A 229,919-nucleotide genomic window follows, 5' to 3' on the forward strand; every position below is an offset into this window, starting at 1 on the left:
CTCGGCACGGTTGGTTCCATCAGCCCGTATATCGGTCTGTTTGGTACCGTGTGGGGGATTATGCACGCCTTTATCGCGCTGGGCGCGGTGAAGCAGGCGACGTTGCAGATGGTTGCACCGGGTATCGCAGAAGCACTGATCGCGACCGCTATCGGTCTGTTTGCGGCTATTCCGGCAGTTATGGCGTACAACCGTCTGAACCAGCGCGTGAACAAACTGGAACTGAACTACGACAACTTTATGGAAGAGTTCACTGCGATTCTGCACCGTCAGGCGTTTACCAGCACCGAGAGCAACAAGGGGTAAACCATGGCCAGATCCCGTGGACGAGGTCGTCGCGAGCTTAAGTCCGAAATTAATATCGTTCCACTGCTGGATGTACTGCTGGTACTGCTGCTGATTTTTATGGCGACAGCGCCCATCATTACTCAGAGTGTGGAAGTTGATCTGCCGGATGCGACAGAATCACAAGCGGTAAGCACCAATGACGACCCTCCGGTCATCATTGAAGTTTCCGGCGTAGGGCAGTACAGCGTGGTGGTCGAGAAAGATCGTATGGATCAACTCCCGCCAGAGCAGGTGATTGCTGAAGCGCAACGTCGTCTGGAGTCAAATCCGAAGACGGTCTTCTTGATCGGTGGCGCGAAAGATGTGCCATATGATGAAATTATTAAAGCGCTGAACTTGCTACATAGCGCGGGCGTTAAGTCGGTTGGCTTAATGACTCAGCCTATTTGATCATCTGCGTAGTTTTTGGGAACCGATAGTGTCAAAGGCAACCGAACAGAACGACAAACTTAAGCGAGCGATAATCGTCTCCGCAGTGCTGCACGTCATTCTTTTTGCAGCGCTGATCTGGAGTTCGTTCGACGAGCACATTGATGCATCTGCGGGCGGCGGTGGAGGCTCTTCCATCGACGCCGTCATGGTGGACCCTGGTGCGATCGTTCAGAACTATAATCGCCAGCAACAGCAGCAGGCGAGTGCAAAACGCGCTGAAGAGCAGCGTGAGAAACAGGCGCAACAGCAAGCCGAAGAACTGCGTGAAAAGCAGGCCGCAGAGCAGGAACGTCTGAAGCAGCTTGAGAAAGAGCGTTTGCAGGCGCAGGAAGCGGCGAAAGAGCAGGCGGAGCAGCAGAAGCAGGCTGAAGCCGCAGCGAAAAAAGCCCAGGAACAGCAAAAGCAAGCAGAAGAGGCGGCAGCAAAAGCCGCTGCTGATGCCAAAGCCCAGGCTGACGCGCAGGCGAAAAAAGCAGCCGCTGACGCTCAGAAGAAAGCAGAAGCGGAGGCCGCGAAAAAAGCCGCTGCTGATGCTCAGAAGAAAGCGGAAGCCGAGGCCGCGAAGAAAGCTGCTGCTGATGCTCAGAAGAAAGCGGAAGCCGAAGCCGCGAAGAAAGCGGCGGCAGCAGAAAAAGCCGCTGCTGCTGAGAAAGCGGCCGCAGACAAAAAAGCTGCCGCTGAGAAGGCCGCTGCCGATAAGAAAGCTGCAGCTGAAAAAGCCGCAGCGAAAAAGGCAGCAGCAGAAAAAGCTGCTGCCGCCGCGGGTGTTGACGATCTGCTGGGCGACTTGAGTTCTGGTAAGAATGCGCCGAAAACGGGCGGTGGGGCGAAAGGAAACAACGCAGCGCCGACCGGAAGTGGTAACACTAAGAGTAACGGTGCTTCTGGCGCTGAAATCAACGGCTATGCCGCGCAGATTAAATCCGCTATTGAAAGCCGGTTTTATGATGCGTCTTCCTACACCGGTAAAACGTGTACGCTGCGTATAAAACTGGCACCGGACGGCATGTTGCTTGATATTCAGTCTGAAGGTGGCGACCCGGCCTTATGTACTGCGGCACTGGCTGCAGCGCGTCAGGCGAAGATGCCTAAACCACCGTCACAGGCAGTCTACGAAGTCTTTAAAAATGCACCACTGGACTTCAAACCTTAAGTTACATTTTCCCCGTGCAAACGGGGGAAAATAGACCAGGTTTAGTCACAGGGTTCTGGTAGTTTTGTCTATTTGAGTTTGTTAACATTCTGCTAAATTATCGTGGGTAAGGTTACCCGGATAAGGGAGATATGATGAAGCAGGCATTACGTGTAGCATTTAGTTTTTTAATGCTGTGGGCAGCTGTGCTGCACGCAGAAGTACGTATCGAGATCACCCAGGGGGTGGACTCGGCGCGCCCAATCGGTGTTGTTCCGTTCCAGTGGGCAGGCCCTGGCGCTGCGCCTGAAGATATCGGCGGCATCGTTGCGGCTGACCTGCGTAACAGCGGCAAATTCAACCCATTAGATCGTTCTCGTCTGCCACAGCAGCCGGGCACTGCGCAGGAAGTTCAACCTGCAGCATGGTCCGCGCTGGGCATTGATGCCGTTGTCGTTGGTCAGGTAACGCCTGCTCCAGACGGTGGTTACAACGTGGCTTACCAGCTAGTGGATACCGGCGGTGCGCCAGGCACTGTTCTGGCTCAGAACTCTTACAAAGTGAACAAGCAGTGGCTGCGTTATGCTGGCCACACCGCAAGTGACGAAGTGTTTGAAAAGCTGACCGGAATTAAAGGGGCATTCCGTACCCGTATTGCTTACGTTGTTCAGACCAATGGCGGTCAGTTCCCGTATGAGCTGCGCGTCTCTGACTACGATGGCTACAACCAGTTCACCGTTCACCGTTCACCGCAGCCGCTGATGTCTCCGGCGTGGTCGCCTGACGGCTCCAAACTGGCATACGTAACGTTTGAAAGCGGCCGTTCTGCGCTGGTTATCCAGACGCTGTCTAACGGTGCTGTGCGTCAGGTTGCGTCGTTCCCACGTCACAATGGTGCGCCAGCGTTCTCTCCGGACGGCACGAAACTGGCCTTTGCGCTGTCTAAAACCGGTAGTCTGAATCTGTATGTGATGGACATTGGTTCGGGTCAGATCCGCCAGATCACTGACGGTCGTAGTAACAACACCGAACCAACCTGGTTCCCGGACAGCCAGAATCTGGCCTTTACGTCTGACCAGGCGGGTCGCCCACAGGTTTACAAAGTAAATATCAACGGCGGAACACCGCAGCGTATCACCTGGGAAGGTTCACAGAACCAGGACGCCGATGTCAGTGCCGATGGTAAAACGATGGTAATGGTCAGTTCTGCTGGTGGTCAGCAGCACATTGCCAAACAGGATCTGGTAACGGGTGGCGTGCAAGTTCTCTCGTCAACGTTCCTGGATGAAACGCCAAGTCTGGCACCTAACGGCACTATGGTAATCTACAGCTCTTCTCAGGGGATGGGATCTGTGCTGAATCTGGTTTCTACAGATGGGCGTTTCAAAGCGCGTATTCCGGCAACTGATGGACAGGTAAAATCACCTGCCTGGTCGCCGTATCTGTAAATAATAATTAATTGATTACTAAAGGAATCTTAGAAATGCAACTGAACAAAGTGCTGAAGGGGCTGATGATCGCTCTGCCTGTAATGGCAATCGCAGCGTGTTCTTCTAACAAGAACGCAAGCAATGACCAGAGCGGCGAAGGCATGATGGGTGCTGGCACCGGTATGGACGCTAACGGCAATGGCAACATGTCTTCTGAAGAGCAAGCGCGTCTTCAGATGCAGCAGCTGCAGCAGAACAACATCGTTTACTTCGATCTGGATAAATACGATATTCGTTCTGACTTCGCTGCAATGCTGGATGCGCACGCTAACTTCCTGCGTAGCAACCCGTCTTACAAAGTCACCGTAGAAGGTCACGCGGACGAACGTGGTACGCCTGAGTACAACATCTCCCTGGGTGAACGTCGTGCTAACGCTGTTAAAATGTACCTGCAGGGTAAAGGCGTTTCTGCTGACCAGATCTCCATCGTTTCTTACGGTAAAGAAAAACCTGCAGTGCTGGGTCATGACGAAGCGGCTTACTCCAAAAACCGTCGTGCCGTACTGGTTTACTAAGAGAATTGCATGAGCAGTAACTTCAGACATCATCTCATGAGTCTGTCGTTACTGGTTGGAATAGCGGCCCCCTGGGCCGCTTTTGCTCAGGCACCAATCAGTAGTGTCGGCTCAGGCTCGGTAGAAGACCGGGTCACCCAACTCGAGCGTATTTCTAACGCTCACAGTCAGCTTTTAACCCAACTCCAGCAGCAACTTTCCGATAACCAGAATGATATTGATTCTCTCCGTGGTCAGATCCAGGAAAGTCAGTATCAACTCAATCAGGTTGTGGAACGTCAGAAACAAATCTTGCTGCAGATAGATAGCCTGAGCAGTGGCGGTGCAGCAGCACAACCCGCAGCGGGCGATCAAAGCGGTGCGGCGACAGCTCCAGCAGCTGATGCTTCTGCCTCGGCTGGTGCGCCTGTACAGAGCGGTGACGCGAATACGGATTACAACGCGGCCATTGCTCTGGTGCAGGATAAATCGCGTCAGGACGATGCTATCGCTGCGTTCCAGAACTTCATTAAAAAATACCCTGATTCCACCTACCAGCCAAACGCGAATTACTGGTTGGGTCAGTTGAATTACAACAAGGGTAAAAAGGATGATGCGGCGTTTTATTTTGCCTCAGTGGTGAAAAATTACCCGAAATCGCCAAAAGCGCCGGATGCGATGTTCAAAGTCGGCGTGATCATGCAGGACAAAGGTGACACGGCGAAAGCCAAAGCGGTTTATCAGCAAGTGATCACAAAATTCCCTGGTACTGACGGTGCCAAACAGGCACAAAAACGTCTGAATTCGATGGGTTGATTATCACACGACCAGAAATCGCGTTATTTCTGGTCGTGCCGCATGATTCGTAAGCAGTTAAGTGATCTTCATCGAAATTTTTGTTGCGCAGAATTCTTAAATCAGTAATATATGCCGCCGTTGCCACGGGATATCAAACAACGTGAAAACAGCGTAAAAGTGGGTCGTTAGCTCAGTTGGTAGAGCAGTTGACTTTTAATCAATTGGTCGCAGGTTCGAATCCTGCACGACCCACCACTTAACGCACACCAGCAGTACAGAGTGGGTGATTAGCTCAGTTGGTAGAGCATCTCCTTTACACGGAGGGGGTCGGCGGTTCGAGCCCGTCATCACCCACCACTCGGGTCGTTAGCTCAGTTGGTAGAGCAGTTGACTTTTAATCAATTGGTCGCAGGTTCGAATCCTGCACGACCCACCAATTTTATTGGTTCCGAGTGATAATTCAGGCGACGCCCAAACGGGTCGTTAGCTCAGTTGGTAGAGCAGTTGACTTTTAATCAATTGGTCGCAGGTTCGAATCCTGCACGACCCACCAGCCTGAATAAATTGAATTAAATCCCGCAAGGGGTCGTTAGCTCAGTTGGTAGAGCAGTTGACTTTTAATCAATTGGTCGCAGGTTCGAATCCTGCACGACCCACCAATGTAAAAAAGCGCCCTAAAGGCGCTTTTTTGCTATCTGCAGATCCTGAGCCTAAAACACCCTGCCTGATGGCGCTGGGCTTATCAGGCCTACGGAGTAAAGTAGGTTAGGTAAGGCGAAGCCGCCATCCGACAAATGCTGGCGGTATCAATTCCCGATGACATTCCGCAGTAAATTCGCTATCTTGTTTAGTATACAAAACACAATTGCCGCACCTTTTGCTATCTCAAGCAAAACAAAGGCAATATTGTTAAGCCAGTAAAACGAGAAGCCATAATGAGCGTGATGTTTGATCCTGAAGCCGCAATCTATCCCTTCCCGCCAAAGCCTGTCCCACTGAGCCAGGATGAAAAGCAGTTCTACCGTGAAAAGATCAAGCGTCTTCTCAAAGCGCGCGATGCGGTGATGGTGGCGCATTACTACACTGACCCGGAAATTCAGCAGCTGGCGGAAGAGACCGGAGGCTGTATTTCCGACTCTCTGGAGATGGCGCGCTTTGGTGCAAAACATCCGGCCTCGACGCTGCTGGTCGCGGGCGTGCGTTTTATGGGCGAGACGGCAAAAATTCTCAGCCCTGAAAAAACCATTCTGATGCCGACATTACATGCCGAATGTTCGCTCGATCTTGGCTGCCCGATCGATGAGTTCACCGCCTTTTGCGATGCTCATCCTGACCGTACCGTTGTGGTCTACGCCAATACTTCTGCCGCCGTAAAAGCGCGGGCTGACTGGGTGGTGACCTCCAGCATCGCCGTTGAACTGATTGAGCACCTCGACAGCCTGGGTGAGAAAATCATCTGGGCACCGGATCGCCATCTCGGTAATTACGTTCAGAAGCAAACCGGTGCGGATGTGCTCTGCTGGCAGGGGGCCTGTATCGTTCACGACGAGTTTAAAACACAGGCGTTGACGCGCATGAAAGGGCTATACCCGGATGCCGCTATTCTGGTGCACCCGGAGTCGCCGCAGTCGATCGTTGATATGGCGGATGCGGTTGGTTCAACCAGCCAGCTTATCAATGCGGCCAGGACCTTGCCACACAAGCAGCTTATCGTGGCGACCGATCGCGGTATTTTCTATAAGATGCAACAGGCCGTGCCGGAAAAAGAACTCCTTGAAGCGCCTACTGCGGGAGAAGGGGCGACCTGCCGAAGCTGTGCTCACTGTCCGTGGATGGCGATGAATGGCCTGAAAGCGATTGCTGAAGGGCTGGAAACCGGTGGTGCAGCCCATGAAATACATGTTGATGCTGCGCTTCGTGAAGGTGCGTTAATTCCGCTTAACCGCATGCTGGATTTTGCGGCTACACTACGTACTTAATTCAATACGCACTGGGGCAAAGATGGATTTTTTTAGCACGCAGAACATCCTGGTTCATATACCGATTGGTACGGGCGGCTATGACCTGTCATGGATTGAGGCCGTTGGTACACTGGCCGGTTTACTCTGTATCTGGCTGGCCAGCCTTGAGAAGATCAGCAATTACGCGTTTGGGCTGATAAACGTTACGCTCTTTGCGATCATCTTTTTCCAGATCCAGCTCTATGCCAGCCTGCTTTTGCAGCTGTTTTTCTTTGCGGCAAATATTTATGGCTGGTATGCCTGGTCACGACAGAACAGCCAGCAGGAAGCTGCCCTCCAGATCCGCTGGCTACCCTTGCCGAAAGCCATCGCCTGGTTTGTTGCCTGCGTTGTCGCGATTGGGTTGATGACCGTCTTTATCAATCCGGTATTCGCTTTCCTGACTCGTGTAGCGGTGGCGGTTATGTCTGGCGTCGGTTTAAACGTCACGATGCCCGAACTTCAGCCCGACGCCTTCCCGTTCTGGGATTCTTGCATGATGGTGCTGTCGATAGCGGCGATGATCCTGATGACCCGCAAATACGTCGAAAACTGGCTACTGTGGGTCATTATTAACGTTATCAGCGTGGTGATATTTGCTCTGCAGGGCGTCTATGCGATGTCGCTGGAGTATATGCTGCTGACCTTCATTGCGCTCAACGGTAGCCGCATGTGGATTAACAGCGCGCGTGAGCGCGGCTCTCGCGCGCTTTCCAGCTAATGGTGGTGATGGTGTGAATGGCCGGACTGCGCCTCGTTAAGGTGGCAGTCCGGCCCGTTACAGGGCTGATACTCCATCTGAATGGTAGCGTGTGCAACCTCATAGTGATGTTCAAGAAAGTGCTGGATACGTTCCAGCAGCGCGTCGTGGTCATGCGGCGGGATCACCTGAACATGCAGCGTCATAATCGGTTTTTCGCCTACCAGCCAGACGTGAACATGGTGAACGTTGCGTACTTCGGGAATTGAACGGCAAAGATTGCGCTTCAGTTCCCCGATATTCAGCGAGGACGGTGCGCCTTCCAGTAATTCATTAACGCTCTCCTTCAATAGCCGCCAGGCACTGCGCAGAACCAGGCACGACACCAGAACAGAAAGAATCGGGTCGATGGGGGTCCAGCCGGTATAAAGGATCACCAGAGCGGCCACAATTGCCCCGACAGACCCCAGTAAATCCCCCAGAACATGAAGCGCCGCTGCACGCACATTCAGGTTTTTTTCACCGCTGCCGCGATGCAAAATCCAGAATGCCAGGATGTTAGCAAGCAGGCCCGCAATGGCAATAACCATCATCGTCGCCCCGGCAACGGGTTGCGGATGTCTGAAGCGCTGGAACGCCTCCCAGACAATAAGAATGGTAATCACCACCAGTGCGATGGCGTTGACGAAAGCGGCGAGGGTGGTCAGCCTGAGCCAGCCAAAAGTGTGTCGGGCATTCGGCGGCCGACGTGCAAACTGCACGGCCAGCAGGGCGAAAAGCAGGGCGGCGGCATCTGTAAGCATATGTCCGGCATCAGCCAGCAGAGCCAGCGAACCTGAAATTAACCCGCCGATAACCTCGATAACCATAAACGTGGCAGTGACACCAAACGCCAGCGTCAGCCGTTTTGCGTTGTCATCGCCGGTGGCGTGTGAGTGAGCATGCGTGTGCGCCATTTCATCTTTCCTGATTTGTTATTATCGTAAGTGTAGCGTTTTTAATATCTTACACAAAAAAGAAAGGAGAGCATCGGCTCTCCTTTTGGGTGTCAGATTACAGGGCTATTACTGAGTTGTACCGTCAGTTTTGGTGTCGGCGTCGCTACCCACTTTATCATTGGTATCAGGACATTTACCGTCTTTACACATTGAATTTTTGTGAACTTCATCGGTGGTCATCCCGTCATGATTCATGGTTCCCGAATTCGTTCCGTCCGGGTGCAACATCGTACCGCCGGTATTGGTATTACCCGTGTTGATATTGCTGTTATCAACATTATTAGGCGCAATATTCTGTTTCGCATCCGGCGCGACCTGACCCGCTGCGGCAGCGGCATTCGCGTCACCGTTGCTGTCAGAAGAGCCCGTCTCCGCCGCAAGGACGCTGCCGCTTGCCAGAGAAAGGGTTGCCGTAAGTAATAGGGTTGCCAGTTTCGTCATTTTCATCGTGTTGCTCCTGTTCTTATCGTTACGCTGGATAACATTTTCCAACAGTGCATCTCATTCAGTGGCGAAAGATTCCAGTATTCCTGCTTATGTCAGGATGGAATCGTGTTTAAGATATAAAATTCAGTTGTTACATTTAAAAAGTTTAGGGCAGATCTCATTTTTCGCTATTTTGTGGCGTTTATTAGGTGAATTCCAGGAATTATCTGCGTGAAGTGTAAAAGCCCGTTTACACTTCCGGGCCGACAAGTTAGATTGAAAGGATTGCTTTCATTACAAAAGATATGGCAGAGCTGGAAAGAAAATGAATTATCAGAACGACGATTTACGTATCAAAGAGATCAATGAGTTATTACCGCCTGTAGCGCTCCTTGAGAAATTCCCCGCCACTGAAAACGCCGCCAACACGGTGTCTCATGCACGTAAAGCGATCCACAAAATCCTGAAAGGGAATGACGATCGTCTGTTAGTGGTCATTGGCCCATGCTCTATCCACGATCCGGCAGCGGCAAAAGAGTACGCGGCCCGTCTGCTCACCCTACGTGAAGAGCTGAAAGACGAGCTGGAAATCGTGATGCGCGTGTATTTTGAAAAACCGCGTACCACCGTGGGCTGGAAAGGGCTGATTAACGATCCGCACATGGATAACAGTTTCCAGATCAACGATGGCCTGCGCATTGCGCGTAAGCTGCTGCTTGAGATCAACGACAGCGGTCTGCCCGCTGCCGGTGAGTTCCTGGACATGATCACCCCGCAATATCTGGCTGATCTGATGAGCTGGGGGGCAATCGGCGCGCGTACTACTGAATCACAGGTACACCGTGAGCTGGCGTCTGGTCTCTCTTGCCCGGTTGGGTTTAAAAATGGCACGGACGGCACCATTAAGGTCGCGATTGACGCTATCAACGCGGCAGGAGCACCGCACTGCTTCCTGTCTGTGACGAAATGGGGCCACTCAGCCATCGTCAACACCAGTGGTAACGGTGACTGCCATATCATTCTGCGCGGTGGTAAAGAGCCAAACTACAGCGCAAAACATGTCGCGGACGTGAAAGCGGGCCTGGAAAAAGCGGGTCTGCCACCGCAGGTGATGATCGACTTCAGCCACGCCAACTCCAGCAAGCAGTTCAAAAAGCAGATGGAAGTCGGGGCGGATGTTTGCAAGCAAATTGCCAGCGGTGAAAACGCGGTGATTGGCGTGATGATCGAGAGCCATCTGGTTGAAGGCAATCAGAATCTGGAAGGCAGTGAGCCGCTGGTGTATGGCAAGAGCGTCACGGATGCCTGCATCGGCTGGGACGATACCGACACTATCCTGCGTCAGCTCGCCGATGCGGTAAAAGCCCGTCGCGGGTAATACGATTCCGCAAATAAAAAAGCGCGGATTGCTCCGCGCTTTTTTTATGTCCGGCGAAAATTACTTCGCTTTACCCTGGTTCGCTACTGCCGCCGCTTTTGCCGCGATTTCATCAGCGTTGCCCAGATAGTAATGTTTGATTGGTTTGAAGTTTTCGTCGAACTCATACACCAGCGGTACGCCAGTTGGAATGTTCAGTTCGAGGATTTCGTCTTCACCCATGTTGTCCAGGTATTTCACCAGCGCACGCAGGGAGTTACCGTGCGCGGCAATGATGACGCGCTCACCGCTTTTCAGACGTGGCAGAATGGTTTCGTTCCAGTAAGGCACAACGCGGTCGATAGTCAGCGCCAGGCTTTCGGTCGTTGGTAGCTCAGCGTCAGTCAGTTTCGCGTAGCGCGGGTCATGGCCCGGATAGCGCTCGTCATCTTTGGTCAGCTCTGGTGGTGTCACAGCAAAACCACGACGCCACTGTTTAACCTGCTCGTCACCGTATTTTTCCGCGGTTTCCGCTTTGTTCAGACCCTGCAGCGCACCGTAGTGACGCTCGTTCAGTTTCCAGGATTTCTCAACCGGCAGCCAGGCCTGATCCAGTTCATCCAGAACGTTCCACAGAGTATGGATGGCACGTTTCAGCACAGAGGTGTAAGCAAAATCAAAGGAGAAGCCTTCTTCCTTCAGCAGCTTGCCTGCTGCTTTTGCTTCGCTTACGCCTTTCTCGGACAGATCAACGTCGTACCAACCGGTGAAACGGTTTTCGTTGTTCCACTGGCTTTCGCCGTGGCGTACCAGGACCAGCTTAGTTACAGCCATATCATACTCCTTATAAACTTTATTGAATGATAACAATTCTCATTATATTGCCGTGGCCGTGCCAGCAGCAACGCTTAACCCTAACCATAGCGAAAATAGTCCCGGAGTGTAAGATGCTTGTGAATTCAGGGTTATGATTTTGTCTGCGATCGGCGCTATTTTCAGCAATACGGGCAGAAAAAAGCCCTCGTTATGAGGGCCTGGTTTTTTTGCCGGATGACGCTGCGCTTATCCGGCCTACAGGTAGGCCTGTGCAAGCGTAGTGCCGCCGGGCGTTAAGCGCACGGAGTGAAATGATACTCGGTGATGCTGACGTACTCTTCACCTGGTCGCAGCACGCAGTCCGGCTGCGGCCATTCCGGATGGTTTGGACTGTCCGGGAGGAACTCACTCTCCAGCGCCAGACCCTGCCAGTCGCTGTATTCCTCATGTTCACGTGCCGTCGTACCGCCGAGAAAGTTGCCTGAGTAGAATTGCAGGGCAGGAGCGGTGGTATAGACCGTCATCTGCAGTTTCTCATCGGCTGACCAGACCTGCGCGGCAGGCTGGCGAATATCCCCTTTTGCCTGCAGCAGGAAGGCGTGGTCGTAGCCGTTCACTTTGCGCTGATCGTCATCGCTGAGAAAATCCTGGGCGATGGTTTTCGCATGGCGGAAATCAAAGCTGGTGCCGCTCACGGACTTCAGCCCCTGATACGGAATCCCCATTTCGTCGACGGGCAGGTACGCATCGGCCAGTATCTGGAGCTTGTGGTTGCGGACATCGCACTGATTGCCATCAAGATTGAAATAGGCATGGTTAGTCAGGTTCACCGGACATGGCTTATCGACCGTGGCGCGGTACTCAATGGCGATACGGTTATCATCGGTCAGCGTAAAACGGGCTGTGGCGTTGAGGTTTCCGGGAAATCCCTGATCGCCATCAAGCGAATCCAGTGAGAACAGCACTTCGCCGTCGTTTTGCTGAACAATCTTCCAGCGGCGTTTATCAAACCCTTGCGGACCGCCATGAAGCTGATTTTCAGCCTGACTGGGCTGCAGCGGGTAGCGCACGCCGTCCAGGTCGAAACTGCTTTTGGCGATGCGGTTCGCGTAGCGACCCACGGATGCGCCGAGATAGGCGGTTTGATTAACATACTGCTCTGGTGATGCACAGCCAAGCAGCGTTTCACGCACGCTGCCGTCAGACACAGGCACGCGCGCAGAAAGCAGCGTGGCACCCCAGTCCATCAGCGTAACCACCATCCCTGCGGGGTTGCGCAGGGTTAACAGGCGATACGGCAGACCATCCGGTGCGAGGGTCGGTGTTTCGTTTAGCACTGTCCGGCTCCTTGTGATGCTTTGCAGACATAGAAGGTTTCTTTAATGCCCGTTTTGGCTTCGTACTGTTTCGCGACGGCGTCCTGCACGGCAGGGACTAACTCTTCTGGTACGAGTGCCACAATGCAGCCGCCAAAACCGCCGCCAGTCATGCGCACGCCGCCTTTATCACCGATGGTTGCTTTGACAATCTCCACCAGAGTGTCGATTTGCGGCACGGTGATTTCAAAATCGTCGCGCATGGAAGCGTGGGATTCAGCCATCAGCTCACCCATACGTTTCAGATCACCCTTCGCCAGAGCGGAGGCCGCTTCAACGGTACGGGCGTTTTCGGTCAACACATGGCGAACGCGTTTCGCCACAATCGGGTCCAGTTCATGCGCCACTTTGTTGAATTCATCAAGTGAAACGTCGCGCAGGGCAGGCTGCTGGAAGAAGCGCGCCCCGGTTTCACACTGCTCGCGACGGGTGTTGTACTCACTGCCCACCAGGGTGCGTTTAAAGTTACTGTTGATGATAATAACCGCAGCACCTTCTGGCAGCGGAACGGCTTTGGTTCCCAATGAACGGCAATCAATCAGCAGCGCATGCTCTTTTTTACCGAGCGCGGAGATCAACTGGTCCATGATGCCGCAGTTGCAGCCCACGAACTGGTTTTCCGCTTCCTGACCGTTCAGCGCGATTTGCGCACCGTCCAGCGGCAGATGATAAAGCTGCTGGAAAACAGTACCCACTGCCACTTCCAGTGATGCCGACGAGCTTAAGCCTGCACCCTGTGGCACATTGCCGCTAATCACTAAATCGGCACCGCCAAAGTTCTTGTTACGCTTTTGCAGATGTTTCACCACGCCGCGCACATAGTTGGACCACTGCTGGCTGTCGTGGGTCACTATCGGAGCATCGAGTGAAAACTCATCTACCTCGTTGCCATAATCGGCAGCGATCACCCGGACGTTGCGATCGTCGCGCTTTGCGCAGCTAATAACCGTCTGATAATCAATGGCACAGGGCAGAACGAAACCGTCGTTATAGTCGGTATGTTCGCCTATCAGGTTAACGCGACCAGGTGCCTGAATAACGTGGGTGGCAGGGTAGCCGAATTTTTCAGCAAACAGGGATTGTGTTTTATCTTTCAGACTCATTTTTTAGACTCCTGATTCGCGATAATGGACGTCGCTAACGGCACGCAGACGTTCTGCTGCCTGTTCCGCCGTCAGGTCACGCTGGGTTTCCGCCAGCATTTCATAGCCCACCATGAATTTACGTACCGTCGCGGAGCGCAGCAGCGGCGGATAGAAATGGGCGTGTAGCTGCCAGTGTTGATTCTCTTCACCGTTGAATGGCGCGCCGTGCCAGCCCATGGAGTACGGGAATGAGCACTGGAACAGGTTGTCATAACGGCTGGTCAGCTTTTTCAGTGCCAGAGCAAGGTCGTCGCGCTGTGCGTCGCTGAGTTCGGTGATGCGCTGAACATGTGCTTTCGGCAGCAGTAGCGTTTCAAACGGCCAGGCTGCCCAGTATGGCACCACGGCCAGCCAGTGTTCGGTCTCAACTACGGTACGGCTGCCGTCAGCCAGCTCACGCTGCGTGTAGTCCAGCAGCATCGGTGAACCGTTTTGCGCGAAATACGCTTTTTGCAGACGATCCTCACGCTCGGCTTCGTTTGGCAGGAAACTGTTCGCCCAGACCTGGCCATGCGGATGCGGGTTAGAGCAGCCCATCGCCGCGCCTTTGTTTTCGAATACCTGCACCCACGGGTAGCTCTGGCCCAGTTCGGCGGTCTGTGCCTGCCAGGTACTCACCACCTCTTTCAACGCGTCGATGCTCAGCTCCGGCAGCGTTTTGCTGTGATCCGGCGAGAAGCAGATCACGCGGCTGGTGCCCCGCGCGCTTTCACAGCGCATCAGTGGGTCGTGGCTTTCCGGTGCGTCCGGCGTGTCGGTCATCAGGGCAGCGAAATCGTTTGTGAAAACGTAAGTGCCTTTGTAGTCAGGGTTTTTATCACCAGTCACGCGCGTGTTGCCCGGACACAGGAAGCAATCCGGGTCGTGCTGTGGCAGCGTCTGCTGCGCAGGCGTTTCCTGCGCCCCCTGCCAGGGGCGCTTGGCGCGGTGCGGAGAAACCAAAATCCATTGCCCGCTTAACGGGTTAAAACGACGATGCGGATGATCAACGGGGTTAAATTGCGTCATGACGGGTCCTTAGTCCGGATAACCCTGCGGATGGCGTGACTGCCAGTGCCAGGTATCCTGTGCCATTTCATCAAGCGTGCGGGTCACACGCCAGTTAAGCTCTTTATCGGCTTTGGTCGCATCGGCCCAGTAAGCGGGGAGGTCGCCATTGCGACGCGGCGCGAAGTGATAATTCACCGGCTTACCGCAGGCTTTGCTGAAGGCATTTACCACATCCAGCACGCTGCTGCCGATCCCGGCACCGAGGTTATAAATATGTACGCCTGGTTTGTTAGCCAGCTGCTGCATCGCCGCAACGTGGCCGTCGGCCAAATCCATTACATGGATGTAGTCGCGCACGCCGGTGCCATCTGCGGTGGGGTAGTCATTGCCAAAAATAGCCAGCGATTCGCGACGCCCCACGGCAACCTGAGCGATATACGGCATCAGGTTGTTTGGAATACCTTGCGGATCTTCACCCATATCGCCTGACGGATGCGCGCCAACCGGGTTGAAGTAGCGCAGCAGCGCGATGCTCCACTCCGGCTGCGCTTTTTGCAGATCGGTCAGGATCTGTTCCACCATCAGCTTGCTTTTGCCGTATGGGCTTTGCGGCGTGCCGGTCGGGAAACTTTCAACGTAAGGGATTTTTGGCTGATCGCCGTAGACGGTGGCAGACGAACTGAAAATAAAGTTCTTCACGTTCGCGGCGCGCATCGATGAAATTAAACGCAGCGTGCCGTTGACGTTGTTATCGTAATACTCGAGGGGTTTTGCCACGGATTCGCCAACCGCTTTCAGACCCGCAAAATGGATCACGGTCTCGATCGCATGGTCGTGAAGGATTTCGGTCATCAACGCTTCATTGCGGATGTCGCCTTCCACGAAAGTGGGTTGTTTACCGCCAAGACGTTCAATCACAGGCAGCACGCTGCGCTTACTATTGCACAGGTTGTCGAGGATGATGACATCATGGCCGTTTTGCAGCAGTTGCACACAGGTATGACTGCCTATGTAACCGCTACCACCTGTTACCAGAACTCGCATATTTCGCTCCATTGGGCTTATGGTATGAATTAACCATAGCATAACAGAGACGCGAAAAGTGTGACACGGGATAAAATAGTGGAATCGTTTACACGGCTGTTCAACGCCGTTTTTTGGATGCCTGAGAGCATTCTAGATCAAAGAGATAGGGATGTAATGCTGCAGGTTATCTGAAAAGAGGAGGGCAGCGCCCTCCACGGGTTAATCGATTTTACTCAGCAGATAGTGATAGTGCTCCCCGTCGGGAACAAACTCCAGCCGGTGCGTGATGCAGGAGGGCGCATCTTCCGCATGGTGGGAAACAAACAGCAACTGCGTTTCACCTTCACCAATCAGCACATCCACGAAGCGGCGGATCAACTGACGGTTAAGCGGATCAAGTCCCTGCAACGGTTCATCCAGGATCAACAGCGTAGGATGCTTGACCAGCGCGCGAACGATCAATGCCAGCCGCTGTTGCCCCCACGACAGGCTATGGAACGGTGCATCGGCCACCTGATTGTCCATCCCCAGAATATCCAGCCATTGCTGCGCCAGCTTGTGCTGTTTATCCGATACCGCCTGATAGATGCCGATGGAATCGAAGAAGCCGGACAGGATCACGTTACGCACCGTAGTGCTGACGCGGTAATCCAGATGCAGGCTGCTGCTGACGTAACCGATATGCTTTTTGATGTCCCAGATGGTTTCGCCGCTGCCGCGACGGCGGCCAAACAGGGTCAGATCGTTACTGTAGCCCTGGGGATGGTCGCCGGTGATCAGGCTTAGCAGTGTGGATTTTCCTGCACCGTTGGGGCCGGTGATTTGCCAGTGTTCGCCTGGGTTTACCGTCCAGCTCAGTTGATTCAGTATCGGACGATCGTTATAGGAGACAACGCCGTTACGCAGCACTATGCGGGGCAGGGCAGGATCTAAACCGTGGCGGGCGGATGGCGCATCGGGTTCCGGCAGGGTAATCCCGTCCAGTTTTTCACTGTGCGCCAGTTGCGCAATCAGCGCTTGTTGAAGCAACGCCGCTTTCGCACCGGTTTCGGTCAGGCTACAGTCCGCCAGCACCCCCGCGTTTTGCACGAAATTCGGGATTTCATCGAAGCGGTTGAGGACCAGGACAACGGTATAACCCTGCTGGTTAAGTGTACCCAGCAGTGCCGACAACTGGGCGCGGGATTGCACATCCAGCCCGTCGAACGGCTCATCCAGGATCAGCAGTTCCGGCTCGCTCATCAGCGCCTGACAAAGCAGCGTTTTACGCGTCTCACCGGTAGAGAGGTACTTGAAGCGTCGATCCAGGAGGGCGGTGATACCGAACTGTTCCGCCAGGTGCTGACAGCGCACGCTGTCCTTGATCTCATCCTGAATGATTTCTGCGGTGGTGCGGCCGGTATCTTCTTCGCCAGGGCTGAGTAAATCGGTGTTGTTGCGCTGCCACTCGTCGCTGACCAGCTTTTGCAGTTGTTCAAACGAAAGGCGTGTCAGGCGGGTGAAGGTGCAGCGGCGCTCGCCTTTAAGCTGAGTGAGCTCTCCGGCCAGTGCGCGGGCCAGCGCCGATTTTCCGCTGCCGTTTGTGCCAACAAACGCCCAGCTCTCTCCCGCGCGTAATGTTAAATCAGGCAGCGACAGTGTTCGGGTGTCGCTAAGACGAAACGTGCCTTGCGAAATATGCAATGATGACATGATTTATCCCATTTTTTGCAGCAATTGATGTCAGGGATACTCACTGTCGGCACGATTGTCAATGCGCTTAGCACAATGTGGCGATAATCACCCGGTCAGCGTTGAAATATGCGGTCACTGCAGCACCTTCTTCTAATTCTGTCGCCTCGTTCACCGGAACCGTCGCGCAGAGCAGTTGCCCGTCCGGCAGCGTCATCAGCACTTCGCACTGTTCTGTCCCGCGCTCAATATGGCTGATTGCACCGGCCAGTTGATTATCGGCTTCTCTGGCCTGGTCCGGGTTACGGGTGATGCTGACCCACGGTGCTTTCAGTAACACCAGTACCTCTTTACCTTCGTTCAGCCCGAGTCGCTGCCCGCTTTGTGCAGTAATAGCAGCTTTGAGGCGCGTGGTGCCGTCGGCAAGAAGGATGTCGATATGCTGCTGCACCTGCGAGTTATCGCGGGCGGTTACCGTGCCGAACCACTGGTTGCGGGCGCTGGTCTGTAATGAGAAGCGCGAAATTGCTCCCAGAAGGCTGTCCAGCGGAACGTTATCGTCATCGCTCAGGACATCAAACGCTTTCTGCTGGATCTGCGCCAGCAGATCGTAAAGCTGGATCAGGCGCTGACCGTAGCGCGTCAGCACTGCACCCCCACCGCCTTTCCCGCCTGTTGCGCGCTCAACCAGCGTCTGTTCGCTCAGGGTGTTCATTTCGTTAATCGCATCCCATGCGCTCTTGTAGCTGATGCCCGCGTTTTTTGCCCCCTGGCTAATAGAGCCCGTTTGTTCTATTTGTTTAAGCAGGGCGATACGTCGCGGATCGGCGAAAAGTTTCTGCTGAAGTCGTAAGGTGAGGAGAATTTCGGCCTGCATAACAGTGTCCTGGCAAAAAGCGTATTGTGACCCAAATGCGCTGGTGCGCAAAGGGCACCGCACAAAAGGGGATGTTTTTCTTACTTTTCAGGGTAGAATAAGCCATTCACACTATCTGGAGAAAACCATGTTAGAGTTGTTGAAAAGTCTGGTATTCGCTGTGATCATGGTGCCAGTCGTGATGGCTATCATCCTCGGCGCTATCTACGGCCTGGGTGAAGTGTTCAACGTCTTTTCGAACATTGGTCACAGAGACCAGCCTAAAAAGCAGCAATGATTCCCTACAAAACGCCCGGCCAGTCCGGGCGTTTTGCTCTCAAGTTTATGCCTTTCTCGCCGATATTATTGACAGTATCGGGCCGCTTTACTCATTAATCGGTACGATTTAACGCTGGGATATTGCTGGAGTTATCGTTATATTTGTAGGTATATAACGACACTCAAAGGAGCTACACATGGCACGTACCTGGATACGCCTTTTCGCAGGGGCAACGCTGACACTTTCACTTGCCGGACACGCGCTGGCTGACGACGGTAAAATCACGGTCTTTGCGGCGGCATCGCTAACTAACGCGATGCAGGATATCGCAGCGGTTTACAAGAAAGAGAAGAACGTTGATGTGGTCTCTTCTTTTGCTTCCTCTTCGACGCTGGCACGCCAGATTGAAGCGGGCGCACCTGCCGATCTGTTCATTTCCGCTGACCAGAAATGGATGGATTATGCAGTTGAGAAGAAATCAATTGATACGACAACCCGCGAAACGCTGCTGGGAAACAGCCTGGTTGTTGTGGCACCAAAAGCCAGCGCGCAGGGTGATATCACTATCAACAAAGAGACAAAATGGACCAGCCTGCTGAACGGTGGCCGCCTGGCGGTTGGCGATCCGGAGCACGTCCCTGCGGGTATTTACGCCAAAGAAGCGCTGCAAAAACTCGGCGCGTGGGAGACGTTATCTCCGAAACTGGCTCCGGCGGAAGATGTTCGCGGCGCACTGGCACTGGTTGAGCGTAACGAAGCCCCGCTGGGGATTGTGTACGGCTCCGATGCTGTGGCCAGCAAAGGCGTGAAAGTGGTTGGTACGTTCCCGGAAGACTCCCACAAAAAAGTGGAATATCCTGTTGCGATTGTTGATGGACATAAAAATGCGACCGTGACGGCCTTCTATGATTACCTTAAAGGGCCGGAAGCGTCTGCAATCTTTAAACGTTACGGATTTACGACTCACTAATGATATTGACCGATCCCGAATGGCAGGCCGTGCTGCTGAGCCTTAAAGTCTCTTCCCTCGCGGTTGCGCTAAGTTTACCCTTTGGGATCTTCTTTGCCTGGTTACTGGTTCGCTGTAAGTTTCCAGGCAAAGCCTTGCTCGACAGTGTTCTTCATCTCCCTCTCGTTTTACCGCCGGTTGTGGTCGGTTATCTGTTGCTCGTTTCCATGGGACGACGCGGTTTTATCGGTGAATGGCTCTACGACTGGTTCGGGCTGACGTTTGCCTTTAGCTGGCGTGGCGCGGTACTGGCCGCGGCGGTGATGTCGTTTCCGCTAATGGTGCGGGCGATCCGCCTGGCGCTGGAAGGTGTCGATATCAGGTTCGAACAGGCAGCCCGCACGCTGGGGGCAGGGCGCTGGCGGGTGTTTTTTACGATTACGCTTCCGCTCACACTGCCGGGCATTATTGTCGGTACGGTGCTGGCCTTCGCCCGTTCACTCGGGGAATTCGGAGCCACCATCACCTTTGTGTCGAATATCCCCGGCGAGACACGCACGATCCCCTCTGCGATGTATACCCTGATCCAGACTCCGGGCGGTGAAGGCGCGGCAGCACGGTTATGTATTATCTCAATTGTACTGGCGCTGGTCTCGCTGCTGGTGTCTGAGTGGCTGGCACGGCTTAGCCGCGAACGGATGGGGAAATAATCATGCTGGAACTCAATTTCACCCAGACGCTGGGCAACCACTGCCTGACGCTAAACGAAACGCTGCCGGCGAGCGGCATTACTGCCATTTTTGGCGTATCCGGCGCGGGGAAAACATCACTCATCAATGCGATTAGCGGCCTGACGCGTCCCCAGTCCGGGCGCATTGTGTTGAATAACCGCGTCTTAAATGACGTAGAGCACAAGATTTACCTGTCACCGGATAAACGCCGTATCGGGTATGTATTTCAGGATGCGCGATTATTCCCGCACTACAGCGTGCGCGGCAATCTGCGTTATGGCATGGCGAAAAGTATGGCCGGGCAGTTTAATAAGCTGGTGGCGCTGCTGGGCATTGAATCTTTGCTCGACAGGCTGCCATCCTCGCTTTCCGGCGGTGAAAAACAGCGTGTGGCGATTGGCCGTGCGCTGTTGACCGCGCCGGAATTGTTGCTGCTCGATGAACCGCTGGCCTCGCTGGATATTCCGCGTAAGCGAGAGCTGCTGCCGTATCTTCAACGTCTGGCGCGCGAAATCAATATCCCGATGCTGTATGTCAGCCACTCGCTGGATGAAATTTTGCATCTGGCCGACAAGGTACTGGTGCTGGAGAACGGCAACGTTAAGGCGTTCGGTAATCTGGAAGAGGTATGGGGCAGCAGTGTGATGCATCCGTGGCTACCCAAAGAGCAGCAGAGCAGCATACTGAAGGTGAATGTGCTGGAGCACCACCCGCACTACGCCATGACCGCACTGGCGCTGGGCGATCAGCATTTGTGGGTAAATAAGATTGATAAACCGCTGCAATCTGCGCTGCGCATTCGCATTCAGGCATCAGATGTCTCTCTGGTGTTGCAGCCACCGCTGCAAACCAGCATCCGAAATATTCTCCGCGCCAAAGTTGCGCAATGCTTTGATGACAATGGCCAGGTCGAAGTGCAACTGGAGGTCGGCAGCAAGACGCTCTGGGCGCGCATCAGCCCGTGGGCCAGAGATGAGTTAGGGATCAAACCTGGCCTGTGGCTTTACGCGCAAATCAAGAGCGTCTCCATTACCACCTGATTACAGCAGGTGCGTATAAATATACTGTGCGATGCTGTCGGTAGTGTTATCGCCAATCACCACGTTAGCGCGCGCTTTCACTGCGTCATCGGCGTTGCCCATCGCCACGCCTGTACCGGCGGCTTCCAGCATGCTGATGTCGTTATAGTTATCGCCAAAGGCAATCACGTCCTGCATCGACCAGCCCTGTGATTCCACAAACTGCGTCAGGCGTTTGCCTTTGCTGTTGCCTTTGCGGGCAATATCGACCTGATCGTGCCAGGACCACTCACACTCCAGGCCCAGCGTCTGCTCCACATGTTTCGCGAAGATATTCAGTTTGGTGGTGTCTTCATCCGTCAGGGCAAATTTCCAGATAGCCTCGACGTCTTCAGCCGCCTGGCGCAGAGAAGAGACCTGAGTAAAGACCGGACGCTGCGCTTCCGGCAGTGACAACGCCCAGTTGCTGGTGCGGATCACATGGCCCGTTGGGCGCTCATACACCATTGCGTTATCCACATACATCAGGCCGTGAATGGCGTGTTCATCGAGCAGATCAATCAATTGCAGCGCCTGAGGAACCGGCAGCGGATCGGACTCTAAAACCTTTTTTGCCTGATAATCATACAAATAGGTGCCATTACAACAAATTGCAGGTGTATCCAGCGCCAGTGCCTGATAAAAAGGATGAATGGCAACGTGATGTCGACCCGTTACGATAAGGAGTTGATATCCCACTTCCTTTGCGCGCTTAAGCGCTTCGAGAGAAGAGGGGAGCAGGGTTTTCTGAGGCGTAAGCAGTGTTCCGTCTAAATCCAGTGCAATCACACGCGAGGTCATTTGTTCTTCCGGGTTAATGTTGAATTTAAGGTCTGATGGGATGGTACACCGAGAGAAGATCGCTGCAAAATTCCAGACTACAATTCAGCATTCGCCGTTAAAAATAATCACTATCACGCGCAGTGAGGAAAGGAGTATTCATGAAACAAACCGTTTATACCGCCAGTCCTGAAAGTCAGCAGATCCACGTCTGGCGTTTGAATGCAGAAGGTTCACTCACGCTGGTTCAGGTTGTTGATGTTCCGGGGCAAGTTCAGCCAATGGTCGTCAGCCCGGATAAACGTTTTCTCTATGTTGGCGTGCGCCCGGAGTTCCGCGTGCTGGCATACCGCATCTCCCCGGATGATGGCGCGCTGGCATATGCCGCAGAAGCGCCACTGCCGGGCAGCCCAACCCATATTTCTACCGATCATAAAGGCAACTTTGTCTTCAGCGGCTCTTATAATGCCGGTTGCGTGAGCGTGACACGTCTTGATGACGGCATTCCGGTAGAAACCGTTGACGTGGTGGAAGGGCTGGAAGGCTGCCACTCTGCCAATATTTCCCCGGACAATCGCACGCTGTGGGTGCCTGCGCTGAAGCAGGATCGCATCTGTCTGTTTACCCTGAGCGATGATGGACACCTGGTGGCGCAGAATCCTGCTGAAGTGACCACCGTTGAGGGGGCTGGCCCGCGCCATATGGTTTTCCATCCGAACCAGCAGTATGCCTACGTGGTGAATGAGCTGAACAGCTCAGTGGATGTGTGGGAATTGCGCGATCCGAACGGCCAGATTGAGTGCGTGCAGACGCTGGATATGATGCCATCTGATTTCTCAGATACCCGCTGGGCAGCGGATATTCACATCACGCCGGATGGCCGTCACCTGTATGCCTGCGACCGCACCTCCAGCCTGATTACGGTGTTCAGCGTCTCCGAAGACGGTAGCGTGCTGGCGATTGAAGGATTCCAGCCAACGGAGACTCAGCCACGTGGCTTTAATATCGATCACAGCGGTAAGTTCCTGATTGCGGCGGGGCAAAAATCTCACCATATCGCGCTGTACGAAATCAAGGGCGAGCAGGGCTTGCTGGAAGAGAAAGGACGCTATGCTGTCGGTCAGGGACCAATGTGGGTGGTGGTTAACGCGCACTAAGCGGCTTAAAACAAAAAACCTCGCGAATGCGAGGTTTTTTATGCCCGGTGGCATTGCGTTTACCGGGCCTACGGTTTGTGTAGGCCGGATAAGGCGAAGCCGCCACCCGGCAAAAGGGCATCTTACTGCTTCGGCTCAGCAACCACTTTGCTACCCAGACCGCGGTTGTTGTATTCCCACATGCGGTTAAAGTTAGCGTCGTTCAGGTTGCGCTGCACGTTACCTTTGTCATCCACCGCGCCGGTATTGCCGGAGAAAGGACGTTTGGAGATTGCAGCATCTGCCCACGGCTTCGCCAGGTTGAAGCCTTCGTTGATCACGCTGTCGCGGATCACAACCTGTCCGTTAGTGGCAGAGTCCACATCCAGAGAGCGACCCAGTTGCGCTACACCCTCACCGGAAGCGTTAAAACGGCTGTTGACCGCGAGGAAGCCATAGAAGAGGTTAGACTGGGTTGCCGGCGCAAACACATAACCTTCCTGCTGGGTACGCGAATTCACCACGCGGAAATCGGTGTTATCAAATACCACCGCGCCACGACCAGACACGAGGTCCACGTCGCCTTCAACATAGCTGTTGGTCACCAGAGTACGCGTCAGACGGTTGTTCTGCAGGGTATTCTGCACGCCGCTGTTGGTCACAAAGAAGGTGTTCTGGCGACCCAGAATGTTCACGTTGTTAATCTGCACTTTGTCGCCATCGCTACGCAGCGCCACAGCCTGGTGGTTGCCTGCGTCAACGCTGTCGCCCAGGGTATTCTGGATGGTCAGGTTCTGCAGTTGCAGGCCGTTGTTTTGTGACCAGAAGACAGCAGAGCAGAGTAGGCCCACGGTCGCGGTGCGCTTGCTCTGGCAGTTATCAAACATATACCACGCCGGTTTACCAGGCATGTATTTACCCGCCGGGTTCACCAGACGACGCCAGGTGGTGCTGTCGATTTCAGAATCAATCGCCAGGCCAATTTTCACGTCGATCGCTTTTTCGCCCAGACCGTACAGAGTAATACTGCCCGGCGCGGCAGGCACGTAAACGGTCCCTTCATATTCACCTGGCAGAATTGCGATGTACTGACGAGATGCGCTGTGTTTGGTGATCGCCGCATCAACCGCCGCCTGAATGGAGGTATGCGTCACGCCCTGTGTCCCTGCCGGTCCAACCACGAAGTCAGGTTGCTTAGGCAGGTTAACAGAAGACGGCGTCCACGGTGCAGCGTTCGGGTCCATCGCCGTAAAGTAGCGCGCCTGGGTGAAGTTTTTTGCTTCATCAGCGGACAAAATCGGGCGGGATGCTGTACCCGGAGCAACCTGCTCAGACGGCCGCTGATCCGGTGGTGTTGAGCTGCAAGCGGATAAAGTCACGCCAAAGGCGAGTGCCAACGCCAGACGGGAAATCCTGGAAATGTTCAAGATAGAGCTCCTGGGTATGCAAGTCTTATTGGGATAGACGAAATAGCCTGCTTTTTTATACTAAGTTGAGCGAAACGGGAAGATAAAAAGGGTAAAAGTTGCATTTTCCCGCCGGGGAGGCGGGAAAGTCATCACAAATAAATAACATTTTCCACAAAGGCGGTTGACAGCAACGGGCAGATGAAAATAAATGTCTATACAACCCATGACAAGTGGAAGGCTCATGCAGCAGCTTCATCCGGACGATCTGATATGGCGCAACGCGCGACTGGCAACGATGGACCCCGCCCATACCGCCCCTTACGGAATGGCAGAGTCGTCTGCCATTGTCGTTCGCGGACAAACCATCCTGGCCGTTCTTCCTGAGTCTGACGTTCCTGCCGGGCACAGCAAGGTTGTTGACCTTCAGGGACGGCTGGTGACGCCAGGACTTATCGACTGCCACACCCATCTGATTTTTGGTGGCAACCGCGCAGCAGAATGGGAGCAGCGGCTGAACGGCGTCTCTTATCAAGCTATCAGTGCGCAGGGCGGAGGGATTAACGCCACCGTAACGGCCACCCGCAGCAGTTCGCCGGACACCTTGCAGGAGCTGGCACAGCGTCGTCTGCAGCGTCTGATGAACGAGGGTGTGACAACCATTGAAATTAAATCCGGATACGGACTGAACGCCGATGCCGAAGAGAAAATGCTGCAGGTGGCGCGCCAGCTTGCCCGGAACAATCCGGTGGAAATCAGCCCAACGCTGCTTTCCGCCCATGCCGTACCGGCAGAGTATCGTCACGATCCGGATGCGTACCTTACGCTGGTGTGCGAGCAGATCATGCCTGCCCTCTGGCAAAAAGGGCTGTTCGACGCCGTAGATGTCTTTTGTGAAAACGTTGGTTTCACGCCATCGCAAACCGAGCGTGTTTTTCAGGCTGCCACGGCGCTAGGTATTCCTGTGAAAGGACATGTGGAGCAACTGTCGAATCTGGGCGGTGCGGCGCTGGTCAGCCGCTTCAAAGGGCTTTCCGCCGATCATATTGAATATCTCGATGAGGCTGGCGTACAGGCGATGGCGCAAAGCGGCACGGTCGCGGTGCTGCTACCCGGCGCGTTCTACTTTCTTCAGGAGCGCCAGCGGCCACCGGTTGAACAGCTCAGAAAGCAGGGGATACCCATCGCCGTTGCCACCGACTACAACCCCGGCACCAGCCCGTTTGCCAGCCTCCATCTGGCGATGAACATGGCCTGCGTGCAGTTTGGCCTGACGCCGGAAGAAGCCTGGGCTGGCGTGACGCGGCATGCCGCACAGGCGTTAGGGCGCGGAGCGACGCACGGGCAATTAAAGGCCGGATACGTGGCTGATTTTATCGTCTGGGATGCGCACCATCCGGTTGAGATGGTCTACGAGCCGGGACGTAACCCACTTTATCAACGCATTTTCCGGGGAGAAGCCGTATGAATTTATGGCGGGCGACTGCCGATCTGGTCTGGCAGGGGCGTGACGACAGCGTGGAAGGCAGCAATACAAAACGTATCTTCCAGACGATACAGCGCCGTGAGTCGTTTTCACCCGCGTCGTCAGGCATTGCGCTGATTGGTTTTGAGTCTGATGAAGGCGTAAAGCGCAACCACGGCAGGCCCGGTGCCATGCATGCGCCGGATGTGTTGCGTAAGGCGCTGGCGAATATGGCGAGCCACCAGGGGCACGAGCAGCTTGCGGATATGGGATCAATTTACGTTGAGGGCGATAATCTCGACGCTGCACAGCGGGCGTTAAGCGATGCGGTAACGTCGTGCCAGCAGTCCGGTATGCGTACACTGGTGTTCGGTGGTGGACACGAAACGGCCTGGGCACATGGCCGTGGTGTGCTGGATGCGTTCCCGGACGACCGCGTTGCAATAATCAACCTTGATGCGCATCTTGACCTGCGCAACGCTGAACGCGCGACCTCCGGTACGCCGTTTCGCCAGCTCGCACAATACTGCGCTGCCCGGTCGCGTGAATTTCAGTACGCCTGCTTTGGGGTAAGCCGCGCGGCGAATACGCAGGCACTGTGGGACGACGCTGAACGGTTGAAGGTTACGCTGGTGGACGATCTGCATTTCAGGCGCGATGCGTTATCTTCCCTTGAGGATGTCTTAGCCCAGGCCGATCGCGTCTACCTCACCCTCGATCTGGATGTACTGCCCGCCGCGGAGATGCCCGCCGTTTCAGCACCTGCAGCGTTAGGTATTCCGGCACTGGATTTAATGCCGGTTATCGAACGCATCTGTCGCAGCGGAAAACTGCAGGCGGCCGATCTGGTAGAATTTAATCCGCACTACGACCGGGACGGACAAGGGGCACGGCTTGCCGCCCGCCTGGCCTGGCAAATTGCTCACTGGTGGGCATCACACATTTAAGGAGTCACGATGTTTTCACGCTCACCGCAGGAACAACCCGGCCCGCCTGCACCTTTTTATGAAAAGGTGAAACAGGCGATCAGCGAAAAAATCGCAACCGGCGTCTGGCGTCCTCATGACCGCATTCCGTCGGAAGCCGATCTGGTGGCGCAGTTTGGCTTTAGCCGGATGACTATCAACCGGGCGCTGCGCGAACTCACCGATGAAGGGCTACTGGTACGTCTGCAGGGGGTGGGGACGTTTGTGGCGGAGCCAAAAGGACAGTCGGCACTGTTTGAGATCCGCAGCATTGCCGATGAAATTGCCGCCCGAAACCATCAGCACCACTGCGAAGTGCTGGTGCTCGAAGAGACGCAGGCCAGCGCTGAACAGGCCGTAGAGCTGAACGTCAAAGAGGGAACCCGCATCTTTCATTCCGTGATGGTGCATTTTGAGAACGACATTCCGGTGCAGATTGAAGATCGCTGCGTCAACGCGATTAGCGTGCCGGAGTATCTGGAGCAGGATTACACCCAGACCACGCCGCATGCGTATCTCTCGCTCGTCGCGCCGCTGACGGAAGGGGAGCATATTGTGGAAGCGGTGCTTGCCACGCCGCTGGAGTGCGAACTGTTGCGCATTAAGGAGCACGACCCGTGCCTGCTGATCCGCCGTCGCACCTGGTCTGCGTCACAGATTGTCTCTCACGCGAAACTCCTTTTCCCTGGTAACCGCTACCGGCTACAAGGCCACTTTATGTCATAAGTTTTTAAAAGCGTGATAGCTAACGCAATATAACAAAATTGTATCTTTTTTGTTAAATTCAGCCTTGTGTGTGCTTGTCTATACAAGTATATCTTAATACACCATCTGTCCCGTATGAGGAGCACACAATGTCGTCAGGTAAATACCGCCAGCAGGATGTCCGCGCCCCGCGCGGCACCACGCTTACCGCAAAAAGCTGGCTCACTGAAGCACCGCTGCGCATGTTGATGAACAACCTTGATCCTGAGGTGGCGGAAAATCCCCATGAACTGGTGGTCTATGGCGGCATCGGCCGCGCCGCGCGCAACTGGGAATGCTATGACGCCATTGTAGAAGCGCTTACCCGTCTGGAAAACGACGAAACCCTGCTGGTGCAATCCGGCAAACCGGTCGGCGTGTTTAAAACCCACAACAACGCACCGCGCGTGCTGATTGCTAACTCTAACCTGGTGCCGCACTGGGCAACCTGGGAACACTTCAACGAGCTGGACGCCAAAGGGCTGGCGATGTACGGCCAGATGACGGCGGGGAGCTGGATCTACATTGGCAGCCAGGGGATTGTGCAGGGCACCTACGAAACCTTCGTGGAAGCCGGTCGCCAGCACTATAACGGCTCGCTGAAAGGCCGCTGGGTGCTGACTGCGGGCTTAGGCGGGATGGGCGGCGCACAGCCGCTGGCTGCAACCCTCGCCGGAGCCTGTTCACTGAATATTGAGTGCCAGCAGAGCCGCATCGATTTCCGTCTGCGAACTCGCTACGTGGACGAACAGGCGGATAATCTGGATGACGCACTGGCACGCATTCAAAAATACACGTCTGACGGTAAAGCGGTGTCGATTGCCCTGTGCGGCAACGCGGCGGACATTCTTCCTGAGCTTGTTGCCCGCGGCGTGCGCCCGGACCTCGTCACCGACCAGACCAGCGCCCACGATCCGCTCCACGGCTATCTGCCAAAAGGCTGGACGTGGGAAGAATACCAGCAAAAAGCGGAAACCGACCCGGAAGGCACGGTACTTGCCGCTAAACGTTCGATGGCGGAGCACGTCTCCGCGATGCTGGCTTTTAGCCAGATGGGCATTCCGACCTTTGACTACGGCAACAATATTCGCCAGATGGCAAAAGAGATGGGCGTGACCCACGCCTTCGACTTCCCCGGATTCGTGCCTGCCTATATTCGCCCGCTGTTTTGCCGCGGCATTGGCCCGTTCCGCTGGGTGGCGCTCTCTGGCGATCCGGAAGATATCTACAAAACCGACGCGAAAGTCAAAGAGATCGTCGCCGACGATGAACACCTGCACCACTGGCTGGATATGGCCCGCGAGCGCATTAACTTCCAGGGCTTACCGGCGCGTATCTGCTGGGTAGGGCTGGAGTGGCGGCAAAAACTGGGCCTGGCCTTTAACGAAATGGTGCGCAGCGGCGAAGTTTCCGCGCCGATTGTTATCGGTCGCGACCACCTGGACTCCGGCTCCGTCGCCAGCCCGAACCGTGAAACCGAAGCCATGCGTGACGGCTCTGACGCCGTGTCCGACTGGCCGTTGCTCAATGCACTGTTGAATACCGCCAGCGGCGCGACCTGGGTATCGCTACACCACGGCGGTGGGGTGGGGATGGGTTTCTCCCAGCATTCGGGGATGGTTATTGTTTGCGATGGAACGGACGACGCGGCCGCGCGTATCGCGCGCGTGCTGCACAACGACCCGGCAACTGGCGTGATGCGTCACGCGGATGCGGGTTACGAGATTGCGATTGACTGTGCCAAAGAGCAGGGGCTAAACCTGCCGATGATCCCTGCCACACAAGGAAAGCATAAATGAACGCGTTAACACTCACTCCCGGATCGCTGACGCTAAAACAGTTGCGTAACGTCTGGCGTCACCCGGTCACGCTTTCGCTTGATGAAAGCGCTCACGCGGCGATTAACGACAGCGTCGCCTGCGTTGAGGGCATTGTTGCCGAAGGGCGCACCGCCTATGGCATCAACACCGGTTTTGGCCTGCTGGCGCAGACGCGTATTGCCACGCACGATCTGGAAAACCTGCAGCGTTCGCTGGTGCTGTCCCACGCCGCAGGCGTCGGTCAGCCGCTGGATGATGACATTGTCCGCCTGATGATGGTGCTGAAAATCAACAGCCTGGCGCGGGGTTTCTCCGGCATTCGTCTGAGCGTGATCCAGGCACTAATGGCGCTGGTGAATGCGGAGGTCTATCCGTGGATACCTGCGAAAGGCTCCGTCGGCGCGTCAGGCGACTTAGCGCCGCTGGCGCATATGACACTGCTGTTGTTGGGTGAAGGGAAAGCGCGCTGGCAGGGGGAGTGGCTGCCTGCAAAAGAGGCACTCGCAAAAGCGGGGTTAGCGCCGATTACGCTCGCGGCGAAAGAGGGGCTGGCGCTGCTCAACGGCACGCAGGCCTCTACCGCCTTTGCGCTGCGTGGCCTGTTTGAAGCGGAAGATTTATTTGCGTCGGCGGTCGTTTGTGGCGCATTAACCACCGAGGCTGTACTTGGCTCGCGTCGTCCGTTTGATGGCCGTATCCACGAGGTGCGCGGCCAGCGCGGGCAGATTGACGCGGCGGCGATGTACCGCCATCTGCTGACCGATACCAGTGAAATTGCCGATTCTCACCATAACTGCGATAAAGTGCAGGACCCGTATTCGCTGCGCTGTCAGCCACAGGTGATGGGGGCCTGCCTGACGCAACTACGCCAGGCGGCAGAGGTACTGCTGGTGGAAGCCAATGCGGTGTCGGATAACCCACTGGTATTTGCGCAGGAGAATGAGGTGGTTTCCGGTGGCAACTTCCACGCCGAGCCGGTGGCGATGGCGGCGGATAATATCGCGCTGGCGATTGCTGAAACAGGGGCGTTGTCGGAGCGCCGCATTGCGCTGATGATGGATAAACATATGTCCCAGTTGCCGCCGTTCCTGGTGCGTAACGGCGGGGTGAACTCCGGCTTTATGATTGCGCAGGTGACGGCAGCCGCGCTGGCAAGCGAGAATAAAGCGCTGTCGCATCCGCACAGCGTGGACAGCCTGCCCACCTCCGCGAACCAGGAAGATCACGTCTCGATGGCTCCGGCTGCCGGGCGTCGTTTGTGGGAGATGGCCGCTAACACCCGCGGCGTGCTGGCGGTAGAGTGGCTGGCGGCCTGTCAGGGGATTGATCTGCGCGAAGGGCTAAAATCCAGCCCGCTGCTGGAGCAGGCGCGTCAGGAACTGCGTGAGCACGTTACGCACTACGATGACGACCGCTTCTTTGCGCCGGATATTGATAAGGCGATGCAGCTTCTGGAAGAGGGAAGGCTTGTAGGGTTGTTGCCTTCAGTGTTGTGATTTTTTGCCCGGTGGCGCTGCGCTTACCGGGCCTACGAGTGCGAAATGTAGGCCGGGTAAGGCGTAGCCGCCACCCGGCTTTGTTTATGAATACATCGCCGTAATCGATGCGCTGCCCAGTGAATGGAAATGAACGTTAAAGCCCACCATCGCACCGCTCGCCCCTTCGTCCACCTCAATCTTATCCACATCCAGCGCATGCACCGTGAAGATATAGCGGTGAGTCTCTCCTTTTGGCGGTGCCGCGCCGCCGTATCCTGCTTTGCCGAAATCGGTTCGGGTCTGAATAGCGCCTTCAGGTAACGCAACCAGATCGGAGCCTGAACCCTGTGGCAGGACGCGCGTGTCCGCCGGAAGGTTCGCGACAATCCAGTGCCACCAGCCGGAGCCGGTGGGAGCGTCCGGGTCGTAACAGGTTACGACGAAACTTTTGGTTCCGGCCGGAACGTCGTCCCACGCCAGATGCGGAGAAATATTATCCCCCTGATAGCCCATGCCGTTGAAAACGTGGCGTTCCGGGAGTTTTTCGCCGTCGCGCAGATCTTTACTGATGATTTTCATACGGTTTACCCTCGTTATTCACTTGTTCAGGAAGTGTAACGCATGGGGTTAAATCGTGAAATGCGCGGGAATGTTAACGGCTGTTACGAGCGCCTCGGTTAATTTACGCAGTTGCTCCGGCGTAATGATATACGGCGGCATCAGGTAGATGAGCTTGCCGAAGGGCCGAACCCACACGCCCCGTTCCACGAAGAACCGCTGTAGTGTCGCCATATTCACCGGATGAGTGGTTTCAATCACGCCGATAGCACCCAGGACGCGCACATCTGCGACGTATTCAGAATCAGCGGCCACGCTTAGCGCTTGTTTAAGCTGCGCTTCTATTGCCGCCACCTGCATTTGCCACTCGCCGCTCTCCAGAATGGCGAGGCTTTCACTTGCGACGGCGCAGGCCAGCGGGTTGCCCATAAACGTCGGCCCGTGCATAAAGCAGCCCGCGTCGCCGTCGCTGATGGTGTCGGCGACCTGGCGGGTCGTGAGCGTGGCGGAGAGCGTCATGGTGCCACCGGTCAGCGCTTTGCCAAGGCACAGAATATCCGGGGTGATACCCGCATGTTCACACGCAAACAGCTTACCGGTGCGGCCAAAGCCGGTGGCGATTTCGTCGGCGATCAGCAGAATGCCCTCGCGGTCGCACATCTTACGAATGCGTTTCAGCCACTCCGGATGGTACATGCGCATCCCGCCTGCACCCTGCACAATCGGCTCCAGAATGACGGCGGCAATTTCGTGGCGGTGCGCCGCCAGCAGGCGCGCAAAACCGACCATATCCATTTCGTTCCACTCACCGTCGAAGCGGCTTTGCGGCGCGGGAGCAAACAGGTTTTCCGGTAGATAGCCCTTCCACAGGCTGTGCATCGAGTTGTCCGGATCGCACACCGACATCGCCCCGAACGTATCGCCATGATACCCGTTACGGAAGGTGAGGAACCGCTGGCGGGATTCGCCTTTGGCATGCCAGTACTGCAGCGCCATTTTCATCGCCACTTCAACGGCCACGGAGCCGGAATCGGCAAGGAACACGCACTCCAGCGCGTCTGGCGTCATCGCCACCAGACGACGACACACATCAACGGCAGGCTGATGGGTGATCCCGCCAAACATCACGTGTGACATTTGGTCAATCTGCGCTTTCATCGCCGCGTTCAGGCGCGGGTGATTGTACCCGTGAATGGCCGCCCACCAGGAGGACATGCCGTCAACCAACGCGTCACCGCTGGCAAGTTTCAGCTCGCATCCGTGGGCTGAGGCCACCGGGTAGACGGGAAGAGGGTGGGTCATGGAAGTGTATGGGTGCCAGATATGCTGCTTGTCGAAGGCGAGATCGTCCTGGGTCATAAGAGACTTGTAAACCATTTTGAAAAGTTTTAGGTTTACAAGTATAAACCGAACCGACAATTAACAAAACCCTTTGGAGAAGCCCAATGGCTCACCACGCACGCTGGACGATGTCGCAAGTCACTGAATTATTCAATAAACCTTTCCTGGAGCTGATGTTTGAAGCTCAGCAGGTCCACCGTCAGCACTTTGACCCTCGCCAGGTTCAGGTCAGCACGCTGCTGTCGATCAAAACCGGTGCCTGCCCGGAAGACTGCAAATATTGCCCGCAAAGCGCGCGTTATAAAACGGGTCTGGAGTCAGAACGTCTGATGGAGGTGGAGCAGGTGCTCGACTCCGCCCGTAAGGCGAAAAACGCCGGCTCGACTCGCTTCTGCATGGGCGCGGCGTGGAAAAACCCGCACGATCGCGACATGCCATATCTGGAGCAGATGGTGAAGGGCGTGAAGGAGATGGGCCTCGAAGCCTGTATGACGCTCGGTACGCTGAACGAGGAGCAGGCGCAGCGCCTCTCGGCGGCGGGGCTGGACTACTACAACCACAACCTCGACACCTCGCCGGAGTTTTACGGCAACATCATCACCACGCGCACCTATCAGGAGCGTCTGGACACCCTGGATAAAGTCCGTGATGCGGGCATTAAAGTCTGCTCTGGCGGTATCGTGGGCTTAGGCGAAACGGTGAAAGATCGCGCGGGTCTGCTGTTACAGCTGGCGAACCTGCCGACGCCGCCGGAAAGTGTGCCAATCAACATGCTGGTGAAGGTCAAAGGCACGCCGCTGGCGGATAACGACGATGTGGATGCGTTTGATTTTATTCGCACTATCGCGGTGGCGCGCATCATGATGCCGACCTCTTACGTTCGCCTCTCTGCCGGTCGTGAGCAGATGAGCGAGCAGACGCAGGCGATGTGCTTTATGGCCGGGGCCAACTCCATCTTCTACGGCTGCAAACTGCTCACCACGCCAAACCCGGAAGAGGACAAAGACGTGCAGCTGTTCCGTAAGCTGGGGCTGAACCCACACCAGACCGAGGTGCTGACGGGCGACAACGAGCAACAGCGGCAACTGGAGCAGCAGATTTTCAACGCCGATACCGAACAGTTCTACAACGCGGCAGCCGTATGACCTGGCAGGCACGTATTCAGTCTGCACTTGATGAGCGTCGTGCGGCGGACGCTTTCCGCGTCCGTAACGTCGTGGAAAACGGCGCGGGTCGCTTTCTTAGCTGCGAGAACCGGCAATTTTGTAATTTCTCCAGTAACGATTATCTCGGCCTCAGCCAGCACCCGCAGATCGTCCGCGCCTGGCAACAAGGGGCGGAGAAATACGGCGTGGGTAGCGGAGGCTCTGGCCACGTCAGCGGCTATACTCCGGCGCATCAGGCGCTGGAAGAGGAGCTTGCCGACTGGCTCGGCTATCCGCGTGCGCTGCTGTTTATCTCCGGTTTTGCCGCCAATCAGGCGGTGATCGCCGCACTGATGGGCAAAGATGACCGCATTGTTGCCGACCGCTTAAGCCATGCCTCGCTGCTGGAGGCGGCAAATTTAAGCCCGGCACAGCTGCGGCGTTTTGCGCATAACGATGTGGCTCAGCTTCGCTCGCTGCTGGATAAGCCCTGTCACGGACAGCAACTGGTGGTGACGGAAGGGGTGTTCAGCATGGACGGCGACAGTGCGCCGCTTCGCGCAGTGCACGAGGCGGCGAAGCAGCAACACGCCTGGTTGCTGGTTGATGATGCCCACGGTATTGGCGTAATGGGCGACGAAGGGCGCGGTAGCGCGTACCAGCAAAACGTGAAGCCGGAACTGCTGATTGTGACCTTCGGCAAAGGGTTCGGCGTCAGCGGTGCCGCCGTGCTGTGCAGTGATTCCGTTGCTGATTATTTGCTGCAGTTCGCCCGGCATCTGATTTACAGCACCAGCATGCCACCCGCGCAGGCCGTGGCGCTGTCAGCTTCAATGGCGGTGATCCGAAGCGCAGAAGGCCGCGAACGACGGGCGCGCCTGGCGGGATACATTCACCATTTTCGTCAGGGCTTACGCCATCTTCCCTTCCTGAGTACCGATTCGCAGAGTGCGATTCAGCCCGTGATTGTGGGCGAAAACAGCCGGACGCTGGAGTTGGCGCAGGCGCTTCGCAGACAGGGTATGTGGGTGACTGCCATTCGCCCGCCAACCGTCCCGTCGGGGACGGCGCGTCTGCGTTTAACGCTCACGGCGGCGCATGAGTTACAGGATATTGATGCACTGCTGGAGGCACTCTATGTCGCCAGTCAATAAACAGGCCATCGCCGCAGCGTTTGGCCGGGCCGCGCAAAGCTATTCGCAGCACGATGAACTGCAGCGTCAGAGCGCGCAGGGACTGCTTGCCACGCTCGGTGAGAGCGCTTTTCTGCGGGTGCTGGACGCCGGGTGCGGTCCCGGTGCCAACAGCCGCTACTGGCGTGAGGCCGGCAGCGACGTTACGGCTATCGATCTTTCAGAGAAAATGGTGGACGAGGCGCGAAAGCGACAGTCGGCAGACCGCTATCTGGTGGCCGATATCGAGGCGATCCCGCTGCCCGATGCGCAGTTTGATCTGGTCTGGAGCCACCTTGCGGTGCAGTGGTGCAGCAGCCTGCCCCTGGCGTTAAGCGAGCTTTATCGTATGGCAAGGCCAGGCGGAAAAGTAGCGTTTACCACGCTGCTGGAAAGCTCTTTACCGGAGCTAAACCAGGCCTGGAAAGCGGTGGATGCACAGCCGCACGCCAACCGATTCTTATCGCAAGAGCAGGTGACCCAGGCGCTGGAAGGCTGGCGCTATCGCTGTACGGTGCAGACCATCACGCTTCACTTCAGCGATGCCTTCAGCGCCATGCGCTCGCTGAAGGGAATTGGTGCCACCCATCTGCATACCGGGCGCGAAAGCACGCCGCTCACCCGCGGGCAATTGCAGCGTCTGGAGCTGGCCTGGCCGCAGCAGCGGGGCGCGTTCCCGCTCTCTTATCAACTTTTTCATGGGATTATCGATCGTGACTGAACGTTACTTTGTCACCGGAACGGATACAGAAGTAGGCAAAACGGTTGCCAGTTCCGCGCTGCTGCAGGCGGCGCGTCGGCAGGGGAAAATCACCGCCGGGTATAAACCCGTGGCGTCCGGGAGTGAGATAACCCCTGAAGGGCTACGCAACACTGACGCGCTGGCGCTGCAACGCAACAGCAGCCTTGAGCTTGCCTATGCCGCGGTCAACCCGTACACCTTCGCAGAACCAACCTCGCCACACATCATCAGCGCAGATGAGGGGCGTCCGATTGATCTGAATGTGTTATCTGCCGGATTAAGAGCGCTGGAAAATCAGGCTGACTGGGTGCTGGTGGAAGGAGCGGGTGGCTGGTTTACACCGCTTTCGGACCAGCAGACGTTTGCCGACTGGGTACAGGCCGAGCAGCTTCCGGTTATCCTTGTTGTTGGCGTGAAGCTGGGCTGTATTAACCATGCCATGTTAACCGCACAGGCCGTTCAGCAGGCGGGATTGCCCCTGGCTGGCTGGATAGCCAATGACGTGGTTGCGCCTGGGAAACGCCACCAGGAGTATCTGGCGACGCTCAGACGGGTGCTTCCTGCGCCATGCCTTGGGGAGATCCCGTGGCTCGCTGACGGCCCGGAACAGGCTGAAACCGGAAAATATCTCGACCTCAGCGTCTTGCGTCCCGCGACATCCAGTGAGCGATAAGCTCATCGTCCAGCTCGTTAACGTGGCCCTGCGCCACGTTACGCCCGCGATACAGCATGCAGAAGCGGTCCGCGACCCGGCGGATAAACGACAGCTGCGGCTCTGCTAACAGCACCGTCATCCCCAGTTCCCGATTTAACCGCGCCAGCAGCTGAGCCAGCTTCCGGGCGATGCTGTGCCCTGCGCCATGCATCGGCTCATCGATGATCAACACGCGAGGACGAGTGACCAGCGCGTTGGCCAGTGCGAGCTGATACTGATCGTCAGGGGAAAGCGTGTTCGCACGCATTTGGCGCAGGGTATAGAGCTGGGGGAGCAGGTCGTAAACATCGTTTTTCGCACCAGACGCCGCCGTCCCCGTTGCCCGCATTGCGATATGCAGATTCTCTTCGATAGTTAACTGAGAAAATATTCGCCTGTCCTGCGGAACATAGCCAATTCCTGGCGCTGGTCGCTGCTCAGACGCCTGGTTCAGCAAATCGCGCGGCGGGGCACCGGCTTCATGCCAGATGATGGTGCCGCTCTCTACGGGCACATTCCCGGTGATGCAATTTATCAGGGTGGTTTTGCCCATTCCTGGCAGACCGACGACGCCCGTGCACATGCCTTGTGGCAAATCTAAATCCACATTCCATAGCGTATGTTGGCTTCCGTAAAATTGATTGACTGCACGCAGACTCAACATCTTTCTCTCCTTAAAAATGTGTTTGGGTAACGCTCCGGCAGGAATGTGCAAAACGCCTGCCAGAACCTATTAGCAGGTTAAAAAAACGTCTTTTTTAGGATTAAGCCCTGGAACAAGGGGCGCAAAATTGTTGAATTGCACAGCGTCAGTGCCTGTCATGCAGAGTTGTGGTGCAGCGAGGGAAGGGCCGAAATGTGAGCAAGATCTCGTCAACGTCTTATGAACTACTTAGCGGTTTATCGTCAAAAAATAGCGATAAAAATTTTTTGTTGCCGCTTCGTGGGAAAAACCGGGAATTTGCTGAGCGGCGGTCTGTACGGGCTGGAAGCAGTTATCCACTATTCCTGTGGATAACCATGTGCATTAGAGTTAGAAAACATGCGATAAGCGAGAGAATACGCGGGTTACGCCCAAATTGATGCGAAACGCGGCTTTATAAAATATCGTTTATATATTAGCAGGTTAGATAAAATCAATGCGCGTAATGAAACTGTCACCCGTTGCCATAAAACTTTCATTACACAGCTTGACAAATGTTAAAAAAGAAAAATTTTTGGGGATAACCTGGTTCAGTGGTGTTTTATTTCGTCACCGTCTACATTTCGACCGTTATCGCGCTAATCTTCCCTGTGTTACGCTAAATATCCTGACACGCTACTGGTTTTTCATCCAGTGTTTTTTACTGGCAATCCTGGCCACAACGAGTAAAATTACTCACCTGCCGCTTAATCCGTCATCAGGTTGTCGTCCATGAGTAAACCGTTCAAATTGAATTCTGCTTTCCGTCCTTCGGGGGATCAGCCCGAGGCTATCCGTCGGCTGGAAGAGGGGCTGGAAGATGGGCTGGCGCACCAGACGCTATTAGGTGTGACCGGTTCGGGTAAGACTTTTACCATCGCCAACGTGATTGCCGACCTGCAACGCCCCACGATGGTGCTTGCCCCGAACAAAACGCTGGCGGCGCAGCTCTACGGGGAGATGAAAGAGTTCTTCCCGGATAACGCGGTGGAGTATTTCGTCTCCTACTATGACTACTATCAGCCAGAAGCCTATGTCCCAAGCTCAGACACGTTTATCGAGAAAGATGCCTCGGTGAACGAGCATATTGAGCAGATGCGTCTGTCAGCGACGAAAGCGCTGCTGGAGCGACGTGATGTGGTGGTGGTGGCGTCAGTTTCGGCTATTTATGGTCTGGGCGATCCGGATCTCTATCTGAAGATGATGCTGCACCTGACGCAGGGGATGATTATCGATCAGCGTGCGATTTTACGCCGTCTGGCGGAGCTGCAGTACACCCGCAACGACCAGGCGTTCCAGCGTGGTACGTTCCGCGTGCGCGGTGAGGTGATCGACATCTTCCCGGCGGAATCGGACGATATGGCGCTGCGCGTGGAGTTGTTCGACGAAGAGGTGGAAAGGCTGTCGCTGTTTGACCCGCTGACAGGACACGTGGAATCGGTGATCCAGCGTTTTACCATCTACCCGAAAACACACTACGTGACGCCACGCGAGCGCATCGTGCAGGCGATGGAAGAGATCAAAGTGGAGCTGGCCGATCGCCGCAAGGTGCTTCTGGCGAACAACAAGCTGCTCGAAGAGCAGCGCTTAAGCCAGCGTACTCAGTTTGATCTGGAGATGATGAACGAGCTGGGCTACTGCTCTGGCATCGAAAACTACTCGCGTTTCCTCTCGGGGCGTGGACCTGGCGAAGCACCGCCAACCCTGTTTGACTACCTTCCGGCGGATGGCCTGCTGGTGATTGACGAATCCCACGTGACGATCCCGCAGATCGGCGGGATGTACCGCGGCGACCGCGCGCGTAAAGAGACGCTGGTAGAGTACGGTTTCCGCCTGCCATCGGCACTGGATAACCGTCCGATGAAATTTGAAGAGTTTGAGGCGCTCGCGCCGCAAACGATCTACGTTTCGGCCACGCCGGGCAACTACGAGCTGGAGAAATCCGGTGACGACGTGGTGGATCAGGTGGTGCGTCCGACAGGGCTGCTCGACCCGATTATCGAGGTGCGTCCGGTTGCCACTCAGGTCGACGATCTGCTGTCGGAGATCCGTATCCGTGCCGCCATCAATGAGCGCGTGCTGGTCACTACCCTGACCAAGCGTATGGCGGAAGACCTCACTGAATATCTCGAAGAGCACGGCGAGCGCGTGCGCTATCTGCACTCGGACATCGACACCGTGGAGCGTATGGAGATTATTCGCGACCTGCGTCTGGGTGAGTTTGATGTACTGGTGGGGATCAACCTGCTGCGAGAAGGTCTGGATATGCCGGAAGTGTCGCTGGTGGCGATTCTGGACGCCGATAAAGAGGGCTTCCTGCGTTCTGAACGTTCTCTGATCCAAACCATTGGCCGCGCCGCGCGTAACGTTAACGGAAAAGCCATTCTGTACGGCGATAAAATTACCCCGTCGATGGCGAAAGCGATTGGCGAAACGGAACGCCGTCGTGAGAAACAGCAGCGCTACAACGAAGAACACGGTATTACCCCGCAGGGGCTGAACAAGAAAGTGGTGGATATTCTGGCGCTGGGCCAGAACATAGCGAAGACCAAAGCGAAAGGGCGTGGCAAGGCGCGTTCAGTGGTGGAAGAAGATACCGTCGCGCTGACGCCGAAAGCGTTGCAGCAGAAAATCCACGAGCTGGAAGGGCAGATGATGCAGCACGCGCAGAACCTGGAGTTCGAAGAGGCGGCGCAAATCCGCGACCAGCTTCATCAGCTACGCGATCTTTTCATCGCAGCATCGTGAGTCAAGGCGATGTGTTCTCCCCCTCTCCCCGTGGGAGAGGGCCGGGGTGAGGGCAACAGGCCGCACAAAACGTACCTAGCCCAGCGCCTGAATCGCCTTCTCCAGCGCGTCGCGCAGCAGATGGCGGTCATGGCGATATTTGATATCGCTCGCTTCCAGCGGCTCCTGCACCACTACACGATCGCCAATACCTGAAACGTCGACTTTTGGCCCTACCACGACGCCATCGATAATTTTCTTACCGACATACTGCTCCATCAGGTTCAGCTTGCCCGCCAGCGACAGGCTCGCTGCTGCTGGGCTCAGTTCACGTCCTAAGTTGCCAATGTACACCATTGGGGCTGGCGTTCTGCGCAGCGCCTGCGCCAGCTCCTTCACCAGCAGAATAGGCATCAGGCTGGTGTAAAAACTGCCAGGCCCAATCAGGATAAGATCGGCTTCGCCAATTGCTTCGACCGCTTCACGGGTGGCAGGAACGCCTGGATAGGTCATCAGCTCTGTCGGTGGCTGGATGAGCTGGTCAATATTCACTTCGCCGTAAACTTCGTGGCCTTCGGCATCTATCGCCATTAAATCGACCGGTTGTTCTGACATCGGGATCAGGAACGCATCAACTTTAAGCAGATTACGGATTAAATTGATGGCCTCAAGAGGGCGCACGCTCAGGTGATCCAGCGCCTTTAACATCAGATTTCCCAGGTTATGCCCGGAAAGTTCTCCGTTACCGCCAAAACGGTACTCAAACATCGCTGACGCGACGCTCGGTTCGGTAATTAGCTGGTTCAGACAGTTGCGCATATCCCCCCAGGCAATCCCGCCTTCGGCGCGGCGAATTCGCCCGGTGGAGCCGCCATTGTCCGTTGTGGTTACGATCCCTGTTAGCCGTGAGCCGAGGGACGATAACGAAGACATAACTCGTCCCAGGCCGTGGCCCCCGCCAAGCGCGACGACACGATCAAGATCCGCAAAAGTGCGATTGCGCATACACATTCCTTATCATATTCACTCTTTGTAACAGTAACCTAACTACCCCTAAAAGACGATGCCTCACCCCACGCAAACTGACGTATATCAATGCGAAAATACAGTTTTTGCGTATTCTGTAGTGAAAATGCACGATCATGTCGCTATATACATAATTATATAGCGTAAAGCGATAATGGCGAAGTGATGATTTCCGCGCTACTATCGCTTTAACCACGTTTTCGAAATTGAAAACATACACTCTAGCCTTAGCGCCTGTGTCGAAAGATATGGCGCTCTGGCCGTGGCGGATTTGCCACCAGGGTACAGAAAGAAATGACTGTGCCTCCCGTATCTGGAAAGGTGTACATGGCTTCACAACTTACTGATGCTTTCGCGCGTAAGTTTTTCTACTTACGTCTGTCGATTACCGATGTGTGCAACTTCCGTTGCACCTACTGTCTGCCCGATGGCTACAAGCCGGGCAAGGTCACCAATAACGGCTTTCTCTCCGTCGATGAAGTGCGTCGCGTCACGCGCGCCTTTTCTGAACTCGGCACCGAAAAAGTGCGTCTGACCGGTGGTGAACCCTCTTTGCGTCGCGATTTCCCTGACATCATTGCCGCTGTGCGGGAGAATGACCGTATCCGGCAAATTGCCGTCACCACCAATGGATACCGTATGGCCCGTGACGTGGTGAGCTGGCGTGAGGCGGGTCTGACGGCGATCAACGTCAGCGTGGATAGCCTCGACGCGCGCCAGTTCCACGCCATTACCGGCCAGGACAAATTCCGTCAGGTGATGGACGGCATCGACGCCGCGTTTGCAGCTGGTTTCGACAAAGTGAAAGTCAATACGGTTCTGATGCGTGATGTGAATCATCATCAACTGGACACCTTCCTGGCGTGGATCAAACCACGCCGCATTCAACTGCGTTTTATTGAGCTAATGGAAACTGGCGAGGGCAGTGAGCTGTTCCGCCGCCACCATATTTCCGGCATGGTGCTGCGCGACGAGCTGCTGAAACGCGGCTGGCTCCACCAGATCCGCCAGCGCAGCGACGGCCCGGCGCAGGTCTTTTGTCACCCGGATTACGAAGGGGAAATTGGGCTTATCATGCCCTATGAAAAAGACTTCTGTGCCAGCTGTAATCGCCTGCGCGTTTCGTCCGTCGGCAAGCTGCACCTCTGCTTATTTGGCGATGGTGGCGTAGAACTTCGCGATCTGCTGGAGGACGATGCTCAACAGGACGCACTTGAAGCGCGCATTTCTGAAGCGCTGATGCATAAAAAGCAGACCCACTTCCTGCATCAGGGCAACACCGGAATTACTCAAAACCTGTCATACATTGGCGGGTAATCCGTCTTAAGAAGGAACCAGAAGATGAGTCAGGTAAGCGCAGAATTTATCCCGACACGCATTGCTATTCTTACCGTTTCCGAACGCCGTGGCGAAGAGGATGATACCTCCGGCCACTGGCTGCGTGATGCGGCACATGACGCGGGGCATAAAATCGTCGATAAAGCGATTGTGAAAGAGAACCGCTACGCCATTCGCGCTCAGGTCTCTCAGTGGATTGCAGGCGACGAGGTGCAGGTGGTGCTGATCACCGGTGGCACCGGGTTTACCGCAGGCGATCAAGCGCCTGAAGCGCTGGTCCCGCTTTTTGACCGCGAGGTGGAAGGCTTTGGCGAAGTGTTCCGTATGCTCTCGTTTGAAGAGATTGGCACCTCCACGCTGCAGTCGCGCGCTGTGGCGGGGGTTGCGAATAACACGTTGATTTTCGCCATGCCAGGCTCCACGAAAGCCTGCCGTACCGCGTGGGAAAACATAATCGCCCCGCAACTGGATGCCCGTACCCGTCCGTGTAATTTCCATCCTCATCTGAAGAAATAAGTTATGTCGCAACTGACCCACATTAACGCCGCTGGTGAAGCGCACATGGTGGATGTCTCCGCCAAAGCGGAAACGGTGCGCGAGGCGCGCGCCGAAGCGTTCGTCACCATGCTGCCAGAAACCCTGGCGATGATTATCGACGGCAGCCACCACAAAGGTGATGTCTTTGCCACCGCCCGTATTGCCGGTATTCAGGCTGCGAAACGTACCTGGGACTTAATCCCGCTGTGCCACCCGCTGATGCTGAGCAAAGTGGAAGTGAATCTGCAGGCGCAGCCGGAGCACAACCGCGTTCGCATTGAATCGCTGTGTCGCTTAACCGGTAAAACGGGCGTTGAGATGGAAGCACTGACGGCCGCGTCTGTGGCCGCATTGACCATCTACGATATGTGCAAGGCCGTGCAAAAAGACATGGTGATTGGTCCGGTTCGCCTGCTGGCGAAAAGCGGCGGCAAATCCGGCGATTTTAAGGTGGACAGCCATGATTAAGGTGCTCTTTTTTGCCCAGGTGCGCGAACTGGTCAATACCGACAGCCTGACGCTGGACGGCTCGTTTGAAAACGTTGCCGCCCTGCGTGCACATCTGGCTACACAAAGCGACCGCTGGGCGCTGGCGCTGGATGAAGGCAAGCTGCTGGCGGCGGTTAACCAGACGCTGGTTGATTTTGACCATCCGCTGACGGCGGGTGATGAGGTCGCTTTTTTCCCGCCGGTTACAGGGGGCTGAGATGGCTGAAACCCGAATTCTGGTCAGTCACGATCGCTTTAACGTCGGTAAAGAATATGACTGGCTGGCAGAGCGCGATGAGGACGGCGCGGTCGTGACGTTTACCGGTAAAGTGCGCAACCACAACCTCGGTGACAGCGTAAAAGCGCTGACGCTGGAGCACTATCCGGGAATGACGGAGAAATCTCTCGCGGAGATTGTGGAAGAGGCGCGAGGCCGCTGGCCGCTCGGGCGCGTGACCGTTATCCACCGCATCGGTGAAATGTGGCCGGGCGAGGAGATTGTGTTTGTTGGGGTTACCAGCGCACACCGCGGTAGCGCATTTGCGGCAGGGGAGTTCATTATGGATTACCTTAAAACCAAAGCACCGTTCTGGAAGCGTGAAGCGACGCCGGAAGGCGACAGATGGGTTGAGTCGCGTGATAGCGACAAACAAGCTGCCGGTCGTTGGTAGTCGGTTTACGTGGATGTGTTAGTCTTAACGTGTGTGTCAATTTAATCAGGAGTGAATCATGGACCGATTTCCGCGTTCCGATTCAATAGTACAGCAGACCCGTAGCGGGCTGCAGACGTATATGGCTCAGGTGTACGGCTGGATGACAGTCGGCCTGCTGCTTACCGCATTTATCGCGTGGTATGCCGCAAACACGCCTGAACTGATGATGTTTATCTTTTCCAGCAAAATCACCTTTTTCGGGCTGATTATTGCGCAGCTGGCACTGGTGTTTGTTCTCTCAGGGCTGGTGCAAAAACTCAGTGCCGGGATGGCGACCACGCTGTTTATGCTCTATTCGGCGTTAACCGGGCTGACGCTTTCCAGTATTTTCATCGTCTATACCTACTCTTCCATCGCCAGCACGTTTGTGGTGACCGGCGGGATGTTCGGTGCAATGAGCCTTTATGGTTACACGACTAAGCGTGACCTGAGCGGCTTCGGCAGCATGCTGTTTATGGGGCTGATCGGGATTGTGCTGGCGTCGCTGGTCAACCTGTGGCTGAAGAGTGAGGCGCTGATGTGGGCGGTGACCTATATCGGGGTGGTGGTCTTCGTCGGCCTGACGGCTTACGACACCCAGAAGCTGAAAAACATCGGTGAGCAGATCGACGTGCGCGACAGTTCAAACCTGCGCAAATACTCGATTCTGGGTGCCCTGACGCTGTATCTGGACTTCATCAACCTGTTCCTGATGCTGCTGCGTATTTTCGGCAACCGTCGCTAAGGTTGTTTTGCCGGGTGGCGTCTTCGCCTTACCCGGCCTACGGTTCCGGTTTCGTAGGTCGGGTAAGCGCAGCGCCACCCGACAAAAATCATTTTGCCAACGCCTTTTCGTTTTTCGCTCTCAGCTTCTTCGCCCGGCTCTCCAGCACCAGATAACAGACCGTTGCCAGCGCCAGCGGCAGGAAGTAATAAATCATGCGATAGGCGAGCAGGGCGGCGATAATCGTGCCTTGCGAAACATGTTCCCCGGCAAGCAGGGCGATAAAGACCGCTTCCAGTACGCCAATTCCCGCCGGAATATGCACAATCACTCCGGCAATACTGCTCACCAGCAGCACGCCAAGCACGAAGAAATAGTTCACGTCTTCGCCGATGAGCATCCAGATAATTGCCCCCATTGCCATCCAGTTGGCGCTGGAGACGACCATCTGCAGAACCGCAAATTTCCAGGAGGGCAGCACCAGCTTTTGCCCTTTGATGGTCATATGACGGCGTTTCGCAAAGGCGCATGCCCACAGATACAGGGCGATAATCAACAGCAGCACGATGCCCAAAATCCGCAGCGTAGTTTCGTCGATGTACCAGTGTGCAGGTAGCTGCACTACACCAAAGGTGAAGATCACGCCGCCGAGCAGAATATAGCCCAGCCAGTTGGTCGTGATACTTAACGAGAAAATACGCGTGATGGTCCCGCCCGGCAGCCCCAGACGAGAGTAGAGGCGATAGCGCATGCCGATACCACCAACCCAGGTGCTGAGCGTGAGGTTGAAGGCATAACAGATAAACGATACCAGCATCACCTGTCGTTTTGAGAGTTTATGACCACAATACGCCCGGCCCAGCAGATCGTAACAGCCGTAGATCAGGTAGCTCACGATCACCAGCCCAACGGCACCCAGCAGCACCATCCGGTCGTAGTTGCGGATAACTTTCCATACCTCTTCCCAGTCAACTTTCCGGGCGTACACCACCAGCAGCACCGCGACGGCAATAAAGAACAGCCAGGTGAGGATCTTCTTCGCCAGTCGCCAGCGAGGATGCGATTTCGACATCAGGTTTTCCCTCCATCTTCCGCTTCAATGCGGTCCTGGGTTTCCATTTCAGGTTGAACAGGAGGTTCCACCTGCGCAAGTTTCGGCGTATGCGCGGGCAGCCAGCCGACCATTGCCGGGAAATGTCGCAGAAAATGGAACACCACCACGCCGATGCCCAGGTTCCACCAGGTGCGTTTCGGCACCATGGATTCATCAACCCGCACGCAGTCATTGACGATCAGACCCTGAAGGTTATCGCGCAGGGTCTGGTTAAACTGGCGATCGTGGATGATCAGATTGGCTTCCAGATTGAGTGACAGGCTCAGCGGATCGAGATTACTGGAGCCGACAGTCGCCCAGTGATCGTCCATCAGTGCCACTTTGCCGTGCAGCGGTCGGCGGCGATATTCATATATCTGCACGCCGCCTTTCACCAGATAGTTATAAAGCAGGCGTGCGCCAACTTTGACAATCGGCATGTCTGGCTCGCCCTGCACAATCAGCTTCACGCGCACTCCGCGTCGGGCAGCATTACGCATTGCGTGTAAGAGGCGGTAGCCAGGGAAGAAGTACGCGTTGGCGATGATTACCTCGCGCTTCGCGTTTGCCAGCATCTTCAGGTAATGACGTTCAATGTCGTCCCGGTGCTCGTCGTTATCCCGCCAGACAAACAACGCCTGCGCTTCACCGGGCTTGCGGTTCTCTTCCGGGCGATGGCGTCGCCTCCACCAGCGGCGAGCGGCCTCTTTTCCGGGCAGGTTTTCCAGCTCGAACAGCAGGATGTCCTGAACCACCGGCCCTTCAATGCGAATCGCGTAATCCTGCTTCGCTTCCGGGCCGTAGTTGGACATATGTTCGGCGGAGTAGTTAATGCCGCCAACAAACGCCACCGTCTCATCAACGACCACAATTTTGCGGTGCATCCGGCGGAAGAGGTTGGTGCGCATACCAAACAGGCGAGAGCCAGGATCGTAGTAGCGGAACACCACGCCCGCAGAGGTCAGCTCGTTCACGAACGCATCACTGAGATCCGGCGAGCCATAACCATCCAGCAGGACTTCAATTTTAATGCCACGAAGGGCGGCACGCAGGAGCACGCTGTGAAGCTGCTTGCCGACCTCATCTTCGAACCAGATAAACGTTTCGAGGATCACTTTCTGCTGTGCGTTATCAATAGCTTTAAACACGGCCGGATAATAATGATCGCCATTTTCCAGCAGCGTAATGCGGTTACCTTCCTGCCATGAACATTTCATAAATGGATCTCCGCGCTGAGTGGGGCGTGGTCGGAGAGATGTCGCCAGTTGAGTAACGCCAGTGCGGTCGGGCTGCTGGCATGGGCATTTTTCACGTAGATGCGGTCAAGGCGCAGCAGGGGAAAGCGCACCGGGAACGTACGTGCGGGACGTCCATTGGCGCGGGTAAAAATCTCCTCCAGTCCGGCGTTCACTTTCAGCGGATGGTTGGCCCGCTGACGCCAGTCGTTGAAATCACCGGCAACGACCACGGGCTCACCTTCTGGCAGCGCATTGCTCCAGTCGGCCAGCATCTGCAACTGTGCCTGACGGTGTGCTTCACGCAGGCCAAGATGTACACAGCCTACGTGAACGGGAAATTCCAGGTCAGGCGGTGTGATGCGGCAGTAAAGCAGCCCGCGTTTTTCGCTTTCGCCCACGGATACGTCGCGGTTCTCGTAATGCTCTATCGGAAAACGTGACAGCACCGCATTGCCGTGGTGCCCTTCAGGGTAGACCGCATTGCGTCCGTAGGCGTAATCGCTCCACATCGTATCGGCCAGAAATTCATAGTGAGGCGTGTCGGGCCAGTTTTCAAAATGCATGGGATGTACCTCATGCGCGCCCATCACTTCCTGCAGGCAGACAATATCCGCGCTGACGGTGCGTACCGCGTCGCGCAGCTCCGGTAAAATGAAGCGGCGATTAAATGCTGTGAAGCCCTTATGAATGTTTATCGTCAGCACCTTAAGCGAGAAATGCTGCGTTTTATTGGTCATAAACACCTTCCTGGGTGACTATCCCGATGAAAATAAAGTGTAGTAGGCGTCACAAAAAGATGCGGCGTTACGGAATTTTCCGTAAAGTGCGGTAGTCTGAATAAGCAGATAAAAATCCTTCAGGAGAGAAGCCATGAAGTGGCAACAACGTGTTCGTGTCGCAACAGGTCTTAGTTGCTGGCAGATAATGTTGCATTTACTGGTCGTGGCCGTACTGGTGATGGGCTGGATGAGCGGCACGCTGGTGCGTGTTGGCTTAGGGTTATGTGTGCTTTACGGTGTGACTGTGCTGTCGATGCTGTTCTTACAGCGTCATCACGAAGCACGCTGGCGTGAAGTGGGTGATGTGCTCGAAGAGCTCACCACCACGTGGTATTTCGGTGCGGCAATGATTGTCCTGTGGCTGCTGTCGCGCGTGCTGCAAAACAACCTGCTGCTGGCGCTGGCCGGTCTGGCTATTCTTGCAGGGCCTGCGGTGGTCTCGTTACTGACCAAAGAGAAAAAGCTACGCAATGTTGCGTCTAAACATCGCATAGGCCACTGAGCCTGTCGTGGCCGCGATGACCAGTAGCGGCCACAAACTTCCCCAGACAATATCCAGACTCGCATCCTTCAGATAAATTTGCTTGGTGATATCCGTAAAGTGTCGAATCGGGTTTATCCACGTCAGATCCTGCAACCAGACCGGCATGTTCTCGACGGGTGAAACATACCCGGAAAGCAAAATTGCTGGCATCATAAACACAAACACCCCGATAAACGCCTGTTGCTGCGTGGAGCAGAGGGCGGAAATCAGCAGTCCAAACCCTACCAGCGACAGCCCGTAAATCACCATCGTGAAGTAGAACAGCGCCAGCGATCCGGCGAACGGGATCTGGTAAGCAAAAATCCCTACCCCCAGCACGATGGTGGCCTGGAAGGTGGCAACAATCAGCGCCGGAACCGCTTTACCGACGAAAATCTGCCAGGTCGCCAGCGGCGACACCAGGAGCTGATCGAGCGTGCCTTGCTCGCGTTCACGTGCGACGGACAGGGAGGTGACGATCATCACCCCGATGGTGGTGATCATGGCGATCAGCGACGGCACCACAAACCACTTGTAATCCAGATTCGGGTTATACCAGTTGCGCACCACCAGCTCGCTGTTATTGGGTTTAGGTTTTCCCTCCATTAATGTCTGCTGGTAATCCTTCACCACCTGCTGCAGATAGTTAGCGGCGATCTGGGCGCTGTTGGAGTTACGCCCGTCGAGGATGAGCTGCATCGGTGCGGTCTGGAAAGTATCCAGATTGCGGGAGAAGTCCGCTGGAAAACGCACCAGCAATAGCGCTTTTTGCGTGTCGATGGTGGGCTGGATCTCCTGCGGGCTTTTCAGCAGCAGCACGTGGGTGAAGGCTTTCGCGCGGGCAAAACGCTGTGTCAGCTCGACGGAATGTTTGCCGTTGTCTTCGTTATAGATGGCGATGGTCGCATTTGTTACCTCCAGCGTGGCGGCAAACGGGAACAACAGCACCTGGATCAGCACCGGTAACACCAGAATGGCGCGGGTTTGCGGCTCACGCAGCAAGGATTGCAGCTCTTTGCGTATTAATGTCCATAAACGGTGAAACATCGCGTCGTCCTCCTGTCGGGTGGCGCTTTCGTTTACCCGACCTACAAAATCCGATGGTTAATCTAACCTTCTTTTCGTTTTCATCCACGTCAACCCGATAAACATTACCGCCGACGCCATCAAAAACAGGATATTGATAATCAGCACCACCGGAATATTCCCGGCGAGGAACAGGCTCTGCAGGGTACTCACAAAGTAACGGGCAGGAATAATGTACGTTACGGCGCGGATCACTGCGGGCATGCTGTCTATCTGGAAAATAAACCCGGACAGCATAATCGACGGTAAAAAGGCGGCATTGAGCGCTACCTGCGCGGCATTAAACTGGTTGCGGGTGATGGTGGAGATGAGCAGCCCCATTCCCAGCGTGCTCAGCAGAAACAGGCTGGTGATGAGGAACAGCAGTACCAGCGAACCGCGATACGGTACGCCGAGGATAAAGACGGCGACAAGCATACAGAGCAGCATCGCCAGCATGCCGAGGAAGTAGTAGGGGATCAGCTTGCAAAGCAGCAGCTCAACCCGCGTCACTTCGGTCGAGAGCAGCGCCTCCATCGTGCCACGCTCCCATTCGCGGGCGATGACCAGCGAAGTAAGAATTGCGCCTATCACCGTCATGATGATGGTTACCGCACCGGGAATAATAAAATGCTGGCTGATGGCGGCAGGGTTAAACCAGTAGCGCGTCTGCACGTCAATCAGCGGTTCGAACGTTTCACCCCGGTCCTCGGCCCGCTGCATTTGCCACAGTTGCCAAATGCCTTCCACGTAGCCCTGCACAAAGTTCGCGGTGTTCGGTTCGCTGCCGTCAGTAATCACCTGTATCGGGGCATCGGTATTCGCCCGCGCCATGTTGGCCGCGAAATCCACCGGGATCACCACCAGACCACGGATTTTCCCGGCCTGCATTTTCTGGATCAGTTCCTGGCGGTTGTCGCTGATCGTGGCGTCAATATAAGGCGAGCCGGTCATCGCGTGGGTGAAATCCAGCGCCTCTTCGCTCTGCTGTTCCAGCAAAATCCCGACGCGCAGCTTGCTGGAATCCAGGTTAATCCCGTAGCCAAAGATAAACAGCAGCAGCAGGGGGATCACCACCGCAATCAGCCAGCTACTCGGGTCACGGACGATCTGGCGTGTCTCTTTAACGCACAGCGCGCGCACCCTGCGCAACGACATCACGTTATGGCTCATTGGTATGCTCCTTATCCCAGTCGTGGATAAGCGTGATAAACGCCTGCTCCATGGTCGGGTCCGGCCGTTTTTCGTCGGCGGCCTGTTCTTTCAGATCGTCTGGCGTGCCGTGAGCAATCAGCTTGCCGCGGTAAACCAGCCCGATCCGGTCGCAATACTCCGCCTCATCCATAAAGTGGGTTGTCACCATTACGGTAACGCCTTTCTCCACCATGCTGTTGATATGCAGCCAGAATTCACGGCGTGTGAGGGGATCAACGCCTGAGGTGGGTTCATCGAGAAACAGGATATCCGGCTCATGCATCAGCGAGCAGGCCAGCGCCAGGCGTTGCTTAAAACCGAGCGGCAGCTCATCGGTGGCGTGCGAAGCGATATTCGTCAGGCCAAACGCATCGGTCATACGGCTGATTTTCTCGTTTTGCGCGCGACCCCGCAGGCCGTAGACACCGGAGAAGAAACGCAGGTTTTGCTCAACCGTCAGGTTGCCGTACAGCGAGAATTTCTGCGCCATATAGCCCAGGTGCTGTCGCGCCTTGCCGGAGCTGATCTTCAGATCCATATCCAGCACCAGCGCTTTACCGGAGGTAGGCACCAGCAGGCCGCACATCATTTTAAAGGTGGTCGATTTCCCCGCGCCGTTCGGCCCGAGCAGGCCAAAAATCTCGCCGCGTTTCACCGCGAAATTGACGTTATCAGTGGCGGCAAAATCCCCGAATTTCTTGGTCAGGGATTTCGCTTCGATCACCGTTTCGCCCGGCGTGCCCTCAACCGTGTGCAGGATCGCACCCAGCGGTGATTCCGACGTGCCCGCCCCGCCCAGCAGGTCGATAAACGCATCTTCAAAGCGCGGCGCGGTCTCTTCCATCTCAACCTCAGGCATTCCCTGAGCGTGACGGATATCGTCAGCGGTGGCTTCTTTTTTGAGGATCACCCGCACCGAACGGCCCTGAATCATCCCGTCGCTCACCTGCGGCAGTTTCAGCACCCGTTGCAGCAGTCTGCGGTTGGACTCCTGCGGGCTGTGCAGCAGAAAGCTGCGCCCGGCCATGCTTTGCGTCAGTTTTGTTGGTTCACCCTGATAGAGCAGCTCGCCTTCGTTCATCAGCAGCACGTCGCGGCACTGTTCCGCTTCGTCGAGGTAGGAGGTGCTCCAGAGGATCAGCATCCCGTCGCCCGCCAGCTCGTGCACCATCTGCCACAGCTCGCGGCGGGAAATCGGGTCCACGCCCACACCGGGCTCATCCAGCAGCAGAACTTTCGGCTCGCCCACGAGCGTACAGGCCAGCCCCAGCTTCTGCTTCATCCCGCCGGAGAGCTTGCCCGCCAGCCGGTCGGTAAACGGGCCAAGCGACGTAAACGCCAGCAGACGGGCGAAGGTTTTCTGCCGCGTTTCACCGGTGACGCTGCGCAGGTCGGCATACAGATTCAGGTTTTCCATCACCGTCAGGTCTTCATACAGCCCAAACTTCTGCGGCATATAGCCGAGCATGGCGTGGAGCGCACCGTCATCTTTAATCGGATCGAGGCCCAGCACGCTGGCCGAGCCTTCATCCGGCTTAAGCAACCCCGCGAGCATGCGCATTAGCGTGGTTTTGCCTGCACCATCAGGGCCGACCAGCCCGGTCACATAGCCTTTCTGGATGGTGCAGTTCAGCGGCGCTACCGCGGGTTTCTCCATCCCCGCGAAGCGTTTGACCAGATTGTTAATCTGAATAACCGCATCATTCATGTCGTTCCCCGTCGTTGATTTTTACGGTGACCGGCATACCCTGACGCAGCGCGTCGTCCGCATCGGTGACGATAATGCGCAGGCGGTACACCAGGTCGGTACGCAGATCCGGCGTTTCAACGGTTTTCGGCGTGAATTCGGCGGTAGGGGAGACAAAGCCCACTTTGCCGTGATACGGCTTGTCCGGGCGACCGTCGGTATAGAGCAGCAGCTCGCGGCCCGGCTGCATCTGGCCGAGGTTCGGCTCATCAATGTAGGCACGCACCCATACCGGGCGGGTCAGAGAGAGCGTTAATACGGTGCTGCCTGCGCTGAGCATGCTGCCCGGCTCCACGGCGCGGGTCATCAGCGTACCGTCAGACGGCGCGATTAACGTGGTGTCATGCAGATCCAGCTCCGCCTGCGCTAATTGCGCCTGCGCCTGTTCAAGGCTGGCTTTCGCCTGGGCGATGTCCTGCGCGCGGTTACCGGTGCGGTACTGGCTTAACTTATCCTGCGCGGATTTCAGCGTGGCCTGTGCCTGGTCGCGGGATGAACGGGCATTTTCCAGATCGTTGGCGGAAATGGTGCGGCTTTTCCACAGTCCCTGCTGACGGTTATAGAAGTTCTGCGCGTAGTCATAGGCGGCTTTCGCCTGCTTAACGGCAGCGGCGGCCTGGGCGATCTCTTCATCACGGTAGCCTGCCAGCATCAGGTCATACTGCGCCTGAGCCACGGAAACGCCTGCTTTTGCCTGCAACAGGGCGTTCTCGTAGGGCGCTTTATCCAGCATCCCCAGCGTCTGCCCGGTTTTAATCGCATCGCCTTCGTCAACGTTCAGCGAGGCCAGACGCCCGCCAACGCGGAAGCTCATATTCACAGTACGAATATCGACGTTACCGTACAGCGTCAGGCCACGATCCTGCTGGCTCTGATACCACAGCCAGCCGCCGATGCCCGCAGCAAGCAACACGACAACCACCAGAATGATGGCGACAGGTTTTTTCATGACTTCAGGCTCCTTTGCGTTAAGCCTTGCAGGATCAGATCAACATGACAGGTGATGACCTGGCTAATCTGCGCGGCTTTATCCTCATCGAATTGTGTCCAGCCCGTGCGTAACAGGATGGTCTCCCGGCCCAGACGAAAGGCCAGCACTTCGCCCAGCAGGGCATGGGTATGCAAAATCGTCTCGGTATCGTCGGCCTCTCGCCCGGTGTAGGCCGCAATCAGCCGGGTCAGGTGGGTGTGCATCGGCGCAATCACCTGGTCGTGTACCAGCTGGTAAGCGGCAGTGGGGGAAAGTTGTTCGCGGGAGATAAACTTACTCAGGTTCAGCGTATCGTCGTGCGTCAGCAGACGGATCATATTATGGCAGGCGTTAAGGATAAGCTGACGAATAGCGGCACGGTCAGGTGCTGGCTGGCTGAACAGCGCGGTGGCCTCTTCAACATGCGGGCGAAAATTTGTGCCAATGAAGTCGGCAATCCACTGGGCGCAGGCGAGGTATAAATCCTCTTTTGAACCAAAATAGTAGGTAATCGCCGCAATGTTTTGCCCGGCCTGCGCGGCGATATCCCGCGTGGTGGCATGGAGTCCATACTCACCAAACTGTGCCAGCGCAGCGGCGATAAGCTGGCTTTTGGCCTGTTCACCTTTGGTTGTTGTGGGTGTCGTATTCATGGCGGCATTAAAAATTAATCAATCGATTGATTAAGATTATGCCCGGTTCGCCATTTTGTCCAGTTGCCCCTTTGGCGGGAAATATTTCGTCGATGAATCCCTGAGGGATATTTTATGCGCCACGTCACAAAAGCTGCTACACTCCGCTGCTTCATGGCATTGTGGTTTTTGTCCTCCCAATTGTTATATCTCCCTGAAAACTACACCTGTGATGGTCGGGGCGGTTCGGAGTTTTTATGTCTTTTGATTCCCTTGGCCTGAGCCCGGAAATTCTGCGCGCGATCGCAGAACAAGGTTACGTCGAGCCAACCCCAATCCAGCAGCAGGCTATTCCTGCTGTTCTGCAGGGGCGTGACCTGATGGCCAGCGCCCAGACCGGCACCGGTAAAACGGCGGGCTTTACCCTGCCGCTGTTAGAACTGCTGGTAAAAAATCAGCCGCACGCTAAAGGCCGTCGTCCGGTTCGTGCGCTGATCCTCACGCCAACCCGTGAGCTGGCGGCGCAAATTGGTGAGAACGTGCGTGATTACAGCCGCTATCTCAACATTCGTTCGCTGGTGGTTTTCGGTGGCGTCAGCATTAACCCGCAGATGATGAAGCTGCGCGGCGGTGTGGACGTGCTGGTGGCAACGCCGGGTCGCCTGCTGGATCTGGAACACCAGAACGCGCTGAAGCTCGATAGCATCGAAATCCTGGTGCTGGATGAAGCCGACCGTATGCTGGACATGGGCTTCATTCATGATATCCGCCGCGTGCTGGCAAAACTGCCTGCGCGTCGTCAGAACCTGCTGTTCTCTGCGACCTTCTCCGATGAGATCAAGGCGCTGGCGGAAAAGCTGCTGCATAACCCGCTGGAAGTGGAAGTGGCGCGCCGTAACACCGCCTCCGAGCAGGTGACGCAGCACGTGCATTTCGTCGACAAAAAACGTAAGCGGGAGTTACTCTCCCAGATGATCGGTCAGGGCAACTGGCAGCAGGTGCTGGTCTTTACCCGTACCAAGCACGGCGCTAACCACCTGGCGGAGCAGTTGAATAAAGACGGCATTCGCAGTGCCGCCATCCACGGCAACAAGAGCCAGGGGGCACGTACCCGTGCGCTGGCGGACTTTAAATCTGGCGATATCCGCGTGCTGGTAGCAACCGACATCGCGGCGCGTGGGCTGGATATTGAAGAGCTACCGCATGTGGTGAACTACGAGCTGCCGAACGTGCCGGAAGACTACGTTCACCGTATTGGCCGTACCGGTCGTGCGGCGGCAACCGGTGAAGCGCTTTCACTGGTTTGTGTGGATGAACACAAACTGCTGCGTGATATCGAGCGTCTGCTGAAAAAAGAGATCCCGCGTATCGAAACGCCGGGCTATGAGGTGGACCCGTCCATTCAGGCTGAGCCCATTCAAAACGGTCGCCAGCAGCGCGGCGGCGGCGGTCGAGGTCAGCAGCCGCGTCGTTCAGAAGGCGGCGCACCGAAAAAACCGGGAAAACCTCCGCGCCGCAGCAGTGAGGCTAAATCTGGTGGAGAAAACCCGTGGCGCAGCGGTGAGGCAAAACCGGCAGGGGAAGGGCAGCGCCGACGCCGCCCGCGTAAGCCTGCTAAACCGCAGTAATCTGGAAGCCCGGTCGTAAAGCCGGGCTTTTCTTTTTGCGGCAGCGAAGAGAAAGTGCCACAATAGTGGCTGTTTATACAGTATTTCAGGTTTTCCAATGGCTTTAACCGCTGCGCTCAAAGCGCAAATTGGCGCATGGTATAAGGCGCTACAACAGCAGATCCCCGATTTTATCCCCCGAGCACCGCAGCGGCAGATGATTGCTGACGTGGCAAAAACGCTCGCCGGGGATGACGGGCGACATCTGGCGATTGAAGCCCCGACCGGCGTCGGGAAAACCCTGTCGTATCTGATTCCCGGTATTGCTATTGCGCGGGAAGAGGATAAAACGCTGGTGGTCAGCACCGCCAACGTGGCGCTGCAGGATCAGATCTTCAGCAAAGATTTACCGCTGCTGCGCAAAATCATCCCCGACCTGCGGTTTACGGCGGCCTTTGGGCGTGGGCGCTACGTTTGCCCGCGCAATCTGGCCGCGCTTGCCAGCAGTGAGCCTAATCAACAGGATCTGCTGGCATTTCTCGACGATGAACTCACGCCGAACAACAAGGTCGAGCAGGAACAATGCGCGAAGCTGAAAGCCGATCTCGACGGCTACAAATGGGACGGTCTGCGCGATCACACCAGCCAGGCAATTGGTGACGATTTGTGGCGCAGGCTCAGCACCGATAAAGCCAGCTGTCTGAACCGCAACTGCCACTACTACCGTGAATGCCCGTTTTTTGTCGCCCGGCGCGAAATTCAGGAAGCGGAAGTGGTCGTGGCTAACCATGCGCTGGTGATGGCCGCGCTGGAGAGCGAATCGGTACTGCCGGAGCCGAAAAACCTGCTGCTGGTGCTTGATGAAGGCCACCATCTGCCGGACGTGGCGCGCGACGCGCTGGAGATGAGCGCTGAAATCACCGCGCCGTGGTTTCGTCTGCAGCTCGATCTTTTCTGCAAGCTGGTGGCAACCTGCATGGAGCAGTTTCGCCCGAAAACCACGCCGCCGCTGGCGGTGCCTGAGCGGTTGAGCGAGCACTGCGAAGAGGTTTACAGCCTCATTTCATCACTCAACAACATCCTGAATCTCTATCTTCCGGCGACCCAGGAGGCGGAACACCGCTTTGCGATGGGGGAACTGCCGGAAGAGGTGATGGAGATCTGCCAGCAGCTGGCGAAGCACCTCGAAAAGCTGCGCGGGCTGGCGGAGCTGTTTTTAAACGATCTGAGTGAGAAAACCGGCACGCATGACGTGGTCCGCCTGCACCGCATACTGCTCCAGATGAACCGCGCGCTCGGCATGTTTGAGGCGCAGAGCAAACTGTGGCGGCTGGCCTCTTTAGCCCAGGCATCCGGCGCGCCAGTGACCAAATGGGCAACGCGTGAAGTGAAAGAGGGGCAGGTGCATCTGTTTTTCCACTGCGTGGGTATTCGTGTCGCCGATCAGCTGGAAAAACTTATCTGGCGCAGCGTACCCCATGTGGTCATCACTTCTGCGACGTTGCGATCCCTGAACAGTTTCTCACGCTTGCAGGAGATGAGCGGCCTGAAAGAGAAAGCGGGCGACCGCTTTGTAGCACTGGACTCGCCGTTTAACCACTGCGAACAGGGCAAGCTGGTGATCCCGCGCATGAACTATGAGCCGCTTATCGATAACGAAGAGCAGCACATTGCGGAAATGGCAGCCTACTTCCGCGAGCAGGTTGAGAGCAAAAAATACCCCGGCATGCTGGTGCTGTTTGCCAGCGGGCGCGCGATGCAGCGTTTCCTGGAATACGTCACCGACCTGCGTTTACTCCTGCTGGTGCAGGGCGATCAGCCACGCTACCGGCTGGTGGAAACCCATCGTAAACGTATTGATAACGGCGAGCGCAGCGTGCTGGTCGGGTTGCAGTCCTTCGCCGAAGGGCTGGATCTGAAAGGAGACTACCTGACGCAGGTACACATCCACAAAATTGCCTTTCCGCCAATCGACAGCCCGGTAGTGATCACCGAAGGCGAATGGCTGAAAAGCCTGAATCGCTATCCGTTTGAGGTGCAAAGCCTGCCTGCGGCGTCGTTTAACCTGATCCAGCAGGTGGGGCGTCTGATCCGTAGCCACGGCTGCTGGGGCGAGGTGGTGATCTACGATAAACGTCTGCTCACTAAAAACTACGGCCAACGGTTGTTGAACGCGCTGCCGGTCTTCCCGATCGAACAGCCGGAGGTGCCAGAGGTAAAAAAACGCCCGGCAAAACTGACCGCCGGGCGTAAGAAAAGCATCCGTGCTAAGGGGCGCGGTCCTACTGGTATGTAAAGGTCACCTGAATCACGCTGTTGAAGGTTCCGGCGCTGACGGGCATAGAGGTGGCGTAGTAACGTGCAGCCAGAGGAAACGTTGCGGTGTGATCGGCTGAGTTGATCGGGACGTTAAACGCCGCCTGCGGGGCGATGAGTATTTTGTCCTGACGGTCTGCCAGCTCCAGCGCCAGCCCTTTCGCGCTGCCGGTGTTGGCAAATTTTGTCGGGTGTATGCTGTCTGCCTGTCCGTAAAAAAAGGCGGTAGCCAGCGCGAGCGTTGCCGGGCAATGTGTCACCGACAGGGAAAAATCTTTCCACTCGCCAGTGTCCCCCACGTCTTTAAAATTACCCGCCACCGCCTGACCTAAATCTACCGTCAGATTGCGGCTGGCGCTGTCGATGACACAGGTATTGGCGTAGATATTGCCTGTCATCTGTATCTGGATATCCTCTGCGTGCGCCTGGGCTATCAGACCCAGGGCCAGGAGCAATGCTGTCTTTTTCATAATGATCACTTATAGGCAAGGGTGAGGGTCGCAATACTGTTTGCAGGGCCAGGAGTCACCGTGTCGCTGACCTGCTCATAGCGCACCTCGAACGGGATCGCTAACGTTTCATTGGCATTCGCTGGCTGTTTTGTCGGGATATAGGTGTCAAAGGTGGCGATATTGTCGTCAAAGAGCATTCTGACGCCGACCCCCGTCGCCATGCCGGTTTGCTGAGTGAGTTTGATGACGCCCTCATAGCCGGATTCATACCCATTGGCACTGTTTATTTTGATTTCAGGCTGCACCGTGGTGTCGCAATTAACGCTGACGTAGAATTTCTGTGCCGGTGAGGAGAGCACGCCTGCACCGATAAAATCACTGACCGGGAAATCACCCAGATTGATGGTGAGATTTTTCGGTGACACGTTGCACGTCACTTCGTGGAGAGTAACGTTGCCGGAATAGGAGATATGGTTAGGGTTGCCGATCCCTTCATGGCCAAAAACGCCGATGCCGAATTCCGTCTGCCCCTGCACCAGCGTGCCTGCTGACACCGTATTGCTCGTTTTCACCAGTTCCAGCGTGACTTCGAAGCTAAACGATTGTTGCCCGTCGGTAGAGACATAGCCAACGGGTGTCCCCCGCGAATCGCACTGTACGCCGCCTGCGCCGCTGATTCGCTGGCCTTTGTCATTCATCAGAGCGATGCCCACGCCAGGTACGCCGGAGTCATACACGCCTCGCAGTCCGGGGATCTCTGCTCCCGTACCGTAATAACAGGAGACGATTTCCTGCCCGCTATCGACACTTTGGTTGCAATTACCGGCAACGTGTACCGTCTGCTCCGTACCCGGAATGGTTTCGCCCACGGCAAGCGTCGTCGGGATTGAAATAGAGGCCACGTTAATCATTTTTGGCATGTCCGGCGAGGTGCAGGTGGCCTTTGCATGGGGCATAAATAACGCTGCGGTTCCCAGAACCAGTAAGAAAAAGCACTGTTTAATCATTTGCATAATGTTTAGCCTGAACATTGAATCAATGACACTGCGCGGCAGCGTTAATGATGCTGGATTTATCTTTCTCATCCGTTAGCGCGTAGTCAGCGACGCAATGTTCGCTGGAATCCTGCCCCCAGGAGACGGCAAGGTGTCCTTGCTGCGGCAAACCAGAGAGATAGGTCTGCCCATCGTTACCGACGATAAACTCATTGTCCTTATCGTCTGTGGTGACCGTTGCGCCGAAGGGCAGCGGTTTACCGTTATGCGTAAGCGTCATCAGTACACGGTTACCCACGCGGGTATTAAAGCTGGCGCGCACCACGGCACCGCGCGTTGGCGTGACAATTTGCGCAGCGTGAGTGACGTCGGCATCGTCCGGCAGCGTTTCGGTATCCAGCGCAACGGTGTTATGGCGATAAGCGGTGATGAACGGCACCACGGTATAGCCGCGGAAATCGGTTTCGACACCGGTCTGGTTAGCAATATGAGTGCCGTGCGTTCCGGGCGCTTTTACCAGGGCGATAGTTTCACCCAGCGGCTGGCTCAGCGTGATGCCGTTAGCGTGGGCGATCATGCCGCCCTGCAGCCCGACGTTCACCGTCTGCTGATATTTGTCCTGGCTGACGCCGCCGCTCGCTTCACCGTAGGTGCCTTTGTAATCGGCAGTCATACTGGTTGAACTGCCGCTGCCAGTGGTGCTGAGCCCCTCCTGAATATTCCAGTTCAGGTTGTCTTCCGGCAGCGCGGTACCGTTAAGACCGAAATTCTGCGTCGTCCCGTCTTTGGTGTTGTTCAGGTTGTAAGTGGCCCAGGTGTTATGCATCCAGTGATCAAGCGGAACCGAAATGTTTAACGAGAACTGGTTGTCATTGGTAACAGATTCACCATCCTCATCGCTGTCCTGGGTATTTTTATTCATGCTGTAGCTCAGGCTGTAACTCACGCCGTGCCAGCTGTTGTTATAACTGATGCCCATTGAGGTCATGTCCTGGCTCTGGTTCCAGTAGGTCTCTTTTACCAGGCTCAGGGTGAACGAGCCCCAGCCCTCGGGCAGCGTTTGATCGACGGTAGCTTCAGTGCGGGCACGGCGCTGCTGTGGGGCAGACCAGTCGTCCGAGCGGGTATACGACTCCATGGTGTCTTCCAGGGTGTAAAACCCTTTGCTGTTGTAGCGATAACCCGCCAGCGAGAAATTCGTCCCCGTACCGGCAAAATCTTTGCTGTAGCGCACGCGCCAGGACTGCCCCTTGCTGGACTGCTGCTTTTTCAGCAGCGCTTTTGCGCGCGTCACGTCGACGGAGAACGCGCCGAGATCGCCCATGTTTTTCCCGGCACCAAAAGCCTGCGACTGATAATGGCTGCTCTGCTGTACGCCGCCATAGGCGGTAAAACCATAAGGCAGACCGTAGATAGCACTCCCCTGAGCAAAGGGTGTTTTCTCGACATCTTTGTCATAAGAGCGATAGCGTCCTGCAGTCACGCTGTAGCGGAGGTTTTTTTCACGTTGCAGCACGGGAACAGAGGCGTAAGGCACCACGAAATGGCTTTCGCTGCCGTCCGTCTCTTTGACGGTGACCTGCAAATCGCCGCTGCTGCCTGTCGGGTAGAGATCGTTAATTTCAAACGCGCCCGGTGCGACGGTGTTCTGGTAAATGACATAGCCGTTCTGGCGTACCATCACCAGCGCGTTACTGTGTGCGGTGCCGCGAATAATCGGTGCATAGCCTCTTTCGCTATCCGGCAGCATGTCGCTGTCTGATTTGAGCTGCACACCGGTATAGGGCACGCTGTCGAACACATCTGAAGGTGAGGAACTTTGCCCGACTGTAACATCACTTTTCATCGCCACGATGTCACGTTGTGCATAGGTATAAACAGAAGAGAACTTCTGCTGTTCCTCTTTACCCGTGGTGCTGCGATTCCATGTTGAATAGTTGCGAACGCGCCAGGCTCCAACGTTCAATCCGGGGCGCAGGTTGACATACTGGCTGCTGTTGTCCTGTTCACCCTGCTGCCGGGCACGGCTTTGGCTGGCGGTCGCGCTGTAGTTGAGTATGCCTGCGGTGATCCCTTCATCGAACTCTTTCGGGTCGATATAGCCGCGCGGCACCTGGCCCAGCGCAGTTTGCGGAATGCTGAGCAGCAACTGCTGATTTCGGACATGAAACGAAGCAGAGGCCGCAGGTATCGCACTCAGGTCAGCGCACTGTCCCTGAGCCAGCAGTTGCGGGTATTTTTTGGTTTTAATGCCGAGGCTTTTTAAATCATCCGCGCTGAAACATGGCTGAAGAGAACTATTCCCTTTAGCATCTTTTTGTAATTTGAAGGTGACATTACGGGTGTCAATTTTATTATTATTAATAAAGATGGACACCTCATATTTACCCGGTGCCTGGCCTGGCCCTTTTTCATAGAGAGACAGATCCGTTTTTCCCTGCTGGGGATTATCAATATCCAGTAACGCCGGGTTAAAATAATCATCAGCCCAGACCTGCTGTGCAAAGATCGCCATTGCCAGACCACACAACAGGGTCAGCAAAGGGGATAAGCGGCAGGTAAAGGGCTTTTTAGTGCTGTACATGATTATTTAGCGTGTCTGTACATGAATGACTTAATTAACGGTTGAAGACCAGGTATGACTGATGCTGCCGTAATCGGTAATAATTGACCATGACACGTTTGTGCCCCCGGTATTATCAGGCAAGGCAAAATGGGTTTCGCTTTTGGGTACTGCCCAGTTTGCTTTAGCAACTTTATGGCCGTTCAGTGTGACCGTCTGGAAATTCATATAAAAAGGTGTTGGGTTATTAACAACCAGATCGTGACCTTCGCGATGCCATTCAAGTTTGTCCGCGACGTCTTCAGGTTGACCCTTTACCGCTGCAGGGCGATACAACAATTTAATACGCGTATTAATGGCGATTTGCAGAGTGTTCATCCCCTCCACACGTTTTGATGACGGGATCGCTTTAATATTCAGCCAGTACAGAGACTCACGATCTTCCGGCAAATTTCCCCCAGTACGCACGACACGCAGAACGTTATCTTCTTTCGCATCAAGACGGAAAAGCGGCGGAGTAATAAGAAAGGGGGCTTTATTCAGTTTTTTACCGCCAGAGTCGACCCAGGACTGGACCAGATAATCCATTGAATCCGGGTTTGAAAGACCGAGAGACGATTCCTTTTTATCTCCATGGTAAACCAGACGTGTGCCATTAATAATGACACCGGCATGTGCCGTTGCTGCTGCCAGTAAAAGAGAAGCCAGTAAATAACCGTGACGCATAAATCTTTCTCAATAAGAAGAAGAGATATCAGTTCCGGGGAAAGAACTCATATCTCTTGATTGACAATATCAATTGTAGATGACGGTGAAAGTGGATACAGAGTTAGCCGGACCCGCTGTAATAGCCGCTTCGGTTTGAATATAACGTGCACCAAATTCCAGATCATTCACGGTGGTTCCGGATGCTAACGGATACTGCTGAGACGGCGTATACAGGCTGACCGGCTGCTCTGAGGCATCAACCAGCTGAATAGCGACGCCTGTTGCGGCATCTTCCTCTGGCGTGACTGCCAGCGTAGAGTTGTTATTTGTATCCGGCGTACCGCCAAAATTAATAGCAGCGGAGGTGACCGATTCCGGGCAATTTTTTAACTGGATATCAAACTTCGTCAATGTGCTGGTGGAGCCTGCACCGGTGAATACCGTTTTTGAGACTTTACCCAACTGCACATTTAATGGATTACTTAATCCATTAACGACCTGACAAGCAGAATCAATAATTTCGCCCGTGAAGTTAATCTGACCTTCACCGTTTGTTGCTGCAAATGCGGATGCTGAACATCCCACCATTGCAGCGATGAATAAACCTAAAGCAACCTTGTTCATAATAAATCCTGATATGTTTTTCGCTAAAAATGTTGCCTGGACAGTTTCAGCGTTAATCCTCAATGATGTTTCGCTGAGTATTTAACCAAAAAAAGGATGTGTAAGAATCTTCTGCATAAATCACAATTAATTTAAATAATGCTTGTTTTTAATTAATTTCATTTAAATCAGCGATTTGATAACGATGATAAAAAACTACCGTGGAGGTCTTCTTCAGGGCTATATTGTTAACAAGATGATGCCGTAAGGAGAGATGTCGTGGATTATCGCAAAATTATCAAAGAGGTAGGGCGTGGGAAAAATCATGCACGTGACCTGGATCTGGAAACCGCCCGTGCGCTCTACACACATATGTTGAATGGTGATGTGCCTGAGCTTGAAATGGGCGGTATTCTGATCGCACTTCGTATCAAAGGTGAAGGTGAGGCTGAGATGCGGGGCTTTTACGACGCAATGCAAGCGCAGACCCTCCGCCTGACGCCTCCCGTGGCGAAACCGATGCCGATTGTGATCCCAAGCTATAACGGCGCACGCAAACAGGCGAACCTGACGCCGCTGCTGGCTATTTTGCTGAATAAACTGGGTTTTCCGGTCGTTGTGCATGGTGTTAGTGAAGATCCGACCCGAGTTCTGACAGAAACCATTTTTGCGCTACTGGGGATTGAACCGACTCTGCACGCCGGGCAAGCGCAGGCGAAGCTGGATGGCCACCAGCCGGTATACATTCCGATTAGCGCGCTTTGTCCGCCGCTGGAAAAGCAACTGGACATGCGCTGGCGGATGGGCGTGCGCAACAGCGCACACACCCTGGCGAAACTGGCTACCCCGTTTGCTGAGGATGCTGCGCTGCGCCTTTCCAGCGTGTCGCACCCGGAGTACGTGACGCGGGTCGGTAAGTTCTTTGAAGAGATCGGTGGCCGGGCATTGCTGATGCACGGGACGGAAGGTGAGGTGTATGCCAATCCGCAGCGTTGTCCGCAACTGACGCTGATTGATTCCGCAGGCACGCGTGCTGTGCTTGAGCGTGGCGAAGAAAATAGCGATGTGATCCTGCCGCAGGCAAAAGATCCGCAGACCACCGCCCACTGGATTGCGCAGTGCCTTGCCGGAAATGTCCCTGTTCCACACGCTATCAGGCTGCAGATGGCCTGCTGCCTGCTGGCAACGGGTGAGGCAGAGACGGTAGAAGCCGGGCTGGAACGTATTGCGCAGGCGTTTTAGCAAAAAAAAAGCCCGTCCAGTGGCGGACGGGCAAACAAGGGTAACAACAACAGGGTCAATGAGGGTTGGAGCATCTCACCAGAGGGTATGGCGAGGGTGGAGCATAATGTGGTCGATTATTTGTAGATAACCGCAGTGCCGCTCAGTTTGTTATTGGTGTTCGCGGAAGTGATGGTATAACCGCTTGCACCGGCAGCTGCGGCTTTCTCAGCCAGTTTGGCTTCCAGACCGTCCAGCGTGGTCGCGCCTTCAGCACTGACAACACCGATTTTGTTGAGGCTCTGCGCCTGAGCAGAAGAGACAGGTTCTGCAGCGAATGCGCCAAAAGACAGAGCGGACAGGGCAACAGCAGCAACAGCATATTTGATGGTTTTCATGATTAATCTCTCGCAGGTTATTCTGTTAAGGGGACGATGTTCCGTCGATGTGATAAGTATCACGTTTTTTTCTGAGAGATAAAATCGAAGAGAATTGACGTCATTGCTCAAAAAAACTGAACGACAAATAACTTATTGAATATTAATAAATTCAGAGAGGCGATTTACACTTCTTGTCGCTGCGCTTTACAGAGTGAGTATGAAAGGCACATTCTGCTACACGTTTCACTTAAAATCGTGAGCGTAAAGGTAACCGCTTGCGCGGTTAACTTTGGTAAAGGAAAGTCAACGTAACTGGCTGTCTTTCGATCCTCTGCGATTATATCCTGAGTGAGAAGCATTATTTGAATCTTTCTCCTGCTGGCAGGTGATACATAACCGCACGCCGGGAATGGCTTTACGGCGCGCTTCAGGGATTGGCTCACCGCACTCTTCACATTCAAATAAGCTCTCCCCGCGCGGAATTTCACCGCGAGCGCGGGCAACCGCATCTTCAATTGTACTGTTGATCTGTTCGTTAACGGCATCGTCATTTGCCCAGCCGGAAGCCATATCACCCTCCTGAGTGGTATCCAGAACGCATAACATGAATATGGGGTTAAAAATCGTACAGTCAAGACGGGACAAAAAGAAACTGCATCTGTCGGGCAGATGCAGTCAGGGGACAGGTTAAGACATTATTTATAGATGGTGGCTGTACCATACATATGGTTATCTCCACCGGCGGAGTTCACCACAAAACCTTTGGCACCTTCCTGGCGGGCTTTTTCAGCCAGTTTATCCTGCAGATCGTCAAGGTTGCTCGCACGGCTTACTGAAACCGTACCAGCAGGTCGAAGCTGGCTGGTATCTGTGCCGTCGGTCAGAGGCTGAACTGACCAGGCAGAGAATGACGCTGTCGTCAGCGCACCAGCGATTACAGCAAGGGTCAGGTACTTTTTCATAATCACATCCTCAGGGAAACAACAGGTGATTCCTCTTAAGTTTAGAAGCCTGGCGAGTGTGATTTAGCGCAAAAATTTGATTATGATCTGCTTATTTTTTGAACGATATTAATTGACAAATCATTGACAGATCATAGACATACAGGCGGCTGATTTTGGTCGCTTTTTCCCCTTTCGCAGAGAGATATTTACCGTTGGGTCAGCAAAGGGTATCTTACGCCGCTGTTTAAAGGAGAATGCCATGACTTCCCAAAAGCCGGGATTGCACCCGCGTAACCGCCATCGCAGCCGCTATGATATGAAAGCGCTGTGCCTGAGCTGCCCTGAGTTGCAGGACTTTATCGTGCAGACGCCTGCTGGCGAACCTTCGGTTAACTTTGCCGACCCGCAGGCAGTCAAAACCCTGAATAAAGCGCTGCTGGCTCATTTTTATGGTGTGACGCACTGGGACATTCCCGAAGGCTTTCTCTGTCCGCCAGTTCCTGGCCGGGCCGATTACGTTCATCATCTCGCCGACCTGCTGGCAGACGATAATCATGGTGTGATACCAGAACAGGCGTCCGTTCTGGATATCGGTACGGGGGCAAATCTCATCTACCCGCTGATTGGTGCTCACGAATATCACTGGCGTTTTACCGGCAGTGAAACGAGCGCTGAAGCCTTCTCCAGCGCACAGGCGATTATCAGCGCAAATGCAGGTTTAAGCCGCGCGATCCGCCTGCGTCGCCAAAAAGATGCTGCCTCAATCTTCAACGGCATCATTCATAAGAACGAGCAGTACGATGCCACCTTGTGTAATCCGCCGTTCCATGACTCAGCCGCCGCCGCCCGTGCGGGCAGCGAGCGTAAGCGTCGCAACCTCGGGCAGGCTGAAGACGCCGCGCTGAACTTCGGCGGCCAGCAGCAGGAGCTGTGGTGCGAGGGGGGAGAAGTGGCGTTTATCCTGCGGATGATTGCCGAAAGTCAATCATTTGGCCGTCAGGTGAAGTGGTTTACCACGCTGGTATCGCGTGGCGATAACCTGCCGCCGCTGTATCGTGCATTGACCGACGTCGGTGCGGTAAAAGTGGTGAAAAAAGAGATGGCCCAAGGCCAGAAACAGAGTCGTTTTATCGCCTGGACATTTATGGACGATAACAAACGCAGTAAGTAACCGCTCGGCCCGGTCGCGTTACGCCACCGGGCAACCACGCTACAACGTCGGCTCCTGTGGCGGCGGTGGTGCCACAGGCGATGGCAATACCTGATACGTCTGCACCGGCATTCGCACATCCGCCAGATCAAAGTGCTTTTTCACCATGCTGTCGAGGGCAAAACGCACCGTCCACTGCTTCAGCGGCTGAGTGGTGAACGACACGCGCAGGGTAAACGCCGTGTTGGTCAGCCCGACGATGCCGGCAAACGACGGTTCGCCAATCACCAGCCCGCGAATATCCTCCATCTCCATCAGTTCGCTGACCGCATCCCGTAGCGCCTGCTTCGCTTTATCCGCATCCTCGTGACGATCCACATCGTAGTTCGCCACAACGGAGCCAATCCCGCGCACAAAGTTGGCGAAGGTCGTGATCGAAGACCACGGAATAATGTGGTACGCACCGGTATCCTGACGCACGCCAACGGAGCGAATGGACATCCGCTCCACCGTACCGGTCAACGGCCCAATGGTCACCAGATCGCCCGTATTCATGCCGTTCTCAAACTGGATGAAGATGCCGGTGATGATATCTTTCACCAGCGTTTGCGAACCGAAGGAGATCGCCAGCCCCAGAGCACCTGCACCGGCCAGCAGCGGGGCGATATTCACGCCGATTTCCGAGAGCACAATCATGATGGTAATGGTGCTGATGATTACCGCCAGCGCGTTACGGAACAGGGTTAACAGCGTTCTGGCGCGCGCGCTGGGTAGCGGCCTGCCGTGGATATCCGAGACCAGCCGGTTCTCAATAAGGCTGGCAAGAAGCGTCCAGCCGACGGCGGAAAAGAACAAAATCAGCGCGATACGAATCAGAATATCAACGGTTTTTTCCCCTGCGCCGTTGTGCAGCCAGTTCCAGAAATCAAACAGGCCCCAGGCGTTGAGGAGCAGCATAATGGCCACGCAGACGGTCAGAATGCGCGCCACTTTAAGCGATACCGACATCCAGCCATTAACCCGTTTTTGCAGTTCCGGATAGCTACGCTGGACCTGTGGCGACAGGGTAATGGTTTTTGAAATCCAGCGAGACAGCAGGCCCGAAACAAAGGCTGCAATGCCGATAATCGCCAGGCTTTTGAACGTTGCGCCCATCATAAACTTCAGGCTGTTGCCGGGATCAAACAGCGAGAAGAAGCACAGGACAATAAAGTACGCGCTTGCCAGCCAGTGCCACACCAGAGCGAAGGCGCGAATAAACAGGCTGAAGAAAGAGAGCGTTCGATCGGCCAGATGCAGCAGACTCTCGGTGATCGCTTTTTTATTGTGGAAGATCAGGTAGAGCGCCCAGACGGTGATGCAGAGCATGATCAGCACATTCGCCAGCGCGCCAAACTGCACGTTGACCTGGTTGGAGATTATCGGCACGGCCACCAGCAGGCCGTAACCTATCAATCCGCTGAGTACGCTTAAACGAACAGCCCAGTATCTGGCGCTCTCATCCCGTATCGAAAAGGGGCGCAGGTCCGGCACATGCGGGCAAAAAATCAGACGCAGCAACGCCTTGAAAAATTCAATCAGCGCGAAAGCATTCAGGAACAACGCCTGCTGGAAGGCGATAGTTTTGTTGCCCGTATTCAGATGGTCGGCCAGTACCTGACCGATAAAAAGCGTTAGCGTCAGCAGCAGCAAATCAATGATAAAGGCTCCGGCGATCATGGCGGGCAGGTGTAACCAGCTGCTTTTTTGCTGGTTCTTTTTACGCCCCCAGTGGCCCATTTTTCGGTATAACGGCCAGGCGCACAGGCGTACCAGCCAGTAAAAGATGAATACCGCGCCAGCCAGTATTAAAAACTGGGTAGCGGCCGCAGAGAAGGTGTGCGGATTAAAAGGCTTGTGCGGGGAGCCAATCAGGTTGCGGTAGAGCTGGGCAAAACGCGAGGAGAGAGCTTCACCATAGTGACGGCTGACGTCGGTAACATTCTCCAGCACCGTTTTTTGCTCTTTAACCTCCGGCGGCGTAATGGTCGGGACCTGCTCCTGTGGCGGAGTGGCAGCCACTTTACGTAGCTGATCGATTAACTCCTGCCGCGAGGTGTCGTTTTCAAGCACATCAGCCAGGGCGCTGTAGGCCGCTTTTTTCTGTTCAACGTCAGGTTCCGGTGGCGGCGTGCTTTCCTGCGTGGTGGCGGTTCCGGTGGTAACACCTGGGATCGTGACGGCAAGCGATGGCGCACTAAACAAGCTCAGCAACAGCAACAATATCCACGGCACGGCGTCCTCCGGTGAAAATGTTCAACAAAATGATAAGTATAGAGTGCGAGGAGCGGAGAGGGATTTTTGGGAACAATCTGGCATAAAAAAGCCGGGCATGCCCGGCTTGTTGAACGGTGTCGTTTTACGACACGTGCTGCAGAAACTCCTGCAAACGCTGACTTGGCGGGTTCGCAATAAGTGCTTGTGGATTGCCGTCTTCCGCAATACGGCCTTTATCAATGAAGATCAGACGGGACGCCACCTTCTCAGCAAAGCCGATTTCATGGGTCACGATAACCATCGTCATCCCTTCTTCGGCCAGATCCTGCATGACTTTCAGCACCTCGTGACGCAGCTCAGGGTCGAGGGCGGAAGTGGGTTCATCAAACAGCATCATTTTCGGCTTCACCGCCAGCGCACGGGCGATCGCCACACGCTGTTGTTGACCACCGGACAGCTCAGAAGGGTAGTGGTGCGCTCGCTCCGCGAGGCCGACCTTCGCCAGCAGATCTTTTGCCAGCGTTTCGGCGGCAGCTTTACTGGCTCCGCGCACGCGCAGTGGGCCAAACATCACGTTTTCCAGCGCCGTCAGGTGTGGGAAGAGGTAGAACTGCTGGAACACCATGCCCGCTTCCTGGCGGATCAGGCGCTCGTCCACTTTCGGATCATTGACCTTAAGGCCATCAACAATCAGATCGCCGCTGGTGATCTCTTCCAGCTTGTTGATGCAGCGTAACAGCGTCGATTTACCGGAACCGGATGGCCCGATAATCACCACCACTTCACCCTGTTTGATGTTCAGATCAATATTGTGCAGCACCTGGGTTGGCCCAAAGTGCTTGGAAACGTTTTTAAATTCAATCACAGGATTTTCATCCTTCTTTCAAGACGACGCAGAACAAAGCTCAGAACCAGCGTGATAATCAGGTAGACAACGGCGACCGCACTCCAGATTTCCAGCGCACGGAAGTTGCCAGCAATAATTTCCTGACCCTGACGGGTCAGCTCAGCTACGCCGATCACAATGAACAGCGACGTATCTTTAATGCTGATGATCCACTGGTTACCGAGCGGTGGCAGCATGCGGCGCAGTGCCAGCGGCAGAATAACGTGGCGGATGGTTTCGCGACGGGAAAGCCCTAATGCCAGACCCGCTTCACTGAAACCTTTGTGGATCGACAACACCGCGCCACGGGTGATTTCCGCAATGTAGGCACCGGAGTTGATCATGATGGTCACAACGGCCGCGCTGAACGGATCAATGCGCAGATCGGTAAAGGCCATTGGCAGGGCGAAATAGATGAACATGACCTGCACGACAATTGGCGTGCCGCGGATCACTTCGATGAAAACCAGCGCGATGTGGTTAGCAATCCAGCCGCCATAGGTGCGGGCGAAACCGGCAACAAGGCCGATAATCAACCCGCCAACCAGACCGAGGACCGAAATCCACAGGGTCATTTTAGCGCCTTCAAGCAAGAGAGGAATGGCAGGCCAGATGGCGCTCCAGTCAAACTGCATGATGTATTCCTGTATACCGTGGTGAAAAACAAAAAATGTAGGCCCGGCAAGCGTAAGCGCTACCGGGCGTTACAAACCTGAATTCAGGCTGAATTATTTAGGCTCAGAACCGAACCATTTTTTATAGATTTCGTTGTACGTACCGTTCTCTTTCAGGGTTTTCAGCGCGCCGTTGACTTTATTACGCAGGTCGTCGCTGCCTTTCGGGAATGCAATACCGTACTGCTGTGCTTCCAGAGATTCACCAACTGCCTTGAACTTGCCGTTACCTGCCGTTTTGATGAAGTACAGGATGTTTGGCGTATCGTGCAGAACCGCATCAGCGCGGTTGGTGCCCAGTTCCATGTAGGCGTTATCGATATTCGGGAACTGGCGCAGGTCTTTGGTTTTGATGTTGGCTTTCGCGTAATCAACGGAGCCGGTGCCGCTCTTCACTGCCACCACTTTACCGTCGAGATCTTTTACGCTTTTCACGTCGTTGTTATCGGCTTTCACCATCACCAGCAGGCCGCTTTTGTAGTAGCCGTCAGAGAAGTCGATCGCTTTTTTACGTTCGTCAGTAATGGTGATACCGGCCAGCGCCAGGTCAACGTTTTTAGTTTGCAGCGCCGGGATGATGCCGCTGAAGTCCATTGGCTTCAGGGTGTAATCCAGCTTCAGTTCTTTCGCGATGGCGGCCCAGAGATCCACGTCGAAACCAACGTATTTATCACCCTGTTTGAATTCAAACGGAACGAACGCCGTGTCAGTTGCTACAACAAGTTTGTCGGCGGCCTGAGAAGACACCGCAAAAGCCAGGGTAAGTGCAGCCAGTGAAACTTTAAATACAGACTTCATAGCATTTCCTTTTATATCCACGGGGCGATCCCCTGCGAGAACGACTGGCACAATGAAAGAATCGTGCCAACTTTACAAGTCATTGTTTTGAAAAGGGGATGATGTCACGCATTGCACAATAAACGTGGCAATGATGTCGAATTGCACCAATATGGAGCACCGTTTTGGTGCGCTTCGTTTTGGACAACTAACGGGGTGATATTTAGCGCAGATTCTGACGAAAAAACAATCTTACATTAACCGTTGTGTGAGGTGATTATTACATTTCATTCACTTTTGCCCCGTTGCAGGGCCAAAGTCCGCACCATAAATGTGCAAAACCCCCGCCAGAGGCGAGGGTTTGAGAGGAAATTCGTATGGTTTATTCGATGTTAGACTCGATAAACCACAGGAATTGATCCAGGTCGCGAGACGCGGCGGTGAAGATATCCGCAGTGTCTTCGTCTTTGGCTTCACCAATCGCTTTACGGACATCGTTAGCCACGATGGCATAGCGATCGGCCAGCTCTTTCAGGTGATCCTGAACGGTGTGGATATCCAGCGGATAGCTTTTCAGCGGCGTTTTGCTGTTGATAACCTGCGTTGTACCCAGCGCCACGCCACCTAACTGCACGGCGCGTTCTGCCATCGTGTCAAGGTGGGTGACCAGTGCTGTGCGGAAGCCATCCAGCATTTCATGAACGGCAATAAAGTTTGCACCGCGCATATTCCAGTGGGCCTGTTTGGTGATCAACGACAGGTCGATGAACTGGAGCACCTGGCGATTCAGCAACTCAATCGTCGCTTTTTTATCACTGTCCGGTACATCGTTACGGGTATAAAGCAGATTAGACGCTTTCGTTTTCACCAGTTTAGCGGTACTCATAATCTCATATCCTCTTGATGTTTGTGTCCCAGGTAATTACGGAACTAAGTATAGCACCGGATTTTTCGTCTGCGGCTTGGCTCTGCCTATCGGTTTAATAGCGAGAAGAGGCTTGAATTAGTAACATCATGAAAAATATATAATTATTAAAAATTGATGCAGATCAATCTTAATTCATCCTTCTGCAAAGCAGCGGGGAACATATTTCGTCTTTATGACAAAGAGTGTAAGGAATTAAAGAATAGCCGGGATGGAGCATTATTCTGCATGGCGCTGAAGCCATGCAGAATATACGCCATTAATTGATATCTACTTTATTCACTTTAGGTTCAGGGCGCATGGTCAAGGTAGACCCCATTGAGGCTGCAATAATTGAGCAGAGCGCCAGCGTCTGTGTGAATGTCAGGGTTTCGCCGAGGAAAACCATACCGGAAATAGCGGCCAGGGCAGGCTCCATGCTCATCAGCGTACCAAATATACGCGTAGGCAGCCGCGTCAGGGCTATCATCTCCAGCGAGTAGGGAAGTGCCGTTGAGAGCACGGCTACGGCCAGCCCCACCGGTAAGATGGACCACTGCCACAGCGATTCCGTTGCCTGAGCCATGCCGAGCGGGACGAAGATAACCGCCGCGATGAGTGAACCCAGCGCAACCGTTGCGGGCCCGTGTTCTTCCCCTGCGCGCTGGCCAGAAAGAATATAGACGGCCCAGCACGCGCCCGCCCCCAGTGCCAGCGCTGCGCCTGTCAGGTCAATATGCGAAACATGTTGGCCCAGCGGCAGCAGGAACCAGAGCCCCAGAACGGCTAACACCACCCAAATAAAATCGACCGGGCGGCGGGAGGAGAAAAGGGCAACCGCCAGCGGGCCCGTAAATTCAAGCGCAACGGCAATCCCAAGTGGGATGGTCTGAATAGAGAGATAGAACATATAGTTCATCGCTCCCAGAGACAGCCCGTAAAAAAGCAGGGGTAAACGTTGCTCTTTTTTGACGCGCAACCGCCAGGGTTTGAAGATCACCACGAGGATGAGTGTCCCTAATGCGATACGCAGTGCCGTGACGCCAGGCGCTCCGACGATCGGGAAGAGCGATTTCGCCAGTGACGCGCCACTCTGAATAGAGAGCATCGCGATCAATATTACAGCCACCGGCAACCATACCGACGTTTTGCGGGATATCCCTGGCATCCTTTCTCCTGTCAATTTATGTCAGATAAGGTAAAAGCCGCAGTGTAATAGAAATATGCGGCAACGGTTGAGCTACTGTTGAAAAAAAACCAGGCAAAATCCGTAAAATAGTTAAGCGTTGCTGGTTTTATCGCCTGTCAGATTAGGAATAATCTGGATGAATGTAACGGTAATGACGCGCACTATTAGCGTTTTAAAGCGGAAATTCTGCGATATTTGAACGAGATAGCTGACAGTGGAAATGTTCTGTTACATGAAAGGTTCCGTTAGACATCACGAATGACAAAGAGTTTCACAAGAATTTTTGATATATTTAAAACTTACGGATTTACTTGAAGCACATTTGAGGTGGTTATGAAAAAAATTGCATGTCTTTCAGCACTGGCTGCTGTTCTGGCCGTTTCCGCAGGTACTGCTGTAGCTGCTACTTCTACCGTAACCGGTGGTTACGCTCAGAGCGATATGCAGGGCGTGATGAACAAAACCAACGGTTTCAACCTGAAGTATCGTTACGAGCAGGATAACAACCCGCTGGGCGTAATCGGTTCTTTCACCTACACCGAGAAAGATCGTTTTGAAGACGGCGCATATAACAAAGGTCAGTACTACGGTATCACCGCGGGTCCTGCTTACCGCCTGAACGACTGGGCAAGCATCTACGGTGTTGTAGGTGTTGGCTACGGTAAATTCCAGCAGACTGAAAACGAAGGTGCTAACCGCACTGCAAGCAACAGCGACTACGGTTTCTCCTATGGCGCGGGCATGCAGTTCAACCCAATCGAAAACGTTGCTCTGGACTTCTCCTATGAGCAGAGCCGTATCCGCAACGTTGACGTTGGCACCTGGATCGCGGGCGTAGGTTACCGCTTCTAATCACTCCGGTGAGTTAATAAAAAATCCGCCCAATGTGGCGGATTTTTTTGTGGAAGATAAAAGCAAAACGGCAACCCCAGGTTGCCGTTTTTAGTGTTTGTTCCCTCTCCCCGTGGGAAAGGGCCAGGGTGAGGGCATCAGGCCGCACGAGTCGGCAGAGTTTACTTACTCTTAATATCAAAAATATCCGTACCCAAATGGTTATAGTCCACTTTCTGTAACTTGAAGTTGGTAATGTAAACTGGCGGCGCTTTTTTGTTTGAGATAAACGGATAATCATTTTTTATCTGCTGTGCAGTAATCCCCGTCCACTGCGAGAAGAATTTCAGGAAATCATTCGCTGAGCGTCGCGCTTTGATGATGCGATGGGCTTTGTCGTCGCTGGAGAGCACCATAAACGGCACCTGGAAATTCTGCTGGAACTTGTCATCATGCGCCAGGTACTGCACCTCTTTGCCACGCTCTTTAAAGGCCAGACCGTGATCCGAGAAATAGACCATCGAGAACGTGTCGCCGGTGTTGCGCAGCTGCGCATACAGCTTGCTGAGCAGGTCGTCGGTTTGCGTCATGGTGTAGAGATAGCATGAGGTCTCTTTCGACTGCACAAACTCCGCGTATTTTCCCCCGGTACGATCGCACGCCTGCGGGTGTGACCCCATCAAATGCAGGACAATCAGCTGCGGCTGGGTGCGTTGGGTCGCAAAGACCTGCGCCGTCATCTTCAGCAGGGCTTCATCTTTGGTATTTTTATCGGCTTCAAAATCACCGCTTTTCAGGAACTGCACTTCGTCAGCACGTTTCGCGATACTGGCGATGGCCGTATCGTATTCGCCAATTTGTCCCTGGTTGGAGAACCACCATGTCTGGAAGCCCGCGCGGTTAGCCAGAGTGACTACGTTATCCTGAAACTGGGGTTTGCCGTCTACCACGCGGTTTAGCGTCAGGCCGAGGGATTTCTGCGTTGAGCCGCTGGCGGCGATGTAGTCGGTAAACAGCGTACCGTTCACGGAACTGGCAAACGGCGTGTTATCCCAGTGGCCGCCAAAAGCACCCAGTGCATCACGACGCGCGCTTTCGCCGATCACCACCACATAGAGATGATATTTAGGCTTCACTGCCAGCACGCTCCAGGTGTCTTTCATATTTGAAAGCTCCGCCATGCGCGCCTGTTCGTCGAGCACTTCCTCATTATTGACCACGACGTCCTTCACAAAGCGGAACACCGGGTAGCCCGTATCTTTCAGCTTAAACACACCGCCCCAGGCCAGGTTTTGTACCGGCGTAACAAAAAATGTTGCCACGCTAAATACCAGGCACAGGTATTCGATTTTGCCCCAGGCTTTTTTCTCTTCCGGTTTACGGCGAACGGCGATGACGCCAAGCGCAAAGATGAAAAGACCAACCACATAGCTGTACCACGGGAAGATGGTCAGGATCTCTGTCGACTCTTCCATGTTGGTGGAGTGCAGCGCCAGCAGGGTATTAAAGTTTGGCGAGCCATAGGCCTGACCAAACGGGAAATAGAAGGCAGCGACCAGCGAACAGATCCCGACGAATGCTTGCTGTACACGCGGCGTACTGCGCCACAGCAGATGAAGTACGCAGGTGAAGGCAACGGCATAAAGCAGGCTAAAGGGATAGCCAAGCGCAAAGTTAATCAGCAGCGATTGCAGAAAGTAAAATCCCGTCCACGGGCTTAAGGCCCGGCTGCGGGTAACAAGTGTTTCTTTCAGGGTTACGTTCATAGATCACTATCATGAAAACGCCATGTGCTCACCCTGGCGTCGAGGGTCAAATCCTGCCTGACAGTGCGTGGAGAGGGAATGAAGGGTCCGCTTCAGCGAGCCGCAAATAGTGCAGGGCTGCAAGAAGATAGTGCGAGCGCGAAATAAGGTCAACAGTTGCTAAACAGATGTTTTGCGAAGGGGGCTGCAAATCCGTGAAAAAGATCGGGAATTGGGCGGCCAAAAGCCAGTTTACAGGGGGAGTGTGACGGAAAAATGAAGCGGCGTACCGCGACGCCGCTTAGTGCGAGGATTTGTCGTCCTGATCGGCTTTGGTGTTGAACATATCGCACAGCATGTTCAGCAGCATTAAGCGCACCTTGAATGGAGAGTGGGTAAACACGTTCATACACCTCTTGAATTCGTTCATATTGCCTCCTGGTTTGAGATCCCTTCGATCCGTGAAGGGTGACTGCATTACATACAGATATAGCACAGGCTATATTGTATAGCTATGGCTAATTCGTTAATTTTTTGTGCTTGTAGAGCTATGGTTTACAATGTGCGCTCTGTTACAGGGCGCTGGGAAGCGTCACCCCACTGAGGAAGCACAATGAACCGTCGCGCAGGTAAGCCAACAACAAAAAAAACGACGCAACTGGTGAATGTTGAAGAACATGTCGAAGGGTTCCGCCAGGTACGTGAAGCGCATCGCCGGGAGCTGATTGATGACTATGTTGAGTTGATCTCCGATTTGATTCGCGAGGTTGGCGAAGCGCGTCAGGTGGATATGGCGGCGCGTCTGGGCGTTTCGCAGCCGACTGTTGCCAAAATGCTAAAGCGGCTGGCGTCAGTGGGGCTGATCGAAATGATCCCATGGCGCGGCGTATTTCTGACGGCGGAAGGTGAAAAACTGGCGCAGGAGAGCCGTGAGCGTCATCAGATCGTCGAAAACTTTTTACTGGTGCTGGGCGTAAGCCCGGAGATTGCCCGTCGGGATGCGGAAGGGATGGAACATCACGTCAGCGAAGAGACGCTGGCGAAGTTCCGCGAATTTACCCGCAAATACGGTCCCTCTGCTGAATGACAATCCCTGGACTGCGGGCTCTGGCTCGCGATCGTTTTTTTCATCTTTTACTCATCACCGGTGCAGGACTCAGCCTCTTTGTGCCGTTTGCGCCTCACACCTGGCCCGCGGCGATTGACTGGCGCACGATCGTTACCCTGAGCGGCTTAATGATGCTCACCAAAGGCGTCGAGCTTAGCGGTTATTTTGATGTGCTGGGGCGCAAAATGGTGCGCCGCTTTGCCACAGAGCGCAAGCTGGCGCTGTTTATGGTCTTTTCTGCGGCGGTGCTGTCAACGTTCCTCACTAACGACGTGGCGCTGTTCATCGTGGTGCCGCTGACGCTCACGCTGCGTAAGCTCTGCGAAATCCCCGTCACCCGTCTTATCATCTTTGAAGCGCTGGCCGTTAACGGCGGTTCGCTGCTCACGCCCATCGGTAACCCGCAAAATATCCTGCTCTGGGGGCGTTCCGGGCTGTCGTTTGCGGCCTATACCTGGCAGATGGCCCCGCTGGCGCTGGTGGTGATGATCTCGTTGATGACGGTCTGCTGGTTTGCCTTTCCCGATAAAAAACTGCAGTACCATAGCGGGACAACCAGCCCGCAGTGGCAGCCGCGTCTGGTCTGGAGCTGCCTGGGTCTGTATATCGTTTTCCTCACGGCGCTGGAGATGAAACAGGCGCTGGTGGGCGTGGTGCTGGTTGCCTGCGGCTTTTTATTCCTCGCAAGACGTGTGCTGGTGAGCGTGGACTGGACGCTGCTGCTGGTGTTTATGGCGATGTTTATTGACGTGCATTTGCTTATTCAGCTTCCGGCGCTGCAAAACGTTCTGCACGGCGTTAGCGGCCTGTCGCAACCGGGACTCTGGCTGACGGCGATTGGCCTGTCGCAGTTTATCAGCAATGTGCCTTCCACCATTCTGTTGCTCAATTATGTTCCCCCAACGACGCTTCTCGCCTGGGCGGTTAACGTCGGCGGATTTGGCCTGCTGCCCGGCTCGCTGGCGAACCTGATCGCCCTGCGGATGGCTAACGATCGCCGCATCTGGTGGCGCTTCCATTTATGGTCGATTCCGATGTTGCTCTGGACGGTGACGATCGGTTTCGGACTATTCCTTCTCATATAGTGCGCTATTTGTCAGTTTATCCTGGCAAATGTATAGCAACGTCCTAGCTTTAGTGAACGGCATAGTGTGATGCCGCTCACTGACAGGACCGTTGCTGACCTATGGCAGAAGATCAAAACTCCCCTGCTGACGAGCAGGAAAACAACAATAACGAACGTAAGCGTCCGGGCAAAAAACCGTTAATCATCCTCGGCATTGTCGTAGTGGTGATGGTGATTGTGGCGCTGGTCTGGTGGTTCTTAACCCGTAACGAAGAGACCACCGACGACGCCTTTACCGACGGAGATGTGGTGACGATTGCCCCTAAAACCGCGGGCTATGTTACCGAGCTTCGGGTGCGTGATAACCAGCGCGTAAAAAAAGGCGATCTGCTGGTGGTTATCGATCCTCGCGATACCACAGCGCAGCGCGATCAGGCTCAGGCTCAGCTTGGGCTGGCTATCGCTCAACTGCACCAGGCGCAGGCGCAGCTGGCGCTCTCGAAAGTGCAATATCCCGCCCAGCGTGACGAGGCCAAAGCGCAGGTGCTGAAAGCCCAGGCGGATATGGCGAACGCGCAGGCGGAGTATCGCCGTCAGCGCGGCGTCGACCCGCGCGCGACCACCCAGCAAAGCATTGATGCGGCTAACGCTCAACTGCGTAGCGCCCAGGCGGGTCTTGCCAGTGCGCAGGCGCAACTGGAAGTGGCGGAGCAGGTTCAACTGCAGATCCGCCAGCAGGAGACCAACGTTGAAGCCCGCCAGCGGCAGGTTGATCAGGCCAAAGCGCAGCTGGAAACGGCGAACCTGAACCTTTCTTACACCGAAGTCCGCGCCCCGTTTGACGGCTTTGTCACCAAACGTAACGTGCAGCCTGGCACGCTGGTACAGGCGGGCACGGCGCTGTTCTCGCTGGTTTCCCCGAACGTGTGGGTCGTCGCGAACTTTAAAGAGTCGCAGCTGGAGCGCATGAAGCCGGGCGATAAGGTAAGCGTCTCCGTGGATGCCTGGCCGGATATGGAACTTGAAGGGCATGTCGATAGCATCCAGCAGGGCAGCGGCTCGCGCTTCTCCGCCTTCCCGTCGGAAAACGCCACCGGTAACTTTGTCAAAATCGTTCAGCGTGTGCCGGTGAAGATCGTGATTGATAAGGGGCTCGATCCGAACAAGCCGCTGCCGCTGGGGCTGTCGGTTGAACCGAAGGTAACCGTGGAATGACGGACCACAGCCACGATAACTGGAAGCCTGCCAGCAACCCGTGGGCGGTGGCGATTGTGGTCACGCTGGCGGTGTTTATGGAGATCCTGGACACCACCATCGTCAACGTGGCGCTGCCGCACGTGGCGGGGTCGCTCTCTTCCAGCTATGACGAATCCACCTGGGTGTTAACCAGCTACCTGGTGGCGAACGGCATTGTATTGCCTATCTCAGCGTTCCTGAGCCGGGTGTTTGGCCGCAAGCAGTTCTTCTTAATCTGCATCGTGATGTTCACCGTCTGCTCGTTCCTGTGTGGCATTGCCACCGAGCTTTGGCAAATCATCCTGTTCCGCGTGATGCAGGGCTTTTTCGGCGGTGGGTTGCAGCCGACACAGCAGTCGGTGTTGCTCGACTACTTCAAGCCGGAGGACAGAGGCAAAGCCTTTGGTCTTTCGTCTATCGCCATTATCGTTGCGCCGGTGCTGGGCCCGACGCTGGGCGGCTGGATCACCGACAACTACTCCTGGCGCTGGGTGTTCTTCATCAATATTCCCGTCGGGATTGTGACGGTGCTGGCGATCTATCAACTGCTGGAAGATCCGCCGTGGGAGAGCAAAGCGAAAGAGAAGCTCACCATCGACTGGACGGGGATCGGCCTGATCGCCCTTGGCCTTGGCTGTCTGCAGGTAATGCTCGATCGCGGTGAAGATGACGACTGGTTCTACTCGAACTTTATCCGCACCTTTGCGGTGCTGACGCTTATCGGCATTATCGGCGCGATCTACTGGCTAATGTATGCCAAAAAGCCGGTGGTTGATCTCCACTGTATGAAGGATCGCAACTTTGCGATCTCCAGCCTGCTGATGGCGGGGATGGCGATGATCCTCTACGGTAGCTCGGTGGTCATCCCGCAGCTGGCGCAGCAGGATTTAGGTTATACGGCGACCTGGTCCGGGCTGGTGCTGTCGCCCGGTGCGGTGCTGATTGTGCTCACCATCCCGCTGGTGCTGAAGCTGATGCCGGTGGTACAGACGCGCTGGATTATTGCCTTTGGCTTTACCTGTCTGGCAGTGTCGTTCTTCTGGTCACGCGCGCTAACGCCGGATATCGATTTCGAAACCCTGGTGCTGTTCCGCAGCGCGCAGTCGATTGGATTGGGGTTCCTGTTTGTGCCGTTGACTACCATTGCCTTTATCTCGATACCGAGACGGCTGAATGCCGATGCGGCGGCGCTGTTCACCATGTTCCGCAACGTGGCCGGGTCGATTGGCATTTCGCTCTCGACGGCCGCGATCACCGAGCGCTCCCAGGCGCACAGCGCGCATCTGGCGTATCACGCTTCGCCGTTTAACGAGCAGTTCCAGCAGGCGATACGCGAAAGCGCCCAGGCAATTCAGAACTTCACTACGCAAGTAGGCGACCCGACGGGCATCGCCACCGGGCGCATGTACCAGACCATGATCGAGCAGTCGCGCTTCCTGGCCTACATTGACGTCTTCACCCTCCTGAGCGCGGTGGCCTTTTTACTGATTCCGTTTTGTTTGTTGCTCTCGCCGGTTAAGAGCGAGGGGAGTGCAGGAGCACACTGATGATACACAGACGTTTACACCCTCTGATGATAATGCTGCTGCTGGCGGGCTGCGCCGTTGGCCCGGACTATCAGCAGCCTGCGCCACCTGCCGTCACGCACTGGAACGACAAGGCCGACAGCGAGGTGAAATCGCAAACTACCTCCGCCGCGACCAACCCGCGCTGGTGGAAAACCTTCGGCTCTCCGCAGCTCGACAGCCTGGTTGAACGCGCCATCGCCGGAAATTTATCCCTGCAGCAAACGGTGCTGCGCATCGCCGGTGCGCGTGAGCAGATTAACCAGGCGGGCGGGGCGTTTTTCCCGTCGGTGAACGGCAATCTGCAGGCAACGCGCCAGCAGCTTGGGCTGGAAGGGGAGCTGAAATCCCACGGCGTGTATGACCAGCTGGATAATGTCGATCCTGAACTGCGGGGCGCGCTAGGCCCGCTGACGCAGCCGATTAACCTTTATCAGGGCAGCTTCGATGCGCAATGGGAAATCGACCTGTGGGGCAAGGTGCGCCGTCAGGTGGAAGCCGCCGAAGCGCAGCAGAAAGCGGCGATAGAGCAGCGTAACGACGCGCTGGTATCGCTGGAAGCCGAAGTGGCGCGGGCGTGGCTGCAACTTCGCGGTGCCCAGAGCATTATCGCGACCCTGAATACCCAGATTGAAAGCGCGCAGCAGACGCTGGATCTCACCGAAAGCCGCCAGCGCGGCGGGCTGTCGCCACAGATGGATGTGGAAAATGCGCGGGCGCAACTGGGGAATCTTGAAGCGCAGCTGCCGCAGTATCAGGCGCAGGAGCGGCAGGCGATGAACGGGCTGGCGATCCTGCTCGGCAAGCCGCCGGGGGCGCTGGATGGTGAACTTCAGTCTGTGCAGCCGATGCCCGCGCTGCCGGATATCGTGCAAACGGGTATTCCGTCAACCCTGGCGCGCCGTCGCCCGGACGTGCGCGAAGCGGAGGCGAATCTTCATGCCGCGACGGCGCAGATCGGCGTTTCGGTGGCAGAGCTGTTCCCGAGTTTTACCCTTTCCGGGCAGTTTGGTCTGCGTAACAGCGAGAGCAACTGGCTGACCGACTGGAGCAGCCACTTTTACAGCTTCGGTCCGCAGGTCTCCATCCCCATCTTCCAGGGCGGGCGGCTGGTCTCCAGCGTGAAGGTCGCGCGTGCGCAGCAGGGTGCAGCGGTGCTGGACTATCGTCAGACGGTGCTCACCGCGCTCGGAGATGTCGAGAACGCGCTGGTCAGCTATCGTACCGATCAGCAGCGTGAAGCGGGGCTCGCGAAAACCATCGATGCGCTGCAAAACGCGTTTGATCTGGCGAGCGACAGCTACCGGCAGGGGATCGCCAGCTTTATTGACGTGCTGGACGCCCAACGCCAGCTGGCGCAGGCCGGGCAGCAGCGTGCGCAGGCGCAGGTACAAAGTGCGCTTGACCTGGTGGCGCTCTATAAAGCGCTCGGCGGCGGCTGGGAGCCGTATCAGCAGGTGCAATTACCGGATTACAAGGTCTTTGGCGACGCCCCGCGCGGATAAAATTCAGAGGATTGGGCAAGAAACGGACAGGAACGCCACATTCGCGATGGCTGAGCGGGGGGTATAACTATCTGGAACCCAATCGACATGCGAGGAATACCTTATGCGTTATCAAAAACTGGGCAATACCGGTCTGTTCGTTTCTGAACTCAGCCTCGGCACCATGACCTTCGGCGGGGAAGGCGGCATATGGGGAAAAATTGGTCAATTGCAGCAGAGCGACGCCGAGCAACTGGTGGGCCGTGCTCTGGATGCCGGGATCAACTTTATCGACACCGCAAACGTCTACTCGGAAGGGCGCTCGGAAGAGATCACTGGACAGGCGCTGAAGAACCTGAAAATTCCGCGTGAGAACGTGGTCGTGGCGACCAAAGTATTCGGTGAAACGGGCACGGCGGGGGTGAACTCGCGCGGCAGCTCGCGCTATCACATCATCAGCAGCGTGAAGGAGAGCCTGCGCCGTCTGCAGCTAGATCATATCGATCTCTATCAGTTACATGGTTTCGACCCCGCAACGCCGATCGAAGAGACGCTCTACGCGCTGGATAACCTGGTACAGCACGGTCACGTGCGCTACATCGGCGTCTCTAACTGGGCGGCGTGGCAGATTGCCAAAGCGCTGGGCATTTCCGAGCGTTTGGGACTGGCGCGTTTCGCGTCGCTGCAGGCGTATTATACCATCGCCGGGCGCGACCTGGAGCGTGAACTGGTGCCGATGATGCAGAGCGAAGGCGTCGGGTTAATGGTCTGGAGCCCATTGGCGGGCGGCCTGCTGAGCGGGAAATATGGCCGCGACGGACAGAGTGAAGCCGGTGGTCGCCGCCTGGAATTTGACTTCCCGCCAGTGGAAAAAGATCGTGCCTTCGACTGCGTGGACGTGATGCGCACAATTGCTGACAGCAAAGGCGTTTCCGTGGCGCAAATTGCCCTGGCGTGGCTGCTGCATCAGCAAGTGGTGACCAGCGTGATCATTGGCGCGAAACGCGTCGACCAACTGGATGACAACATTGCTGCAACCGGTATTCATTTAAGCGAAGACGAACTTAAGCAGCTTGATGCCGTCAGCGCGCTTCCACGCGAATATCCTGGCTGGATGCTGGAGCGTCAGGGTGAATACCGTCGTAATCAGCTCGCGCAACAATAACCTTCCTTAGCTTTCATTACCCCCGGTGGCGCTTCGCTTACCGGGGCTACGTTCCCTGGTCATTATTTCAATCCATCTCACAAAAAACGATCCTCCCCTTTGATCATCATTTCATCTTCGCCTATATGACTAGTCATGAGTTTTTAAATGACTAGTCATATAGGGAGAGAGCATGAACAATTCGCTGCCAGCCAATTTTTTATGGGGCAACTCGGTGTCCAGCATGCAGACGGAAGGGGCATGGAATGAGGGCGGGAAAGGCATGTCGGTGTACGACATTCGTGAAGCCGGAGAAAACATCTCCGACTGGAAAGTAGCGACCGATTCCTACCACCGTTATCGGGAAGATTTCGACCTGATGCAGGATCTGGGCATGAACTGCTACCGCTTCCAGATCTCATGGAGCCGCGTCTGCCCGCAGGGCGACGGCGAGTTCAACGACGAAGGCATCGCGTTTTATGACCGCTTTATCGACGATCTCATTGCCCGCGGCATCGAGCCGATGATCTGTCTCTATCACTTTGATATGCCGCTGGCGCTGGCGCAGGAGTACAACGGCTTTAACGATCGTCGCGTGATGGAGGCCTTTATCCGCTACGGCAAAAAGATGATCGACTGCTTCGGCGACCGTGTGAAGTACTGGCTGACCTTCAACGAGCAGAACATCTTCCATATGTCGGAAGCGTTCCGTATTTCCGGTTATATGAAAGGGGAGAAAACCCTGCGCGAGCTGTACGAGCTGCAGCACCATGCGATGGTGGCGCATATGGCGCTGACCGAGTATCTGCACCAGACCAAACCGGGCCAACTGATGGGCGGTATGCTGGCGCACCAGCTGATCTACCCGGCCACCTGCAAACCGCGCGATATCTTTTGCGCCCAGCAGTATGACGAATTCCTCAACCAGAACCTGCTGCGCGTCTTTGCCGGCCAGGGTTACAGCCCGGCAGTGATGGCGGTGGTTGAGCAGGAAGGTTTTGGCGATATCTATCGTGCCGGGGATTTAGCGCTACTGGCGCGCACCAAAAATGACTTCATGGCCTTCAGCTACTACGCCAGTAAAACGCTGGACAGTGACGCTATTCCGGAAGGCACGCCAGTCAACTATTACCTGCTGCACGGCGAGAAGAACAACCCGTACCTGAAAGCGACCGAGTGGAACTGGCAGATCGATCCGCTGGGCTTTCGCACCATCATCACCCGCTACGCCAACGACTGGCGCATGCCAGTGTTCCCGATTGAAAACGGTATCGGGGTCATTGAGTCCTGGGACGGCGTGAACCCGATTGAAGACACCTACCGAATCGACTATCACCGGGCGCATATCGACGCCATGAAAGCGGCGATGTTCGAGGATGGCGCAGAGGTCATTGGCTATCTCGGCTGGGGCTTAATCGACATTCTCAGCTCGCAGGGTGACATGCGCAAGCGCTACGGTGTGGTCTATGTCAACCGTGAAAACCATGACCTGAAAGACTTAAAGCGTGTGCCGAAGAAAAGCTACGCCTGGTTGAAACAGGTTATTCATACCAACGGACGCGAGATGTAAGCCGTACGCTGCCGGGCCGTTTTTGTGACTGATTGATGGGAAACATCCGCTATGTCTGATACAAAAATAACACCGCATATGCAGTCCTTTGTCGACAGATTTGTAGAGTTCTCGGCGCGCCTGGCAAACCAGGTGCATCTTCGCTCCTTGCGCGATGCCTTCGCCACGGTGATGCCGATTTTCATCCTCGCCGGATTAGCGGTGCTGGTGAACAACGTGGTGTTTCCGTGGATCTTTGAAGGCGACACGCTCACGCAGTTTAAGGTGTGGGGCGAGGCGATTATCAACGGCACGCTGAACATCGCCGCGCTGTTGCTGGCCCCGATGATTGCCTGGTCTCTGGCGCGTAACAAAGATTTCGACAATCCGGTCTCGGCAGTGGTTATCGCCGTCAGCAGCTTTATTATCATGATGCCGATGCGCCTGCAGTTGACGCCCGTCGGCAGCGATGCGGCGGTCAACGTTACGCAAGTGCTGACATTCGCCAATATCGGCTCCACCGGCATTTTCGCCGGGGTGCTGATTGGGTTACTTTCAACAGAGCTGTTTATCGCCATTTCGCGGCTCAGGGCGCTGCACATCTCACTGGGGGAAAATGTGCCTCCGGCGGTAAGCAAATCCTTTACCGCGCTGATCCCGACCATTCTCACGCTTTCTCTGTTTGCGGTGCTGGCGGCAGTGCTGGCAAATGTGTTGCATACGGATTTAATCCATCTGATCACCACGTTTATTCAACAACCGCTGCGGCTGATTAATACCAGCCTGCCGGGGACGATTTTCATTTACAGCTTTGGTAACTTCCTGTTCACGCTCGGTATTCATCAGTCGGTGGTTAACAGCGTGGTTCTGGAGCCGCTCCTGCTGATTAACACTAACGAAAATATGCTGGCCTTCGCCAACGGTCAGCCGATTCCGCATATCATTAATAATATCTTTGTGCCGACGTTTGGTATGGTGGGCGGCACCGGCAGTACCATCTCGCTGCTGATTGCCATTTTTATCTTCTCGCGGCAACAATCGGCGAAGCAGGTGGCGCGCTTATCGCTGGCACCGGGTCTGTTTAACATTAACGAGCCGGTAATTTTCGGCCTGCCGATTGTCTTTAACCTGCCGCTAATGATCCCGTTTGTGCTGTTGCCTGCCATTGGTATCTATTTTGCCTGGCTCTGCACCACGCTGGGGTTGATGTCGCGCTGTGTGGTGATGATCCCATGGACCACACCGCCCGTTCTTAGCGCCTGGCTGGCGACGGCGGGGGACTGGCGGGCAGTGGTGGTGCAGTTGGCAATCATTACATTTGGTGTATTCTTCTACCTGCCTTTCCTCAAAATAGCCGAGAGAGTGGCATTGAAAAATAGCGGGACAGCAAACTAATCAGAAGGGAAGGACGATGGCGGCGAAGTACATCACCATAGCGCGGGAAATTAAAAAACGCATTATCAGCCAGCAATATGCCGCCAATGAACCGCTGCCGGACCAGTTTGCGCTGGCGGCGGAGTTCAGTACCAGCCGGATGACCATTCAGCAGGCGATGCGCCAGTTGATCGTTGAAGGGCTGGTTTATACCCGTCAGGGGCAGGGAACCTTTATTCGAAAAAACTTCCTGCAATTGTCGCAGTGGGATCTCTCCGGCAGCGACTATTTTGGCGCGACGAAAACCTGGGAACATCTGGGGACGGTAAGCAGTCAGGTGGTCCATTTCGAGCTGCGCTTCCCGAACGAGAAAGAGCAGGCCTCGCTGATGATAAATGCGGATACACCGATCTATGATTTCATTCGTCTGCGCCTGCTAAACGGCGAGCCGATGTCGCTGGATTCCACGGTGATGCCGCTCAACCTGGTGCCTGGTCTGAATAAAAGCCACCTTGAAGGCTCGGTATTTCAGTACGTTCAGGAGACGCTGGGGTTGAAAATTATGGGCTCCTATCGCGTAGTGCGCGCGTTAAAGCCGAATGCGCTGGATATGCAGCACCTGATTTGCGAGCAAAGCGATCCGGTGCTGGAGGTGGAGCAGGTGATCTATCTTGAAGATGGTACGCCGCTGGAGTATGCCCACTGCCACTATCGGTACGACCACGGCGGGATCGTGATCGTGAATAACGGATAAAAAAAAGCGGGCATCGAAGCCCGCTTTTTTAATGTTTCGCGATTAATTCAAACGCACCGGCATACCGGAACGGTTCTGAATCGCCTGATCAACCACGGCCGTTTCGACATCCGGCTGAGAGGTGACGGTCTGTACCGCACTGGTCAGATTAATCGGTACGATTTCGTTGTTGTTAATCTGGTCTTCGCTGGTGGACAGCGGGTTGTGTACTTCGATGTAACGGCTACCGTCCGGTTCGGAGGTCGCTTTAACCGGTTCGTTAATGAACTGGACGCGGGTGCCGACCGGCACGTTTTCGAACAGGAACTTGATGTCGTCGTTACGCAGACGCACACAGCCGTGGCTGACGCGCAGGCCGATACCGAAGTTAGCGTTAGTGCCGTGGATGGCATACAGACGACCAATGTACAGCGCGTACAGACCCATAGGGTTATCCGGGCCTGCAGGCACAACGGCCGGCAGCGGTTCACCCGCCGCGATGTATTCTGCGTGCATTTTGGCCGTTGGGGTCCAGGTTGGGCCTGCTTTCTTACGCTCCACTTTGGTCGTCCAGTTCAGCGGGGTGTCTTTGCCCAACTGGCCGATACCGATTGGCAGCACGATCACGGTGTTGGTGCCTTTCGGGTAGTAGTACAGACGCATTTCCGCGCTGTTGATCACGATACCTTCATGTACGGTATCCGGCAGGATCAACTGCTGAGGAATGTTCAGCACCGTACCGGCTTTTGGCAGATACGGGTCAACGCCTGGGTTGGCTTCCAGCATGTTAGACAGACCGAGCTGGTACTGTGCAGCGAAGTATTCCAGTGGCTGAGAGTTGCCTTCCGGCACAATCACCACCTGGTTTTGACCCACCAGACGGCTACCGTCTGTCGGCAGGGGATACGTCACCGCAGACGCGGTCTTACAAAAACCTACTACGGCTAACGCCGCCGCAAAAAGCGTTGTTAATTTCATGTTCATGTTGTGCGAGGTATCTGAGCCACTCTGGCGATTGGTTGAATAAGTCTGAATCTGTGATGGGAGCGCATTATATGTGCATTCCCGCTAACAGGGAATTCAGATGTGTACGAAATCACATTTTTTTCGAATTTGTTAAAGTTTAGTGGATAGTCGCAACACGGGATCTCAATTCGGAATTGTGGCATAAGGCTGTGTTTATCGCACTTTCACTGCCATCTCCGTGTTAGTTATCAGCAACGTCACACTCTCCTCGATTTTTGACACATAAGCAAAATTGGAGCACTGGCTCGTAGCCAGGCGCATATGCCTGTGAGTTCATTCTCCGCATGAGCGCTGAAGCGTGATGGGAACGGTAGAGAGTTTATCATGGGCACTTACAATCGGTTTAGCAGGAGCCAGATGCGGTTTAAAATATCCTTTAAGTAAAGGGTATATTTGCTAATCTATTGATAATTATATTGTTAGCCTTAAATGATGATCTTGCATCATCGTGCCTTTGCTAAGTAATCCTTAGTGAAATTGTATCTATAAACTAAGAAAATCTTAGTGAAAGAATTGGGCTGAGGTTTTTATGCTTATAAAAAGGCTGAAAGAAGCACGTCTTAGGGCAGGGCTTTCCCAGGAAAAACTGGGGATACTTGCTGGCATTGATGAGGCTTCAGCCAGTGCAAGAATGAACCAATATGAGAGAGGAAAGCACGCGCCTGATTACGAAATGGCTAATAGATTAGCGAAGGTGCTGCAAGTTCCCGTTTCCTACTTTTATACACAGGAAGACGATCTGGCACAGGTGATTTTAAAATGGAGTGAATTAAGTGAATCAGAAAGAAAGACATTTCTACTTTCTGATAAAGACGAGGACTGAATAAGTAAAATTCTAATTTATAATAATCACAGGAATGAATCATGATGAAAGTAGTAAAAATGGTGAAGATCCCGCCTTTAGCTCAAGATGATGATTTGGAGTTTGAGGCGCTATCAGAAAAAGGCCAGGTCGGTCATATAAATAAATCTATAGCTCATTGGTTTAGTGATTATTATGCAGGTTATAGTAATCGTTTTAATAGTTATGAATATATACAAAATTATATTCAAAAGGAGCATTTAAATTGGGATTTTGCTCCTAATACTAATGTGATTGCGACAAAATTTTCTGCCCAGTTGAGATCGTTATCTTTAAAGGATTTCTCATTTTTACTGTGTCATACTGGTTATATACCCGAAATATATAAAGCTGACTCAAGCCAGGAGACACTTTACTCTAAATTAGTTGAAGCAATGGTGAATGAGTGGGCTATTCGAATGGGTTTTATCTATTCATCATTGCCTACTCAGAAATCAAGTAAAGAAGATATTACTATTTCGGATGGGAACAATATTATTGTTGCTGATGCTAAATCTTACCGTTTAGGAAGAAGCCAGGCTGCGCCAAATGTAAAAGATGCACTCAAAAAAGGAGATATCGCAAAGTGGTTGGCGTATTATGATCAATCCAGGTATAACCGTATCGGTGGGCTTGTAGCATTTCCATCACAACATGACTGGAAGAACGGAAGTGATTTTTATCTATATTTGACAGATAAAAGTTCTCCAATCATCATGTTGTTTTATGAGCATATGGCTTTTATGCTATTAGCAGGCATGAATAAAGATGATTTGTTGGGCTTTTATCGTAATCATAAAGACATTTTCCCGAATGAAGTATTTAATAAAGTTGGATCAAGAAAAATATATTTTGATAAGTTAGAACAACATTTGCTTAATTGTGGAAAATTAAAATGGTCTGAGTTCTCAGAAACTGCTGACGTAATAGCAAGCGAAAAAGCTACATCAACACTTTTATCGTTAAATAATTTCCTGACAGAGGAAAAAGCGAGGGCTCTTACATGGGCCGAGTCTCTTTCTGCTGATGAGGCAAAAAGGCAGCTAGCTGATATAAAATATCAGCTAGGCAATCAACATCTTTTAAGGCAAAGAGATAATATTAGTTTTTTCAGGAAGCTAATCAAATAAAGATATAGTCTGTTTTGACTTTGAAAGTCTTTCATTCATGATCGAAAAAGTATTTAAATCTTTTTCGATCATAATAAAATCTCGATTTAAATTCATTGCAGCTATTGCGGTTGAGCCGCTACCTGCAAACGGATCTAAAACAACTTGTCCAGGAACAGTAACTAATGAAATTAACGTCTCTAACAATTTTACTGGTTTCTGAGCATCATGAAGCCCACCTTCTTTAGGTGCCATCCCTATCTCAAGTACATTATTAAAATGTCCAGTCATTTCTTCGAACGCAAATTGATTATATGCACCCAGTTTATGCTCAAGAACGTTGTCAGCAATGGTGTGTTTATAAGGTTTGAAACACCATATGATTGGCTCAAAAACAGGTCTTAAGTTACCAATACGCCAACCATCCCAGTGAAGGGACTCTTCCTGCATCCCTCTACGCTCATAAACGATACTTAATCGCTGCGCTCTATGAGTAGCTTTAGGTTTTATCCAGGATAACATGTCTCTGAAGTTAAAGCCGGCATCCTCTAATGCGACAATGCATCTTGGCGCAAATCTTCTGCCAGCAAAAACAAAGGCTGTACCGCCAGGTTTTAAAACCCTTAACCATTCAGATGCCCATGTTTGACACCATTGGTAGTATTCAACTGGAATTTTTCTATCAGCATCTGACCATCCATTAATTGGTTTTCCTCTGCGTTTAAAAACAGCTCCTGCTTGTTTTTGGGCTGGACTGTTTCCTAAGTATGCTGTATTCGTGTTTTTATGTAATACATCCCAGTCGTCAGCACCTATACCATAAGGAATGTCACTCAGAATAAGGTCTATACTATTAGCTTCTAGTTTTTTTAACTCGTTTATTGAGTCTGCATTTATTAATAACTCTTTGCGCATTTCATTTTAACCTTAAAAAGATGACGAGCGTATATTAACACATGGCAGAGTAACAGTAAAATTCATTAAAACTGCTTGCTGATGTTCACGGTGCCTACGGTAGTTCATAATATTCGTCATTATATTTTGCCAGTTTATAGCCATCCTCTGGTATTTTAATAATATGGAGTTTTCATATTAATTACTTTTATAAATGTCGAACCCGAATTTTATGTTTGTTCTCTTGTAAATGATTAAATTGTATAAATTTTTTATGAGCTAAAAATATCGTTTTGTTTGATATAAACGATATCGTATGTTTCTCTGTTCCGATCCATCTTTCTCCGTAATTCTCTTCAGACAAGGGTAACTGATAACACTTACCCGGTCGTTGACAGTCCCCCTGGTTTAGTCAGCAGCGAAGCGATAGAGGTACTGTTTTGCAGGATCGATTTAACGATCTGTAGAGTCATGTCGATGCTTTTGCGATCCGATCTTGCTCGATTGCTTCGGGCGTATCAGCGAGTAAGGGTCTGTTTCCCTCTTTGTATGCTGAGATTCCGAGGTTTTGAAAGCTCTTCTCTGATAGAATCAAAGTATTCGCATGTGCATACTGTTCAGCTCAGCAAGTTCTGTTTGGCGTCTTACCGGAACGCTTCGTTCTTGCTTCTTTGATGAGAATCTTATGTAAGAGTATGCTTATATTTTTTGTTTCATAACCATCTCAGTAACTTACAAGAGAGTATCAATTTTGCTTCTTTGCAACAACGTCACTATGCAGTTTGGCAGTAAGCCGCTGTTCGAAAACATTTCCGTCAAATTTGGCGGCGGCAACCGTTACGGCCTGATTGGTGCCAACGGTAGCGGCAAATCCACCTTTATGAAGATCCTCGGCGGCGACTTAGAGCCAACGCTTGGCAACGTATCGCTCGACCCTAACGAGCGCATCGGTAAGCTGCGTCAGGATCAGTTCGCCTTCGAAGAGTTCACCGTGCTTGACACCGTGATCATGGGACACGCGGAGCTGTGGGAAGTGAAGCAGGAGCGCGATCGCATCTACGCGCTGGCGGAAATGAGCGAAGAAGACGGCTACAAAGTGGCTGACCTCGAAGTACAGTACGGCGAAATGGACGGCTATTCTGCGGAAGCGCGTGCGGGTGAGCTGCTGCTGGGTGTCGGTATTCCTGTTGAACAACACTACGGCCCGATGAGCGAAGTTGCGCCAGGCTGGAAGCTGCGTGTGCTGCTGGCGCAGGCCCTGTTCTCCAACCCGGACATCCTGCTGCTCGACGAACCGACGAACAACCTGGACATCGACACTATCCGCTGGCTGGAGCAGACGCTGAACGACCGCGACAGCACCATGATTATCATCTCGCACGACCGTCACTTCCTGAACATGGTTTGTACCCACATGGCGGATCTGGACTACGGCGAGCTGCGCGTTTATCCGGGCAACTATGACGAATACATGACGGCGGCAACCCAGGCGCGTGAGCGTCTGCTGGCGGACAACGCCAAGAAGAAAGCGCAGATTGCGGACCTGCAATCCTTCGTCAGCCGCTTCAGCGCCAACGCCTCTAAATCGCGCCAGGCAACGTCACGTGCGCGCCAGATCGACAAAATCAAGCTGGAAGAAGTTAAAGCCTCCAGCCGTCAGAACCCGTTCATCCGCTTCGAGCAGGACAAGAAGCTGTTCCGTAACGCGCTGGAAGTGGAAGCCCTCACCAAAGGCTTCGATGACGGTCCGTTGTTCAAAAACTTCAACCTGCTGCTGGAAGTGGGCGAGAAGATTGCCATCCTCGGTGCCAACGGCGTGGGTAAATCCACCATGCTGAAAACCCTGGTAGGTGAACTGCAGCCGGATAACGGTACGGTGAAATGGTCAGAAAACGCGCAGGTTGGTTACTATGCGCAGGATCATGAATATGAGTTCGAAAACGATCTGACCGTCTTTGACTGGATGAGCCAGTGGAAGCAGGAAGGTGACGACGAGCAGGCGGTGCGCAGTATTCTGGGACGTCTGCTGTTCAGCCAGGACGACATCAAAAAGCCTGCTAAAGTGCTTTCCGGCGGTGAGAAGGGCCGTATGCTGTTCGGTAAGCTGATGATGGAAAAACCAAACATCCTGGTGATGGACGAACCCACCAACCACCTGGATATGGAATCTATCGAATCGCTGAACATGGCGCTGGAGATGTATCAGGGTACGCTGATCTTCGTCTCTCACGATCGTGAGTTCGTTAGCTCGCTGGCGACCCGCGTGATCGAAATTACGCCAGAGCGCGTGGTGGACTTCACCGGTAACTACGAAGATTACCTGCGCAGTAAAGGCATCGAGAGTTAAAAAAATAGCCGGGTGGCGGCTTCGCCTTACCCGGCCTACGTTCTATCCCCTCTCCCTGTGGGAGAGGGTTAGGGTGAGGGCAACAGGCCGCACTACACCACCCACTCGCCCCCTTCAACCCCGTTTACCCGCAGAGTACGTTGTTCCCCCACCGGTAACGACACCTTCAGCGCTTTCCACGCCGGACGACAATCGCCGCGCGCGTTAACCTTCAGGTTGATGGTTGCCCCGTCGCACACCATTTCCCACTCCACCCACAGCGCATTACCGTTCTGGTAGCCCCAGCTTTCGCCATCGTCTTCAAACAGCAGGCCAGAGGTGGTGCCGACGCCTTTCACCGGGAAGAGCTTCAGCTCGCGGGTATCGTCTTTCCCGGCGCTCACGTGGGTGATGCGTTCGCTAAGCGGCAGACCGGCACCGGCGCGCACCAGCAGCGGCAGTTTTTCGAGCGGCGCGTTGAGGACGATCCACTGCCCGCCTGAGTACCATTCGTGGGTGTAAAAATCGTACCAGCCGGTGTCGTTCTCCGGCAGCCAGATGCGGCGCTCGCGCTGACCGGCTTCGACCACGCTGGCGACCAGCAGGTCACGGCCCAGCAGGAAGTCGTCACACTCTTCAAAGGTCTGCGCATCATGCTCGTGGTCGAGGAAAGTTGGGCGCAACATCGGTTCATCGTCGGCGTGCGCCTGCCAGAGCAGGGTGTAGAGGTACGGCAGTAGACGGTAGCGCAGTTCAATGGCGCTACGAATCGCTGGTGTTACGCCCGGATACATCCACGGCTCGTTCACCGTGTGATCATCATTCCATGAGTGAATGGTAAAGCGCGGGTGCATCACGCCGTTCTGTACCCAGCGGACAAACAGCTCGGCGTCCGGCTTATCGCCAGAGAAACCGCCGACATCGTGACCGACGTTGAACAGCCCGGACAGACTCATGCCCAGCCCCATGCGGATGTTATAGCGCAGGGTGTCCCAGTTGGTGCGGTTATCGCCGCTCCAGGTCTGCACGTAGCGCTGCATCCCGGCACAGCCGGAGCGGGAGATCAGGTACGGACGTTTTTCCGGCGCAAAGCGCTGCTGCGCTTCCAGCGAGGCGCGCATCATCAACAGTGGCATCACCGGGCGAATGTGCTTGATGGCGATCTCCTTGCCGAAGCCAAAGCAGCGCGCCTCACCGTCCCACACTTCGTACTCGTTGTTGTCGTTCCAGGTGGAGTCGATCCCCATCTCCAGCAGTTGCGTGGTCACGCCGTTCTGCCACCACTGCACCGTCTGCGGGTTGGTAAAGTCGAGGTGTGATCCTTCGTCATCCCAGAAGCTGGAACGTTCTGGAGCATCGGTTTCTGAATCACGAATGAACAGGCCGCTTTCCGCCACTTCGTTATAGCGCGGGTGATCCTGCAGCAGGCACGGCTTGATGTTTGCTGCAAGCCGCAGCCCCGCGTCGTGGAATGCCGCGCTCATCACCTTCGGCTGCGGCACTTTGTCGTAGTTCCAGTTAAAGACGTAGCGCTTGCCGTTAATGGAGGTATAGCCCGACGAGAGCTGGAACGAGTCGCATGGAATGGCGTGCTCTTCGCACAGGCGGATGAAGTTCATCAGCTGATTCTGGGCGTCCGGCGCATCGGTGTAGTGCATAGTCGAGCCGCTGTAGCCCAGGCTCCATTTCGGCCCGAACAGCGTCTTCCCGGTCAGGCGCACAAAGGCTTTGGTGACGTCCAGCACGCGCTTGCCGGTAAAGATGTAGTAATCGATATCACCCGCTTCCGCCTGCCAGCGGCGATAGGCGGTGTGGTAGTTGTCGATTTCGTTGCCCAGATCCAGCCAGCAACTGCTCAGGTTGTCGTAAAACAGGCCGTAGCTCACGTCGTCGCGACGGGCGATAGTGAACGGAATGTGCTTATACAGCGGATCGGTGCTCACTGCGTTATAGCCCATCGCATCGAGGTTGCGCATCTCGTAGCGTTTACCGTTGCGCTGCAGATCGCCCGCTTTTTCACCCAGGCCGTAAAAACGCTCGTCCTTACGACGGCTCAGATAGTGCGCCACGCCGTCGCCGTGGGCGTTCAGCAGGTACGCGCTGGTCGGGCGGTCATTAGCCAGCGGCTGCCACTCGCCCGCATCATTACGGTAGTGCCACTCCAGCCACAGCGGCTGGTGGACGGTCACGCGCAGCTGTTCGGTTGCCACTGTCAGCACATCGTCCTGCTGCGTCAGCGTCCAGGCGGGGCAGGAGAAGCCGCTCACGTCATCACGATGACGGCCTTCCCACGGTACGTCTTGCTCCGGGGCGATGCTCCAGGTGCGGTCCAGCGCCAGCTCGCCTTTGCGTTTAATCAGCACGCGGAACAGGTTCTCTTCCAGCACATACAGGCACAGGCGGTGCTGGTTATCCACCAGCAGTTCCAGATGGTTTGCCGACTGTGTATCAATGGTCCAGTTTTTCAGGGTTTTCATATGCAATACATCCACTATCAGTTGTGCCTGGCGCGACGTTCAGCAATAAAGGCTACCAGGAAGACAGCGCCAATCAGGTCAAAGAAACCCATGGCAATAAAGAGCGGGTTGAAGCCGATTTTGTCGGCAGTTACACCGATTAACAGAGAGAACAGGAAGCTGGCGATCCACGCCGCCGAGCCGCGCATGCCGTTGACGGTCGCCATCTGGCCCTTATCAAACGATTCCACGACCAGGGCGCTCAACATGCAGGAGATGATCTGGTGCCCGAAACCGCCGATGGAGATCAGCACGATGGTGATATACGGGTCGCGAGTCACTGCTACCACGGCCAGTGAGATCATCAGAAACGCACCGGTCACGGAGCTTGCCACCACGGAATTGACGCGGGTACAGCCGAACCAGCGGGTATACAGACGGGTGAGGTAGCCGCTCGCCACGCTGCCGAGGTCAGCAGCGAGGAAGGGCAGCCAGGCAAACATCGCAATCTGTTTCAGGTCCATGCCGTGCTCTTTGGCAAGGTACAGTGGCACCCAGAAGCTCAGCACCGCCCAGGCCGGTTCCGCCATAAAGGCCGGGATGGCGATACCGTAAAAGCGTTTGTTCTTCGAGACGGTTTTCAGCGCGGTGAGGAAGGGCAGTTTGACCGGGGCAGGTTCGTTGTCCTGCTTGATAAACGCCAGTTCGTCTTTGCTCAGGTTCGGGTGCTGTTCCGGGTTGTGATAGAACGCCCACCACAGGACCACCCACACCAGCGCCAGCACGCCGGTAAACATAAACGCACCCTGCCAGCCAAACGAGGCGTGAGCAAAGTAGATGATAGGCGGGGCCAGCATTGCACCGATGGAGAAGCCTACGCCCGCCCAACCTGCGGCAACAGGACGCTCCGATTTCGGGAACCATTCACCAATGGTTTTGGCGTTTGCCGGGGTGGCGGCAGCTTCCGAGGCACCCATAAAGAAGCGCAGGATCGCCAGGTGCAGCCAGCTTCCGGCCCCCGCGTGGAAGATACACATCAGCGCCCAGATCCCGGCGCAAACCATGAAGCCAATCTTCAGGCCAATGACGTCGATCAGCCATCCGCACAGAGGCTGGAAAATGGTATAGGCAATCTGAAATGCGCCAACGATCCAGGAGTATTGCTCGGTGGTGATCCCGAGGCTCTCTTTCAGCTCCGGCGCAAGAATACCCAGTGAGTTTCGGGTGATGTAGTTAACAGTTACGCCAAGTAAAAACAGCACTAGCACATACCAGCGCAGATTTTTGATGACGCGGCGAGGCTTGCTTGCCGCAACGGTATTATTGATGTCCTGACTCATTTTACTCTCCACAAGACGGACGGTAGGGGATGGATTCAGATGTCACACAGATTTTTAATACATTGATAGTTATCTATTTTAATGGACCAAGTTGATATACAACTAGTATGGAAGTTGTGTGACAAGTTCACCTTAAGGGAGAAAATGAGCGGGCAATAGTGGATTTTGTGCAAAGTTTCTCATAATGAACGGCCGCCATTTGGCATGATGGCTTTCATGTCAGTTATTTCCTGATGATCACGTCATGAAAATTTTTTCATTTCGCAAATGGAGCCAGATCACAAAATGGACAAAAGGCTAAAAATCGCCGAAATCGCCAGCCGCACGCAGTTGTCTATCAGTACCGTTTCTCGCGTACTGGCGGGGAAGGCTAATACCAGCGAAAAAGCGCGCGTTAAAGTGCTGGAGTGCGCGCGGTCGCTGGGCGTGATGGACGGTCTGGCTGCGGGACGCCTGCTGCTCAATGGCCTGATGGTATTTGCGCCGCAGCGGGCGTTTGATGAGCGGTCCGACATCTTTTACTACCGTGTGATCCAGAGCGTGAGCAAAGGGCTGGCGTCGCATGAGGTGCGATTACGCTACTGTGTGCTGGAAGAGAACGACAGCGACGCGCAACTGTTCCTCGCGCGAATGAACGAGTCAGACACTCAGGCCGCAATTTTGCTGGGTATCGACGATCCGCATATCCACGATCTGGCGGTGGATGTGGGTAAACCCTGCATGCTGATTAACTGCCGTGACCGACATATGCGCCTGCCTGCGGTGGCACCGGATCACCGCGCCATTGGTGAACGGGCGGCGGAATACCTGTTCGAAATGGGGCACCGCGAGGTGATGAATGTGCTTTGCCTGCGGCGTTACACGATGGACCTGCGCCTGTCGGGTGTTCGCGATGCATGGCAATCCCACAATCTGAAGTTCAACGACAAACGCGATCTGCTGGTGGTGCCAAGTTTCAGTGCGAAAGAGACAGAGCAAGCGGTCAGCGAATGGCTTAAACAGCGTCAGGGGAAGGATTTGCCTACGGCATTTTTGGTCGGGGGCGATTTTATGGCGGCAGGGGCGATTAGCGCCCTGCAAAAGCATGGCCTGCGTGTGCCGCAGGACGTGTCGGTGATGAGCATTGACGGCTTTAATCTCGCGGCGATCCAGGATGTACCGTTAACGGCGGTGCACGTTCCGCGTGATGAACTGGGCACCGAAGCCGTGCATATGCTCCAGCAGCGACTGATGCGCCCGGATGCACCGGTAGGGACCCTGCTGCTTAATGGTACGCTGAGTATACGGGAATCAGTCCGGCGGATACGTCAGGGGAAACGACGCACCGCCGTGGAGCGGGAAGGGTTATACGACAGTTAAACCATGCCCAGCGCGCGCTTGCCGTGGATGTTCAGGTCGTTCACGGTAAAGCGGTCCTGCCAGCTTTTTTCGTAGTCTTCACGCGGGAAATCTCCCGGTGACGCACCGGTTTCCAGCGCTTCCTTGACCTTTTTCGCGTAGGCGAGGTTTTTCTCGCACATTGGCGCGGCAGGGATGTACATCACGTTGCCCCAGCCCTGCTGATTTTCGACCGGCGCAACGGAGTGGATCACATCGCAGTGCCACCACACCGAATCGCCTGCCTCCAGCGCCGGAATGCTGGTTAACGCTTCAATTAACAGCGGATGCCATTTTTCGGAAATCGGCAGCACGCGCCCCGGTGCCACGCCGCACAGCTCGTCTTCCGGCACGTCGTCCAGCAGCGGGCGCAGCAGAATGTACGCCATCGCTTCCGGGATCGGCACCACGTGCAGCAGACCCTGGCCGGGGATCATGTCCGACAGCGCCGTCCAGCCCTGGAAGGTACGGAACACGGAGCATTTGGTGGTGTTATCCACGGTATACTCTTCCACTTCGGTACGGTGCGCGGCGTTCCACGGATCGTACTTCTCTACGTTGCCGTCAAACACGCGGGCAAATACCTGCTGATAAGCGGGCAGCAGCCAGCGCTCCAGCGCGCCGGAATCGGTATGCGCGCCGAGTCCTTTCGAGGTGGTTCCCGGCGGGCGGCGGCGGATGCGATCCGGGTAAATCACGCTCACGTCCGGGTCGAACCACTGTTTTCCGTTGCTCTCGAATGTCCATAAACGGTTCAGGAACGACTGCACCTGCGCCATCTCTTCGCTCTGGCGCGCCTGCATTTGTGCCTGCGACCAGTAGATGGGGTAAATCTCCGGGCGGGAGGAGGTTAAGGTGCCGAAGAAGTTATCGCCCGGTCCTTTGTACACCTCGTCAAACTGGTTGAGATCGAGGTAGTCGAGCATCGACTGATCCCACGCCAGCGCCTGCTCCCGCGGGAAGTGCCCTTTAATCACTGCGCAGCCACGACGTTTTACCGCTTCGCGCTGTGCGTCTGTGATCGTGCCGTTTTTCACATCCGCAAAGGGAATCACCGGCCAGACTGATTCACCCTTATTTTTCAGGGCGTTGATTTCCGCCACGCGGGTGGCGATGTTATCGCTGAGCTTATTGAATACCGCCTGCACGTCACCAATCTGCGCGCGTAGTTCCTGTTTCAACTGACGGATTGCCGCTTTGTGGTCCGCTGGCAAGGTTTCACTGGTAAAGGTCATAACTGCCTCGCATCTTTCATTCGAAAGTAAAAGTATCTACAAGTGATACTTTAAGTTAAAAATAAGTTAATGCAAGTTTAAAACCTTGAAGTGCGCCACAGGATGAAGAAAGAGTAAAATGCCGGAGCGGTACTCCGGCAGGAAGGGGATTACGCGTCGAACGGGGAGTGCGCGTCGAGCACGGCCTGAATGACGTTCAGCGCGCCCTGATGATTGTTGTCGTCGGTGCTGTAGCGGCTAATCTCTTTAATGCTCTCTGCCGCGTTGCCCATCGCGAAGGAGTATTTCACCAGCTTCAGCATCTCGGCGTCGTTGCCGCTGTCGCCAATGCCGACGCACTCCTGCGGGGAGATTTTCCACCGTTTCAGCAGCCTGCTGATACCGTTAGCTTTGTGCAGGCCGGGGATGATCAAATCGACAAAGCCGAAGCCGCTGGTGACGGGCTTCATGATGCCGTCCAGCGAGACGTGCAGTTTGTCGATAAGATTCGGGATATCGCTGTCCGGCAGGTTCAGGGAGAACTTGAACAGCACGTCGTCAATTTCCCGGTAATCACTGATGCGCTTTAAGCGGTGATAGTGCTTCGACATCAACGCCACGAACTGCTCCGGGGCCTGGTCGCTGACGTAGGCGCTCTCCAGCCCGCAGGCCACGAAATTAAGGCCTTTGTCCTTCAGCAGCTCGCCAATGACGATTTGCGACTCATGACGCGTCAGCTCGCCGTGGAAAATCTGTTCACCGTGATCGAAGACCAGCGCGCCGTTTTCCGCCACGAAGGAGATCTGCTCTTTCAGCTCCGGGAAAAAGGAGATGAGTTGGTAATACTGGTTGCCACTGGCGACAACGAATTCAATGTTGCGGGCTTTAAGCTGTTCAAACTGTGCCTGAAAGCGGTCTCGATCGTACTGCTTGGCATCATCAAGAAAAGTTCCGTCCATATCGGTGACGATAACTTTAACGGTCATACTGTGCTCCTGGGTCACTGCGTTTTGAAACATTCTAATAACAAGGTGACGGGGAGCACAAATTTAATTTCATTCGAAAGTAAAGGCAAAACGGCAACCAGGTTGCCGTTTTTAGTGTTTTCTCCCTCTCCCTGTGGGAGAGGGCCGGGGTGAGGGCATCAGCGTATGCCTTTCTCCCTCACCCTAACCCTCTCCCACAGGGAGAGGGGATACACCGTTAGAGCGTATGCTCAGTACGGGCAATAATATCGTCCTGCGCATCCGGCGACAGGGCGGTAAAGAACGCCGAGTAACCTGCCACGCGCACCACCAGGTCACGATACTGGTCAGGATGTTTTTTCGCTTCCAGCAGCGTTTCGCGCGAGACGATGTTGTACTGAATATGCCAGCCTTTATGCACCTCGAAGAAGGTACGCAGCAGCACCATCAGCTTCTGACGGTCGCTGTCGTTTTCCAGCGTCGACGGGTTCAGCTTCTGGTTTAATAGCACGCCACCGAGGATCGCTTCGGTTGGCAGTTTACCCACGGAACCAATCACCGCCGTCGGGCCGAGGTGGTCCGTACCGGAGGCCGGGCTTGCGCCTTCAGCCAGTGGCGTATGCGCTTTACGTCCATCCGGCGTGGCCATTGTCGCCGCGCCAAACGGTACGTTTGCAGAGATGGATGATGTTCCGGCGTAGTAGTTACCGCCAATCGGGCCACGGCCATAACGCGGGTTATGGTACTGTTTCAGCTCCTCGATATACGTTTCATAAGCGCGGGTCAGCAGCATATCCACGCTGTCATCGTCGTTGCCGTACTTCGGTGCGCCGTTGATGAGTCGCTGACGCAACTGCTCGTGGGTCAGCCCGTCGAAGTCATCCGCCAGCGCGGCGGCCAGCTGCTGCTGACCAATCGTCCCCTGCTCGAAGACCAGCTTTTTCACCGCCGCCAGGCTGTTACCGAGGTTGGCGATACCCACCTGCAGGCCGGAGACCCAGTCGTACTTCGCGCCACCTTGCTTGATGCTTTTCGCGCGTTCGATGCAGTCGTCCACCAGCGCCGAGCAGAGAATATCGTGCACATTCTCTTCCAGCATGGTGTCCACTACGTACTCAATCTCGATAGATTTGCGGGTGTAGTAGCGGATCTGGCTATCCCACGCCGCCATCACCTCTTCGAAATTGTCGAAGTTACCGGCAGAGAGCGCTTTCTCCTGCGGCAGGAACACTTTACCGCTGGTGGCGTCGCGACCGCCTTCCAGCGCGGCGAGCATCACGCGGGCGAAGTTAATGAAGCTCATGCCGGTGCAGCGATAGCCCCACTTGCCGCCGACGGCGGTTTCGATGCAGCCAATCGCCGCATAGTCATAGGCATCATCCCGTTCCACGCCGAGCTTGATAAATTCCGGAATGACGATTTCGTCGTTGTTAAACGCCGGCATCCCGAAGCCGCAGCGGATCACCTGCACGCAGGCGTCGAGGAAGTCGTTGCTCATGCCCGCATGGTAACGCACGCTCAGGTTCGGCTGGGTGGAGCGCAGGCGACCGCAGGATTCCAGAATCGCGTAGGAGAGCGGGTTGACCGCATCCATTGGTTCACCATTGACCAGCTTCTGACCGCCGATGGTAACGTTCTGATACAGCGGGCTGCCCGCAGAGGCTTTGGAGTGTGAGCCGGAGCGGATCTTGTTCACCTCCAGCAGCTTCAGCCAGCAACTGTGCAGCAGCTCGATGGCGTGCTCGCGATCGAGGCTCTGGTTCAGCTCCACGTCGCGGCGGTAGAATGGATAGAGATACTGGTCCATACGCGCGAAGGAGACGGAGTGGCCGTTGGACTCAATCTGCAGAATGAGCTGGATGAAGTAGCACAGCTGCAGCGCCTGCCAGAAGGTTTTTGGCGGTTCGTGGGCAATCACGTCGCAGTTTTCCGCCATCGCCAGCAGCTCGTCGCGGCGGCTTGCGCGGGTCTCCGCAGACGCCATTTCGCGGGCCAGTGCAGCGAAGCGTTCAATGTGCAGGCTGACGGCTTCCAGCACAATATCAATCGCCTTCAGGAACTGGTCACCGTGCAAGTCTTCCAGTACGGTCAGGTTGATGCGTGAGCGACGTTCAGCCACTTTGTCACGCAGGCCGTCGAGGCCTTTCTCCAGTACCAGCGGGAAGTTTACCGCCAGGTGCGCATCGCCGGAGGTCATGTTGCCTTCGGCTTTGATAATGCCGGTTTCCAGCAGACCTTTTTGCTCGTCGGTGAACATCCCGTAGCAGCGGTCCTGTACCGTCTGGCCGCGCCACCATGGGCAAATATCGTGCAGAACGCGTTTGTTCTCTTCGCTTACCGCAAAGCCTGCACCCGGACGGTCCGCCAGATCGTCGATCTCTTTCTCAATCCACGAGACGGTGTATTCCGGGAAGATCGGTGCGGCGCGCACTTCGCTTGCCTGGTTACCGATGATCAGCTCATCGTGTTTGATCCAGATGGTACGCTCAGCCAGGTGATGCGCCAGCGCCAGCGCGCGGCGTACCGGGATCGGTTTGTCCATGTGCTGCTGGTACATTTCGGTGTAGTGCTGCGCGCGTTCAGTACAGACCGGCGGCTTAACAATGTGCACCAGAGCCATTTTGTGCGCTTTAATGCGCTCGCTGAGGGTGTTGAGATTCAGGGTCGTCATAAGTTTATCCTCGTAAGGTCGCGGTTAACCCTTTCTGGCAGGCATATTGCTGCGCGAAGTCCAGTAGCGCAGGGTTATCCAGCGGTTTGTCAGGGGCAGAGTAAGGTTGGCCGAGCAGGGTGTACTTGTTCATGCCCAGCGTGTGATACGGCAGAAAATGAATATCGTGAACGTTGAGTTCATCGGCAGCGAAATTGGTAATGGCGGTAATGGACGCTTCATCGGCGTTAAAGCCCTGAATCAGCGGCACACGGATGGTGATCTGTTTTCCGGCAGCCGCCAGGCGTTTAAGGTTATCCAGCACACGTTTTGCCGAACCGTCCGTCCACTGTTTAAACACCTCGCCATCGACGTGCTTCAAATCGGCCAGGAACAGATCGATGTACGGTAATGAGGGTTCGATATAGTGCCACGGTACGTGAAGACAGGTTTCAACGGCGGTATGAATGCCTTGCTCATGGCTGGCCTTAAACAGATCGTGTGCCAGCGCCGGGTTCATAAAGGGTTCACCGCCGGAAAGCGTAATGCCGCCGCCACTGCGGTCATAAAAAGGTTTATCGCGTAAAACCGTTGCCATAATATCGGCGAGCTGTTGTTCTTCACCACATACGGTGAGCGCCTGCGTCGGGCAGCAGTTTGCCAGGGCGTCGAGCGTCTCTTCGCTCAGTTTTTCGCGGTGGATGACCAGCCCGTTCAGCGCACGCTCGATAATGTCCGGTGCCGCGTGCTGGCACAGATCGCAACCTTCCAGGCAAAGACGTGCGTCGAACAGCACATCCCGCGTGCGGGAGCGGCTCTCCGGGTTCTGACACCAGCGACAGCCCAGCGAGCAGCCTTTCAGGAACACCACGGTACGAATACCGGGGCCATCGTGGGTGGAATAACGCTGAATATTGAAGATCATTTTTTCGCCCTCAGGTTGCATATGAAGATTAAATTACTTTCGAATGAAAGTTATCTTGATGCAGGTCAACTCCTGAGCAGGTTTTGCCGTGATAGGGTAAGTACAGGCTAATTTTGAGGGCGACATCATGGAACTTTATCTCGATACATCCGACGTTGCGGCAGTAAAAAAGCTGGCGCGTATTTTCCCGCTGGCGGGCGTAACCACTAACCCAAGCATCGTGGCGGCAGGTAAAACGCCGCTCGACGTCCTGCTGCCAGAACTGCACGATGCGCTGGGCGGGAAAGGCCGTCTGTTTGCGCAGGTTATGGCAACCACCGCCGAAGGGATGGTGGAGGATGCGCGTAAGCTGCGTGCGATAATTAACGACCTGGTCGTGAAAGTACCGGTGACGGCGGAAGGGCTGGCGGCGATCAAGATGCTGAAAGCGGAAGGCATTCCAACGCTTGGCACCGCGGTGTACGGCGCGGCGCAGGGGATGTTGTCCGCGCTGGCAGGGGCTGAGTATGTCGCGCCTTATGTTAACCGCGTAGATGCACAGGGCGGGGACGGGATACAAACGGTAGTGGAGCTGCAACAGCTGTTGACGCTGCATGCGCCACAGTCAAAAGTGCTGGCCGCGAGCTTTAAAACGCCGCGTCAGGCGCTGGATTGCCTGCTGGCGGGCTGTGAATCTATCACGCTGCCGCTGGACGTGGCGCAGCAGTTTATTACCTCTCCGGCGGTGGATGCGGCAATTGTGAAGTTTGAGCAGGACTGGCAGGGGGCGTTTGGGCGGACGTCTGTCTGATGCTGTAGCCGGGTGGCGCTAACGCTTACCCGGCCTACGTTCGAGCCGTTGTAGATCGGGTAAGGCGAAGCCGCCACCCGACTTTTTTACTGACTACAAACCTCACATCCCGGATTGCGCATCAGCTTCATCTCGCGGAACTGGCAGGTCATCGCGTCATACATCACGATTTTCCCCGCCGCTGGCGTGCCGTAATGCGCCAGTACCTTGATCGCTTCCATCGCCTGTAACGAGCCAATCACGCCGACTAACGGTGCCATGACGCCCGCTTCCACGCAGGTCAGGGCGTTCTCGCCAAACAGACGGCTCAGGCAGCGATAGCACGGCTCGCCCTCGGCGTAAGTAAAGACGCTGATTTGCCCCTCCATGCGGATCGCCGCGCCGGAAACCAGCGGCGTTTTATGAGCAAAACAGCCGGCGTTCAGCTGGTTGCGAATGGTGACGTTATCGGTACAGTCCAGCACCAGATCGTGCTGCGCAATCTGTGCAAACAGCGCCTCGTCATCCAGCAGGGCGTTAATCAGGGTGAACTGAACGTTGGGGTTGATGCGCGTTAACGTCTCGCGCGCAGATCCCACTTTCGGCTGGCCGAGGGTCGCGTCGCTGTGCAGCGTCTGGCGCTGCAGGTTGGACACCGATACGGTATCAAAATCCAGCAGCGTCATCCTGCCCACGCCCGCCGCGGCAAGATATTGCGCGGCAGCGCAGCCCAGACCGCCAAGCCCGACCACCAGCACGCTGGCCGCCTTGAGTGCTTCCTGTCCTTCGAAATCAAAACCGCGCAACACAATCTGGCGGTTATAGCGCAGCATCTCCTGGTCGCTCAGTTCCACCGTCATATCAGCCTCCAAACAGGTGGTTAAAGCGCTCCACCTCAACCCATTCACCGGCTTCTACGTTGCCGCGCTCGCGCTCCAGCACGATAAAACAGTTGCCCTGGCTGAAGGAGCTGAAAATGTGCGAACCCTGGTGGCCCGTGGTGCGCACTTCCAGCTCGCCATCGGCGTTGCGCGCCAGAATACCGCGCTGGAAATCGAGACGGCCCGGCGATTTTTTCAGGCGCGTTGCGGCGCGCACGCGCTGGCGTTCCGGCAGCGGGCTGGCGTTGTTGCCTGAAAGTTTCGCCAGCAGCGGCAGCACCAGCTGGTAGAAGGTGAGTGCTGCCGAGACCGGGTTACCCGGCAGGCCGCAGAACCAGCTTTGCGCCAGCTTGCCAAAGGCGAACGGTTTGCCCGGTTTGATGGCGAGCTTCCAGAAAGCAATTTCGCCCAGCTCCTCAAGCATCGTTTTGGTGTAATCCGCTTCCCCCACGGAGACGCCGCCGGAGCTGATCACCACGTCGGCGAATTTATCCGCTTCAATAAAGGCCGCGCGCAGTTTTTCCGGGTCATCAGGAATAATGCCCAGGTTAATCACTTCGCAGCCCAGTTGTTCGAGCATCAGGTGAACCGCCAGACGATTGGTGTCGTAAATCTGGCCGTCCTGTAGCGGCTGGCCCGGCAGTTGCAGTTCGTCACCGGTGGAAAAGACCGCCACGCGCACCTTGCGGATGACGTCGATTTCAGCGATACCAAGCGACGCCAGCACCGGCAGCTCGGCCACCGTCAGCTTCTGTCCGGCGGCAAACACCGTTGCGCCGAGAGTAATGTCTTCGCCCGCGCGGCGGATGTTCTGGCCCGCGTTGACGCTGGCGGTAAAACGCACGCCGTTGTCAGTCTGTTCGGTCTCTTCCTGCATCACCACGGCATCGCAGCCTGCCGGAACCGGCGCGCCGGTCATGATGCGCACGCAGGTGCCTGCCGGCCATTCGCCGTGAAACGGCTGTCCGGCAAACGCTTTACCCGCCACAGGTAGCGCCTGGCCCGTCTGGATATCCGCCAGGCGCACTGCATAACCGTCCATCGCCGAGTTATCGAACCCTGGCACATTAAGCGGGGAGACGATATCGCGTGCGGCGATGCGACCAAAACAACGCGCTAACGGCAGCGTCTCGTGGTCCTGCAGCGGGGAAATGCGGTCGAGCATCTGCGTGAGTGCCGTCTCAAGCGGCATCAGTCCGGCGGTAAAATCCATGGGGGCTCCTGCGGAGTAACAACGAAAGCGTCCATTATGGCAGAAAAGTGCGGCTAACTGTATGACCCGATAGGCGTACGCTTTACATCACAGTTGCGTCTTTCTATATTCAAAAATCATCTGAAGTTTCATCGACGATAATGATATTTATAGAAAAAGCCGTAAGTCTGGCTGACGGGTGATGCGAAATGGTTAATGCGGTAATCGCAATTCATGGTGGTGCCGGGGCAATCACCCGTGCGCAGCTCAGCCCTGAGCAGGAGAAGCGCTACATTGACGCGCTGTATGCCATTGTGGAAACAGGCCAGCGGATGCTGGAGGCGGGCGAAAGCGCGCTGGACGTGGTCACCGAGGCGGTACGCCTGCTGGAAGAGTGTCCGTTATTTAATGCGGGGATCGGCTCGGTTTTTACCCGCGATGAAACGCACGAGATGGATGCCTGCGTGATGGACGGTATTACCCTTAACGCGGGAGCCGTCGCAGGCGTAAGCCATCTGCGTAATCCTGTGCTGGCGGCGCGTCTGGTGATGGAGCAGAGCCCGCACGTACTGCTGACGGGGGCGGGCGCAGAAGCATTTGCCTGTCAGCATGGCATGGAATCCGTTTCACCCGATACGTTTTCGACGCCGGAGCGTTACCAGCAACTGCTGGAAGCGCGTTCGGCGGGCGTTGCGCAGCTTGATCACGCCGCGCCGCTGGATGAGCGCAGCAAAATGGGCACGGTAGGGGCGGTGGCGCTCGATAAAGCGGGTAACCTTGCTGCTGCGACCTCGACGGGCGGTATGACCAACAAATTGCCGGGGCGCGTTGGAGACAGCCCGCTACCGGGGGCCGGATGTTATGCCAATAACGCCACCGCTGCGGTGTCGTGTACCGGTTCGGGGGAAGTGTTTATCCGCGCGCTGGCCGCGTATGACATTACCGCACTGATGGATTACGGCGGGCTCAGTCTGGCCGAGGCCTGTGAACGCGTGGTGATGGAAAAATTACCCGCGCTGGGCGGCGTCGGCGGGCTAATTGCCGTCGACCGCGAGGGCAACGTGGCCTTGCCGTTCAACAGTGAAGGCATGTACCGCGCGTGGGGTTATGCCGGTGATGAGCCCAGTACGGGGATCTATCGTGAATAAGGGGCAAAATGTGCCGCACAGTGAAGAGCTGGACAGCCGGGAAGTGCTGGCGGTCCATCAACTGAATATTGCGTTTCAGGAAGAGCGGCAGTTCGTTCCCGCAGTACAGAATTTATCGTTTTCGCTCAATCGCGGCGAAACGCTGGCGATTGTCGGTGAGTCTGGATCGGGTAAATCAGTCACTGCGCTGTCGCTGATGCGCCTGCTCGAACAGACCGGTGGACAGGTGACGTGCGGCAAAATACTGCTGCGCCGCCGTAACCGTCAGGTGATTGATATCGGCGAAATGAGCGCCTCGCAGATGCAGAGCGTGCGCGGGGCAGATATCGCGATGATCTTTCAGGAACCGATGACGTCGCTGAACCCGGTCTTTCCGGTGGGTGAGCAGATCGCGGAGTCGATCCGCCTGCACCAGGGGCTGAGCGGCGATGAGGCGCTCAACGAAGCCAGACGAATGCTGGAGCTGGTGCGTATTCCGGAGGCGCAGTCGATTTTAGCGCGCTATCCGCACCAGCTTTCCGGCGGCATGCGTCAGCGCGTGATGATTGCGATGGCGCTTTCGTGCCGTCCGGCAGTGCTGATCGCCGATGAACCAACCACGGCGCTGGACGTGACGATTCAGGCGCAGATCCTGCAGCTGATCAAAGTGCTGCAGCAGGAGATGGAGATGGGGGTGATCTTTATCACCCATGATATGGGCGTGGTGGCGGATATCGCCGATCGCGTACTGGTGATGCACCAGGGGAACGCCGTGGAGACGGGCAGCGTTGAGCAAATTTTCCATGCCCCGGTTCACCCCTACACCAAAGCGCTGCTGGCGGCGGTTCCGCGTCTTGGCGCGATGAACGGCAGTGATTTACCGCGACGTTTTCCGCTGACTGCGCAGGAAGCTGAAACCGAACAGGATACCGTGGTGCCGGGCAAGCCGATTCTGGAAGTGCGCGATCTGGTCACCCGTTTTCCCCTGCGCAGTGGGATTTTGAATCGTGTGAAGCGCGAAGTGCATGCGGTGGAAAACGTCAGTTTTGATTTATGGCCAGGCGAAACGCTGGCGCTGGTGGGGGAGTCAGGCTGTGGAAAATCCACCACCGGACGGGCGTTACTCAGGCTGGTGGAGTCTCAGGAGGGGAGCATCACCTTTAACGGTGAGCGTATTGATACCCTGCCGGAGAGCAAGCTGCAGGCGGTGCGCCGGGATATTCAGTTTATTTTCCAGGACCCGTATGCGTCCCTCGATCCGCGCCACACGGTGGGGTACTCGATCATGGAGCCGCTGCGGGTGCACAACCTGCTCGACGGCGAGGCGGCACAGTGTCGTGTTGCCTGGCTGCTGGAGCGCGTGGGGCTGAAGCCGGAACACGCCTGGCGCTATCCGCACGAGTTTTCTGGCGGACAACGGCAGCGTATTTGCATTGCGCGCGCGCTGGCGCTGAACCCGAAAGTGGTGATAGCGGATGAGTCCGTTTCGGCGCTGGATGTCTCTATCCGGGCGCAGATCATTAATTTATTGCTCGATTTACAGCGAGATATGGGGATCGCATTTCTGTTTATCTCGCACGATATGGCGGTTGTGGAACGCATTAGCCATCGCGTGGCGGTGATGTACATGGGGCAGATTGTAGAAATTGGCCCCCGGCGGGCGGTGTTTGAAAACCCGCAGCACCCGTACACCCGTAAGCTGATGGCCGCCGTACCGGTCGCCGATCCGGCGCATCGTCACGCCCAGCGCGTATTGTTGCAGGATGAAATGCCGAGCAATATTCGTAAGCGGGGCGAAAGCATGGAGCGTGTGACGCTGCGTGAGGTCGGCCCTGGTCATTTTGTCGCACCACCGCGCCAGGACAATGCATTCTCGCGGTTATAACTTACAACAGGCAGGAGAACACAATGGTTAAATTTGTTGCTCGTACATGGCTGTTAGCCGCGAGCGTGACGGCAGCCCTGGCCGCAGCCCCCGCGTTCGCTGCCAAAGATGTGGTTGTGGCGGTTGGGTCTAATTTCACCACGCTGGACCCGTATGACGCGAACGACACGTTGTCGCAGGCGGTAGCAAAATCGTTCTACCAGGGGCTTTTTGGCCTGGATAAAGAGATGAAGCTGAAAAACGTGCTGGCGGAAAGCTATACCGTTTCGGACGACGGGCTGGTCTATACCATCAAACTTCGAACCGGCGTGAAGTTCCAGGACGGCACCGACTTTAACGCGGAAGCGGTGAAGGCGAACCTTGACCGTGCCAGCAACCCGGAAAACAGCCTCAAGCGTTATAATCTCTATAAAAATATCGCCAGCACTGAAGCCGTAGACCCGGCGACCGTGAAGATCACTCTGAAAGAGCCGTTCTCGGCGTTTATTAATATTCTCGCGCACCCGGCCACGGCGATGATCTCCCCGGCCGCGCTGAAAAAATACGGCAAAGAGATCGGCTTCCATCCGGTCGGGACCGGCCCGTATGAGCTGCTCACCTGGAACCAGACTGATTTTGTGAAGGTGAAGAAATTCGCCGGTTACTGGCAGAAGGGCCTGCCGAAGCTGGACACCATCACCTGGCGTCCGGTCGTTGATAACAACACCCGTGCGGCGATGTTGCAAACCGGCGAAGCGCAGTTTGCCTTCCCGATCCCTTATGAGCAGGCGGCGCTGCTGTCGAAAAACAGCAAGCTGGAGCTGGTCGCCAGCCCGTCCATCATGCAGCGCTATATCAGTATGAACGTCACGCAAAAACCGTTTGATAACCCTAAAGTGCGTGAAGCCATCAACTATGCGATCAACCGTCAGGCACTGGTGAAGGTAGCTTTTGCGGGCTACGCAACGCCGGCGACCGGGGTTCTGCCGCCAGCGATTCAATACTCTCAGCGTTATCAGCCGTGGCCTTACGATCCGGCCAAAGCGCGTGAACTGCTGAAAGAGGCGGGTTTCCCGAACGGATTTAGCACCACGCTCTGGTCGTCGCATAATCACAGCACCGCCCAGAAGGTGCTGCAGTTCACCCAGCAGCAGCTGGCGCAGGTAGGGATTAAAGCGCAGGTGACGGCCATGGATGCCGGACAGCGTGCCGCCGAAGTTGAAGGCAAAGGGCAGAAAGAGAGCGGCGTGCGGATGTTCTATACCGGCTGGACGGCATCAACCGGTGAAGCGGACTGGGCGCTGTCGCCGCTGTTTGCGTCCCAGAACTGGCCGCCAACGCTGTTCAACACCGCCTTCTACAGCAACCCGCAGGTGGATAAAGCACTGGCCGATGCGCTGAAAACGACGAAGCCTGAAGAGAAAGCGCGCCTGTATAAAGAGGCGCAGGATATCATCTGGAAAGAGTCGCCGTGGGTGCCGCTGGTGGTGGAGAAGCTGGTGTCGGCGCATAACAAAGCGCTGACCGGGTTCTATATCATGCCGGACACGGGCTTCAGCTTCGATGACGCGGATTTAAAATAAAACTCATGCTGAATTATGTTTGTAAACGCCTGCTGGGGCTTATCCCGACGCTGCTGATTGTGGCGGTGCTGGTGTTTTTATTTGTCCATATGCTGCCCGGCGATCCGGCGCGGCTGGTTGCCGGTTCCGATGCGGACGCGACAGTCATTGAACTGGTGCGCAAACAACTGGGCCTCGACCAGCCTTTGTATAAGCAGTTTTTGCACTATATCTGCAACGTGTTGCAGGGCGATTTTGGGACGTCGATGGTCTCCCGTCGTCCGGTTTCGGAAGAGATTGCCAGCCGCTTTATGCCAACATTCTGGTTAACCATTACCAGCATGGCCTGGGCGGTGTTGTTTGGCCTTGCTGCCGGAATTGTGGCGGCAATCTGGCGCAACCGCTGGCCGGATAAGCTCGGCATGGCGCTGGCCGTGACCGGTATCTCCTTCCCGGCGTTTGCGCTTGGGATGTTGCTGATGCAGATTTTCTCGGTGGAGTTAGGCTGGCTTCCGACCGTCGGGGCCGATACCTGGAAGCACTACATTCTGCCTTCAGTAACTCTGGGCGCGGCCGTGGCGGCGGTGATGGCCCGCTTTACCCGCGCCTCGTTTGTTGACGTGCTGAGCGAAGATTATATCCGCACCGCGCGGGCGAAAGGGGTGAGTGAAAAATGGGTGGTTCTCAAGCACGGTTTTCGCAATGCGATGATCCCGGTGGTAACAATGATGGGGCTGCAGTTCGGCTTCCTGCTGGGCGGCTCTATCGTGGTGGAAAAGGTCTTTAACTGGCCGGGGCTGGGGCGTCTGCTGGTGGACTCGGTCGAAATGCGTGATTACCCGGTCATTCAGGCGGAAGTTCTGCTTTTCTCGCTGGAGTTTATTCTTATCAATTTAGTGGTGGATGTGCTCTACGCCGCCATTAACCCGGCCATCAGGTATAAGTAAGATGCGATTGTTGAACTGGCGTCGCCAGGCCATTGTAAACGCTATGCCGGGGCTTAAGCCGGACCACATCCGCACGCCGTGGGTTGAGTTCTGGCGGCGCTTTCGTCGCCAGCCGGTGGCTATGACGGCGGGGCTTTTTGTTCTGCTGCTGATTGTGGTGGCAGTTATCGCCCCGTGGGTGGCTCCGTTTGATGCTGAAAACTACTTTGATTATGACCGTCTGAACGACGGACCGTCGATGCTGCACTGGTTTGGCGTGGATTCGCTCGGGCGCGATATCTTCAGCCGTGTGCTGGTAGGGGCACGGATCTCGCTGGCGGCCGGGGTCTTTGCGGTATTGATTGGCGCAATCATTGGGACGGTACTCGGTCTTGTCGCCGGGTATTACGAGGGCTGGTGGGACCGCATTATCATGCGCGTGTGTGACGTGCTGTTTGCGTTTCCCGGTATTCTGCTGGCGATTGCCGTCGTCGCCATTATGGGGAGCGGCATGGCGAATGTGATCATCGCCGTGGCGGTCTTTTCCATTCCGGCGTTCGCCCGCCTGGTGCGCGGTAACACGCTGGTGCTCAAGCAGCAGACGTTTATTGAGTCGGCGCGCAGCATGGGAGCCAGCGATGCCACGATCCTGTTCAGCCATATTCTGCCGGGTACGGTATCGTCAATCGTGGTCTATTTTACGATGCGTATCGGGGTGTCGATTATCTCGGCGGCCAGCCTGTCGTTTCTGGGGCTGGGGGCGCAGCCACCGACGCCAGAGTGGGGCGCGATGCTGAACGAGGCAAGAGCGGATATGGTGATTGCGCCGCACGTAGCGATATTCCCGAGCCTGGCGATTTTCTTGACCGTGCTGGCGTTTAATCTGCTGGGAGACGGGCTGCGCGATGCGCTGGACCCGAGGATTAAGGGGTAGTGCGGTAGAATGTGCCGGGTGGCGGCTACGCCTTACCCGGCCTACAACAAAGGAGTAGGAAGATTAAACCCGGCTACCCCACAAATCATACTCGTCCGCGTTTTCAACCTTCACGCGAATAATGTCACCCGGCTTGACGTTGGTTTCACCGTTCAGGTAGACCGCGCCGTCGATTTCAGGGGCATCCGCCATGCTGCGGCCAATCGCGCCTTCTTCGTCCACTTCGTCGATAATGACCAGAATTTCGCGGCCCACTTTCTCCTGTAGACGTTCAGCAGAGATCTGCTGCTGCAACTGCATAAAGCGGTTCCAGCGCGCTTCTTTGATCTCTTCCGGCACCTGATCCGCCAGCTCGTTAGCCGTTGCGCCTTCTACCGGGCTGTATTTGAAACAGCCTACGCGGTCCAGGCGAGCTTCTTTCAGGAAGTCGAGCAGCATCTGGAAATCTTCTTCGGTTTCACCAGGGAAGCCGACGATAAAGGTGGAGCGCAGAGTCAGGTCCGGGCAGATTTCGCGCCACTGTTTGATGCGAGCCAGCTGGCGATCAACGGAGCCAGGGCGTTTCATCAGTTTCAGAATACGCGGGCTGGCGTGTTGCAGCGGAATATCAAGGTACGGCAGGATTTTGCCTTCCGCCATCAGCGGGATCACGTCGTCAACGTGCGGGTAAGGGTAGACGTAGTGCAGACGCGTCCAGATGCCCAGCTTAGACAACTGTTCGCACAGGCCAACCATGCTGGTTTTTACCGGCTCGCCGTTGTGGAAACCGGAGCGGTGTTTCACGTCTACACCATAGGCGGAGGTATCCTGAGAAATCACCAGCAGTTCCTTCACGCCTGCGTCGGCCAGACGTTTGGCTTCCGCCAGCACTTCGCCGATCGGACGGCTCACCAGATCGCCACGCATAGACGGGATAATGCAGAAGGTGCAGCGATGGTTGCAGCCTTCAGAAATTTTTAAGTAAGCGTAGTGGCGCGGCGTCAGCTTAACGCCCTGTTCCGGCACCAGGCTGAGGAACGGGTTGTGCTTTGGTTTTGGCACGTAGTGGTGCACGTGTTCCAGCACCTGCTCGTAGCTGTGCGGGCCGGTGATTTCCAGTACCTTCGGGTGTACTTCGCGGATCTGATCCACTTTAGCGCCCAGGCACCCGGTCACAATTACTTTGCCGTTTTCCGTTAGCGCTTCACCGATGGCTTCCAGAGACTCCTGTACCGCACTGTCGATAAAGCCACAGGTATTGACGATCACCATGTCGGCGTTGTCGTAGCTTGGCACCACGTCATAGCCTTCGGTACGAAGTTCGGTCAGGATGCGTTCAGAATCCACCAGGTTTTTCGGGCAGCCCAGGGAGACGAAGCCGATTTTCGGCTGGTGGGTAACATTGCTCATAGGTTAAAAATTCATCAATTATGGAGTTGTCAGGGCGGGATTTTACAGCGTTCCGCGAGGGATTTATACACCCTTTGCGGGGCGGATGACTTCGCCAGACGTTGTAACATTGTAAAGAATGTTAACGAGTTACGTTTTATTGATCTCAGGCATTAAACTGTACAAAAAATAACCTTATTCTGAATGTGCAACAAGGCTGACAGAGGAGGAAATAGCATGTCCGTTGACAGACTGAAACGCGATCTGCTTAACAAGCTGATCAACGCCCGAATCGACCTTGCCGCGTATCTGCAGTTGAGAAAGGCGAAAGGGTATATGTCAGTCAGCGAAAGCGAACATCTGCGTGATAATCTCTTTGAACTTGGCAACTTTATGCGTGAAAAAGCACCTGTTCTGAAAGCGGAATGCGCTGAAAGCGAGCTGGTTGCTCTGCGCCGCGCCGCTGAGGTGCTCTCCATTGCCGGGGTATGTCTGATGACCGGACGCCATGACTGCCCGAATTTTATTGCTGTCAACGCAGAGAAGCTCGAAAACTGCCTGACGACGCTCTCTCTATGCATCATGTGTCTGAACAAGCAGGAGACGCTTGAACAGCATTAAGCCTGGGGGAGGCGACTCCCCCTTCTGATTAAGATTTTGTAAAAGTGATAACGCGACCGGGCGTTGTGGCTAATCTTTATGCCATATGCCGACAAAGGAGCGCGTTATGCATCGATCCTCGCTGATTTTCATTCCTGCATTATTATTCCCTGTTTCGCTGCTTGCTGCCCCGGATGCGGTGAAGGTTGAGGTATTGCAAACCAGGCTCGATCATCCCTGGTCTTTGGCCTTTTTACCGGACAATAAGGGGCTGCTGGTGACGTTAAAAGACGGGCAGCTTAAACACTGGCAGGCGGGGAAAGGGCTTTCCGATCCGATTGTCGGTGTACCGAAGGTGTGGGCGAGCGGACAGGGGGGATTGCTGGACGTGGTGCTGGCACCGGATTTTGAAAAATCACGCCGCATCTGGCTGAGCTACGCCGAGGCGGGTAATGACGGAAAAGCGGGGACTGCGGTGGGGTATGGTCGGTTGAGTGACGATCTGTCGCACATCGAGGGTTTCAAGGTGGTACTTCGTCAGATGCCGAAACTCTCCACCGGTAACCATTTTGGCGGCCGGCTGGTGTTTGACGGGAAAGGCTATCTCTTTATCGGTTTAGGCGAAAATAACCAGCGTCCAACGGCGCAGGATCTGGATAAGCTGCAGGGTAAAGTGGTGCGCCTGACCGAAGACGGGAAAGTGCCGCCAGATAACCCGTTTGTGAACACCTCTGGCGCGCGGCCGGAAATCTGGTCCCTGGGTATTCGTAACCCGCAGGGTATGGCAATGAACCCGTGGAGCGACACGTTATGGCTCAACGAGCATGGGCCACGCGGCGGGGATGAAATCAACATCCCGGAGAAAGGCAAAAACTACGGCTGGCCGCTGGCGACGCACGGCATTAACTATAGTGGCCTGAAGATCCCGGAAGCCAAAGGCGAGCACGTGGAAGGAACAGAAAAACCGCTGTTTGTCTGGAAGGTGTCACCCGCCGTGAGCGGCATGGCGTTTTACAATAGCGATGTTTTCCCGCAGTGGAAAAACAAGCTGTTTATAGGTGCGCTGAAGGAAAAAGACATTATTGTGCTGAGCGTGGATGGCAACAAGGTGACCGAGGACGGGCGTATTCTGGGTGATAAAGATCAGCGTATCCGCGATGTGCGGGTCGGGCCGGATGGCTATCTGTATGTCCTGACCGATGAGTCGGACGGGCAACTGTTGAAAGTCAGCCCGTCCGGCGCGTAATCAGCTCACCGGGATCATGACCACCTTACGGTACGCCGGGCGCTCGCTGAGCTGTTGTAGCCAGCGCTCAAGGTGCGGGCGCGGCGTCCACGTCAGGCCCATGTTGGTCAGGTTCCAGACGAACGGCGCAACGGCAATATCACCCACGCCGAAGGCGTCGCCAGAGAACCATGTATGCTTCGCCAGCTCGTCGTCCATCATCGCAAAAAGCGCTTCGCAGGCGTCCTGTGCGGCGTGGATGGCAGGGTAATCGCGTTCTGGCTCGGGCGTTCTGATAAGCCCCATCAGGATCACGCGGTGAGTGGGAGAGAGCGTCTGGTTTGCCCAGTCCATCCACTTTTCACCCTGGGCGCGCTGAGCCGGACTCTCTACCCACAGGCGGCTCTGACCGTACTGGGCGGCGAGGTATCGCACGATCGTATTAGATTCCCAGAGCGTCGCCCCGGTCTCTTCATCGCGCAGCAGCGGCACTAAGCCATTCGGGTTCATGGCCAGATACTCAGCCTCGTGATTGACGCCAAACTGTAAACCTGCCATCACCTGCGTAAACGGTAAATCCAGCTCTTCCAGCGTCCAGAGCACTTTTTTAACGTTGGTTGAATTGTTCCTGCCCCACAGCGTAATCATATTAACTCCCACAATAGTCAAACAGAATCAGAGCCTGCGATACGCCATGGTGAGATAAAGCTAACAATTACGCAACAGAGGACAAAAAAATCGCGCTTATCAAAGCGTATCTGAATGTTATTGCATAAACTTTAAAAACTTTACCTGGTTTAGGTTTCTTTGAACGCTGTAGTGCGCTATTACTCATCGCTTCTTGCGACACGGTGATTGTGACGTGATTTTTAGAAAGGACACTCGGGTGGCATTTATGACGCAAAAAACTTCTTCTCTGCGCAGCCTCGCGGCAGGTTCTGCGCTGCTTTTCCTTTTTGCACCAACACTTTATGCGGCGGAACAGGCAGCGCCCGAAGCTCCGCCTGTCGATGCACGCGCCTGGATCTTAATGGATTACGCCAGCGGTAAAGTGCTGGCGGAAGGCAACGCCGATGAAAAGCTCGATCCGGCCAGCCTGACCAAAATCATGACCAGCTACGTGGTGGGCCAGGCATTAAAAGCGGGCAAAATCAAACTTGATGACATGGTCACTGTCGGAAGAGATGCCTGGGCGACCGGCAACCCGGCGCTGCGTGGCTCCTCCGTGATGTTCCTGAAACCAGGCGATCAGGTTTCGGTTTCCGATCTGAACAAAGGGGTCATTATCCAGTCCGGCAACGACGCCTGTATTGCGCTGGCGGATTACGTGGCTGGCAGCCAGGACTCCTTTATCGGCCTGATGAACGGCTATGCGCAAAAGCTGGGGCTGACCAACACGACGTTCAAAACCGTCCACGGTCTGGATGCGCCGGGTCAGTTCAGTACCGCGCGTGATATGGCGCTGCTGGGTAAAGCGCTGATTCATGACGTGCCGGATGAATACGCGATTCACAAAGAGAAAGAGTTTACGTTCAATAAGATCCGCCAGCCGAACCGTAACCGTCTGCTGTGGAGCAGCAACGTCAACGTTGACGGCATGAAAACCGGGACGACAGCGGGCGCGGGCTACAACCTGGTGGCCTCGGCGACCCAGGGCGATATGCGCCTGATTTCGGTGGTGCTGGGCACCAAAACCGACCGCATTCGTTTTAACGAATCAGAAAAACTGTTGACCTGGGGCTTCCGCTTCTTCGAAACCGTAACGCCGATTAAGCCGGATGCGACTTTCGTCAGCCAGCGCGTCTGGTTTGGTGACAAGCGTGAGGTGAATCTGGGGGCGGGTGAAGCCGGTTCGGTGACCATCCCGCGCGGTCAACTGAAAAACCTGAAAGCCAGCTTCACGCTGACTGAGCCACAACTGACTGCACCGCTGAAAAAAGGCCAGGTCGTCGGGACGATTGATTTCCAGCTTAATGGTAAGTCGATTGAACAGCGTCCGCTGGTGGTCATGGAAGCGGTGGAAGAGGGCGGCTTCTTCAGCCGGATGTGGGATTTCGTATTAATGAAATTCCACGGGTGGTTTGGCAGCTGGTTTAGTTAAGTTTTTGCCGGGTTGCGCTGCGCTTACCCGGCCTACGTTTTTCTCCCTCTCCCACAGGGAGAGGGCCGGGGTGAGGGCATCAGACCGCACCCCTCTCAATACATCAACTTAATCTGCTGCGCTTTTGCATACGCCGCCAGCTCGTCATCCGGGCGGCAATCGCTCACGATGGCGTCAAACTGCGCCAGCTCACCCATTCTTGCCGGACGCACCTTACCAAACTTGCTGTGATCGACCACCAGCACATGGTACTGCGCTGCGTTCAACGCCCAGTGTTTCACCGGTAGCTCTTCGAGGTTAAAGCAGGTCGCTCCCTGACGCACATTCACGCCTGCCGCAGAGTAAAAGGCGATATCCGGGCATAAATTGTTAAGCGTGTCCTGCAGGTTCAGTGGCTTAAAAATCGCGTTGCTGGCATGAAACTCACCGCCGCAGAGGATCACCCGGCACTCCGGTTTTTCCTGCAGTGCCAGGAAGGTATTTAATGAGTAGCACACGGCGGTAAACGGGAGGCTGCTGTCGATGGCTTCGATGATCCACGGCGTGGTCGTTCCGCAGTCAAAAAACAGCGTTTGATGCGGCTGTACCAGCGAGGCCGCGAGCCGTGCGGCTTTGCGTTTCTCTTCTACCAGACGCGTTTTCTGATCGCTAATCAGATAATGGCTGGCGCTACGCGGCTCAAGGACGATGTACCCGCCCAGCAGCACGACGGGCGCGCTGTCGCTGTTCAGGTCACGACGAATGGTCATCTCCGAGACGCCGAGCAGGCTGGCGGCTTCTTTGAGATGCAGCTTATCACTGCGCTTCAGCGCCTGGAGCAGCTGAGCAATGCGGTCATCGCGTCGTGTTTCCATAGATCCTCGGGATAGAAAAGTGAACCCCCGCAGGGCGGGGGTTCAAGTGTAACCTGTTGAGCCAGGATTAGTCACGTATCCAGCCTTTACGGATCGGGATAGCAAACAGAATGCGATAAAGCTGAGACAGCCCGCGGTAAAGCTCCGGACCAAACAGGCTCCACAGGATCGCCGCGCTCACGCAGCCCATCAGCCCCACCAGGAACCCGCCCACCATATCCAGCGGCCAGTGCACGCCCAGGTAAACGCGGGACCAGGCGATAGCGGCCGCTATTACCATCAGCACCGCTCCGGACCACAGGCGATGCCAGAACAGGAACGCCAGTGCGAAGGTGAAAATCACCGTACCGTGATCGCTTGGGAAGGAGTCATCCGGTGCATGGTGCAGGAAGTTATACCCCACGTGCCCGACGAAGGGACGATCGTGCGGGAACACGTGCCCCAGAACATAGCTGGTCAGCACGCTGACACCGAGAGCCATCGCCACTTTGATCACCAGCTGGCGCTGCGCGTTCACCTGTTTGCGTGGCCCCCACAGCCAGAGAATAGCGGCCAGCGCGGGAACGATGCTGATCAAATCCTTTGCAATAAAGGTGGCGATATCAATCATCCATTCCGGCGAGGCTGGCGTGGCGTTGATCAGATAAAACAGTCCGTAGTTCAGATTTTCTAACATACCCTCATCACTCTTTAGCAAACCAGGTGGAAACAAGGCCGTAGACCACCACCTGAGAAAACCAGACCCACCACCCAGCCCACAGGTTGTGAGAGAAAAAATGTGCCCCGCGCATCACCTGGCCGTAACCCATTGCCAGCCCTGCTATGGCACCCAGCACGACAAAGCTCCAGGCCAGGCGCGGACGTTCGCGCCAGAACGCAAAAAACAGCCCCATCACCATAAAGCCGCTTGAGGCGTGCCCGCCGGGGAAGCAGCGTCCTGGCCCGCTCGCTGCCGGTACTGCGCTAAACAGCGGGTAAGAGACCGCTTTTCCGCCGTACTCCACCAGGTCCCACGGACAGCTATGGTGGCTAATGCTTTTCAGCGCACCGACCACCAGCGTGCCCAGTCCCATCAGCAACGCGGCAGTCACCAGCCGCGCATTGCGTTTGCATGCCCCGTAAATCAGCGCCACGGCAGCCATCGCAATCGCAACGTACTTCGCCAGCCGGTGGTTCAGCAGATCCAGCAGGGGATTTTGCTGCAGCGGAAAACGCTGTGCGGCGGCGTCGTACCAGAAACCGGTGATCCACCTGTCGAGCGTTTCGTCACGTGACAGCCAGGTAAACAACACCGCGAAGATGATCAGCACGAAAAGCTGATAACCATAAAAGCGGGTCGGCAAACGGTAAAGTTGTTTTGTCTTAGTTGTCGGTAACTTAGACAATTCTGAAGGGCTGAAGATATGTGCCATAATTTCGGTTAATGACGTGAAATAGCGCTATCATAGGGGGGCCAACTTAAGGAAACCTTAAACAACAACGATATGTGCTTTATTTCTGTTTTTTCTCGATAATGTGCTATCTCAGGCAGCGGCAATTCATTACACTCATCGCGATTTTTTCATCATAAAGAGACTGCATGTTAAACCGTTCTTCTTCCGGTAACCGTCTGGGTCGTCAGGCGTTACTGTTTCCTCTGTGTCTGGTGCTCTACGAATTCTCTACCTACATCGGCAACGATATGATCCAGCCCGGTATGCTGGCCGTGGTGGAACAGTACAACGCCGGTATTGAGTGGGTGCCGACCTCCATGACCGCCTATCTGGCTGGCGGCATGTTTTTGCAGTGGTTGTTAGGACCGCTGTCGGATCGTATTGGCCGTCGTCCGGTAATGCTGACCGGCGTGGTGTGGTTTATCGTCACCTGTCTTGCCACGCTGCTGGCGCAAAATATTGAACAATTCACTCTGCTGCGCTTCCTGCAGGGGGTCAGCCTGTGCTTCATTGGTGCCGTGGGGTATGCCGCGATTCAGGAATCGTTCGAAGAGGCGGTGTGCATTAAAATTACCGCGCTGATGGCGAACGTGGCGCTGATAGCGCCGCTTCTGGGGCCGCTGGTGGGGGCTGCGTGGGTACACGTTGCGCCGTGGGAAGGGATGTTTATTCTCTTTGCGGTACTTGCCGCTATCTCTTTCTTTGGATTGCATCGTGCAATGCCGGAAACCGCCACCCGACTGGGGGAAACGCTCTCGCTGAAAGAGCTGGGTCGGGATTATAAAGAGGTCCTGAAAAACGTCCGTTTTGTCGCAGGTGCGCTGGCGACGGGCTTTGTCAGTTTGCCGCTTCTGGCGTGGATCGCCCAGTCGCCGGTGATTATTATCAGCGGTGAACAGCTCAGCAGCTATGAGTATGGCCTGCTGCAGGTGCCAATCTTCGGGGCGTTGATTATCGGTAACCTGGTGCTGGCTCGCCTGACGTCGCGTCGGACCGTGCGTTCCTTGATCATTATGGGTGGCTGGCCGATCGCGGCAGGGCTGATTGTGGCGGCGGTTGCGACTGTCGCGTCATCGCATGCATACCTGTGGATGACGGCGGGGCTGAGTATTTATGCTTTTGGTATTGGTCTGGCGAATGCCGGACTGGTGCGTCTGACGCTCTTTGCCAGCGAAATGAGTAAAGGCACGGTGTCCGCGGCGATGGGTATGCTGCAGATGCTTATTTTCACTGTCGGTATTGAGGTGAGCAAGCACGCCTATGCTTTTGGCGGCAACGGGCTGTTCAGCCTGTTTAACCTTGCCAACGGCGTGCTGTGGGTCGGGTTGATGGTGGTGTTCCTGAAAGACAAACGTGTCGGAAACGCCCTGCAACCTTAATCCTTCTTCCCTCTCCCTTTGGGAGAGGGCACCAGATCACACGATGTTAATGAAACGGCGCTTCTCCGTTCAACACTTTCTCAATCACGTCTAAAACACCTTCGTTATTATTGTGCGGCGCTTCGAACCGGGCCACCGCTTTAATATGCGGTCTGGCATTTGCCATCGCAAAGCTAAAGCCGGACTGACGCAGCATTTCCACGTCGTTACCGCTGTCGCCAAACGCCACCACTTCACTGTTTTCAATCCCCCAGCGTTCCTGCAATATCCGCAGGCCGTTGGCCTTATGCACGCCGGGGATAATCAGGTCGATGCTGCCGTGGCCGGTGGTGACAGGCACCATAATGTCGCCCAGTTTTTCATGCAGCAATGCCTGAATACGCGGTATTTCAGCATCGGAGACGTTAAGCCCGAACTTAAAGAAGATATCGTTCAGATGGTCAAAATTGTTCACCATTTCCAGCCGATGATAGTATTTCGCGGCGATCGCTTTGAATACATCGTCATAAGCCTTCAGGGTATAGGCGCTGCTTTTTCCGCAGGCGATAATCTCAATGCCTGGCACACCGTTTAACACGGCGGCCACGGTATCGAAGTGTGCTTTCGTCAATTCGCCATTAAAGACATCTTCCCCTGCGCTAACCACCCAGCCGCCATTTTCGGCAACAAACGAAATTTCATGTGCAATCTCCGGGAAAAATGAGATCAGCTGGTAATACTGGTTGCCGCTGGCAACCACGAAGCGAATGCCTTGCTCCTTCATGCGCGCGTACTGCGCCAGAAAACGCGCACGGTTGTAAGTCTTTGCATCGTTCAGAAAGGTACCATCCATGTCGACTGCAATCAGTTTAACGCTCATATCCCTTCTCCATTGACGTTTGTTCTGCTTCCGGTTTTGCCACCGCGCGCGCCACCAGCGCCGCAATAATGACTAACCCTAACACCACCAGCATCGCGCTGCGCAACCCGTAGTGCTCACCGAGGAAACCGAGCAGCGGTGGCCCGACGAGGAAGGCGAGGTAGCCTGTGGTTGCCACCACGCTGACGCGCGTCGGCGCATCCGGTCCGGTATCGCTGGCGGCGGAAATGGTGAGCGGGAAACCAAGCGATGCTCCCAGCCCCCAGAGGATCACGGAGACGCCGGCAATCCAGTCCACATCCACAAAGATGATCATTGCGATGCCTAAGCCGCCCAGCAGGGCGCTGGCACGCACCACCGCCACTCGGCTGTAGCGGTCAATAAACCAGCCGCCGGTAAAGCGTCCGACGGTCATCCCCAGCGTAAACCCGGCGTAGATCAGTGAGCCGGAGGTGGGGCTAAACCCGTGTCCATCCACCATCAGCAGCGGCAGCCAGTCATTTGCAGAGCCTTCGGCAAAGGCCATCGCCAGCACCACCACGCCAATCAGCATTAACTGGATGTCGCGGTAGAATGGCAGCCCTTTTTCGGCGGATTTTTGTTCTTCTGCGGAGTTTTTACCTGTGCCGTCAGGGATCGCCCGGATGCCGATCAGAATGGGGGTAATACAGACCAGCGCGGCCAGTAAAATATGCAGGTTAGCAGCGATACCCCATGCCGTCAGTGCCATCCCCGCACCCGCGCCCGCCAGCGTGCCGAAGCTGTAGAAGCCGTGCATCATCGGGAGTACCGTCTTGTTCATTTCACGCTCGACGGCCGCCCCTTCGACGTTAATCGCCACTTCTGCGGCCCCAAAACTTCCGCCAAAGACCGTCAGTCCAAGCGCAAACAGGACAGGAGAAGCAAACCACAGCGCCACGCTCAACACTATCATTCCGGCTACCGCGCAGCACATAGTGGTGCGGATCACCGCCCGCGTGCCAAAGCGTTTCACCAGCCAGGCCGAACAAAGAATACCGCTCATGGAGCCAATCGACAGGCCAAACAGCACGATGCCCATCTCGGCCGTTGAAACGGACAAAATATCGCGGATAGCGGGGGTACGCGTTGCCCATGAAGCCATGAGCAGCCCAGGAATAAAGAAGAACATAAACAGCGCCCACATGCGCAGCTGCAGGGCTTTACGGGGAGAGGTCAACGTCATTGGGATAAGCACCAGAAGTACAACAATAGCGACAACACTAGCAACTTTGTGTACATTTGTACATAAACCGCATGAGGAATTTATGAGCAGACCGCCGAACGACCCTAACCGCCGGGAAAAGATCCTCCAGGCCACGCTGGACACCATTGCTGAGCATGGTATCCATGCCGCTACGCACCGTAAAATCGCCAGCTGTGCGGGCGTGCCGCTGGGATCGATGACCTACTATTTCGACGGCAAAGAGCCGCTGCTGGAAGAGGCATTCACGTGGTTTACCCGACAGATGTCGCAGCAGTATCGTGATTTCTTTGCGGGCGTGGCTGGCCCGGAGATGGCATGCGAGTCCATCACCACGTTAATCCACAGCTCACAAGTCACCACGCCGCACAACATGGCGCTGATGTATCAGCTGTATGCCTTTATGCACCGCAGTGCGGCGCTGAAAACGGTGATGCAGGACTGGATGAAGATGAGCCAGACCACGCTTGAGCAGTGGTTTGATCCGGTTACAGCCAGAGCGCTGGACGCGTTTATCGAAGGGATGACGCTGCACTTTGTGACCGACAGACAGCCGCTGTCGCGGGAGGAGATCCGGGCGATGGTGGGACGGATTGCGGGCGAGGGTGGGTGTTAGCCGTGCTCGCCCCGGCCTCATCTATTTCTGGGCGATTTTCTTCCCACTGGCGTCAATGACCGCTTCACCATCCTCTTTGGTAAACGCCCCTTTTTGCGCCTCAGGCAGAATGTCGAGGACGACTTCAGAAGGGCGGCAGAGGCGAGTGCCCAGCGGCGTCACCACGATCGGACGGTTAATCAGGATCGGGTATTGCAGCATGAAATCGATAAGCTGCTCGTCGGTGAATCTTTCTTCGGCCAGACCAAGTTGATCGTAGGGCTCCACGTTTTTACGCAGCAGATCCCGCACGGAAATCTCCATATCGGCAATCAGTGCGGTCAGCTTATCGCGCGACGGTGGGGTTTCCAGATAGAGGATAACCTCTGGCTCCGTGCCGCTGTTGCGGATCATCTCCAGCGTGTTACGTGAGGTGCCGCAAGATGGGTTGTGATAGATGGTGATGTGGGTCATATCCGTTACTCATTATTGTGTGAAGGAGAGACGTAACGCCAGCGCGGCGAGCGATACAAACAGGACCGGCAACGTCATCAATGTTGACCAGGTTCGACACAATGAGCGGCAGGCCGGCGGTTTTTCAGTACTCTTCTCTGCTCAGGCGCAACAGCGATCGTTCCAGGTGTCACGGTAAATGATATTCCCCTCCGTGTACTTCCAGGAGATTGCTTCATAACGCAATTCGATCGTTTCAAGATGGGTGCTGCTCATCCCGTTAGGGGTCAGGAATGGTGCCACTGTCGTGAACTTAACATTTTCCATCACGATATTGAAATATTCGGCCTCGATACCGGACTCCAAAATGCGGTACATCTTAATGATCCCCTTCTTCATAACTCGCCCTTCGCACACGGCGCGGTAAAGAAACGGGGTAGTCTGATCAAACTCTTTGACTATCGTGACAGGACGATGGACGCGCGTGCCGGTCAGCTTGCCCCAGCTTGAGTCAACCGGAATAGTAACACCGTGGGAGAACGATTTTAGCTCTATGGAACCAAGACGTGTGGGCATCATGCAGCTACCGACAACCGGCGAGCCGTTTTCGTCTTCAAGCCATAGGTGTGCGGGTGTCAGCATATAATTTCCTTATTAGTGAGCGTGAAGCATTGATGGTCTTCAATGCCATATCCAGTAAGCCAGTCCCAGTGTTACCAGGTAAAACAGGAGGATGAATCCTTGATTAACCTCAGGGAAGTAAACGTCAAGGACATAACCAAAAATGAACGTGAGGATGATGGGGACATAGGTCCAGAAGAAAAACTGAGCCTGAGATTTGAGCCAGAGTCTTAGAAAGCTCATCAGTGTCTACCCATTAGCTTCAGGATCGTGTCCGCAGCACCATAAGGGCTTTGGTTATCAGTCCACTGTTGGGTTAGCACGCCCGCGCGCATAAACGCAGGCTCCACCAGGAAATACATCATCTCTAGCTCTCGTAGATACAACGCTTGATAGTAGGCGGGATGTATCACTTGCAGACGGCGAGCGCTGTCAGCGGCCTTTTGCACAATCCCATATATCCCCAGCCCGCCAATAGCAGCGCCCGTTAACCCTGAAACGACCTTTAGTCCCGAAGGTGGAATGGTCACATAGAGGCAAACAGTCGATGCGACGCCTGCAGAGAATGAATACGAGGTTAGCGTGCTGGTGGATATGTAAACGTTAGCGCGCATTAGAGCATGCTGTATCGCTGCTAATTCTGCCGGGGAAAAATCTTTTACCAGCTCCTCAACGTATGTGTTGATTATGTCAAACACAATGTTCCAGCGAGAAACGAGATGGAATATGCCCTTTCGGAAGCGAGCATCCTCCAGGTTTTGTCTGATGCATACATCGTAATATTCATCGGTAAAGCAGGAGGTGTAGTACAGCAGGCGTTGGGCACCGGCACCTATATTATTCAGGTGGTTCTTTACCTCTTTACCTACAGCGCGTACCGCCCGGTCCAGCTTCGTTGCCAGTATCTTTTGGCTCTGAAGCTGGCGGATGATCTCGTCAGAATGGTACATGCTTACTGGCCTCGTACTTCAGCTCAATCGAGCGTTCTTTTGCCGCATTCACTAAGACCGTTACGATGAGTTCAGTTGCCATTACTGCGCTTGAAAACGTCATACTTGTTCCCTCCAGAGTGTGCTTCTATCCACTCCAGAGTATTCTCGTCACTTGTATGGAAGTTCAAAGCAGATCATGTTTACGACAAGCAGAGTCTTTTTAAGATTATGACCTGATATTTTTTAACCCAAACACAATCTGTCTTGAGCAAGAAGTGAAATAGATGAGTTCGATATTGAATGACTTCTTACAAAATCCGAAAGTTCTGCCGCGACGATGTCGCCATGTAAGGGAAAGTGGTGGCATAAGCCATTGATTTAAAAAAAGGTAATTTTTCAGGCAACAAAAACCCATCAACCTTGAACCAAAACGGCGGGGTTGATGGGCTCCACAAATTGGGGACATCAAAGAAAAGCAGTGGCACTAGTTATGACTGCCCCCTGATAAAAAAGTTCTGCGCGTAACAAAAATTTTTTCTGCCACGCGCAAACTTGAGAGTTATCCGAGACCAGGCCAGATGATGATGATCAATGTACCCGCCAGGGTAAGCAGTACGTTGGCGATGGCATAGGTCCCCGCATAGCCCAGCGCCGGGATGTTGCTGCGTGCGGTATCACTGATAATTTCCATCGCCGGGGCACAGGTACGCGCACCCATCATCGCGCCGAAGAGCAGGGCGCGGTTCATACGCAACACGTAAGCACCAAACAGGAAGCAGATCACCACAGGGACGAGGCTGACGATAAGCCCCGAAACCAGCATCTGCCAGCCGACGGCTCCCAGGCTGTGGCCAATGCCGCTACCGGCGCTTAAGCCAACACCTGCCATAAAGACCATCAGACCGAACTCTTTCACCATGTTCAGCGCACCCTGCGGGATATAGCCGAAGGTTGGGTGGTTCGCACGCAGGAAGCCCAGCATGATCCCCGCAAACAGCAGTCCGGCGGCGTTACCAATGCCGAAGCTAAAGTTGCTGAACTGGAAGGTAATCATCCCGATCATCAGGCCGACAATAAAGAAAGCGCAGAAGGCCAGCAGGTCGGTGACCTGGCTGTGAATGGAGATAAAGCCAATGCGATCGGCAACGGTTTTCACGCGGCGGGCGTCGCCGCTAACCTGCAAAACGTCACCTTTGTTGAGCACCACGTTGTCATCAATTGGCATCTCAATCTGGCTGCGGATCACGCGGTTCAGGAAGCAGCCGTGGTCGGTCAGCTTTAGCTGCGCCAGACGGCGGCCGACGGCGTTATGGTTTTTCACCACAATCTCTTCGGTAACGATGCGCATGTCGAGAAGATCGCGGTCAAACACCTCTTTGCCGTTACGGAAGCTCGGGTCGAGGCGTGCGTGGGCGTCAGGGTAGCCCACCAGCGCGATGTCGTCGCCCATCTGCAGCACCGCGTCGCCGTCCGGGTTCGCCAGGATACCGTTGCGACGAATTCGTTCGATGTAACAACCTGTCTGGCGGTAAATTCCCAGCTCACGCAGGTTTTTACCGTCCGCCCACGCCACCAGCTCTGGCCCCACGCGGTAGGCGCGAATCACAGGCAGGTAGACTTTACGTTTGGAGTCGGTATCCAGGCCGCGCTCGCGGGCAATTTGCTGCGCACTGGTCTGTAAATCCTGATGTTGCAGTTTTGGCAGGTAGCGGGCACCCACAATCAGGCTTACCAGACCAATCAGGTAGGTCAGGGCATAGCCGAGGCTCAGGTGGTCGAGCGCGGTAGAAAGCGACGCTCCCGCCATGCCGGAATGACGCAGAGTATCGCCCGCCCCCACAAGCACCGGCGTGGAGGTCATAGAACCTGCCAGCATACCGGCCGTTAACCCGATATCCCAGCCAAACAGTTTGCCCAGCCCCAACGCGATCAGCAGCGCGCTACCGACCATCACCAGCGCCAGCATCAGATAATTTTTGCCGTCGCGAAAGAAAATTGAAAAAAAGTTGGGTCCTGCTTCCACACCAACACAAAAAATAAACAGCATAAAACCTAAGTTAAGTGCGTCCGTGTTAATGCTGAAATGTTGCTGACCTAATAATAAGGAGACGACTAAAACGCCAATGGAATTACCAAGTTGAACTGAACCCAGGCGCAATTTTCCCAGACAAAGGCCCAGTGCCAGTACCACAAATAATAACAGGATGTAATTCCCATTTAACAAGTCTGCGACGTTTATATTCACGGAGGCTAACTTCTTGTTTACCAGTAAGTTGTTGAATGAAAGGACTATTTGGGCTACTGTTTTCAGAGCCAGGGAAAGACAGCAATACTCCCTGTTTCCTTAAAAATTCCCTAAAACACTAGCAGGCGGTTAGTTTAATCGTATTAGCTATCAACAGCCACCTATTATCGCATTACCCTGTGCGTGCTTTGGCAAGGATTGCCACGATGCTTTATCTGACTGGGCGTCCATCGGACGAATGTGTATTTGATAGAGATAAGTCAGGAGGATAGTTTGAACATTAAGCGAAACTGGGCGGGGGTGATCAGCTGCTTTTTGCTGTTTACGGTCGTTTGCGTGTCGTTAGCTTTTAATGTGAAGGGGGCGTTCAGGGCCTCCGGCCATCCGGAGCTTGGACTGCTCTTTTTCACCCTGCCGGGTGCGGCAGCCAGTTTTCTTTCCCGTGGTGGAGAGGTGATTAAACCGTTATTAGGCGCGATTCTGGCAGCACCGTTGTGTCTGCTGTTGATGCGTCTGGTATTTATCACGTCGAGAACGTTCTGGCAGGAGCTGGCGTGGTTACTGAGTGCGGTATTCTGGTGCGCGCTTGGGGCGCTGTGCTTCTTATTTGTGCGAAGCCTGATTATGCACAGGCGGCACCACAAATAAAAAAGCCCTCAGTTGAGGGCTTTTTTATCGTTACTGAGCCGCAAACAGGCCCAGATTTTCTTTGGCGTAGGCTTCAAAATCAGTGCAGCCGCCAATGTGTTTCTGATCGAGGAAGATCTGCGGGACGGTTTCAACCGGTTTACCCACGGTCTTTTCCAGGTCGGCTTTGCTGATCCCTTCCGCGTGGATGTCCACATAGCGGAAGTTAAAGTCATCACGCTCTTCGGTCAGTTTCTCAGCCAGTTCTTTTGCGCGCACGCAGTAAGGGCATCCCGGACGACCAAAAATTACTGCAAACATTTCTCTCTCCTCAAAAAACAAGCCTGACGGCGAATGACGCGTATAGTGCACGATAACCTGCCGTCATGGAAAGAAGGTTTCACCTGTCGCTTTAATATCTACGAGCTATGTTTCGCCAATTACATGACGAAGATGTTTGCCTATACTGGCTGCCATACTGCGTAAAGACAGACAAAGAGAGAGAAAATGACGCCGACAATTGACCTGTTACGTTCCCATCGTTCCATTCGCCATTTCACCGATGAGCCGATCACCCAGGCGCAGCGCGACGCGATTATCGACAGCGCAAGAGGGACATCCAGCTCCAGTTTCCTGCAGTGCAGCTCCATTATCCGCATTACCGACCCGGCAATGCGTGAACAGCTGGTGACCCTGACGGGCGGACAAAAACACGTCGCCCAGGCGGCTGAATTTTGGGTGTTCTGCGCTGACTTTAACCGCCATCTGCAGATTTGCCCTGAAGCCGAACTGGGCCTGGCCGAACAGCTGCTGCTAGGTGTCGTCGATACCGCTTTAATGGCGCAAAACGCCTTCACGGCGGCGGAGTCGCTGGGATTAGGCGGCGTTTATATTGGCGGCCTGCGTAACAATATCGAAAGCGTCACCGAACTGCTTCAGTTGCCTAAACACGTCCTGCCGCTGTTTGGCCTCTGCCTAGGCTGGCCGGCGGATAACCCGGATCTGAAGCCGCGCATTCCTGCTGCGATGCTGGTGCATGAAAACCACTATCAGCCGGTCGACCAGGATGTGCTGAATCAATACGATGAAGAGCTGGCGAACTACTATCTGACGCGCGACAGCAACAACCGCCGCGATACCTGGAGCGACCATATCCGTCGCACTATCATTAAAGAAAACCGCCCGTTTATTCTCGATTATCTGCACAAACAGGGCTGGGCGACGCGATAGTTCATTCTGTATGATACGCAGGCTTTTTCCATGTCTTTAGCGAGGTGCAGGGTGAAAATTGCCATTTTGTCCAGGGATGGAACGCTCTATTCATGTAAACGCCTGCGAGAAGCGGCGGGTAAACTCGGCCATCAGGTTGAGATCCTCGATCCGCTTTCCTGCTATATGAATATCGATCCTGCGGCGTCGTCTATTCATTATAAAGGCCGCCGGTTGCCGCATTATGATGCGGTGATCCCCCGCATTGGTTCTCAGATTACCTACTACGGTACTGCCGCGTTGCGCCAGTTTGAAATGCTCGGTAGCTATCCTCTTAATGAATCTGTCGCTATTTCGCGTGCCCGCGATAAGTTGCGCTCTTTGCAGCTGCTTGCGCGTCAGGGCATTGATTTGCCCGTCACCGGCATCGCCCACTCGCCGGATGACACCAGCGATCTGATCGACATGGTGGGCGGCGCGCCGCTGGTGATCAAGTTGGTGGAAGGCACTCAGGGCATTGGCGTGGTGCTGGCAGAAACGCGTCAGGCGGCGGAGAGCGTGATCGACGCCTTTCGTGGCCTTAACGCTCACATTCTGGTGCAGGAGTATATCGAAGAGGCCAAAGGTCGCGATATTCGCTGTTTCGTGGTCGGAGACGAAGTGGTTGCTGCGATTGAACGTCAGGCGAAGGAGGGCGATTTTCGCTCTAATTTACACCGGGGCGGGGTGGCGCGGGTGGCCAGTATCAGCGATCGTGAACGCGAGATTGCCGTGAAAGCGGCACAAACGTTAGGCCTGGACGTCGCCGGTGTGGATCTGCTGCGCGCAACACGTGGCCCACTGGTGATGGAGGTGAATGCCTCGCCAGGGCTGGAAGGCGTGGAAAAAACCACAGGCGTCGATATTGCAGGTAAAATGATCAGATGGATTGAACGTCATGCAACGCCGGGATTCTGCCTGAAAACGGGCGGGTAAATGGATTAACGCGCACTTTTTGCGTAATCTAGGCGAATTATTTTTAAAGAGGCTGCACAGCGATGGATTTACAGGTCGTTCCAACACTGGATACGTTACGTCAATGGCTCGATGATGCCGGTATCACTTTCTTTGAATGCGACTCCTGTCAGGCGCTGCATCTGCCTCATATGCAAAATTTCGATGGCATTTTTGATGCCAAAATCGATCTGATTAACGATGTCATTCTTTTCTCTGCGCTGGCTGAGGTAAAGCCGTCGGCGCTGCTGGCACTGGCGTCAGATCTGTCGGCCATTAATGCCAGTTCTTTGACAGTAAAAGCATTTCTCGACATACAGGATGATAATCTGCCGAAACTGGTTGTTTGCCAGTCTTTATTCTCCGGTGCTGGCCTCTCCTTTAAGCAGTTCGCCTGGTTTATGCGCCTGAGCGAAGAGCAAATTTCGATGGTCATGATGGAAGCCAATGCACATCATCTGCTGTACAGCGCAGAAGATGATGCAGAGAATAATGATGCATCTCCCAATTTTCTTCACTGAGCCTGGCTGACTTTTGCGCAGTCGCTGCCAGAGCGGCTGCGTAACGCCATTTTTTCTGCTGCATTTAACCTTTCTTTAAAGAATTTTTCACCTCCTCAAAGGCCATTTCGGCTTATCACGTAGACATAACCTGCATAAAAAATTGATAAAAGGCGTTTTTTCGTCTGGGCTATAGCCGGAGACACGGGCTACAGTTATTCTTGCGATGCTTAAAAAAGCGAGCGGTTCCTGCCGGGAAAAGCGGTTTATTTTTATTTCAGGCAGAGCGACAAACTATGCATGATTATTGCATATCTTCAGATTGCACAGTTTTAGTTCGTTTGTTAACGAGCTTTCAGAAGGAATAACGATATGATCGCCTTGAATAAAAAATGGTTATCGGGTCTGGTTGCGGGTGCTCTGATGGCCGTCTCTGCCGGCACGCTCGCTGCGGAACAAAAAACGCTGCACGTTTATAACTGGTCTGACTATATTGCGCCGGACACAGTCGCGAATTTTGAAAAAGAGACCGGCATTAAAGTGGTCTACGATGTGTTCGATTCCAACGAAGTGCTGGAAGGAAAACTGATGGCGGGCAGTACCGGCTTCGACCTGGTCGTGCCGTCTGCCAGCTTCCTTGAGCGCCAGCTCACGGCGGGTGTCTTCCAGCCGCTCGATAAGAGCAAATTACCAAACTGGAAAAACCTCGATCCGGAAGTATTGAAGCTGATTTCAAAACACGACCCGGACAACAAATACGCGATGCCTTACCTGTGGGCGACCACCGGCATCGGCTATAACGTCGATAAAGTGAAAGCGGTGCTGGGCAAAGATGTTCCGCTGGATAGTTGGGATCTGGTGCTGAAGCCGGAAAACCTTGAGAAGCTGAAAAGCTGCGGTGTCTCCTTCCTTGATGCGCCGGAAGAGATTTTCGCCACTGTGCTTAATTACTTAGGTAAAGATCCGAACAGCAACAAAGCCGATGATTACACCGGTCCGGCCACCGACCTGCTGCTGAAGCTGCGTCCAAATATTCGCTATTTCCACTCCTCTCAGTACATTAACGACCTGGCAAACGGTGACATCTGTGTGGCTATCGGCTGGGCGGGCGATGTCTGGCAGGCGGCTAACCGCGCGAAAGAGGCGAAAAACGGCGTGAATGTCTCTTACTTCATTCCAAAAGAGGGGGCGCTGGCGTTCTTTGATGTCTTCGCCATGCCTGCTGATGCGAAAAACAAAGAAGAAGCGTATCAGTTCCTCAACTACCTGATGCGTCCGGACGTGATCGCCCATATCAGCGACCACGTTTACTACGCCAACGGTAACAAGGCTTCTGTGCCGCTGGTCAGTGAAGAGATCCGCAATAATCCGGCAATTTATCCACCGGCGGATGTCTTTGCCAAGCTGTTCACCCTGAAAGTTCAGGAGCCTAAAATTGACCGCGTGCGGACCCGTGCGTGGACGAAGGTGAAAAGCGGTAAATAACCCTTTGTTGTAGGCCGGGCAAGCGCAGCGACCCCGGCAACTGGCGCACCGTTCTGGTGCGCCTGCACCAGTTTGATTTCTGCCGGAGAACACCCCGTGAATGATGCGATCCCCCGCCCGCAGGCGAAAGTCCGTAAAGCGCTGACCCCGCTTCTTGAAATCCGTAACCTCACTAAATCCTTCGACGGCCAGCATGCCGTGGACGACGTCAGCCTGACTATCTATAAAGGCGAAATTTTTGCTCTGCTCGGTGCCTCTGGCTGTGGCAAATCCACACTGCTGCGTATGCTGGCAGGCTTTGAACAGCCCACCGCGGGGCAGATTGTGCTGGACGGCGTGGATCTCTCCAGCGTGCCGCCGTATCAGCGCCCAATCAACATGATGTTCCAGTCCTACGCGCTGTTTCCGCACATGACGGTTGAGCAGAACATTGCTTTTGGCCTGAAGCAGGACAAACTGCCGAAAGCCGAAATCACCGCGCGCGTGGCCGAGATGCTGAGCCTGGTACACATGCAGGAGTTCGCGAAGCGTAAACCACACCAGCTCTCTGGCGGCCAGCGTCAGCGTGTGGCGCTGGCCCGCAGCCTGGCGAAACGCCCGAAACTGCTGCTGCTCGACGAACCGATGGGGGCGCTGGATAAAAAACTGCGTGACCGCATGCAGCTGGAAGTGGTGGATATCCTGGAGCGCGTGGGCGTGACCTGCGTGATGGTGACCCACGACCAGGAAGAGGCAATGACCATGGCCGGACGTATCGCGATCATGAATCGCGGTAAATTCGTGCAGATAGGCGAGCCGGAAGAGATTTACGAGCATCCAACCACCCGCTATAGCGCGGAGTTCATCGGCTCGGTCAACGTCTTCGAGGGGCTGCTGAAAGATCGTCAGGAGGATGGGCTGGTCATCGAATCGCCGGGGCTGGTGCATCCGCTGAAGGTCGACCCTGATAACTCGGTGGTGGACAACGTGCCGGTCTATGTTGCTCTGCGTCCGGAAAAAATCATGCTCTGCGACGAGCCGCCTGCTGATGGCTATAACTTTGCCGTCGGAGAAGTGGTACACATTGCCTATCTGGGCGACCTCTCTATTTACCATGTACGCCTGAAAAGCGGACAGATGCTCAGCGCCCAGTTGCAGAACGAACATCGCTATCGCAAGGGACAGCCGACCTGGGGCGACGAAGTGCGCCTGTGCTGGGATGCAGACAGTTGCGTCGTGTTGACGGTATAAGGAGCGATCATGAGCACACTTGAACCTCCAGCCCGCGTAAAAAAACCGGGCGGTTTTGCGCACTGGCTGGCGCGCATGCAGATGGCGCATGGCCGCAAGCTGGTGATCGCCATGCCGTATATCTGGCTGATCCTGCTGTTCCTGCTGCCGTTCCTGATTGTCTTTAAGATCAGCCTGGCGGAGATGGCGCGGGCGATCCCGCCGTATACCAACCTGCTGGACTGGGCAGACGGCCAGTTGACGCTGACGCTAAATCTTGGCAACTTCCTGCAGCTCACCGACGATCCGCTCTATTTCGAAGCGTACCTGCAGTCATTGCAGGTGGCGGCGATCTCGACGATCTGCTGTCTGGTGATGGGCTACCCGCTGGCGTGGGCGGTGGCGCACAGCAAGCCGTCGACGCGTAACATCCTGCTGTTGCTGGTGATCCTGCCGTCGTGGACCTCATTCCTGATCCGCGTTTATGCGTGGATGGGTATCCTGAAAAACAACGGCGTGCTGAATAATTTCCTGATGTGGCTGGGCGTTATCGACCAGCCGCTGACGATTTTGCACACCAACCTCGCGGTCTACATCGGGATTGTTTACGCCTATCTGCCGTTTATGGTGTTGCCGATCTACACGGCGCTGACGCGTATTGATTACTCGCTGGTGGAAGCCTCGCTGGACCTGGGCGCACGCCCGCTGAAGACCTTTTTCAGCGTGATTGTGCCGCTGACCAAAGGCGGGATTATCGCCGGGTCGATGCTGGTCTTTATCCCGGCGGTCGGTGAGTTCGTCATCCCGGAACTGCTCGGTGGGCCGGACAGCATCATGATTGGCCGTGTGCTGTGGCAGGAGTTCTTCAACAACCGCGACTGGCCGGTGGCCTCGGCGGTGGCGATCGTCATGTTGCTGCTGCTGATCGTGCCGATCATGTGGTTCCACAAACATCAGCAGAAACAGATGGGAGATCACGGATGAACAACTTACCGGTAGTGCGCTCCCCGTGGCGAATTCTGATCCTCGTGATTGGCTTTACCTTCCTGTATGCGCCAATGCTGATGCTGGTGATCTACTCGTTCAACAGCTCCAGGCTGGTCACTGTCTGGGCGGGCTGGTCGACGCGCTGGTACAGCGAACTGTTTCACGACGATGCGATGATGAGTGCGGTAGGGTTAAGTCTGACCATTGCGGCGCTGGCGGCGACGATGGCCTGTGTGCTGGGGACGATTGCCGCGCTGGTGATGGTGCGCTTTGGTCGTTTCCGCGGGGCGAACGGTTTTGCCTTTATGATCACCGCGCCGCTGGTGATGCCGGATGTTATCACCGGCCTCTCGCTGCTGTTGCTTTTCGTCGCACTGGCGCACGCCATCGGCTGGCCGGCGGATCGCGGCATGCTGACCATCTGGCTGGCGCACGTCACGTTCTGTACCGCCTATGTTGCGGTGGTCATCTCCTCCCGCCTGCGCGAGCTGGATCGCTCTATTGAAGAGGCGGCGATGGATCTCGGTGCAACGCCGCTGAAGGTCTTTTTCATCATTACCTTGCCGATGATTATGCCTGCGGTGATTTCCGGCTGGCTGCTGGCGTTTACGCTCTCGCTCGACGATCTGGTTATCGCCAGCTTTGTCTCTGGCCCAGGGGCGACGACGCTGCCGATGCTGGTCTTCTCCAGCGTGCGCATGGGGGTCAACCCGGAAATCAACGCTCTGGCCTCTATCATCCTTGGCGTGGTCGGAATTGTCGGATTTATCGCCTGGTATCTGATGGCGCGCGCGGAAAAACAGCGTGTGCGTGATATCCAGCGTGCAAGACGCGGCTGAAGCATTTAAAATTCCCAGTGAAGTGCCGCGCATGACGCGGCACTGTTTTTCAGGGAAGTAAAAACATTGGGATTCTTACAAAAATCACGTCATACGCACGCTCGTCCGAACGTTCCTGCGCTGGTGCAGGTGGCGGCGCTCGCCATTATTATGATCCGCTGTCTGGACGTGCTGATGATTCTGAATACCTTAGGCGCGCGCGGCATCGGTGAGTTTATTCACCGCAGTGTGCAGACGTGGAATCTGACGCTGGTTTTTTTCAGCAGCCTGGTGCTGGTTTTTATCGAGATTTACTGCGCATTTTCGCTGGTCAGAGGGCGAAACTGGGCGCGTTGGGTCTATCTGCTGACGCAGGTCACGGCTGCTAGTTACCTGTGGGCCGCTTCGCTGGGGTATGGCTACCCGGAGCTGTTCAGTATTCCCGGCGGCTCCCGACGCGAGATTTTTCACTCGCTGGTGATGCAAAAACTCCCGGATATGCTGGTGCTGTTCCTGCTCTTTGCACCTGCCTCCAGCCGACGGTTCTTCCGCCTGCAATAATGTGTATAATCGCAGCCCTCGTTTTCCTGAAGGTTTTCATATGCAGTGCGCACTCTATGACGCCGGACGCTGCCGCTCCTGTCAGTGGATAGAACAGCCCGTCCCTCAACAACTCACCGCTAAAATGATCGATCTGCAACAGCTGCTGGCTGAACACGCGGTGGGAGAGTGGTGCGCACCTGTTAGCGGGCCAGAACAGGGTTTTCGTAATAAAGCCAAAATGGTGGTCAGCGGCAGCGTTGAAAAACCGCTGCTGGGCATGCTGCATCGCGACGGCACACCGGAAGATTTGACCGGTTGCCCGCTTTATCCTGCCTCATTTGCACCGGTTTTCACCGCGCTCAAACCGTTTATTGCTCGCGCAGGGTTAACGCCCTATAACGTTGCCCGCAAGCGCGGTGAGCTGAAATACCTTCTGCTGACCGAAAGCCAGCTCGATGGCGGGATGATGCTGCGCTTCGTGCTGCGCTCGGAAGCCAAACTGGAACAACTGCGCGCGGCGTTGCCGTGGCTCCAGCAGCAGCTTCCACAGTTAAAGGTCATTACCGCCAATATTCAGCCTGTGCATATGGCCATCATGGAAGGGGAGAAAGAGATTTTCTTCACCGAACAGCACGCGCTGGCAGAGCGTTTTAATGATGTGCCGCTGTGGGTTCGCCCGCAAAGTTTCTTCCAGACTAACCCGACCGTCGCGAGCGCGCTGTATGCCACCGCACGCGACTGGGTTCGCGCGTTGAACATCCATCATATGTGGGATCTGTTCTGCGGCGTGGGCGGTTTTGGCCTGCACTGCGCCACGCCCGAAATGCAGCTGACCGGGATCGAAATTTCCGCCGAAGCCATTGCCTGTGCGAAACAATCCGCCGCGGAACTGGGGCTAACGAATCTTCATTTTCAGGCGCTGGATTCCACCCGCTTTGCGACCGGCCAGGGCAACGTGCCGGAGCTGGTGCTGGTCAACCCGCCGCGTCGCGGCATTGGTAAAGTCCTGTGTGACTATCTCAGCCAGATGGCACCAGATTACCTCATCTACTCCAGCTGCAACGCGCAGACGATGGCGAAAGACATTGCTGACCTGCCGGGCTACCGTATTGAACGCGTTCAGCTTTTCGATATGTTCCCGCATACCGCGCATTATGAAGTGCTGACGTTGTTGGTGAAAACGCGCTAATCCATAGCCATCGCATAACCTTAAACAAAATGTGAACTCTTCATCCCTGCGAAATCAGGTAATCTTAAGACAACGAAATGAATTAAGGCTTACCCATGAAGCAGATCCTGCTGGTGGAAGATGACCACGATATCGCAGCACTCCTGCGTCTCAATTTAGAAGACGAAGGCTACACCATCACCCATGAATCCGATGGCGGCAATGCGTTACAGCGGCTTGAAGCACAGCCGTGGGATGCGGTGATCCTCGACTTAATGCTCCCCGGCGTCGATGGTCTGGAGATTTGCCGTCGCATCCGTCAGATGACGCGCTACCTGCCGATTATTATCATCAGCGCCCGTAGCAGCGAGACGGACCGCATTACCGGCCTGGAAACCGGGGCCGATGATTACCTGGCAAAACCGTTTTCGGTGCAGGAGCTGATTGCGCGCATTAAAGCGCTGTTTCGCCGTCAGCAGGCGATGGGGCAGGTGCAGACTTCCGGTCTCATTCACGCTCACGGCCTGACGATCGACCCGCTGGCACGCACGGTGCGCCTGAACGGGCAAGACGTCGATCTCACTCCGCGCGAGTTTGAACTGCTGTACTTCTTTGCCCGCCACCCCGGTGAAGTCTTTTCCCGTCTCGCTTTGCTGGAGCAGGTATGGGGCTATCAGCACGAGGGCTATGAACACACCGTTAACACGCACATTAACCGCCTGCGCATCAAGATTGAGAAAGATGCTGCCGAGCCGGAGATCATTCGCACCGTCTGGGGCAAAGGCTACAAATTTGCGGAGCTGAAGCATGATGCGGCGCTTTAGCCTGAGCCAGCGGCTGACGCTGCTGTTCATTCTGCTGATGATGCTCTGCGCCGCCGTCGCCTGCGCGGTGCAGCTTTACAACAGCATGCAATACGGCAATGCCATGGTACAGCGGCTCTCCGGTGGCCTGGCGCAGCAGATTGTACAGCGTGAACCGATTTTGAACGCCCAGGGCAGGGTTGATCGTGACGTACTGAAGCCGCTGTTTGATCGGCTGATGACGTTTAATCCGAGCGTTGAGCTTTATGTCGTCTCTCCGGACGGTGAGCTGCTGGCCGATGCGGCACCGCCAGGCCATATCCAGCGGCCAAAAATCGACATTGCGCCGCTGCAGACGTTTCTCAGCGGTGCGGCAATGCCGGTTTACGGCGACGACCCGCGTAGCCAGAATCAAAAGGTTTTCAGCGCCACGCCGCTACGCCAGGACGGTGAGCTTAAAGGCTATCTGTACATTATTCTCCAGGGCGAAGAGTCAAACGCGCTGGCAGAGATGGCGTGGCATAAAGCGCTCTGGAGCACGGCGATGTGGTCTCTGTTGCTGGTGGCGCTCTTTGGTCTGCTGGCAGGGCTGCTGCTCTGGTACTGGGTGACACGTCCGGTAAAACAGTTGACGACGGACGTCGCAGGGCTGGAGCAGGACAGCATTAGCGCCATCAAACAGCTGGCGGCACAGCCGCTGGAGCCCGCGGCAAATGATGAAGTGGTGACTCTGCGCAACACCTTTATCGAGCTTGCACGCAAAATAATTTCTCAGTGGGATCAACTGGCCGACAGCGACCGTCAGCGCCGGGAGTTTATTGCCAATATTTCGCACGATCTGCGCACACCGCTCACCTCGCTGCTGGGGTATCTGGAAACCTTGTCGCTCAAGTCCGCCACGCTGACGCCACAGGAGCATCAGCAGTATCTCGCCACTGCGCTGCGTCAGGGGCAAAAGGTGCGTCACCTTTCGCAGCAGCTGTTTGAACTGGCGCGCCTGGAACATGGTGGCATTAAGCCGCAGCGCGAACGCTTCGCGATGGCGGAGCTTATCTCTGACGTGGCGCAGAAGTTCGAACTGACCGCCCGCACGCGTGAACTGAATCTGCATATTGATGTGCCGGGTCCACTGCCGCTGGTTAATGCGGATGTGTCGATGATTGAGAGGGTGGTGACAAACCTGCTGGATAATGCGATCCGCCATACGCCCGCGGGCGGAGAAATCCGTCTGGCGGTGTGGCAGGAGAATGAGCAACTGCAGGTTGAAGTGGCAGACAGCGGAACGGGGGTGAATGCGGCGCTACGCGACGATCTGTTTCAGCGTCCTTCTGCGTTAAATTCCCAGGCATCGCGGGAGAATCGTGGCGGCTTAGGGCTGCTCATTGTGAGACGGATGCTGGAGCTGCACGGCGGTGGGATCAGGCTGATGGATTCGGTGAGCGGGGCGCGTTTTCGCTTCTTTGTGCCGCTGTAGAGTTGCCGGATGGCGTTGCGCTTATCCGGCCTACAGACCACCCCCGTAGGCCGGGTAAGGCGAAGCCGTCACCCGGCAAAAGACATTATTGCGGGAACCACTGGTCGCTGATTTTTTGATACGTGCCGTCTGCTTTAATCGCTTTCAGCGCGCCGTTCAGTTTTTCCAGCAGGGCTTTGTTATCCGGACGCACCGCAATGCCCAGGCCCGTGCCGAAATATTGCGGATCGGTGACTTTCTCCGTCGCCGTACCCAGTTGCGGGTTGGTTTTCAGCCACTCGTTGACGACGGCAGTGTCACCAAACACCCCATCAATACGGCCATTTTTCAGGTCGATAATCGCATTCTGGTAGCTGTCGTAGGCCACGGTTTTCACTTCAGGGTGTTTGTCCTGCAGGTATTTCTGGTGCGTGGTGCCGTTTTCCATCCCGATGCGCTTGCCTTTCAGCTGGTCAAAAGAGGTGTACGCCCCTTTCTTCGCAATCACCACCGCGGAGTTCGCGTAGTACGGGTCGGTGAAGGAAACCTGTTTGCTACGCTCCGGCGTGATGTCCATCCCGGAGATCACCGCGTCGTATTTTTTGAATTTCAAAGACGGGATCAGGCTGTCGAACGCGTGGTTGGTGAACGTGCAGTCGGCCTGCATCTGTTTGCACACGGCTTTCGCGAGATCGATATCAAAACCGACGATCTGGTTGCTGGCATCCAGCGATTCAAATGGTGGATAGGTGGCTGAAACGCCAAAATTGATTTTCTCTGCCGCTGTAGCGCCAGCGGCGAAAGTTGCCAGTAATGCGGCCAGAACTAACTTTTTCATTGTCATACTCCCGTCTGTAGGTCTTATGAAGGTACAATGCCATTTAATGAATTTGTATGCAATATAAATGATTAAATATTTACTGTTGAATAAAAAAATGCGGATAACCAGAAAGTTACCCGCATTGATAAATCACATTTATGCACTTCTCGCCAGGTGGCGCTGCGCTTACCCGGCCTACGATCTGCGCTCAAACGCTAACGCTTTACGCTCGATCAGGCGCATCATCAGCGTCAGCAAACCATTGACCACCAGATACACCAGACCTGCGGCACCAAATACCATCACGTCGTAAGTACGTCCATACAGCAACTGCCCGTGGCCCATCACTTCCATCAATGTGATGGTGTAGGCCAGCGAGGTACTCTTGAACACCAGCACGACTTCGTTGGAATACGAGGAGAGCGCACGTTTAAAGGCGTAAGGCAACAGAATCGCCAGCGTATCTTTTTTGCTCATCCCCAGCGCCCCGCAGGACTGCCATTGTCCTTCCGGGATCGCGCGGATCGCACCGTAGAACAGCTGCGTGGTATACGCCGCACTGTTCAGGGAGAGCGCGATCAGGGCGCACAGCCACGGCTCAGAGAGCAGATGCCAGACAACCGGATATTCCTGCAAAGACGGGAACTGGCCCGGTCCGTAGTAAATCAGGAAGATCTGCACCAGCAGCGGCGTACCGGTAAACAGAGTGATGTAGCCGCGTACAATCCACACCAGCACCGGCGTTTTCAGCGTCAGGATGATGGTAAAGATCAGTGCCAGAATCAGGGCCACGATGATGGACGCCACGGTCAGCGTCAGGCTGGTGTGCAGCCCTTTCATTAGCTCGGGTAAATACTCAAGCATCAGCCTGGTCTCCGTTCAAAACGCGTTGCACGCAGGTCAATACGCTTAAGGATGTATTGGCTCAGCAACGTGATCACCAGGTAGATAGCCGCCGCCACGATGTACCAGGTAAAGGGCTCCTGGGTGCGGGTGGCGATACTTTTGGTTTGCAGCATCAAATCGTTAACGCTGATCAGGCTCACCAGCGCGGTATCTTTCAGCAGCACCAGCCACTGGTTCCCCAGGCCCGGCAGGGCATGACGCCACATCTGCGGCATCACCAGGCGGAAGAAAATCGCCGCTTTCGACAGGCCTAACGCCTGACCGGATTCCCACTGCCCCTGTGGTACGGCTTTCAGCGCACCGCGCAGGGTTTGCGAGGCATACGCAGAATAGAGCAGGGAGAGGGCAATCACGCCACACAGGAACGGGCTGACGTCAAAATTCTCTATCTGCATTTGCACCGGGATCTGTGCAAATCCAAGATTAATCGTAAAGCCGTCCGACAGCGTTAACAGTAGCTGTGACGAGCCAAAATAGATAAACAGGACCACCAGAATCTCCGGTAGTCCGCGCAATACCGTGACCAGCGCTGAGCCAAGCCATGCGACGGGACGCCATTTGACTGACTCCCACACCGCAAAGAACATCGCCAGCGCCAGGCCGATAACCAGTGCGCAAACGGCAAGGCCGACGGTCATCCCGGCGGCGCTTGCTAAAGGAAAAATTTCATTCATCAGGAATTACTTCTGGAACCATTTTTTGTAGATGGTTTCGTAGGTGCCGTCTTTCTTCACTTTTTCCAGCGCAGTGTTGAATTTCTGCTGCAGCTCAGTGTTGCCCTGACGAACCGCGATACCCAGGCCAGTGCCGAAGTAATCTTTATCCGTTACTTTATCACCCACGGCGGCCAGTTTATCGTTCGCTTTCAGCCATTCGGTCACGACTGCGGTATCACCGAATACGCCGTCGATACGGCCATTCTGCAGATCCAGCTTCGCATTCTGGTAGCTGTCATACGGAACGGTGGTGATTTCCGGATGTTTATCCATGATGAATTTCTGGTGCGTGGTGCCGTTCTGCACGCCGACTTTCTTACCTTTCAGCTGATCAACAGAGGCATATTTACCTTTCTGACCAATAAACAGCGCGGAGTTGTCATAGTAAGGCGTAGTGAACAGAACCTGTTTTTCACGCTCAGGGGTGATGTCCATACCGGCCATCACGGCATCAATACGACGGAACTTCAGGCTTGGGATCAAGCTGTCAAACGCCTGGTTACTGAAAGTACAGGTCGCGTCGATCTCTTTACATAAAGCGTTTGCCAGATCCACATCGAAGCCAACAATTTTGTTGTTTGCATCGATAGATTCAAACGGAGGATAAGACGCTTCGGTGGCGAAACGAATAGTCTGGGCTGCGGTAGCGGAAAGGCTGACGCTAGCAAGCAGCGCGGCAATCAATACTTTTTTCATTATCATTTTCCCTAACACATCAGTGAGATAAGTAATTTTTAAAGGCATCGGTTTGCGGGTTTGTGAAGCAGCTCGCGTCACCTTGCTCAACGATATACCCATTTTCCATGTAAACCACGCGGCTGGCGGTTTTACGCGCCACTTCCACTTCGTGAGTCACAATGACCTGAGTAATGTTAGTTTCCGCCAGCTCACGAATGATGCTCACGATCTGGGCGGTAATTTCCGGGTCCAGCGCTGCGGTTGGCTCGTCAAACAGCAGCACCGCAGGCTCCATCATCAGCGCACGGGCAATCGCCACGCGTTGCTGCTGACCACCGGAGAGGTGCAGCGGATAGCGATCGCTGTACGGCTTAAGACGCAGACGTTCCAGCAGCTTTTCGGCGCGCGCCATCGCCTGGTCTTTGCTTAAACCGAGCACGCGGCAAGGCGCTTCAATCAGGTTTTGCAGGACGGTCAGGTGCGGCCAGAGGTTGTATTGCTGAAAGACCATGCCGACGTTTTGACGCAGCTCGCGGATCGCTTTATCAGACGGCGTTTTCGCAAAATCGAAATGGTTACCGGCAATCGCCAGCGTACCTGAACGGGGCATTTCAAGCAGATTAAGGACGCGCAGAAGGGAGCTTTTGCCTGCGCCGCTTGGGCCGAGCAAAACCAGCGTTTCGCCCTCCGGGCAGTTCAGCGTAATGTCAAACAGCGCCTGGTGTGCGCCGTAGAAGCAGTTAATGCCGTTTAGTTGAATACTCATCGGGGCAGTCTTTACTCATCCAGGCAATCTATAGCAATTGAGGCCGCAGATAGTACCGTTGACAGAATAGTTATGCAATATTTCTGCGTTAAAAGTTAAATATAACCCGTAATCCTCTCTAAACATAGCACAAAATAGCGATGGGCAATGACGGCGAGTATAAATGTCGGCATTCCGCATGAAATGCCGGACATTTTACGGGGTTAACATTTTTATAACGGATGGCTTAGCGGTTCTCAATCGACTGGCGAAGCGTGCCAGCCGGGGCATGAACGTTGCCGCCGATGTAGTGCACGTCGTCTACCGCCCAGCACTGGCCTTCGCGGATCATCAGCACTTCATCCTGCCAGGTCTGGCTGCCCTGAGTCAGCTTCACGCGCAGCGGAATGTTTCGCGCATCGGTGTTCGGGATCGTTGAAGCACTGGCGACCTCGGCGCTATCCGGCAGCGTTGCGCGGCTGGAGAACGGATCGGATTTGAGCAGCGCATTATGCTGTGGATCGCGCGAAGCGTCGTTCAGCAGTTTTGCCAGACTATCGCTCAGGTACGGGCGCAGGGCGGTGATGTCGTTACCCCGGTGCTGGATGCGATAATCATAGAACTGTTGCGCCACGGTATCCGGGCCGCCCTCAATACAAGGGCCGCTACGCGTACCGATATCCTTAAAAGCTGGCGTGACCGGGGTGGTGCAGGCGCTGAGCACCAGCGCGCACGGCACTAAAAGCGTTAAAGCAGAGTAGCGCATGTTGATTTCCTTATTTATTAACTATCCTTTCAATCATAGCGTAACGAACCGATAATGCTGTTGAAGTTATAGCCTAAGGCATTGAACGCTAAAGAAGGAGAGTAAGTATGCAGTTTTCAACAACGCCAACCCTGGAAGGGCAGCCGATTACCGAATATTGCGGCGTGGTCACGGGCGAAGCTATTCTCGGCGCGAATATTTTTCGGGATTTCTTTGCCGGTATCCGCGACATCGTCGGTGGCCGTTCGGGGGCCTACGAAAAAGAGCTGCGTAAGGCGCGCGAAATCGCGTTTAAGGAGCTGGGCGAGCAGGCAAAAGCGCTGGGCGCGGATGCCGTTGTGGGTATTGATATTGATTATGAAACCGTTGGTAAAGATGCCAGCATGCTGATGGTGAGCGTAAGCGGTACGGCGGTGAAAACGCGTCGATGAAACGCTCGCTATCCACACTCCTGCTGGCGCTGCTGCTGGCAGGATGTGCTACCGAAAAAGGCATTGTTGATAAAGGCACCTACGAGCTGGATACCCGTCACCAGGCGCAGGCGGCGTACCCGCGTATAAAGGTGCTGGTGATCCACTACACCGCCGATGATTTCGACACCTCGCTGGCGACGTTAACCGACAAAAACGTCAGTTCTCACTATCTTATCCCAGCTAAACCTCCTGCACCGGATGGCAAACCGCGCATCTGGCAACTGGTGCCTGAAAGTGAACTGGCGTGGCATGCCGGATTGAGCTTCTGGCGCGGTACAAACCGTATCAACGACACGTCTGTCGGCATTGAGCTGGAAAACCGTGGCTGGCAGATGAATGAGGGTGTGAAAACATTCGCCCCCTTCGAGCCTGCGCAAATCGCGGCGCTTATCCCGCTCGCCAGAGACATTATTACCCGTTACAACATTAAACCGCAGAACGTGGTGGCCCATTCCGATATCGCCCCTCAGCGTAAAGACGACCCAGGTCCGCTGTTTCCCTGGCGCGAACTGGCGCAGCAGGGGATTGGTGCCTGGCCCGATCCCGAACGCGTGACGTTTTATCTGAACGGTCGGCCACGCTTTCAGGCGGTCGATACCGCGATGCTTCTCGACCTCTTAGCGCGTTACGGCTATGACGTGCCTGAAAACAGCACGCCAGCGCAGCAGAAAAGAGTCATTAGCGTTTTCCAGATGCATTTTCGTCCGCAGTTATGGAATGGCGTTGCTGATAGAGAAACCATGGCGATCGCCGAAGCACTTTTAGAGAAATACGGACAGGGGTAATCCTTGGGTTTACCCCCAAAGACGTATTTTTCTCATGTTTTTCTTAAGATTAATCTTAGGTACAAATTCAATTCATTTTTAGTTAATTGACTTAAAATTATCCGGATTTAAGATGGACACATAGCTTGCTAAGCAATGCAGCAAAAAAATATTTAAAGCATCAGTTTTTTATTCTCTCTTTGAGAACATTATCAGGAAAATATTCCTGAACTCAGGTTATTTAACCTCAGTCCTGATTTTTAAAGTTCACATCTTATAACGGGTATAACAATGTTAAGCATCTATGCTAAAAAATTACGTCCACAAAACGAAATGGACGCTATTATTTCTGCAACGTCAGGTTTCGAAGAAAAAACGTTAAAGAAATGGCAGAAAATCTCCACTGCAGATTCCCAGTATATTCATATTATCGTCAGCGGCGAAGTAGAATTCCGACGCGAATCTGACGAATTATGTATGTTCACCGTTCAGGGACAGTGCATTTTCGGTCTTTCATCCATCTTCTATCATTCAACCCACATGTATGGGCTTGTGCGTGCAAATACCGTTGTCCGCTCCATAAAAAAAGATGTTTTTACACAGCTGATGACCGATAAAAATCTCTGGCCTGAGCTGGCTAAAGTGCTTGCCTGCTATGTCTGCATGCTGAGCAAACGTGATGACGTTCTGGTTGCCCGCAGTGCGTATTCTGTTGTACGCGAGTTTTTATATGAAATTAATGAACTGATTGTTGAACATAAACGCGATATTAATGTTTATGATTACATTCAGGAGTACACTAATCTGGCTCGCAGCACCATTATTAAAATCCTCTCTGACCTGAAGAAAGGTCAATACATTGTGGTGGAAAAAGGTCGACTTCTTAATCTCACCGCACTGCCTGAAAAATATTAATTACTCCAGCCGGTCTCCTTTTTCACTTAACGGAGGCCGGGAATTATCTTTATGTAGCATCCCAGATTGCGAATTATCCTGCGTTTCGTCAACCGGCGGCGCGGGAATTTTCCCTTGCGCATAATCCTGCTCTTGTTCTTTGAGCGCCTGCCTGAATAATTCTTTTAACGATGTATCGTCATTATCTGTACGGCTATTCTTAACGGCGTCGACATCATCGTGCGCCTCTGTTCCTGGTAACGTATCACGTGACGTATCGTGCGGAATATTACCGTCAGGTGCCTGTTGCCAGTCAGCGTCGTCGTTATTAATTGGCAGATCCTGCATCGCGGGGATCTCCTCATGCACCGGCGCAGGTTTCGGGTGTGGATGCGGGAAAGGTTTACTCACATACACGTAATGCATATCCGACAATTGCGTTTCAGGTTTGGCGACGCTTGCTTTTACCGGTTCAGGTGCGGGGTGTCGCAAGTTCCAGTAAACGTGTGCGTAAAGCCCGGCAACGAGCATGGCACAAAGCCCGAGCATCCATAAAAAGGTATGACCGACGACTTTTCTCAGGCTGGGGACGCGGTATGAAAACCAGACCGCCTCCCCGGTAACGTAACTGCGCTGGGCCGCAAGACAGATGGTAGACATTAGGAACTCTTCTCCTGCGTTTTCGCGGCGGGTTCTGAACGGGATGTCTGGATCAACACGTTCGGCGTGGTATTGGTATCCCGCATTAACTGCATCAGTGTCTCTTCTCCCGGAATGCCATCCACATGCAGATTAGCCTTCTGCTGGAACGCGCGGGTGCGTTTCATTAACTCCGCCGTCCAGGTCTGGGCGTGTGTTTCGGGCTGCGAAAGTGCCAGACTCAACTGCTGATCGAGCCACGTCAGCTCTTTGCTGTCGCTGGCGGCACTGATAGCGTCTTTACCTTCTGGCGTCAGGCGGTGCAGCTGCGTGTAATTCCCGGTCGCATGTTGGTTAAACCAGCTGCGGCTTACCTGCCATGTACGATTATTCATCAGCAGGTCGATTGAGTTGTCCCCGACACGGGCAACAACGGCATAATTAAGGTGATTACCGGTTTTCATTTCACTCACCCACGGATAGCCTTCGTGTGCCAGCGCATCCGGCGAGGCATTTCCCTGTTTACACATCAGGTTAACCCTGGCGGCGTTCTGACACAGCGCGTCTTCCGCCGATGCATCGTAACCCCACATCAGGTAAAGCTGGTGCATGGCATCCGGCTGATTGACCATTTCATTGTCGATGACCGGCACGACAGGCACGTCTGCTTTCGGGGTCTGCTGTTTCCAACTGATCGGCACCGGCAACTGAACCGGCAGCCTGGCGTTGATTGACGATGTTAAATACCAGCCGCAGGCAGCGAATAATACAGAGGCGAAAAGTCCAACGGTTGCCAGGCGCTTACCGGGTCTTTTCGCGGGGAGGATTTCGCCAGCGGCCAGACGTAAATGACGCGGGCTCACCTGTGCTGCGCGTTCCGTCCAGGCGGCAATCAGGGACAGGTGCGCCAGTTCATTGAATTTACTGATGTGACCTTTTGTTAGCGTATGCATTTTGCGAACGCGGGCGGGAGATAACGGTGCTGTTTCGCAGCCCAGCTCCTCGCATTGCGTCTGCACATAGCTGAGATATTCACGACAGGTCAGGCCACGCACCACATGGTGCGTATGCACAAACTCCTGAAGCCCTGACTGCTGCATCAGAACCGTTTCCTGATCCACTGCGCCCGTCAGCACAATCGCTAACTGAAACTCAAGCTCCTGCGCACGGGCCAGCAACATTCCCAGTACCTCCCGGCAGCTCTCCTTCATGGCTTCCATGTGGGAAATCACCAGCACTTTACTTTTCGTCTTGCGGGAAGTGCTCTCTTCAAGCCAGTGACGCAGTACGGCATCGACTGCCTGGACGCGGCTTTTATTCTCTTTACTCTCCGGGCTGAGTTTGTACAGCAGGCTACTGGCACTCAGTTTTGGAAAAGCATTTACAGAAAGTACGTCGCGGCAGGCGGCTTTCAGCGCATCGCTGAACTGGCAAAGCAGCGCGGTGTCGTGACAAAAGAGCCCGGTAATTCCCGCCGTCCGGGTTTTCTCCTTCAGCAGGTTGAACACGTCCTGATGATAAGGCACAAAAAAGTCACCCGATACGCGGGTGACCTTCCTGAATGGCGGATTTTTAAAATTAAAATGACTCTGATACATAACGACTTACCGTCTCTTTACATGAATAGCACTGGGACGAAAAAGTAAGCTAAGCGCTACGTCTGGTCAATTTGCAGTCAGAGTAAAAATAACCTGTCTTTCAGCCTTAACATCTGGTTTTTTCCCGGTCAATATTTTTCTTCATCAAAGTTAATGGCAAAGCTGGTGGTCGATTTTGAGCCGACTATTTACTATTTGCATCACATATTGGCGCAGCACGACGCTGCTTATTTTCGCTTTGCTAAAGGCCAGATGAATAATGAGTTTCTCATTTCTCTCCCGGTGGATAACACCCTGTATTATGTTTGTGTCGCTGATTTTTTGCGGCCAGCAAGGGTATGTGATCTATAAAGATTATAAAAAAGTTTCAAATAAACTGGCGAATGCTGACGTCAAAAAGCCTCAACAGCGCCAGAGTGACAAAGCGTTTACTCTTTTTACTGCCGCGGTGCGTCAGGAGAACCCGCGTGCGGCGGCGAAAGCTCCGTTAGCCGCTGAGATTGAAGGCATTGTCAGCAGTGATGATGCCTGGCTCTCCTTCGCCGTTATCAAGACGCCGGGCGGTCAGAAAAGCTATCGTGAAGGTGAAAATCTTTCCGGTTTCAGCGACGCGTATATTGAGACAATCAATAAAGACAATGTGGTAATTAATTACGAAGGTACTTCGCAGGTACTGGCATTAAAAACACCCGATTATTTTAAGGGCGGCGTTAACAGCGGCCCGGTAACCAAATCGACAAAGGACGCGGGGGCTGACAGTGTGCACCTGGATGATTATCTGGTGTTAAAACCGTTAATCGAAAAGGGCCAGCTGGAGGGGTACAACATCAATCCACGGAATGCGTCCTCTTTTTACAGCCATTCCGGGCTGAAAAAAGGGGATGTGGCTATAGAAGTCAACTCTGTTGATATGACCAATGAAACACAGGCAAAAAATATTATTGCTAACTGGTCAAATATGAAAGAAGCGGAGGTCGTCGTCAGACGTCACGCTCACCTTGAAAATATTCGGGTTAATGTTCTAAACAATTAACAAGTGTACAGACATGAAGAAATTTCCCTGGGCGTGCGTGGCGCTGACCGCATTGTCGTTATATTCGAGTTCACTGCTTGCAGCCAACTTTAGCGCCAGTTTTAAAAACACCGATATCCGTGAATTTATCGATACGGTAGGCCGCAACTTAAACAAAACCATTCTGGTCGATCCCTCCGTTCAGGGGTCTGTATCGGTCAGAACCTATAACGTGCTGACGGAAGATGAGTATTACCAGTTCTTCTTAAGCGTGCTGGATCTGTACGGGCTGTCGGTGATCCCGATGGACAACGGCATGGTCAAAGTGGTGCGCTCAAGCGTGGCACGCACGGCAGGTGCTCCGGTTGCTGACAGCAAAAATCCGGGTAAAGGTGATGAGATTATCACCCGCGTTGTGCGCATGGAAAACGTTCCTGTGCGTGAACTGGCTCCGCTGCTGCGCCAGCTCAACGATGCGTCCGGTATCGGCAACGTGGTGCACTTTGAACCGTCGAACGTCCTGCTGTTAACCGGTAAAGCCTCGGTGGTAAACCGCCTGGTGGATTTGGTGCAACGCGTCGATAAAGACGGTATTCAGCGCCGCGAGATCGTGCCGCTGCGCTTTGCTTCTGCCAAAGAGCTTTCGGATATGTTGAATAACCTCAACAACGAAGAGCAGAAAGGGCAGAACGCACCGCAGCTGGCGACCAAAGTGGTGGCGGACGATGAAACCAACAGCCTGGTTATTAGCGGTTCGGAAGGGGCGCGTGCCCGTACCCGCTCGCTGATCGGCCAGCTGGATCGCGAGCAGAACAATGAAGGTAATACCCGCGTGTTTTACCTGAAATATGCCAACGCCAGCAAAGTTGTCCCGGTGTTGACCGGAATCGGCGAGCAGCTGAAAGACAAGGCCGGTGCGCCGAAAAGCAAAACTGCGCCTGCGTCAGGTGACCTGAATATTACCGCCGACGAATCAACCAACTCACTGGTGATCACCGCGCAGCCTAACGTGATGAACTCCCTTGAGAAGGTGATCGACAAGCTCGATATTCGTCGTCCGCAGGTTCTGGTGGAAGCGATCATTGCGGAAGTCCAGGACGGCAACGGACTGGATCTCGGCGTGCAGTGGACGAGCAAGCACGGTGGCGTGCAGTTCGGTTCAACCGGCCTGCCAATCAGCCAGATTAAGAACGGCACCATGAAAGGCGCGAGTTTTACCGGTCTGGCAACGGGCTTCTTTAACGGTGATTTCGGCGCACTGATGACCGCGCTTTCCACTGACGGCAAAAATGACATTCTTTCTACGCCAAGCGTCGTGACGCTGGATAACAAAGAAGCGTCGTTTAACGTCGGCCAGGATGTGCCGGTGCTTTCCGGCTCGCAGACCACCAGTGGCGATAACGTGTTTAACTCCGTTGAGCGTAAAACGGTCGGTACGAAGCTGAAAATTGTGCCGCAAATCAACGATGGCGACATGATCCACCTGAAAATCGAGCAGGAAGTTTCCAGCGTGGATAACAACGCAACGGAAGATGCCAGCCTTGGCCCAACGTTCAACACGCGCACCATTAATAACGAAGTGATGGTGCACAGTGGTCAGACGGTGGTGCTTGGCGGTTTGATGGAAAACGTCACCAAACAGACGGTCTCCAAAGTACCACTGCTGGGCGATATTCCGCTGGTCGGTCAGCTGTTCCGCTACACCTCGCAGGATTCGTCAAAACGCAACCTGATGGTCTTTATCCATACCACGGTGCTGCGCGACGACGACAACTACAGCGCGGCGTCGAAGGAAAAATATGACCAGATCCGCGCCCGCCAGCAGCAGCGTGTGGAAGAGAAAAAGCTCGGCATTCTTGAACCGGCCGATAACCCCGTCTTGCCCGATTTTCCTTCAGCAAGCGCAGCCCCGGTGAAAACCAGCGCCAGCGCATCACGCAATCCGTTTAAAGAGTAAGGCGGAGGTGCAATGTGGACGAACTGAGTAAAGCGCTGTGTAGCAGTAGCTACGCGAAAGATAACGGCGTGTTGTTTTACAACGAGGATGTTTATATCCGTGATGATACGCCAGCGTTTGCGCTGCTGGAGGTGCGCCGGGTACTGGGGCGCACGTTCGTCCCGGTGATCCTGACGCCGGAAGCGTTTGAGGAGATGCTGGCAAAAATCTGGCAGCAGAACAGCGGCGTCTCCCAGCAGCTGGTGGATGATATGGATGCGGATATCGATCTGATGGCGTTGACCGAGGAGATCCCGGATAACGAGGATCTGCTTGATAACGACGAAAACTCGCCGGTGATCCGCCTGATCAACGCCATTCTTGGCGAGGCGGTCAAAGACGGCGCATCGGATATTCATATCGAAACGTTTGAGCGCACGCTGAGCATTCGCTTTCGCGTTGATGGTGTGTTGCGCCCGGTGCTGCAGCCTGCGCGTAAACTCGCGCCGCTGCTGGTGTCGCGTATTAAGGTGATGTCAAAACTGGATATCGCCGAAAAACGTCTGCCGCAGGACGGGCGCATCTCTCTGCGCATTGGCCGCAAGGCGATTGACGTGCGTGTGTCGACGATCCCGTCTCAGTACGGCGAACGCGTCGTTATGCGTCTGCTCGATAAAAGTAATTTGAAGCCAGATATCAACAAACTTGGGTTGATTGATGAGGAACTGGAGAAGTTAAAAGGGCTGATTGACCGCCCGCACGGCATTATCCTGGTCACCGGGCCGACAGGTTCCGGTAAAAGTACCACCCTGTACGCGATCCTTTCGGCGCTGAACGGCCATGAACGTAACATTCTGACCGTTGAAGATCCGATTGAGTACGAGCTGGAAGGGGTGGGACAGACGCAGGTTAACCCGCGCGTGGACATGACCTTTGCCCGCGGGCTGCGCGCTATCCTGCGTCAGGACCCGGACGTGGTGATGATCGGGGAAATTCGTGATGGTGAAACCGCACAAATCGCGGTGCAGGCCTCGCTTACCGGTCACCTGGTCATGTCTACGCTGCACACCAACAGCGCCGCGGGGGCAATAACGCGTCTTCGCGATATGGGGCTGGAGTCTTTCTTAATCGGGTCATCGTTGCTCGGTGTCATTGCCCAGCGTCTGGTACGCCGGCTGTGTACGCACTGCCGTACCACCAGTCCGCTGGATGACAATGAAAAAGCGCTGTTCAGCTTTATGGACACGCCGCCGAAAGCGATCTTCCGCGCGGTAGGTTGTGAGCACTGCCGCCAGAGCGGCTATCAGGGCCGTGCCGGTATTCATGAGTTTCTGGTGGTGGACAGCACCATGCGCCGCGCCATCCATGAAGACAAAGATGAAATGTCCATCGAAACGCAGCTGTTTAAGCAGGCCTATAGCCTGCGCGAAAACGGGCTGCTGAAGGTGATTAGCGGCGTGACGTCACTGGAAGAGGTGATGCGCGTTACTGCCGAGCGCGGAGGGGATGAGTAATGGCTTCCTGGGCATGGACGGCAACGGACGCGGCAGGGAAAACCCGACGCGGCACGCTGCAGGCCGAAGGGCAAAAGCAGGTTCGCCAGTGGCTTCGCGAGCAAAAGCTGATGCCGGTCACGATTACCGAAACCCGCGAGGCCACTGCCACCGGGAAAGCGAAAACCGGGGCAAAGCTCACCACGCCGGTGCTGTCGATGTTTACCCGCCAGCTTTCCACGCTGGTTAATGCTGCGCTGCCGCTGGAGAGTGCGCTGAAGGCGATCTCGAAGCAGACGGAAGATAAAAAGCTGGCGTCGATGGTGGTGGAGATCCGCGAAAAAGTGGTGGAAGGGCATACGCTGTTTGATGCATTCAGCCAGTTTCCTCGCACCTTCGACAAGCTCTATTGCACGCTGGTGATGGCAGGTGAAAAAACCGGTCACCTCGGCGATGTGCTGGAAAAGCTGGCGGAGTATAACGAGCAGCGCCAGAAGATGAAAAGCAAGCTGACGCAGGCGATGGTCTACCCGATTACGTTGACCGTGGTGGCCATCGCGGTGATCAGCATTTTGCTGGTGGCGGTGGTGCCACAGGTGATTGAGCAGTTCACCCATATGAAACAGCAACTGCCGATCACCACCCGCACGCTGATTGCGGTGAGCGATTTCCTGCAGGCTTACGGTATCTATATTGCGGGTAGCCTCGCGGGCGGATTTATCGGCTTTAAAGCCTGGCTCAAAAATGCCAAAAACCGCTTTCGCTGGCACAGCTGGCTGGTGAACGGCTCGCCGATTAAAAAGCTGGTGTGCGCCATCAACAGCGCCCGTTATATCCGTACTCTGAGTATTCTGCAGGCCAGCAGCGTGCCACTGCTGGAGGGGATGTATATCGCGATGGACGGTATCGAAAACCTCTATGCCCGGCAGGTGCTGGAGCAGGCTGCCGATACTGTGCGCCAGGGGGCGTCATTATATGCGGCGCTGGAGCAGGCGAAATTATTCCCGCCGACCATGCTCTATATGATTGCCTCAGGTGAAGAGAGCGGTGAATTAGGCAATTTAATGGACCGCGCGGCGGAAAACCAGGAATCAGCATTACAGCATCGTATTACATTAACGCTGTCGGTATTTGAACCGGCGCTGGTGGTATCAATGGCGACGATTGTTTTATTCATCGTCCTGTCAATATTACAACCGCTTCTGCAACTTAATAATATGGTAGGTTAAATCATGGCTATGAAAAATAAACACCTGGCTCGCCAGGCGGGCTTCACATTGCTCGAATTAATGGTGGTTATTGTTATTCTCGGCGTACTGGCGAGTATGGTAGTACCAAACTTAATGGGCAATAAAGAAAAAGCGGACACGCAAAAAGCGACCAGCGATATTGTCGCTCTCGAAGGTTCGCTGGATATGTATAAGCTGGATAACCACCGTTATCCGACAACCGAGCAGGGCTTGCAGGCTCTGGTGACTAAGCCTGAAATTGCGCCAATCCCGAACGGCTACCGTGCGGATGGCTATATCCGTCGTCTGCCGCAAGACCCGTGGGGCGGTGACTATATTCTGGTAAGCCCCGGTGAACATGGCGCAGTAGATGTATTTTCCGCAGGCCCGGACGGTGAAGCGAATACGGCTGATGACATCACTAACTGGTCTCTGGATAAAAAAGAGAAATAATGAAAAATCAACGCGGCTTTACGTTGCTGGAAATTATTCTGGCGCTGGTGATATTTGCCAGTTGCGCCATGATGGTGGTGTCAACCATACCATCACGCAGTGGTGCGGATATATTTGGCCAGCAATTAAAAGCTCTTGTTGATTATGGTTCGGACCGTGCGGTCATGGACGGGAATATCGTCGGGCTGGTTATTACCACGGATAAATATCAACTGGTGACGCTCGAAGATAAAAACGGCGAACGTCACTGGGTGCCGTTATCTGCTGGCCGAATTACCACTAAAGGCGATTTCCCGGAAGAGATGCACGTCTCACTCTCGCCTCAGCGCCTGGCCGCCACGGTGGAGGCTGAGCCGCAGGTGGTCTTTTTGCCGGATGGTGAAATCAGCCGCTTCACGCTGACGCTGCAAAGTTATGACAAAGAACATCATTTCCGCGTGGTGTCGCAAGGGGCGGCACCGGTATCGGTAGAAAACGATGGCTAACGGCAACAAAAAGCAAAAGGGGATGACGCTGCTTGAAGTGATGGTCGCGCTGGTCATCTTCTCCACCGCCGCGCTGGCGCTGATGAATTCGGTCTCCCTGAACGTGCGTTTCACCCACGGCCTGGCCGATACATTGCAGGCCAGTTGGGTGGCTGAGAACCAGCTCGCGGAAGCGCAGCTCACCAAAAGTGATTTCCCGGATGCGGAAGAGCAGGGGACGGAGATCATGGGCGGGCGCAGCTGGGGCTGGCGCAAACAGCGGGTAAAAACGGCGGATAACGGCTGGGCGAATGCGATCCGCGTCTATGCGGAAGGCGATGAAAGCCAGCCGGTTATTACGCTGCAGATTATTCCGCCGGGAGAGAGCAAGTGAAAAAAACGCAACGCCAGCGCGGTTTTACCCTGCTGGAGATCATGATTGCGCTGACCATTTTTGCCGTGATCAGCACCCTGGCCTGGCAAATTCTGGACGGTGCCATGCGCACCAGCTCTGCAACGGATGCCAGCGCGGCAAAACTTAATCAGCTTCAGCGAGCCTGGAGCCTGATGGAACGTGATTTTTTTCAATTGCAGGCGCGTGCGCCGCGTAACGAGCAGGATGTGTTCCGCCAGGAAGGGGATGCCCTTGAACTGACGACACTGAACGGCGTGAGCGGATCAGTGCAGCTTGAGCGCGTGCGCTGGCGGCTGGAAAAGGGCGTTTTATATCGCGATGTCTGGCCTGCTATCGACAGCCCGGCGGAGGTGAAGCCGGAAGAGGTTCCCATCGTCGGTGCGGTAAAAACCATGCAATGGCGCTTTTACCACAAAGGCTGGCTGAAAAGCTGGGACGACGCTGCGCGGCAGCCGGATGGCGTGGAACTGACGCTCACGATGGAAAACGGTGATACATGGCGTTGGGTGTTTACCACACCGGGCGATATGCCGGAAGTGGCTGCAGCACCAGAACAGAGTGCCGAAGCGCCTGTGCCAGCAGCAGAAGGTGCGCCAGCACCGGAGGTTAAACCATGAGTCGCATACGCAAGGAGAAAGGCGTTGCTCTGCTGGTGGTGCTGATCCTGCTGGTCATGATGTCTGCGCTGGCTGCCAAAATCAGCCAGCAATTCTGCCGTAATTTGCAGAAAACGCACTATCAGGTGAGCCAGCAGCAGCTGCGTTGGGCGATGCAGGCGCAGGAAAAAGTGGTGAAAGATCGTCTTCAGACTGACGCCAGCGGCGAAAGTCAACCGCTCGCGCCTGATGGCGACTGGCACCAGCCGCTGGAAACCCAGGGTGAAGATTACACGGTGGTAAGCCAGGTTGAAGACGCGCAGGACTGCTTTAACGTCAATAACCTGCTTGCCGCAGAGAAGTTAGCTCAGGGGCAAAATACACCAGCCGTGCCGGAAAAACCGCTGAAAGAGCTGATGGTTGAGCAGATCCTGACCCGTAGCGGGATCGGCCAGTCTACCGCGGAAGAGATTTATCTGCAGCTGGTGGACTATCTCGATGGCGACAGCACCACCGTAAAAGAGGGGGCTGAAAGCGATGCCTGGGCGGGCGTGGTGCCCGCTCGTCTGCCGGCTAACCAGATGATGCGCAACATTGCCGAAATTAAGTTACTGCCTGCGTTTCCGGCCGCGGCGTATGCGAAAGTCAGCAAGCTGCTGTGTGCGCTGCCGGACAGCGCCAGTAAGGTGGATATCAACACTCTGAGCCAGGAACAGGCCGCCATTCTGGCCGCGCTTTTTCCTGGAAAACTGACGGACGATGATGCGGTTCGCCTGATCGAATCGCGCCCTGAAACGGGCTGGGAAAATATTGAGGCGTTCAGCAAGGTTCTGGAGCAAAACTTCCCGCAACTGAAAGATGATTTGCCGCGGGTGGCGGAGCAGCTCTCCATTAATAGCCGCTATTTCCGCGTCAACTTTGTCGGCAATACCGATGATTTAACGCTGCGCGTGGCCAGTCAGCTCCAGGTGAATAACGAAGCTGGCGAGATTGTGACATGGCAACGTCGTTACCGAATGATTGAATAACTAAAGTCGAATTTTATGAAACAGGTGCTTTTTATTCGTCCCGACAGTCGTGAAGGCGGGACAGTATGGTGGTGTGAATCCGGAAGTCAGCAGGTTGAAGCGCTGGAAAGTCTGGAGACGCTTGTAAGCCATCCTCTGGCGACCCGCGTATGCCTGCTGTTGCCTGCCAGTGAAATGATCTTTCGCCACTTTACGCTGCCGAAAAAGGTATCGTCGCAGGCGACGGCGTTTTCATGGATGGCGGAAGAGACGCTGATAGGTGAGGTCGATAATCTCCACTGGACGGTGCTCAACAAAAAAGGGAGAGAGGTCGACGCGGTCGCTATCGACGCCACGCGTTTGCGCCACTGGCTGAGCCGTTTTCAGGCTGCGGGGCTAAACGTTGTTCAGGTCCTGCCGGATGCCTGGCTGCTGCCGGTGACTCAGGGGGGAAGCACGATCATCTCGCTGGGCGAGAATTACTGGGTGCGTTTTTCTCCCTCTGCGGCATGTGAAGTCGACGCAACATTGCTTCCCCTGCTGATGCAAAAAAACGGTGAGGGTGAGGTGTGCTGTTATGGCGACATCCCGGCGGACGTGGCGGTTGACGAACAACGTCCCTGGCAGCACCCACTGGCACTGATTCAGGCGCAGTGGCAAACCTGTCGCGTCAATCTTTTACACGGTGAATTCAGTGCTAAAGGCGCGAACGCGGGCGTGGTCAGGGGCGTGCGGGCTGCCATTGTGGCAATGGGGCTTTTGTCACTTGGAATGCTGCTTGGCCCGCGTATTGCGATGGCCTGGATGCTGGTGCAGCAGGAGAACATTACGCAGCAGGAGATCGTCCAGGTCTACCAGCACCACTTTCCCAGCATGCGCCAGCAGACCAACATCAAGTACCACTTTGGTCAGAATATTAAAAAACGGAGCAAAGGGATTTTTCGGCAGCTTGAGGATCTGGAAATCATTCGCCAGCGGGTCCCGGCGCTGGAAATCACCCTGCTGGAATATGACAGCAGTCAGAATGCATTAACCCTTAACGTGAGTGCACAAGACCAGCAGGCATTACAGGAATTTATCAATCAGGCCAGCGCGAATTTTGATTTCAGTCTGCAACCCGTTTCAAATAGCGCGCCATACACCGCAATGATCGCAGGGAAATATAAATGAAAGAGCGAATCGCACAATTAAAATCGCGTTATCAACAATACAGTGCCAGGGAAAAAAATATTTTAAAACTGTGTGCCGTGGCACTTTGCTGCGCCGCCGTATATTACGCAGGAGTGATCCCGTTGGATAATATGATTCAAAATAGTAAAGCCACGCTCGCCAGACAAAAAGAGACACTGAACTGGATGCGCAGCGAAATTGATAAAAATCATCTTCAGGTTCATGTGGTTAAAACAGATAATCCGCGCACCGTGGTGGAAAATAGTGCCCATGAGATTAATTTATCCCTGACGGATGTACGTCAGGACGGGCAGACTCTGGCGTTTGTGGTTAACCGCGTCAATGTTTATGAGTTAAAGAACTGGCTGCGGGAAATTAACCTTGCATCGGGCGTCAGGCTGCAAAAGATGAATCTCACGCCTGTTGATCACCTGAACGACGTCAAAGCTGAAATTGAGCTAACCTGGAAAACGAGTGCATGAGCATTATCGACTCTCTCCGTGAGGCCTGGCCTGTGGGATTTCCGGTGATGAGCGCGGTGTTTGGCGCGATAACAGGAAGTTTTCTCGGCGTTGTCGTCGAACGTGTTCCGGCGATGGTCAGAGAGGAAGCGGAAAGCGATAATTTGCTTTTCCCCGGCTCTCACTGCCCGGTTTGTCAGCATTCGCTGTCCGCATGGGAGAATATTCCCCTGGTGAGCTGGCTGGCGCTGCGTGGACGTTGCCGGAAATGCCGTAGCGCAATACCGCTGCGGCTGTTTTTAATGGAGCTTGTGTCAGCACTGGGTTTTGGCCTTACAGCCTGTTTTATCGCTGACGCCGGAACGCTGTTTTCGCTCTGGCTGCTGGCGGCGTTCCTGTTGCCCCTGGCGATGATTGACTGGCGGCACCAGCTGCTGCCGGATTGTCTGACGCAACCCCTGCTGTGGGCCGGATTACTCCTTCACGCGGTGGGCCACACGTTGCCCCTGCAGGACGCGCTATTTGGCGCAGTGGCGGGCTACCTCTCGCTCTGGCTGATCTACTGGGCGTTTCGCCTGATGACGGGCCGCGAAGGGCTGGGATATGGGGACTTCAAACTGCTTGCTGCACTCGGGGCATGGTGCGGCTGGCAGGCGTTACCCCTGATTCTGTTTGCTGCGTCTGTAAGCGGTATTGCCGGTTACTTCTTATTTAATAAGCTAAATAAAAATAACCAAACTATTTCTTTCGGGCCGTACCTGGCGCTTGCAGGAATAGGTGTTTTCGTTAGTCAGCTATTTGCATTCACATATTAAATATCCAGGTCAAGATTTTTTATAAATCTTTTCGACGAGGAAATGGAAGGAATACGTTTACCCCTCAGTGTATTGTAATAGACATAAGCTATACGGACTTTTAGCTTGTATCTTTTTATGGAGGAAAACAACTCGTCATCGTTTTTGGTAACGGCTGTCATGTTTTTGAAGATATAAGACACTCCATGTTCTAAAGGAATACATGGGTCATTCACGTTAATAAATTTATCAGGAAATAAAAATGAAATTTATGAAGCCTAAATATCTGGCGCTCTTTATTGCAGCGGCAACCAGCTCTGCATTCGCAGCGGCACCAGGTACGCCTACTATCAGCAGCGGCAACGACAAATTTGCCCTTGTTGAAGTGGATCAGGCCGCGCAGGATTACAATAGCCTCGTCAAAGTTCACCACGATGGTGTGGATGTGAAGGTCGAGTGGAACGTGTGGAGTGGCGATGCGCCAACGTCCGCAAAAGTTCTGCTGGATGGTAAAACCGTCTGGACCGGCGCGGGCAGCGCGGCGGGCTCTGCCACCTTTAAGGTCAAAAAAGGTGGGCGCTACCAGGAACAGGTTGAACTCTGTAACACCAGTGGCTGTACCAAAAGCGCCAGCAAGCTGATTATCGTTGCGGATACCGATGGTAGCCACCTGCTCCCGCTGAATGCACCAATGCAGGAAAATAACAAAACCTTCGCCCAGCACACCGATAAAGTGGTGGCGGCGTATTTCCCGGAATGGGGCGTGTATGGTCGTAACTTCCCGGTTGATAAAATTCCGGCAGCGAACCTGAACCACATCCTGTACGGCTTTATTCCAATCTGCGGCGGCGACGGCATCAACGACGGCCTGAAAACCGTTGAAGGCGGTAACAGCTTCGCCGTGCTTCAGCGTGACTGCCAGGGCCGTCCTGACTTTACCGTCGCTATCCACGACCCGTGGGCAGCGCTGCAAAAACCACAGTCAGGTGTGTCCGGCTGGGACGACCCGTACAAAGGTAACTTTGGCCAGCTGATGGCGCTGAAAAAAGCGCATCCAGACCTGAAAGTATTGCCATCCATCGGTGGCTGGACGCTGTCTGATCCGTTCTACCATATGGGTGACGCGGCAATCCGCGCGCGCTTTGTCTCTTCTGTGAAAGAGTTCCTGCAAACCTGGAAATTCTTTGACGGTGTGGATATCGACTGGGAATTCCCAGGCGGCGGCGGTGTGAGTGAAAACCAGGGCAATCCGCAGCAGGACAAAGCCACCTACACAGCGCTGATGCATGACCTGCGTGCCATGCTGAACGAACTGTCTGCTCAGACAGGGCGTACTTATGAACTGACCAGCGCCATCGGGGCCGGTAAAGATAAAATTGAAGATGTGGATTACACCACGGCTCAGCAGTATATGGATCATATCTTCCTGATGAGCTACGACTTCTACGGCGGCTGGAGCAACACCGAGCTGGGCCACCAGACGGCACTGCGTGCACCGTCATGGAGACCGGATACCAACTACACCACCGAAAATGGCGTTAATGCGCTGCTGGAGCAGGGCGTACAGCCAGGCAAGATCGTTGTGGGCACGGGCATGTATGGCCGTGGCTGGACGGGTGTACATGGCTACACCGGCAATAACCCGTTCACTGGCACCGCGACTGGCATGGTGAAAGGCACCTGGGAGCCGGGTGTGGTTGACTATCGTCAAATCGTCAACGAATACAAAGGCAAGCCAGGCTGGGAATACGGCTACGACGCGGATGCTGAAGCGCCATACGTCTTCAACAAATCCACCGGTGATCTGATCACCTATGAAGATGCGCGTTCTACTACCGCAAAAGGCAAGTACGTTCTGGCAAATAAACTGGGTGGCCTCTTCGCATGGTCTATCGACTCCGATACCGGCGACATTCTGAACGCGATGAATGAAAGCCTGCTGGGCGGCGGGTCTGCTCCGGTTGATCCGGTTGTGACTAACCACGCGCCGGTTGCGACCGCCGCTGACCAGACTGTGACCGGTCCGGCCACTGTCACCCTGGATGGCTCTGCCTCTACCGATCCAGATGGCGATGCAATCACCTACAAATGGACCCAGATTTCTGGCCCAACGGTGACCATCACCAACAGCACCAAAGCGAAAGCGACCTTCAACGTGGCTGCTGTGACCAGCAACCAGACGCTGGCCTTCCGCCTGACCGTGAAAGATGCCAAAGGGCTGAGCAATGCGGTTGACGTGCAGGTTGTTAACAAAGCACCAAAAGCCAACCAGGCACCGGTAGTGAACCCAATGGAATCCGTTACCCTGCAGGCAGGCGAAACTTACGCTCTGCATGCTCAGGCTGCGGACCCGGACGGTGATGCGCTGACCTACTCCTGGAGCGTGCCGGCTGATATGCATGCAACCGGTACTGACACCGCGAACGTGTCTATCACGGCACCGGAAGTGAGTTCTGAGTCCTCTTATACGCTGAGCGTAGTGGTGAGCGACGGTAAAACCAGCGTTCAGTCCAACGTGCAGGTTGTCGTCACGCCAAAAGCGGCAGACGAAGTGACTCCGCCAGCTGACGACGTGACGCCTCCATCCGATGACGTTACTCCTCCGTCTGATGATGTCACGCCACCTTCTGACGAAGGTACGGCAACCGGCAGCTGTGATAAGCCTGTTGATGCCAATGCCAGCAAATATGCTGCGTGGGAATCCAGCAAAATCTACAACAATGGCGATACCGTGAGCTTCGACCACCTGGTGTGGAAAGCGAAATACTGGACGCAGGGCAACCAGCCTGGCTTCGGTGTGGACGCATGGGAGCTGGTGAGCAACGTGAAGATGAACTGGCGTTCTGACCTGGTCTATAACGGCGGTGAAACCACCACCTATCAGGGTAATGTTTACCGTGCCAAATGGTGGACCCGCGGTGATAACCCGGCCAACAGCGACGTATGGGTGAAAGAAGGCGCGTCTGCGGACTGCAAATAATCTTCTGAGCCTGAAATTGCGGGCATGATATCAGCCCGCAATTATTGGTCACACCCCACTTCGGGTGTGACCAATAACCCAACATATAAAACGATGTGCGCAAGGAGAGAATGGGAAACTCATCAAGCAGGTGAAGACAATGAAACGCCTAATTTTGTTATTGTTGATTATTAGTCAAAGTGCATTCGCCAATTGTTGGGACAACGCTGCACATTATTATCACGTCGACCCCTATTTATTATTTGCAATCGCGAATGTGGAGTCGGGGATGAATCCTCATGCAGTGGGCTGGAATCACGATGGTTCGCGGGATGTGGGTTTAATGCAAATTAACAGCTCGCATTTTAATGAATTAGAACGCCACGGCATCGATGAGTATCGCTTAATGACTGAACCCTGTACGTCTATTATGGTCGGTGCATCCATACTGGCTCATATGATAAAGGTCTATGGCTATAACTGGGAGGCGGTAGGTGCTTATAACGCCGGGCTCAAAAAAGAAAATTATCCCCAGCGTATGAAATATGCCCGCAAGGTTTGGGAAAAATATCAGCAAATAAAGACGGCTGGCAACCTGTGAATTCTCATTTTTATTTTTTGAAGAATGCTGGATGGTGTTCTTCAAAAAATGAAAACCACCGCATTCTTTGGTTTATTTATTAAGGGAGTAATAAATAAACCTGGAATGTATTAACCCTCGTTTTTGAATACAGGATTATTTGAAATGACTAAAAGGACATTACTGAGCGTTCTCGTGGCGGGTGCATGCATTGCGCCATTTATGGCTCAGGCGACCACGTTGCAGGCGACCAGCAGCGAACCGTATACCATGAAAGCCAGCGATCTGGCGAAAAAGGAAAAAGAACTGACCAGCTTCCCGCTGATGGCCTCAGTTAAAGAGACGATCAAAACGCTGGATAACGCGCAGGTCGAAATGATTGAGCCAGGCCGTGCGGCGAACCCGGACAACGTGAAACGCGTTGAAGGGATCGTTAAGGCCAGCGACTGGGAATACCTGTTCCCGATGCGTGCGGAATCCTACACCTACAGCAATTTCCTGAAAGCGGTGGGTAAATTCCCGGCACTGTGTAAGACCTATAACGATGGTCGTGACAGTGACGCCATCTGCCGTAAAGAGCTGGCGACGATGTTCGCTCACTTTGCGCAGGAAACGGGCGGGCATGAAAGCTGGCGTCCGGAGGCGGAATGGCGTCAGGCGCTGGTTCACGTTCGCGAAATGGGCTGGACGGAAGGTCAGAAAGGCGGCTACAACGGTGAATGTAACCCTGACATCTGGCAGGGCCAAACCTGGCCGTGCGGCAAAGACAAAGATGGCGATTTCGTGAGCTACTTTGGTCGTGGCGCTAAGCAGTTGTCTTACAACTACAACTACGGTCCGTTCTCCGAAGCGATGTTTGGCACTGTCCGCACGCTGCTGGATAAACCGGAGCTGGTGGCTGATACCTGGCTGAACCTGGCGAGTGCGATCTTCTTCTTTGCTTACCCACAACCACCGAAACCAAGCATGCTGCAGGTGATCGACGGTACATGGCAGCCAAACGATCGTGATAAAGCCAATGGTCTGGTTCCGGGCTTCGGCGTGACCACGCAGATCATCAACGGCGGCGTTGAGTGCGGCGGCCCGACTGAAATTGCGCAGTCTCAGAACCGTATCAAATACTACAAAGAGTTCGCGAACTACCTGAAAGTGCCTGTTCCTGCGAACGAAGTGCTGGGTTGCGCCAACATGAAGCAGTTCGATGAAGGCGGAGCCGGTGCGTTGAAGATCTACTGGGAGCAGGACTGGGGATGGAGTGCGGATACGCCAGACGGCAAGACCTACTCTTGCCAGCTGGTGGGCTACCAGACGCCGTTCAGCGCCTTCAAAGAAGGTGACTACACTAACTGCGTGAAGAAGTTCTATAACGTCAACATTATCAATGATGACGGTTCTTCCGTTACGCCTGATGAGACGCCAGTAACGCCAACACCAACGCCATCTGATGACACGCCAGCGCCGGCACCAACGCCGACGCCGGACGAAACGCCAGCAGAACCGACAGTGGTTAATCACGCGCCGGTTGCGCAGATTGCCGGTCCAATTGGTGCAGTTGAGGCGGGTGCGCAGGTTTCTCTGAGCGCTGAAGGATCGACTGACGAAGACGGTAACAAACTGACCTATACCTGGCGTTCCCAGGACGGCCAGACTGTGACGGGTGAAGACAAAGCGGTAGTGACCTTCACTGCGCCAGAGTCAGCAACCGCTCAGCAGTATGAAGTTAGCCTGACCGTAAGCGACGGTGAACTGAGCAGCACCACCTCTTATCTGCTGAACGTGAAAGCGAAAACTGCGTCTCAGGATGAAGGTAGCTCAGATACCTATGCTGCGTGGAGCGCGAACAGTAAGTACAAGGCAGGCGATATCGTGAACAACCACGGTAAACTGTTCCAGTGCAAGCCGTTCCCGTACAGCGGCTGGTGTAACAACGCCCCGGCATACTATGAACCAGGCGCAGGTCTGGCATGGTCTGATGCCTGGACGGCTCTGTAAAAGCAAACGGCAACCGAAAGGTTGCCGTTTTAGTGTCTGCTCTTTCCCCTCACCCTAACCCTCTCCCCAAAGGGGCGAGGGGACAGTGCGGTGCAGTTGTAGGCCCGATAAGGCGAAGCCGCCACCGGGTAAAAAAGCTAGCGATGTAACCTACCGTGATCCCGCAGCCACGCCGCGGTTTGCACTATCCCTTCATCCAGCGTCACGATCGGCTTATAGCCCAGCTCGTTCTCCGCACGTGAAATATCCAGCGTAAAATCAAAGTTAAGTTTGGACACGCCGTAATGCGTCAGGGCGGGCTCTTTCGCAGATTTATTGCCAAACCGCTCCATGCTGCGGGCGATCATATCCAGCATCGGATACGGTACGGAGCGAATCCGGCACTGGATCTGCAACTCGTCAATCAGCCTCTGCACAATGCTGCGTAGCGTGCACGGTTCACCATTCGTGATGTTATACGCACGCCCGGAAATCAACTTATCGCAATCCGGCTGGCTCGCCAGCCACATGGCATGGACGGCGTTTTCGTAGTAGGTCATATCCACCAGCGCATCACCACCGCGTGGCAGCAGCACGCTGCCGTAGTGGTGCATCATCTGCGCCAGTCGCGGGATAAACACTTTGTCGTGCGGTCCGAACAGGCTTTGCGGACGCAGGACGGTAAACCGCGTGTGCGGGTTTGACTGCGCCAGCAGGTCGATCACCTCTTCACTGGCGGCCTTGCTGCGGGCAAACTCACAGGCAAAGCGTGCCGGACGAAAATCTTCCTGAACATCGCGGTGGTGGTGATAGTCGAAATAGAGCGACGGGGAGGAGATATGGATAAAGTTACGCACGCCCCAGGCGACGGCCCATTCGCCCAGGCGGCGCGTGGCGCGCACGTTGGCGAGGTCAAAGGCTTCCTGCGTGCCCCACGGGGAGGTAAAACTGGAGCAGTGCCACAGCGTATCGATACCGGCGAGCATCACTTTCGCCTGAGAAGAAACCAGCTCCGTCAGGTCGGCATGGACAAACTCTGCGCCCATTTTTTGCAGCAGCTTACCCATCGCTTCATTGCGACCGGTCGCCCTGACGCTGATGCCCTTGTTGCGCAGAAACTCGACCGCGTTTCGGCCTAAGCCGCTGGTCGCTCCGGTAACCAGTACCTTCATATCAATCCACTGTGTTGAAAAAGAATTTCGTGCGCATTCTTTCGTGAATTACGGCGGGTTGCAATGGGAAAGGTGAAAGAATAAGGGTTTTATTTAGATCTTTTCCTTCTTTTGTTCTGCCAGTTGCGCAATACGCTTTGCCATCCCGCGGAAAATAAACAGGTGCGCAGGGATCATAAACAACCAGTAGAACAGACCAGGCATACCGTGGGGATGCCACCATGCGCGGACGTCGAGTTCACGGTGGTCGCCCTTGTCTTTGAGGGTAAAACAGAGCCGTCCCAGCCCTGGCGCTTTCATGCCGAACAGCAGCGCCAGCTGTTTTTTCGGCTCGACGATGATCACCTTCCAGCTGTCGACGGTATCGCCTGGCTCAAGATACGGGTGAGACGGGCGGCCTTTCGCCAGACGATGCCCCACCAGCAGATCCATCGCGCCGCGCGTTTGCCAGAGGATATTGCCGAAGAAATAGCGCTCTTTGCCGCCAATCTGGTTTATGACGTCCCACAGCGCTTCCAGACTCGCCTCTGTTTTAACGGTGCAGCCTGCCTGTTTCGGGTAGTAGCCGTACTCCGGCCGCCAGCGGGCAAACGCCTGCGCGTCGTAACCCCAGTCGCTGGAGTTCACCAGCTTCTCTTCTTCTTTTAGCGTGTTGCGGACGGCATCGTCAAAGCGGATCAAGTCCTGCGGGATCAGCGCCCGCAGTTCACGATCGTCCGCCAGCAGATCGTGTTTCAGCCCCTGGATCAGCGCTTTCGCCGTGGTCGGTGGCACCGAGGTGATGACATTTAAAAACCACACCGAGATCCAGCGGGTCGGGAAGGGGATCGGCACCAGCCAGCGCTGGCGACCGCTCACGCGCATAAAATGCTCGAACTGCGCCTGATAGCTCAGCACTTCGGGGCCAGCGGCTTCCAGCACGCGGTGTTGCTCAGTGGGATGTTCCAGCAGTGCCACCAGATAATGAAGTAAATTTTCCAGCGCAATCGGCGTGGTGCGTGAGCGCACCCAGCGCGGTGGCGTGAGCACCGGCAGGTTGTAGACCATATCGCGCATCACTTCGAAAGCTGCAGACCCCGCGCCGACGATGATCCCGGCACGCAGTTCGGTGACGGGAATATTGGCGCTGCGCAGGGTGTCAGCCGTGAGCTGACGGGCGCGCAGATGGTCGGACTGCTCATGTTCTGGTGCCTGCAGCGAGCTTAAAAAGATCACCTGCTTCACCGGTGTTTGCAGCAGGGCGTCGCGGACGTTCAGCGCTACCTGGCGTTCATGGGCAATAAAATCGCCCCCTTCGCCCATGCTGTGTACCAGGTAGTAAAGCGTGTCGATCCCTTCCAGCAGGGCAGGAAGCGCTTTCGGCCAGTTGAGATCGACATTGTGACACGTCACGCCGGGCAAATTTTGCTTTTGCAGGCGTTCCGTGGAGCGTGCCGCGGCCAGCACCTGGTGTCCGTGCTGGCTTAACGCCGTGGTCAGATGCTGACCGATATAACCGCTGGCACCGAGCACCAGAATACGTTGCGGCACGTCAGGCTCCTTAGCGCTGTAAAAACGCCTGCCAGTGTTTCACCACCTCTGCCAATTGCTCGCGGTTCACGTCGAGATGCATCACCAGACGCACAACCGGAGAGGCGTTGATAAGTACGCCACGCGCTTTCATAAATTCACCCAGCGCGGCAGCATGCTCATCCCCCACGCGTACAAACAACATATTGGTATCGTGACGCATGACATCTGCGCCAATTTCACGCAACTGCGTAGCCATCCACGCGGCGTTGTCGTGATCGTCCTTCAGACGCGCGACGTTATTTTTCAGGGCATACAATCCTGCTGCCGCCAGAATCCCGGCCTGACGCATCCCGCCGCCGGTCATTTTACGCCAGCGGTTGGCACGCTTAATGTAGTCTGCATTACCGACCAGCAGCGAGCCAACCGGCGTGCCCAGCCCTTTAGAGAGGCAAATGGTGAACGAGTCGCAATATTGTGTAATCTCTTTTAGCTCGCAGCCGTATTCCACCACGGCGTTAAAAATACGCGCGCCGTCCACATGCAGCCCCAGCTTGCGCTCGCGGGTAAATTCCCATGCCGATTGCAGATATTCACGCGGCAGCACTTTGCCGTTGTGGGTGTTTTCCAGACTGAGCAGTTTTGTGCGTGCGAAGTGGATATCGTCGGCTTTGATTTTAGCCGCGACTTTATCGAGCGGCAGAGAGCCGTCCGGCGCGGCGTCAATCGGCTGTGGCTGAATGCTGCCGAGTACCGCCGCGCCGCCTGCTTCATACAGATAATTATGCGCGCCCTGGCCGACGATATACTCTTCACCGCGTTCGCAGTGGCTGAGCAGTGCCACCAGGTTGGCCTGCGTGCCGGTCGGCAGGAACAGCGCGGCCTCTTTGCCGCTTAGCTCAGCAGCGTAGCGCTGCAGTTCGTTGACCGTCGGGTCATCGCCGTAAACGTCGTCCCCGACCGGGGCGGCCATCATCGCTTCGAGCATGGCGCGACTCGGGCGGGTAACGGTATCACTGCGTAAATCAATCATGGCATATCCTTATAATCAAAAAGGCGATGCCAGATGTTTTACCTGAGCCAGTTGGTTTTTGCCAGTTCGATCACTTCATCGCCGCGGCCGCTGATAATTGCACGCAGCATATAGAGGCTAAAGCCTTTGGCCTGCTCCAGTTTGATCTGCGGTGGGATCGCCAGTTCCTCTTTGGCAACCACTACATCCACCAGCACCGGACCGTCGATGGAGAAGGCGCGCTGCAGGGCTTCATCCACTTCAGAGGCTTTCTCCACGCGGATACCGGTAATACCGCAGGCTTCGGCGATACGGGCGAAGTTGGTGTCGTGCAGCTCGGTGCCGTCCGTGAGGTAGCCACCGGCTTTCATCTCCATCGCCACAAAGCCCAGCACGCTGTTGTTAAAGACCACGATTTTAAGCGGCAGCTTCATTTGCACCACCGACAGGAAATCCCCCATCAGCATGCTGAACCCGCCGTCGCCGCACATCGCCACCACCTGACGCTCCGGTGCGGTGGCTTTCGCCCCCAGCGCCTGTGGCATCGCGTTCGCCATTGAGCCGTGATTGAATGAGCCGAGCAGGCGGCGTTTGCCGTTCATCTTCAGATAGCGCGCCGCCCAGACCGTCGGCGTGCCCACGTCGCAGGTAAAAATGGCGTCGTCATCGGCGAAATGGCTGATCTGCTGCGCCAGATACTGAGGGTGGATGGCTTTGTCGCTCGGTTTGGCGAGATCGTCCAGCCCCTTGCGCGCATCGCGATAATCGCTCAGCGCTTTGTCGAGGAATTTGCGGTCTGTTTTTTCTTCCAGAAGCGGCAGCAGGGCGGCGAGCGTAGACTTGATATCGCCTACCAGTGCCATATCGACTTTGCTGTGCGCGCCGATGCTGCCCGGATTAATGTCGATCTGGATGATTTTGGCATCTGACGGATAGAACGCCCGGTACGGGAACTGAGTGCCGAGTAATATCAGCGTGTCGGCGTTCATCATGGTATGGAAGCCGCTGGAAAACCCGATCAGCCCGGTCATCCCCACGTCATACGGATTGTCATACTCCACGTGCTCTTTGCCGCGCAGGGCGTGGACAATCGGCGCTTTCAGCTTGCCTGCAAATTCCAGTAATTCTTTGTGCGCGCCCGCGCAGCCGCTGCCGCACATCAGGGCGATATTGCTGGAGTAGCGCAACAACTGCGCCAGTTTTTTCAGCTCCTCTTCGGCAGGCGTAACGACCGGCCGTGGCGCGTGATACCAGTGGTTGCTGGCACCTTCAGGTGCGGCCCTGAGGGCTACATCTCCCGGTATAACCACCACCGAGACGCCACGGTTCAGGACGGCTTTGCGCATGGCAATTGCCAGTACCTGCGGGATCTGCTCCGGAGACGAAACCAGCTCGCAATAGTGGCTGCATTCGCGGAACAGCTCCTGAGGGTGCGTCTCCTGAAAATAACCACTGCCGATTTCTGACGAGGGGATATGTGCCGCAATCGCCAGCACCGGAACATGGTTGCGGTGGCAGTCGAACAGACCATTGATCAGATGCAGGTTCCCCGGACCGCACGACCCGGCACAGACGGCCAGTTCACCCGTCAGTTGCGCTTCGGCACCCGCAGCAAACGCGGCCACCTCTTCATGGCGAGTCGGCATCCATTCAATGGTTTTCATCTTATTGAGGCTATCGCTGAGCCCGTTCAGGGAATCGCCGGTGACGCCCCAGATGCGTTTTACGCCAGCCTGTTCAAGGGTTTTCGCTATGTATGCAGCCACGGTTTGTTTCATGGGTGTCCGTCTCCTTTTTGTGATATCGCTTACAAGCGTAGAAGAAAGTCTCCGTATTGGCCGTCAAATCCCCTGATTAAAAGGTGCTTTTCATGCGCAATTATTCGGCATAATCTGGTGATACCTCAGGTGAAAACAGGAATCATTTCAAATGGTTAAATCATTGTTAATTGCTGTTAATGAAAAGCTAATGTGCGACGATTTTGGCAAACTCTTGTTACGACTTGCCGTCGGCGGGCTGATGCTGTTTCACGGTTTGCATAAGCTATTTGGTGGCGTGGGATTCATCAGCGGCATGCTGGTGGAGAAAGGGTTACCGGGATTTATCGCTTATGGGGTGCTGATTGGCGAAGTGGTGGCACCGATCCTGATTATTATCGGCCTCTTCACCCGCCCGGCTGCGCTGGTGCTGGCGTTTACGATGGTTGTGGCATGGTTGATGGTCGGAACTGGAAAGACGTTCGCGTTGGATGCGGTAGGTGCCTGGGCCATTGAGAGCCTGGTGTATTTCTTTATCGGCTCTCTGGCGGTGGCATTTTTAGGGGCAGGGCGTTTTGCAGTGGGGAAAGATCCGGCGTGGCGTTGAATATGGATCGTAGTGGTAAGAAAGGGGCGCAGGCTCCTTTCTTCTGGTTAAAAATTGCCTGGTTATTTTCTTAAAAAACAAGCGTAAGACGTAATTATGATCTGGTTTGAACTTCCATGTTGTGGTCAAGCGTAGGCTTGCAATCGTGAATCACGTATATGGCAATGCTCTAATGACGAGTCTTATATCTTGAAACAAAGGAAATATACATGGCTATACCTGTTTATTTATGGCTCAAGGACGATGGTGGCGCATTGATTAAAGGGGGCGTCGATGTCATACACCGCGACGATAGTATTGAGGTAAAAGGGTTCCATCATAACCTTATGATCCCAACTGATAACGCCACAGGTAAAGTGACAGGGACAAGGGTGCACTCACCTATGCTCATCATTAAGGAGTTCGACTGTTCCAGCCCCTATCTCTATAAAGCTGTCGCGACAGGTCAGAATCTGATATCAGCTGAAATAAAATGGTATAGGATTAACTATTCGGGCCAGGAAGAAGAATACTTTAACATGCTGCTGGAAGGTGTTCGGGTAGTATCTATTTCCCCTGCTATGGCTACAGGAGATAACCCTAATGAAAACCATATGGAAACAGTCGAACTACGCTACGAGAAAATAACCTGGAAGCACCACGACGGGAACATCATCTTTAGTGATTCATGGAATGAACGACAGTCGGCGTAGACATTATAAGGGGCGGTGAACCCCTTAGTCATACAGCCAGTGTCCCGCTTTTGCTGACTCAATGATCATTTGCAGAGTCAGCGTTTTAAATTGCCGATCACGAAACTCTCTCTTAAGCCTAAACTGCCACCAGTACAACTCTGGCATGAAATAATTATCTATATTGAAATTGCTATGCTCAATGCCATATCGAGTGAAAAGGTCAATGAGCATATCTTCGAGATCTTCTGGTACGAAATTAAAATATTCCTGAAATGTCCATTCCTTCTTTGCTGGACGCTTTCGTTCACTATAATTCTCAGTAATGTAATCTAAAAACTCTTGTTCATCGGGTAGCAACATCAGAAGGACGTCCATAAAATTTGATCTTTAGGTTTGGCAATCAAATTATATTTTTTTCTCGTCTCACTGGCGACTTTAACACAAAGGATAACAACCTGGGCGTAGCCAAGAAACGGAATCGCACGACCTACCACTGTTCCGATTTTGTTCGTAGGACGAGAATGTCCCATCACGCTGGTATTGAAACGTATTCCAAATGGGAAACGAGCATTCTTAAGTATTGCACGCGCCAACTTAGAAGCAATGCTGGTACGTTTGACTTTCGAACCTAATACTACACGTTTTGGTATTATGGGTTGTCCTGCCAGAATCATCGCAGCCGCTTCTATCTCAATTCCTAAGTGGTCAGCAAGGCCCTCCGCGAATATCAACCAAAACAACTCCTTTGGGGTCACATTCGCATTGCCGTGGTAGAAATAGGTTCCACCGAGCTCTTCAATTGTATCCATAGCTTCATCCTTTGTTTGATTATCATAAGATTAAGCTCATATGTAACATCAGGATGATAGGCGGCTCTTGTTATAGTGATATTCAGAAAAAAGCCCGGTAAACGCTAACGCTTACCGGGCCTGTGATGGAGCATTTACAAATTACGCCAGAACTAGATCACCCTGTGGGTGACACGAACACGCCAGCACATAACCTTCCGCAATTTCCGCGTCAGTCAACGTCATGGTGCTGGTCACGCTGTACTCACCAGAAACCACTTTCGTCTTACAGCAACCGCACACGCCAGCACGACAGGCTGCCACCACGGGCACCTTGTTGCTTTCCAGCGCTTCCAGCAGCGTAGTACCCACGCGGCCAAAGAAAGTCTGCGCGGGTTGCAGTTTGGTGAACTGAATCCCGCTGGTTGCCGCTTCGGCCACTGGCGTGAAGAATTGCTCTTTAAAGAAGCGGGTCACGCCCAGCGCTTTTACGTTCTCTTCCACGATATCCATGTACGGTGCTGGGCCACAGGTCATCACGGTACGGTTCGCAATATCCGGCACGCTTTGCAGCAGCTCGCGGCTCAGACGACCGGCGACAAAACCGTGGGTGGCGTTATTCTCTGCCACCAGCGTTACCGGATAGTCGCGCCACTCATCGGCAAAAATCACATCCTCTGGTGAGCGCACGCTGAAGATCACCTGCACGTCGGCCTGTGGACGGTTTTTCGCCAGCCAGCGGCGCATCGACATAATCGGCGTTACGCCACAACCGGCTGCCAGCAGCAGGAATTTATCTTCTGCTTTGTCGTCACAGGTGAAATCACCTTGCGCGTCAGACAGCCAGATATAATCTCCGCGCTTCACATCACGGGTCAGCCACTGGGAGCCTGCACCGTCATCAATGCGACGGATGGTGAGCGTAATGTACTCGCTCACACCCGGCGTTGAGGAAATGGTGTAAGCGCGCAGAGTGTCAGCAGAGTTGCGAACACTGACCAGCGCATATTGCCCGGCGCGATACGGATAGTAGTCATGGCATAGCAGCGACAGCGTCCACACATCCGGCGTCTCCTGATGGATGTGATGAACCTGCATCCGCCACGGACATTGTGAGGTTGGCATGGTCATGAATTGCTCCTTACGCGCTCAGCAGTTGCTGCATATCATCTTCAACATTGGTCACGGAACGCAGACCGAATTTCTCGTTCAGTACGGCCAGCAGGTCCGGCGTCAGGAAGCCTGGCGCGGTCGGTCCGGTCACGATGTTGGTGACACCCAGAGAGAGAAGGGTCAGCAGGATGACAATCGCTTTCTGTTCGAACCAGGAAAGCACCAGTGATAACGGCAAATCGTTCACGCCGCAGCCCAGTTTCTCCGCCAGGGTGACCGCCAGAATGATGGCAGAGTAAGCATCGTTACACTGGCCCGCATCCACCAGGCGTGGCAGACCTTCGATGTTGCCGAAGTCCAGTTTGTTGAAACGGTATTTACCGCACGCCAGGGTCAGGATCAGGCAATCTTCCGGCACGCGGGTGGCGAAATCGGTGAAGTAGTTACGTTCACCGCGCGCGCCGTCACAGCCGCCAATCAGGAAGATGTGGCGCAGTTTTTCACGGCTGACGAGGTCAATCAGAGAATCCGCCGCACCGAGCAGGGTTTCACGGCCAAAGCCGACGGTGATGAGATGTTCGATTTCGCTGTAAGGGAAGCCTGCCATCTGCTGTGCCTGGGCGATAACCGGGCCGAAATCGTCACCTTCGAGGTGGCTCACGCCCGGCCAGCCGACGATGCTGCGGGTCCAGATGCGGTCGTCATACGCGCCCACGGTTGGGTCGATAATGCAGTTGGAGGTCATCACGATTGGGCCAGGGAAACGGGCGAACTCAACCTGCTGGTTCTGCCAGCCGCTGCCGTAGTTACCGACCAGATGTTTGAATTTACGTAGTTCAGGGTAACCGTGTGCAGGCAGCATCTCACCGTGGGTATAGACGTTAACGCCGGTGCCTTCGGTTTGCTTCAGCAGGTTATAGAGATCTTTCAGATCGTGACCGGAGATCAGGATGCACTTGCCTTCGGTCGCTTTGACGTTAACTTGCGTTGGCGTCGGGTGGCCGTAGGTGCTGGTTTCACCGGCATCCAGAATGCTCATCACTTTGAAGTTCATCTGGCCGATTTCCATCGAGCACTCAAGCAGCGCATTCATATCGGCAGGCCAGGTTCCCAGCCACGCCATGATTTTGTGGTACTGAGTATAAATATCGTTGTCGTACTGACCGAGTACGTGCGCGTGTTCCATATAGGCGGCCGCACCTTTCAGACCGTACAGGCACAGCAGACGCAGGCCGAGAATGTTCTCGCCAATCGCAGCTTTATCTTTGTTTGGCGTGAATTCTGCCGCCTGACGCTGCAGTTCACCCAGGTCATCGCTCACCAGCTGGAGTTCTGCCATTGGATTATCCACACGAGCGCTGGCATCGGCATTCAGACACTGCGCTTTCAGTGCTTCACGCAGGGCAATCGCTTCGCGGGCGTAACCGACAATGCGCGGGGAGTCGAAGTTGACATTCGTCAGCGTGGAGAAAAATGCGCGAGGGGCGAAGCTGTCGACGTAGTGGTCGATAATGCCGTATTCACGGGCTTTGAACGCCCACGCGGAGAGCCCTTGCAGGGAAGCAATCAGCAGATCCTGCAGGTCTGATGTTTCTGCGGTTTTGCCGCACATACCCTGCGCGTAAGAGCAGCCATTGCCTGCCGGAGTACGGATGGTTTGTTCACATTGCACACAAAACATAATCACACCTGTTAAAGTTATATTTAATATACATGTTTAAGATTATGCTTGTGCCAGAACGGTGAAAAGTGCTTTCTGCTACAAAGTAGAGGGATATTGATTTAGCGCAATTTTGGCGGCAGGTTCGCTACCGCCAAAGAAGTATCAGGCGGAGAAAAACGCCATCAGAACCGGAACCAGCAGGCTCAAAATAAAGCCGTGTACGATGGAGGCAGGCACCATCTCCAGACCGCCGGAACGTTGTAACACCGGCAGGGTAAAGTCCATCGATGTGGCACCACACAGGCCCAGTGCGGTGGAGCGGCTGCGGCGAACCAGGCCTGGGATCAACATGATGGCAATCAGCTCGCGCGCCAGGTCATTAAAGAAGGCGGCGCTGCCAATCACCGGCCCGAACGATTCCGTCAGAAGGATGCCAGACAGAGAATACCAGCCGAAGCCGGAGGCCATTGCCAGCCCGGTTTTCAGCGGCAGGTCAAGAATAAAGGCGTTAATGACACCCGCGACCAGGGAGCTGGCGACCACGACAACGGCCACTATCATTCCCCGGCGGTTGAGGACGATCTGTTTTAACGTCATGCCATTATTTCGCAGCTGAATACCAATCAGGAATAGCAGGAAGATCAGGGTATATTCGCTGGCTTCCGTGGCGTGCTGTAAAAATGCCCATCCGGTAAGTCCCAGCAGAAAACCGAGCACCACAACGCCGCACAGTTTTAATGATTCCAGCGCCATCGCAATACGCGAAGGTAATTTTTCCTGGTGGTGGTGATTTTTCCACGGAATTGAGCGTTCCAGCCAGAAAAGCGCAGCAATATTGCACAGTAATATCACCACAACCGTGACGGCTGAATAATGCAGGATCGAGAGCAAATTAGCGGCCAGGTTATCCAGGAAAGCGAGGCTAATCCCCATAAAGAAAAGAATAACGTAGACAATCCAGCTGAGAAAACGATTGATGAGCCTTAATGCGGATTCACGACGCAGCGGAATAAGGTAGCCCACAATCAAGGGCAGCAAAATAATGAGGAGTCCTGAAAACATGAACAGCTGGTCCTTTTGAGTATCTGTTAAGCGCCAGTGACACTACCCAATTAAGGCTGTGAGGTAAAGCTACAAAAAAAGCCGGGTGGCGGCTACGCCTTACCCGGCCTATAACGTGCACCATCGCGTAGGTCGGGTAAGCGTTAGCGCCACCCGACATTACAGGCCGCACTTTTATTAATCGCGTTTTTCCAGCAGGGTGCGATACAGCACACCGCCCAGTATACCGCCGATGACTGGCATCACCCAGAACAGCCACAGTTGCTCAAGCGCCCAACCCCCCTGGAAAATCGCGACCGCGGTACTGCGCGCCGGGTTAACGGAGGTGTTGGTAACCGGAATGGAGATCAGGTGGATAAGCGTCAGCGCCAGACCAATAGCGATTGGCGCGAAGCCCGCAGGTGCGTGTTTATCCGTTGCACCGTGGATGACTAACAGGAAGCCTGCTGTCAGCACAATTTCAATCACAATGGCAGACAGCATGGAATAGCCGCCCGGCGAATGTTCACCGAAGCCGTTAGAGGCGAAACCGCTGGCTGCCGCATCAAAGCCTGCTTTACCGCTGGCAATCATGTACAGCACCGCGGCGGCAATAATGCCGCCAACCACCTGAGCGATAATATAGCCAGGAATGTCTTTCGCCGGGAACCGGCCGCCTGCCCATAAACCTAATGTCACTGCCGGGTTAAAATGTCCGCCGGAAATATGACCTACGGCAAATGCCATCGTTAACACCGTCAAGCCAAAAGCCAGGGCGACACCGACAAAACCAATGCCTAATTCTGGAAAAGCGGCTGCGAGAACTGCGCTACCGCAACCACCAAATACCAGCCAGAATGTACCGAAACATTCTGCCGCTAACTTTCTGAACATAACCACCTCAATAATAAATTTCCGCACACTATCCCGCGTGCGGGTTATATCGCCATAAAGGGATGACGACTCAAAGAGCCATTATTTTAGAAACCTACAACACCCCTTCGCCACTTAAATAAATTCAATTAATTTGATTTAAGGCAATGTGATGTTATTCCTTGTTCGAGCGGGAGGTAAATAGATCATAGTCCAATTCTTAAACGGGCGTATCTTCTGCTATCGTGTCCAACATCCTGCCGCTATACTGCTGATAACTTGAAGGAAAAAGTGATCATTTCGCGGGGGATTTATGCTTCTCGAACGAGTGGAAATAGTCGGGTTTCGCGGTATTAACCGTCTGTCGCTGCAACTGGAACAGAACAACGTCCTGATTGGGGAAAACGCCTGGGGAAAGTCCAGTCTGCTGGATGCCCTGACCCTGTTGCTTTCACCCGAAGATAATTTGTACCACTTCGTTCATGATGACTTCTGGTTCCCACCGGGTGATGTCACGGGGCGCGAGAAGCATTTACATATCATTCTGACCTTTCGGGAATCTGAGCCGGGGCGTCATCGCGTGCGTCGTTTCCGCCCGCTGTCGTCGTGCTGGGTGCCGTGCGATGATGACTTCCATCGTATTTTCTACCGTCTGGAAGGTGAGCTGGCCGAGAATGAGAGCGTATTAACGCTGCGTGAGTTCCTCGATGGCAAAGGTCATCCCCTCTCGCTGGAAAATATTGATGAGATGGCCCGCCACCTGATTCGCCTGACGCCGGTATTACGCTTGCGTGATGCACGTTTTATGCGGCGCATCCGTAACGGCACTGTACCGAATATGCCTGAAGTGGAAGTGACCGCTCGCGAGCTGGATTTTCTGGCGCGTGAGCTGGTCTCTCGTCCGCAAAACCTGACCGACGGGCAGATCCGCCAGGGGTTATCTGCCATGGTGCAACTGCTTGAGCACTACTTTTCCGAGCAGGGAACATCGCAGTCACGTAACCGTCTGATGCGCCGCCGCTCGCACGATGAACAGCGAAGCTGGCGTTACCTCGATATCATTAACCGCATGATCGACCGGCCAGGCGGGCGCACTCACAGAGTGATCCTGTTGGGATTGTTCTCCACGCTTTTGCAGGCCAAAGGCACCGTTCGGCTGGACAGGGACGCGCGGCCGCTGCTGCTGGTGGAAGATCCTGAAACGCGCCTGCACCCGATCATGCTCTCCGTTGCGTGGCAGCTATTAAACCTGCTGCCGCTGCAACGTATTACCACCACCAATTCCGGCGAGCTGTTATCCCTCACGCCGGTGGAGTATGTCTGCCGACTGGTGCGTGAATCCTCACGCGTATCGGCTTACCGGCTGGGGCCGGGCGGCCTGAACGCGGAGGACGGTCGCCGCATTGCGTTTCATATCCGCTTTAACCGCGCGTCGTCGCTGTTTGCGCGTTGCTGGCTTCTGGTCGAGGGGGAAACCGAAACCTGGGTTATCAACGAGCTGGCGCGCCAGTGCGGTCATCACTTCGATGCAGAAGGCATTAAGGTCATTGAGTTCGCGCAGTCGGGATTAAAACCGTTAATCAAATTCGCCCGCCGGATGGGCATTGAGTGGCATGTACTGGTGGATGGTGACGAAGCAGGGAAAAAATATGCCGCTACCGTCCGCAGCCTGCTCAACAATGACCGGGAAGAAGAGCGCGATCATTTAACTACGCTGCCCGCGATGGATATGGAACACTTTATGTATCGTCAGGGTTTCGATGACGTATTCCACCGCATTGCGATGGTACCGGTGGATGTGCCGATGAATATGCGTCGGGTGATCGCCAAAGCAATTCACCGATCGTCAAAACCGGATCTGGCCATTGAAGTGGCAACGGAAGCAGGGCGGAGGGGTGTTGAATCGGTGCCTACGCTGCTGCGCAAAATGTTCTCCCGCGTACTTTGGCTCGCACGCGGGAGAGCGGATTAGCGGTGAGTGGCCTGGTTTACCTGGCTAATCAGGCTATCCAGCAGCGCGTAGCGACGGCGATACTCGGAACGTTTTTTACTGGCAATCTCTTCAATCGGTTTGCGTGGCATTGTCAGCGGTAGCACAAAGTTGCCGTGATCCTGCTGCTGGCCGCCAATGGAAAGCCAGAAACTGTCGTAGTCTGCCAGCAGTTTTCCCTCTTTTTTCTTGCGATAACGCCAGCTACGATAGATATGCGTGGCGTTGCTCACGGCGACAATCTGTTCGACCGGGAAAGCTGTCCCCAGGGTCATCGCGGCTTCAACCAGCAGACGTTTCGGGAACAGGCCGTGACAGGCTTTGGTCGCCCCCTGGATCAGCTCATGCGGCACATGCGATTTCGCGCCCTGTAATCCGCCGATAAACAGCGTGGATTTCCCTTCAAACTGACACAGCGTAAAGGTCATCTCCGCCAGTACCGTATTTTGGTGGTCACAAAAGGCGAGGGTCGCTTCACCCTCTTTATCAAGAAACGCATCAGCACAGAGGCGGAGGGTGAATGGTTGTTCGTCTTTGCCGGTTAAGGTGACCAGCGTCATCCCTTTTTTCGAGAGATAACCTTTCAGTAGCGTCGCCGGAAGCTGACGGCTCATCATCTGGTAGTGGCAGTTAAGCGATTCCAGCGCGTTCTGCCGGCTCATATTCACGGTCAGCCAGGGACGGTGCAGACGGCACGGCAGCCCAGGTTGCACCTGTAACATTTGCATCAGACAGGGCTGTTTTGCCAGGCTTGCCAGCAGACGCGCGGTGCTGAACGGGGTTGCCAGTGAACGTAGCATGAATTTGCGTCGATAGGCGGGGTTTTGCCACGCCAGTCCTGGCGTAATCGTCCCAGATGCCAGGCTCCTGAAAAGTTGCCAGCCGGTTTTAGGTTGTGACAGGTTTGAATAAGGTGTATCGACGATGGAAGACATGTTAGATCCTGCTCCTTGTGGAAGATCGTTATTTCAGCAGGCGCTTTATCAACATCTCGTAAACAAATTCCGACGATTCCAGAAAACAGGGGTTTCGTTGAGGAGTGGTTTAGATAGAATCAACGGTGATGATAGCCAGGACAATTATTTGGAATATTTATGAATCTTAAGGGAAAACGCAGAACGCTATTTCTGCTGCTGGCGGTGCTGGTGTTAGTGGGCGGTTTCTGGTTATGGCAGGTGCTGAACGCGCCTGTGCCGCAGTATCAGACGCTGATCGTTCGCCCAGGCGAACTGCAACAGAATGTCCTGGCGACAGGCAAACTTGATGCCCTGCGCAAGGTTGACGTAGGGGCGCAGGTGAGCGGCCAGTTGAAAACGCTGTCGGTTGAGATTGGCGATAAGGTGAAAAAAGGCCAGTTGCTGGGCGTTATCGATCCTGAGCAGGCGGAGAACCAGATCCGCGAAGTGGAAGCGACGCTGATGGAGTTACGCGCGCAACGCGCTCAGGCTCAGGCGGAGCGCAACCTCGCGCAGGTCACCCTGACGCGCCAGCAGGCGCTGGCTAAAACGCAGGCCATCTCGAAGCAGGATCTGGATACCGCAGCAACAGAGCTGGCGGTAAAACAGGCGCAGATCGGCACCATTGATGCGCAAATCAAACGTAACCAGGCGTCGCTCGATACGGCGAAAACCAACCTCGACTATACGCGCATCGTCGCGCCAATGGCCGGGGAAGTCACCCAAATCACCACGTTACAGGGGCAAACGGTGATTGCTGCGCAACAGGCTCCGAACATTCTGACGCTGGCAGACATGAGCACCATGCTGGTGAAAGCGCAGGTCTCTGAGGCAGATGTGATTCATCTTAAGCCGGGGCAGAACGCCTGGTTTACCGTGCTGGGCGACCCGCAAACCCGCTATGAAGGTGTACTGAAAGATATTCTGCCGACGCCGGAAAAGGTCAACGACGCCATCTTTTATTATGCGCGCTTCGAGGTGCCTAACCCGCAGGGCGTGCTGCGCCTGGATATGACCGCCCAGGTGCACATCCAGTTGACCGGGGTGAAAAATGTGCTGACCATCCCACTCTCAGCGCTGGGTGAGTCCGCAGGGGACAGCCGCTATAAAGTGAAGGTGCTGCGCAACGGCGAAACGCGCGAGCGTGAAGTGGTGATTGGCGCACGTAACGACACGGACGTGGTGGTGGTGAAAGGGCTTGAAGAGGGGGAAGAGGTTGTCACCAGCGAAAGCCTTCCCGGAGCCGCTAAATGACCGCGCTGCTTGAGCTGAATGACATTCGTCGCAGCTATCCTTCCGGCGACGGCCCGGTGGAAGTGCTTAAGGGGATCTCCCTGCGCGTTGAAGCGGGCGAAATGGTGGCGATTGTCGGTGCGTCCGGTTCCGGTAAATCCACGCTGATGAACATTCTCGGCTGTCTCGATAAACCCACCAGCGGCACATATCGCGTGGCCGGGACGGATATCTCTACGCTGGACGGCGATGCGCTGGCGAAACTGCGCCGTGAGCACTTCGGCTTTATCTTCCAGCGCTATCATCTGCTCTCTCATCTGAGCGCGGCGCAGAACGTAGAAGTGCCGGCCGTTTACGCGGGTGTGGAGCGTAAAAAACGCCTTGAGCGTGCGAAAGCATTGTTAACGCGTCTGGGGCTGGCGGAGCGTGTGGAGTATCAGCCGTCGCAGCTTTCGGGAGGCCAGCAGCAGCGTGTCAGTATTGCCCGCGCGCTGATGAACGGTGGTCAGGTGATCCTCGCGGATGAGCCGACCGGTGCGCTCGACAGCCGTTCCGGTGAAGAGGTAATGGCGATCCTCCATCAACTGCGTGACCAGGGGCATACGGTAATTATCGTTACCCACGATCCGCAGGTGGCTGCGCAGGCGGAGCGGATTATTGAGATCCACGACGGCGAGCTGGTGAGCAACCCACCGCCGCGTCAGTCCAGGGCGGCTGCGCCGAAAGAAGCATTGCCTGCTTCAACCGGCTGGGGGCAGTTTTCCAGCGGCTTTCGCGAAGCGCTGACCATGGCATGGCTGGCGATGGCAGCGAATAAAATGCGCACGCTGCTGACCATGCTCGGCATTATTATTGGTATCGCGTCGGTGGTGTCGATTGTGGTGGTGGGCGACGCGGCCAAACAGCTGGTGCTGGCGGATATTCGCGCCATCGGGACGAACACCATTGACGTCTACCCTGGCAAAGACTTTGGCGACGATGAACCACAGTATCAGCAGGCGCTGAAATATGACGATCTGGCGGCGATTCAGAAACAGCCATGGGTCAATTCGGCTACGCCTGCGGTCTCGCAGAACCTGCGCCTGCGCTACGGCAATATCGACGTGGCGGCCAGCGCCAACGGCGTCAGCGGTGATTACTTCAACGTCTACGGCATGACCTTCAGCGAAGGCGCGACCTTCAATGCCGAACAGCTGGCGGGCAGGGCGCAGGTAGTCGTGTTAGACGCCAACTCGCGCAGGCAGCTCTTCCCAAATAAAACGAACGTTGTGGGTGAGGTGATCCTCGTGGGGAACATGCCTGCCACGGTCATCGGCGTGGCGGAAGAGAAACAGTCGATGTTTGGCAGCAGCAAGATCCTGCGCGTCTGGCTGCCGTATACCACCATCTCCGGGCGGATTATGGGCCAGTCATGGCTTAACTCCATCACCGTTCGCGTGAAGGAGGGCTACGACAGCACCCTGGCCGAACAGCAGCTTGAGCGGTTGTTAACCCTGCGCCACGGGAAGAAGGATTTCTTCACCTGGAACATGGACGGCCTCTTGAAAACGGCGGAAAAGACCACACGTACTCTTCAGTTGTTCCTGACGCTGGTGGCGGTGATTTCGCTGGTGGTCGGCGGTATCGGGGTGATGAATATCATGCTGGTGTCGGTCACGGAACGCACGCGGGAGATCGGTATCCGCATGGCGGTCGGGGCCAGAGCCAGCGATGTGCTGCAGCAGTTTTTGATCGAAGCGGTGCTGGTGTGTCTGGTCGGTGGTGCGATGGGGATTGCGCTGTCGATGATGATTGCCTTTGCGCTCCAGCTCTTTTTACCCGGCTGGGAGATCGGTTTCTCACCGGTGGCAATTCTCACGGCGTTTTTATGCTCGACCTTTACCGGTATCCTGTTTGGCTGGCTGCCAGCACGCAATGCGGCGCGGCTCGATCCGGTGGATGCGCTGGCGCGGGAATAACCCGAAAATAAAAATGCCAGCCGATCGGGCTGGCATTTTGCCTGCGGGATGTACACAATAAAACAGAGGGCTATGCAACCGTTTCTGCTTCAACGGGCACGATTAGACTGGCGTGATTGCCTTTTGGCCCCTGGTGTACATCGAACCGGACGGACTGCCCGGCTTTGAGCGTCCTGTAACCATCCATCTGAATGGTGGAATAGTGAGCGAAGATATCCTCGCCGCCGCCTTCGGGGCAGATGAAGCCAAACCCTTTGGCGTTGTTGAACCACTTAACAGTACCCATTTCCATGCTTCGACATCCTTCGTAAATCTTATAAATTAAGATGGAATGAACCGGTGGTGGAGTGGGGGCTGTTCAAAACCTCGCCAACTCACGCTTGTACAATTTAGATAAACGAAAGAAGCCGTCAAGCGTTTGGCGCTGGAGTTGGGACAATAATCAACCAAAATTTGAGGCAGTTAACGCTATTGCAACAGTTTGTGACAGACATCGCGGATGACAGTAATAGATGATTGTTATCTAACATCTGAGGTAGATTCAAAGTGGTTATGCATAATGGGTAAGACGAACGACTGGCTGGATTTTGACCAGCTGGCGGAAGATAAAGTGCGTGACGCGCTAAAACCGCCATCTATGTATAAAGTTATGTTAATGAACGATGATTACACGCCGATGGAATTTGTTATTGACGTGCTACAAAAGTTCTTTTCTTATGATGTAGAACGTGCAACGCAACTGATGCTTACCGTTCATTATCGTGGCAAAGCGATCTGCGGCATCTTTACTGCCGAAGTCGCGGAAACCAAAGTGGCGATGGTGAACGATTATGCGAGGGAGAACGAGCATCCGTTGCTGTGTACGCTGGAAAAGGCCTGATAAGGCATAAAATTGGGGGAGGTGCCTATGCTCAATCAAGAACTGGAACTCAGTTTAAATATGGCTTTCGCCAGAGCGCGTGAGCACCGACATGAGTTTATGACCGTCGAGCACTTGCTGCTCGCACTGCTTAGCAACCCATCTGCCCGCGAAGCGCTGGAAGCCTGCTCCGTGGATCTGGTGGCGCTACGTCAGGAACTCGAAGCCTTCATCGAACAAACCACACCGGTGCTGCCAGCCAGTGAAGAAGAGCGCGACACGCAGCCGACGCTTAGCTTCCAGCGCGTGCTGCAGCGCGCGGTTTTCCACGTCCAGTCTTCCGGGCGTAGCGAAGTGACTGGCGCAAACGTCTTAGTCGCCATCTTCAGCGAGCAGGAGTCACAGGCGGCTTATCTGCTGCGCAAACACGAAGTCAGCCGACTGGATGTGGTCAACTTCATCTCACACGGGACGCGCAAAGACGAGCCTAACCAGGCATCGGATTCCAGCAATCAGATTAATAACAATGAAGAGCAAGCAGGCGGGGAGGATCGTATGGAAAACTTCACCACCAACCTTAATCAGCTTGCTCGCGTTGGCGGTATCGACCCGCTGATTGGTCGCGATAAAGAGCTGGAGCGTGCGATTCAGGTGCTGTGCCGTCGCCGCAAGAATAACCCGCTGCTGGTGGGGGAATCTGGCGTCGGTAAAACCGCGATTGCCGAAGGTCTTGCCTGGCGCATAGTGCAGGGCGACGTGCCGGAAGTGATTGCCGATTGCACCATCTACTCGCTGGATATTGGCTCGCTGCTGGCGGGCACCAAATACCGCGGTGATTTTGAAAAACGCTTCAAGGCGCTGTTAAAGCAGCTTGAGCAGGACACTAACAGCATTCTGTTTATCGATGAAATCCACACCATCATCGGTGCAGGTGCGGCCTCCGGTGGCCAGGTGGATGCCGCTAACCTGATCAAACCGCTGCTTTCCAGCGGCAAGATCCGCGTGATTGGCTCCACAACTTACCAGGAGTTCAGCAACATTTTCGAGAAAGACCGTGCGCTGGCGCGTCGCTTCCAGAAAATCGACGTGACTGAGCCGTCCGTCGAGGAGACGGTGCAGATCATCAACGGCCTGAAACCGAAGTACGAAGCGCACCACGATGTGCGTTATACCGCGAAAGCGGTGCGTGCGGCGGTGGAACTGGCGGTGAAATACATCAACGACCGTCATCTGCCGGATAAGGCGATTGACGTGATTGATGAGGCGGGGGCGCGTGCGCGCCTGATGCCAGCCAGCAAGCGCAAGAAAACCGTTAACGTGGCAGACATTGAGTCCGTGGTGGCCCGTATCGCGCGTATCCCTGAGAAAAGTGTTTCTCAGAGCGACCGCGACACGCTGCGCACCCTCGGCAATCGCCTGAAAATGCTGGTCTTTGGCCAGGATAAAGCCATTGAGGCCTTAACCGAAGCGATCAAGATGGCGCGCGCCGGGCTGGGTCATGATCACAAGCCGGTTGGTTCCTTCCTGTTCGCCGGGCCAACCGGTGTCGGGAAAACCGAGGTGACGGTGCAGCTCTCCAAAGCGCTGGGCATTGAACTGCTGCGCTTTGATATGTCCGAGTATATGGAGCGTCACACCGTCAGCCGTTTGATTGGTGCGCCTCCGGGATACGTGGGCTTTGACCAGGGCGGCCTGCTCACCGACGCGGTGATCAAGCATCCGCACGCGGTACTGCTGCTCGATGAAATCGAGAAAGCGCACCCGGACGTGTTCAACATCCTGCTGCAGGTGATGGACAACGGGACGCTGACCGACAACAACGGGCGTAAGGCGGACTTCCGCAACGTGGTGCTGGTGATGACCACCAACGCCGGTGTGCGTGAAACCGAGCGTAAATCCATCGGCCTGATCCACCAGGATAACAGCACCGATGCGATGGAAGAGATCAAGAAGATCTTCACGCCGGAGTTCCGTAACCGTCTGGACAACATTATCTGGTTCGATCACCTGTCTACCGAGGTGATTCATCAGGTGGTGGATAAGTTCATCGTCGAGTTGCAGGTTCAGCTGGATCAGAAAGGCGTATCGCTGGAAGTGAGCCAGGAGGCCCGCAACTGGCTGGCAGAGAAAGGCTACGACCGTGCGATGGGTGCCCGTCCGATGGCGCGTGTGATTCAGGACAATCTGAAGAAACCGCTGGCGAACGAGCTGCTGTTTGGCTCGTTGGTGGATGGCGGCCAGGTGACCGTGGCGCTGGACCAGGCGAAGAACGAGCTGACGTACGATTTCCAGAGTGCGGCGAAGCATAAGCCGGAAGCGGCTCACTGAGTTGAACGTTAAACGAAAAAACCGGGCATTTGCCCGGTTTTTTTATGCCCGCTTTTCTCCCTCTCCCTGTGGGAGAGGGCTGGGGTGAGGGCATCAGGTCGCAGCGAAATTTTGCGAGGCGCTTTCCAGTTTCTTTTGATGTCTGTTGCTGGATAAATCCACAGCAATAAAATGGCGACGCACCTGCAAAATCAGGTGCCGGGATTGGCGTCCTGAAAGTGTGTGAGCAGCAGTATTGCTGCAGGCTTCGTTCGCCCTAAGGAAAAGGGTATAATCTGCATCTGGCGGGCGAATCGGGAGCTTCCTTTGAAGCGCCAGTAGCACACACACTGGTACGCCAATTCCTTTTCGTCCGCCGCCAGCGAATCTGGCGTTTCCTGCGGTGGTAAATTCAAAGTGTGTGAAGGAATTACCCAATGAATACAAAAAATAATTTCGCCCAACTCTACAGCGAACTTACTCTAAACCTCGATCTCCCAACACTTACTGAGCGTTGCAAATTGCTCACTGAAATCCTGCTGGACTGCAACTCGCTCCCGCAAACTCAACCCGTTTGTCGTTGTCTTGGTGCTTATCTGGAGGAAGTCAAAACCGGCCTTGTGGAATCGATGAGTGATTTTCAGATAGTAGAATTTGAGGAAGAAGAGGAGCCACCGCGGCAAAAAGAGTGGTTGCTGGAAGGTACTGAAACCAAGTGCGATTACTGCCGCGCATTAAATCACGTGCTGCTGGTATCGCATTTTGACCGCGAGATGCTGCCGTACCTGACGGGATTATTGCACGACATTACTCACTCAATGGCGGCAGATGTGGTTGCGCCTCGCAGTGCAGAAACCGTTATCCATATTATTCCCTGATTATTTTGTCGCGTCGGGGGAGTTGTTTCGATGCATGCAGGTTAAACCCTTTTTTCTGGCGGTTTTATAACTCATTGATTTATATGATGAGGATTTGCGCTTTGAAAAAAAGGGTTTAATGCGCATGTATTGATTATTTTCTTATACAACAATAAGATGGCGAGGTTTCCTTTCAGTTCACTGCCGTGCAGGCAGCTTAGAAAGAGAGATCAGGATAAACCAACAGATCATCAAAGTTCACTGCCGTGCAGGCAGCTTAGAAAGCGAGCATCGCGTTCAAGCATACGCTGAAGCTGTTCACTGCCGTGCAGGCAGCTTAGAAAGAATACATCGAGATCCACAGGGTCACCCTGGTGTTCACTGCCGTGCAGGCAGCTTAGAAATCTGGCGCAGAAGGCCAGCAAAAACATGACGCGTTCACTGCCGTGCAGGCAGCTTAGAAAACATCCTTCGCAGTGAAGGTCCGGTGCGTTTCGTTCACTGCCGTGCAGGCAGCTTAGAAAGGCGCGAAGGTACTGCGCTGGAAGGAGGGCTGGTTCACTGCCGTGCAGGCAGCTTAGAAAGATCAGCGCCGGAAACAGCGTCGGCCTGTTCAGTTCACTGCCGTGCAGGCAGCTTAGAAAAGTAGCAAAGCACAGCCAGACAAAAACCAACCGTTCACTGCCGTGCAGGCAGCTTAGAAAGAACGTACATGAGCGGGTAAAACTGGAATTACGTTCACTGCCGTGCAGGCAGCTTAGAAATCCGAACGTCGGATCATGCTGCATGCTTTGAGGTTCACTGCCGCGCAGGCAGCTTAGAAACCTGTCATATCGTCGTTAATTGTTATCACGCGGTTCACTGCCGTGCAGGCAGCTTAGAAAACGTTACCGCAAAATGTATCCTGGATTTGTTCGTCCACTGCCTTACAGGCAGCTTAGAAACACTCAATGCCCATCTGGACGAAGGCGTTAATGTTCAACGCCACACAGCCCCTCTCGCTAGAAAGGTCTTGCAATTACATGCTCCACATCGATCATTCACAAGAATCCATCACTATTATCTCTGTCATTTTTATTTAAATCAAAAAACATATCCAATTCATAAATATAATCAAAGGAATGCATTATTCATTGGGATGATAAATGCGCTATTAAACACACTTTCTGTTTTATTACCCCTCTGATTATTATTCATTTGATATATATCACATTTGTCTTTGTCTAAAACTCGCTAACATATCCTGCATTCAATTCTTTGAAATAAAAGCCTTAACATGCCCGCAAACAGCATCACGTCTGGTGATTTAAAAACCATACTCCACTCTAAACGCGCCAATATCTATTATCTGGAGAAATGTCGTATTCAGGTAAATGGTGGGCGGGTTGAATATGTCACCCAGAAAGGGAAAGAGTCATTTTTCTGGAACATTCCCATCGCCAATACTACGGCGGTCATGTTGGGTATGGGAACCTCCGTTACGCAAATGGCAATGCGGGAATTTGCACGGGCAGGCGTGATGGTTGGTTTTTGTGGAACGGATGGCACGCCGCTTTATGCGGCAAATGAAGTGGATATTGATGTCTCCTGGCTTTGTCCGCAAAGTGAATATCGCCCGACGGGGTATTTGCAAAACTGGGTTTCATTCTGGTTTAACGAAGAAAAACGTCTGCAGGCGGCAAAGCACTTTCAGTTTATTCGTTTACAGCAAATCGAAAAACAGTGGTCCGGGTTGCGGATGCAGCGAGAAACCTCTTTTCAATCAGATAAGGATGCGCTGAATAATATTCTTGAGCGTGCGAAGCAGGGCATGGAAAACGCTCAGGATCATACGTCGTTGATGCTTCAGGAGGCACAGCTGACGAAATCACTCTATAAACTGGCAAGCCAGACGGTGGGCTACGGCAGCTTTATCCGCGCCAAACGGGGTGGCGGGGCGGATATGGCGAACCGTTTTCTCGATCAGGGCAACTATCTGGCCTACGGGCTGGCGGCTGTCGCAGCCTGGGTGACGGGCATTCCTCATGGGCTTGCGGTTATGCACGGTAAAACCCGACGCGGTGGGTTGGTTTTTGATATTGCTGATTTAATGAAAGACGCGCTCGTTATGCCACAGGCATTTATTGCGGCTATGGAGGGTGAGGATAATCAACAATTTCGTCAGCGCTGCATCAACGTGTTTCAACAGGCTGATGCGCTGGATGTGATGATCGCCACGTTGCAGGAAACCTCGCAGTCGCTGGCGGGAGTCGCAAAATGAATGTGCTGATTATCTCCCGGTGTACGAAACGTGCGCGCGAGCAAAGCTGTCAAATTATCGATCAATTTGCTGAGCGCACGGGTGACGCTGCGTGGCAGACGACGATCACAATGGAAGGCGTTAACACGCTACGTAAGCTGTTGCGTAAAACTGCGCGGCGTAATACCGCCGTGGCCTGCCACTGGCTGAAAAAAAGCGGGCAAACAGAGCTGCTGTGGATTGTCGGGAATTTGCGTCGCTTTAACGCGCAAGGACGTGTACCCACAAATCGCACGACCCTGCAAATTATCCGCAATGACAACGAACACCATTGGCACAGTGCGGAAAGCATCGCCTTGCTGGCGGCGATCGCCGGGCTGTTTCATGATTTTGGTAAAGCGGGGATGAGTTTCCAGCAAACGCTTAAGGGTGAAAGTAAGCGCTTCTGTCAAATGTTTCGCCATGAGTGGATCTCTGTTCGTCTGTTCGAGGCATTTGTAGGAGAACAAACCGATGAACAGTGGCTGACATCCTTAACACAGCTCAAAGCCGCTGACGAAAAGGCCATGCTAAAAGCGCTGAAGAAGGACAGGGAAGAGTGGAGTAACAGTCCGCTGGGAACATTACCACCCGTCGCTAAAGTGGTGGCGTGGCTGATGTTATCACACCACCGTTTACCTGAGCCCCATTCGAAAAATCCCTCATTACTGTACTGTGAAGGCTGGCTTGAGCGACAGCTGAATGTGGACTGGAACGCGCTAAATCACAAACAGGAAAAGCATGGCTGGACCACGCGGGAAAAACAAAACGTCTGGACATTTCCTCACGGCACGCCGCTAAAAAGTAAAACCTGGCGCGAGAAGGCCAGGCAGATTGGTAAACGCATCCGTAACCTCCCCGCACTGCTTCATGCGGGATCGCTGGATAATCTTTTCACCCTCCATCTTGCTCGTCTGTCGCTGATGCTGGCCGATCACGTTTACTCCTCTCAACCGGCTTATTCCAAATGGCAGGATGATGCCGTCCAGTGCTGGGCCAACAGTGACCGCCAGTCAGGGCTGCTTAAGCAAAAACTGGATGAGCACAATGTCGGTGTCGCACACCTGGCGCTGCTGATGGGGCGTTCTCTTCCTTCTTTGCGTCGTTCGTTACCCGCCATCGCCCGACATAAAGCGTTTCGGGAAAGGGCAACAAATCCGCGCTTTCAATGGCAGAACAAAGCATGGGATGTGGCCTCTGCCTTGCGGGAGAAGAGTGCAGAGCAGGGTTTCTTCGGCATCAATATGGCCTCGACCGGATGCGGTAAAACCTTTGCAAACGCCCGGATTATGTACGCCCTGGCGGATGAGCAGGCGGGATGTCGCTTCAGCGTCGCGCTGGGGTTACGCACGCTGACGCTGCAAACGGGACAGGCTCTGCAGTCGCGTCTGGGGCTGGATGATGACACGCTGGCCGTGGTGACTGGTGCCGCAGCAGTGAAGGAGCTGTACCAGGGGAATGACGTTGAAGATAACAGCAGCGCCAGCGACGAAGCGTTTTTCGCCAGCCATCATTACGTTCATTATGAGGGCGCAATGAGCAGCGGTATTGCGCAACAGTGGCTGGCGAAAGAACCGACGCTTAACCGTCTGGTCAGTGCGCCGGTGCTGGTGACAACCGTCGATCATCTTATGCCCGCGACGGAAGGCGTACGCGGGGGGCGGCAGATCCCCGCCATGCTGCGCCTGCTGACCAGCGATCTGGTGCTTGATGAGCCAGATGATTTTGATATTGATGATTTGCACGCGCTGTGTCGGCTGGTTAACTGGGCGGGAATGCTCGGCTCCCGTGTGCTTCTCTCGTCGGCAACGTTGCCCCCTGCGTTAACGGAAGCGTTGTTTGAAGCCTATCGGGAAGGACGCAAAGCCTGGCAAATCGCTTGCGGGATCTCCGACAGACCGATGAGTATCTGCTGCGCCTGGTTTGATGAGTACGGCGCACAGTCAAAGGATGTGGCCGATGAAAACCAGTTTCGTCAGGCGCACGGCGAATTTGTGCGTCAGCGGATTAAACGCCTGCCTGACCAGCCACGGCTTCGGCTTGGGAAACTGGCCCCTGTATTACCGCAATCCGCCAGCTACGCGGCTGTGGTTTCTGCGCTGGCGGAGACGTTGTACCAGGAGATGGTTGAGCTTCATGGCCACCATCACGCCACGCATAAAAGTGGCAAAACCGTATCGTTTGGCCTGGTTCGCATGGCCAATATCAATCCGCTGGTTGCTGTCGCGCAGGCGCTGATGGCAATCCCCTCGCCGGACAATTACCGCATTCATTACTGTGTTTATCACAGCCAGCATCCGCTGGCGGTGCGCGCGGCGATCGAAAAACGGCTGGACAGCGCGTTCACGCGACACGACCCGGAACATGTCTGGCAGTTACCGGAAGTGAAGCAGGCGCTGACATCACCGGAGCAGCACCATCTTTTTGTTGTGCTGGGGACGTCTGTGCTGGAGGTCGGGCGAGATTTTGATGCCGACTGGGGGATCGTCGAACCGAGTTCAATGCGTTCGCTTATTCAGTTTGCCGGACGTATTCAGCGTCATCGCCAGCAGGTGCCTGAGCGTGAAAACCTGGTGATTCTGGAACGCAACGTGCGCGCGCTTCGTGGGGAGCGCGTGGCCTACTGTCGTCCTGGTTTCGAAACGGAACACCATCCGTTGCCTCACCATGATCTTCATGAACTGCTCAGTGAAGAAAGTTATCGCACACTCAATGCTATCCCGCGCATCGTTGAAGATTTACCCGGTAATGCGCTGGCGGCGCTGGAGCACGCCCGGTTGCGTGCCGCGCTGCTGGACGGTGGGGATAAACCAGATGTTGTTGCCGCGTCGTGGTGGCGATTGCCACTGACGTGGAACGGTGAGCTTCAAAAACGAACACCGTTTCGCCGCTCATCGCCTGAGGACTCTTTCTTTTTGAGTATGAAAGAGGAAGACGACGAACCCGTGTTTTGCCTGATGCAGGAAGACGGCAGGTTAAAACCTTCGGAGCGGTTTCGCTCGCATTCGTTATCCATGGCCGACGGCGTAGAACCGTGGTTTGCGATTGATTATGCCAGGGTGTTGCAGGCGCTTGCGGATGAAAAGCAGATGGAGCTGGATGCGGTGTCGCGTCGTTATGGCGAAATCACATTGAGGGTCAGCAGGGAGGAGGAGACGGAACAATGGCTGTATCACCCGGTACTGGGTGTGTTCAGGGAATATCTATAAAGATCCAGGAGCGAGTATGTCAGTTGAAGCAGTAAGCGCTTTCATTGCTGAGTACATTGCCGGACGACGGCAAACAAAGCTGGAAGCATTTGAAAAAGAGGCCGCAAAACGCAGCGAGGCAGAGAGCGCGACGCTTGCGGCAGAACGCCGGGAGCTGGAGCTTCGCTATGAACCGAAAGCATGGCTGACGGATGCCGCGAAGCGAGCCGGACAAATTAACCTCGTGACCCATGCGGCGAAATTTACCCACGGGGATTCAAAAAGTAGCAGTATTTACAGCGAGGCAGTGGCGCAGGAAGGATATCTCAGCAGCGCAGCGTTGTCTGGTCTGGAACCGGATGCCGTGGGTAATGCTGCAGCGCTGGATGTGGCGAAACTTCTGCAGACCCGTATCGAAGGGGGCGACTCCCTTTTGGCGAGCCTGAAACGCGGTGACCATGCCGCGCTGGCCGCATTTACCGACGACACTCATCAGTTAAATGAGTGGATAGCGGGATTTTCGCGCGCTCTGAAGCCAGGAGAGCCAGCTTCGCACAAACTCGCAAAACAGGGCTATTTTCCGGTAGGTGATGGTTACCACCTGTTAAGCCCGCTGTTTGCCACCTCGCTTGTCCATGCTATGCATCAGAAAATGGTTGCCCTGCGTTTTGGCGATGAGGTTAAAGCCATCTGGAAAGCGCGTCGCGAGAAAACCTGGCATCCCACTCCGCTGACACTCTTCCCGGATTCAGCGGAAATACACTTCGGTGGCACAAAACCGCAGAACATTTCCTATCTCAACAGCGTGCGCGGCGGACGTAGCTGGCTACTTTCCTGCCAGCCACCACAGTGGAAAAGAGCAGAAAAGCCGCCAACGAATTTACGTTCTGTTTTCGCCTCGGGTGGGCAATTTGACCGTCGTGCCAAGAGTCAAATTCAGTTGCTTATTTCTTTGCTGACGAGAACGGGCGGTTACACCAGCTTTCGTATTCGCGAAGCACGTGATGGCTATATCAACGCGCTTATCGACCTGTTGTTTGACGTTGCGGCTCAATTTCAGTGCGAAACATGGCAAAACTGGACACTCAACTGCCCGGATCTTAAATCCCATCAGCAACTCTGGCTCGACCCCTGGCGCACAAAAACAGACGAAGCCTTCCGCCTTGAGCGTGAAAAAGACGACTGGCAGGACTCTGTGGCAGAGGATTTTGCTCTGTGGCTGAACGCGCGTCTGCGCAAGGCATTGCCTGATTTAGGTGCGGTAGAAAAGCGTGAATGGGAAACCCGCGAACGTTTACGCACGAACCTGCGCGAGATGGAAAAAATCATCCGGGAGGCGCTGAAATGAGCTCATTGATCCTGCTTCGCCGCGTCAGAGTCGAAAACGCCAACGCGATTGCTGGCCTGACGTATGGTTTTCCCGCTATCACCCATTTCATGGGATTTTCTCATGCGCTGTCCCGCAAGCTGACGGAAACGCACGGGCTGCGTATTGATGGCTGTGCGGTCGTGAGCCACGAGCACCAGATCCACGCGCATACGTCTGGCCGTGATTATCAGTTTGCGCTGACCCGTAACCCGTTAACTCGTGACGCGAAAACGGCCTCCTTTAATGAAGAGGGGCGCATGCATTTGACCGTTTCGTTACTGCTGGAATGTCACGGAGAAATTCCTAACGGTGAATACGGGCAGCGCGACCTGGCAGAGTTTCTGTTGCAGGTGTGCCCGACGCTCCGACTGGCGGGAGGAATTATCGTCGATATTCAGGATATCTCTGTGATGGCAATGCCTGCCAGTCGTCAGGAGATGGGGCGATTACAGTGGCAACTGATGCCGGGCTTTGCCCTGCGCGATCGCAGCGGCTGGCTGGGCGAACATCATCAAACGCTTCTTGAAAACGATCCTAACGCCACGTTGCTTGACGCCTGGCTGGATTTTGCTGCCCTGAAAATGCAAGCCGAAACGCCGGAGGAAGGTGACATCCGCGAAGGCGAACCGGCAAACTGGCACTATGCTCCTAAACCCAACCCCGGTTACCTGGTACCGTTAATGACCGGTTATCAGCGCATCTCTGAACTCTACGCGCCCGGTGTCGTGGCAAATGCGCGTGATGCGGAAACCCCCTTCGCGTTTACCGAAGCGGTGTATGGCGTGGGCGAATGGTGTGGGTTGCATCGAATTCAGTCACTTGATGACATTTTCTGGCGTTATCGCACGACAGAAACGGGCTACTACTGTCAGGGCGCGGGCGCGCCAGTGACATCTGAACATTCAAATTAAAAAGGACTTAACTATGGCAAAGGCTCCAACTACCGTTAAAACGGCATCTGTACTGGCATTTGAACGGAAACTGGCAACCTCCGATGCAGTAATGTATTCAGGCACCTGGGGGGAAGAGGTCTGGCAACCGATTCGTATTCAGGAGAAAGCGGTGCGTGGCACCATTTCAAACCGTCTTAAAAATGCCATTACCAGCGATCCGGCAAAACTGGATGCTGAGATCCAGAAAGCGAACCTGCAGCGTGTCGATGTGGCGGCGTTACCTGCTGATGCGGATACCCTGAAAGTGACGTTTACCCTGCGCGTGCTGGGAAATCTTTCGACGCCTTCTGTGTGTAACGACCGGGCCTATCAGGATGAACTCACGCAGGTCATTGATGGCTATATCAGTGAACACGGTTTTGCCGAGCTGGCACGCCGCTATGCGACCAACCTGGCGAACGGTCGTTTTTTATGGCGTAACCGTGTCGGTGCCGAAAAGATTGTCGTTAAGGTAGCGGGCAGCAAGTCATGGACATTCGATGCCTACGCCTATGCGCTGCGTGATTTTTCTGCCAGCGACGAGCAACTGAACGAACTGGCTCAGGAAATTGAAAAAGGGCTCAGCGGCAACGAATTCGTCCTGCTGAATGTAGAGGCGCAGGTATTACTTGGTGCCGGACAGGAGATTTTCCCGTCGCAGGAACTTGTGCTCGACAGCAACAGCAGTAAGAGCCGTCTGCTGTATCAGGTGGATGGTGTTGCCGGGATGCATTCACAGAAATTGGGTAATGCGTTGCGCACTATTGATACCTGGCATCCTAAAGTTGAGGAGTTGGGGGCGATCGCCGTCGAACCGTACGGCTCTGTCACCAGCCGCGGCGTGGCGTGTCGTCAGCCGAAAGAGAAACTGGATTTTTACACCTTGCTGGATAACTGGGTGACGAAAGGCCAGAAGCCAGACGTTGAACAGCAGCATTACGTAATGGCCGTCCTGATCCGCGGCGGCGTCTTCGGTGAGAAAAGCGAGTAAGGAGTCGTAATGGATCACTACATTGAGATCCGCGTACTGCCCGACCCGGAGTTTAGCGAGGAAATGCTGATGGCCGCGCTGGTGGCTAAGCTGCACCGCGCGCTGGGGCAGCGAGGGCAGGGTGATATTGGTATTAGCTTCCCTGCATACAGCATAAAGCCTGGCCCGGTGTTACGTCTGCACGGTCAGCACCAGGCGTTAAGCGTTCTCGAATCACTGACATGGCGCAAAGGATTGAGCGACTACTGCGTGTCTTCGGACATAAAGCCCGTGCCTGCCGTTACGCAATGGCGCTGTGTGAGCCGCGTTCAGGTTAAAAGCAGTGCGCAAAGGCTTATGCGTCGTTCGGTGAAAAAAGGATGGTTAACAGAGGAAGAGGCGCAGCAACGCCTGTTGACAATGCAAGAGGCGCGGACTGATTTGCCCTGGCTTAATCTGCGTAGCCTCTCTACAGGCCAGTCGTTCAGGCTCTTTATCCGTCATGGTGATCTACTCTCTGCGCCTGTCATCGGGGCATTTTCGACATACGGGTTAAGTGCAACGGCGACCATTCCCTGGTTCTGAGAATAATAACCGCATCAGCTTTCAGGGTGCGGTTTTCTCTGCCAGACGAATATCGAAATTAAAAGGGAGCTGCTGGACAGAATTGAGTGTTTTGTGGAATGCCGGATGTAATGGGTTAAGTATGGCGTTGTTTTCATAAGGAATGATGCAGGAAGGTAAGATAAGCGCGAGCGCACTGTTCGCCTGCAACCAACCGGTTCCCAGATCCATCGTTGATACCGGTGCCGGATTTTCCTGCCAATCCTCGGGCAACCAGGCTTTGTCCAGGTAGTCAATCTGGTCATCCGGGATATCAATACTGAACAGTTGATACTGATTCAGCACGGTGTCTTTTTTCACGTGCACCAAAATTTCGAGCGATGCCAGCGAGATGGCGGTGGATACGTAGACGGCAGGATGTCCTTTATGATTCCAGCGACCACCATACTGGTTTGCGCCGCTACCACTCCACGCTTCGCTGGCATAACGTCCTGTCACCAGACGATAAAAAATCACGCAAACACTCCGTGTTCCAGACGACCAATCAAATCGGTGACTTCCAGCGCGCCGGTTTCAGTGGCAATCAGGTTGACTGGCGCAACATTCCCAAGCCCACGCACCGGTGCTTGCAGCCAGTTCCATGCTTCCTCTTTACTACCAAAATAATCGACAGCAGCATCCAGCACACGCACGAAACGTGCCACGCGCTCGCTTTCATCGGGCGTCAGCGTTCGCCCTGCGCTTTTGCGGCGAGCGACATTGCGCTCGTTAATCCCCGTCACGCGAAGGATGTCCGCTTTCGACATCGACGTCCATTCATGAATGTTATCGAGGATACTGACGGGTAAACCTTGATTGAGGTATTCAACTAACCGCATACCACGGTTTGCAGGTAAACCGGCATAGCGCCAAAGCGCGTTGTCAGCAGGTTTCTGCGCGGGAACCCATGTTCTCATAGTACCTCCTGATTGAAGTCATTTGTCATAGGTTAGTGTAGTCATTTGTCGGGGTTTTTGGAATGGATGTTTTTTGCGCGGGGCGGTGGAAGAGAATTCAGCTGTTTACCCCTAATTTTGGAGTGATATGTAATGTATTGATTTATATTGGAAATATTGTGGGTGGGGTAAAATAGGATAGGAATAGGGTTTTAGCTTTTTTTGTATGAAAATCATAATGGTAAGGGGGTATTATTTCAGTGCACTGCCGTATAGGCAGCTTAGAAAAGCAGCGGCTCCGAAGCTGCGCGGCACAGTTCGTGCACTGCCGTATAGGCAGCTTAGAAAAACGCGTATCGGTTGTACGAATCATATCAATAGTGCACTGCCGTATAGGCAGCTTAGCAAAATAGAAAATAAGGTCTTCACACCCTTACATTTTGCACTGTCGAACAGCCAGCGCTGAGCTGAAAAGAAACCTCAAATAACGGTTTAAGTAATCGACCGCACGACCAAAAAATAAGGCCGGGACTATCCCGGCCTTATTTAATATTCATCTGCCCTTACAGGCGAAAACAATTAGCGACTACGGAAGACAATGCGGCCTTTGCTCAGGTCGTACGGGGTCAGTTCAACAGTCACTTTGTCGCCCGTTAAAATGCGGATGTAGTTTTTGCGCATTTTACCGGAGATGTGCGCAGTTACCACGTGACCGTTTTCCAGCTCTACGCGAAACATGGTATTAGGCAACGTATCAAGTACGGTACCCTGCATTTCAATATTGTCTTCTTTGGCCATCTAATCCTCTGGGGTATCACTACCAAGTTTTGAACCGGCAAGATAATGCCGAAATTCATCAATTAAGTAAAGAATTGCGCGTTTAAAACGCAGCAAAACAGTTTCAGCGCATTGCCCAAGCGTCACGGTACAACCGAACGGGAAGCGCATTCGTAAAGGGGAGACAACAGGATAAACGTCAGGACGTTATCTGAAGCGAGGGTCCCAAACGGCGGCGGGGCAACAGGCAGAAGCTACTCTGCGGCGTAATTATAACACCCTCATAAAAAATGTGCGGAAAACATTTAGGCATTGGGCATAAAGAGCGTTTTTGGTATCCAGAAGTCGCGCGGGAGCTTCTCCTGGCGGCAGGTATCCAGATGCTCAATATAGTGACGGCGGGAGATTTCAACGGCTCCCAGTGAGGCGGTATGCTCATTGAGTACCTGACAATCCATCAACTGTCCGCCACGTTCGGCAAATTCCTTGCAGAAAACCAGCAGCGCGGTTTTCGATGCATTAACGGCGCGGGAGAACATTGACTCCCCGCAGAACAACGTCCCCTGTGCTACGCCGTACATGCCGCCCACCAGCTCGTCTTTATCCCAGACTTCAATGGAATGCGCATAGCCAAGTTCGTGTAACTGCTGATAAGCGGTAATGATGTCACGGGTGATCCATGTACCTTCATGGCGATCCTCGGCGCAGCCTTCGATGACCTGCCCGAACGCGTGATTAAGGGTGACATGATAAGGCGATTTAGCATGAAAACGCTTCATGCTACGGCTGAGGTGGAACTGCGCTGGCCACAGCACGGCACGCGGATCGGGCGACCACCATAAAATCGGGTCGCCGGGTGAAAACCACGGGAATATCCCGCGCTGGTAGGCCATCAGCAGCCGTGCCGGGCTGAGATCGCCGCCAAGTGCCAGCAACCCGTTGGGCTCACGTAGCGCGCCTTCCGGGGAAGGAAACGCAATATTATGACGAGAAAGCTGGACCAGGCGCATGACAGCAGAACTCCAATACGCGAGTGAGGATCGGTTCAAATATAGTCTACAGACGCTGTTTAAACTGGTAATAACGACCCTGTTTCGCCAACAGTTCTGCGTGACTACCTTGCTCAATAATGTGTCCGTTGTCCATCACAATTATTTGATCGAAACTCGCCAGCCCGCGCAGGCGGTGCGTGACCATCAACACGGTTTTACCAAGCATCACATTCGCCAGTAAATCAAGAATTTGACTCTCGGTAGTAGCATCCAGCCCTTCTGTGGGTTCATCCAGCAACATCAGCGGCGCATCGTGTAGCAACGCACGCGCAATCGCCAGACGACGCAGCTCGCCACCGGAAAGCTGGCGGCCACCTTCGCCCAGCCAGCCGTTAAGCCCGTCGTCTTCGAGTAACTTATGCAACCCGACCTGTTCCAGTATCGCGCAAAGCGTGTCGTCCGGAGCATCCGGCGCGGCCAGCAGCAGGTTATCGCGAAGTGTGGCGCTGAACAGATGTACACGCTGTGGAACTACACTCACGGTCTTACGCAAGGTCTGCTCGCTGAAGTTAGCCAGTGGCGTATCGTTAAACCGAATTATGCCGTGCTGCGGGTCCCATGCGCGCGTTAAGAGCTGCAGAAGCGTCGATTTACCGCAGCCGGTACGGCCAAGGATCGCAATGCGCTGGCCCGCTTCAACGACGAGGTTAATGCCTTCCAGTGCATTCTGCGCCTGCTTGTCATAGGCGAATGTGACGTCACTGAGCGTCAGTGCGACCTGTTCAGGCGTGGTTGTCTGCGCAGCAGTGAACTTCACTTCCGGCTCCTGCTCAGCAATCTCCGTAATACGCATTGCAGAAGCGATAACCTGTCCCAGATGCTGGAACGCCCCCGTGACCGGGGCTAAGGCTTCAAAGGCCGCCAGCGCACAGAAGACGAAGAGCGCAATCAGCGCGCCGGGCTGTACGTTGCCGCCCACACCGCCGGAGGCCATCCACAGCATGACGGTGACCGCCACGCCGCCGATTAACATCATCAGCGCCTGGGAGAAGGCTGTTAGTTCTGACTGGCGGCGCTGAGCTTCGTGCCAGTTCAACTCGGTGCTTTCCATTTGCGAACGGTAGCGCGTGCTGGCACCAAAAATGGTAAGTTCTGCCTGTCCCTGCAGCCAGGAGGTCAACTGCTGTCGATACTCCCCGCGCATACGGGTCAGGTTTTCGCCTGTTGACTTACCGGCACGGTAAAACAGCGGCGGCAGGATAATCAGCGTCAGCAGCATGATGCCGCCCAGCGTCAATGCGAGCGGTACGTCCAGAACGCAAAGTCCCAGCGTGACCACCACGATCACCACAAACGCACCCACGATCGGAGAAATCACACGCAGGTAGAGGTGATCGAGTGTATCGACATCCGCTACCACACGGTTGAGCAATTCGCCCTGGCGAAAACGCGCCAGCCCGGCAGGGGAGAGGGGCAACAGTTTGCTGAAGGTATAGATACGCAGGTGCTGCAGCACGCGGAACGTCGCGTCGTGGCTGACCAGACGCTCGAAATAACGTCCGGCAGTACGGGTAATGGCGGTGCCACGTACGCCCGCAGCCGGAAGCATATAGTTAAAGCTGTATAATCCGGCGAAGCCCGCGACGGCAGAAGCCGACAAGAACCAGCCGGAGAGCGTAAGCAGGCCGATGCTGGCAAGCAGGGTAACAATTGCCAGAACGATGCCCAGCGTCAGCATCCATTTGTGGCGTTTATACAGGGCAAGATACGGGAGTAAGGCGCGCATCAAATGTCCTCCTGACGATTCGCCAGCAGGGTGGCAAACGGCCCCTGCGCAGCAACGAGAGAGGCGTAATCGCCTTGCTCAACAATACGACCATTTTCCATCACCCAAATTTGATCCCAGTCGGCAATGCCTTCCAGCTGGTGCGTGACCATCAGGGTGGTTTGCCTGCGCGAAGCCGCGTTAAGCGCATCCATTACACGTTTCTCACTGTGCGCATCCAGGCTCGCGGCGGGTTCATCCAGCAGCATAAGCTGGCAGGGATTCAACAGCGCACGGGCAACAGCCACGCGCTGCGCCTGCCCAACGGACAGTCCGGCGGATTGATCGCCAACCACGGTATCCACACCCTGCGGCAGCAGCGGTAGAAACTCGCTGACCCAGGCGCGATCGAGCACCGATTGCAACTCATCTTCTCGCGCATCAGGGCGCGCCAGCAGCACATTTTCACGCAGCGTGGCAGCAGGAAGCTGTGGGTTTTGCCCCACCCAGCTTAGCTGTTTACGCCAGGCCTCAGGATCAAGCTCACTGAGTTCCGTTTTGTTAATGCGAAGGGAACCGGTGTAGGCCATAAAGCCAGAAAGGGTATTGAGCAGCGAGCTTTTCCCGGAGCCGCTGGTGCCCACCAGAACCACACGTTGTCCGGCTGGCAGGGTAAAGTTCATAGGGCCTGCCAGCACTTTTCCCTCTGGCGAGAGAATAGAGAAATCCCGCGCTTCAATGGTCACAGGCTCCTGGGCGTTCAGGGTCACTTCACCACGTGCCGGGTGCGCCAGCGGCGTTTCAAGGAACGTTTTCAGGCTGTCGGCTGCGCCAACGGCCTGCGCTTTGGCATGATAAAACGTGCCGAGATCGCGAAGCGGCTGGAAAAATTCCGGTGCCAGGATCAGCGCAAGGAAACCAGCAGAAAGGGTGACTGCCGTACCGTAGTGGCCGAAATCCAGCGCTCCGAGGTAAGAGAAGCCAAAATAGACCGCCACCAGGGCAATCGACAGTGAGGTAAAGAATTCAAGAACGCCAGATGACAAAAACGCCAGACGTAACACTTCCATGGTGCGCTGGCGGAAATCCTGTGAGGCCAGGCGGATGTTTTCGGTTTCCGCTTCACCACGGCCAAATATACGCAGGGTTTCCATGCCGCGCAGACGGTCAAGGAAATGACCGCTTAAACGCCCCAGAGCAAGGAAGTTACGGCGGTTGGCATCTGCGGCACCCATCCCAACCATCGCCATAAACAGTGGGATCAGCGGGGCGGTGCCCAGCAAAATCAGCGCAGCGGCCCAGTTGACAGGGAAAATAGCGATCACAATCAGCAGCGGAACGAATACAGCCAGCGCCATCTGTGGCAGATAGCGGGCGTAGTAGTCATGCATATCGTCGATCTGCTCAAGGATCAGCGTAGCCCAGCTTCCGGCAGGCTTACCCTGAATCCACGCTGGCCCCGCCTCCTGAAGACGGTCAAGCACCTGGCGGCGAATTTCATAGCGAATATGTTGTCCGGCATGAAAACCAACACGCTCACGCAGCCATACGACCCAGGCGCGCAGCACAAAGACCAGGACCAAAATGATAAACGGCAGCAGCAGCGCTTCGCGCGGGATGTTCTCCATAATCATATGATTAAGAATGCGGGCCAGCAGCCATGCCTGGGCAACAATCAACAGACCACTGACAAATCCCAGAAGTCGGGAAAAGGTAAGCCAGCGGCGGGATAGAACGCTTTGCTGTTTTAGCCAGCGTGTTAACTCTTGTTGACGGGTTTTTTCCATTGCGTATTTTGCAGGTGACGTTATAAGAAATTAGACAACTGCATGTTACACGTGACCAAAAATAAAGGCGACCTGTGGCCGCCTTTATTTACGTTTGTTACTGACTTGTAAAGATTATTTGGCTTGTTCAGCCAGCCCATCCAGGTAGCGTTCAGCATCCAGAGCGGCCATACAGCCAGTGCCTGCGGAGGTGATTGCCTGACGATAAATATGGTCCATCACGTCGCCTGCGGCGAACACGCCAGGAATGCTGGTCTGGGTCGCATTGCCGTGGATACCGGACTGCACTTTGATGTAGCCGTTTTCCAGCTCCAGTTGACCGTCGAAGATTGCCGTGTTCGGGCTGTGGCCGATCGCCACAAACAGGCCCGCCACTTCCAGCGTTTCCACGTTGTCGGTGTTCTGCGTATCGCGAATACGCAGACCCGCCACGCCCATCTGATCGCCAGTCACTTCTTCCAGTGTACGGTTGGTGTGCAGCACGATGTTGCCGCTCGCCACTTTATCCATCAGACGTTTGATCAGGATCTTCTCGGCACGGAAGGTGTCACGGCGGTGGATCAGGTGCACTTCAGAGGCGATGTTCGCCAGGTAGAGCGCTTCTTCCACTGCGGTATTGCCGCCGCCGATGACCGCGACTTTCTGATTGCGGTAGAAGAAACCGTCGCAGGTTGCACAGGCAGACACGCCGCGGCCTTTGAATGCCTCTTCTGACGGCAGGCCGAGGTAACGGGCTGATGCGCCAGTGGCAATGATCAATGCGTCACAAGTGTATTCACCGTTGTCGCCTGTCAGACGGAACGGACGGTTCTGCAGATCGACCTTGTTAATGTGGTCGAACAGAATTTCAGTTTCGAATTTGGTTGCATGCTCGTGCATACGTTCCATCAGCAGCGGCCCGGTCAGGTCGTTCGGGTCGCCTGGCCAGTTTTCCACTTCAGTGGTGGTGGTCAGCTGACCGCCTTTTTCCATACCGGTGATTAATACCGGTTGCAGGTTAGCGCGTGCAGCATAGACCGCCGCGGTATATCCCGCAGGTCCAGAACCAAGGATTAGCAGCTTACTGTGTTTGGCCGTGCCCATGAGATCCCCATTGTTGTTGGCAGACATTTGGCTGGATTGTAGGGAATTTGTTGCCGTAAAAAAAGAGCACAGCAATTTTGATATCAATATGTGCAATAGACGCCGACGATGAATGGAGCGCTATAACATAACGATTTCTACTGAAAACCGGTCGTTTATAAGGCAATAAAATGATGATTAATACGCGACCGTAATGAATATCCGGCATGTTGTACTAAAAATCGATGTTTTGCTTTGACAATCCCCTGCGCTTTTGCGAAAACATTCAAGGAAGAAAAAAAACCGCGTTAACCGTGTGCCGCATAGGCATGCACGTAAATGCCATTTTTACCGGGTCAGTGAAATCTACGCATGGCGTGGACAGACGCCATACGTGATGTCGGTGACTGCCTTCGGGCAACGGTCTTCTTACCAACAGAACCCGAATCCGCATCGCGTCTAACACATAACCAGGCGATGTGATGAATAACGGGTACAGGCTCTGAACAGTGATGTGCACAGGGTCCAGGCAGGAGTAGGGAAGGAATACAGAGAGACAATAATAATGGTAGATAGCAAGAAGCGCCCTGGCAAAGATCTCGACCGTATCGATCGTAACATTCTTAATGAATTGCAAAAGGATGGGCGTATTTCCAACGTCGAGCTTTCAAAACGTGTGGGACTTTCCCCGACGCCGTGCCTTGAGCGTGTGCGCCGACTGGAAAGACAGGGTTTTATTCAGGGCTATACGGCTCTGCTGAACCCGCATTATCTGGATGCCTCACTTCTGGTATTTGTTGAGATTACTCTGAATCGTGGTGCGCCGGATGTGTTTGAGCAATTTAACGCTGCTGTACAGAAACTTGAAGAAATTCAAGAGTGTCATCTGGTTTCCGGTGATTTCGACTACCTGTTGAAAACCCGTGTGCCAGACATGTCCGCCTACCGTAAGCTGCTGGGTGAAACCCTGCTGCGTCTGCCAGGCGTGAACGACACCCGTACTTATGTGGTGATGGAAGAGGTCAAACAGAGCAATCGTCTGGTTATTAAGACGCGCTAACACGGAACAGGTGCAAAATCAGCGTAGTTTGATTACACTCCTGTTAATCCATACAGCAACAGTGCCGGGGAACCCCGGCGCTGTTGTCCGTTTTAGCAAACAGGCAGGACATGCCTGATACCTGGAGAGCCTTTCTTGAGCCAGGAATATACCGAAGACAAAGAAGTCACATTATCGAAACTAAGCAGCGGACGTCGCCTCCTTGAGGCGTTGCTGATCGTTATTGCCCTTTTTGCCGTCTGGCTGATGGTCGCCTTACTCAGTTTCAATCCCTCAGATCCCAGTTGGTCACAAACCGCATGGCATGAGCCTATCCATAATTTAGGCGGCATTCCTGGTGCCTGGCTTGCGGATACCCTCTTTTTCATTTTCGGTGTGATGGCCTATACCATTCCCGTCATTATTATTGGCGGATGCTGGTTTGCCTGGCGTCATCGACAGAACGATGACTACATCGATTACTTTGCCGTTTCATTGCGCCTGATAGGCGCGCTGGCATTGATCCTCACCTCCTGTGGGCTGGCGGCTATCAATGCTGATGATATCTGGTATTTCGCCTCCGGCGGCGTGATCGGCAGCCTGCTGAGTACCGCGCTGCAACCGATGCTCCACAGCAGCGGCGGCACCCTTACGTTGCTTTGCATCTGGGCGGCCGGGTTGACGCTGTTCACCGGCTGGTCGTGGGTGAGCATCGCTGAGAAGATCGGCAGCTTTATCCTCAATATTCTCACCTTTGCCAGTAACCGTACCCGCCGCGACGATACATGGGTCGATGAAGACGAGTATGAAGATGAGTACGAAGAGGATGATGACGCGCCTGTTGAGCGTCGCGAATCTCGTCGCGCCCGCATTCTGCGCGGTGCGCTGGCGCGTCGTAAACGCGTCGCTGAAAAATTCGCCAATCCGTTAGGTCGTAAAACCGATGCGGCACTTTTCTCCGGCAAACGCATGGATGACGAAGAGCACATTGAGTACCGCACCTCGGGGGCTGCCCTTGATCCTGACGATGTTCTTTTCTCTGGCAGCCGTGCGATGCCTGGCGATTACGACGAATACGATCCGTTGTTAAATGGCCATTCGGTTACTGAACCTGTGGCGGCTGCCGCAGCGGCCACTATGGCCACGCAGGCTTATGCTGCCCCTGTGGAAGCCGTCATGCCTTCCGCGCAGGTTCCTGCACCCGAATCTGCCATTCAACAACCACAGATTGACTGGCAGACTGCACCAGGTGTCCATACGCCGGAGCCGACGATTGCGCCTGAGCCAGAAAGCTATGTGCCCGTTCAGCAGGAGCAGTGGCAGCAGCCTTATCAGCCGGAGCCGCAGGAATATCCGCAGTATGAGGAGCCTGTTGCTCAGCCGTATCAGGAGCATGCGCCTGAGCCGGTTGAACCTGTGCAACCGTATGTCGCGCCACAGCCTGAACCCGAAGTGGTGGAAGAGGCGAAACCGTCGCGTCCGCCAATGTACTATTTTGAAGAGGTTGAAGAGCGTCGCGCCCGTGAGCGCGAACAGCTGGCGGCCTGGTATCAGCCAGTGCCTGAACCGCTTCAGGAGCCTGTCACCAGGGCTCCGACCGTTTCCGTTCCGCCAGTCGACCCAACACCTGCGGTTGCTCCTGTGGCTGAAAGCGTGAAGCAAGCCACTGCAACAGCTGCGGCTGCTGCGCCGGTGTTTAGCCTGGCAGCCGGTGGCGCGCCACGCCCACAGGTGAAAGAGGGGATTGGCCCGCAGCTGCCGCGCCCTAACCGCGTTCGCGTTCCGACGCGCCGTGAGCTGGCCTCTTATGGCATTAAATTGCCCTCCCAGCGTATGGCTGAAGAGAAAGCGCGTGAGCCTGAGTACGAAGATGACACTGATGAACTGCAGCAGGATGAACTGGCGCGCCAGTTCGCCGCGCAACAGCAACAGCGGTATGGTGAAGAATACCAGCATGATGTGCAGCACCATCAAGCCCACCAGGATGACGATGAGGCGGCCGAGGCGGAATTAGCGCGTCAGTTTGCTGCAACCCAGCAGCAACGCTATTCCGGTGAACAACCTGCCGGTGCGAACCCGTTCTCACTGTCCGATTTTGAATTCTCGCCAATGAAAGATCTGGTGGATGATGGCCCGAGCGAGCCGTTGTTCACCCCGAGCGTGATGCCTGAAGCCGAACCGGTGCGCCAGCAACCTGCGCCACAGCCGTATGCTCAGCCACAACAACCGGCTCCGCAGGCATATGCACAGCCACAACAGCCACCGCAGTTCCAGCAGCCTCAGGCACAGCCGCAGGAAAGCCTGATTCACCCGCTGCTGATGCGTAACGGTGACAGCCGTCCGCTGCAACGTCCAAGCACGCCGCTGCCGTCGCTGGATCTGTTAACGCCTCCGCCGGCAGAAGTGGAGCCTGTTGATACGTTTGCGCTTGAGCAGATGGCCCGACTGGTGGAAGCCCGTCTGGCAGACTTCCGTATCAAAGCGGATGTGGTGAACTATTCTCCTGGTCCGGTGATTACCCGTTTCGAGCTCAATCTGGCACCGGGTGTAAAAGCAGCTCGTATTTCTAATTTGTCACGTGACCTGGCGCGTTCGCTGTCGACCGTTGCGGTGCGTGTGGTGGAAGTGATCCCAGGCAAGCCGTATGTAGGCCTGGAGCTGCCGAACAAGAAACGCCAGACCGTCTACCTCCGTGAAGTGCTGGATAATACCAAGTTCCGTGATAACCCATCCCCGTTGACCGTGGTATTGGGTAAAGATATCGCAGGCGATCCGGTGGTGGCCGATCTCGCGAAAATGCCTCACCTGCTTGTCGCGGGTACGACCGGTTCCGGTAAGTCCGTCGGTGTGAACGCCATGATCCTGAGCATGCTCTATAAAGCGCAGCCGGAAGATGTGCGTTTCATCATGATCGACCCGAAAATGCTGGAACTTTCAGTATATGAAGGCATTCCGCATCTGTTGACGGAAGTTGTGACCGACATGAAGGACGCTGCTAACGCCCTGCGCTGGAGCGTCAATGAGATGGAGCGTCGCTATAAGCTGATGTCGGCGCTGGGTGTGCGTAACCTTGCCGGGTATAACGAGAAAATCGCTGAGGCGGCGCGTATGGGGCGTCCAATTCCGGACCCATACTGGAAGCCGGGCGACAGCATGGATGCCCAGCATCCGGTGCTGGAAAAACTGCCTTACATCGTTGTGCTGGTGGATGAGTTCGCCGACCTGATGATGACCGTCGGTAAGAAAGTGGAAGAGCTGATTGCTCGTCTGGCGCAGAAAGCACGTGCGGCGGGTATTCACCTTGTGCTGGCGACGCAGCGTCCGTCTGTGGATGTCATCACCGGTCTGATTAAAGCAAACATCCCGACCCGTATCGCGTTTACCGTATCGAGCAAAATTGACTCACGTACTATCCTTGACCAGGGCGGCGCGGAGTCGCTGCTGGGAATGGGTGATATGCTCTATTCCGGCCCGAACTCTACCTCTCCGGTACGTGTTCACGGCGCGTTTGTTCGCGATCAGGAAGTTCACGCGGTCGTACAGGACTGGAAAGCACGTGGTCGTCCGCAATACGTTGATGGCATCACCTCCGACAGCGAAAGCGAAGGCGGCGGCGGTGGCTTCGACGGCGGCGAAGAGCTGGACCCGTTATTCGACCAGGCGGTTAACTTCGTGACTGAAAAACGTAAAGCGTCCATCTCCGGCGTGCAGCGTCAGTTCCGTATCGGCTACAACCGTGCAGCGCGTATCATCGAACAGATGGAAGCGCAGGGCATTGTGAGCGAGCAGGGACATAACGGTAACCGTGAGGTGCTGGCACCACCGCCGTTTGATTGACCGCGTTCTGATTGCAAAGAAGGGTAAATCAGCCAAAATTAAGCATTTTCTTCTATCACCTGCCTGCGGGCAGGTCCAGAATGGAAGACGGAACCCCCACATCGGGAAGACGTATTTTAAGGAATGACAATGAAAAAATTCGCCATCGCCTGTGCATTTCTCACCAGTTTTGTTGCCAGCAGCGTCTGGGCTGATGCAGCCAGCGACCTTAAAAGCCGACTGGATAAAGTGAGCAGCTTCCACGCCAGCTTCACGCAGAAAGTGACTGATGGCAGCGGTAACGCGGTGCAGGAAGGTCAGGGGGATTTGTGGGTGAAACGCCCAAATCTGTTTAACTGGCACATGACCCAGCCGGATGAAAGCATCCTGGTGTCTGACGGTAAAACCCTGTGGTTCTTCAACCCGTTTGTTGAACAGGCGACCGCGACCTGGCTGAAAGATGCGACCAGCAACACGCCGTTTATGCTGATCGCCCGTAACCAGTCCAGCGACTGGCAGCAGTACAACATCAAGCAGAACGGGGATGAGTTTGTCCTGACGCCAAAAGGCAGCAACGGCAACCTGAAGCAGTTCACCATCAATGTGAGCAGCAACGGTACAATTAATCAGTTCGGTGCGGTTGAGCAGGACGATCAGCGCAGCAGCTATCAGCTTAAATCGCAGCAAAACGGCGCTGTTGATGCATCGAAATTCACCTTTACCCCGCCGCAGGGCGTAACGGTGGATGACCAACGTAAGTAAGAGGCGTGAGTGAGCAACCTGTCGCTCGATTTTTCAGATAATGCGTTTCAACCTCTGGCCGCGCGTATGCGGCCAGAAAATTTAGCGCAGTACATCGGCCAGCAGCACCTGCTGGCTGCGGGGAAACCTTTGCCGCGCGCCATTGAGGCCGGGCATCTTCACTCGATGATCCTCTGGGGGCCACCTGGGACCGGCAAAACGACCCTCGCTGAAGTGATCGCCCGCTATGCCAACGCGGACGTTGAGCGCATCTCGGCGGTGACGTCGGGTGTGAAGGAGATCCGCGAGGCGATAGAGCGCGCGCGTCAGAACCGCAATGCCGGACGTCGAACTATCCTCTTTGTGGACGAAGTCCACCGCTTCAATAAGAGCCAGCAGGATGCTTTCCTGCCCCACATTGAAGACGGCACGATTTTTTTCATCGGTGCCACCACTGAAAACCCGTCTTTCGAACTCAACTCAGCGCTGCTTTCCCGTGCGCGCGTTTACCTGCTTAAATCGCTAACCACGGAAGATATCGAAAAGGTTCTGACGCAGGCGATGGACGACAAAGCACGCGGCTATGGCGGGCAGGATATCGTTTTGCCGGATGAGACGCGCCGGGCGATTGCAGAACTGGTTAACGGCGATGCGCGCCGGGCGCTGAATACGCTGGAAATGATGGCCGATATGGCTGAAGTGGATGATTCCGGCAAGCGCGTGCTGAAACCTGAACTGCTCACCGAAATTGCCGGTGAACGCAGCGCGCGTTTCGATAACAAAGGCGATCGTTTTTACGATTTGATCTCTGCGCTGCATAAATCTGTGCGCGGCAGCGCGCCGGATGCGGCGCTCTACTGGTACGCGCGTATTATTACCGCAGGCGGCGATCCGTTATATGTAGCGCGTCGCTGTCTGGCGATTGCGTCTGAAGATGTGGGTAATGCTGACCCGCGCGCCATGCAGGTCGCGATCTCCGCCTGGGACTGTTTCACCCGTGTTGGGCCAGCAGAAGGCGAGCGCGCCATTGCGCAGGCGATTGTCTATCTGGCCTGTGCGCCGAAAAGTAATGCGGTGTATACCGCCTTCAAAGCGGCGATGTCAGATGCGCGTGAACGCCCGGACTATGATGTGCCGGTTCATCTGCGCAATGCGCCGACCAAACTGATGAAAGAGATGGGCTACGGGCAGGAGTATCGCTACGCCCACGATGAGCCGAATGCCTACGCTGCCGGTGAAGAGTATTTCCCGCAAGAAATGGCACAAACACGCTATTATCACCCTACAAACAGAGGTCTTGAAGGCAAGATTGGCGAAAAGCTCGCCTGGCTCGCCGGACAGGATCAAAATAGCCCTATAAAACGCTACCGTTAGCGCGATCGTTGCGGTAATGTTGGCAATGTATCTCTGTGGCCGCAGGCTGTGGCCACTTTTCCCTATTTTAATTCGATAAGCACAGGATAAGCATGCTCGATCCCAATCTGCTGCGTAATGAGCCAGACGCAGTCGCTGAAAAACTGGCACGCCGGGGCTTTAAGCTGGATGTAGATAAGCTGCGCGCTCTTGAAGAGCGTCGTAAAGTTCTGCAGGTACAAACTGAAAATCTGCAGGCAGAGCGTAACTCTCGATCGAAATCCATCGGCCAGGCGAAAGCGCGCGGGGAAGACATTGAGCCATTACGCCTGGAAGTCAACAAACTGGGTGAAGAGCTGGACCAGGCGAAAGCTGAGCTGGACGTTCTTCAGGCCGAAATTCGTGATATCGCTCTGGCGATCCCGAACATTCCTGACGACAGCGTCCCGGTCGGTAAAGATGAAAACGATAACGTTGAAGTGAAACGCTGGGGCACGCCTCGCGAGTTCGACTTCGAGGTGCGCGATCACGTGACGCTGGGTGAAATGCACGCGGGGCTGGATTTTGCGGCTGCGGTTAAGCTGACCGGTTCTCGCTTCGTGGTAATGAAGGGCCAGATTGCCCATCTGCACCGTGCGCTGGCGCAGTTCATGCTGGATCTGCACACTGAGCAGCACGGTTACAGTGAAACCTACGTGCCGTATCTGGTGAACCACGATACGCTGTACGGTACTGGGCAGTTGCCAAAATTTGCTGGCGATCTGTTCCATACCCGTCCGCTGGACGAAGAAGCAGACAGCAGCAACTACGCGCTGATCCCAACCGCGGAAGTGCCGCTGACTAACCTCGTGCGTGATGAGATCATCGACGAAGACGATCTGCCAATCAAACTGACCGCACATTCTCCGTGCTTCCGTTCTGAAGCGGGGTCTTACGGCCGTGATACCCGTGGTCTGATCCGTATGCACCAGTTCGACAAAGTGGAGATGGTACAGATTGTGCGTCCTGAAGAGTCTATGGATGCGCTTGAAGAAATGACCGGCCACGCGGAAAAAGTGCTGGAGCTGCTGGGTCTGCCGTACCGCCGTATGGCGCTGTGCACCGGTGATATGGGCTTTGGAGCCTGCAAAACCTTCGACCTCGAAGTCTGGGTTCCTGCGCAGAACACCTACCGTGAAATCTCCTCCTGCTCAAACGTCTGGGATTTCCAGGCGCGCCGTATGCAGGCACGTTGCCGCAGCAAATCTGACAAGAAAACCCGTCTGGTGCATACCCTGAACGGTTCTGGTCTGGCTGTGGGTCGTACGCTGGTTGCCGTGCTGGAAAACTACCAGCAGGCAGACGGACGTATTGAGATCCCGGAAGTGCTGCGTCCGTATATGAAAGGCCTGCAGTACATCGGTTAATGTGTACCCTGAATCAAAAAAGCGCCTGTTGGCGCTTTTTTTACGCCCCTGATTTGATACTAAGCAATAACCCCTCCCTCTAAAGTAGTAATACTCATCTGAATAAATCAGCATAAAAAGCTGATAACGCAGAAATTCGATATATATAAAACTATATAGCGGTTAATCACCGCCTCTCTTTTCTTTGTGAGCAACCAAAGTGAGTCTCTATGAAAATCAAAGCGCCTGAAACGTTAATGGCTGCCGAGGTCACTCGCCGTGGGTTGATGAAAACCACGGCAATTGGTGGTCTGGCTGTTGCCAGTAGCGCCTTCACGCTCCCTTTTTCTCGTCTGGCATCGGCAGCGGATGCGCTGTCCCCGGCCACGGCCCCTGAAAAAGTCGTGTGGAGTGCCTGTACCGTAAACTGTGGCAGTCGTTGTCCGCTGCGTATGCATGTGGTGGATGGTGAAATCAAATACGTCGAAACGGATAACACCGGGGACGATAACTACGAAGGGTTACATCAGGTTCGCGCCTGCCTGCGTGGTCGCTCCATGCGTCGTCGAGTCTATAACCCGGACCGCCTGAAATACCCAATGAAACGCGTTGGTAAACGCGGCGAAGGGAAGTTCGAACGCATTAGCTGGGACGAAGCCTACGATATGATCGCCACCAGTATGCAGCGCCTGATCAAAGAGTACGGCAACGAATCCATCTACCTGAACTACGGCACCGGGACGCTCGGCGGCACGCTGACCCGCTCCTGGCCACCGGGAAAAACGCTGGTGGCGCGTCTGATGAACTGTTGTGGCGGTTATCTCAATCACTACGGTGACTACTCTTCTGCACAGATTGCTGCCGGTCTGAATTACACCTACGGCGGCTGGGCAGACGGTAACAGTCCGTCCGATATCGAAAACAGTAAACTGGTGGTGCTGTTCGGTAACAACCCAGGTGAAACGCGTATGAGCGGCGGCGGGGTAACGTACTATCTCGAACAGGCGCGAGCCAAATCCAACGCGCGTATGATCATTATCGATCCGCGCTATACCGATACCGGTGCAGGCCGTGAAGACGAGTGGATACCCATCCGTCCAGGTACGGATGCTGCGCTGGTTAGCGCGCTGGCGTGGGTGATGATCACTGAAAACCTCGTCGATCAGCCATTCCTTGATAAATATTGCGTCGGTTATGACGAGAAAACGCTGCCAGCCAGTGCGCCTGCAAATGGTCACTATAAAGCGTATATCCTCGGTCAGGGTAGCGACGGCGTGGCGAAAACACCAGAGTGGGCCTCCACCATCACCGGTATTCCGGTCGAGCGTATTGTCCAACTGGCGCGTGAAATTGGCTCGGCGAAACCGGCCTATATCAGCCAGGGCTGGGGGCCGCAGCGTCATGCCAATGGTGAAATCGCGACTCGTGCCATATCAATGCTCTCTATTTTGACCGGTAACGTTGGTATCCACGGTGGTAACACCGGCGCGCGTGAAGGCTCGTATGAAGTGCCGTTTGAACGCATGCCGACGCTGGATAACCCGGTTCAGACCAGCATCTCCATGTTTATGTGGACGGATGCGATTGAACGTGGCCCGGAAATGACCGCGCTGCGCGATGGTGTGCGCGGCAAAGATAAACTGGATGTGCCGATCAAGATGATCTGGAACTATGCCGGTAACTGCCTCATCAACCAGCACTCCGAGATCAACCGCACCCACGAGATCCTGCAGGACGACAAGAAGTGCGAGATGATTGTGGTGATCGACTGCCACATGACCTCTTCAGCGAAATATGCCGATATTCTGTTGCCGGACTGCACCGCCTCTGAGCAGATGGATTTCGCGCTGGACGCCTCCTGCGGCAACATGTCCTATGTGATCTTCACCGACCAGGCCATTAAACCGCGCTTCGAATGCAAAACCATTTATGAGATGACGTCTGCGCTGGCGAAACGTCTTGGCGTCGAGCAGCAGTTTACTGAAGGACGCACTCAGGAAGAATGGATGCGCCACCTGCATGAACTCTCTCGCAAAGCGATCCCGGACCTGCCTGACTTCGATACGTTCCGCAAGCAGGGGATGTACAAGCAGCGTGATCCTGAAGGACACCACGTGGCGTACAAGGCCTTCCGTGAAGATCCGCAGGCTAATCCGCTGACTACGCCGTCGGGCAAAATCGAAATCTACTCCGAAGCGCTGGCAAAAATCGCCTCTATCTGGGAGTTGCCGGAAGGGGACGTTATCGATCCGCTGCCGATCTACACGCCTGGCTTCGAAAACTACAACGATCCGCTGACGGCGAAATTCCCGCTGCAGTTGACCGGTTTCCACTACAAAGCGCGTGTGCACTCAACCTACGGAAACGTAGACGTACTGAAAGCGGCATGTCGTCAGGAGATGTGGATTAACCCGATGGATGCCAAAGCGCGTGGTATCAGCAATGGCGATCGCGTGCGCATCTTTAATGGTCGCGGTGAAGTACATATCGAAGCCAAAGTGACACCGCGCATGATGCCTGGCGTTGTCGCGCTGGGGGAAGGGGCCTGGTATAGCCCGGATGCAAATCGCATCGACCAGGCTGGCAGTATTAACGTACTGACCACGCAGCGCCCGTCGCCTCTGGCGAAAGGTAACCCGTCCCACACGAACCTTGTTCAGGTTGAAAAGGTGTAAGGAGTAACCGATGACAACCCAGTATGGATTTTTCATTGATTCCAGCCGTTGTACCGGTTGCAAAACCTGCGAGCTGGCCTGTAAAGATTACAAAGACTTAACGCCGGATGTCAGTTTCCGTCGTATTTATGAATACGCGGGCGGTGACTGGCAGGAGGACAACGGCGTCTGGCATCAGAACGTCTTTGCCTATTACCTGTCGATTGCCTGTAACCACTGTGAAGATCCGGCGTGTACCAAAGTCTGCCCGAGCGGTGCGATGCACAAGCGCGACGACGGTTTTGTGGTGGTGGATGAAGATGTCTGCATCGGCTGTCGCTACTGCCATATGGCCTGCCCGTACGGCGCGCCGCAGTACAATGCCGCCAAAGGGCATATGACCAAGTGCGATGGCTGCCACACCCGCGTGGCGGACGGTAAAAAGCCGATCTGCGTGGAGTCCTGCCCGCTGCGTGCGCTGGACTTTGGCCCGATAGATGAACTGCGTAAAAAACACGGCCAGCTTGCTGCGGTGGCACCGCTGCCGTCCGCGCACTTCACGAAGCCGAGTATTGTGATTAAACCTAACGCCAACAGCCGTCCGACGGGTGACACCACCGGCTATCTGGCAAACCCGAAGGAGGTGTGAGATGGGAAGTGGATGGCATGAATGGCCGCTGGTGATCTTCACGGTCTTTGGGCAGTGCGTCGCGGGTGGCTTTATTGTGCTCGCCCTGGCGCTGTTAAAAGGCAATCTGAATGCCGAACAGCAGCAGCGTCTGGTGTTAAGCATGTTTGGCCTGTGGGTGCTGATGGGGATTGGCTTTATTGCTTCTACGTTGCACCTCGGTTCACCAATGCGCGCGTTCAATTCCCTGAACCGCGTCGGTGCCTCTTCGCTCAGTAACGAGATTGCCAGCGGGGCGATCTTCTTTGCCGTCGGCGGGCTGGGATGGCTGCTGGCTGCGCTGAAGAAATTACCTGCGGGCCTGCGCACCCTGTGGCTGATCGTGACGATGGTGCTGGGCGTGGTATTCGTGTGGATGATGGTGCGCGTCTACAACACCATCGACACCGTCCCCACCTGGTACAGCGTCTGGACGCCGATGAGCTTCTTCCTGACCCTGTTTATCGGCGGGCCGCTGTTGGGCTACCTGCTACTGCGCGTGGCGGGTGTTGATGGCTGGGCGATGCGTTTGTTGCCAGCGGTTTCACTGCTGTCGCTGGTGGTGAGCGCGATGGTTGCTCTGATGCAGGGCGCTGAACTGGCAACCATTCATAGCTCTGTTCAGCAGGCATCTGCGCTGGTGCCGGATTACGGTGCGTTGATGGCGTGGCGTATCGTTCTGCTGGTAGCGGCGTTGGTGTTCTGGATCGCGCCTCAGCTCAAAGGATATCAGCCTGCGCTGCCGTTGTTGTCACTGGCCTTTGTGCTGATGCTCGCGGGCGAACTGATTGGCCGTGGTGTGTTCTACGGGCTGCATATGACCGTGGGCATGGCCGTCGCCAGTTAACACGTTTTTTGTTATATCAAGCCGGGACTGTGTGCCCGGCTTTTCTTTTTTCATTCATGAAATTTTTCGACTGTCGTTTGGTTTTAATTCTCGCCATAAATAAATAAAAACAGACACATAATTAATATCTATAGCCAGTATTGCATTAGCAGGATAAGTTTTTTAAATCGACAGGGAACATATTGTGCGAGGCGGCTAAATCAGTGGATTGACTTTGTTTTTGCCAGTGGCATGATGCGCACGAAATCTGAACTTCCTCACGGTTTTTAACCCATGACCACCTATACCCGGCCAGTGCTTTTGTTGCTCTGTGGCCTGCTTTTGTTGACCCTGGCGATCGCAGTGTTAAACACGCTCGTCCCGCTGTGGCTCGCCCATGAAAACTTACCGACCTGGCAGGTGGGTATGGTTAGCTCGTCGTTTTTTACCGGCAACCTGCTGGGTACGCTATTAACGGGAAGCCTGATTAAGCGTTTTGGCTTTAACCGTAGCTATTATCTGGCATCGCTGATTTTCGCCGCCGGATGTGCCGGGTTAGGGCTGATGGTTGGCTTCTGGAGCTGGATGGCATGGCGTTTTATCGCTGGCGTGGGCTGCGCGATGATCTGGGTAGTGGTGGAAAGTGCGCTGATGTGCAGCGGTACATCGCGCAACCGCGGACGCCTGCTTGCAGCTTATATGATGGTCTATTACGTCGGGACCGTGCTGGGCCAGTTGATGGTCAGCAAACTGCCAACCGATTTGATGAGCGTCCTGCCGTGGGTTACGGGCATGGTGCTGGCTGCGATCCTGCCGCTGCTGTTTACGCGCATCGTAAACCAGAGCAGCGAACACCAGGAGGTGACCCATGTCTGGCCGATGCTGAGGCTCCGACAGGCGCGTCTGGGTGTTAATGGCTGCATTATCTCCGGAATTGTGCTCGGCTCGCTCTATGGCCTGATGCCGCTCTACCTGAATCATCAGGGCGTGAGTGATTCCGGGATTGGTTTCTGGATGGCGGTGATGGTCAGCGCCGGGATTGTCGGGCAGTGGCCAATTGGCCGTCTGGCGGATCGTTTTGGACGCCTGCTGGTGCTGCGCGTTCAGGTATTTGTAGTGATAATGGGTTGTCTTGCCATGCTCAGCAACGCGGCTATGGCACCAGCATTGTTTATTTTAGGCGCAGCGGGCTTTACGCTCTATCCGGTTGCAATGGCCTGGGCCTGTGAGAAAGTGGAGCATCACCAGCTGGTGGCGATGAACCAGGCGTTGCTGCTGAGTTATACCATCGGCAGTTTACTGGGGCCGACATTTACCGCCATGCTGATGCAAAATTATTCCGACAATTTGCTGTTTATTATGATTGCCAGCGTGTCGTTTATTTATCTCTTAATGTTGCTGCGCAAAGTGGGCGAACATCCAACGCCTGTGGCTCATGCCTGATTAAATAAAAGCCTGTCGATGACAGGCTTTTTTGTCCCCATCACATCTAAGAGTTTTACTTATTGTTTGTTTATTGCGCCAGGTGATAATTCAATTGAGTTCTATCACTAAAAGGCAGCAATCATGTCACTACGTCGTTTTTCCACTACCGCGCTGGCAGTAGTGTTGTCTTTAACGTTTGCAACGGCTCCGGTTATGGCGAATCCTGGAAACGGGAATGGTCACGGCAACGGTGGCGGACAAGGCAATAGCGGCAATCATGGCAACGGGAATTCCGCTAACCATGGTAATAAAAATAACGGTAATCAAAACCCAGGCAAATCGAATAAAAGCGTAAGTGACGATGTTGAAGCCCGCGTGAGCTTCGACCATGCCCGTCATCTGGCATTGAATTACGGTTTAACAGGCTATGACTCATTGCCCCCAGGTATTGCGAAGAACCTGGCTCGCGGTAAGCCACTGCCTCCGGGGATTGCGAAAAAGACTGTGCCAGCATCAATGCTTGGTCAACTGCCTTCTTATCCAGGTTATGAATGGCGAGTGGTGGGAGATGACCTGGTCTTAATTGCCCTCAGCACGGCGATTGTAACTACCATTATCAACGGTGTTTTCAAATAAAATTAAAAAAGCCCGGTGTCCTCACCGGGCTTTTTATTAATACATAACCTTGTGGCCGTACTGTTCAAGAATACCTTTCACGCGTTCCATCGTCTCTTTCTTCGGCGGCTTCACGCCATCGAGTTTGTACTCTTCGCCCATCGCCACCCATTTGTGTTTACCCAGTTCGTGATAGGGCAGGAGTTCAATTTTCTCGACGTTGCCCATATCGCGGGTAAATTCCCCCAGGCGATGCGCTGAATCATCATCATCTGACCAGCCCGGTACGACGACATAGCGAATCCAGGTTTTGATGCCTTTCCCGGAGATGTATTTTGCGAACTCCAGGGTACGGTGATTGGAGACGCCAACCAGGTTCTGGTGGATCTCATCGTTCATCTGTTTGAGATCGAGCATCACCAGATCGGTCACTTCCAGCAGTTCGTCGATGACCGGGTCGTAGCGGCGCACAAAACCGTTGGTATCAAGACAGGTATGAATCCCTTCTTTACGACAGGCGCGGAACCAGTCACGCACGAATTCGGCCTGCAGAATGGCTTCGCCACCGGATGCCGTCACGCCGCCGCCGGACGCGTTCATAAAGTGGCGGTAGGTCACCACCTCTTTCATTAAATCTTCAACGGTGACTTCCTTACCGCCGTGCGTATCCCAGGTGTCACGGTTATGGCAGTACAGGCAGCGCATCAGGCAGCCCTGGAAAAAGGTAATAAAGCGGATACCTGGGCCGTCGACAGTGCCACAGGATTCAAAGGAGTGAATGCGACCAATAATTGACATTGCGGTGATATCTCCGAATTTGGCCCATCCGGGGCCTATGTAGGTGCACAGCTCAAAGGCTATGTCGAGTCTGTTTTGGCTGTTATCCATTGAGTATAGATAGCGGACAAAAGAGACTGAGGCAGAGAGGGTGTTAAAAAGGCCCCACTTGCGTGGAGCCTTTATTGTACGCCTTTTAACGCGTGATTTCAGTCAAATCCAGTTACATGGACTGAGTGAAAGTACGGGTGATAACGTCCTGCTGCTGTTCTTTCGTCAGGGAGTTAAAACGTACTGCGTAGCCAGATACACGGATGGTCAGCTGAGGATATTTCTCAGGGTGTTCCATCGCGTCGAGCAGCATTTCACGGTTCATGACGTTCACGTTCAGGTGCTGACCACCTTCGATGGACGCTTCATGGTGGAAGTAACCATCCATCAGACCCGCGAGGTTGGTTTTACGCACTTCGTCGTCTTTACCCAGCGCGTTTGGCACGATAGAGAAGGTATAAGAGATACCATCTTTTGCGTAAGCAAACGGCAGTTTAGCAACGGAGGTCAGAGAGGCTACAGCACCTTTCTGGTCACGACCGTGCATTGGGTTAGCACCTGGGCCGAATGGCGCGCCAGCACGACGACCGTCTGGGGTGTTACCGGTTTTCTTACCATACACAACGTTAGAGGTGATGGTCAGAACAGACTGAGTCGGGATAGCGTTACGGTAGGTAGTGAGTTTCTGAATTTTCTTCATGAAACGTTCTACCAGGTCAACCGCCATGTCATCAACGCGAGCGTCGTTGTTACCAAACTGCGGGTATTCGCCTTCGATTTCGAAGTCTACAGCCAGGCCGTCTTCGTCACGAATTGGTTTAACTTTCGCATATTTGATTGCAGACAGGGAGTCAGCCGCAACGGACAGACCCGCGATACCACACGCCATGGTGCGAACGACGTCACGGTCGTGCAGCGCCATCAGAGAGGCTTCGTAGCTGTACTTGTCGTGCATGTAGTGGATAACGTTCAGCGCGGTCACGTACTGCTTAGCCAGCCAGTCCATGAAGTGGTCCATGCGCTCCATGACTTCGTCATAGTTCAGCACGTCGCCTTTGATTGGCTCAGATTTAGGACCAACCTGCATTTTCAGTTTTTCATCAACGCCGCCGTTGATTGCGTACAGCATGGTTTTCGCCAGGTTTGCACGCGCACCGAAGAACTGCATTTGTTTACCAACAACCATTGGGCTTACGCAGCAAGCGATAGCGTAGTCATCGTTGTTGAAGTCCGGACGCATCAGGTCATCGTTCTCGTACTGCAGAGAAGAGGTGTCGATGGACACTTTAGCGGCGAATTTCTTGAAGTTCAGAGGCAGTTTTTCAGACCACAGAACGGTGATGTTCGGCTCCGGAGAAGGACCCATGGTGTACAGGGTGTTCAGGAAGCGGAAGCTGTTTTTGGTTACCAGAGTACGGCCGTCTACGCCCATACCACCGATAGATTCTGTCGCCCAGATTGGGTCACCGGAGAACAGCTCATCGTATTCTGGGGTACGCAGGAAGCGAACCATACGCAGTTTCATGACCAGGTGGTCAATCATTTCCTGAGCGTCTTGCTCGGTGATTTTACCTGCTTTCAGGTCACGTTCGATGTACGCATCCAGGAAGGTGGATACGCGACCGAAGGACATTGCTGCACCGTTCTGAGACTTAACCGCGGCCAGGTAGCCGAAGTAGGTCCACTGGATAGCTTCCTGAGCGTTAGTCGCAGGACCAGAGATATCGCAGCCGTATTTCGCCGCCATCTCTTTGATCTGACCCAGCGCGCGGTGCTGTTCAGCGATTTCTTCACGCAGACGAATAGTGGCTTCCAGGTTTACGCCGTTTTCCAGATCGGACTGCAGGGATACGAACTGTGCGTATTTGTCTTTCATCAGGAAGTCGATACCGTACAGCGCAACGCGACGGTAGTCACCGATGATACGGCCACGGCCATACGCATCTGGCAGACCGGTCAGAACGCCGGATTTACGGCAGTTCAGAATGTCTTTGGTGTAAACATCGAATACGCCCTGGTTATGGGTTTTGCGATATTCGGTGAAGATTTTTTTCAGCATTGGGTCCAGCTCGCGGTTATACGCTTTGCAGGAACCTTCAACCATTTTGATACCACCGAACGGGATGATTGCGCGTTTCAGTGGTGCTTCAGTCTGCAGACCAACGATTTTCTCAAGGGCTTTGTTGATGTAGCCAGCATCGTGAGAAGTGATGGTGGATGCAACGGAGGTGTCAAAATCAACTGGCGCGTGAGTGCGGTTTTCCAGTTTAACGCCTTCCATTACGTTGTCCCACAGCTTGGTGGTCGCGTCAGTTGCACCAGCCAGGAAGGATTCGTCACCTTCATACGGGGTATAGTTTTTCTGAATGAAGTCACGGACGTTGACTTCATTCTGCCAGTCACCTTTCGCAAAACCTTCCCAGGCTGTGGCTAACTTTTCATTAAGCTCGGACATGTAACACCTACCTTCTTAAGTGGATTTTTTATTTACTGCCTGAGACAACCATTAATGATGGTCGCCGCCACGCAGGTAAATGACCCAGTATGTCAACCCGACTAACAGACCCCCACCGATAATGTTCCCGATAGTGACTGGGATCAGGTTATCAGTAATGAAATTCATGATAGTCAGGTGAGAGAAACTTTCCGGGGTTGAACCGATAGCAGTCCAGAACTCCGGGCTCGCAAAGTTGCGAATTACAATACCCATCGGGATCATAAACATATTCGCAATACTGTGCTCAAAGCCGCTGGCAACAAACATCGCAACCGGCAGAACCATAATCATGGCTTTGTCCATCAGGCTACGACCCGAGTAGCTCATCCATACAGCCAGGCAGACCATCAGGTTTGCGAGGATGCCGAGAGCAACGGCTTCGATAAATGTGTGATGCATTTTGTGGTCAGCGGTTTGCAGGACGTTAAGCCCCCAGCCGCCGTTGGCGGTCATGTACTCGCCAGAGAGCCACATCAACAGAACAAAGAGCAGACAGCCAATCAGGTTGCCAACATAGACGTTAAGCCAGTTGCGCGCCAGTTGGCCCCAGGTAATTCTTCCGCTGGCTTTCGCCACCACAATCAGCACCGTAGAGGTGAAGAGGTCGGCACCGCAGATGACGCAGAGAATCAGACCCAGTGAGAAGCAGATACCGCCAATCAGTTTAGCTATGCCGAAAGGCATCGCGGCAGTACCGGTGGTGGCAGTAATGTAGAAGACGAAAGCGATTGAGATGAACACACCGGCTGTGATCGCCAGATAGAACGTCTTCATCGGGTGTTTCGTTGCTTTATAGACACCTGCTTCCTCGGCAACTTTCGCCATTGCAGCAGGGAGTAAAAGATCAAAAGGGTTGTCAGCTTTCACACTAACTCTCTCTTTATTAAGTCGGCGACGAGATACTAACAAAGCATTATAGAAGAGAAATTGATATAGATCATATCTCGCCTGGCTTATAGGCCCGCAATGCGTATGGTTTTACAGCAAGTGCGGAGTAAGTATTTGATTATCCGTATAAAAATAAATTTTAAAAGTTATGAAAAGAGTTGAATTATTTCGTTCGGCCTCCCGGAAAACAGTTAATTAATATGGAGTATTTACCATAAAAAGTAACAATAAAGCGTGGGTAAATATTATTATATTTACCCATATTTAACTTTATTATTACAATCAACAGTCATTGCCGAAAAAATAAAAAACGGGGCAATGAAATTGCCCCGTAATATAGCTCAGACGATTGAATACGCCTACAGCCGCTAATGTTATATGCGCTTATTTTGACCAGTAAGCGGCTTTCGCTTTCTGTAATTTCTCATAAGCGTTAAGTAATGACTGATGCGCCGGGAAGGCTTTCAGATCGCTATCAACGGCCTGCAGGCCATAGAACGGCTCTTCACCACTCAGCGCCGCGCTGGCGGCTTCAACCGCGTCTGCACCGTACATACGAACAAATGCATTCAGGTACTGCAATGGCTCGCGATCGTCCTCCTGAGAAAGCAGGAGCAGAGTTTGCAGGCAACGGTAATAGTTGGTGCGCTCGGCAGAGAAGACCGACTGGTTGAACTCCATTGTCCACTCAGTCCAGGCCAGCGCCTGATCCAGATCGCCACCGGCCAGCGCCAGCATCGCTTTCAGTTCACCAATACGCAGGGTGTACCAGCCGTTATCTTTACTGGTCGCCAGACCCAGCAGTTCGCGCACGCGGGTGAAGTCATCATGGCCTTCATCGTCCAGCTGGGCGATCAGGTTCAGATAATCTTCTTTTTCCCACTCGCTGCCCGGCAGGGCCAGCAGCGTTTCACGCAGGTGTGCGCCCATGCTGTTGTTCGCCAGCCACAGGTCTTCCGCCGGATAGATATCCGACATGCCAGGAACGATAATGCGGCACGCATAAACACCCAGGTGTTCATAGTCAGCAATATAGACTTCCTGATCTTCGGCGCTGAAGATCGCCATCAGCGTCGCAAACTCTTCTTCGGTGGTGCCGGCAAAGCTCCAGTCCACGAACGGATAGTCCGCGTCCTGCTTGAACATATCCCAGGAGATCAAACCGCTGGAGTCGATAAAGTGGGTTTCGAGGTTGGTATGCTCGGCCACTTCTTCATCGTCAAACGTTGGTGGGGTGAACACGTCCAGATCTTTCAGGCTACGGCCCTGAAGCAGTTCGGTGACGGTACGCTCCAGCGCCACGCCAAAGTCCGGGTGCGCGCCAAAGGAGGCGAAGCAGGTTCCGTTGGTTGGGTTGAACAGCACCACGCAGATAACCGGGTATTTACCGCCCAGTGAGCCGTCATAGGCAAAGATTGGGAAACCTTCCGCTTCCAGTTTAGCGATGGATTCCACCACGCCAGGATAGCGTGCCAGTACGTCGGCCGGAATTTCTGGCAGGCTGATGGATTCGGCAATAATGCGGTTTTTGATGTGGCGTTCGAAGACTTCAGACAGACCCTGCACGCGCGCTTCATTGCGGGTGTTACCAGCGGACATGCCGTTGGACACATACAGGTTGCCGACGATGTTCATCGGAATATACACGGTCTGCTCGTCAGACTGACGCGTGAAAGGCAGAGCGCAAATACCACGATCTTCGTTACCAGACTGCAGGTCGATCAGCATGCTGGCGGTCAGTTCATTTTCCGGGTCGTAGAACGCGCGCAGACGGGCATCAAGAATGCCTTCCGGCAGTTCGTCATCTTCCGTCAGCGGGAACCATTTTTCGTTTGGGTAGTGAACGAATGGACCGTTGGCGATGGTTTCGCCCAGCCAGAAGTCAGCAAAGAAATAGTTGGTCGACAGACGTTCAAAATACTCGCCCAGCGCAGAGGCCAGCGCCGCTTTTTTAGTTGCGCCTTTACCGTTGGTAAAGCACAGCGCGCAGTCTTTATCGCGAATATGCACGGACCAGACGTGAGGCACCGGGTTCAGCCAGGAGGCTTCTTCAATATTAAAGCCCAGGTCGGTCAGTTTCTGCTGGAAGCGAGCGATGGAATCTTCCAGAGCGGCGTCTTTGCCGGGGATAAACGTTTGAGTCATGGCGTTCACTTTTATCGTACGTAAAGCGCGCAATGATACGGGTTTTGCGTGACGGGTGCTATCTCCGGCGAAAATAAATGGCTGGACTATGCTTAAAGACAGTAACCCACTGTTAAGGCGTAGAAAAATGAAAGCATTCGATCTCCAGCGGATGGCGTTTGACAAAGTTCCTCTTGAGTTTTTAGGTGAGGTGGCGCTGCGTAGCCTTTATACCTTCGTGCTGGTGTTTCTGTTTCTCAAAATCACCGGACGCCGTGGCGTTCGGCAGATGTCCCTCTTTGAAGTGCTTATCATTCTGACGCTGGGTTCAGCGGCAGGGGATGTGGCGTTCTATGACGATGTGCCGATGGTGCCGGTCTTTATTGTCTTTGTTTCCCTCGCGTTGTTGTACCGGCTGGTGATGTGGCTGATGTCGAAAAGCGAAAAGCTGGAAGATCTGCTTGAAGGGAAACCGGTGGTGATTGTGGAAGACGGGCAACTGGCCTGGGAGAAAGTGCAAAGTGCCAATATGACGGAGTTCGAGTTCTTTATGGAGCTGCGTCTCAACAGCGTTGAACAACTGGGGCAGGTGCGTCTGGCCATTATGGAAACGAACGGGCAAATCAGCGTCTATTACTATCCCGACGATGAGGTGAAGCCTGGGTTGTGCATCCTGCCGGATATGCTGGTGGAACGGTTTACGACCGTACCCGAAACCGAAGAGTATGCCTGTATCAAATGTAGTCATGTGGTTGCCATGCGGGCGGGTGAACATCAATTATGCCCTCGCTGTACGAATCCAGAATGGACGAAGGTTAGCCGGGCTATACGTGTTACCTGACAGCCATTTTGTCGGTTTTGTGACAGCGGAGCGGCAGAATGTATTGTGTGACGAAGGACACATTTCACCCGTCATAAGTTTTAGACATTGCGGCGCGTGTCACTGAATGATAAAACCGATATCCACAGTTATAACTTATTGCTTTTAGCGTGGTGAGGGGAAATGGCTCAAGTCTTTAATTTCAGTTCAGGTCCGGCAATGTTACCGGCGGATGTACTTAAACAGGCTCAACAGGAACTGTGTGACTGGAACGGTCTGGGTACGTCGGTGATGGAAATCAGCCACCGTGGTAAAGAGTTTATTCAGGTGGCAGAAGAGGCAGAAAAGGATTTTCGCGATCTGCTGAACATTCCCTCCAACTACAAAGTATTGTTCTGCCACGGTGGTGGACGCGGTCAGTTTGCGGGTATCCCGCTCAATCTGCTGGGCGACAAAACCACCGCCGATTACGTTGATGCAGGCTACTGGGCAGCCAGTGCGGTAAAAGAGGCGCACAAATACTGCACACCAAACGTTATTGATGCCAAAGTGACCGTTGACGGTCTGCGCGCCGTTAAGCCAATGAGCGAGTGGCAGCTTTCCTCTGATGCCGCTTATCTGCACTATTGCCCGAACGAAACGATCGACGGCATCGCCATTCACGAAGAGCCAAACTTTGGTGAGAACGTGGTCGTGACCGCGGATCTCTCTTCTACCATTCTTTCCTCGCCTCTGGATGTCAGCCGTTACGGTGTGATTTATGCCGGTGCGCAGAAAAACATCGGTCCCGCTGGTTTGACCCTGGTCATCGTGCGTGAAGACCTGCTTGGTAAAGCGCATAAATCCTGCCCGTCGATTCTTGATTACACCGTGCTGAACGATAACGACTCGATGTTCAACACGCCGCCAACGTTCGCCTGGTATCTCTCCGGTCTGGTCTTCAAATGGCTGAAGCAAAAGGGCGGCGTGGCGCAGATGAACACCATCAATCAGCAAAAAGCGGAACTGCTGTACGGCGTGATTGATAAAAGCGACTTCTACCGTAACGATGTGGCGAAAGCTAACCGTTCCCGCATGAACGTGCCGTTCCAGCTGGCTGATAGCAACCTGGATAAAGTATTCCTGGAAGAGTCCTTCGCTGCGGGGCTGCACGCGCTGAAAGGCCACCGTGTAGTGGGCGGGATGCGCGCCTCTATTTATAACGCCATGCCGCTGGAAGGTGTTAAGGCACTGACCGATTTCATGATCGACTTCGAACGTCGTCACGGTTAATTGCGCTGTTTTTCACCCCCGTAGCATTGCTGCGGGGTTTTTATTATGTTGAGTTGAGAGTTAAGTTTCATGGAATCCCTGACGTTACAACCTATCGCGCGGGTAGATGGCACCATTAATCTGCCTGGTTCAAAAAGTGTCTCGAACCGCGCTCTGCTGCTGGCAGCTCTGGCAAACGGCACCACCGTCCTCACAAACCTGCTGGACAGCGATGACGTGCGCCATATGCTCAATGCACTGAAAGCGTTGGGCGTACATTACACACTCTCTGACGATCGTACCCGTTGTGAGGTGACCGGCAACGGCGGTGCGTTACGTTCCGGTGAAGCGCTGGAGCTGTTCCTGGGCAATGCAGGGACGGTGATGCGTCCGTTAGCCGCCGCGCTGTGCCTCGGCAGCAATAACATTGTGCTGACCGGTGAACCGCGTATGAAAGAGCGTCCGATCGGCCATCTGGTGGATGCTCTGCGTCAGGGGGGGGCTCAGATCGATTACCTGGAGCAGGAAAATTATCCGCCGCTGCGCCTGCGCGGTGGTTTTACTGGCGGTACGGTTGAGGTTGACGGCAGTGTCTCCAGTCAGTTCCTGACGGCATTGCTGATGACGGCACCGCTGGCTCCGCAGGATACAGTTATCACTATCAAAGGTGACCTGGTCTCTAAACCGTACATTGATATCACGCTGCACCTGATGAAAACTTTCGGCGTTGAGGTTGAAAACCAGGCTTATCAGCATTTTGTGGTTCGCGGTGCGCAGCAGTACCAGTCTCCGGGCCACTACCTCGTTGAAGGCGATGCTTCATCCGCGTCCTATTTCCTTGCCGCTGGCGCGATTAAAGGCGGTACGGTAAAAGTGACCGGCATTGGCCGCAACAGCGTGCAGGGCGATATCCGCTTTGCTGACGTGCTGGAAAAAATGGGTGCCATTGTCACCTGGGGCGATGACTT

General features: G+C 54.6%; 209 protein-coding genes, 5 tRNA genes, 1 CRISPR repeat array and 1 riboswitch (2 of these 216 only partly in view). Of the genes, 122 read left to right on the plus strand and 92 right to left on the minus strand.

The genetic code is table 11. From position 1 onward, the window contains the following. From tolQ to pnuC, 13 genes are all read left to right on the plus strand, one after another. Positions 1-306 carry the 3' end of a Tol-Pal system protein TolQ gene (tolQ, locus tag EoCCA6_RS18630; protein ID WP_152083902.1) on the plus strand. Its footprint begins 387 nt before the window's first position, so the window shows 306 of its 693 coding nt (coding positions 388-693); its start codon lies off the left edge, out of view; it ends in the stop codon at positions 304-306. Between the two features lie 3 nt (positions 307-309). After that, complete coding sequence (tolR, locus tag EoCCA6_RS18635) at positions 310-738, plus strand: colicin uptake protein TolR (protein ID WP_003858589.1); 429 nt, start codon at positions 310-312, stop codon at positions 736-738. A gap of 28 nt (positions 739-766) precedes the next feature. Then, positions 767-1,933, plus strand: a complete 1,167-nt coding sequence (gene tolA / locus EoCCA6_RS18640) for a cell envelope integrity protein TolA (protein ID WP_152083903.1) — start codon at positions 767-769, stop codon at positions 1,931-1,933. A 134-nt stretch (positions 1,934-2,067) separates the two neighbouring features. Then, positions 2,068-3,360, plus strand: coding sequence for a Tol-Pal system beta propeller repeat protein TolB (gene tolB / locus EoCCA6_RS18645; RefSeq protein ID WP_152083904.1), 1,293 nt, complete (start codon positions 2,068-2,070; stop codon positions 3,358-3,360). A gap of 35 nt (positions 3,361-3,395) precedes the next feature. Continuing rightward, complete coding sequence (gene pal / locus EoCCA6_RS18650; RefSeq protein ID WP_003858578.1) at positions 3,396-3,917, plus strand: peptidoglycan-associated lipoprotein Pal; 522 nt, start codon at positions 3,396-3,398, stop codon at positions 3,915-3,917. 9 nt (positions 3,918-3,926) lie between these two features. Next, the gene (cpoB, locus tag EoCCA6_RS18655; RefSeq protein ID WP_152083905.1) at positions 3,927-4,712 is read left to right on the plus strand and encodes a cell division protein CpoB; all 786 of its coding nucleotides are present in this window, start codon (positions 3,927-3,929) and stop codon (positions 4,710-4,712) included. Positions 4,713-4,873: 161 nt separating this feature from the next. Continuing rightward, positions 4,874-4,949 (plus strand) — tRNA-Lys (locus EoCCA6_RS18660). 26 nt (positions 4,950-4,975) lie between these two features. Continuing rightward, positions 4,976-5,051 (plus strand) — tRNA-Val (locus tag EoCCA6_RS18665). A gap of 3 nt (positions 5,052-5,054) precedes the next feature. Further along, positions 5,055-5,130 (plus strand) — tRNA-Lys (locus tag EoCCA6_RS18670). 41 nt (positions 5,131-5,171) lie between these two features. After that, positions 5,172-5,247: transfer RNA gene (locus tag EoCCA6_RS18675), tRNA-Lys, on the plus strand. A gap of 30 nt (positions 5,248-5,277) precedes the next feature. Continuing rightward, positions 5,278-5,353: transfer RNA gene (locus EoCCA6_RS18680), tRNA-Lys, on the plus strand. 276 nt (positions 5,354-5,629) lie between these two features. Then, the gene (gene nadA / locus EoCCA6_RS18685) at positions 5,630-6,673 is read left to right on the plus strand and encodes a quinolinate synthase NadA (protein ID WP_152083906.1); all 1,044 of its coding nucleotides are present in this window, start codon (positions 5,630-5,632) and stop codon (positions 6,671-6,673) included. A 22-nt stretch (positions 6,674-6,695) separates the two neighbouring features. After that, positions 6,696-7,415 carry a nicotinamide riboside transporter PnuC gene (pnuC, locus tag EoCCA6_RS18690; RefSeq protein WP_152083907.1) on the plus strand — a complete coding sequence of 240 codons (720 nt, stop codon included), beginning with the start codon at positions 6,696-6,698 and terminating at the stop codon, positions 7,413-7,415. Here the strand turns inward: pnuC and zitB are convergent. Beyond that, positions 7,412-8,350, minus strand: a complete 939-nt coding sequence (zitB, locus tag EoCCA6_RS18695; protein WP_152083908.1) for a CDF family zinc transporter ZitB — start codon at positions 8,348-8,350, stop codon at positions 7,412-7,414. The two genes, pnuC and zitB, sit on opposite strands and share 4 nt — an antisense overlap. Before the next feature lie 108 nt (positions 8,351-8,458). Beyond that, complete coding sequence (locus EoCCA6_RS18700) at positions 8,459-8,839, minus strand: protein YbgS (protein ID WP_152083909.1); 381 nt, start codon at positions 8,837-8,839, stop codon at positions 8,459-8,461. A gap of 304 nt (positions 8,840-9,143) precedes the next feature. On the opposite strand from EoCCA6_RS18700, the gene aroG reads away from it, so the two are divergent. After that, the gene (gene aroG, locus EoCCA6_RS18705) at positions 9,144-10,196 is read left to right on the plus strand and encodes a 3-deoxy-7-phosphoheptulonate synthase AroG (RefSeq protein WP_152083910.1); all 1,053 of its coding nucleotides are present in this window, start codon (positions 9,144-9,146) and stop codon (positions 10,194-10,196) included. Between the two features lie 60 nt (positions 10,197-10,256). On the opposite strand, the gene gpmA is transcribed toward aroG, so the two are convergent. From gpmA to modE, 7 genes are all read right to left on the minus strand, one after another. Beyond that, positions 10,257-11,009 carry a 2,3-diphosphoglycerate-dependent phosphoglycerate mutase gene (gpmA, locus tag EoCCA6_RS18710; protein WP_015367652.1) on the minus strand — a complete coding sequence of 251 codons (753 nt, stop codon included), beginning with the start codon at positions 11,007-11,009 and terminating at the stop codon, positions 10,257-10,259. 275 nt (positions 11,010-11,284) lie between these two features. Continuing rightward, the gene (gene galM, locus EoCCA6_RS18715) at positions 11,285-12,328 is read right to left on the minus strand and encodes a galactose-1-epimerase (protein ID WP_152083911.1); all 1,044 of its coding nucleotides are present in this window, start codon (positions 12,326-12,328) and stop codon (positions 11,285-11,287) included. Beyond that, positions 12,322-13,470: a galactokinase gene (galK, locus tag EoCCA6_RS18720; protein WP_152083912.1), complete on the minus strand. Its 1,149-nt coding sequence runs from the start codon at positions 13,468-13,470 to the stop codon at positions 12,322-12,324. The genes galM and galK overlap by 7 nt, the downstream gene beginning before the upstream one ends. 3 nt (positions 13,471-13,473) lie before the next feature. After that, positions 13,474-14,520, minus strand: coding sequence for a galactose-1-phosphate uridylyltransferase (galT, locus tag EoCCA6_RS18725; RefSeq protein WP_152083913.1), 1,047 nt, complete (start codon positions 14,518-14,520; stop codon positions 13,474-13,476). 9 nt (positions 14,521-14,529) lie between these two features. After that, a complete protein-coding gene (gene galE / locus EoCCA6_RS18730; RefSeq protein WP_152083914.1) occupies positions 14,530-15,546 on the minus strand; it encodes a UDP-glucose 4-epimerase GalE in 1,017 nt (338 codons plus the stop codon). A gap of 201 nt (positions 15,547-15,747) precedes the next feature. Further along, positions 15,748-17,220, minus strand: coding sequence for a molybdate ABC transporter ATP-binding protein ModF (modF, locus tag EoCCA6_RS18735; protein ID WP_152083915.1), 1,473 nt, complete (start codon positions 17,218-17,220; stop codon positions 15,748-15,750). A gap of 67 nt (positions 17,221-17,287) precedes the next feature. Next, entirely contained in the window at positions 17,288-18,076 is a 789-nt protein-coding gene (gene modE / locus EoCCA6_RS18740; protein ID WP_152083916.1) for a molybdenum-dependent transcriptional regulator, read from the minus strand. Between the two features lie 127 nt (positions 18,077-18,203). On the opposite strand from modE, the gene EoCCA6_RS18745 reads away from it, so the two are divergent. The 4 genes from EoCCA6_RS18745 to modC all read left to right on the plus strand — a co-directional run bounded on the left by EoCCA6_RS18745 (position 18,204) and on the right by modC (position 21,055). Continuing rightward, complete coding sequence (locus EoCCA6_RS18745) at positions 18,204-18,353, plus strand: AcrZ family multidrug efflux pump-associated protein (protein WP_042321036.1); 150 nt, start codon at positions 18,204-18,206, stop codon at positions 18,351-18,353. 178 nt (positions 18,354-18,531) lie between these two features. Continuing rightward, positions 18,532-19,305 carry a molybdate ABC transporter substrate-binding protein gene (modA, locus tag EoCCA6_RS18750; protein WP_152083917.1) on the plus strand — a complete coding sequence of 258 codons (774 nt, stop codon included), beginning with the start codon at positions 18,532-18,534 and terminating at the stop codon, positions 19,303-19,305. Beyond that, complete coding sequence (gene modB / locus EoCCA6_RS18755; RefSeq protein ID WP_152083918.1) at positions 19,305-19,994, plus strand: molybdate ABC transporter permease subunit; 690 nt, start codon at positions 19,305-19,307, stop codon at positions 19,992-19,994. Before modA ends, modB begins: the two co-directional genes overlap by 1 nt. Before the next feature lie 2 nt (positions 19,995-19,996). Next, the gene (modC, locus tag EoCCA6_RS18760; protein WP_152083919.1) at positions 19,997-21,055 is read left to right on the plus strand and encodes a molybdenum ABC transporter ATP-binding protein ModC; all 1,059 of its coding nucleotides are present in this window, start codon (positions 19,997-19,999) and stop codon (positions 21,053-21,055) included. On the opposite strand, the gene EoCCA6_RS18765 is transcribed toward modC, so the two are convergent. After that, entirely contained in the window at positions 21,056-21,874 is an 819-nt protein-coding gene (locus EoCCA6_RS18765; RefSeq protein WP_152083920.1) for a pyridoxal phosphatase, read from the minus strand. 140 nt (positions 21,875-22,014) lie between these two features. Between EoCCA6_RS18765 and pgl the strand changes: the two genes are divergently transcribed. Beyond that, complete coding sequence (gene pgl, locus EoCCA6_RS18770; RefSeq protein WP_152083921.1) at positions 22,015-23,010, plus strand: 6-phosphogluconolactonase; 996 nt, start codon at positions 22,015-22,017, stop codon at positions 23,008-23,010. A 122-nt stretch (positions 23,011-23,132) separates the two neighbouring features. Here the strand turns inward: pgl and EoCCA6_RS18775 are convergent, their stop codons facing one another. Continuing rightward, a complete protein-coding gene (locus EoCCA6_RS18775; RefSeq protein ID WP_152083922.1) occupies positions 23,133-24,416 on the minus strand; it encodes a putative acyl-CoA thioester hydrolase in 1,284 nt (427 codons plus the stop codon). A gap of 223 nt (positions 24,417-24,639) precedes the next feature. On the opposite strand from EoCCA6_RS18775, the gene hutI reads away from it, so the two are divergent. From hutI to hutH, 5 genes are all read left to right on the plus strand, one after another. Continuing rightward, positions 24,640-25,863, plus strand: coding sequence for an imidazolonepropionase (gene hutI, locus EoCCA6_RS18780; RefSeq protein ID WP_152083923.1), 1,224 nt, complete (start codon positions 24,640-24,642; stop codon positions 25,861-25,863). After that, positions 25,860-26,807: a formimidoylglutamase gene (gene hutG, locus EoCCA6_RS18785; RefSeq protein ID WP_152083924.1), complete on the plus strand. Its 948-nt coding sequence runs from the start codon at positions 25,860-25,862 to the stop codon at positions 26,805-26,807. Before hutI ends, hutG begins: the two co-directional genes overlap by 4 nt. A gap of 9 nt (positions 26,808-26,816) precedes the next feature. Continuing rightward, on the plus strand, positions 26,817-27,551 hold the full coding sequence (locus tag EoCCA6_RS18790; protein ID WP_152083925.1) for a histidine utilization repressor: 735 nt from the start codon (positions 26,817-26,819) through the stop codon (positions 27,549-27,551). A gap of 128 nt (positions 27,552-27,679) precedes the next feature. Then, complete coding sequence (hutU, locus tag EoCCA6_RS18795; RefSeq protein WP_152083926.1) at positions 27,680-29,368, plus strand: urocanate hydratase; 1,689 nt, start codon at positions 27,680-27,682, stop codon at positions 29,366-29,368. Then, the gene (gene hutH, locus EoCCA6_RS18800) at positions 29,365-30,885 is read left to right on the plus strand and encodes a histidine ammonia-lyase (RefSeq protein ID WP_152083927.1); all 1,521 of its coding nucleotides are present in this window, start codon (positions 29,365-29,367) and stop codon (positions 30,883-30,885) included. Before hutU ends, hutH begins: the two co-directional genes overlap by 4 nt. Positions 30,886-30,969: 84 nt before the next feature. On the opposite strand, the gene EoCCA6_RS18805 is transcribed toward hutH, so the two are convergent. Together EoCCA6_RS18805 and bioA are read right to left on the minus strand one after the other, a co-directional pair. Further along, positions 30,970-31,446 (minus strand): kinase inhibitor, encoded by a 477-nt coding sequence (locus EoCCA6_RS18805; protein WP_014169213.1) that lies wholly within the window; start codon positions 31,444-31,446, stop codon positions 30,970-30,972. A 48-nt stretch (positions 31,447-31,494) separates the two neighbouring features. Next, on the minus strand, positions 31,495-32,802 hold the full coding sequence (gene bioA / locus EoCCA6_RS18810) for an adenosylmethionine--8-amino-7-oxononanoate transaminase (RefSeq protein ID WP_152083928.1): 1,308 nt from the start codon (positions 32,800-32,802) through the stop codon (positions 31,495-31,497). Between the two features lie 68 nt (positions 32,803-32,870). On the opposite strand from bioA, the gene bioB reads away from it, so the two are divergent. Genes bioB through bioD form a run of 4 tightly spaced genes read left to right on the plus strand, consistent with a single transcriptional unit; the run spans position 32,871 to position 36,498 of the window. Next, positions 32,871-33,911 carry a biotin synthase BioB gene (bioB, locus tag EoCCA6_RS18815; RefSeq protein WP_152083929.1) on the plus strand — a complete coding sequence of 347 codons (1,041 nt, stop codon included), beginning with the start codon at positions 32,871-32,873 and terminating at the stop codon, positions 33,909-33,911. Further along, complete coding sequence (gene bioF / locus EoCCA6_RS18820) at positions 33,908-35,065, plus strand: 8-amino-7-oxononanoate synthase (RefSeq protein WP_152083930.1); 1,158 nt, start codon at positions 33,908-33,910, stop codon at positions 35,063-35,065. The genes bioB and bioF overlap by 4 nt, the downstream gene beginning before the upstream one ends. Further along, positions 35,049-35,804: a malonyl-ACP O-methyltransferase BioC gene (gene bioC / locus EoCCA6_RS18825; protein WP_152083931.1), complete on the plus strand. Its 756-nt coding sequence runs from the start codon at positions 35,049-35,051 to the stop codon at positions 35,802-35,804. The genes bioF and bioC overlap by 17 nt, the downstream gene beginning before the upstream one ends. Continuing rightward, a complete protein-coding gene (bioD, locus tag EoCCA6_RS18830; RefSeq protein WP_167515551.1) occupies positions 35,797-36,498 on the plus strand; it encodes a dethiobiotin synthase in 702 nt (233 codons plus the stop codon). The genes bioC and bioD overlap by 8 nt, the downstream gene beginning before the upstream one ends. On the opposite strand, the gene EoCCA6_RS18835 is transcribed toward bioD, so the two are convergent. Continuing rightward, the gene (locus tag EoCCA6_RS18835) at positions 36,461-37,183 is read right to left on the minus strand and encodes an ABC transporter ATP-binding protein (RefSeq protein ID WP_152083933.1); all 723 of its coding nucleotides are present in this window, start codon (positions 37,181-37,183) and stop codon (positions 36,461-36,463) included. The genes bioD and EoCCA6_RS18835 overlap by 38 nt on opposite strands. A 750-nt stretch (positions 37,184-37,933) precedes the next feature. Here EoCCA6_RS18835 and uvrB point away from each other — a divergent pair. Further along, positions 37,934-39,949 carry an excinuclease ABC subunit UvrB gene (gene uvrB / locus EoCCA6_RS18840; protein ID WP_152083934.1) on the plus strand — a complete coding sequence of 672 codons (2,016 nt, stop codon included), beginning with the start codon at positions 37,934-37,936 and terminating at the stop codon, positions 39,947-39,949. Between the two features lie 75 nt (positions 39,950-40,024). Here uvrB and yvcK read toward each other — a convergent pair whose 3' ends face one another. Continuing rightward, positions 40,025-40,933, minus strand: a complete 909-nt coding sequence (yvcK, locus tag EoCCA6_RS18845; protein WP_152083935.1) for a uridine diphosphate-N-acetylglucosamine-binding protein YvcK — start codon at positions 40,931-40,933, stop codon at positions 40,025-40,027. Positions 40,934-41,159: 226 nt separating this feature from the next. Continuing rightward, a riboswitch (molybdenum cofactor riboswitch) is annotated at positions 41,160-41,294 on the plus strand. Here yvcK and moaA point away from each other — a divergent pair. From moaA to EoCCA6_RS18880, 6 genes are all read left to right on the plus strand, one after another. Continuing rightward, complete coding sequence (gene moaA, locus EoCCA6_RS18855) at positions 41,282-42,271, plus strand: GTP 3',8-cyclase MoaA (RefSeq protein WP_152083936.1); 990 nt, start codon at positions 41,282-41,284, stop codon at positions 42,269-42,271. It overlaps the preceding riboswitch by 13 nt. A 24-nt stretch (positions 42,272-42,295) precedes the next feature. Then, positions 42,296-42,808 (plus strand): molybdenum cofactor biosynthesis protein B, encoded by a 513-nt coding sequence (gene moaB, locus EoCCA6_RS18860; RefSeq protein ID WP_152083937.1) that lies wholly within the window; start codon positions 42,296-42,298, stop codon positions 42,806-42,808. Between the two features lie 3 nt (positions 42,809-42,811). After that, positions 42,812-43,297, plus strand: coding sequence for a cyclic pyranopterin monophosphate synthase MoaC (moaC, locus tag EoCCA6_RS18865; protein WP_008501142.1), 486 nt, complete (start codon positions 42,812-42,814; stop codon positions 43,295-43,297). After that, positions 43,290-43,535 (plus strand): molybdopterin synthase sulfur carrier subunit, encoded by a 246-nt coding sequence (gene moaD / locus EoCCA6_RS18870; protein WP_152083938.1) that lies wholly within the window; start codon positions 43,290-43,292, stop codon positions 43,533-43,535. The genes moaC and moaD overlap by 8 nt, the downstream gene beginning before the upstream one ends. A 1-nt stretch (position 43,536) precedes the next feature. Continuing rightward, positions 43,537-43,989: a molybdopterin synthase catalytic subunit MoaE gene (gene moaE / locus EoCCA6_RS18875; protein WP_152083939.1), complete on the plus strand. Its 453-nt coding sequence runs from the start codon at positions 43,537-43,539 to the stop codon at positions 43,987-43,989. Between the two features lie 58 nt (positions 43,990-44,047). Then, positions 44,048-44,755 carry a Bax inhibitor-1/YccA family protein gene (locus EoCCA6_RS18880; protein WP_014883084.1) on the plus strand — a complete coding sequence of 236 codons (708 nt, stop codon included), beginning with the start codon at positions 44,048-44,050 and terminating at the stop codon, positions 44,753-44,755. Between the two features lie 88 nt (positions 44,756-44,843). Here EoCCA6_RS18880 and EoCCA6_RS18885 read toward each other — a convergent pair whose 3' ends face one another. The 3 genes from EoCCA6_RS18885 to EoCCA6_RS18895 are packed head-to-tail and all read right to left on the minus strand — an operon-like array spanning position 44,844 to position 47,802. Then, the gene (locus EoCCA6_RS18885; protein WP_152083940.1) at positions 44,844-45,806 is read right to left on the minus strand and encodes a lysylphosphatidylglycerol synthase domain-containing protein; all 963 of its coding nucleotides are present in this window, start codon (positions 45,804-45,806) and stop codon (positions 44,844-44,846) included. After that, entirely contained in the window at positions 45,806-47,044 is a 1,239-nt protein-coding gene (gene clsB / locus EoCCA6_RS18890; protein ID WP_152083941.1) for a cardiolipin synthase ClsB, read from the minus strand. Before clsB ends, EoCCA6_RS18885 begins: the two co-directional genes overlap by 1 nt. Next, positions 47,041-47,802: an endonuclease/exonuclease/phosphatase family protein gene (locus EoCCA6_RS18895; RefSeq protein ID WP_152083942.1), complete on the minus strand. Its 762-nt coding sequence runs from the start codon at positions 47,800-47,802 to the stop codon at positions 47,041-47,043. The genes clsB and EoCCA6_RS18895 overlap by 4 nt, the downstream gene beginning before the upstream one ends. A 133-nt stretch (positions 47,803-47,935) precedes the next feature. Here EoCCA6_RS18895 and EoCCA6_RS18900 point away from each other — a divergent pair, with 133 nt between their 5' ends. Then, the gene (locus EoCCA6_RS18900) at positions 47,936-48,346 is read left to right on the plus strand and encodes a YbhQ family protein (RefSeq protein ID WP_115874544.1); all 411 of its coding nucleotides are present in this window, start codon (positions 47,936-47,938) and stop codon (positions 48,344-48,346) included. Here the strand turns inward: EoCCA6_RS18900 and EoCCA6_RS18905 are convergent. The 5 genes from EoCCA6_RS18905 to cecR are packed head-to-tail and all read right to left on the minus strand — an operon-like array spanning position 48,308 to position 53,996. Then, a complete protein-coding gene (locus EoCCA6_RS18905; RefSeq protein WP_152083943.1) occupies positions 48,308-49,414 on the minus strand; it encodes an ABC transporter permease in 1,107 nt (368 codons plus the stop codon). The genes EoCCA6_RS18900 and EoCCA6_RS18905 overlap by 39 nt on opposite strands. A 57-nt stretch (positions 49,415-49,471) precedes the next feature. Further along, positions 49,472-50,605, minus strand: a complete 1,134-nt coding sequence (locus EoCCA6_RS18910; RefSeq protein ID WP_152083944.1) for an ABC transporter permease — start codon at positions 50,603-50,605, stop codon at positions 49,472-49,474. After that, entirely contained in the window at positions 50,595-52,334 is a 1,740-nt protein-coding gene (locus EoCCA6_RS18915) for an ATP-binding cassette domain-containing protein (RefSeq protein ID WP_152083945.1), read from the minus strand. Before EoCCA6_RS18915 ends, EoCCA6_RS18910 begins: the two co-directional genes overlap by 11 nt. Continuing rightward, positions 52,327-53,322, minus strand: coding sequence for a secretion protein HlyD (hlyD, locus tag EoCCA6_RS18920; protein ID WP_152083946.1), 996 nt, complete (start codon positions 53,320-53,322; stop codon positions 52,327-52,329). Before hlyD ends, EoCCA6_RS18915 begins: the two co-directional genes overlap by 8 nt. Further along, a complete protein-coding gene (gene cecR / locus EoCCA6_RS18925) occupies positions 53,319-53,996 on the minus strand; it encodes a transcriptional regulator CecR (protein ID WP_152083947.1) in 678 nt (225 codons plus the stop codon). Before cecR ends, hlyD begins: the two co-directional genes overlap by 4 nt. Positions 53,997-54,232: 236 nt before the next feature. Between cecR and rhlE the strand changes: the two genes are divergently transcribed. Further along, a complete protein-coding gene (gene rhlE, locus EoCCA6_RS18930; protein ID WP_152083948.1) occupies positions 54,233-55,603 on the plus strand; it encodes an ATP-dependent RNA helicase RhlE in 1,371 nt (456 codons plus the stop codon). A gap of 97 nt (positions 55,604-55,700) precedes the next feature. After that, positions 55,701-57,878: an ATP-dependent DNA helicase DinG gene (gene dinG, locus EoCCA6_RS18935; RefSeq protein WP_152083949.1), complete on the plus strand. Its 2,178-nt coding sequence runs from the start codon at positions 55,701-55,703 to the stop codon at positions 57,876-57,878. On the opposite strand, the gene EoCCA6_RS18940 is transcribed toward dinG, so the two are convergent. From EoCCA6_RS18940 to EoCCA6_RS18960, 5 genes are all read right to left on the minus strand, one after another. Next, complete coding sequence (locus EoCCA6_RS18940; protein WP_152083950.1) at positions 57,865-58,368, minus strand: fimbrial protein; 504 nt, start codon at positions 58,366-58,368, stop codon at positions 57,865-57,867. The two genes, dinG and EoCCA6_RS18940, sit on opposite strands and share 14 nt — an antisense overlap. A 5-nt stretch (positions 58,369-58,373) precedes the next feature. Further along, complete coding sequence (locus EoCCA6_RS18945; protein WP_152083951.1) at positions 58,374-59,363, minus strand: fimbrial protein; 990 nt, start codon at positions 59,361-59,363, stop codon at positions 58,374-58,376. A gap of 22 nt (positions 59,364-59,385) precedes the next feature. Then, positions 59,386-61,929: a fimbria/pilus outer membrane usher protein gene (locus EoCCA6_RS18950; RefSeq protein WP_152083952.1), complete on the minus strand. Its 2,544-nt coding sequence runs from the start codon at positions 61,927-61,929 to the stop codon at positions 59,386-59,388. Between the two features lie 30 nt (positions 61,930-61,959). Continuing rightward, positions 61,960-62,634, minus strand: coding sequence for a fimbrial biogenesis chaperone (locus tag EoCCA6_RS18955; RefSeq protein ID WP_152083953.1), 675 nt, complete (start codon positions 62,632-62,634; stop codon positions 61,960-61,962). 69 nt (positions 62,635-62,703) lie between these two features. Further along, the gene (locus EoCCA6_RS18960; protein ID WP_152083954.1) at positions 62,704-63,240 is read right to left on the minus strand and encodes a fimbrial protein; all 537 of its coding nucleotides are present in this window, start codon (positions 63,238-63,240) and stop codon (positions 62,704-62,706) included. A gap of 258 nt (positions 63,241-63,498) precedes the next feature. Here EoCCA6_RS18960 and ybiB point away from each other — a divergent pair, with 258 nt between their 5' ends. Beyond that, positions 63,499-64,461 carry a DNA-binding protein YbiB gene (gene ybiB / locus EoCCA6_RS18965; RefSeq protein ID WP_152083955.1) on the plus strand — a complete coding sequence of 321 codons (963 nt, stop codon included), beginning with the start codon at positions 63,499-63,501 and terminating at the stop codon, positions 64,459-64,461. A gap of 116 nt (positions 64,462-64,577) precedes the next feature. Here ybiB and ybiJ read toward each other — a convergent pair whose 3' ends face one another. The 3 genes from ybiJ to mcbA form a co-directional block, all read right to left on the minus strand. Continuing rightward, positions 64,578-64,838: a DUF1471 family protein YbiJ gene (ybiJ, locus tag EoCCA6_RS18970; protein ID WP_152083956.1), complete on the minus strand. Its 261-nt coding sequence runs from the start codon at positions 64,836-64,838 to the stop codon at positions 64,578-64,580. 285 nt (positions 64,839-65,123) lie between these two features. Next, a complete protein-coding gene (locus tag EoCCA6_RS18975; protein ID WP_152083957.1) occupies positions 65,124-65,390 on the minus strand; it encodes a DksA/TraR family C4-type zinc finger protein in 267 nt (88 codons plus the stop codon). Positions 65,391-65,515: 125 nt separating this feature from the next. Next, the gene (mcbA, locus tag EoCCA6_RS18980; protein WP_152083958.1) at positions 65,516-65,782 is read right to left on the minus strand and encodes a DUF1471 family periplasmic protein McbA; all 267 of its coding nucleotides are present in this window, start codon (positions 65,780-65,782) and stop codon (positions 65,516-65,518) included. Positions 65,783-66,023: 241 nt separating this feature from the next. On the opposite strand from mcbA, the gene rlmF reads away from it, so the two are divergent. Beyond that, a complete protein-coding gene (rlmF, locus tag EoCCA6_RS18985; protein WP_167515552.1) occupies positions 66,024-66,935 on the plus strand; it encodes a 23S rRNA (adenine(1618)-N(6))-methyltransferase RlmF in 912 nt (303 codons plus the stop codon). 39 nt (positions 66,936-66,974) lie between these two features. On the opposite strand, the gene ybiO is transcribed toward rlmF, so the two are convergent. From ybiO to rhtA, 6 genes are all read right to left on the minus strand, one after another. Then, a complete protein-coding gene (ybiO, locus tag EoCCA6_RS18990; RefSeq protein ID WP_152083960.1) occupies positions 66,975-69,188 on the minus strand; it encodes a mechanosensitive channel protein in 2,214 nt (737 codons plus the stop codon). 124 nt (positions 69,189-69,312) lie between these two features. Further along, positions 69,313-70,035, minus strand: coding sequence for a glutamine ABC transporter ATP-binding protein GlnQ (gene glnQ / locus EoCCA6_RS18995; protein ID WP_152083961.1), 723 nt, complete (start codon positions 70,033-70,035; stop codon positions 69,313-69,315). Next, the gene (gene glnP / locus EoCCA6_RS19000; RefSeq protein WP_003858462.1) at positions 70,032-70,691 is read right to left on the minus strand and encodes a glutamine ABC transporter permease GlnP; all 660 of its coding nucleotides are present in this window, start codon (positions 70,689-70,691) and stop codon (positions 70,032-70,034) included. Before glnP ends, glnQ begins: the two co-directional genes overlap by 4 nt. A 93-nt stretch (positions 70,692-70,784) precedes the next feature. Beyond that, entirely contained in the window at positions 70,785-71,528 is a 744-nt protein-coding gene (gene glnH, locus EoCCA6_RS19005) for a glutamine ABC transporter substrate-binding protein GlnH (protein WP_152083962.1), read from the minus strand. Between the two features lie 361 nt (positions 71,529-71,889). Continuing rightward, entirely contained in the window at positions 71,890-72,393 is a 504-nt protein-coding gene (gene dps, locus EoCCA6_RS19010) for a DNA starvation/stationary phase protection protein Dps (RefSeq protein WP_152083963.1), read from the minus strand. Between the two features lie 298 nt (positions 72,394-72,691). Continuing rightward, positions 72,692-73,579, minus strand: a complete 888-nt coding sequence (gene rhtA / locus EoCCA6_RS19015) for a threonine/homoserine exporter RhtA (protein ID WP_152083964.1) — start codon at positions 73,577-73,579, stop codon at positions 72,692-72,694. Between the two features lie 354 nt (positions 73,580-73,933). Here rhtA and ompX point away from each other — a divergent pair, with 354 nt between their 5' ends. Continuing rightward, a complete protein-coding gene (gene ompX, locus EoCCA6_RS19020) occupies positions 73,934-74,452 on the plus strand; it encodes an outer membrane protein OmpX (RefSeq protein ID WP_152083965.1) in 519 nt (172 codons plus the stop codon). Between the two features lie 161 nt (positions 74,453-74,613). Here ompX and EoCCA6_RS19025 read toward each other — a convergent pair whose 3' ends face one another. Both EoCCA6_RS19025 and mntS read right to left on the minus strand, forming a co-directional pair. Further along, entirely contained in the window at positions 74,614-76,197 is a 1,584-nt protein-coding gene (locus EoCCA6_RS19025; RefSeq protein ID WP_152083966.1) for a phosphoethanolamine transferase, read from the minus strand. A 280-nt stretch (positions 76,198-76,477) separates the two neighbouring features. Further along, entirely contained in the window at positions 76,478-76,606 is a 129-nt protein-coding gene (gene mntS, locus EoCCA6_RS19030) for a manganase accumulation protein MntS (protein WP_152083967.1), read from the minus strand. A gap of 183 nt (positions 76,607-76,789) precedes the next feature. Here mntS and mntR point away from each other — a divergent pair, with 183 nt between their 5' ends. The 9 genes from mntR to EoCCA6_RS19075 all read left to right on the plus strand — a co-directional run bounded on the left by mntR (position 76,790) and on the right by EoCCA6_RS19075 (position 87,456). Beyond that, positions 76,790-77,263 (plus strand): manganese-binding transcriptional regulator MntR, encoded by a 474-nt coding sequence (mntR, locus tag EoCCA6_RS19035; protein ID WP_152083968.1) that lies wholly within the window; start codon positions 76,790-76,792, stop codon positions 77,261-77,263. Further along, positions 77,260-78,369 carry an anion transporter gene (locus tag EoCCA6_RS19040; RefSeq protein ID WP_152083969.1) on the plus strand — a complete coding sequence of 370 codons (1,110 nt, stop codon included), beginning with the start codon at positions 77,260-77,262 and terminating at the stop codon, positions 78,367-78,369. The genes mntR and EoCCA6_RS19040 overlap by 4 nt, the downstream gene beginning before the upstream one ends. A 101-nt stretch (positions 78,370-78,470) precedes the next feature. Then, a complete protein-coding gene (locus EoCCA6_RS19045; protein ID WP_152083970.1) occupies positions 78,471-79,565 on the plus strand; it encodes an HlyD family secretion protein in 1,095 nt (364 codons plus the stop codon). Further along, positions 79,562-81,133, plus strand: coding sequence for a DHA2 family efflux MFS transporter permease subunit (locus EoCCA6_RS19050; RefSeq protein WP_152083971.1), 1,572 nt, complete (start codon positions 79,562-79,564; stop codon positions 81,131-81,133). The genes EoCCA6_RS19045 and EoCCA6_RS19050 overlap by 4 nt, the downstream gene beginning before the upstream one ends. Further along, positions 81,133-82,656, plus strand: a complete 1,524-nt coding sequence (locus EoCCA6_RS19055) for an efflux transporter outer membrane subunit (RefSeq protein ID WP_152083972.1) — start codon at positions 81,133-81,135, stop codon at positions 82,654-82,656. Before EoCCA6_RS19050 ends, EoCCA6_RS19055 begins: the two co-directional genes overlap by 1 nt. 103 nt (positions 82,657-82,759) lie before the next feature. Continuing rightward, a complete protein-coding gene (locus tag EoCCA6_RS19060; RefSeq protein WP_152083973.1) occupies positions 82,760-83,800 on the plus strand; it encodes an aldo/keto reductase in 1,041 nt (346 codons plus the stop codon). A gap of 172 nt (positions 83,801-83,972) precedes the next feature. Beyond that, positions 83,973-85,349, plus strand: a complete 1,377-nt coding sequence (locus tag EoCCA6_RS19065) for a glycoside hydrolase family 1 protein (protein ID WP_152083974.1) — start codon at positions 83,973-83,975, stop codon at positions 85,347-85,349. A gap of 51 nt (positions 85,350-85,400) precedes the next feature. Then, positions 85,401-86,723 (plus strand): PTS sugar transporter subunit IIC, encoded by a 1,323-nt coding sequence (locus tag EoCCA6_RS19070; RefSeq protein WP_152083975.1) that lies wholly within the window; start codon positions 85,401-85,403, stop codon positions 86,721-86,723. Between the two features lie 16 nt (positions 86,724-86,739). Next, complete coding sequence (locus EoCCA6_RS19075; protein WP_152083976.1) at positions 86,740-87,456, plus strand: GntR family transcriptional regulator; 717 nt, start codon at positions 86,740-86,742, stop codon at positions 87,454-87,456. 42 nt (positions 87,457-87,498) lie between these two features. Here the strand turns inward: EoCCA6_RS19075 and ldtB are convergent, their stop codons facing one another. Next, positions 87,499-88,419: a L,D-transpeptidase gene (gene ldtB / locus EoCCA6_RS19080; RefSeq protein ID WP_152083977.1), complete on the minus strand. Its 921-nt coding sequence runs from the start codon at positions 88,417-88,419 to the stop codon at positions 87,499-87,501. A gap of 571 nt (positions 88,420-88,990) precedes the next feature. Between ldtB and EoCCA6_RS19085 the strand changes: the two genes are divergently transcribed. Together EoCCA6_RS19085 and EoCCA6_RS19090 are read left to right on the plus strand one after the other, a co-directional pair. Beyond that, positions 88,991-89,284 (plus strand): helix-turn-helix domain-containing protein, encoded by a 294-nt coding sequence (locus tag EoCCA6_RS19085; RefSeq protein ID WP_152083978.1) that lies wholly within the window; start codon positions 88,991-88,993, stop codon positions 89,282-89,284. A 41-nt stretch (positions 89,285-89,325) separates the two neighbouring features. After that, entirely contained in the window at positions 89,326-90,432 is a 1,107-nt protein-coding gene (locus EoCCA6_RS19090; protein ID WP_152083979.1) for a HindIII family type II restriction endonuclease, read from the plus strand. Here EoCCA6_RS19090 and EoCCA6_RS19095 read toward each other — a convergent pair. After that, positions 90,421-91,326 (minus strand): DNA-methyltransferase, encoded by a 906-nt coding sequence (locus EoCCA6_RS19095; protein ID WP_152083980.1) that lies wholly within the window; start codon positions 91,324-91,326, stop codon positions 90,421-90,423. The two genes, EoCCA6_RS19090 and EoCCA6_RS19095, sit on opposite strands and share 12 nt — an antisense overlap. Positions 91,327-92,056: 730 nt before the next feature. Here EoCCA6_RS19095 and EoCCA6_RS19100 point away from each other — a divergent pair. Next, the gene (locus EoCCA6_RS19100) at positions 92,057-93,652 is read left to right on the plus strand and encodes an ABC-F family ATPase (protein WP_152083981.1); all 1,596 of its coding nucleotides are present in this window, start codon (positions 92,057-92,059) and stop codon (positions 93,650-93,652) included. Positions 93,653-93,744: 92 nt separating this feature from the next. On the opposite strand, the gene EoCCA6_RS19105 is transcribed toward EoCCA6_RS19100, so the two are convergent. Further along, positions 93,745-96,108 carry a glycoside hydrolase family 31 protein gene (locus EoCCA6_RS19105; RefSeq protein WP_152083982.1) on the minus strand — a complete coding sequence of 788 codons (2,364 nt, stop codon included), beginning with the start codon at positions 96,106-96,108 and terminating at the stop codon, positions 93,745-93,747. A gap of 17 nt (positions 96,109-96,125) precedes the next feature. Continuing rightward, the gene (locus tag EoCCA6_RS19110; RefSeq protein WP_152083983.1) at positions 96,126-97,427 is read right to left on the minus strand and encodes an MFS transporter; all 1,302 of its coding nucleotides are present in this window, start codon (positions 97,425-97,427) and stop codon (positions 96,126-96,128) included. A gap of 285 nt (positions 97,428-97,712) precedes the next feature. On the opposite strand from EoCCA6_RS19110, the gene EoCCA6_RS19115 reads away from it, so the two are divergent. Continuing rightward, on the plus strand, positions 97,713-98,786 hold the full coding sequence (locus tag EoCCA6_RS19115) for a LacI family DNA-binding transcriptional regulator (protein WP_152083984.1): 1,074 nt from the start codon (positions 97,713-97,715) through the stop codon (positions 98,784-98,786). Here the strand turns inward: EoCCA6_RS19115 and EoCCA6_RS19120 are convergent. The 4 genes from EoCCA6_RS19120 to EoCCA6_RS19135 form a co-directional block, all read right to left on the minus strand. Next, entirely contained in the window at positions 98,783-100,039 is a 1,257-nt protein-coding gene (locus tag EoCCA6_RS19120) for a DUF1479 domain-containing protein (RefSeq protein ID WP_152083985.1), read from the minus strand. The genes EoCCA6_RS19115 and EoCCA6_RS19120 overlap by 4 nt on opposite strands. A 149-nt stretch (positions 100,040-100,188) precedes the next feature. After that, positions 100,189-101,004 (minus strand): Cof-type HAD-IIB family hydrolase, encoded by an 816-nt coding sequence (locus tag EoCCA6_RS19125; RefSeq protein ID WP_152083986.1) that lies wholly within the window; start codon positions 101,002-101,004, stop codon positions 100,189-100,191. A 217-nt stretch (positions 101,005-101,221) separates the two neighbouring features. Further along, a complete protein-coding gene (locus EoCCA6_RS19130; RefSeq protein ID WP_152083987.1) occupies positions 101,222-103,654 on the minus strand; it encodes a formate C-acetyltransferase/glycerol dehydratase family glycyl radical enzyme in 2,433 nt (810 codons plus the stop codon). A gap of 4 nt (positions 103,655-103,658) precedes the next feature. Then, positions 103,659-104,558, minus strand: coding sequence for a glycyl-radical enzyme activating protein (locus EoCCA6_RS19135; protein WP_152083988.1), 900 nt, complete (start codon positions 104,556-104,558; stop codon positions 103,659-103,661). Positions 104,559-104,685: 127 nt separating this feature from the next. On the opposite strand from EoCCA6_RS19135, the gene fsa reads away from it, so the two are divergent. Then, on the plus strand, positions 104,686-105,348 hold the full coding sequence (fsa, locus tag EoCCA6_RS19140; protein ID WP_152083989.1) for a fructose-6-phosphate aldolase: 663 nt from the start codon (positions 104,686-104,688) through the stop codon (positions 105,346-105,348). Between the two features lie 86 nt (positions 105,349-105,434). Here fsa and moeB read toward each other — a convergent pair whose 3' ends face one another. Both moeB and moeA read right to left on the minus strand, forming a co-directional pair. Continuing rightward, positions 105,435-106,187, minus strand: coding sequence for a molybdopterin-synthase adenylyltransferase MoeB (gene moeB, locus EoCCA6_RS19145; protein WP_152083990.1), 753 nt, complete (start codon positions 106,185-106,187; stop codon positions 105,435-105,437). Position 106,188: 1 nt separating this feature from the next. Then, positions 106,189-107,421 carry a molybdopterin molybdotransferase MoeA gene (moeA, locus tag EoCCA6_RS19150; protein WP_152083991.1) on the minus strand — a complete coding sequence of 411 codons (1,233 nt, stop codon included), beginning with the start codon at positions 107,419-107,421 and terminating at the stop codon, positions 106,189-106,191. Positions 107,422-107,609: 188 nt separating this feature from the next. Here moeA and iaaA point away from each other — a divergent pair, with 188 nt between their 5' ends. The 5 genes from iaaA to gsiD are packed head-to-tail and all read left to right on the plus strand — an operon-like array spanning position 107,610 to position 113,813. After that, positions 107,610-108,548 carry a beta-aspartyl-peptidase gene (gene iaaA / locus EoCCA6_RS19155; protein ID WP_152083992.1) on the plus strand — a complete coding sequence of 313 codons (939 nt, stop codon included), beginning with the start codon at positions 107,610-107,612 and terminating at the stop codon, positions 108,546-108,548. 10 nt (positions 108,549-108,558) lie between these two features. Next, a complete protein-coding gene (gene gsiA, locus EoCCA6_RS19160) occupies positions 108,559-110,412 on the plus strand; it encodes a glutathione ABC transporter ATP-binding protein GsiA (protein WP_152084486.1) in 1,854 nt (617 codons plus the stop codon). A 23-nt stretch (positions 110,413-110,435) separates the two neighbouring features. Further along, the gene (gene gsiB, locus EoCCA6_RS19165) at positions 110,436-111,974 is read left to right on the plus strand and encodes a glutathione ABC transporter substrate-binding protein GsiB (RefSeq protein WP_152083993.1); all 1,539 of its coding nucleotides are present in this window, start codon (positions 110,436-110,438) and stop codon (positions 111,972-111,974) included. Between the two features lie 5 nt (positions 111,975-111,979). After that, positions 111,980-112,900 (plus strand): glutathione ABC transporter permease GsiC, encoded by a 921-nt coding sequence (gsiC, locus tag EoCCA6_RS19170; RefSeq protein WP_152083994.1) that lies wholly within the window; start codon positions 111,980-111,982, stop codon positions 112,898-112,900. A gap of 1 nt (position 112,901) precedes the next feature. Beyond that, entirely contained in the window at positions 112,902-113,813 is a 912-nt protein-coding gene (gene gsiD, locus EoCCA6_RS19175; RefSeq protein WP_152083995.1) for a glutathione ABC transporter permease GsiD, read from the plus strand. Between the two features lie 63 nt (positions 113,814-113,876). On the opposite strand, the gene rimO is transcribed toward gsiD, so the two are convergent. Then, positions 113,877-115,202: a 30S ribosomal protein S12 methylthiotransferase RimO gene (gene rimO / locus EoCCA6_RS19180; protein ID WP_152083996.1), complete on the minus strand. Its 1,326-nt coding sequence runs from the start codon at positions 115,200-115,202 to the stop codon at positions 113,877-113,879. Positions 115,203-115,418: 216 nt separating this feature from the next. Between rimO and bssR the strand changes: the two genes are divergently transcribed. Both bssR and EoCCA6_RS19190 read left to right on the plus strand, forming a co-directional pair. Then, positions 115,419-115,802 carry a biofilm formation regulator BssR gene (bssR, locus tag EoCCA6_RS19185; protein WP_152083997.1) on the plus strand — a complete coding sequence of 128 codons (384 nt, stop codon included), beginning with the start codon at positions 115,419-115,421 and terminating at the stop codon, positions 115,800-115,802. Between the two features lie 106 nt (positions 115,803-115,908). Then, a complete protein-coding gene (locus EoCCA6_RS19190) occupies positions 115,909-117,027 on the plus strand; it encodes a PQQ-dependent sugar dehydrogenase (protein WP_152083998.1) in 1,119 nt (372 codons plus the stop codon). Here EoCCA6_RS19190 and EoCCA6_RS19195 read toward each other — a convergent pair whose 3' ends face one another. Next, positions 117,028-117,654 carry a glutathione S-transferase family protein gene (locus EoCCA6_RS19195; protein ID WP_152083999.1) on the minus strand — a complete coding sequence of 209 codons (627 nt, stop codon included), beginning with the start codon at positions 117,652-117,654 and terminating at the stop codon, positions 117,028-117,030. It abuts the gene before it with no gap. Between the two features lie 247 nt (positions 117,655-117,901). On the opposite strand from EoCCA6_RS19195, the gene dacC reads away from it, so the two are divergent. Further along, entirely contained in the window at positions 117,902-119,107 is a 1,206-nt protein-coding gene (gene dacC, locus EoCCA6_RS19200; RefSeq protein WP_152084000.1) for a serine-type D-Ala-D-Ala carboxypeptidase, read from the plus strand. A 95-nt stretch (positions 119,108-119,202) separates the two neighbouring features. Here the strand turns inward: dacC and deoR are convergent, their stop codons facing one another. The 3 genes from deoR to EoCCA6_RS19215 form a co-directional block, all read right to left on the minus strand. Then, positions 119,203-119,961 carry a DNA-binding transcriptional repressor DeoR gene (deoR, locus tag EoCCA6_RS19205; RefSeq protein ID WP_152084001.1) on the minus strand — a complete coding sequence of 253 codons (759 nt, stop codon included), beginning with the start codon at positions 119,959-119,961 and terminating at the stop codon, positions 119,203-119,205. A gap of 67 nt (positions 119,962-120,028) precedes the next feature. After that, entirely contained in the window at positions 120,029-120,637 is a 609-nt protein-coding gene (gene ybjG / locus EoCCA6_RS19210) for an undecaprenyl-diphosphate phosphatase (RefSeq protein ID WP_152084002.1), read from the minus strand. Positions 120,638-120,644: 7 nt separating this feature from the next. Continuing rightward, entirely contained in the window at positions 120,645-121,373 is a 729-nt protein-coding gene (locus EoCCA6_RS19215) for a phosphatase PAP2 family protein (protein ID WP_152084003.1), read from the minus strand. A gap of 167 nt (positions 121,374-121,540) precedes the next feature. On the opposite strand from EoCCA6_RS19215, the gene EoCCA6_RS19220 reads away from it, so the two are divergent. Next, positions 121,541-122,773 (plus strand): MFS transporter, encoded by a 1,233-nt coding sequence (locus EoCCA6_RS19220; protein ID WP_152084004.1) that lies wholly within the window; start codon positions 121,541-121,543, stop codon positions 122,771-122,773. A gap of 46 nt (positions 122,774-122,819) precedes the next feature. Here the strand turns inward: EoCCA6_RS19220 and EoCCA6_RS19225 are convergent, their stop codons facing one another. Next, positions 122,820-123,632, minus strand: coding sequence for a Cof-type HAD-IIB family hydrolase (locus tag EoCCA6_RS19225; protein WP_152084005.1), 813 nt, complete (start codon positions 123,630-123,632; stop codon positions 122,820-122,822). Then, positions 123,622-124,836, minus strand: a complete 1,215-nt coding sequence (locus tag EoCCA6_RS19230; protein WP_152084006.1) for an MFS transporter — start codon at positions 124,834-124,836, stop codon at positions 123,622-123,624. Before EoCCA6_RS19230 ends, EoCCA6_RS19225 begins: the two co-directional genes overlap by 11 nt. An 82-nt stretch (positions 124,837-124,918) precedes the next feature. Here EoCCA6_RS19230 and EoCCA6_RS19235 point away from each other — a divergent pair, with 82 nt between their 5' ends. After that, positions 124,919-125,470: a TetR/AcrR family transcriptional regulator gene (locus EoCCA6_RS19235; protein WP_152084007.1), complete on the plus strand. Its 552-nt coding sequence runs from the start codon at positions 124,919-124,921 to the stop codon at positions 125,468-125,470. Positions 125,471-125,491: 21 nt separating this feature from the next. On the opposite strand, the gene arsC is transcribed toward EoCCA6_RS19235, so the two are convergent. From arsC to EoCCA6_RS19260, 4 genes are all read right to left on the minus strand, one after another. Next, positions 125,492-125,923 carry a glutaredoxin-dependent arsenate reductase gene (gene arsC / locus EoCCA6_RS19240; RefSeq protein WP_152084008.1) on the minus strand — a complete coding sequence of 144 codons (432 nt, stop codon included), beginning with the start codon at positions 125,921-125,923 and terminating at the stop codon, positions 125,492-125,494. A gap of 141 nt (positions 125,924-126,064) precedes the next feature. Further along, positions 126,065-126,544 carry an Hcp family type VI secretion system effector gene (locus EoCCA6_RS19245; RefSeq protein WP_152084009.1) on the minus strand — a complete coding sequence of 160 codons (480 nt, stop codon included), beginning with the start codon at positions 126,542-126,544 and terminating at the stop codon, positions 126,065-126,067. Between the two features lie 221 nt (positions 126,545-126,765). Continuing rightward, complete coding sequence (locus EoCCA6_RS19255; RefSeq protein ID WP_152084011.1) at positions 126,766-127,473, minus strand: hypothetical protein; 708 nt, start codon at positions 127,471-127,473, stop codon at positions 126,766-126,768. 541 nt (positions 127,474-128,014) lie between these two features. Continuing rightward, a complete protein-coding gene (locus EoCCA6_RS19260; protein WP_152084012.1) occupies positions 128,015-129,700 on the minus strand; it encodes an aspartate:alanine antiporter in 1,686 nt (561 codons plus the stop codon). 273 nt (positions 129,701-129,973) lie between these two features. Here EoCCA6_RS19260 and EoCCA6_RS19265 point away from each other — a divergent pair, with 273 nt between their 5' ends. Further along, entirely contained in the window at positions 129,974-130,348 is a 375-nt protein-coding gene (locus EoCCA6_RS19265) for an inner membrane protein YbjM (protein WP_152084013.1), read from the plus strand. Between the two features lie 30 nt (positions 130,349-130,378). Here EoCCA6_RS19265 and EoCCA6_RS19270 read toward each other — a convergent pair whose 3' ends face one another. Beyond that, positions 130,379-130,648: a GrxA family glutaredoxin gene (locus tag EoCCA6_RS19270; RefSeq protein WP_014069504.1), complete on the minus strand. Its 270-nt coding sequence runs from the start codon at positions 130,646-130,648 to the stop codon at positions 130,379-130,381. 186 nt (positions 130,649-130,834) lie between these two features. On the opposite strand from EoCCA6_RS19270, the gene nfsA reads away from it, so the two are divergent. The 11 genes from nfsA (at position 130,835) to EoCCA6_RS19325 (ending at position 141,516) form a co-directional block, all read left to right on the plus strand. Beyond that, positions 130,835-131,557 (plus strand): nitroreductase NfsA, encoded by a 723-nt coding sequence (gene nfsA, locus EoCCA6_RS19275; RefSeq protein ID WP_152084014.1) that lies wholly within the window; start codon positions 130,835-130,837, stop codon positions 131,555-131,557. 51 nt (positions 131,558-131,608) lie between these two features. Next, positions 131,609-132,511 (plus strand): 30S ribosomal protein S6--L-glutamate ligase, encoded by a 903-nt coding sequence (gene rimK, locus EoCCA6_RS19280; protein WP_152084015.1) that lies wholly within the window; start codon positions 131,609-131,611, stop codon positions 132,509-132,511. Positions 132,512-132,573: 62 nt separating this feature from the next. Continuing rightward, entirely contained in the window at positions 132,574-133,050 is a 477-nt protein-coding gene (locus EoCCA6_RS19285; protein WP_003858385.1) for a YbjN domain-containing protein, read from the plus strand. Positions 133,051-133,401: 351 nt separating this feature from the next. Continuing rightward, the gene (gene potF, locus EoCCA6_RS19290) at positions 133,402-134,514 is read left to right on the plus strand and encodes a spermidine/putrescine ABC transporter substrate-binding protein PotF (RefSeq protein ID WP_152084016.1); all 1,113 of its coding nucleotides are present in this window, start codon (positions 133,402-133,404) and stop codon (positions 134,512-134,514) included. Between the two features lie 96 nt (positions 134,515-134,610). Beyond that, the gene (gene potG / locus EoCCA6_RS19295; RefSeq protein WP_131632878.1) at positions 134,611-135,744 is read left to right on the plus strand and encodes a putrescine ABC transporter ATP-binding subunit PotG; all 1,134 of its coding nucleotides are present in this window, start codon (positions 134,611-134,613) and stop codon (positions 135,742-135,744) included. 9 nt (positions 135,745-135,753) lie between these two features. Beyond that, a complete protein-coding gene (gene potH, locus EoCCA6_RS19300; RefSeq protein ID WP_152084017.1) occupies positions 135,754-136,707 on the plus strand; it encodes a putrescine ABC transporter permease PotH in 954 nt (317 codons plus the stop codon). Next, on the plus strand, positions 136,704-137,549 hold the full coding sequence (gene potI / locus EoCCA6_RS19305) for a putrescine ABC transporter permease PotI (protein WP_152084018.1): 846 nt from the start codon (positions 136,704-136,706) through the stop codon (positions 137,547-137,549). Before potH ends, potI begins: the two co-directional genes overlap by 4 nt. A 42-nt stretch (positions 137,550-137,591) precedes the next feature. Continuing rightward, positions 137,592-138,089, plus strand: a complete 498-nt coding sequence (locus tag EoCCA6_RS19310) for a YbjO family protein (RefSeq protein ID WP_152084019.1) — start codon at positions 137,592-137,594, stop codon at positions 138,087-138,089. Positions 138,090-138,129: 40 nt separating this feature from the next. After that, positions 138,130-139,260, plus strand: coding sequence for a 23S rRNA (uracil(747)-C(5))-methyltransferase RlmC (rlmC, locus tag EoCCA6_RS19315; protein WP_152084020.1), 1,131 nt, complete (start codon positions 138,130-138,132; stop codon positions 139,258-139,260). A gap of 95 nt (positions 139,261-139,355) precedes the next feature. Further along, positions 139,356-140,063, plus strand: coding sequence for a response regulator transcription factor (locus EoCCA6_RS19320; protein WP_152084021.1), 708 nt, complete (start codon positions 139,356-139,358; stop codon positions 140,061-140,063). After that, positions 140,047-141,516 carry a sensor histidine kinase gene (locus EoCCA6_RS19325; RefSeq protein ID WP_152084022.1) on the plus strand — a complete coding sequence of 490 codons (1,470 nt, stop codon included), beginning with the start codon at positions 140,047-140,049 and terminating at the stop codon, positions 141,514-141,516. Before EoCCA6_RS19320 ends, EoCCA6_RS19325 begins: the two co-directional genes overlap by 17 nt. 85 nt (positions 141,517-141,601) lie before the next feature. On the opposite strand, the gene artJ is transcribed toward EoCCA6_RS19325, so the two are convergent. The 6 genes from artJ to EoCCA6_RS19355 form a co-directional block, all read right to left on the minus strand. After that, entirely contained in the window at positions 141,602-142,333 is a 732-nt protein-coding gene (gene artJ, locus EoCCA6_RS19330; RefSeq protein ID WP_152084023.1) for an arginine ABC transporter substrate-binding protein ArtJ, read from the minus strand. A 177-nt stretch (positions 142,334-142,510) separates the two neighbouring features. Continuing rightward, a complete protein-coding gene (artM, locus tag EoCCA6_RS19335; protein WP_152084024.1) occupies positions 142,511-143,179 on the minus strand; it encodes an arginine ABC transporter permease ArtM in 669 nt (222 codons plus the stop codon). Next, entirely contained in the window at positions 143,179-143,895 is a 717-nt protein-coding gene (gene artQ / locus EoCCA6_RS19340) for an arginine ABC transporter permease ArtQ (protein WP_152084025.1), read from the minus strand. The genes artM and artQ overlap by 1 nt, the downstream gene beginning before the upstream one ends. Before the next feature lie 6 nt (positions 143,896-143,901). Further along, on the minus strand, positions 143,902-144,633 hold the full coding sequence (artI, locus tag EoCCA6_RS19345; RefSeq protein ID WP_152084026.1) for an arginine ABC transporter substrate-binding protein ArtI: 732 nt from the start codon (positions 144,631-144,633) through the stop codon (positions 143,902-143,904). A 19-nt stretch (positions 144,634-144,652) separates the two neighbouring features. Further along, on the minus strand, positions 144,653-145,381 hold the full coding sequence (artP, locus tag EoCCA6_RS19350) for an arginine ABC transporter ATP-binding protein ArtP (protein ID WP_152084027.1): 729 nt from the start codon (positions 145,379-145,381) through the stop codon (positions 144,653-144,655). Positions 145,382-145,607: 226 nt separating this feature from the next. Further along, positions 145,608-146,126: a lipoprotein gene (locus EoCCA6_RS19355; protein WP_152084028.1), complete on the minus strand. Its 519-nt coding sequence runs from the start codon at positions 146,124-146,126 to the stop codon at positions 145,608-145,610. 107 nt (positions 146,127-146,233) lie between these two features. Here EoCCA6_RS19355 and EoCCA6_RS19360 point away from each other — a divergent pair, with 107 nt between their 5' ends. The 3 genes from EoCCA6_RS19360 to EoCCA6_RS19370 all read left to right on the plus strand — a co-directional run bounded on the left by EoCCA6_RS19360 (position 146,234) and on the right by EoCCA6_RS19370 (position 148,278). Beyond that, positions 146,234-146,557 (plus strand): heavy metal-binding domain-containing protein, encoded by a 324-nt coding sequence (locus EoCCA6_RS19360; RefSeq protein WP_006174327.1) that lies wholly within the window; start codon positions 146,234-146,236, stop codon positions 146,555-146,557. Further along, positions 146,554-147,384, plus strand: coding sequence for an N-acetylmuramoyl-L-alanine amidase (locus tag EoCCA6_RS19365; protein ID WP_152084029.1), 831 nt, complete (start codon positions 146,554-146,556; stop codon positions 147,382-147,384). The genes EoCCA6_RS19360 and EoCCA6_RS19365 overlap by 4 nt, the downstream gene beginning before the upstream one ends. A 270-nt stretch (positions 147,385-147,654) precedes the next feature. Then, positions 147,655-148,278 carry a helix-turn-helix domain-containing protein gene (locus EoCCA6_RS19370; RefSeq protein WP_152084030.1) on the plus strand — a complete coding sequence of 208 codons (624 nt, stop codon included), beginning with the start codon at positions 147,655-147,657 and terminating at the stop codon, positions 148,276-148,278. Here EoCCA6_RS19370 and EoCCA6_RS19375 read toward each other — a convergent pair whose 3' ends face one another. Together EoCCA6_RS19375 and EoCCA6_RS19380 are read right to left on the minus strand one after the other, a co-directional pair. Further along, a complete protein-coding gene (locus tag EoCCA6_RS19375; RefSeq protein WP_152084031.1) occupies positions 148,279-148,917 on the minus strand; it encodes a hypothetical protein in 639 nt (212 codons plus the stop codon). Further along, positions 148,917-150,494, minus strand: coding sequence for an ExeA family protein (locus EoCCA6_RS19380; RefSeq protein ID WP_152084032.1), 1,578 nt, complete (start codon positions 150,492-150,494; stop codon positions 148,917-148,919). The genes EoCCA6_RS19375 and EoCCA6_RS19380 overlap by 1 nt, the downstream gene beginning before the upstream one ends. Before the next feature lie 301 nt (positions 150,495-150,795). Between EoCCA6_RS19380 and gspC the strand changes: the two genes are divergently transcribed. The 15 genes from gspC to EoCCA6_RS19455 all read left to right on the plus strand — a co-directional run bounded on the left by gspC (position 150,796) and on the right by EoCCA6_RS19455 (position 167,055). Next, a complete protein-coding gene (gene gspC, locus EoCCA6_RS19385; RefSeq protein WP_152084487.1) occupies positions 150,796-151,527 on the plus strand; it encodes a type II secretion system protein GspC in 732 nt (243 codons plus the stop codon). Positions 151,528-151,540: 13 nt separating this feature from the next. Then, positions 151,541-153,463, plus strand: coding sequence for a type II secretion system secretin GspD (gene gspD, locus EoCCA6_RS19390; protein WP_152084033.1), 1,923 nt, complete (start codon positions 151,541-151,543; stop codon positions 153,461-153,463). 14 nt (positions 153,464-153,477) lie between these two features. Continuing rightward, positions 153,478-154,956: a type II secretion system ATPase GspE gene (gene gspE / locus EoCCA6_RS19395; RefSeq protein ID WP_152084034.1), complete on the plus strand. Its 1,479-nt coding sequence runs from the start codon at positions 153,478-153,480 to the stop codon at positions 154,954-154,956. Then, positions 154,956-156,164 carry a type II secretion system inner membrane protein GspF gene (gspF, locus tag EoCCA6_RS19400; RefSeq protein ID WP_152084035.1) on the plus strand — a complete coding sequence of 403 codons (1,209 nt, stop codon included), beginning with the start codon at positions 154,956-154,958 and terminating at the stop codon, positions 156,162-156,164. Before gspE ends, gspF begins: the two co-directional genes overlap by 1 nt. Before the next feature lie 3 nt (positions 156,165-156,167). Further along, positions 156,168-156,617 (plus strand): type II secretion system major pseudopilin GspG, encoded by a 450-nt coding sequence (gspG, locus tag EoCCA6_RS19405; RefSeq protein ID WP_152084036.1) that lies wholly within the window; start codon positions 156,168-156,170, stop codon positions 156,615-156,617. Then, positions 156,617-157,102, plus strand: a complete 486-nt coding sequence (gene gspH / locus EoCCA6_RS19410; RefSeq protein WP_152084037.1) for a type II secretion system minor pseudopilin GspH — start codon at positions 156,617-156,619, stop codon at positions 157,100-157,102. The genes gspG and gspH overlap by 1 nt, the downstream gene beginning before the upstream one ends. Continuing rightward, positions 157,095-157,475 (plus strand): type II secretion system minor pseudopilin GspI, encoded by a 381-nt coding sequence (gene gspI / locus EoCCA6_RS19415; RefSeq protein ID WP_152084038.1) that lies wholly within the window; start codon positions 157,095-157,097, stop codon positions 157,473-157,475. The genes gspH and gspI overlap by 8 nt, the downstream gene beginning before the upstream one ends. Next, complete coding sequence (gene gspJ, locus EoCCA6_RS19420; protein WP_152084039.1) at positions 157,472-158,113, plus strand: type II secretion system minor pseudopilin GspJ; 642 nt, start codon at positions 157,472-157,474, stop codon at positions 158,111-158,113. The genes gspI and gspJ overlap by 4 nt, the downstream gene beginning before the upstream one ends. Beyond that, on the plus strand, positions 158,110-159,120 hold the full coding sequence (gene gspK / locus EoCCA6_RS19425) for a type II secretion system minor pseudopilin GspK (RefSeq protein ID WP_152084040.1): 1,011 nt from the start codon (positions 158,110-158,112) through the stop codon (positions 159,118-159,120). The genes gspJ and gspK overlap by 4 nt, the downstream gene beginning before the upstream one ends. Positions 159,121-159,135: 15 nt before the next feature. Further along, positions 159,136-160,269 (plus strand): type II secretion system protein GspL, encoded by a 1,134-nt coding sequence (gspL, locus tag EoCCA6_RS19430; protein WP_152084041.1) that lies wholly within the window; start codon positions 159,136-159,138, stop codon positions 160,267-160,269. Beyond that, positions 160,266-160,751, plus strand: coding sequence for a type II secretion system protein GspM (gene gspM, locus EoCCA6_RS19435; protein WP_152084042.1), 486 nt, complete (start codon positions 160,266-160,268; stop codon positions 160,749-160,751). Before gspL ends, gspM begins: the two co-directional genes overlap by 4 nt. Then, on the plus strand, positions 160,748-161,545 hold the full coding sequence (locus EoCCA6_RS19440) for a prepilin peptidase (protein ID WP_152084043.1): 798 nt from the start codon (positions 160,748-160,750) through the stop codon (positions 161,543-161,545). Before gspM ends, EoCCA6_RS19440 begins: the two co-directional genes overlap by 4 nt. 241 nt (positions 161,546-161,786) lie before the next feature. Next, positions 161,787-164,504, plus strand: coding sequence for a glycosyl hydrolase family 18 protein (locus EoCCA6_RS19445; RefSeq protein ID WP_152084044.1), 2,718 nt, complete (start codon positions 161,787-161,789; stop codon positions 164,502-164,504). Positions 164,505-164,643: 139 nt separating this feature from the next. Further along, positions 164,644-165,084, plus strand: coding sequence for a type III secretion system invasion protein IagB (gene iagB / locus EoCCA6_RS19450; protein WP_152084045.1), 441 nt, complete (start codon positions 164,644-164,646; stop codon positions 165,082-165,084). Positions 165,085-165,228: 144 nt separating this feature from the next. Then, on the plus strand, positions 165,229-167,055 hold the full coding sequence (locus tag EoCCA6_RS19455; RefSeq protein ID WP_152084046.1) for a chitinase: 1,827 nt from the start codon (positions 165,229-165,231) through the stop codon (positions 167,053-167,055). A gap of 137 nt (positions 167,056-167,192) precedes the next feature. Here EoCCA6_RS19455 and EoCCA6_RS19460 read toward each other — a convergent pair whose 3' ends face one another. The 4 genes from EoCCA6_RS19460 to poxB all read right to left on the minus strand — a co-directional run bounded on the left by EoCCA6_RS19460 (position 167,193) and on the right by poxB (position 172,505). Then, positions 167,193-168,206, minus strand: a complete 1,014-nt coding sequence (locus tag EoCCA6_RS19460; RefSeq protein WP_152084047.1) for an NAD-dependent epimerase/dehydratase family protein — start codon at positions 168,204-168,206, stop codon at positions 167,193-167,195. Positions 168,207-168,299: 93 nt separating this feature from the next. Further along, complete coding sequence (locus EoCCA6_RS19465; protein WP_152084048.1) at positions 168,300-169,736, minus strand: SDR family oxidoreductase; 1,437 nt, start codon at positions 169,734-169,736, stop codon at positions 168,300-168,302. Between the two features lie 10 nt (positions 169,737-169,746). Then, entirely contained in the window at positions 169,747-170,748 is a 1,002-nt protein-coding gene (gene ltaE, locus EoCCA6_RS19470; protein ID WP_152084049.1) for a low-specificity L-threonine aldolase, read from the minus strand. A 38-nt stretch (positions 170,749-170,786) separates the two neighbouring features. Next, positions 170,787-172,505, minus strand: a complete 1,719-nt coding sequence (gene poxB / locus EoCCA6_RS19475; RefSeq protein ID WP_152084050.1) for a ubiquinone-dependent pyruvate dehydrogenase — start codon at positions 172,503-172,505, stop codon at positions 170,787-170,789. A 151-nt stretch (positions 172,506-172,656) separates the two neighbouring features. On the opposite strand from poxB, the gene EoCCA6_RS19480 reads away from it, so the two are divergent. Together EoCCA6_RS19480 and EoCCA6_RS19485 are read left to right on the plus strand one after the other, a co-directional pair. After that, a complete protein-coding gene (locus EoCCA6_RS19480; RefSeq protein ID WP_152084051.1) occupies positions 172,657-173,091 on the plus strand; it encodes a DoxX family protein in 435 nt (144 codons plus the stop codon). Positions 173,092-173,300: 209 nt separating this feature from the next. After that, positions 173,301-173,783: an Hcp family type VI secretion system effector gene (locus EoCCA6_RS19485; protein ID WP_152084052.1), complete on the plus strand. Its 483-nt coding sequence runs from the start codon at positions 173,301-173,303 to the stop codon at positions 173,781-173,783. A gap of 24 nt (positions 173,784-173,807) precedes the next feature. On the opposite strand, the gene EoCCA6_RS19490 is transcribed toward EoCCA6_RS19485, so the two are convergent. From EoCCA6_RS19490 to aqpZ, 6 genes are all read right to left on the minus strand, one after another. Then, on the minus strand, positions 173,808-174,125 hold the full coding sequence (locus EoCCA6_RS19490) for a DUF1493 family protein (protein ID WP_174779604.1): 318 nt from the start codon (positions 174,123-174,125) through the stop codon (positions 173,808-173,810). Further along, positions 174,125-174,574, minus strand: coding sequence for an STM2901 family protein (locus EoCCA6_RS19495; RefSeq protein ID WP_152084053.1), 450 nt, complete (start codon positions 174,572-174,574; stop codon positions 174,125-174,127). The genes EoCCA6_RS19490 and EoCCA6_RS19495 overlap by 1 nt, the downstream gene beginning before the upstream one ends. A 141-nt stretch (positions 174,575-174,715) precedes the next feature. Further along, positions 174,716-175,684, minus strand: a complete 969-nt coding sequence (gene hcr / locus EoCCA6_RS19500; protein ID WP_152084054.1) for an NADH oxidoreductase — start codon at positions 175,682-175,684, stop codon at positions 174,716-174,718. A 10-nt stretch (positions 175,685-175,694) separates the two neighbouring features. Continuing rightward, the gene (hcp, locus tag EoCCA6_RS19505) at positions 175,695-177,347 is read right to left on the minus strand and encodes a hydroxylamine reductase (protein ID WP_152084055.1); all 1,653 of its coding nucleotides are present in this window, start codon (positions 177,345-177,347) and stop codon (positions 175,695-175,697) included. A 144-nt stretch (positions 177,348-177,491) separates the two neighbouring features. Beyond that, the gene (locus EoCCA6_RS19510) at positions 177,492-178,391 is read right to left on the minus strand and encodes a LysO family transporter (protein ID WP_152084056.1); all 900 of its coding nucleotides are present in this window, start codon (positions 178,389-178,391) and stop codon (positions 177,492-177,494) included. 177 nt (positions 178,392-178,568) lie between these two features. Next, entirely contained in the window at positions 178,569-179,264 is a 696-nt protein-coding gene (gene aqpZ, locus EoCCA6_RS19515) for an aquaporin Z (RefSeq protein WP_152084057.1), read from the minus strand. 292 nt (positions 179,265-179,556) lie between these two features. On the opposite strand from aqpZ, the gene EoCCA6_RS19520 reads away from it, so the two are divergent. Continuing rightward, positions 179,557-181,215: an ATP-dependent endonuclease gene (locus EoCCA6_RS19520; protein WP_152084058.1), complete on the plus strand. Its 1,659-nt coding sequence runs from the start codon at positions 179,557-179,559 to the stop codon at positions 181,213-181,215. On the opposite strand, the gene EoCCA6_RS19525 is transcribed toward EoCCA6_RS19520, so the two are convergent. Next, the gene (locus tag EoCCA6_RS19525) at positions 181,212-182,168 is read right to left on the minus strand and encodes a VirK/YbjX family protein (protein WP_152084059.1); all 957 of its coding nucleotides are present in this window, start codon (positions 182,166-182,168) and stop codon (positions 181,212-181,214) included. The genes EoCCA6_RS19520 and EoCCA6_RS19525 overlap by 4 nt on opposite strands. A 159-nt stretch (positions 182,169-182,327) precedes the next feature. Here EoCCA6_RS19525 and macA point away from each other — a divergent pair, with 159 nt between their 5' ends. Both macA and macB read left to right on the plus strand, forming a co-directional pair. Further along, on the plus strand, positions 182,328-183,443 hold the full coding sequence (gene macA / locus EoCCA6_RS19530; protein ID WP_152084060.1) for a macrolide transporter subunit MacA: 1,116 nt from the start codon (positions 182,328-182,330) through the stop codon (positions 183,441-183,443). Then, positions 183,440-185,380, plus strand: a complete 1,941-nt coding sequence (macB, locus tag EoCCA6_RS19535; RefSeq protein ID WP_152084061.1) for a macrolide ABC transporter ATP-binding protein/permease MacB — start codon at positions 183,440-183,442, stop codon at positions 185,378-185,380. The genes macA and macB overlap by 4 nt, the downstream gene beginning before the upstream one ends. A 70-nt stretch (positions 185,381-185,450) precedes the next feature. Here the strand turns inward: macB and cspD are convergent, their stop codons facing one another. Then, a complete protein-coding gene (cspD, locus tag EoCCA6_RS19540) occupies positions 185,451-185,672 on the minus strand; it encodes a cold shock-like protein CspD (protein ID WP_006809408.1) in 222 nt (73 codons plus the stop codon). Between the two features lie 267 nt (positions 185,673-185,939). Here cspD and clpS point away from each other — a divergent pair, with 267 nt between their 5' ends. The 9 genes from clpS to cas6f all read left to right on the plus strand — a co-directional run bounded on the left by clpS (position 185,940) and on the right by cas6f (position 198,725). Further along, positions 185,940-186,260 (plus strand): ATP-dependent Clp protease adapter ClpS, encoded by a 321-nt coding sequence (gene clpS, locus EoCCA6_RS19545; protein ID WP_006174393.1) that lies wholly within the window; start codon positions 185,940-185,942, stop codon positions 186,258-186,260. Positions 186,261-186,287: 27 nt separating this feature from the next. Next, complete coding sequence (gene clpA / locus EoCCA6_RS19550) at positions 186,288-188,567, plus strand: ATP-dependent Clp protease ATP-binding subunit ClpA (RefSeq protein WP_152084062.1); 2,280 nt, start codon at positions 186,288-186,290, stop codon at positions 188,565-188,567. Positions 188,568-188,983: 416 nt separating this feature from the next. After that, positions 188,984-189,424, plus strand: coding sequence for a hypothetical protein (locus EoCCA6_RS19555; RefSeq protein ID WP_152084063.1), 441 nt, complete (start codon positions 188,984-188,986; stop codon positions 189,422-189,424). A gap of 175 nt (positions 189,425-189,599) precedes the next feature. Continuing rightward, positions 189,600-190,347: a CRISPR direct-repeat array (repeat unit 28 nt; unit sequence GTTCACTGCCGTGCAGGCAGCTTAGAAA). Between the two features lie 332 nt (positions 190,348-190,679). Then, positions 190,680-191,663 (plus strand): type I-F CRISPR-associated endonuclease Cas1f, encoded by a 984-nt coding sequence (cas1f, locus tag EoCCA6_RS19560; protein WP_152084064.1) that lies wholly within the window; start codon positions 190,680-190,682, stop codon positions 191,661-191,663. Further along, positions 191,660-194,890 (plus strand): type I-F CRISPR-associated helicase Cas3f, encoded by a 3,231-nt coding sequence (cas3f, locus tag EoCCA6_RS19565; protein ID WP_152084065.1) that lies wholly within the window; start codon positions 191,660-191,662, stop codon positions 194,888-194,890. Before cas1f ends, cas3f begins: the two co-directional genes overlap by 4 nt. Positions 194,891-194,906: 16 nt before the next feature. After that, entirely contained in the window at positions 194,907-196,217 is a 1,311-nt protein-coding gene (gene csy1 / locus EoCCA6_RS19570) for a type I-F CRISPR-associated protein Csy1 (protein WP_152084066.1), read from the plus strand. Beyond that, positions 196,214-197,149 (plus strand): type I-F CRISPR-associated protein Csy2, encoded by a 936-nt coding sequence (gene csy2 / locus EoCCA6_RS19575; protein WP_152084067.1) that lies wholly within the window; start codon positions 196,214-196,216, stop codon positions 197,147-197,149. The genes csy1 and csy2 overlap by 4 nt, the downstream gene beginning before the upstream one ends. A gap of 13 nt (positions 197,150-197,162) precedes the next feature. After that, positions 197,163-198,161 (plus strand): type I-F CRISPR-associated protein Csy3, encoded by a 999-nt coding sequence (csy3, locus tag EoCCA6_RS19580; RefSeq protein WP_152084068.1) that lies wholly within the window; start codon positions 197,163-197,165, stop codon positions 198,159-198,161. A gap of 9 nt (positions 198,162-198,170) precedes the next feature. Continuing rightward, on the plus strand, positions 198,171-198,725 hold the full coding sequence (gene cas6f, locus EoCCA6_RS19585) for a type I-F CRISPR-associated endoribonuclease Cas6/Csy4 (protein WP_152084069.1): 555 nt from the start codon (positions 198,171-198,173) through the stop codon (positions 198,723-198,725). 21 nt (positions 198,726-198,746) lie between these two features. Here the strand turns inward: cas6f and EoCCA6_RS19590 are convergent, their stop codons facing one another. The 7 genes from EoCCA6_RS19590 to trxB form a co-directional block, all read right to left on the minus strand. Beyond that, complete coding sequence (locus EoCCA6_RS19590; protein ID WP_152084070.1) at positions 198,747-199,220, minus strand: RES family NAD+ phosphorylase; 474 nt, start codon at positions 199,218-199,220, stop codon at positions 198,747-198,749. Continuing rightward, positions 199,217-199,660 carry a type II RES/Xre toxin-antitoxin system antitoxin gene (gene parS, locus EoCCA6_RS19595; RefSeq protein WP_152084071.1) on the minus strand — a complete coding sequence of 148 codons (444 nt, stop codon included), beginning with the start codon at positions 199,658-199,660 and terminating at the stop codon, positions 199,217-199,219. The genes EoCCA6_RS19590 and parS overlap by 4 nt, the downstream gene beginning before the upstream one ends. 558 nt (positions 199,661-200,218) lie before the next feature. Next, positions 200,219-200,437, minus strand: a complete 219-nt coding sequence (gene infA, locus EoCCA6_RS19600) for a translation initiation factor IF-1 (protein WP_002211347.1) — start codon at positions 200,435-200,437, stop codon at positions 200,219-200,221. A gap of 284 nt (positions 200,438-200,721) precedes the next feature. After that, positions 200,722-201,426 (minus strand): leucyl/phenylalanyl-tRNA--protein transferase, encoded by a 705-nt coding sequence (aat, locus tag EoCCA6_RS19605; protein ID WP_152084072.1) that lies wholly within the window; start codon positions 201,424-201,426, stop codon positions 200,722-200,724. Between the two features lie 46 nt (positions 201,427-201,472). Next, complete coding sequence (gene cydC / locus EoCCA6_RS19610) at positions 201,473-203,194, minus strand: heme ABC transporter ATP-binding protein/permease CydC (RefSeq protein WP_152084073.1); 1,722 nt, start codon at positions 203,192-203,194, stop codon at positions 201,473-201,475. Next, positions 203,194-204,960, minus strand: coding sequence for a heme ABC transporter permease/ATP-binding protein CydD (gene cydD / locus EoCCA6_RS19615; RefSeq protein ID WP_152084074.1), 1,767 nt, complete (start codon positions 204,958-204,960; stop codon positions 203,194-203,196). Before cydD ends, cydC begins: the two co-directional genes overlap by 1 nt. 114 nt (positions 204,961-205,074) lie before the next feature. Then, positions 205,075-206,043: a thioredoxin-disulfide reductase gene (trxB, locus tag EoCCA6_RS19620; RefSeq protein WP_152084075.1), complete on the minus strand. Its 969-nt coding sequence runs from the start codon at positions 206,041-206,043 to the stop codon at positions 205,075-205,077. Positions 206,044-206,587: 544 nt separating this feature from the next. Between trxB and lrp the strand changes: the two genes are divergently transcribed. From lrp to EoCCA6_RS19675, 10 genes are all read left to right on the plus strand, one after another. Next, the gene (gene lrp / locus EoCCA6_RS19630) at positions 206,588-207,082 is read left to right on the plus strand and encodes a leucine-responsive transcriptional regulator Lrp (RefSeq protein WP_000228469.1); all 495 of its coding nucleotides are present in this window, start codon (positions 206,588-206,590) and stop codon (positions 207,080-207,082) included. 135 nt (positions 207,083-207,217) lie between these two features. Next, positions 207,218-210,898 (plus strand): DNA translocase FtsK 4TM domain-containing protein, encoded by a 3,681-nt coding sequence (locus EoCCA6_RS19635; protein ID WP_152084077.1) that lies wholly within the window; start codon positions 207,218-207,220, stop codon positions 210,896-210,898. A gap of 129 nt (positions 210,899-211,027) precedes the next feature. Further along, positions 211,028-211,639, plus strand: a complete 612-nt coding sequence (gene lolA / locus EoCCA6_RS19640) for an outer membrane lipoprotein periplasmic chaperone LolA (protein ID WP_152084078.1) — start codon at positions 211,028-211,030, stop codon at positions 211,637-211,639. Positions 211,640-211,648: 9 nt separating this feature from the next. Next, the gene (gene rarA / locus EoCCA6_RS19645) at positions 211,649-212,992 is read left to right on the plus strand and encodes a replication-associated recombination protein RarA (protein WP_152084079.1); all 1,344 of its coding nucleotides are present in this window, start codon (positions 211,649-211,651) and stop codon (positions 212,990-212,992) included. Positions 212,993-213,084: 92 nt separating this feature from the next. Further along, the gene (gene serS, locus EoCCA6_RS19650) at positions 213,085-214,377 is read left to right on the plus strand and encodes a serine--tRNA ligase (RefSeq protein WP_045908394.1); all 1,293 of its coding nucleotides are present in this window, start codon (positions 213,085-213,087) and stop codon (positions 214,375-214,377) included. A 209-nt stretch (positions 214,378-214,586) separates the two neighbouring features. Beyond that, on the plus strand, positions 214,587-217,031 hold the full coding sequence (gene dmsA, locus EoCCA6_RS19655; RefSeq protein WP_152084080.1) for a dimethylsulfoxide reductase subunit A: 2,445 nt from the start codon (positions 214,587-214,589) through the stop codon (positions 217,029-217,031). A 10-nt stretch (positions 217,032-217,041) separates the two neighbouring features. After that, a complete protein-coding gene (locus EoCCA6_RS19660) occupies positions 217,042-217,659 on the plus strand; it encodes a DMSO/selenate family reductase complex B subunit (RefSeq protein WP_014169373.1) in 618 nt (205 codons plus the stop codon). 1 nt (position 217,660) lies between these two features. After that, the gene (locus tag EoCCA6_RS19665) at positions 217,661-218,524 is read left to right on the plus strand and encodes a dimethyl sulfoxide reductase anchor subunit family protein (protein ID WP_152084081.1); all 864 of its coding nucleotides are present in this window, start codon (positions 217,661-217,663) and stop codon (positions 218,522-218,524) included. Positions 218,525-218,797: 273 nt separating this feature from the next. Then, positions 218,798-219,946: an MFS transporter gene (locus EoCCA6_RS19670; RefSeq protein ID WP_152084082.1), complete on the plus strand. Its 1,149-nt coding sequence runs from the start codon at positions 218,798-218,800 to the stop codon at positions 219,944-219,946. 123 nt (positions 219,947-220,069) lie between these two features. After that, on the plus strand, positions 220,070-220,564 hold the full coding sequence (locus EoCCA6_RS19675; protein ID WP_152084083.1) for an anti-virulence regulator CigR family protein: 495 nt from the start codon (positions 220,070-220,072) through the stop codon (positions 220,562-220,564). Between the two features lie 36 nt (positions 220,565-220,600). Here the strand turns inward: EoCCA6_RS19675 and pflA are convergent, their stop codons facing one another. From pflA to ycaO, 4 genes are all read right to left on the minus strand, one after another. After that, the gene (gene pflA / locus EoCCA6_RS19680; protein WP_137848949.1) at positions 220,601-221,341 is read right to left on the minus strand and encodes a pyruvate formate lyase 1-activating protein; all 741 of its coding nucleotides are present in this window, start codon (positions 221,339-221,341) and stop codon (positions 220,601-220,603) included. 202 nt (positions 221,342-221,543) lie between these two features. Then, on the minus strand, positions 221,544-223,826 hold the full coding sequence (pflB, locus tag EoCCA6_RS19685; protein WP_152084084.1) for a formate C-acetyltransferase: 2,283 nt from the start codon (positions 223,824-223,826) through the stop codon (positions 221,544-221,546). Positions 223,827-223,877: 51 nt separating this feature from the next. Further along, a complete protein-coding gene (gene focA / locus EoCCA6_RS19690) occupies positions 223,878-224,735 on the minus strand; it encodes a formate transporter FocA (RefSeq protein WP_152084085.1) in 858 nt (285 codons plus the stop codon). Positions 224,736-225,140: 405 nt separating this feature from the next. Next, entirely contained in the window at positions 225,141-226,901 is a 1,761-nt protein-coding gene (gene ycaO, locus EoCCA6_RS19695; protein ID WP_167515553.1) for a 30S ribosomal protein S12 methylthiotransferase accessory factor YcaO, read from the minus strand. A gap of 127 nt (positions 226,902-227,028) precedes the next feature. Here ycaO and EoCCA6_RS19700 point away from each other — a divergent pair, with 127 nt between their 5' ends. The 3 genes from EoCCA6_RS19700 to aroA all read left to right on the plus strand — a co-directional run. Continuing rightward, a complete protein-coding gene (locus tag EoCCA6_RS19700; RefSeq protein ID WP_152084087.1) occupies positions 227,029-227,721 on the plus strand; it encodes a DUF421 domain-containing protein in 693 nt (230 codons plus the stop codon). Between the two features lie 162 nt (positions 227,722-227,883). Next, positions 227,884-228,972, plus strand: coding sequence for a 3-phosphoserine/phosphohydroxythreonine transaminase (serC, locus tag EoCCA6_RS19705; RefSeq protein WP_063434136.1), 1,089 nt, complete (start codon positions 227,884-227,886; stop codon positions 228,970-228,972). Between the two features lie 69 nt (positions 228,973-229,041). After that, positions 229,042-229,919: the 5' portion of a 3-phosphoshikimate 1-carboxyvinyltransferase gene (gene aroA / locus EoCCA6_RS19710; protein ID WP_152084088.1), read on the plus strand. It continues 406 nt past the right edge of the window; the window shows 878 of its 1,284 coding nt (coding positions 1-878); its start codon is at positions 229,042-229,044; its stop codon lies beyond the right edge, outside the window.

Origin of the sequence: Enterobacter oligotrophicus, from assembly GCF_009176645.1 — a bacterium.
GTDB lineage: Bacteria > Pseudomonadota > Gammaproteobacteria > Enterobacterales > Enterobacteriaceae > Enterobacter > Enterobacter oligotrophicus.

Excerpts from the sequence above, each read along its gene's own strand:
- artM (WP_152084024.1), bottom strand. The coding sequence starts at position 143,179 with ATGCTTGAGTATTTACCCGAGCTAATGAAAGGGCTGCACACCAGCCTG.
- EoCCA6_RS18960 (WP_152083954.1), bottom strand. The coding sequence starts at position 63,240 with ATGAACAAGGTTGCTTTAGGTTTATTCATCGCTGCAATGGTGGGATGT.
- iagB (WP_152084045.1), top strand. The coding sequence starts at position 164,644 with ATGAAACGCCTAATTTTGTTATTGTTGATTATTAGTCAAAGTGCATTC.
- lolA (WP_152084078.1), top strand. The coding sequence starts at position 211,028 with ATGAAAAAATTCGCCATCGCCTGTGCATTTCTCACCAGTTTTGTTGCC.
- cydC (WP_152084073.1), bottom strand. The coding sequence starts at position 203,194 with ATGCGCGCCTTACTCCCGTATCTTGCCCTGTATAAACGCCACAAATGG.
- serC (WP_063434136.1), top strand. The coding sequence starts at position 227,884 with ATGGCTCAAGTCTTTAATTTCAGTTCAGGTCCGGCAATGTTACCGGCG.
- gspD (WP_152084033.1), top strand. The coding sequence starts at position 151,541 with ATGAAGAAATTTCCCTGGGCGTGCGTGGCGCTGACCGCATTGTCGTTA.
- moaE (WP_152083939.1), top strand. The coding sequence starts at position 43,537 with ATGGCTGAAACCCGAATTCTGGTCAGTCACGATCGCTTTAACGTCGGT.
- EoCCA6_RS19675 (WP_152084083.1), top strand. The coding sequence starts at position 220,070 with ATGTCACTACGTCGTTTTTCCACTACCGCGCTGGCAGTAGTGTTGTCT.
- poxB (WP_152084050.1), bottom strand. The coding sequence starts at position 172,505 with ATGAAACAAACCGTGGCTGCATACATAGCGAAAACCCTTGAACAGGCT.
- nadA (WP_152083906.1), top strand. The coding sequence starts at position 5,630 with ATGAGCGTGATGTTTGATCCTGAAGCCGCAATCTATCCCTTCCCGCCA.
- dinG (WP_152083949.1), top strand. The coding sequence starts at position 55,701 with ATGGCTTTAACCGCTGCGCTCAAAGCGCAAATTGGCGCATGGTATAAG.
- EoCCA6_RS19700 (WP_152084087.1), top strand. The coding sequence starts at position 227,029 with ATGAAAGCATTCGATCTCCAGCGGATGGCGTTTGACAAAGTTCCTCTT.
- glnH (WP_152083962.1), bottom strand. The coding sequence starts at position 71,528 with ATGAAGTCTGTATTTAAAGTTTCACTGGCTGCACTTACCCTGGCTTTT.
- artQ (WP_152084025.1), bottom strand. The coding sequence starts at position 143,895 with ATGAATGAAATTTTTCCTTTAGCAAGCGCCGCCGGGATGACCGTCGGC.
- EoCCA6_RS19355 (WP_152084028.1), bottom strand. The coding sequence starts at position 146,126 with ATGCGCTACTCTGCTTTAACGCTTTTAGTGCCGTGCGCGCTGGTGCTC.
- gspC (WP_152084487.1), top strand. The coding sequence starts at position 150,796 with ATGTTTGTGTCGCTGATTTTTTGCGGCCAGCAAGGGTATGTGATCTAT.
- cecR (WP_152083947.1), bottom strand. The coding sequence starts at position 53,996 with ATGAATACGACACCCACAACAACCAAAGGTGAACAGGCCAAAAGCCAG.
- EoCCA6_RS19455 (WP_152084046.1), top strand. The coding sequence starts at position 165,229 with ATGACTAAAAGGACATTACTGAGCGTTCTCGTGGCGGGTGCATGCATT.
- rhlE (WP_152083948.1), top strand. The coding sequence starts at position 54,233 with ATGTCTTTTGATTCCCTTGGCCTGAGCCCGGAAATTCTGCGCGCGATC.
- cpoB (WP_152083905.1), top strand. The coding sequence starts at position 3,927 with ATGAGCAGTAACTTCAGACATCATCTCATGAGTCTGTCGTTACTGGTT.
- cydD (WP_152084074.1), bottom strand. The coding sequence starts at position 204,960 with ATGGAAAAAACCCGTCAACAAGAGTTAACACGCTGGCTAAAACAGCAA.
- EoCCA6_RS19125 (WP_152083986.1), bottom strand. The coding sequence starts at position 101,004 with ATGACCGTTAAAGTTATCGTCACCGATATGGACGGAACTTTTCTTGAT.
- trxB (WP_152084075.1), bottom strand. The coding sequence starts at position 206,043 with ATGGGCACGGCCAAACACAGTAAGCTGCTAATCCTTGGTTCTGGACCT.
- EoCCA6_RS19520 (WP_152084058.1), top strand. The coding sequence starts at position 179,557 with ATGCTTCTCGAACGAGTGGAAATAGTCGGGTTTCGCGGTATTAACCGT.
- hlyD (WP_152083946.1), bottom strand. The coding sequence starts at position 53,322 with ATGAAAAAACCTGTCGCCATCATTCTGGTGGTTGTCGTGTTGCTTGCT.
- mntR (WP_152083968.1), top strand. The coding sequence starts at position 76,790 with ATGAACCGTCGCGCAGGTAAGCCAACAACAAAAAAAACGACGCAACTG.
- EoCCA6_RS19460 (WP_152084047.1), bottom strand. The coding sequence starts at position 168,206 with ATGAAGGTACTGGTTACCGGAGCGACCAGCGGCTTAGGCCGAAACGCG.
- mntS (WP_152083967.1), bottom strand. The coding sequence starts at position 76,606 with ATGAACGAATTCAAGAGGTGTATGAACGTGTTTACCCACTCTCCATTC.
- deoR (WP_152084001.1), bottom strand. The coding sequence starts at position 119,961 with ATGGAAACACGACGCGATGACCGCATTGCTCAGCTGCTCCAGGCGCTG.
- rimO (WP_152083996.1), bottom strand. The coding sequence starts at position 115,202 with ATGAGCAATGTTACCCACCAGCCGAAAATCGGCTTCGTCTCCCTGGGC.
- EoCCA6_RS19380 (WP_152084032.1), bottom strand. The coding sequence starts at position 150,494 with ATGTATCAGAGTCATTTTAATTTTAAAAATCCGCCATTCAGGAAGGTC.
- hcr (WP_152084054.1), bottom strand. The coding sequence starts at position 175,684 with ATGACCATGCCAACCTCACAATGTCCGTGGCGGATGCAGGTTCATCAC.
- EoCCA6_RS19490 (WP_174779604.1), bottom strand. The coding sequence starts at position 174,125 with ATGTTGCTACCCGATGAACAAGAGTTTTTAGATTACATTACTGAGAAT.
- hutG (WP_152083924.1), top strand. The coding sequence starts at position 25,860 with ATGAATTTATGGCGGGCGACTGCCGATCTGGTCTGGCAGGGGCGTGAC.
- EoCCA6_RS19660 (WP_014169373.1), top strand. The coding sequence starts at position 217,042 with ATGACAACCCAGTATGGATTTTTCATTGATTCCAGCCGTTGTACCGGT.
- EoCCA6_RS18900 (WP_115874544.1), top strand. The coding sequence starts at position 47,936 with ATGAAGTGGCAACAACGTGTTCGTGTCGCAACAGGTCTTAGTTGCTGG.
- parS (WP_152084071.1), bottom strand. The coding sequence starts at position 199,660 with ATGAGAACATGGGTTCCCGCGCAGAAACCTGCTGACAACGCGCTTTGG.
- moeB (WP_152083990.1), bottom strand. The coding sequence starts at position 106,187 with ATGACGGTGGAACTGAGCGACCAGGAGATGCTGCGCTATAACCGCCAG.
- hutI (WP_152083923.1), top strand. The coding sequence starts at position 24,640 with ATGCAGCAGCTTCATCCGGACGATCTGATATGGCGCAACGCGCGACTG.
- fsa (WP_152083989.1), top strand. The coding sequence starts at position 104,686 with ATGGAACTTTATCTCGATACATCCGACGTTGCGGCAGTAAAAAAGCTG.
- EoCCA6_RS19120 (WP_152083985.1), bottom strand. The coding sequence starts at position 100,039 with ATGACCTTTACCAGTGAAACCTTGCCAGCGGACCACAAAGCGGCAATC.
- EoCCA6_RS18885 (WP_152083940.1), bottom strand. The coding sequence starts at position 45,806 with ATGTCGAAATCGCATCCTCGCTGGCGACTGGCGAAGAAGATCCTCACC.
- gpmA (WP_015367652.1), bottom strand. The coding sequence starts at position 11,009 with ATGGCTGTAACTAAGCTGGTCCTGGTACGCCACGGCGAAAGCCAGTGG.
- artI (WP_152084026.1), bottom strand. The coding sequence starts at position 144,633 with ATGAAAAAAGTATTGATTGCCGCGCTGCTTGCTAGCGTCAGCCTTTCC.
- csy1 (WP_152084066.1), top strand. The coding sequence starts at position 194,907 with ATGTCAGTTGAAGCAGTAAGCGCTTTCATTGCTGAGTACATTGCCGGA.
- ltaE (WP_152084049.1), bottom strand. The coding sequence starts at position 170,748 with ATGATTGATTTACGCAGTGATACCGTTACCCGCCCGAGTCGCGCCATG.
- modB (WP_152083918.1), top strand. The coding sequence starts at position 19,305 with ATGATATTGACCGATCCCGAATGGCAGGCCGTGCTGCTGAGCCTTAAA.
- rlmC (WP_152084020.1), top strand. The coding sequence starts at position 138,130 with ATGCAGTGCGCACTCTATGACGCCGGACGCTGCCGCTCCTGTCAGTGG.
- EoCCA6_RS18880 (WP_014883084.1), top strand. The coding sequence starts at position 44,048 with ATGGACCGATTTCCGCGTTCCGATTCAATAGTACAGCAGACCCGTAGC.
- EoCCA6_RS19235 (WP_152084007.1), top strand. The coding sequence starts at position 124,919 with ATGAGCAGACCGCCGAACGACCCTAACCGCCGGGAAAAGATCCTCCAG.
- mcbA (WP_152083958.1), bottom strand. The coding sequence starts at position 65,782 with ATGAAAAAGTACCTGACCCTTGCTGTAATCGCTGGTGCGCTGACGACA.
- EoCCA6_RS18765 (WP_152083920.1), bottom strand. The coding sequence starts at position 21,874 with ATGACCTCGCGTGTGATTGCACTGGATTTAGACGGAACACTGCTTACG.
- EoCCA6_RS18915 (WP_152083945.1), bottom strand. The coding sequence starts at position 52,334 with ATGAATGATGCGGTTATTCAGATTAACAATCTGGTCAAACGCTTCGCG.
- clpS (WP_006174393.1), top strand. The coding sequence starts at position 185,940 with ATGGGTAAGACGAACGACTGGCTGGATTTTGACCAGCTGGCGGAAGAT.
- bioF (WP_152083930.1), top strand. The coding sequence starts at position 33,908 with ATGACCTGGCAGGCACGTATTCAGTCTGCACTTGATGAGCGTCGTGCG.
- dmsA (WP_152084080.1), top strand. The coding sequence starts at position 214,587 with ATGAAAATCAAAGCGCCTGAAACGTTAATGGCTGCCGAGGTCACTCGC.
- zitB (WP_152083908.1), bottom strand. The coding sequence starts at position 8,350 with ATGGCGCACACGCATGCTCACTCACACGCCACCGGCGATGACAACGCA.
- modF (WP_152083915.1), bottom strand. The coding sequence starts at position 17,220 with ATGTCATCATTGCATATTTCGCAAGGCACGTTTCGTCTTAGCGACACC.
- EoCCA6_RS19360 (WP_006174327.1), top strand. The coding sequence starts at position 146,234 with ATGCAGTTTTCAACAACGCCAACCCTGGAAGGGCAGCCGATTACCGAA.
- EoCCA6_RS18910 (WP_152083944.1), bottom strand. The coding sequence starts at position 50,605 with ATGAGCCATAACGTGATGTCGTTGCGCAGGGTGCGCGCGCTGTGCGTT.
- EoCCA6_RS19365 (WP_152084029.1), top strand. The coding sequence starts at position 146,554 with ATGAAACGCTCGCTATCCACACTCCTGCTGGCGCTGCTGCTGGCAGGA.
- aqpZ (WP_152084057.1), bottom strand. The coding sequence starts at position 179,264 with ATGTTCAGAAAGTTAGCGGCAGAATGTTTCGGTACATTCTGGCTGGTA.
- EoCCA6_RS18700 (WP_152083909.1), bottom strand. The coding sequence starts at position 8,839 with ATGAAAATGACGAAACTGGCAACCCTATTACTTACGGCAACCCTTTCT.
- gsiC (WP_152083994.1), top strand. The coding sequence starts at position 111,980 with ATGCTGAATTATGTTTGTAAACGCCTGCTGGGGCTTATCCCGACGCTG.
- gspF (WP_152084035.1), top strand. The coding sequence starts at position 154,956 with ATGGCTTCCTGGGCATGGACGGCAACGGACGCGGCAGGGAAAACCCGA.
- arsC (WP_152084008.1), bottom strand. The coding sequence starts at position 125,923 with ATGACCCACATCACCATCTATCACAACCCATCTTGCGGCACCTCACGT.
- rhtA (WP_152083964.1), bottom strand. The coding sequence starts at position 73,579 with ATGCCAGGGATATCCCGCAAAACGTCGGTATGGTTGCCGGTGGCTGTA.
- moeA (WP_152083991.1), bottom strand. The coding sequence starts at position 107,421 with ATGGATTTTACCGCCGGACTGATGCCGCTTGAGACGGCACTCACGCAG.
- csy3 (WP_152084068.1), top strand. The coding sequence starts at position 197,163 with ATGGCAAAGGCTCCAACTACCGTTAAAACGGCATCTGTACTGGCATTT.
- gsiB (WP_152083993.1), top strand. The coding sequence starts at position 110,436 with ATGGTTAAATTTGTTGCTCGTACATGGCTGTTAGCCGCGAGCGTGACG.
- EoCCA6_RS19135 (WP_152083988.1), bottom strand. The coding sequence starts at position 104,558 with ATGATCTTCAATATTCAGCGTTATTCCACCCACGATGGCCCCGGTATT.
- potF (WP_152084016.1), top strand. The coding sequence starts at position 133,402 with ATGATCGCCTTGAATAAAAAATGGTTATCGGGTCTGGTTGCGGGTGCT.
- EoCCA6_RS19495 (WP_152084053.1), bottom strand. The coding sequence starts at position 174,574 with ATGGATACAATTGAAGAGCTCGGTGGAACCTATTTCTACCACGGCAAT.
- clpA (WP_152084062.1), top strand. The coding sequence starts at position 186,288 with ATGCTCAATCAAGAACTGGAACTCAGTTTAAATATGGCTTTCGCCAGA.
- EoCCA6_RS19070 (WP_152083975.1), top strand. The coding sequence starts at position 85,401 with ATGTCTGATACAAAAATAACACCGCATATGCAGTCCTTTGTCGACAGA.
- EoCCA6_RS19285 (WP_003858385.1), top strand. The coding sequence starts at position 132,574 with ATGGATTTACAGGTCGTTCCAACACTGGATACGTTACGTCAATGGCTC.
- pflA (WP_137848949.1), bottom strand. The coding sequence starts at position 221,341 with ATGTCAATTATTGGTCGCATTCACTCCTTTGAATCCTGTGGCACTGTC.
- EoCCA6_RS18940 (WP_152083950.1), bottom strand. The coding sequence starts at position 58,368 with ATGAAAAAGACAGCATTGCTCCTGGCCCTGGGTCTGATAGCCCAGGCG.
- EoCCA6_RS19665 (WP_152084081.1), top strand. The coding sequence starts at position 217,661 with ATGGGAAGTGGATGGCATGAATGGCCGCTGGTGATCTTCACGGTCTTT.
- ycaO (WP_167515553.1), bottom strand. The coding sequence starts at position 226,901 with ATGACTCAAACGTTTATCCCCGGCAAAGACGCCGCTCTGGAAGATTCC.
- pflB (WP_152084084.1), bottom strand. The coding sequence starts at position 223,826 with ATGTCCGAGCTTAATGAAAAGTTAGCCACAGCCTGGGAAGGTTTTGCG.
- EoCCA6_RS19480 (WP_152084051.1), top strand. The coding sequence starts at position 172,657 with ATGGTTAAATCATTGTTAATTGCTGTTAATGAAAAGCTAATGTGCGAC.
- artP (WP_152084027.1), bottom strand. The coding sequence starts at position 145,381 with ATGAGTATTCAACTAAACGGCATTAACTGCTTCTACGGCGCACACCAG.
- bioC (WP_152083931.1), top strand. The coding sequence starts at position 35,049 with ATGTCGCCAGTCAATAAACAGGCCATCGCCGCAGCGTTTGGCCGGGCC.
- hutU (WP_152083926.1), top strand. The coding sequence starts at position 27,680 with ATGTCGTCAGGTAAATACCGCCAGCAGGATGTCCGCGCCCCGCGCGGC.
- aat (WP_152084072.1), bottom strand. The coding sequence starts at position 201,426 with ATGCGCCTGGTCCAGCTTTCTCGTCATAATATTGCGTTTCCTTCCCCG.
- EoCCA6_RS18835 (WP_152083933.1), bottom strand. The coding sequence starts at position 37,183 with ATGTTGAGTCTGCGTGCAGTCAATCAATTTTACGGAAGCCAACATACG.
- EoCCA6_RS19190 (WP_152083998.1), top strand. The coding sequence starts at position 115,909 with ATGCATCGATCCTCGCTGATTTTCATTCCTGCATTATTATTCCCTGTT.
- cas6f (WP_152084069.1), top strand. The coding sequence starts at position 198,171 with ATGGATCACTACATTGAGATCCGCGTACTGCCCGACCCGGAGTTTAGC.
- galT (WP_152083913.1), bottom strand. The coding sequence starts at position 14,520 with ATGACGCAATTTAACCCCGTTGATCATCCGCATCGTCGTTTTAACCCG.
- hutH (WP_152083927.1), top strand. The coding sequence starts at position 29,365 with ATGAACGCGTTAACACTCACTCCCGGATCGCTGACGCTAAAACAGTTG.
- pnuC (WP_152083907.1), top strand. The coding sequence starts at position 6,696 with ATGGATTTTTTTAGCACGCAGAACATCCTGGTTCATATACCGATTGGT.
- galE (WP_152083914.1), bottom strand. The coding sequence starts at position 15,546 with ATGCGAGTTCTGGTAACAGGTGGTAGCGGTTACATAGGCAGTCATACC.
- EoCCA6_RS19230 (WP_152084006.1), bottom strand. The coding sequence starts at position 124,836 with ATGACGTTGACCTCTCCCCGTAAAGCCCTGCAGCTGCGCATGTGGGCG.
- modA (WP_152083917.1), top strand. The coding sequence starts at position 18,532 with ATGGCACGTACCTGGATACGCCTTTTCGCAGGGGCAACGCTGACACTT.
- gspM (WP_152084042.1), top strand. The coding sequence starts at position 160,266 with ATGAAAGAGCGAATCGCACAATTAAAATCGCGTTATCAACAATACAGT.
- EoCCA6_RS18955 (WP_152083953.1), bottom strand. The coding sequence starts at position 62,634 with ATGCGTCACGGTTATTTACTGGCTTCTCTTTTACTGGCAGCAGCAACG.
- galK (WP_152083912.1), bottom strand. The coding sequence starts at position 13,470 with ATGAGTCTGAAAGATAAAACACAATCCCTGTTTGCTGAAAAATTCGGC.
- EoCCA6_RS18945 (WP_152083951.1), bottom strand. The coding sequence starts at position 59,363 with ATGCAAATGATTAAACAGTGCTTTTTCTTACTGGTTCTGGGAACCGCA.
- EoCCA6_RS18790 (WP_152083925.1), top strand. The coding sequence starts at position 26,817 with ATGTTTTCACGCTCACCGCAGGAACAACCCGGCCCGCCTGCACCTTTT.
- ybiJ (WP_152083956.1), bottom strand. The coding sequence starts at position 64,838 with ATGAAAACCATCAAATATGCTGTTGCTGCTGTTGCCCTGTCCGCTCTG.
- gspG (WP_152084036.1), top strand. The coding sequence starts at position 156,168 with ATGGCTATGAAAAATAAACACCTGGCTCGCCAGGCGGGCTTCACATTG.
- EoCCA6_RS19090 (WP_152083979.1), top strand. The coding sequence starts at position 89,326 with ATGATGAAAGTAGTAAAAATGGTGAAGATCCCGCCTTTAGCTCAAGAT.
- aroG (WP_152083910.1), top strand. The coding sequence starts at position 9,144 with ATGAATTATCAGAACGACGATTTACGTATCAAAGAGATCAATGAGTTA.
- iaaA (WP_152083992.1), top strand. The coding sequence starts at position 107,610 with ATGGTTAATGCGGTAATCGCAATTCATGGTGGTGCCGGGGCAATCACC.
- EoCCA6_RS19220 (WP_152084004.1), top strand. The coding sequence starts at position 121,541 with ATGTTAAACCGTTCTTCTTCCGGTAACCGTCTGGGTCGTCAGGCGTTA.
- glnP (WP_003858462.1), bottom strand. The coding sequence starts at position 70,691 with ATGCAGTTTGACTGGAGCGCCATCTGGCCTGCCATTCCTCTCTTGCTT.
- EoCCA6_RS18805 (WP_014169213.1), bottom strand. The coding sequence starts at position 31,446 with ATGAAAATCATCAGTAAAGATCTGCGCGACGGCGAAAAACTCCCGGAA.
- EoCCA6_RS19485 (WP_152084052.1), top strand. The coding sequence starts at position 173,301 with ATGGCTATACCTGTTTATTTATGGCTCAAGGACGATGGTGGCGCATTG.
- hcp (WP_152084055.1), bottom strand. The coding sequence starts at position 177,347 with ATGTTTTGTGTGCAATGTGAACAAACCATCCGTACTCCGGCAGGCAAT.
- EoCCA6_RS19215 (WP_152084003.1), bottom strand. The coding sequence starts at position 121,373 with ATGGCACATATCTTCAGCCCTTCAGAATTGTCTAAGTTACCGACAACT.
- pal (WP_003858578.1), top strand. The coding sequence starts at position 3,396 with ATGCAACTGAACAAAGTGCTGAAGGGGCTGATGATCGCTCTGCCTGTA.
- cspD (WP_006809408.1), bottom strand. The coding sequence starts at position 185,672 with ATGGAAATGGGTACTGTTAAGTGGTTCAACAACGCCAAAGGGTTTGGC.
- ybjG (WP_152084002.1), bottom strand. The coding sequence starts at position 120,637 with ATGTTAGAAAATCTGAACTACGGACTGTTTTATCTGATCAACGCCACG.
- EoCCA6_RS19320 (WP_152084021.1), top strand. The coding sequence starts at position 139,356 with ATGAAGCAGATCCTGCTGGTGGAAGATGACCACGATATCGCAGCACTC.
- tolB (WP_152083904.1), top strand. The coding sequence starts at position 2,068 with ATGAAGCAGGCATTACGTGTAGCATTTAGTTTTTTAATGCTGTGGGCA.
- potI (WP_152084018.1), top strand. The coding sequence starts at position 136,704 with ATGAACAACTTACCGGTAGTGCGCTCCCCGTGGCGAATTCTGATCCTC.
- artJ (WP_152084023.1), bottom strand. The coding sequence starts at position 142,333 with ATGAAAAAGTTAGTTCTGGCCGCATTACTGGCAACTTTCGCCGCTGGC.
- tolR (WP_003858589.1), top strand. The coding sequence starts at position 310 with ATGGCCAGATCCCGTGGACGAGGTCGTCGCGAGCTTAAGTCCGAAATT.
- EoCCA6_RS19110 (WP_152083983.1), bottom strand. The coding sequence starts at position 97,427 with ATGAGTCAGGACATCAATAATACCGTTGCGGCAAGCAAGCCTCGCCGC.
- lrp (WP_000228469.1), top strand. The coding sequence starts at position 206,588 with ATGGTAGATAGCAAGAAGCGCCCTGGCAAAGATCTCGACCGTATCGAT.
- bioA (WP_152083928.1), bottom strand. The coding sequence starts at position 32,802 with ATGGTTTACAAGTCTCTTATGACCCAGGACGATCTCGCCTTCGACAAG.
- EoCCA6_RS18745 (WP_042321036.1), top strand. The coding sequence starts at position 18,204 with ATGTTAGAGTTGTTGAAAAGTCTGGTATTCGCTGTGATCATGGTGCCA.
- EoCCA6_RS19025 (WP_152083966.1), bottom strand. The coding sequence starts at position 76,197 with ATGAACGTAACCCTGAAAGAAACACTTGTTACCCGCAGCCGGGCCTTA.
- EoCCA6_RS19045 (WP_152083970.1), top strand. The coding sequence starts at position 78,471 with ATGGCAGAAGATCAAAACTCCCCTGCTGACGAGCAGGAAAACAACAAT.
- EoCCA6_RS18895 (WP_152083942.1), bottom strand. The coding sequence starts at position 47,802 with ATGACCAATAAAACGCAGCATTTCTCGCTTAAGGTGCTGACGATAAAC.
- EoCCA6_RS19375 (WP_152084031.1), bottom strand. The coding sequence starts at position 148,917 with ATGTCTACCATCTGTCTTGCGGCCCAGCGCAGTTACGTTACCGGGGAG.
- EoCCA6_RS19050 (WP_152083971.1), top strand. The coding sequence starts at position 79,562 with ATGACGGACCACAGCCACGATAACTGGAAGCCTGCCAGCAACCCGTGG.
- macB (WP_152084061.1), top strand. The coding sequence starts at position 183,440 with ATGACCGCGCTGCTTGAGCTGAATGACATTCGTCGCAGCTATCCTTCC.
- modE (WP_152083916.1), bottom strand. The coding sequence starts at position 18,076 with ATGCAGGCCGAAATTCTCCTCACCTTACGACTTCAGCAGAAACTTTTC.
- rlmF (WP_167515552.1), top strand. The coding sequence starts at position 66,024 with ATGACTTCCCAAAAGCCGGGATTGCACCCGCGTAACCGCCATCGCAGC.
- EoCCA6_RS18950 (WP_152083952.1), bottom strand. The coding sequence starts at position 61,929 with ATGTACAGCACTAAAAAGCCCTTTACCTGCCGCTTATCCCCTTTGCTG.
- bioB (WP_152083929.1), top strand. The coding sequence starts at position 32,871 with ATGGCTCACCACGCACGCTGGACGATGTCGCAAGTCACTGAATTATTC.
- EoCCA6_RS19245 (WP_152084009.1), bottom strand. The coding sequence starts at position 126,544 with ATGCTGACACCCGCACACCTATGGCTTGAAGACGAAAACGGCTCGCCG.
- cas3f (WP_152084065.1), top strand. The coding sequence starts at position 191,660 with ATGAATGTGCTGATTATCTCCCGGTGTACGAAACGTGCGCGCGAGCAA.
- gspL (WP_152084041.1), top strand. The coding sequence starts at position 159,136 with ATGAAACAGGTGCTTTTTATTCGTCCCGACAGTCGTGAAGGCGGGACA.
- EoCCA6_RS19525 (WP_152084059.1), bottom strand. The coding sequence starts at position 182,168 with ATGTCTTCCATCGTCGATACACCTTATTCAAACCTGTCACAACCTAAA.
- ldtB (WP_152083977.1), bottom strand. The coding sequence starts at position 88,419 with ATGAACATGAAATTAACAACGCTTTTTGCGGCGGCGTTAGCCGTAGTA.
- EoCCA6_RS19445 (WP_152084044.1), top strand. The coding sequence starts at position 161,787 with ATGAAATTTATGAAGCCTAAATATCTGGCGCTCTTTATTGCAGCGGCA.
- EoCCA6_RS19225 (WP_152084005.1), bottom strand. The coding sequence starts at position 123,632 with ATGAGCGTTAAACTGATTGCAGTCGACATGGATGGTACCTTTCTGAAC.
- EoCCA6_RS19055 (WP_152083972.1), top strand. The coding sequence starts at position 81,133 with ATGATACACAGACGTTTACACCCTCTGATGATAATGCTGCTGCTGGCG.
- EoCCA6_RS19255 (WP_152084011.1), bottom strand. The coding sequence starts at position 127,473 with ATGTACCATTCTGACGAGATCATCCGCCAGCTTCAGAGCCAAAAGATA.
- EoCCA6_RS19510 (WP_152084056.1), bottom strand. The coding sequence starts at position 178,391 with ATGTTTTCAGGACTCCTCATTATTTTGCTGCCCTTGATTGTGGGCTAC.
- bssR (WP_152083997.1), top strand. The coding sequence starts at position 115,419 with ATGTCCGTTGACAGACTGAAACGCGATCTGCTTAACAAGCTGATCAAC.
- nfsA (WP_152084014.1), top strand. The coding sequence starts at position 130,835 with ATGACGCCGACAATTGACCTGTTACGTTCCCATCGTTCCATTCGCCAT.
- dacC (WP_152084000.1), top strand. The coding sequence starts at position 117,902 with ATGACGCAAAAAACTTCTTCTCTGCGCAGCCTCGCGGCAGGTTCTGCG.
- gsiD (WP_152083995.1), top strand. The coding sequence starts at position 112,902 with ATGCGATTGTTGAACTGGCGTCGCCAGGCCATTGTAAACGCTATGCCG.
- uvrB (WP_152083934.1), top strand. The coding sequence starts at position 37,934 with ATGAGTAAACCGTTCAAATTGAATTCTGCTTTCCGTCCTTCGGGGGAT.
- macA (WP_152084060.1), top strand. The coding sequence starts at position 182,328 with ATGAATCTTAAGGGAAAACGCAGAACGCTATTTCTGCTGCTGGCGGTG.
- EoCCA6_RS19105 (WP_152083982.1), bottom strand. The coding sequence starts at position 96,108 with ATGAAAACCCTGAAAAACTGGACCATTGATACACAGTCGGCAAACCAT.
- csy2 (WP_152084067.1), top strand. The coding sequence starts at position 196,214 with ATGAGCTCATTGATCCTGCTTCGCCGCGTCAGAGTCGAAAACGCCAAC.
- EoCCA6_RS19195 (WP_152083999.1), bottom strand. The coding sequence starts at position 117,654 with ATGATTACGCTGTGGGGCAGGAACAATTCAACCAACGTTAAAAAAGTG.
- cas1f (WP_152084064.1), top strand. The coding sequence starts at position 190,680 with ATGCCCGCAAACAGCATCACGTCTGGTGATTTAAAAACCATACTCCAC.
- moaD (WP_152083938.1), top strand. The coding sequence starts at position 43,290 with ATGATTAAGGTGCTCTTTTTTGCCCAGGTGCGCGAACTGGTCAATACC.
- moaC (WP_008501142.1), top strand. The coding sequence starts at position 42,812 with ATGTCGCAACTGACCCACATTAACGCCGCTGGTGAAGCGCACATGGTG.
- gspK (WP_152084040.1), top strand. The coding sequence starts at position 158,110 with ATGAGTCGCATACGCAAGGAGAAAGGCGTTGCTCTGCTGGTGGTGCTG.
- potH (WP_152084017.1), top strand. The coding sequence starts at position 135,754 with ATGAGCACACTTGAACCTCCAGCCCGCGTAAAAAAACCGGGCGGTTTT.
- moaA (WP_152083936.1), top strand. The coding sequence starts at position 41,282 with ATGGCTTCACAACTTACTGATGCTTTCGCGCGTAAGTTTTTCTACTTA.
- EoCCA6_RS19060 (WP_152083973.1), top strand. The coding sequence starts at position 82,760 with ATGCGTTATCAAAAACTGGGCAATACCGGTCTGTTCGTTTCTGAACTC.
- gspI (WP_152084038.1), top strand. The coding sequence starts at position 157,095 with ATGGCTAACGGCAACAAAAAGCAAAAGGGGATGACGCTGCTTGAAGTG.
- dps (WP_152083963.1), bottom strand. The coding sequence starts at position 72,393 with ATGAGTACCGCTAAACTGGTGAAAACGAAAGCGTCTAATCTGCTTTAT.
- EoCCA6_RS19670 (WP_152084082.1), top strand. The coding sequence starts at position 218,798 with ATGACCACCTATACCCGGCCAGTGCTTTTGTTGCTCTGTGGCCTGCTT.
- EoCCA6_RS19270 (WP_014069504.1), bottom strand. The coding sequence starts at position 130,648 with ATGTTTGCAGTAATTTTTGGTCGTCCGGGATGCCCTTACTGCGTGCGC.
- EoCCA6_RS18905 (WP_152083943.1), bottom strand. The coding sequence starts at position 49,414 with ATGTTTCACCGTTTATGGACATTAATACGCAAAGAGCTGCAATCCTTG.
- infA (WP_002211347.1), bottom strand. The coding sequence starts at position 200,437 with ATGGCCAAAGAAGACAATATTGAAATGCAGGGTACCGTACTTGATACG.
- EoCCA6_RS18975 (WP_152083957.1), bottom strand. The coding sequence starts at position 65,390 with ATGGCTTCCGGCTGGGCAAATGACGATGCCGTTAACGAACAGATCAAC.
- moaB (WP_152083937.1), top strand. The coding sequence starts at position 42,296 with ATGAGTCAGGTAAGCGCAGAATTTATCCCGACACGCATTGCTATTCTT.
- EoCCA6_RS19130 (WP_152083987.1), bottom strand. The coding sequence starts at position 103,654 with ATGACGACCCTGAATCTCAACACCCTCAGCGAGCGCATTAAAGCGCAC.
- EoCCA6_RS19115 (WP_152083984.1), top strand. The coding sequence starts at position 97,713 with ATGGACAAAAGGCTAAAAATCGCCGAAATCGCCAGCCGCACGCAGTTG.
- serS (WP_045908394.1), top strand. The coding sequence starts at position 213,085 with ATGCTCGATCCCAATCTGCTGCGTAATGAGCCAGACGCAGTCGCTGAA.
- gspH (WP_152084037.1), top strand. The coding sequence starts at position 156,617 with ATGAAAAATCAACGCGGCTTTACGTTGCTGGAAATTATTCTGGCGCTG.
- EoCCA6_RS19065 (WP_152083974.1), top strand. The coding sequence starts at position 83,973 with ATGAACAATTCGCTGCCAGCCAATTTTTTATGGGGCAACTCGGTGTCC.
- pgl (WP_152083921.1), top strand. The coding sequence starts at position 22,015 with ATGAAACAAACCGTTTATACCGCCAGTCCTGAAAGTCAGCAGATCCAC.
- yvcK (WP_152083935.1), bottom strand. The coding sequence starts at position 40,933 with ATGCGCAATCGCACTTTTGCGGATCTTGATCGTGTCGTCGCGCTTGGC.
- clsB (WP_152083941.1), bottom strand. The coding sequence starts at position 47,044 with ATGAAATGTTCATGGCAGGAAGGTAACCGCATTACGCTGCTGGAAAAT.
- modC (WP_152083919.1), top strand. The coding sequence starts at position 19,997 with ATGCTGGAACTCAATTTCACCCAGACGCTGGGCAACCACTGCCTGACG.
- EoCCA6_RS19095 (WP_152083980.1), bottom strand. The coding sequence starts at position 91,326 with ATGCGCAAAGAGTTATTAATAAATGCAGACTCAATAAACGAGTTAAAA.
- EoCCA6_RS19040 (WP_152083969.1), top strand. The coding sequence starts at position 77,260 with ATGACAATCCCTGGACTGCGGGCTCTGGCTCGCGATCGTTTTTTTCAT.
- EoCCA6_RS19370 (WP_152084030.1), top strand. The coding sequence starts at position 147,655 with ATGTTAAGCATCTATGCTAAAAAATTACGTCCACAAAACGAAATGGAC.
- EoCCA6_RS19325 (WP_152084022.1), top strand. The coding sequence starts at position 140,047 with ATGATGCGGCGCTTTAGCCTGAGCCAGCGGCTGACGCTGCTGTTCATT.
- EoCCA6_RS19085 (WP_152083978.1), top strand. The coding sequence starts at position 88,991 with ATGCTTATAAAAAGGCTGAAAGAAGCACGTCTTAGGGCAGGGCTTTCC.
- EoCCA6_RS19075 (WP_152083976.1), top strand. The coding sequence starts at position 86,740 with ATGGCGGCGAAGTACATCACCATAGCGCGGGAAATTAAAAAACGCATT.
- ompX (WP_152083965.1), top strand. The coding sequence starts at position 73,934 with ATGAAAAAAATTGCATGTCTTTCAGCACTGGCTGCTGTTCTGGCCGTT.
- EoCCA6_RS19555 (WP_152084063.1), top strand. The coding sequence starts at position 188,984 with ATGAATACAAAAAATAATTTCGCCCAACTCTACAGCGAACTTACTCTA.
- EoCCA6_RS19440 (WP_152084043.1), top strand. The coding sequence starts at position 160,748 with ATGAGCATTATCGACTCTCTCCGTGAGGCCTGGCCTGTGGGATTTCCG.